Below are 230,686 nucleotides of genomic sequence, written 5' to 3'. Positions count from 1 at the left end.
GTACATTATGGCGAGTGGGAACAGCCAAGTCATCTTGTGCGAGCGAGGGATTCGGACGTATGAGCGTGCGACACGCAATACGTTAGACATCACGGCAGTGCCGATTTTGAAACAAGAGACGCATTTACCGGTTATGGTAGACGTCACCCATTCGACAGGTCGTCGTGACTTGTTGTTACCGGCTGCAAAAGCAGCGCTTGCCATCGGGGCAGACGGTGTCATGGTCGAAGTACACCCGAATCCTGCCATTGCATTATCGGATGCGCAACAACAATTGGATTTCGATCAATTCGATCAATTTGTGGAAGGACTGACGGTCCAGTTTCCCCAACTTGATTTGGTGAAAAAGTAAGCTTTCCAAATGGAAACGTTTTATATCGCATGAAGACAGGGTAAATGGATGACAGATACCTGTCTTCCTTTTTTAAGACGTTTTATGAAAACTTTTTGAAAATCAGGACTTGTAGGAGGAGTAGTTTATGAATAGTAACAACGTAACGATTTACGATGTCGCACGAGAAGCCGGGGTGTCCATGGCAACCGTCTCTCGTGTCGTCAACGGAAACCCGAACGTCAAACCGACAACACGCAAGAAAGTACAAGATGCGATTGACCGTCTCGGTTATCGTCCGAACGCCGTCGCGCGTGGGCTAGCAAGTAAGAAAACGACGACGGTCGGTGTCATCGTACCGGACATCTCAAATATTTTCTTCGCCGATTTGGCACGAGGCATTGAAGATGTGGCGACGATGTACAAATACAACATCATCCTTGGAAACTCGGATTCAAGTCGTGACAAGGAAGTCCATTTACTAAACACACTTTTAGGGAAACAAGTGGATGGCATCATCTTCATGGGTGGACGTTTGCATGAAGATCTCGTCGAAGAGTTCAAAAAATCACCGGTTCCAATCGTTCTCGCAGCGACATTGAACCAAGGATATGACCTCCCGGCCGTCAACATCGATTATGAGCAAGCGGCATATGACGCGACTCAGATGTTGATCAACCACGGACATGACCGTGTTGGATTCATCACTGGTCCACTCGAGCAACAGATCAATGGCGAGAAGAAATTCGCAGGATACCGCCGCGCGCTTGAAGATGCAGGTCTTCCATTCCATGATAACGATATGATTCTTGGGAATTACACATACGCATCAGGCCTTGAAGCCATGCAAAAAATGTTGCAACGAGATGATTGCCCGAAAGCAATCTTTGCGGGGACGGATGAGATGGCACTCGGTGTCATCCACGCGATCCAAGATGCAGGTTACTCGGTTCCAAACGACTTTGAAGTCGTCGGTCACGATAACACGCGTCTCGCGACGATGATTCGTCCGAAGTTGACGACGGTCGTTCAACCGATGTACGATATCGGAGCCGTCGCGATGCGACTCTTGACAAAAATCTTGAACGCAGAAGAAATCGAAGAGAAAAACGTCGTGCTTCCTCACCGAATCGAGCGTCGTGATTCGCTTCGCCAAGACTAAGCAAAAGCCTCCACATTCATCAAATCATTTGATGGATGCGGAGGCTTCTTTTTATAGATAAATCGATTTTCGGTCATTTGAGATGAATGGCCAAAACGCTCGTTTGGTGACTTCCCAATTCTTTTCATCAATTTGTTGCCGTCTCGGGATGTGGTCGAACGTATAAAGGGAATCGTCCCACCGTGTGGGTAACGGTTGACCAGCGATACCGGACCATTGTTCAATCCACTCGATTGGGATCTCTCCTGTATACGGTTCCTCACGCGTCAATCCGGCCCACACTTGAGCCCAAGCGCGTGGCACGGCACGATACCAGTCATACCCGCCACCACCAAGGGCGACGAGACGGCCGTCTGTATATTCATCGGCCAGGCGTGAGGCAATCTGCGGGATTTGTTCGAACGTCCGTATCGTTGATGCCAAATGGGTAAGTGGATCAAACACATGGGCATCCGCACCGTTCTGAGTCAAAATGATATCGGGTTTGAACCATTCGCATGCCTCACGTAAGACGGTCTCGTAGCACGTCAAGAATGAATCGTCTTGAGTGAACGCATCGACCGGGACGTTCCAACTATAACCGTATCCTTTCCCATTGCCACGCTCCGTCACTGTTCCGGTACCAGGAAAGAGATAACGACCGGTCTCGTGAATGGATAATGTCATGACGTCATCATCGTCATAGAAGAGCCACTGAACGCCGTCCCCATGGTGTGCATCCGTATCCACATAGAGGACACGCGACCCATATTGCTTTCTCACATGAGCGATCGCAACAGCGGCATCATTATATACACAAAATCCTGATGCTTTACGCCGCATGCCGTGGTGTAACCCTCCTCCGACATGAAAGGCGCGCTCCGCTTTCCCGCTTGCCACGAGATCGAGTGCATGAATCGTCCCTCCAACGAGACGTGCCGCTCCTTCATGAATCGTCGGAAAGATGGGTGTGTCTTCCGTACCGAGACCAAATTTATTGGCTTTTAATGTAGATAGCTCACCTGCCGCCGCCGCTTGGACGGCTTCGATGTAATCGAGATCGTGAACGAGCGCTAACTCCTCAACCGAGGCGAGTGGAGGAGATACACATTCCGATTTGGAAAGTTTTCCGGCTGCGATCAATAGAGATGTCGTCAATTCAAGTCGCAATGGATTGAAGGGATGGTCCTCGTGAAAACGATAGGACGTCTCATCTTCACCAAATATGTAGACTGGTCTCATTGTGACATCTCCGGTCCGAGTACCTCATATCCTTCTCGCTTGAGTCGTTCGATAATCCGTAATGGATTCATCGTCTGGACGCGGAAGGAGATAATCCGTTTGTAGGGGTCACTCGTCGGATGAACGAAGACGTTAATGATGTTGATATTGGTTTTGGCGAGGAGCCGAGTCACTTTTTCGAGTGTCCCCGTCGTATTCTCAACTAAGATCTCGATTTGTGAGCTCGGCTCGAGTGCACCCGTCAATTGGACAAAGTATCGCAATAAATCCGTTTCGGTCAACACGCCAACGAGCTTGCCTTGTTCGACGATCGGGAGACAGGTCAGTCGGTTTTCATAAAATAATGCTGCCGCGTCCTCGAAGAAATCAAAAGGGTGTGCCGTCGGAACTTCGGGACGCATAATACTCGATATAGGGTTTTGGAAATCGGCATTTTCACTCTCGGGATGAAAGACACTCGTTGCACCGCTCATCTCAAATTGCCCGACAATCCCAACGACTTGTCGAGCGGGGTTTGTCACGATTAAATGTCTGACACGATGTTCTCGCATGAGTTTAGCTGCGTGAGCGATTGTATTGGTCGGTTGAATCGTCACGACATGTCGATTCATCATCTGTTCGATTAACATATCATTTCCTCCTCAATCGTACATGAATCGTCGGCGGAGCCGAAGCGAGTCAAAATGATCAACTGTTTCTTGGCGCACGTTTTTGCCGATGCGAGCCATCAAACAGTTGGCAGGGTGAGAGGCGATTTCTGGATCGTCTGTCGGGAAGAAGACAAGTCCACCATGATTCATCATCTTCTCCATGACTTTGCGATAATCCCAAATCGAGAGTCCACTGCCCTTCAAATCCCAGTGCCAATAATATTCGGTCGTTAAAATCAAAAAGTCATCCATATGTGGGTCCATCATCGACACTTCAAGCAATTGTTTCCCGATGCGTTGCCCTCGGAAGCGGGGACTTACCTCGATTGCCCCAAGTTCAAGGATGTATGGGTCGTTTCCTTCACTCCAACGCTCATATGGGTCAGGATAGAGGAAGGTCACGTAACCGATCACGAGATCATCCTGTCTGGCGACGATGATTCTTCCTTCTTTCAACCCAGCAATATCGACGAGTGCCTCGTGCTGATCTTCCGGTTCACGAAATGCGGTCAATCCTTCATCAAGACGATACGTCTGCAAGACGTCAGGCGCAATCGGACCGTCAATCGTGACGTCACCTTGTGAGGTCTGCCACACTTTTAAATGATATTGTTTTTCCATAGGGTCACCACCTTTTCCAACTCTTATTATAGCGCTTTCATTGGATTAGTTTCATGTGCTTTTGATGAAACTGGAAATTCATTGATTTGTCATAATTTTAACACTATACTGAAAGTGGTTATACCAATCTTTACAGGGGAGGCGAATCTTTAACGATGGAAAAATTGAAAGCGTTAACAGGGGAGCATCAATTAGCGTCGTATGAAGAGGCTTGTCAGTCGTTTGAATGGACACAAGCAGAAGCTTTATTTTCTTGGAACTTGACGGGGAAGGTCAATTTGGCATACGAAGCAATCGATCGTCATGCAGAAAGTGAATTGGCGACGAAAGTGGCATTGCTTTATTTCGATGGGGATCGGGAAGAGCGATACACGTATGCGGATATGAAGAAAGAGAGTAATCGTTCTGGTAATGTTCTGAAGTCGATTGGTGTAGAGAAAGGCGACCGTGTCTTTATCTTTATGCCACGTCAACCAGAACTTTATTTTATTTTACTCGGAGCGATCAAGCTAGGTGCCATCGTCGGTCCACTTTTTGAAGCCTTCATGGAACAAGCCGTACATGATCGACTCCTTGATTCTGAGGCGAAAGTGATTGTGACGACGAGAGAATTATTGCCACGAGTCCCGGTCGATCAATTGCCACACCTCGAAACCATCTTACTCGTTGGCGATGATATCGAGGAATCCGGCAAAGTGATCGATTACCGGAAGTTGGCAAGTGAAGCGACGACAGATCTCGAATTGACTTGGGTCGACCGTGAAGACGGTCTAATCTTACACTATACATCGGGTTCAACAGGAAAACCAAAAGGGGTTCTCCATGTCCATAATGCGATGATTCAACATATGATGACCGGCAAGTGGGTACTCGATTTGCAACCGAATGATATTTATTGGTGTACGGCCGACCCGGGATGGGTGACGGGAACGAGCTATGGTATTTTTGCACCGTTCTTAAACGGCGCGACAAACGTCATCGTCGGGGGACGATTTAATCCGGAATTTTGGTACTCGGTCATCGAACGATTTGGCGTAACAGTCTGGTATAGTGCGCCGACGGCATTCCGCATGCTCATGGGTGCAGGCGACGAAGCGTTTGAAAAATATAATTTGTCCTCCTTACGCCATATTCTATCTGTCGGGGAGCCGTTGAACCCTGAAGTCATCCGCTGGGGACATGAGGCGTTCAACCTCCGGATTCACGATACGTGGTGGATGACAGAAACAGGGGCCATGATGATTTGTAACTATCCGACGATGGATATTAAACCTGGGTCGATGGGGAAACCGATTCCTGGTTGTGAGGCAGCCATCTTGGATGATCAAGGTCGACCACTTCCCCCGCACCGGATGGGGAACTTGGCACTGAAGACACCATGGCCATCGATGATGCGTAAGATTTGGAAGAACGATACGAAGTATGAGAGTTACTTCTGGGGAGATTGGTACGTGTCAGGAGACTCTGCTTATATGGACGAAGACGGTTACTTCTGGTTCCAAGGACGTGTCGACGATGTCATCATGACAGCAGGCGAACGCGTCGGGCCATTTGAAGTCGAAAGTCGACTCGTCGAGCATCCTGCTGTTGCCGAGGCTGGCGTCATCGGAAAACCGGATCCGGTCCGAGGTGAAATCATTAAAGCATTCATTGCTCTTCGTAAAGGCTACGAACCGTCTGATGAGTTAAAACAAGAAATTCAACAGTTCGTCAAAGAAGGATTGGCAGCTCACGCGGCACCTCGAGAAATCGAGTTCAAGGACAAGCTTCCGAAGACGAGAAGTGGGAAAATTATGCGTCGCGTCTTGAAAGCTTGGGAGTTAAATCTTGAGACGGGCGATTTATCAACAATGGAAGACTGAGCAAAAAAGGTCGACACACGAGGTGTCGACCTTTTGCTTATTCATTATTGGAATCGGTAGAGTCGGCATTCGCCTCTTCGTCAGCCTTTTTCTTTGCCTCTTCGTCAGCTTTCTTCTTCGCTTCTTCCTCGGCTTTTTTCTTCGCTTCGGCTTCAGCTTTTTGTTTCGCTTCGGCTTCAGCTTTTTGTTTCGCTTCGGCTTCGGCTTTTTTCTTAGCGGCAGCATCGTCAGCAGCTTCTTGTTTTTTCGCTTCAGCGTCTTTCTTTGCTTCCTCGGCCTCTTTCTTCGCCTCTTCCTCTTTCTTCTTCTTCGCTTCCTCTTCTTTTTCTTTCTCTTCTACTTTCTTCTTCTCAGAGAATGTACCAGAGTCTTTGAAGTCTTTGGCAGAGACACTTGAAGGTTGAGCGAAGCGGGCGTTTACGCCTAAGGCTTCAGGATTATCCGCGTAAACGCGGTTCATCGTCTGTGACCAGATGCGTTGTGTTCGCTGGTAGTACCGACCGTATTCCCAACCGTCAAGCATCGAGACGAGTTGCGAATCATAACCGGACCAGACGGCGAGTGTGACGTTCGGGTTGGAACCGACCAAATACGAATCACGTTGATTGTTCGTTGTACCGGTTTTACCCATCCAGTCTCCAGGAACGTTGAGTAGTGATTTAGCATATGTCGCTGTACCTGACGTATAAACATCACGAAGCATATCAACGACAAGATAAGATGTTCGATCCGTATAAATACGTGTTTTCTTCGGTTTTGCTTCGTAAATCACTTCACCTTGATACTCGATTTGTTGAATAAAGTAAGGAGCGACATGTTCTCCGTAGTTGGCTAACATCGCATATGCTGCAGCTAAATCGATCGGTTTAACTTCTCCCGTACCGAGAGCCATCGCAGATGCATAACGGTTTCCTTCGGATACCGGAATCCCCATATCAACCAATTTCTGCGTATCAGCAGGTTTTTGGTTACGTTCTTCATAAATTTTAACGGCTGGAACGTTCAATGAAAGTTTGAGTGCATCACGGACCGTGACGGCTCCGCGATATGTCTTGCCTTCGTTTTGAACTTGTTTTTTCGGTTGTCCCGGACCCGTAAATTTATAATAGTATTCTTCGTCGATAATTTTAGTGGCAGGAGTAATCATACCGGCTTCAATCGCATTTGAATACACGAGAATCGGTTTTGCAGTCGAACCGATTTGACGTTCTGCCCAGAATGCACGGTTCAAATCATCGGTCTTGCCGTTAATGTAGCGACCACCGACGAATCCTAGCACTTTACCAGTCTTGTTTTCAATCATGACAGAAGAAGTCTGTTCAGGCAGGGTCCGATCCTCTTCTTCAACGTATTGATTCGGTCCGAAGTTCCCAGCATTTTTTGCAGGTTGTTGCATCGCTTCATGGATTTCTTTATCAAGCGTTAGTCGGATATTGAATCCACCTTGGCGTAACATGTTATGCGCTCGTTTTGCATACGTCGATCTGACGGTATCTTTTTCTTCAGAACTTAGATTGTTGTATTCAATCCCGTCCTGTTTCATCAGATAGTCAGTCACGATTTGACGAGCCTGTAGCTCTGCCTCATCGACAACGTACGGGTATTTATCACGAGGTTTTGTCTGTGTCTGCATGAAGTCTTGTGTGATGTCATAGTTATAGGCCGCATCATATTCTTCTTTTGTGATTTTTCCGGCAACATACATTCGGTTCAATACCGTCTTCATACGGTTGACAGCACCCGATACGTCCTCTTTAACGACCCCACCTTGATAATACGGTGTGTAGAAGAACGGGTTTTTCGGAATTCCTGCTAAGAATGCCGCTTGTGGCAACGTCAACTTTTCAGCTGAAGTATTGAATACGCCTCGTGCAGCAGCCTCGATCCCTGAAATGTTACGTCCCATCGAGTTACGACCGAACGATACGACATTCAAGTAAGCATTTAAAATTTCGTCTTTATTCATCGCTTTTTCAAGTCGAAGAGCTAGTAAAATTTCTTTTGCTTTCCGCTCGAACGACACTTCATTCGTTAGCATTTGGTTCTTGATCAATTGTTGCGTCAGGGTAGAACCACCAGTACGGTCTTCTGAACCGGTCGCTTCTTGTAAAATGGCACGTAATGTCGCTTTTGGAACGACTCCATCGTGTTCATAAAACTCGACGTCCTCTGTCGCAAGTAGCGCATCGACGACATATGGAGATACTTTTTCTACCGGTATTGGAATTCGCACTTCATCGGTCGTGTAGTTCCCGATTCGCTCTCCGCTCCCAAAGTAAATATTTGATGTCGATGTATACGTGTTGATTTGTGCAGTCATTGTATTATAGGCCGGGGTTGGCATATCTTTGACGAGGGATGCGAAATATCCGAAGCCGATTCCAGCACCTAAAAATCCAATGAGTACAACAGAAATGATAGTGAGGAGTAAAACGTTCCACGACACATCATATACAACGTTGGCATAGCGACGAACTTTCAATGACGTCGGATTGTTCCAAAAGTCTCGAATCTTCTGCAGCATGACAGCCTCCTTAAATATGGTGTAAAACTATTTTAGACAGTAATATATTCGATTATAGCACAATTCAACCTTCACCTTACCTTGAAACCGATGTCTTACGCAAGTTTCATTGTGGGAGTTGACAAGTGGAAAACGATGCTTATAAAATGAATAGCATAGTCAACGATATAATGACGCAATGAAGAAAGCGAAGTAGTCGGTGGGCCCCTTGTCCAGAAAGCTAGTGGTTGATGTGAACTAGCCAACGCCAAACGATGAATTACACTTTTAGAGCGTGCCTTTTGGCCGGTTCGAGACCGTTATCTCTCGCTCAAGCGGTCGCAAATTGCGACAAGTAGGGTGGTACCGCGGAATCTCCGTCCCTTCTCATATGAGAAGGGACGTTTTTTTATGTCAATTGAAGGAGTGGAACAGATGGAACTATTAAACGATTTAGAGTTTCGAGGGCTTGTCAACCAAATGACAGATGAAGAAGGACTAAAGGAACAACTGAAGCAACCGACGACGTTGTACACGGGATTTGACCCGACAGCAGACTCACTTCATATCGGGCACTTGCTCCCGATTTTAACGCTAAAACGTTTCCAACAGGCGGGCCATCAGGTCATCGCGCTTGTCGGTGGGGCGACAGGGATGATTGGAGACCCGTCTGGTCGTTCGGATGAACGTTCATTGAACACATTGGATACGGTCAAGCTCTTCTCCGATCGAATCAAAGATCAGTTGAGCCGATTCCTTCCACTTGAAGGGGAAAACCCGATCACGATTCGCAACAACTACGAATGGACAGAAGAGATGTCGATCATCGATTTCCTTCGCGACATCGGGAAGCACTTCCCAATCAGCTACATGCTTGCGAAAGATTCTGTCGATTCACGCATGGAGAATGGGATCTCGTACACAGAATTCTCATACATGTTGCTTCAATCTTACGACTTCTTGAAACTATACGAGACAGAGAAATGTCGTCTTCAAGTCGGTGGAAGTGACCAATGGGGGAACATCACGGCAGGTCTTGAATTGATTCGTCGCTTCGGTCATTCAGAAAAAGCGTTCGGACTCACGGTTCCGCTCGTCACAAAGTCTGACGGACAGAAGTTTGGGAAGACAGCGGGTGGTGCGGTTTGGTTAGATGCTGACAAGACGTCGCCATACGAGTTCTACCAGTTCTGGATCAACGTCGACGATGCGGATGTCATCAAGTTCATCAAATACTTCACGTTCATGACGCATGAAGAGATTGAAGCCCTTGCAGCAGAAGTGACGGAAGCACCTGAGAAGCGTGTGGCACAGCGCCGTCTCGCAGAAGAGATGACGAAGCTCGTTCATGGTGAAGCAGGACTTGAACAAGCAGAACGGATCACGAAAGCCTTCTTTAGTGGGGATTTAAAGTCACTTCAACCAGAAGACATGGAAGATGCGTTTAAAGGGATGCCGCAATTCGAACTTGACGGAGAGCGTAATCTTGTCGACCTCCTTGTCGAGGCTAAAATTTCACCATCGAAACGTCAGGCACGTGAAGACGTAACGAACGGTGCGATTTACTTGAACGGGGAACGTGAACAAGCGCTCGATAAAATGATTTCCCGCGAAGATACCCTCGGTGAATTCACGATCATTCGTCGTGGTAAGAAAAAATATTTCGTGATTCGTCACGTCTAATCATCACGTCTGTTCCTCATTTGTTGAGGAATGGACGTTTTTTTGTACATGACGTGCCACTTGGATTTGATAGAATGATGAGATAGGAGGGATGACGATGGAAATTGAAGAGTTTTTCGGCGACCAGTTCCATCAATGGCGCGAACACTTTCGATATTATGAAATGGCGATCACGGAACTCGAGAGTGACCTCGGGATTATCGATTTAGATTGGCAGACGAGACTTGGATATTCACCGATTGAACATGTGAAGACAAGAATGAAGACGTTACCTTCAATCGTACGTAAGATGAAACGGAAAGACTTACCATTAGAAGTTTCTGCACTTTGGGAACACGTACATGATGTGGCAGGAATTAGAATTGTCACGAGCTTCCGAGACGATATTTATGCCATATTACATCACTTAGAGACACGTGACGATTTAGATATCATTGAAATCAAAGACTATATCGAGCACCCGAAGCCGAGTGGATATCGTAGTTTACATCTTATTGTAAAAACGAAAGTCTATTTGGCCGAACGGATCATCTGGGTACCGGCTGAAATTCAAATCCGGACGCTTGCCATGGATTTTTGGGCGGCGACAGAGCATAAACTTCAATATAAATATCAGCATGATGTACCTGAGCCATCTAAGAAAGAGTTAATAGAGGCGGCACTTATGGCGGATGCCCTCGATACGCAAATGGGGCGTATCCGACAAGAGATTCTGAAGAAATAAAAAAATCCCCTTCGCGAAGAAGGGGATAAAAAGCATTAACGTGAGTAGTACTCGACGATGAGTTGCTCTTTGATTTGGTCGTTGAGTTCAGCGCGTTCTGGGAGACGTACGAATGTACCTTCGAGTTTCTCAGCGTCAAACGATACGAAGTCTTTTGTAGCTGGTGCTACTTCAAGAGCTTCAGCGATTGCTTTCACGTTTTTCGATTTTTCGCGAACTGCGATAACTTGACCTGGTTTTACGCGGTAAGACGCGATGTCTACGCGTGATCCGTCAACTGTGATGTGACCGTGGTTGACGAGTTGGCGTGCTCCACGACGTGTGCGAGCGAGGCCGAAACGGTAAACGAGGTTGTCAAGGCGTGATTCGAGCAAGAACATGAAGTTCTCACCGTGGATGCCAGGCATTTTACCAGCATCGTTGAAGATGCGGCGGAATTGCTTCTCGTTCACTCCGTACATGTGACGAAGTGCTTGCTTCGCTTGAAGCTGAAGACCGTATTCTGAGATTTTCTTACGACCATTTCCGTGTTGACCTGGTGCGTAAGGACGTTTTGCTAATTCTTTACCCGTTTCGCTAAGTGAAATTCCTAAGCGACGCGAGAGTTTCCAAGCTGGACCTGTGTAACGAGCCATGATTGGACTCCTCCTTGTTGTTCATGTATTTTGCACAAAAGAACAACGGTGTCAAAGACGAGTAACGCCCCTTTCAAGGTACAAGCACCTTCACTTGATAGCGAAGCTACGAGATGCCCCTCCGACTAAGTCGAGGCCCGAAAGGTGGATACGTTTGTCTATGACTGCTATCGTCATTTCATGCACAAAGATGAGTATACGATGAATCGAATTGCTTGTCAATCAAATATAGCGAAGTAATGTCTCGCAGAAACGCTCAAGACCTTGACGGTCGATTTCTGAGAATCGATCAAATTCAGGGCTGTCGATATCGAGCACACCGATCGTTTTCCCATCACGCACGAGAGGGATGACGATTTCAGAATTTGAAGCGGCATCACAAGCGATATGTCCTGGGAATTGATGTACATCAGCAACGAGCTGTGTTTCTTGTGTAGCCGCAGCGGTTCCACATACCCCTTTACCAAATGAGATATGAACACAAGCCGGTAGTCCTTGGAATGGTCCTAAAATCAGACTGTCTTCTGAATCAGACACGTAGAATCCGACCCAATTGATCCGGTCTAAAAATTGGTTGAGTAATGCGCTGGCGTTGGCAAGGTTCGCCACTGTATTTGTTTCGCCTTCTAGTAAAGCGGCAAGTTGCTTATTTAATAGTTCGTAACCGGCAGTCAAATCACCTGAGTACGATGTCGTTTGGAACATATGAATTTCCCTCCATCTTTCATGTTTTTAGAATTTAGCATTATGGTACACGCAAAATTCGGATTTGTCTTGCAAGAAAGTTCTGAAAAAATGAACAATCTCCACTGAAACCATTGGAAAACCTATGCAAATCGTTGGTTCTATAATATGATTAGGTATATCTATTCTTATAAAATACTTCTTTTTTTATATAAAGGTACATAAGTCCACGAAAGCGGCTTGGAGGTTGTGACAAAGATGGATTACGGAATTTATGGATTAATCATTGGAATCATCGTCGTCGTATTAGGCGGGATGTTGGGAAGTATGCTCATCCGAAGGAATTTTTACCAGAAAATAGACGACTTGGACATGAGGAAACAAAGTGTGCTTAGCGCAAGTATCCCCGTCGAGCTCCAGAAATTCAAACAGTGGCCGATGGAAGGGGAAACGAAAGAGAAGTTTGATCGATGGCATCAATCTTGGGATGAGTTGGTCAGCGTGCACGCGGGTCAAATTGATGAAGCGTTATACCGGGCTGAAGAAGACTTGGATAAATACCGTTTCATGAAAGTGAAAGCAGACCTGAATGCGACTGAGCAACTTATTGAAGAACTCGAGACGATGGTACACGCCATGCTCGATGAGATGGATGAGTTTACGACACATCACACGTCTCTCTTAGATATTGTGAAGCAAGATGAAAAAGAACTATATCAGTTCCGTAAAACGTTGAATTCACAAAATCATGCGTTCGGACCGACCTATGCACTAGTGGAACAAGAAATTGCTGCCGCCGAGGCGAAACGTAGCGAGATGATCAACTTAAAGCAAATCGGTCAAGTCTCCGAAGCATTTGAAACGGGGCAATCTCTATCGGCCCAAGTCGGTCATATCCGTGAACTGATTCGAATCATTCCGCAATTCGTACGTACCGTTCAAGTCGAGTTGAAACAACAACTTCAACAGTTACGGGCCGGACATAAAGAAATGCAAATGGACGGATATGCCCTTGAACCGCTTGGATTGATGGAAGAAATTGATCAAGCAGAAGACCGTCGCGAAGAATTGATGACTCGAATCGAACGATTGGAATTCGATCATTTTGAAGAGGATATGCAGCAATTGAGCTCCGACATCGATCAATTGTTCGAAGCGTTCCGTACTGAGGTCGATGCCCGCCAATACGTGAAAAAAGAATTTGCGACGATTCAAGAGCGTGAATTGCAGTCCACTGAAATCATGAACAACCTGCAAACCGAAATGTCCAAACTCGTCAGTAATTATGAAATTAATGCCCGTGTCGGTGAGGAGTTCGAACAATTAGAGCGTGAACGGACAACCCTTACGGCAAACGTTCTCGATATCGAACAGGCACTGGTTGCACAAATGTTACCGTACAGTATGATCAAATCCAAAGTGCAGGAAGCGAAGCGGTCGCTCGACCAATTCAATGCCATGCATGAACGATTCATTGAAGATACGAATTCGTTACGGAAAGAAGAACTTGAAGTTCGTCATAAATTAGAAACGTGGAAGAAAGAATTGTCCGCACATCGTCGCTTGTTAGCGAAGAGTGCGATGCCGATCATCCCAAATGATTTATCCAATGATTTGCGTCAGTTTCAAAAGGGTGTGCAATCCTTAGATGAACAGTTTGATAAGGCACCATTCAATATGACGTATATCGTCGGACTGAGCCATGACGTCGAAGAGATGATGGACAACTTCCGTGACCGTGTCCATGCACTGATCCGTCAAGTGACGTATGCGGAACAGTTATTGCAATACGCAAACCGCTTCCGTCGCCGCGATAATGAGATTCATATCGCCTTGACACTTGCGGAAAATAAGTTCCTGCACGGTGAATATGGTACTGCCGTCGAAATCGGAGAGCGTGTGCTCGGTCGTTTTGACGAAAATGGAGCACATGAGATTCGTCAACGGGTAGACAAAGGATTGGAGCAACAAGAGTTGCTAAAAAAATAAACAACGCATGAAGATTGACGGAAACGGGAAAAACGTAGACGTCAATCTTTTTTCAATCGAGGAGGAATCGTTAGATGGGTACATTATGGGTTAACGGGAATATCTATACATTGAATAAGCCGGGTGAAATGATGCGCTCTATGTTTGTAGAACACGGTCGTGTTTTGAAGATGGGAGAGGAGGGGCATCTTCGCCGTACATATGCCGGTCGTATCGAGAAGATTGTGAATTTAGAAGGAAAGAGTGTATATCCTGCTTTCACCGATTCACATATCCATCTCGTCGGTTACGGGGAGGCGCTCGACCGTGTCGATGCGAGTGAAGCGACAAACATTCGAGAGTTGCTTGAGACGATGAAACAACAGGGTTCGGACGACGATTGGATTGTGGCAGAAGGATTTGACGATCGTCTGCTCGGTGACATGCCGACACGAGAGATGATTGATGAAGTGATTAGCGACCGTCCCGTCGTGTTGAAACGTGTTTGTCGTCATGTGGCCGTCGTGAACTCGAAAGGACTCGAGCGACTCGGACTGATCCATCATACGGTAATCGAAGGTGGGAAACTTGGTCGAGATGAAGAGGGAAAATTGAACGGTGTTTTATATGATGCTGCGTTAGACCTCTTATATAAAGAATTGAGTGGGAACCGTAAGAAAAATGCCGCTTCCCTTCGTCGGGCAATCGATTCATTATTCGCAAATGGAATCGTTGGCGCCCATACGGAGGACTTGTTTTATCATGGAGATCCGCTCGAGACGATTCAAGCGTATGAAGATGTACTGAGCGAAATTCCATTCCAGGCACACCTACTTGTTCATGAACAAGTAGTGGATCGCGTCATCCAACAAGATGCGATGACAAAACGGAAACGTTTTGATTTTGGGGCGATGAAAGTGTTTGTCGATGGTTCATTTGGGGGGCGTACCGCACTCTTGTCATCGCCGTACGCAGATGATCGAGGACAACGGGGGATTGAAGTACATCGACCAGATCATCTTGAAGCCTTGGTGAAAAAGGCACGTACTTACGGGATGAATGTGGCTGCCCATGTGATCGGTGATGCCGCGGTCGAACAGTTTGTCAGTTTACTTGAGAAGTATCCTGCTAAGAAAGGGACGCGTGATCGAATCATTCACGCATCCTTGTTAAATGACTCACTCATCAAACGGATCAAATCGCTCCCCGTATTGATTGATGCGCAACCTGTATTTCTCTCAGACGATTTAGACATGTTGTTTGAGCGGTTAGGAAACGAACGGGTACAAGACGTATATCGTTTCAAGTCGCTCCTTAATACCGGGGCGCTCGTATTAGGGGGAAGTGATGCCCCGATTTCATCAGTCGACGTACGGAAAGGGCTATTTGGAGCGGTCACAAGACAGTCCTTCAACGGGTCGAGTACATTAAATCCGAGCGAACGCCTCTCGATGTATGAGGCGCTCCGAAGCTTCACGTATTCACCGCACGTGGCGACGGGGACACACGGAAGAAACGGACTATTGATTCAAAGTTACAACGCGAACTTTACAGTATGGGACCAAGATTTCTTTGACTTAAAAGGGGAAGACATTTTGCAAAATCGTCTCGTCATGACAGTCGTTGAAGGAACGCCTGTCTATGAGTCAGAAGCGGTCACATCATAAAATGAAAGAGAGGAGCCATTCATCCAATCGGGATGCGTGACTCCTCTTTCATATTTAGAAGAATGAACGTTGCACTTTATGCCAGAACGAGTTATTCCGAAGTTTGACAGTCTTAATGACTTTGTCCGAGAGTTCAATGTCGATCCGGTCCGTATATTTCAAGCTGAGGGCTTCATTGTCCATCCCGATAATCGGATAATCGTTTCCGTCCTCGACAATACGAAGTGATAACTTACGCGAATCATGTACGATGAATGATGAACCGAGTGTGCGGTAACGGTTGTTGTTGACCGAGGCGATTTCACTCACTTGCATACATGGGATGAGCGGATCGACGACCGCTCCGCTGAGCGATTTGTTGTAGGCGGTCGATCCAGTCGGTGTCGACACGACCATTCCGTCCCCACGGAATGTCTCGAAATGTAAATCGTCGATGTATACCTCAATTGCGAGTGATTTGATGATACTCGATTTAATTGAAGCTTCATTTAAACAAAGAAGTGGTGTCGATTCGTTAATCGATGCCGAGAGAAGTGGATACTTCCGAACTTCAAGACCTTCTTCGATTCGCATCGAGTTGTCTGAGAAGAGGCGATCAATTTCATCGAGTTTATGTATGTCGAAATCACAATAAAACTCGTTCAATCCACGACCAAATCCTACATAAATCGCATCCTGACGAAAACCTGTGTAGCGAACAGCCTGCAAGAAGGCCCCGTCTCCACCGACCGCAGCGATGATGTTCGCATCTTCCGGCTGATTGACGATGTTGAACCCGTGTTTTTCCCCGATTTCTTTTAATTTCTTCACTTCTTTAGTGAATTCGTTGACGTTACGATGGTACAAATAGACGTTATTTCTCATCTGAGTCATCCCCTTTGTCAATGGTGTCTTCTACATTATAACGTGTTTCCCCTGACCGATATAGGGAAAACTGAAACAGGGCCAAAAGCAGGAAGTTTGTCAAAGGCTCAATTTCATCGATATGATGAACAGGTAACTAATATAAAGGGGATGAGTTCATGCCAACATTTAAAGGGAACAACGTGACACTACAAGGGAATCCGGTGAAAGTGGGAGACCAAGCGCCTGACTTCCGCGTCTTGACGACGGCTCTAGAAGAAGTGACATTAGCGAGTTATCCGGGGAAAAAACTAATCAGTGTCATTCCTTCCATTGATACAGGCGTATGTGATACACAAACGCGTGAATTCAATGAGAAGGCTTCTTCACTTGGTGGAACAGTCTTGACCGTATCGAACGACCTCCCATTCGCACAACGTCGTTGGTGCTCAGCTTCGGGTCTAGACAACGTGGTCACACTCTCTGACCATCGTGATCTCTCATTTGCGAAAGCATACGGTGTATTAATTGAGGAAATGCGACTTCTCGCGCGCTCGGTGTTTGTCGTCGATTCAAATGGAGTCGTACAGTACGTAGAGTACATGGATGAAATGACAAATGAGGTCGATTTCGAAGCGGCGCTTCAAGCGTTCGAACAAGTGAATTGATTCGTTTGGCGAAATTGATTAAAATAGCTTACACTAGAACGTGAACCGACCGGTCCTCTTATGGGGGCCGGTTTTGTATGGAAAGGATGAACGAAATGGAACGTTTTGAACAACTGTATCGCGATTGGAAACAAGAAGCGAAGAAACTCGTCAAAGACTTAGATGTATTACCGATTGAAGCGCTCGTTCAAGTGTTTGATCATGTCGACATCGAAAACGAGAAAATGGATGATGTCCGAAAAGTGGTCAGTCTACTCGTACTTGAAGAAACGACACAACTGCCACCGAACAATCAACCGACGCCGGATGCGGTCAGTTTATTCATGGGATACTTGGCAACGAAACTGCTCAAAGATGGCGCGACAGTGCTTGACCTTGGAAGTGGGACGGGTACCTTGTCACACGCAATCCTCTCTCAGTTGAAAGAAGCGACAGCTCAGGCGGTCGAAGTGGATGAGTTATTACTTCGCCTATCTTATTCAATCAGTAACTTATTAAAAGAGCCGGTTTCTTATTTCCATCAAGACGCCCTAGCTCCTTTATTTGTCGAGCCGAGTGATTTATCCGTAGCTGATTTACCAGTCGGATACTATCCGAACGATGATGTCGCAGCCGAGTATGACATGAAGCGAGAGGAAGGCCATTCCTATTCACATTTCCTAATGATGGAACAGGCAATCCGACATACAAAACCGGGTGGGCACGGACTATTCGTCATTCCGAACAATTTGTTTGAACAGGATGATGAAGGGAAATTAAAACAATGGATGGACCGCGAGGCCGTCGTCAAAGGGGTCATTCAGCTTCCGACGACGATGTTCAAGGACGAACGTTATGCGAAAAGCTTATTGCTCCTCCAAAAAGTAGGCGAAGGCGTCACACGTCCGAAACAAGCTCTATTCGTGGAACTTCCGTCATTCACTGATGTCAGAGCAGTTGCCAATGTGGTGAAACAGATTGACGATTGGTTCAAAACAACTCAAAAATAATGGACAAAATACTTGAAAAAGGTATGCAAAATCAAGTATCTTCATTATGATACAGTTATCAGTTTTAAATTGAACAGATAAAGATATGCGTTTAAAACGAAAGGTAAGAGGTGTATGACATGACGAAAATTATGGCAGTCAATGCTGGTAGTTCATCGCTCAAGTTCCAGTTACTCGAGATGCCAACGGAAGAGTTGCTCGCAGTCGGACTTGTAGAGCGTGTAGGGAAAGAAGATGCGATTTTTACAATTAAGTACGGTGAAGGACAGAAGTTCAACGTGGTTACACCACTTCACACGCACAAAGAAGCGGTTGAATTGACGTTGGAGAAATTGATCGAATTGGATATCATCCAATCGTTCGATGAGATTTCTGGCGTAGGTCACCGTGTGTTACACGGGAAAGAGTTGTATGCGGATTCGGTCGTCATCGACGACGAAGTCATGAAGAACATCGAGTCGTTCACAGAGCTCGGACCCCTTCATATCCCACCAAACTTGACAGGTATTCGTGCATTCCAGGCCATTTTGCCGAATGTCCCACAAGTAGCGGTATTCGATACAGCGTTCCATCAATCAATGCCTGAAGAGAACTTCTTGTACAGTCTTCCTTATGAATACTATACGGAACATGGCGTACGTAAGTATGGTTTCCACGGAACGAGCCACAAGTATGTCACACAGCGTGCGGCAGAACTTCTTGGTCGTCCGCTTGAAGACTTACGTTTGATTTCTTGTCACCTCGGTAGCGGTGCGTCAATCGCGGCAGTTGCAGGTGGACGTTCAATCGATACAACGATGGGCTTCACACCTCTTGAAGGAATCACGATGGGAACACGTTCAGGTTCATTGGACCCGGCCCTCATTCCGTTCTTGATGCAAAAAACAGGAAAATCTGCTGAAGACGTATTGAACGTCATGAACAAAGAGTCTGGCGTATACGGTCTCTCTGGTATCTCAAGTGACTTGCGTGACATCGAGCAAGCGGCTGCAGAAGGTAACCACCGTGCAGAAGTCTCGTTGAAAATCTTCTCAAACCGTATTCACGGTTACATCGGTCAATATGCGGCTGAAATGAATGGTGTCGACGCCATCATCTTCACAGCAGGTGTCGGTGAGAACTCAGACGTCATCCGTGAACGTATCCTTCGTGGTCTCGAATTCATGGGCGTCTACTGGGATCCATCCCTTAACAACGGAGCTCGCGGCAAAGAGTTGTTCATCAACTACCCGCATTCACCGGTTAAGGTCATCATCATCCCAACAAACGAAGAATTGGTCATCGCTCGTGACACGGTTCGCATCGCAAACCTTGTCGAAGCACACGCATAAGTTGAAACAAACCCCACGTTACATTGTGTGACGTGGGGTTTTTCTGAGTCTTTTTACCTAATCCAGGATCATTCAAATAGGACAATGGTTTTCTCTGTTGTAATATTAGGCGCCTTATTTACATCGTTTTGTAATACTTGCGTCATGAATAAACCATTTATTGGATGTAAATTCATATAAATATCTCTACTTCGTTTCAAATCACTCTTATCGTGTGATAAACCGTCCGTTTTGACATCAATTTGTAATGTTTGTGTCACTCAAATGAACAGGAAGTGTAACGGCACTGACGGATATTTCAGCATATAGTTATCTGGACGAAATATTCATTGAAAAGCTATGAATCACCTGTTACATATGGGTCGATCTCAAAGGATAAACAAATTGACGAAGAGAGGACGAAAAACGTATGTTGAAAAAAATCATGACGCTCTTACTTCTCGCAATCGCCGTATTTGCATTTTCTTTACCATCTTCACAAGTAGAGGCAGCAACTAAGAAAGTATATGTTGCGACAAAGTCGGGTTCGAAGATGATTTATGCTGAAGGGAAATCAAATGCACGAGTGATTGGAAAGATGACAGCGAGTGATCGTCTTCAACGGACGGGTTCTCGAGGCGCTTGGATTCGTGTGAACTATAAAGGGAAAGCTGGATGGATTCCTACAAAGAACTTACGTTCAGTGAGTGCGCCTAAACCAATCAAACCAGCAAGCGTGAAAACATATACGATGAAAGCATCTGCTTATACACCGTATTGCAAAGGTTGTTCTGGAAAAACGGCACTCGGATGGAACGTTCGTACTCAAAAACGCAACGTCATCGCGGTTGACCCACGCGTCATCCCGCTCGGAACAAAAGTTCAAGTTTACGTGGGGAGTAAGTTACTCGGCACGTATACAGCGGCCGATACGGGTGGGGCGATTAAAGGAAACAAAATCGATATCTTAATGTATTCACATAGTGCGGCGATTCAATTCGGTCGCAAAACGGTCACGGTCAAAGTGTTGTGATCAATAGTAAAAGGGTCTTGCATCGGCAAGACCCTTTTTTGTGCATGAATGATTATTGGCGGACAATGAGAACGTCGCATTTTGCATATCGGACGATACTTTCAGATACACTTCCGATAAAGAAACGTTCGACGGCGTTAAGACCAGTCGCGCCACAAATAATAAGATCAATATCATGGTTAGGCGCAATCTTTTTCGCGATTGTCACTTTAGGAGAACCGTATTCAATTACGGTCTCAACTTCTTTTACGCCACGCTCTTTCGCGCGCTTCACATAGTCTTCAAGTAATTCTTTCGCATATGTCTCAGCGCGTTCGGTGATTGTTCGGTCATAAGCTTCAACAGTCGCAAACGTACGCGTATCAATCACATGACCAACGTACAATTTTCCTTCGTTACGAATCGCGACATCGATCGCTGTTTCAAATGCACGTTCTGCCTCTTTCGATCCATCAACGGCAGATAAAATGTGTTTGTATACAATTGCCATGTAAATCCCAACCTTTCGCTCGAAATATACGTTCGGCTTACATATATAGTATACCACTTCTTTCAGTTTTCACGCTGTTTCGCCATGAAAAGGAGTGAATTTTTTCATGACTTTGTTCACGACATGTCCAAGTTTGGAATTCATGTGAAAGAACAGGTAAAATAAAGCGAAGGAGGTAGGGCGATGAAACATGTGATGATTACATCTGGGGCAAAAGGGATCGGTCGTGTCGTGACAGAACGGCTTTTGCACGAGGGTTGGCACGTCAGCATCCTGCAGCGTAACCCCATTGATTGGGAACATGAACGAATACATATGATTGAGGCGGGGTTGACCGACCGTAATCAACTGCTCTTGGCTTATGAAGAGGCAGTCGAGCGATTTGGTGAACCGAGTGCCTTGATTTTAAACGCGGGACCATACATTTTCGAAAGAAAACCGCTCGTCGAATTGTCGGATGAAGAATGGGACGAAGTATTGATCGGCAATCTATCCGCCTCGTTTTGGCTGATGCGTCGTGTGATTCCTTCGATGCGATCGAATCGCTTCGGACGCATCATCTCATACGGTTTTCCGGAAAGTGGGACGGCACCTGGCTGGATTCATCGTTCTGCATTTGCCGCTGCAAAGACAGGACTCGTCAGTTTGACGAAATCGGTCGCATTAGAAGAGGCACCGTTCGGAATTACGGTGAACATGGTCAACCCGGGAAATATCGTCGGATCTCAAAAAGAGATGCGAATTAAAGAAGCAGAAGTGGATGAAGGGACTCCGGTTGGTCGACACGGTACCGGAGAAGATATTGCGCGTTTAATTTCTTTCTTATTACAAGAAGATTCGGATATGATCACGGGAGCCGTCATTGATGTGACGGGTGGGGTCAACGTCGTCCATCAGTATCGGAAGTGAGGGGGAAGCGATGAAGATTGGAGTAATCACAGACGTTCACGGGAATCTCGAAGCGTTACAAGCCGTTCTTCAAGTTATGGATAGGGAACGGGTCGACGTCATCTTGTCACTCGGTGACATGATTGCGATGGGACCGGACTCGAATGCGGTCATGGAGCGGTTACTCGATCGAGGAGCGTACATGATTTCTGGAAATCATGATGAAGCGGTCCTCTCGCTATTGGCTGGGCAGGGGCATCCGGAAAGTTATGCCCATACACGTCTTCACCATGAGTGGGTCGCACGACATTTGGAAACTAAATATGCGGATGTCCTTGACTCTCTTCCTCGAACGATGTCTTACGGGATGGCTGGCGAAACGGTGTTCGGCATTCATTATCACATCCCAAAAGAAAAGCGGGAAGCGACAATTATCGAAGAACCGTTTCATGAAATCCTTGAACCGACACTGGAAAATATGCAACGTCTGTACGGTGAAAACGCAGGAGATATCGTCTTATTTGGACATCACCATCCTGTTCATTTGTTTGAAGATGACAGCAAACGTTACGTCAATCCGGGTGCACTCGGGGTGGCGAAAGATGATCTTGCTCGCTTTGCCATATTGTCAGAGGGAGAAACGGGACTTGATCTTGAACTTCAGGCGGTACCGTACGACAAGCGTGCCTTTTTGGAGAAGATGGAACGCTGTGAGGTACCTCAACGAGAAGTCATGATGCGATTATTCTATTAAGTTATGTAAAAAGTGCGATCCTTGAACGGATCGCACTTTTTGTCATTCAATCTCTTGAAGCGTTTTTGGATAACTCGTCAACGTGATAGGACCACTTTCTGTCATGACGAGATCGTCTTCAATCCGAACACCACCGACACCTGGTAAATAGATACCCGGTTCGACTGTGAACGTCATACCGACTTGAGCAGTCATGTCGTTGTTTGCTGCCATCGATGGATGTTCGTGTACTTCGATGCCAATTCCATGACCGATTCGGTGAGTGAAGTATTCACCGTATCCGGCAGAGGTGATAACTTGGCGTGCCGCGATGTCGATGGCACCGAGTGTTGTTCCGACGTTTGCCATCTCGATTGCTGCTTCTTCAGCTTGTAGAACCGTTTCATAAAGTTCGCGTTGTTTCTTACTTGCTTCACCAAAGACGACTGTACGTGTGATATCTGAACAATATCCTTGCCAGACGACACCGAGGTCGAATAAGGCGAAGTCACCTTTTTTCAAGCGATTGTTACCTGGTACACCGTGAGGGTCGGCGCTATTTTCACCGAACAAGACGAGTGTATCAAATGACATCTCACGTACGCCTTGTTGCTTCATAGCGTATTCGATATCGGCGATGACCTCAAGCTCGGTCACACCTTCGCGGAGTGAACGGATTCCGGCTTCAATTGCCATATCAGCCAGTTCAGCGGCACGTTTCATCACACGGACTTCATCCGGTGACTTGATCATGCGTAACGTTTGGAGTTCGTCGGTCAAGTCGATAATCGAAAGACCTGCAAAACCGGCGCGAAGTTGCTCAACACGATTAAAGGTTAAATGCTCACCTTCGATTCCGATTCGTTCAGGAACGATTTGGTTATCGAGGAACAGTTTGACGATTCTGTCCCATGGGTTTTCATGGTCCATGTACGTCACGATCTCACCTGACCATTCACTAGCTTCGACAATCCCTTTTTCGAGAGCCGGACAAATGATGGCGGTTGTACCGTTTTTGAGGACCAAGATGGCAATGAGACGCTCGTGAGCTTCCGCATAGACTCCCGAAAAGTAAAACACGGATGCCTTCGATGTGATGAACGCCGCATCTAATCCTTTTGTCGCTAAAGATTGTGCAATTTGATTGGTACGTTGATTCAAAATGAATCCCTTCCCTTCTACCTCTTACGTTGACTACGTGTCTATTATAGCGGTTTCGAAAACAGAAAGGAAATGTTGCAATTTGATTGGTACAGTTTGAACAACTTTGACTGATACAGTATACTGGAATGAGTAGAAAATGTATTGAGAGAAGGGACTCCGAGTATGACCACAAAACATGAACAGATCATAGCACATATCGAGTCACTCGATGTTGGGTCAAAAATTTCGGTCCGTCAAATCGCTAAAGAGTTAGCGGTTTCAGAAGGTACGGCCTACCGAGCCATCAAGGAAGCTGAGAACCTCGGCTTCGTGTCCACCATTGAACGAGTGGGGACGATCCGGATTAAACGAAAACATAAAGAAAATATTGAAAAACTCACATTCGCTGAAGTCGTCAATATCGTCGATGGACAAGTATTGGGCGGTCGGAACGGCTTACACAAGACGTTATCAAAATTTGTAATCGGTGCCATGAAGCTTGAAGCGATGATGCGGTATATCGATGTCGACTCGCTCGTCATTATCGGGAACCGTGAAAAAGCGCATGAACTTGTCCTGCAATCAGGTGGGGCCGTCTTGATCACAGGGGGATTTGATACGACGGATGAAGTGAAACGAATGGCGGACAAATATGATATGCCAGTCATCTCCACATCTTATGACAGTTTTACCGTTGCGACAATGATTAACCGCGCAATTTATGACCGATTGATCAAAAAAGAAATTTTACTCGTCTCAGATATCGTCATTCCGCTTCACGACACATTCTACCTGAAGTCCGATGACACGGTGAAACGTTGGCACGAATTGAACGAGCGAACGAAACATAACCGTTATCCCGTCATCGATGAACAGATGAAGGTGGTCGGTGTGATTACAGCGAAGGACGTCATCGACAAACCTCATGACCATGATATCGAAAAGGTCATGACGAAAAGTCCGATTACAGTAGGCGTCCAAACGAGCGTAACCAATGCGGCCCATCAGATGGTATGGGAAGGGATTGAAATGCTTCCTGTCGTCGACAACTATGGACGATTGCTCGGAATCATTAGCCGTCAAGACGTGCTGAAGGCACTTCAACTTGCAAATCGTCAACCGCAAGTCGGTGAAACGTTTGATAATATGATCACGAACCAATTGAAAGAAGATCCTACATCGAACGGGACGGCCTTCACGGTCGAAGTCGCACCTCAGATGACGAGTCATATGGGGACTGCCTCATCTGGCGTGCTGACGACCTTATTGGTTGAAGGGGCGACGCGTAGTCTGCGCCACATGAAAAAAGGGGATTTGGTGGTTGAGAACATCACGGTCTATTTCATGAAACCAATTCAAATTGAAAGTCAGATCCGGGTGTCGGCCAACGTCTTCGATCTCGGACGGAAGTTCGGGAAAGTGGATGTGGAAATGACGCAAGGGACTCAACTTGTTGCCAAAGCGCTCGTCACGGCACAACTTATCGATCGGTAAAGAAAAGAGCACCTGCTACATCGAGTAGCAGGTGCTCTTGTTCATGATGGCGTATTCGTCGGTTCTTCTGCGGCGAGTGGATAGATCTTCCGATAACGGATGAATCCGACAATCGCGTTACCAAGACCGACAATGAGCATGACGATACTGACAATCCAACCGACAGTCGAATTGAGTCCGAAGCCACCGACCATTTGGTTTGCGGCGAACAGTGCGAGGAATAAACTTAACCAAATCAAGGCCTGAGTATTGAACAAGGCTTTTCGGTTCGGTGTCTTTGTCAAAAAGGCACGGCGCTTGAAGACTAAGTAAGCTCCGAGCGCGAACAAAATGAGTCCAATCATGACAAGTTGCAAGTGAAGGAACCCCTTTCTATCTCGTAATCTGTTATCATCATACCATAAGAGTGTGGAGGAAAGTGAGGAATCATCATGACGCAATGGCAGGAAGCAGAAACAATCAAATCGGAAATCGAAGCGGCAAGCACCATTTTCATTCATCGCCACGTCCGACCAGACCCTGATGCACTAGGGAGTCAATTAGGGTTACAACATATTTTGAAATCGGTCCATCCAGATAAACAAATTTATGTGGTCGGTGGCATGGTACCCGACCTCGAGTTTTTGGGCAAGATGGAACACGTTGAGGAAGAGATGTACCGGGATGCTCTCGTGTTGATTCTCGACACAGCCAATCATGAACGAATCGATGGACCATTCGCGTTGAAAGGAAAGACAATCATCAAAATCGATCATCACCCTGATGAAGACCCGTATGCGATGACCCAGATTGTAGACACGACGGTCAGCTCGACGTCTGAGATGATTGCGGAACTCGCGGACCGTTGGGGATATCCAATCGACCAAGAAGCGGCATTCTTGCTCTATGCAGGCATCGTAGGCGATACAGGGCGATTCCAATTCCGAAACGCCACGGCACGGACGTTTGAAATCGCCTCAACTTTAATTGCGAAAGACATCGATACGAATAAACTCTATCGACATATGTATAAAACGAATTTGGCGACCCTGCAACTTCAAGGATACGTGCTTCAACATGTCAACGTGACGGATGAAGGGGTCGGATATGTGAAGATTGACAAAGATGTACTTCGTACGTTCCATGCCTCTCCGGAAGCGGCGTCCCAACTCGTCAATAGTTTTTCCGGTTTAGAAGGCTTGAAATGTTGGGTCATGTTCGTGGAAAACAAAGAGGAGATTCGTGTCCGGATTCGGTCGAAAGGTCCGGTCATCAATGAAGTTGCCAAACGATATCGTGGGGGCGGTCATCCGATGGCGGCGGGTGCCACGATCGACACTTGGGATGAGATGGATGACGTCATTTCGGCATTGAATGAAGTGGCGAAGGGATTCACGTTTGAAGAAAATAAAGAGAGCTGACCGAGGTCAGCTCTCTTTATTTGTCTCCATCTTCTTGTGGGATGAACCAAGTGCCACGCTCCGTCACATCCTCGACGACATCGAGTTGATACTCGGTGATGTATTTTCGAAGCCGCTCAATGATTTCTGGACTGTCCGCAAATACGGTCTGACCGTTCTGTAATTTTTCTAACTTATCACGTGCGATTTGTCCCCGATTGATAATCATACGCTTTTACCCCCTTTTATCATGAATATTGTCTATAATTATTGTATCAGAGAAGGGATGAATTGAGTTTGACAATTCGTTTAAATAGAGAGGAGGACATCGATGATTCATCTAAATGTTAGAACTGCTTATAGCTTACTACAAAGTACGCTTCGATTAGAACAATATGTCATGCAGATGACTGAACGGGGAAGTCGCGCCGTCGCAATCGCAGATGATGCCTTTTATGGTGTCCCGACATTTCTATCTTTATGCAAGCGATATGAGGTGAAACCACTCATCGGATTGAGGACGGTCCTTCGCTTAGATGGATTAGACATATCGGTTCTTGTCTACGCTTCGAATAAAGCCGAGATTCAGGAACAATATCGATTCATCCAAGCGGGAGGGATTGATGGTCGAACATCGATGCCGCTTATTGTTCTGCCTGAAAATTGGAAAGCGAGCGACCCGGTTCACCGACGTCGCCTTTATCATCAACTCTTGTCGTTCGTGGATGAAGAGAAGCTGTGGCTTGGACTCCCTGCACCTCAAACGACAGAACAAGTGCAAGTATTGAAACAACTTCGCCTCATGCGTGAAGAGTTAGCGGTTCAGTTGATTCCGGCCCCTGAAACGAGATATATGAAACCGGAAGACGTGGAAGGTTTCCGGGCGATCTCTGCCATCCGTGAGGGAGAAGTGTTGTCGAATGAAGATGTGAGACAAAAAGGACTACACGTTCGATTGCCAAGTGAGATGAATGACTGGTTCACGATGGAAGAGTTAGCACAATTGGATCGATTCGAGAAAAGCATTCAGCTCGAACAGCTTCCAACCGCGGAAGTAGCCATCCCGGAGATACCGGATGCAGATCAAACGTTAAAACGTCTTGTCGCTGAACGATTAAAGGCGTTGGAGCTTTTAAAGGAACCTTATATTGAACGAGCGAAGTTCGAACTAGAAGTGATTGCAAAGACCGGATTTTCTTCTTACTTCTTGATTGTTGAGGACATCATCCGATTTGCCCGAGAGTCAGGGATTGAAGTCGGTCCAGGTCGGGGGTCTGCTGCCGGTTCTCTCGTCAGTTTTGCCCTTCACATTACAGAAATCGACCCGGTTCGATATGGTTTACTCTTTGAACGATTTTTAAATCCGGAACGGGTGTCGATGCCGGACATCGACCTCGACTTTGAGGACGAGCGTCGAGAAGAAGTGGTCTCTTATGTACTGTCGAAATATGGTCAAGATCATGCGGCTCAAATCGGAACGCTTGCCACATTTGGGGCGAAGGCGGCAATTCGTGACGTTGCGAGAGCGCTCGGCATGACGCTCGAGGAAGGTCAGGCGGCGAGTAAACAAGTGAAGACGGGTGGACTAGACGAGTTGATGTCGAACTCGAAACAGATGAAATGGTTCGCAGGTAGCCAAAAGCGTCAACAACTGTTGCGGATTGCGAAACAGTTAGAAGGATTACCACGTCAATCTTCCGTTCACGCAGCCGGAATCGTCCTCAGTCGTCAACCGATTGAAGAAGTGACCCCGCTCCAGCCTGAACTAGATGAACGTGTGACCCAATATAATATGAAGGATTTGGAAAAAATCGGGCTCTTGAAAATTGATTTGCTCGGATTACGTAATTTGACGCGTTTACGACAAATGGAAGAGTTGATTCGTGAGAATGATGCCTTATTCTCCTTAAAAACAATCCCATTGAACGATGCAAAAACATATCGCCTGCTTGCTAGAGGGGAAACGGATGGCATCTTCCAATTTGAATCGACAGGGATGAAGCAAGCACTTCGGCAAGTGAAGCCAACTGAATTTGAGGATATCGTTGTCACAATGTCCCTCTATCGGCCGGGGCCGATGCAGTTCATCGAAACGTATGCGAAACGAAAACATGGGATGCCTTATCAACCTGTCCATCCAGACGTAGAGGAGATTATGAAACCGACATACGGAGTACTCGTCTATCAGGAGCAAGTGATGAAACTGCTTCGTAAATTAGGGGGGTACTCCTACGCGGAAGCGGATTTAGTCAGACGTGCCATCGCTAAAAAAGAGGTCGGTATGATTGAGCGGGAGCGGGAACGATTTTTAAATCAGGCAAAAGCAGGAGACAAAGATGTTCTGACGCAAATCTTTTCGTGGATTGAAAAGTTCGCAGGATACGGATTTAACCGTTCTCATGCGGTCGCCTACAGTATGATCAGCTATCGATTGGCTTATGTAAAGGCTCATTATCCTCGTGTCTTCCATGTCGTGACATCGGAAAAAACGAGTGAACTTGTCAAATTGCTTAGAAAAGAACAGATCCCAGTGTATCCACCAGACGTCTTACATGGTCATGCTGACGCGACGCTTGAAGGGCCAGGTGTCCGTCTTGGATTAAAAGCGATTCAAGGTCTGACCAAACGTGAGGTCGAGCGACTGATTGAGTTGAACGGACAAGTGAAAGATGTCAGAGCGCTTCAAGAAATGATGGATTGGAGACAGAAAGACCAGCTCAAATTGCGTCGTTTGCTCGGGGCAGGTGCCCTTGACAGAATGTACCATGGAAATCGAACGAGTGCCTTTGAAGCAGTGGAGCGTTTGCGAGAAGAAGCAGGTACACACTTTTTGCCGGATGAATTATCTTCACTCGGACTCAAACAAAAGAAAGTGAACGAACCGAATTGGTCTGAAGAAGAAAGGGAGGCGCTCGGGACGTGGGTCGTGCATTCTCCACTAACCTCGATTCCAAACGTCGGCGTTAAACTCTCGACGATTGAAGAGATCATGAACGCATCGAATGGTTATTTAGTCGTATATGTAGATGACGTACGTACATTTATGACGAAAAAACAAGAACGGATGGGTGTCATGATGGTGGACGATGGGATGTCTCAGGAAGAAGTTGTCGTTTTCCCACGAACGTTCGCTCAGTTTGGTCGATCGCTCTACATCGGAAATATATTACTACTTGAAGTGCACACGAACGAACGTGATGGACGTAAACAATTGATTGTCGAGCGAGTTCGCCCATTACATGGACATGCGTTATTCGTTCGGCTCACCGTTGACCGATTCTCAGAACTAGAAGACTGGATTCAGCGTTCACTAGGCGATGTTCCGGTCATCTGCCAATTTACGGATACGCGAGAAGTAAAGCAACTGGCTTCGGCTTTTTCCATCAATTCTAACGAGGAATATATAGCAGAGGCAAAGAGGCGGTTCGGGGAAGAAAATGTTGTCTTGAAGCGTATCGATACAAAAATGGTTGGTCCAGAAACTAGTACCAAGTCCTAAAAAGTGATATAATCGCACTAATTGGTCTGACCACTTATATATGTTACGTGATTCAAAAAAGGGAGTTGAACGGTCAGATGCATGAAAAACACGCATCCACATTTCACGAGAATATTTCTAAAATACGAAAATTAATCGTCCAATCGTCATTAGTTCCAGGAGATCGGCTACCGTCCGAACGAGAACTTGCCGAGACACTGTCGATCAGCCGTGCCTCAGTTCGCGAAGCGTTACGAGCACTCAGCTTTTTAGGCATTGTGGAGACAAGGCGTGGAGGTGGGACGTTCTTATGTGAACAAGACAGACACAAGTATATTGAAATCTTATCGGAATTCATCGTGACCAAACAGACGAAAGCGACCGATATCGTTGAGATGCTCCGACTATTGGAGCGCATGGCGTTCACAGAAGTGAAACCGACGAGTGAACGACTTACTGATTTAGAGAGAGTGATTGCTGACGATCGCCTGTTTCGTCAGCAACTCATCTTTCAGTTGGAGAATGAGTTGTTCATTCGAATTTGGAACGAAGTCAATCGATTTTTTGACGGATTAGACGTTGGGGATTTATACACGCTCGAGGAACGAAAGTTGTTAATCGAGACGTGGCGTGGAATGGGGATGCCGGAATGAACGAGGGGGAAGCGATGACTGCTTTTTTCAAGAAACCGAAACGATATATGCCATTGCGTCAACGAGGACCAAAAATTGACGCACCACAGGGTTTGATGACGAAATGCCCATCTTGTAAATATATGCATTATACAAAACAGCTTAACGAAAATCATAAAGTGTGTGATTGCGGCTACCATTTCCCGCTCCAGGCACAGGAACGGATTGATATGCTAGTCGATGAGGGATCGTTTGAACGCTTTGAAGGACCATCTGTCAAATCGAACCCACTCAACTTCCCTGACTATGAGGAGAAGCTGACAAAAGATCGAGAACGCACAGGGATTGAAGAAGCCGTCGTTTGCGGAAAAGCGACGATCGATGGACTCCCACTCGTCGTGTGTGTGATGGACTCGAGATTCCGTATGGGATCGATGGGTGCATACGTTGGAGAAGCGATTGCGTCAGCCGTTCGTACCGCCACATCGCTCGAACTTCCAGTCGTGTTATTCACTGCTTCAGGCGGAGCGCGAATGCAAGAAGGAATGGTCAGCTTGATGCAAATGGCGAATACGTCAATCGCATTGAAAGAGCATGACGAGGCAGGACTTTTGTATATTGCATATCTGACACACCCGACGACAGGTGGGGTGTCAGCGAGCTTTGCGATGTTAGGTGACTTAAATGTTGCGGAACCTGGAGCACTGATTGGTTTTGCCGGACGCCGGATCATCGAACAGACGATTCGTGAAAAACTGCCGGAGAACTTTCAGACGGCCGAGTTTTTACTCGAGTCTGGACAACTAGACGCTGTCATTCATCGAGAGCAGATGCGTTCGTTTTTGAAGAAGATGATTGGATTACACGATGGGGGTGTTCGTCATGTTTGACCCAATCAAAGAAGTGACCGAGCAGTTGAATAAATTGCGGGAGACAGCTGAAACCAAAGGCATCGATTTATCACGTGAAATCCGTCATCTCGAGTTAAAGCTCGACCGATTAGAAAAAGATATTTATGGGAATATGAAACCGTGGGACCGCGTGCAATTAGCGCGAAACCCAAAACGTCCGACAACACTCGATTACATCCATCATTTATTCCCGGACTTTATGGAACTCCATGGAGACCGACATGGATATGATGATGCGGCAATCGTCTCTGGACTTGCGACGTTTGAAGGTGTTCCGGTAACGATCATTGGTCATCAACGCGGTCGGAACACGAAAGAAAATATGAAACGAAACTTTGGGATGCCCCATCCAGAGGGTTACCGAAAAGCGCTGCGTTTCATGAAACAAGCCGAAAAATTCAACCGTCCTATTTTGACGTTCATTGACACGAAAGGAGCTTATCCTGGGAAAGCTGCTGAAGAACGAGGGCAAAGTGAAGCGATCGCTCGCAACTTATTTGAGATGGCGACGTTGAAAGTACCAATCGTCTCCGTTGTCATTGGGGAAGGTGGTTCAGGCGGTGCGCTTGGAATTGGTGTGTGTGACCGTCTATTGATGCTTGAGAACAGTACGTATTCGGTGATCTCGCCAGAAGGTGCAGCGGCACTGTTGTGGAAAGACGCGAAACAAGCGGAACGTGCGGCAGAAACGATGAAGATTACAGCACAAGATTTATACAATCTAGGGATTGTAGATGAAGTGGTCGGAGAAGTGTATGGGGGGGCACACGTTGATGTGTCACTACAGTCGTCACTCTTGAAACCTGTCTTATTACAGCACATGAATGAGTTGCTCGCGAAAGCAACTCCCGAGCTGATTCAAGGACGTGCGAACAAATATCATCAAATTGGCACAATTAATGAGTGAAAACGGTAACAATGGCTTTGAATAAAGCTTCATTCATTCATCAAGTGACTGCTTTGTGAGATACCCTATGCATTTTTTTCACATACTTGTGTTGTAAAACAAAGGTCAGACATGGTATTTTATTTTCAGATTTCGTTAAAACACATAAGAGGTGAGTGACGTGAATTTAAAACGTATTGCGGTATTAACAAGCGGAGGAGACGCTCCTGGAATGAACGCTGCTGTCCGTGCCGTGACCCGAAAAGCGATTTTCGAAGGTCTTGAAGTGTACGGCGTGTATAACGGCTACCAAGGATTAATCGAAGGCGATTTAGTCGAATTAAATCTCGGATCAGTCGGCGATATCATTCAACGTGGAGGTACGTTCCTTCGTTCTGCGCGTTGCCCTGAATTCAGAACAGAAGAAGGTCGCGCAAAAGCAGTAGAACAGTTGAAGAAATTCAATATCGATGCCCTCGTCGTCATCGGTGGAGATGGCTCTTATCGCGGAGCTCAAAAATTGACTGAACTCGGATTCCCGACAATCGGGCTTCCAGGTACAATCGATAACGATATCCCAGGAACGGATGCGACAATCGGTTTTGACACAGCGCTCAACACAGCGCTTGACGCGATTGATAAAATTCGTGACACGGCTTCATCACATGAACGTACGTATGTAATTGAAGTGATGGGTCGCGACGCCGGTGATATCGCGCTTTATTCTGGTCTTGCTGGCGGTGCGGAGTCGATTCTCGTCCCAGAACGTCCAGAAGATTTGAATGCCATCGTGGAACGAATCAATCACGGGATTGCACGCGGTAAGAAGCACTCGATTGTTATCGTTGCTGAAGGTGCGGGAAGTGCGGAAGAAATCGGCAAATTGATTGCTGAGAAAACGAACTCAGAAACACGTGTTACGATTCTCGGTCACATTCAACGTGGTGGTTCCCCGACTGCTGCGGACCGTGTCCTTGCAAGTCGTATGGGTGCATACGCTGTAGAGATCTTGCTTGAAGGAAAAGCGGGCCGCGTTGTCGGAATCCGCAACAATCAGATGATGGATCTCGATATCGATGAGGCGCTCGATAATAACAAGCACACGATTGATATGCAATTGATTGACCTCGTCAACCAATTGTCGATTTAAGTGGTTCAGTATGTTGCAGAGACGGGATAAGGTCTATGGCCACCCGTTTTCTGTTTGTAAGTTGCACTATATCCCCTAGGAGGTTTTTATATTATGCGTAGAACGAAAATTGTATGTACCATTGGACCGGCTTCTGAGAAGCGTCTTCCTGAAATGATTGAAGCTGGGATGAACGTTGCCCGTCTTAACTTCTCACACGGTGACTATGAAGAGCACGGTGCTCGTATCCGTGACATCCGTGAAGCGGCGAAAGCAGCAGGTAAAGTCGTCACTGTACTTCTTGACACAAAAGGTCCTGAAATCCGTACGCATACATTCGAAGATGGCAAGGCACTTCTTGAAAAAGGAAAAGAAGTGACAATCGTCTCTACAGAAGAAATCGTCGGAACAAAAGATCGTTTCTCTGTGACGTATGAAGGTCTTTACGATGATGTAGAAGTCGGTTCACACATCATGCTCGACGACGGTCTCATTGGACTTCGTGTCGTTGAAAAGCTTGATAACCGTGATCTCCGTTGTGTCATCGAAAACGAAGGAATCATCAAGACGAAGAAAGGTGTTAACTTGCCAAACGTCAAGGTAAACCTTCCTGCCCTCACGGACAAAGATATCGCGGACATCGAATTCGGGATCTCACAAGACATTGACGTGATCGCGGCATCATTTGTACGTCGTGCGTCTGACGTGGTTGAAATTCGTCAACTTCTTGAAAAACACAATGCGTCACACATCAAGATCTACCCGAAAATTGAGAACCAAGAAGGTGTTGATAACATCGAAGAAATCTTGGCAATCTCTGACGGCTTGATGGTTGCTCGTGGTGACCTCGGTATCGAAATCCCAACAGAAGAAGTAACACCAGTTCAAAAAGAACTCATCAAGAAGTGTAACGATCTCGGGAAGCCGGTTATCACTGCAACGCAAATGCTCGACTCGATGCAACGTAACCCACGTCCGACACGTGCGGAAGCATCTGACGTAGCAAACGCGATCTTGGATGGAACAGACGCAGTCATGCTTTCTGGTGAAACAGCTGCAGGGGACTATCCAATCGAGTCAGTTCAAATGCAGGCTGCCATCGCAGAACGCACTGAGCGCATGCTCGACTACAAAAACTTGTTGAAAGATCGTCAGAAGCGCAGTGAGCATACGGTAACGGATGCGATCTCACAAGCGGTTGCTCACACAGCAATCAACTTGAACGCGAAAGCAATCTTGACACCGACACAATCAGGATACACGGCTGCTCGTACAGCGAAGTACCGTCCTGAGGCGAACATCATCGCAGTCACAGAGTCAGAGCGCGTTGCACGTCAATTGAACCTCGTATGGGGCGTATATCCAATCGTTGCTGAAACAATGCCGAACAACACGGATGAAATGTTGGTTCAAGCATCAGAAGCGGCACGTCACGCTGGATTCGTCACTGACGGTGACCTCGTTGTCATCTCAGCTGGTATCCCTGCAGCGACTGCTGGTACGACGAACATGATGAAAGTTCACATCGTAGGTCACGCTCTTGCAGACGGACGTGGAATCGGTGAGCGCGGAGTTGTCGGTGAAGTTGTGGTCGCAAAAAACGCAGATGAAGCTAATGCGAAAGCAAAAGATGGCATGATTCTCGTCGCGCCATTCACGGATAAAGAAATGATGCCTGCCATCGAAAAAGCGGCTGGAATCATCACGGAAGACGGCGGATTGACGAGCCACGCTGGAATCGTTGGTCCATCACTTCGCAAGCCAGTCATCGTAGGCGTTGATGCAGCGACATCGTCGTTACGTGACGGTCAGATGATTTCAATCGACCCACTTACAGGTAAAATCTACAACGCATAATTGAACGACAATCGAACCGGCCTTCTTCAAAGGTCGGTTCTTTTTCCGTTCATAGAAAGGAATACGTATGAGTGCATATCTGTTTTTAGTTTTATTGGTATTGATTGGTGTCATCGCTCAAAACCAATCGATTATTATTGCGAGTAGTGCCCTTTTAGTGATTAAAGCTCTAGGGTTCGGTGACCAATTGTTTCCGACACTTGCATCGAAAGGAATCAACTGGGGCGTGACGATTATTACGATTGCAGTCCTCGTACCGATTGCGACCGGCGATATCGGATTTAAAGAATTGTGGAATAGTATTAAAGGGCCTGTCGGGATTGTCGCATTCGGTTCAGGAATCTTTGTCGCTTTAGCAGCTGCTCAAGGAGTTCAACTGATGCGCGTCGACCCGGTCGTCACGACAGCACTCCTCGCAGGTACGATTTTAGCGGTCGGATTCATGAAAGGCGTTCCTGTTGGACCATTAATTGGTGCTGGAATCGCGGCATTGATTTTGGGAGGATATCACGTCATTGAAAAATGGTTCTGATATTTTCTGACAACTGAAGCCGCTTACATTTCTTTTTTGCAATAAATTGTTTATACTATATAAAGGACAGGGTAAACGGAGACTGGGTGAATGCAGGGGAGAAACCCATCCCGTATCCTTATTCCCTATAAACAGACTGTTTTTACGGTCGATTATTTTAAACAAGACTGAGGGGGAGTTATGAATGTCAACGACAAAAGGGTTAGAAGGTATTGTGGCAGCAGCCTCAAAAGTCAGCTCAATTATTGACGGACAATTGACTTACGGAGGATACACCATTGATGATTTAGCGGACAACGCCACATTTGAAGAAGTTGTCTTCTTATTGTGGAACGACCGCTTACCAAATGCAGAGGAATTGACAGCGCTATCAGAAGCGCTTGTAAAAGAAGCGACGTTGCCTGAAGACGTGATCGACACGTTAAAGCGTGCACCGAAATCAGCCAATGCGATGGCGACGATTCGTACGGCGCTCTCGCAACTCGCTTTATATGATGAGGAATCTGAAGACATGAGTGATGAAGCGAACATGCGTAAAGCGATTCGCTTACAAGCGCAAGTCGCTTCAATCGTGACAGCATTCGCTCGCCTTCGTAAAGGAGAGCAACCTGTCGCTCCAAAAGAAGGTCTTTCTTACGCGGCGAACTTCCTTTACATGTTGAACGGCGAAGAACCAAGTGATGTCGCAGAAAAAACGATTGATAAGGCACTCATCTTACACGCTGACCACGAGTTGAACGCCTCGACGTTCACAGCGCGTGTGTGTGTGGCAACGCTCTCGGATATGTATTCAGGTGTTACGGCGGCAATGGGAGCACTTAAAGGGCCACTTCACGGTGGTGCGAACGAGGCAGTTATGAAGATGCTCCATGAAATCGATTCGGTTGACCGCGTCGAAGAATACGTTCGTGGTAAATTCGAACGTAAAGAAAAAATCATGGGCTTCGGTCACCGCGTTTATAAGGACGGCGACCCACGCGCGAAGCATTTGAAAGAAATGAGCCGTCAATTGACAGCTCAAATCGGAGAACCGAAATGGTATGAGATGTCTGAAAAAATTGATCATCTCGTTGAAACAGAAAAAGGATTGAAGCCGAATGTCGATTTCTATTCAGCTTCAACGTATTATGCGCTCGGTCTTGAAGAAGATCTCTTCACACCAATCTTCGCCGTATCTCGTATGTCGGGTTGGATTGCCCACATCCTCGAGCAATATGCGGACAACCGTTTGATTCGTCCGCGCGCGGAATATGTCGGTGAGACGAGCCGTAAATATGTTCCTGTGAACGAACGTTAATTCAGGACACATTTCAGACAAAAGTTTGGTAAACTAACAAGTGACGTAGGTCGGCGTACGCGTCGACCTACAGTAATGTACTTAGGGGGATTCATTATGTTGACACAAGGACAAAAGATTACAGTTGAAAACGGTGTATTGAACGTACCAAACGTTCCGACGGTACCATTCATTATTGGTGATGGAACAGGACCTGACATTTGGAATGCGGCTGTTCGCGTATTTGATGCTGCGGTTGAAAAAGCATACGGCGGCGACAAGAAAATCGAATGGATGGAAGTATACGCTGGGGAAAAAGCATATAACGAAAAAGGTGAGTGGCTCCCAACAGAAACACTCGATCAAATTCGCGAGTACTTGATTGCGATCAAAGGTCCACTCACGACACCAGTCGGTGGAGGAATTCGTTCATTGAACGTCGCTCTTCGTCAAGAGCTCGACTTATACACATGCCTTCGTCCAGTTCGTTACTTCACGGGTGTTCCATCACCAGTAAAACGTCCTGAAGACACGGACATGGTTATCTTCCGTGAGAACACTGAAGATATCTATGCTGGCATCGAGTACGCTTCAGGAAGCGATGAAGTCAAAAAACTCATCAAGTTCTTGCAAGAGGAGATGAACGTCAACAAGATCCGTTTCCCAGAAACATCAGGAATCGGGATCAAGCCGGTTTCTTCTGAAGGTACGGAGCGCTTAGTTCGTGCTGCGATCGAGTATGCGATTGCGAACGACCGTAAATCTGTGACGCTTGTACACAAAGGAAACATCATGAAGTTCACAGAAGGCGCATTCAAAAACTGGGGCTATGCACTCGCTGAAGCGGAATACGGCGACAAAGTGTTCACATGGGCACAATATGACCGTATCAAAGAAGAGTCTGGCGAAGCAGCTGCTAACGAAGCTCAGTCGAAAGCAGAAGCTGAAGGGAAAATCATCGTCAAAGATTCGATCGCAGATATCTTCCTCCAGCAAATTTTGACACGTCCACGTGAGTTCGACGTCGTTGCGACAATGAACTTGAACGGCGACTACATCTCGGATGCCCTTGCTGCTCAAGTAGGTGGAATCGGGATCGCACCTGGTGCGAACATCAACTACATCACAGGACATGCAATCTTCGAAGCGACTCATGGTACAGCTCCGAAATACGCAGGTCTCGATAAAGTAAACCCATCTTCAGTCATCCTTTCAGGGGAGATGATGCTCCGCCACATGAACTGGAACGAAGCGGCTGACCTCATCATCAACTCAATGGAGAAAACAATCGCTTCGAAAGTTGTCACGTACGACTTCGCACGTCTCATGGACGGCGCAACAGAAGTGAAATGCTCTGAATTCGCGGATGAATTGATCAAAAATATGTAATTCAAACGAATAAGTCGTCAATTGAGGAGGAGAGCTCATGATTCGTCGTAACAAAATTTCTGTAATTGGAAGTGGCTTCACTGGTGCAACCACTGCACTGTATCTGGCTCAACGTGAGCTAGGGGATGTCGTCCTACTCGATATGGAAGAAAAAGTTGGACCGACGAAAGGGAAAGCGCTCGATATGCAAGAAACGGCTCCAATCCAAGGGTTTGACGCCTGGGTCACAGGAACGTCAGATTATGCCGATACGGCTGATTCAGACATCGTTGTCATCACGGCGGGAATCGCGCGCAAGCCGGGGATGAGTCGGGACGACCTCGTTGCAACGAACGCAAACGTCATGCGTTCTGTCGTCAAAGAGATTGCCCGCTATTCTCCAGAAGCGATTTTAATCGTCTTGACGAACCCGGTGGATGCGATGACGTATGCAGCGTTCAAAGAATCGGGTTTTCCGAAAGAACGCGTCATCGGACAATCTGGCGTACTGGATACGGCTCGTTTCCGGACGTTTGTCGCACAAGAACTGAATGTGTCCGTCAAAGACGTATCCGGATTTGTTCTTGGAGGTCATGGCGACGATATGGTTCCTCTCGTACGCTATTCGTACGCCGGAGGCATCCCGCTCGAGAAACTCATCCCACATGAGCGAATCGAGCAAATCGTCGAGCGAACACGTAAAGGTGGCGGTGAGATTGTCCAACTGTTAGGTGACGGCTCTGCATATTATGCGCCTGCTGCCGCAATCGCAGAGATGGTTGAGGCGATTATCAAAGACCAGCGTCGAATCTTACCTGCCATTGCTTATTTAGAAGGTGAGTATGGATTTAACGATTTGTATCTAGGTGTCCCGACCATTCTTGGTAAGCATGGGATTGAGCAAGTACTTGAGCTCAAATTAACGGATGATGAGAAAGCAGCGCTTTCTAAATCTGCCGACTCCGTCCGCTCCGTATTAGACGTCTTATAAGTAAAAGTGCTTCCTGCAAATTTGTGGGAAGCACTTTTTTTGCGGTTTCCATCTTGTAGGACATGCTACACTAAAAGTGGATTTGTTTTGTTTTTGTAAAGATTTGCTTTGAGGTTGGTCGTTTCAAGCTTTGGTTTGTAAAATAGAGAGTGACATTTGATGGATTAAGAGGAGGAAGTAGTGTGGCTGATAAAGTAATTGTTGTCGATGATGAAGTATCGATTGCGACATTATTAAAATTTAATTTAGAGCAAGCCGGGTTTGAAGTGGAGACGGCGCATGATGGGAAAACAGGCTTAGAATTGGCTGAGAAAAAAGATGCCGTTCTCATTGTGCTCGATTTGATGCTACCGGAGATGGATGGCCTTGAAGTGTGCAAGCGACTTCGTCAACAAAAAGTCAATACGCCCATTCTGATGTTGACGGCGAAGGATGATGAGTTCGATAAAGTGCTCGGACTCGAGCTCGGTGCGGATGACTATTTGACAAAGCCGTTTAGTCCGCGTGAAGTGGTCGCACGTGTCAAAGCGATTCTTAGACGATCTGCCCCGCAAGAATCGGCGGTTGAAGAAGACGTCATTCAAATCGGTGATGTCAAAATCGTCGCTTCAAACTATGAAGTATTCAAACAGGGCGAGCGACTCGAATTGACTCCAAAAGAGTTTGAACTGTTAGCTTATTTGGCGAAAAATAAAGGACGCGTGTTGACGCGTGATCAATTGTTATCGGCCATTTGGAATTATGATTTTGTGGGTGACACACGAATCGTTGATGTTCATATCAGTCACCTTCGTGAAAAAATTGAACCGGTGACTAAGAAGCCGACATATATAAAAACGATTCGCGGTCTTGGCTATAAGATGGAGGAGCCAACTTCGGAATGAAGACTTATCGCTCTAGGTTTATGACGACGCTCATTTTTCTCGTCACCGGTGTCCTGCTTACGCTCGGGATTGTGCTCGGACAGCTGTTCAAAGATTTCTATTTGGATTCTGAACGAGACCGTCTAAAAGAAGATGCTCAACTGGCAGCCCTTTATCTTGAAGGGGGCGAGTTGGACGAGATTCGGGAATATGTCGGTCAAATCGATGACGGGAGTAGTTTTGACATTCTCCTGCTCAATAGCCGGATGGAGGTCATCGCGGGAACACCGTTTCGTGTCGGGGCCATCGATTATCAAATCGACCCTAACCTCGTGCCTGATGACGGAACATTCGGTGAGGCTGACAATGAAGATTTGATTCAATTTACAAAACCGATCGAGATGGCAACAGGTGGGACTGTCTATTTGACATTTATTCGATATGTCTCAGACTTAGAAGGAGTTTATAATCGAATTTGGTTGACGATTGCTTTAGCACTCTTCTTCTCTTTCTTTGTCATCTTGTTCGTGCTCCAACATCTGACGAACCAATTTATTCGACCGATCGATGAAGCGACGATCGTCTTACGTGAGCTGGCAGATGGGAATTATCGGGCTCGCGTGTATGAATTACGGAACGATGAAGAAACGGGTAGTCTTGCTGGATCGATTAACGTACTCGCTCGAAATTTAGAGTCCATCTCACTCGGTGAGTCCGTTCAACGAGCCAGACTCGAATCGCTCATCGAATATATGGGAGCCGGACTCCTTCTTGTTGATGAGCGAGGGATCGTCACATTGGTCAACCGCTCGTATCGTGAGATGTTCCAATATGACGATTTATCCATCGGACAATTCTATCATGGGATTTTACCAAGTCCTGATGTCGAATCGCTCATTGAAGATGTCTATTTAACGGAAGAAGTGCACCGTCGTCAATTATCCATCCGAACTGGATTCAATCAAAAAACATATATGGTATCCGCGGCACCGATTTTCAGTGATACGGGAATGCTTCGTGGGACGACGTTACTCTTCAACGACATTACAGAATTGAAGCGACTCGAGAAGATGCGCAAAGACTTTGTGGCGAACGTCAGTCATGAACTCAAAACGCCACTGACGTCCATCCGTGGATTTAGTGAGACACTCCTAGATGGAGCGAAAGAAGTGCCTGAACTTCGTGACCAGTTCTTAGACATTATCCAAAAGGAAGCGACACGGATGCAGATGCTCGTCGAAGATCTCCTCGAATTGTCAAGACTCGAGCGAGACGATTTCAAGATGGAACTGGTGTCCGTTGATTTAAATCAACTTGTCGACGAGGTATGTCTACTTCTAAGTCAAAAAGCGAACAAGAAATCGATACACCTAGAGGCGCAACATCATGGAGAAGTCATCCTTCAAGCAGACTTGAACCGGATGAAACAAGTCATCATGAACTTGGTCGCTAATGCCATCAACTATTCTCCGGAAGGCAGCCGCGTGGAAATTTTCGTTGAGGCGAAGCAAGATTCTTACGAACTTCGCGTCAAGGACAATGGAATTGGGATAGCTGAAAAAGAAGTGAGCCGGATCTTTGAACGCTTCTATCGTGTCGATAAGGCAAGAAGTCGGAACTCGGGTGGAACTGGCCTCGGGCTCGCAATCGTCAAACATATCATTGATTTGCATCATGCAACGATTGACGTCGATAGCGAAGAAGGCAAAGGAACGACGTTTACCATCAGATTTCCACGGGTTTAACAATCCCTTTATCGTTCATTCATATTTACTTTACAAAACCTTGTTATTCTATCAATGAGACCTCTTCATCATCTCGTGATCCGATCGGTGCTCATCTCCACACGATCGGGAATTTGGCCCTTTTCTATTCGTAGAAAAGGGTCTTTTTTTTCGAACGCATGTACCCGTATGGTATGATGAGTGAAGAGAAGAATGGAGGTCGATTGAATGAATAAATTACTAGTCCTGGATGGGAATTCCTTAACATATCGTGCGTTTTTTGCACTGCCTCCGATGTCGGATGCATCGGGCAGAAATACGAATGCGGTGTATGGATTTACGATGATGTTATTGAAATTGATGGAAGATGAACAACCGACTCATTTCGCCGTGGCTTTCGATGCATCGAAGAAAACGTTTCGGCACGATACGTTCGCAGAATATAAAGGTGGGCGTCAAAAGACACCTGGAGAATTACGAGAGCAGTTCCCGCTCGTGCGTGACGTTTGTCGGGCGTTCGGCATCTCAGTCTTAGAGCTCGACCGATATGAGGCGGATGATATCATCGGAACCCTTTCAAAGGACACGACCTTTGATGATGTGACCATCGTGACGGGAGATAAAGATTTACTTCAACTCATCAACGAACGCGTGACAGTGTATTTGACAAAACGAGGGATCACAGACGTCGAGAAAATGAACGAGACTGCGTTCAAGGAACGCTACGAAGGACTTCAACCGATTCAGATGATTGACTTAAAAGGGTTGATGGGTGATAAATCGGATAACATCCCGGGGATTCCAGGTGTGGGAGAAAAGACGGCGCTGAAGTTGATTACCACGTATGGGACTGTCGAAGGACTCTACGAACATACGGATGAACTAAAAGGGAAGCAGAAGGAAAAGGTTGAAGCAAACGAACGTGAAGCGAAAATGTCGAAACAGTTGGCGACCATTTATACGGACGTGCCACTCGATGTATCCGCTGACGATCTCGTCTTCAAACCATATGATGCCTCTCTCGTAAAACCGCTCTTTATGGAGCTTCAATTCAAGTCGCTGATTGGGAAATTACAAGATACTTCATCAGAAGAACCAGTCGAAAAGGAAGAACGGCCGACCATCGATGTGGCGGATCAAGACCTGTCACAAGCTGTTCTCTTACTTGAACAGTTGAAAGACGATTATTTTGAAGATGATATCATCGGGGTTGCGATTGCATCGGACCGTGGCGTGACCATTGGTGACGTGTCACTGTTACAAGATGAACGGGTCAAACAATGGATTGAGGATGAATCTCAGACGACCATCTGTCTAGATGCGAAACAGACGATCATTCAATTGAAGCGACACCAATTGACACTTCGGGGATATGAAGATCTGCTCGTCGCAGGATACTTATTAAATCTTTCTGGCGGAACGTCGCTCAGCTCGATCGCCTCTCACTTCGCATATCATCTTGAGGAAGACGAAGCGGTTTACGGAAAAGGGGCGAAAATCAAAATCCCTGAAGAGGATGTGTTCCATGCACACCTCACGGAGAAAGCACACTCAATTTTGACGTTGTTTGAGCGTGTCGCAAAAGAATTAAAAGACAATGAACAGACAGAACTATATGAGGCACTCGAAAAGCCGCTCGTATCCGTGTTAGCTGAAATGGAGTGGGCAGGTATTCATGTGAACGTCGAAACCCTTCAACATATGGAAACGGATCTTCGAGAACGACTCTCCGCGCTTGAAGTGACGATTCATGAGTTGGCTGGCGAACCATTTAACATCAATTCGCCAAAACAGCTAGGGGTCGTCTTGTTTGAAAAATTAGCACTCCCTCCTGTGAAAAAGACGAAGACAGGTTACTCGACTGCAGCGGATGTTCTTGAAAAATTGGCGCCACTTCATCCAATCATCGAAAAAATTATGCATTATCGTGAACTCGGTAAACTGCAATCAACTTATGTTGAAGGCTTGCAGAAAGTTGTAAAAGACGACGGCAAGATTCACACTCGATACACGCAGACGTTGACACAAACAGGGAGACTCTCGTCGGTCAATCCGAACTTACAGAACATCCCGATTCGATTAGAGGAAGGTCGTCGTATCCGCAAGGCGTTCACCGCAAGCGAACCAGGTTGGGTGCTTTATGCGGTCGACTACTCTCAGATCGAACTACGTATCATGGCGCATATGTCACAAGATGCGAAAATGATGGATGCTTTCCTGCACGATGAGGATATCCACACATCAACGGCAGCGAACGTATTTAAAGTATCGAATGAAGAAGTCACGTCGCTCATGCGTCGTCAAGCGAAAGCGGTCAATTTTGGGATCATCTATGGCATCAGTGACTATGGACTTTCGCAAAACCTAGGAATTACTCGAAAGGAAGCACAAACCTTTATCGATACGTATTTTGAGCAGTTTCCGGGAGTGAAGACATTCATGGATGCTGCTATTGAACGTGCGCGAGAACATGGTTTCGTGGAGACGATGTTAAAACGACGTCGAAATATTCCGGATATCCATTCAAGCAACTTTAACTTACGTGGATTTGCTGAACGTACCGCAATCAATACACCGATTCAAGGGACGGCGGCTGATATCATCAAAAAAGCGATGATTGATGTTGACAATGCGTTAAAGTCGTCAGGGCTTCAATCAAAACTCTTGTTACAAGTACACGATGAGTTAATTTTTGAAGGACCTTCCGATGAAATGGAAGCGTTAGAGAAACTCGTGACCAATGCAATGGAGCATACGGTCACACTCGATGTCCCGTTACGTGCAGACGGTGCCGTCGGGATTACTTGGTTTGACACGAAATAAACGAATAGAAAGGAAATCAGTATGCCAGAATTACCAGAAGTCGAAACGGTCTGTCGTAAGTTGCGACCATTCGTTTCAGGAAAAACGATTCAGTCCGTCGATGTACTCGACCCTAAAATTATTCGAGGACATGATGCTGAAGAATGGGTTCACCATTTAGTAGGAGAAACAATCGTAGATGTGGAACGTCGTGGAAAGTTCATTTTATTCAAACTAACGAACGGTTACCTCGTCTCGCATTTACGTATGGAAGGGAAGTTTTTCCCACATGAAACAATCACAGAACCTGTTAAACATACACATGTCGTGATAACATTTACCGATCAATCAACACTTCATTATAACGATGTGCGCAAATTTGGTACGATGGAGTTGCGGACGAATGAAACGATTCATACGACGCCACCGCTTTCCTTGCTCGCATATGAACCGTTTGATGAGCGCGTGACCGGAGAGGCGTTGCATCGACGTTTAGAACGGATGAAGACGCGAGCAATCAAGACAGCTCTCTTTGACCAGTCCATTTTCGTTGGGTTAGGTAATATTTATGTGGATGAGACACTATTTCGAGCCGGTATTCATCCGACTCGACCGGCAGCTAGCTTATCGAAGGAAGAAGTCGAAAACGTCCGAGTCGAAGCGGTTGACGTTCTGACGGAAGCAATCGAGCGCGGTGGAAGTACGATTCGAAGTTATACGAATCCAGATGGGGCAATGGGAACATTCCAAGAAAGATTGTTTGTTTATGGACAGGCGGGGGAGCCGTGTCAGCGATGCGGCCAAGAGATTGAAAAGATGAAGCTCGGCGGACGCGGCACGCATTATTGCCCAAACTGCCAACAACGCTAAGGGGTGGGCGAATATGTTGAAAATTGGGTTGACGGGTGGGATCGCAACCGGAAAGTCTACGGTGTCTCGATTGTTTCGAGAAAGAGGAATTCCGATTATCGATGCCGATTTGATTGCGCGAACGGTCGTTGAACCGGGAGGAAAGGCGATTGAAGGTGTAAAAACCGCTTTTCCGAAATGTTTTGATGGTGATGTATTGAACCGTCCTGCACTAGGAAGGGAAATCTTCCATGATAAAACGAAGCGTCAGCAATTGAATCAATTGATGCATCCGGCAATTCGTGAAGAGATGAAGGAACAGATGCGTGCTTATGAAGCATCCGGGGAATCTGTTGTCATTTTTGATATTCCTCTCTTATTTGAGGGCACAATGCTCGATCTCGTCGATTATTCTGTCGTCGTCTATTGTCGCGAAGAGATACAGTTGATGCGTCTTATGGAACGTAACGGATTGACGAAAGAAGAGGCGCTTGCCCGTATTCGCTCACAGATTCCAATCGAAGATAAAAAACACCAGGCGGATTTCCTTGTTAATAACAATGGGGCATTAGGCGATTTGCCACAACAAATTGATCGTTTGGTCGAACAATTTAAGACAATACAAAAAGAAGGCGACTAATCGCCTTCTTTTTAGTTTAACGGATCGGAGTCAGGTGAGCCTTTCTTCCATGTATCGTAGATTGCACGACCATCACTTGGATGACCGTTTGAGTAGTAAATCGGATAAAGTGAAAAGAAGATGTAGTAGAACGAGAAGTAGGCGAACTGATACGAATAGAGTGTTGGTTCGATATCTCGTCGAAGGATGAATGCGTTGACGATCAAAATACTCGCTAAATTAAAAATGGCTCCACCGCCATAGACTAGTGTACGAGTGACTTTGTTGCTCCATCTTAAATCCGTGAACTGGCACCACGCGTCGTAAAAATAGACGCGGTTTACTTGTAAACGACCTACTTTAAATAACTTCTTTCCAGTACCGATTTGCATATCGAGCGAGCCACCAAACAATTTTGCGAAGAAGAAGTGACCGAACTCGTGAATTAACGTCACAATCGGTAAAATAATGAAGAATGAGATGAAGAATTTATCGATATCTCCCCAATCAAACATCGTGACGCCTCCTTTCTCTTTGTGCATTACGCCAAAGAATTCCCCTGATTTTCAAAAAATAAACAAAGAAAAACGAAAGAAATGTGACATTACATAGTGAAAACGCTTACAGCTATCCGTTATAATGAAACCGTAATGTAGAAAAAGGGGGATGCAGCATGGGGACAAAAGTTGCAATAAACGGATTCGGTCGAATCGGGAGAATGGTATTTCGAAAGTTGATGCTTGAGGGACGTCACGAAGTAGTGGCAATCAATGCGAGCTATCCAGCAGAAACGCTCGCTCATCTGATCAAACATGATTCCATTCATGGACCATTTGAACTAACGGTTCGGGCGCAAGGGGATGCGCTCGAGGTTGATGGGAAACGAATCGAACTCATTTCAGAACGTGATCCATCACGTTTGCCTTGGGCGGACCTTGCAATCGACATCGTCGTCGAAGCAACAGGAAAATTTAATTCAGATAGCGGAGCAAAACTCCATCTTGATGCAGGTGCGAAAAAGGTCATTTTAACTGCGCCAGGTAAAGGCGATTTACGAACAATCGTCATGGGGGTCAATGATCGCGACTATCGACCGGAAGAAGACCACATCATTTCAAACGCTTCGTGTACGACGAACTGCCTAGGTCCCGTCGTAAAGGTGTTGCATTCGACGTTTGGCATTGAAACAGGGCTCATCACGACGGTGCATGCCTATACGAACGATCAAAATAACATCGATAATCCGCACAAAGATTTACGCCGGGCACGTGCTTGTGGTAGCTCAATCATTCCAACTTCAACTGGAGCTGCAAAAGCAATCGGACTCGTCATGCCAGAACTTCAAGGCAAGCTGAACGGGATGGCACTTCGCGTCCCGACACCGAACGTGTCGCTCGTTGACTTGGTCGTCGAACTACATCGTGACGTAACGGTCGATGAAGTCAATGAAGCATTTGAACGGGCGGCATTTGGTGAGATGACGGGGATTTTAGGTGTTTCTCACGAACCGCTTGTCTCCATCGACTTTAATGGGGACGACCGTTCGTCGATTATCGATATGGATTCAACGATGGTGCTTGGAGGAAACCATGTCAAAGTACTCGCATGGTACGACAACGAATGGGGCTATTCGTGCCGCGTCGTCGACTTGTTAGACATGGTTGCGAGTTACCTTCAAATCGGTCAACAAGAAACCCACGCCTAAAAAATATTACGCTCTAAAAAATATTTTCATTTTTTTTAAACAAATGTCTTGTAACGACGTCCTAAACACGTTACACTCAGTTTCGTGAACTTCAATTGGTCTGACAAACGCAACTTAAAGGGTTAGGACCTCTTAGGACTAACTTGCCCCCGTGGTTGTGGGCGATTCAGGCACAAAGTGAGTGATCATCAACTACTTTGAGACCATTGATGTAAAGGGGGATCCACTAATATGGATACTATGGGACGTCACATTATTACAGAACTTTGGGAGTGCAATCCCGACAAATTAAATGATATCGACTACATCGAGCGTTTGTTCGTCGATGCTGCTCTTCGTTCGGGCGCTGAAGTCCGCGAAGTTGCATTCCACAAATTTGCGCCACACGGTGTGAGTGGGGTCGTCATCATTTCAGAATCACACTTAACGATTCACAGTTTCCCAGAACATGGCTATGCGTCTGTTGACGTGTTCACATGTGGAGATCGAATCGATCCAGCTACGGCATCGCAATATATCGCCGAAGGATTGGATGCAAAAGTACGTGAAGATGTGAAACTTGAGCGTGGAATGGGACCGATTCGTGTTCCTGAAGCACAGGTCGCACTAACTAAATAATTCTGAAGAATCTTTTGAGGCTGGCCGTTTGACGGTCAGCCCTTTTAATTGTTTTGTTGTCGCCGTAATTTTGATATGCTTAACGTATATAACTCAGGCGTTGAGGTGGATTATGGGACTGTTAGATAAGTTACAAACACATATTGAAACGAAAGATACACATAAACATGAATCACTGCAAACTCGTTACTATGCAGCATCTCCGATTTCTATCTTACAATGGCTAGAAGGTCAGATTCAGTCAAATGGTCAGACGGTGCGTCGTATCGACTCGAATCGGGGAGAACTTTCATTCATTGGAGAAGGATGGGATGGACTCATTACAATTGTACAAGTGGATGGTGGTCGGACCGCGGTCGACTTCACATTGAATCGTGAACAGCGATTTGGGGCAGACTTGGCCCAAATTGTATCGAACTATTATGAAGCCCTTACAAAACAATTCCCGCTCCGTGCTATTGGAAATAAATCAGTCGAACGATAAGGAGGTTTGAGCATGCGTTGTCCGAAATGTGATCATAATGGAACGAGAGTGCTCGATTCCCGACCGGTGCAAGACCATTATTCGATTCGACGTCGTCGTGAATGTGAGAAGTGTGGGTATCGGTTTACAACGTTTGAGACGGTCGAACAGACACCGCTCATCATTGTAAAAAAAGATGGAAATCGTGAAGAGTTTAGTCGTGAAAAAGTGCTTCGCGGTATTATCCGTGCATGCGAAAAACGACCGGTCACGCTCGAACAGCTTGAAGGAGTTGTGACAAAAGTTGAGCAACAACTGCGCGCTCTTGCCCAGTCGGAAATTCCGAGTGAGCAAGTTGGTGAGTTGGTGATGAATGAACTTGCGCGGGTGGATGAAGTGGCATACGTTCGCTTCGCATCCGTCTATCGCCAGTTCAAAGACATCACGGTGTTCTTTAAAGAACTTGAAGATTTAATGAAGCAAGAAAATTCGACCAACTAAAGGGCGGCCCGCTGGTCGCCCTTTTTCAAGGGAGAGAGCTATGGAGAAAGAACGTACAATCTTTGGGACAGATGAATTACTTATCATGAGTACGGGTCTCGTCGACCGTGAATCGTACCAGTCCCTTTACCACCTATATCAACCTGTTATCGGAGTGAAGGCGCTCGCACTGTACCAAACGTTATGGAGCGAACTGAAACCAGGGAAAATGAAATCAAATTATATGTCACACAGTGCCTTGTGTGAGATGTTGGAGTATTCCATCAATGAGTTGATGGATAGTCTATTCCGTCTTGAGGCAATCGGATTGGTGCGAACGTATAAAACGAAGGATGCCCGCTCTACACAATACGTATATCAATTACGAGTTCCACTCGCCCCTCATACGTTTTTAAATGACGGATTGTTATCGAGCTTTCTCTTCTATAAAGTCGGGGAAGTACGATTTAAACAATTACAGGGACGTTTTACGATTGATCCGTTGCCAGCAGGCATTGTTGAAGTCACAAAAGACTTTAATGAAGTGTTTGACGTCAAAGGGGTGAACCATCGCGCGTTCACACAAAAAAATTATGAAAAGCCGGACCGGGCAAAGATTGAGATCAACTATTCGTTTGATATGGAGATTGTGAAAAAACTGACGAATTTTCCAGTCGGATTTTTCACAAAAAAATTAGACGAAACGATCACAAAACTGGCCTACGTGTCGCAGCTCGATGAAGAAACGATGGCAGAGATGCTGAAAGAATACTTTGTCCACGAAGCCTATCTCCCACTCAGCGAGCAAGAAAAGCGGGACGGGTGTCGTCAAATGGTCTTGCAGTTGAAGAAGAAACAGACCCGCCACCGGAAAGAGAAAACGGTCGAACTTGAACAGACGAAGCTTGGAGACCTCCATGACCCTGATGTGATGGAGTCCGCACACCCACATCAATATGTATCGACTCTTCGAAAGACTCCACAACTGTCAAAGAGCGACGAACAGTTGGTCATCGAGCTCGTCGATACACTTGGTCTTGCTCCAGGGGTCATCAACGCACTCTTCTATTATTGTATCGAAGTGAAGAAGCAGACACGTCTTAGTGAGAACTATGTCCTTCGTATCGCCACGAGTTGGAAGACAGCGGGCTATACGAATGCAAAAGAAGCGTTGGAGCAAGAAGCGTCACAAGATGCGCTTATCGAGAAGAAACAGCAAAAACGCGAGAGCGTGCAACGTACCACGGTCGGATCACGACGGAAACCTCAACAAGGGGATATGCCGAAATGGCTCGAAGATGAGGCTAAACAACAACGCTCGTATGACCAGGCAAGAAAAAAAGAGCTCGAGTCGTCCGTTCCAGATGATGCGGAACTTGTGAAACTATTAAATGAGTTGAAAGAGAAGGGGTGAGGGAATGGAACGAATCAATCAGTCTTTATCTCAATTGATGAATCGGAAAGAAGTCCGCGAGGCGTATGAGTCGATTCGTAAACGAACGCTCAATCATCCAGGGGTCATCGCTTTTTTGAATGCTCATCCTGAATTAGAAGAGAAGGCGATTGAGATCGGGTTTACCAAACTGAGTGAGTATGCCGAACAGATGGATGGGAAGACGTTCATCGAAGAGCAGGCCGTCATCCCCGGTCATCAACCGGTGCTATACGTCGATTTAGGACAGATTGCGATCCGTTATGAAGAGACAGTCGCACATCGTCAGGCGAGACGACAAAAAGAGATGGACCGTAAATTCAAAAGTCTATTTTTACCGGAAGAAGTCCGTGAGGCGAGTTTCGAATCCTTCGATTGGGCGGACGATGCACGTAAGATTGCATTGCGTGAAGCGATGCGTTTCGTGACGGGGATGAAGTCGGGACAAAAAGTCAATGGACTTTATCTACATGGTAGTTTTGGCGTCGGGAAGACGTACTTACTCGCCGCCATCGCCAATGAGTTGAAAGTGGCGGATATTGAAACGATTTTAGTTCACGCCCCGGGCTTTGTGTCGGAAGCGAAACGTAAAATTCGAACCGAGTCGTTCGATTCATTTTTAACGTCATTCCAACACGTGCCCGTCCTATTGATTGACGATATCGGTGCTGAAGCCATCAGCCCGTGGGTGCGTGATGAATTGTTCGGAATCATTCTTCAATATCGGATGATGCACCGTTTGCCGACGCTCTACAGTTCAAACTTTAGCGGGGAAGAGCTCGAGACTCATTTTTCAATTGACGGCTCGCCACAAAACAAAATGAAAGCACAGCGTCTCATGCAACGCATTTCCACGACGACGACCCAAATTGAATTAAAGGGTGAAAATCGCCGTCGGTAAAGGATTGTTTTTCTCGGTTGAGTTGACTATACTAAGAAGCATATAAAGGATGCACAGAAGAGGATATGGGTCATCGAGACGAGTTTTAGCGAGGGAAGGGCGGTGGAAGCTTCCTAACGACGACGATGCATTTACTCCCTCGGAGCACCGTACGGGTCAATCGTGCGGCGATTCACACTCGTTATCGTGTGTTCGAGCCAAGCATGTTGCTTGGGAACGAGGGTGGTACCACGAGAATCAAAGCTCGTCCCTTTTTGAGGGATGGGCTTTTTTTATATTCATTTTTTTGAGAGGGGACAGATGTACATGATTCAATTAACATTTCCAGATGGCGCGGTAAAAGAATTTGATGCCGGCGTCACAGCAGAAGACGTCGCAGGCTCGATCAGCCCGGGACTTCGTAAAAAAGCAATCGCAGCAAAATTAGATGGAGAACTCATCGACTACCGTCGTCCAATCGAGCATGATGGTAAAATCGAACTCGTGATGCCGGACTCGGAAGACGGTCTTGATTTGATGCGCCACTCGTCGGCTCACTTGATGGCTCAGGCAATCAAACGTCTATACGGAGAAGAGAATAACATCTATCTCGGAATCGGACCGACGATTGAGAACGGGTTCTATTACGATATCGAGATGGACCGTCGTATCAATGAGGAAGACCTTCCTGAAATTGAAAAGATGATGAAACGTATCGTCGATGAGAACTTGGAAATTACGCGTGAAGTCGTTTCTCGTGATGAGGCGCTCGCTCGTTATAAAGAGTTGGGAGACCCGCTCAAGATTGAGTTGATTGAAGACATTCCAGCCGATCAGACACTGACAATCTATCACCAAGGTGAATTCTTCGACCTTTGCCGCGGACCACATGTCCCGTCAACTTCGAAGCTGAAAATCTTTAAATTGATGAGTGTGGCTGGTGCCTATTGGCGCGGAGACTCGGACAATAAAATGTTACAACGTATTTACGGGACAGCATGGGCAACGAAAGAACAACTCGCCGAGCACTTGCGTCTTCTTGAAGAAGCGAAAGAGCGCGACCATCGTAAACTCGGGAAAGAACTCGATCTCTTCTTCGTTTCACAAGAAGTCGGACAAGGGCTTCCGATGTGGCTACCGAAAGGGGCGTCAATTCGTCGCACGGTCGAGCGCTACATCGTTGATAAAGAGCTCGAACTCGGCTATCAACACGTCTATACACCGGTTCTCGGTTCGGTCGACTTGTATAAGACATCTGGACACTGGGATCACTATCAAGATGACATGTTCCCGAAAATGGAGATGGACAACGAAGAACTCGTCCTTCGCCCGATGAACTGTCCGCACCATATGACAATCTACAAACATGAGCCGCGTTCGTACCGTGAACTTCCACTTCGAATCGCTGAGCTTGGCGGCATGCACCGCTACGAGATGTCAGGCGCGCTCACCGGTTTACAACGTGTCCGCTATATGGTCTTGAATGATGGACATACGTTCGTCACACCAGAACAGATGAAGCAAGAATTCAAAGACATCGTTCACTTGATCCAAGAAGTATACGCGGACTTCGGCATCAAAGATTATCGTTTCCGTCTCTCGTATCGCGATCCTGCCGATAAAGAGAAGTACTTCGATAACGATGCGATTTGGGAGATGGCACAGAGTCAGTTGAAAGAAACAATGGATGAGCTCGAGCTTCCATACTTCGAGGCGGAAGGGGAAGCGGCATTCTACGGTCCAAAACTCGACGTACAAGTACGGACGGCGCTCGGGAAAGAAGAGACACTCTCAACTGTTCAACTTGATTTCTTGCTTCCGGAACGTTTCGATTTGACATACACAGGACCAGACGGAAAAGATCATCGTCCAATCGTCTTGCACCGTGGTGTCGTCTCGACGATGGAACGGTTTGTCGCTTACTTGATTGAAGAGTATAAAGGCGCATTCCCGACATGGCTCGCACCGGTTCAGGTCAAGTTAATCCCGGTCTCGCATGTTCACGATGAATACGTCGCGGAAGTGAAAGCGGAACTCGTTAAGCGCGGTGTCCGCGTCGAAACAGACCTTCGTGACGAGAAACTCGGCTATAAGATTCGTGAAGCGCAGATGAAGAAGATTCCAATGACGCTCGTACTTGGAGATAAAGAACGTGATGAGCGTGCGGTCAACATTCGCCGTTACGGTCAACAAGAACAAATTTCTGCGTCACTTGATGAATTCATCGCATCGCTCACAGAAGAGATTGCGAACCGTTCACGTTAAGTGAGGGACCACCTTTCCAACCAGAAAGGTGGTTTTTTTCGGTCTATAGACGGATGTGTATTTGGTCATCTACACGTATCGTAAACATAAGGAGTGATACTTAATGAATTATATGAAGCCAGTATTGGCACTTACTATTGGGGCGGTTGCGTTCACAGGAGCGATTCCAAAAGTCGGAGCGGAGGCAATCGTCAATGACACGATTGTGACACTTGGCGAGTCGTTATCAGCAGAACAAGAAAAATGGGTACTCGAACGAATGGACGCCCCGGAAGGCATCGAACCGATTATTGCGACGGCAGCGGACGAAGAAAAATATTTAGGTGATTCTGTTCCGCAGGCACAACGTGGGGGTGGCATGTACTCATCTGCCCGAATCAAATTGACGAACGGGACTGGTCTCGATATTCAAACGGAGAACGTGACATGGGTCACGAAAGATATGTATGCGAACGCCCTCGTCACGGCCGGTGTGACGGATGCGGACATCTATATCACGTCACCGATTAACGTGACGGGTACCTCGGCTTTGACGGGGATTATGAAGGCGTACGATCAGACGGCAGCCGAAACAGGCATCGAATTGTCGGATGAACGAAAAGAATTGGCACAAGAAGAATTGGCCGTCACGTCTGAAATTGGAAAGACGGTCGGACAAGAAGATGTAGCAGGTCTCATGAACGAGATTAAAGCGGAAATTGCGAATCAAATGCCTGAAACGAATATTGAGATTCGCGATATCGTCATCCAAGTATTGAATCAAAACAACGTTCAACTATCCGAGGGACAGCTCGATCAATTGACGACCTTGTTTGAGAATATGCAACAAGCGAATCTAGATTGGTCATCGATCAGTAACGGATTAAAAGACGCTGGGCAAGATGTTCAAGCATTCTTAGAACAAGAAGAAGTGAAGGGGTTCTTTGCTCGATTGTTTGAGGCAATCGGCAATTTCTTCAAATCCCTCACAAACTAATTGTGTGGCATTGTGGAAAATTGGAGAATGCGGTAGGAATTGAATCGATTCGGGTAAATACTTTCCATTAACAAATCAATTTGAGGAGGAATCGTCATGATTGGTGGGGTCCCGCTACACCCATTGCTCGTTCATGCTCCAATTGGGTTACTGCTTTTTGGAACGCTCCTAATTTTAATCAGTTTTAAATGGACAAGTTTTCGACTGTTCGCGCTCATCACATTAGTTGCCGGATTACTATCAGGTGCGGTAGCTTTCTTGTCGGGGGATAGTGCGGAAGAATATGCGGAAGCGAATCTGCCATCAGTAACAGAGGCGATGATTGAAAACCATGAGCATTTTGCTTTATATAGCTTGATTGCTTTTGGGGTCACAATCATCTTACTCGGCATTGGATATCGTGCGAAAGGAAAGTTGTGGATCACCCTCAGTTTCGTTGTAGCTCTTATCGGTGCCGGATTGCTAGCTTATGCGGGACACCTTGGCGGCCAAATGGTATACGCACAATAATCAAAAAGACCGTCTCCCTCCATTTGAGGCAGGCGGTCTTCCTTATTAGGAATCGTTTTAACAAGCAATGGGTTTTCCATTAATACCAACGCTTATGGATATAATTTTGAGCCGACTCGTGGTCGTCGACAATTTTTAAGGTGATGCGATTCATCTCTTCTAATAAGTCTGTTAAAACCGCCTGTAATGTTTCATCTTCTAGCCCATGTGCTTGCATCGTCTTACTGACAATCTGCTGGACTTGATCATGATAGTCATGTTCTCGCGATACATCTTTTCGCCAGTTCATGTCGATCCCTCCTTTGATATTTCATTATTCCCTTTGAAAAGGTATTGCGAAACGAGAGAATGACTGGTATCATCATAAAAGTGTGAGCTACCAATTATTCATGCGCGATATCTTGACATCTTTTCCTGCTAGTGCTAAGATGACATAGTGATTAAAAACAACAAAGCAGAAGCACCCGCTTTTCACCTCGTCTGAGAGTCATCAGGCAGGTCCATCAAGTTCTTGGTTCATTCGGCATCATCTGCCGTTTTATGACCTCAACTGATGTGTGGGTGGGAAACTGCCGACGCTTTTTTTATTGCCATGTTGTCTTGTCAATCTAAATCTCGTGCAATCGCACGATGGAGGTGCTAACCATTAGCAAAGAGCTCTTTATCAACGAAAACATTCGTGCCCGTGAAGTACGTCTCATTGGCGCAGACGGTGCACAACTCGGTGTGACATCACGTAACGATGCGTTACGTTTAGCTGAAGAAGCGGAACTAGACCTCGTCTTAGTCGCGGATAAAGCAAATCCACCGGTCGCTAAAATTATGGACTATGGGAAGTACCGTTTCGAACTCCAGAAGAAGGAGAAAGAAGCGCGTAAAAACCAAAAAGTCATCCAAATGAAAGAAGTACGTCTCAGTCCAACAATCGAGGACAACGATTTCCAAACAAAATTGCGTAACGCACGCAAGTTCCTTGAAAAAGGAAACAAAGTGAAGGCTTCGATTCGTTTCCGCGGACGTGCCATCACACACTCGGAAATCGGGAAACGTGTTTTGGACAAAATGGCAGCGGAATGTGCCGATTTGGCAACAGTTGAACAAAAGCCGAAGATGGAAGGACGCAGCATGTTCTTAGTGCTGGCTCCGAACAAAGAAGATTAATTATCGATTCTCAGTGGGGAGGAAATACTCATGCCGAAAATGAAATCGCACCGCGGTGCTTCAAAACGTTTCAAACGTACAGCATCAGGTAAACTCAAGCGTTCACACGCTTACACAAGTCACTTGTTCGCAAACAAATCGACTAAAGCAAAACGTAAGCTCCGTAAAGGCGCTATCGTATCAGCTGGAGACTTCAAACGCATTCGCAACATGATCGCGAAGTAATACAGAAACAATTTAGGAGGGAATCCATATGCCACGCGTAAAAGGCGGTTATACGACTCGTCAACGTCGTAAAAAGCAAATTAAACTTGCCAAAGGATACTTTGGTTCGAAACACATTCTATTTAAAGTAGCAAAACAACAGGTCATGAAGTCACTCATGTACGCTTACCGTGACCGTCGTCAGAAGAAACGTGATTTCCGTCGTCTTTGGATCACACGTATCAATGCGGCAGCACGCACAAACGGTCTCTCATACAGCCGTATGATGCACGGCCTCAAGCTTGCAGGAATCGACATCAACCGTAAGATGCTTGCTGAGCTTGCTGTGACAGATGCACAGGCATTCGCGTCACTCGCTGAAACAGCTAAATCAAAATTGAACGCGTAATCGTTCAATCGACAGCGCCGAGACACTCTCTCGGCGCTTTCTTTTTTCTGTAGAATTTCTTAGAATAAAGAGAAGGAGGAAAGCGCATGAATCAATCGGTTGTCGCGATCGTCGCCTTAGCCCTTATTGTGTTGAATGTCTATACTTATATTCGAGCAAAACAGTACACACATGGGAAAGGCGATTTTAACGTCCTATATGCCTATGCGGGAGGAGCCATCGGTGCCTTGTTCGGTCTTCATTTGACACGAAAGAAGACGGTTCATGCCCCAAAACTGCTTCAATTACAAGTATTGATTTTAGCAGTGGGCTGGTCTTTAATGATTTTAGTATTGCTATAAGTGGAGATAGAGGAGGAACATCCGGTGAACTGGACAACATTGTTTGATCGGCAGCGCGAATTAGACGAGCGGATCAAAGTACAACATGGATTATCCGGCAATCAATTCGATGAACGGTTACTGGCGCTGCTTGTCGAGCTCGGTGAACTGGCTAACGAAACACGTAGCTTTAAATTTTGGTCGAAGAAAGGACCGTCGCCTCAAGATGTGATCTTAGAAGAATATGTGGACGGCATTCATTTCTTACTGTCACTTGGTCTTGCGCTCGGGTATGAACGAGATGCGTTTCCTGCGGGAAGCTCATATCTTGATGCGACTGATGCTTTTTTAGATATTTATCGAAAAGTGACGAACTTTGGTCTTTCAAAAACGGAAGCCATGTACGAGACGCTGATGGCAGCTTATCTCGAACTTGGTTATACGCTCGGTTTTAATGAGCAACTCATTTTACTGGCATACATGAATAAAAATGAAGTGAACCATGAGCGACAAAATCAAGGATATTAATGAAAAGGAGCGGATTGGTATGAATGAATCGTTACATATGTTAAAACGTTTGACAGACGCGACAGGAGTTCCGGGAAATGAGGGAGAAGTCCGTCAATTGATGCGTGAATATCTCGAACCGCACGTCGAATCGTTTGAACAGGATGGGCTCGGAAGCTTATTTGGCCAAGTGACAGGAGATGCTGAAGGGCCACGTGTCATGATTGCGGGTCACATGGATGAAGTCGGGTTTATGGTGACACGTGTGGAAGAGAGTGGATTCCTTCGTTTCCAAGCGCTCGGTGGCTGGTGGAACCAGGTGCTATTGGCACAACGCATGGATGTGGTCACACGGTCTGGTGAAAAGATTCCAGGCGTCATTGGTGCGAAACCACCTCATGTTCTACCACTTGAGGCACGGAAAAAGCCCGTCGAAATCAAAGATATGTTCTTAGACATCGGTGCAACGTCGAAGGACGAAGTGGCTGAATGGGGAATTCGTCCAGGCGATACGGTCGTGCCGCATTGTGAATTCACCGTCATGAAAAATGAGAACTTCTTAATGGCGAAGGCTTGGGATAACCGCATCGGATGTGCAATTGCTATCGAAGCGGCGAAACGTTTGAAGGAAGAATCGTTCCCAGGTGTCGTTTACACAGGAGCGACGGTACAGGAAGAGGTTGGCTTACGTGGAGCAGTGACCGCTGCCAACTTGATTCGTCCGGACGTGGCGATTGCTGTCGATACAGGCATTCCGAGTGATACGCCAGGGATGACCCAAGCAGAAGGGTTATCAAAACTCGGAGACGGGGTTCAGGTCATCTTCTTTGATGCGACTACCGTCACGAACCCACGCCTTGTCGATCTGATCGTTGACGTGGCCAAAGAGCAAGAAATCAAGTATCAATTGGACTTAACACCAGGCGGTGGTACCGATGCAGGGCGGTTCCATCTATCTGGAATTGGGATGCCGGCCATCGCGTTGACGGTGCCGGTCCGCTATTTACACACGAACGTGTCCATCATCCATAAAGATGATTACGAGGCAGCGGTACAACTCGTTGTCGCATTGACGAAACGTTTAGACCACGAAACGGTCCAATGGTTGAAAGAGGGATAATATGACGAAGATTACGTCTACGAAGAGCGAGACGATTAAACGATTAAAACGATTGATGACGAAAAAAGGTCGTCAAGAAACGGGTCAATTTCTAGTAGAAGGAGAGCATTTGGTGGACGAGGCCATTCGTGCCGGCCGACTCGTCCAACTCATCGTGGCTGAGTCGTATTCACCAAAAGGAACATGGCGACTCGAAGAGATGCCGGTTCTCGAGTTATCCGATCACGTCGCAGATCTTCTTTCCGAAACGGAAAAGACTCAAGGTGTATTTGCTGTTGTGAAGATGACACCGGTAGAACGAAAAATGAAGAAAGTACTCGTACTAGATCGAGTACAAGACCCGGGTAATCTCGGGACGATGATTCGGACAGCGGATGCTGCCGGATTCGATACGGTGCTACTTGGGAAAGGGACGGTCGATCCGTTCAACGCCAAAGTCGTACGTGCCACACAAGGGTCGCTGTTTCACGTGAACGTGACCTCGGTCGACTTGCTTGAAAAGTTACCTGAGCTAAAAGAGGACGGATTCCACGTCTACGGCACAGCTCTCTCAAAGGCGACATCGTATGAGCAAGTTGCATTCGAAGACAAAGTGGCCCTCGTCATCGGGAATGAGGCGCAAGGGGTTCATGCTGATGTACTAGCACTCTGTGATACGCGTGTGCATATTCCGGTGCTCGGCGACGCGGAATCGCTCAATGCGGCGGTCGCTGCAGGTATTTTAATGTATCGCATCGCTTTACAATAATCTTGTCAGCACGTGAAAAACGTGATAGGTTAAACACATCGATGAATAAGATATGACGTTGAAAGAACATAGTAAGCGAATGACCGATTCCGTTCAGGGAGCAAGGGCCGTGACTGAGAGCCTTTGCCGGATTCGTCGCTGAATTCACTCTGGAGTCGTGTTGGAGACAACACCGGTTTGGCATCACGATACTGATGCTCTCAAGTGGGCCATGTAGTGGCCAAGTAGGGTGGTACCGCGATGATTCGTCCCTTCAGTCAACGACTGAAGGGACTTTTTTATGTAGAGGAGGAAGCAAACACATGAAAGAACAATTAGAACAGTTACAGGTGGAAGCGTTAGAAGAAATCAAACAGGCGTCCACACAAAAATCATTGAATGACGTCCGCATCAAATATTTAGGGAAAAAAGGACCGATGACCGAGGTCCTTCGTGGCATGGGTAAATTGTCTGCCGAGGAACGTCCGGTCATTGGTGAACTGGCCAATACCGTACGTACCGCGATTCAAAGCACGCTCGATGCTCGAATCGAAGAAGTGAAGGCGATTGAGTTAGAAGAAAAGTTGAAAGCGGAAACGCTCGATGTGACGCTCCCGGGACGCACATCGACTCCTGGACACAGTCACCTCTTACAACAGATCATCGACGAGATGGAAGACTTGTTCGTTGGCCTCGGATATACGATTGCTGAAGGTCCTGAAGTCGAAACCGATCTCTACAACTTCGAAATGCTCAACTTGCCGAAAGACCACCCGGCACGAGACATGCAAGACTCGTTCTATATCACGGAAGAGACGTTACTTCGTACTCATACGTCTCCTGTACAGGCTCGCACGATGTTGGAGGCGAACGGAAAACCGATTCGCATCATCTGCCCAGGAAAAGTATATCGTCGTGATGAAGACGATGCGACGCACTCGCATCAATTCATGCAAATCGAAGGGTTGGTTGTCGACGAATCTATTTCGATGGCTGACTTGAAAGGAACACTCGAAGTGTTCGTGAAGCAGTTGTTCGGAGAAACGCGCGAAATTCGTCTCCGTCCAAGCTTCTTCCCGTTCACTGAACCATCGGTCGAAGTGGACATCTCTTGCTTCAAGTGTGGTGGGAAAGGATGTAACGTCTGTAAAGGAACCGGTTGGATTGAGATTCTCGGAGGCGGAATGGTCCATCCGCATGTATTGGAGATGGCTGGCTATGACTCATCAAAAGTGTCAGGGTTCGCATTCGGAATCGGAGTGGAGCGTATGGCGATGCTCAAACACGGCGTCGACGACATCCGCCATTTCTACACAAATGACTTACGTTTCATCGAGCAATTCTAAGGAGGAAGACAGATGTTACTTTCAAAAAAATGGTTGAATCAATATATTGATGTATCCGATTTAAGCGGAGAAGCGCTCGGCGACTTGATCACGAAAAACGGAATCGAAGTCGAAAGTGTGACAAATCGTGGGGAAGGACTTTCGGGGATCGTCGTCGGTCGTGTCCTTTCGTGTGAGAAACATCCAGAAGCAGATAAATTAAATGTGACGAAAGTGGACATCGGAGAATGTGATCCTGTTCAAATCGTCTGCGGTGCACCGAACGTAAGCGAAGGGCAACATGTGATCGTGGCCAAAGTTGGCGCGCGCTTACCAGGGCTTAAGATTAAAAAAGCAAAACTTCGCGGTGTCGAATCACAAGGGATGATTTGTTCGCTCGAAGAGCTTGGATTTGAGAAGAAACAAATTCGGGAAGACGAGCAAGATGGGATCCACACATTCCGTGAATCCGTACAAGTCGGAGCGGACGTGCTCGATTTACTCGACTTGAACGATGAGGTCATCGAACTCGGCTTGACTCCGAACCGTTCAGATTGCTTGAGCCTCTATGGAATCATTCATGAAGTGGCGGCAATTCTAGAACGTCCATACACGTTGCCGACGGCAGATGTCACGTCATCATCACCATCGGAGGTATCTATCGAACTTGCGACACCGAACTGTTCATATTACGCAGCTCGTGAAGTCAAAGGGGTAACGATTGCAGAATCTCCACAATGGCTTAAAAACATCTTGATCGCAGAGGGCGTTCGCCCAATCAATAACATTGTCGACGTGACGAACTACGTGATGCTTGAAATCGGACAGCCACTTCATGCATTCGATGCGAAGAAACTCGGGAACTCGATTGTGGTTCGTCAAGCTGAAAATGGAGAAGAAATGGTCACACTCGATGACGTGACGCGCACGCTTGATTCATCGATGATGGTGATTACGGACGGGCAAGCTCCAGTCGCCATCGCAGGCGTCATGGGTGGTGCCAATACAGAAGTGGATGCGACGACTACAGATATCGTCTTGGAGTCGGCTTATTTTGACCCTGCATCTGTTCGTAAGACGAGCCGTACGCTCGGTCTACGTTCAGATTCAAGCGCTCGTTTCGAAAAAGGCGTTGATCCAGAACGTGTCATGCTCGCGCTCGATCGCGCTGCGCAACTGATTGTCGAACTCGGTGGAGGAGCCATTCATGATGCGGTGCGTTCAGGTGAAGCCGAATCACGTGCCCGAGAAATCCAAGTGTCGATTGACTATATCAACAAGCGCTTAGGAATGATGCTCGATCGTCAGACGATCGTTCACATCCTTGAGCGTCTCGGTCTCGCGACAGAAGGAGATGACGTGTTGACAGTCCACATTCCATCGCGTCGTCCGGATTTAGAACTTCCGGCTGACATCACAGAAGAAGTGGCACGTCTATACGGATATGATAGTCTCCCATCGACGTTACCTGCCTCTCAATCGAAAGGCTATTTGCCAGCAATCAACGTATTGCGCAGACAGACACGTCGCTTGTTACAAGGAGTCGGCTTATCACAAGCCATTACGTACTCGTTAACGAGTGAGGCACATGCGACTCGCTTCGGTGGAAAAGTCGATCAGCTCGTCCGTTTAGCGATGCCGATGAGTGAAGAACGTTCAGTCCTTCGTACGTCGCTCGTTCCTGGGTTGTTAGAGGCGGCACGTTATAATACGGCCCGTCAACAATCGAACGTCGCACTTTACGAAACAGGACGTGTCTACACGGAGCAAGGGGATACTTTACCGCGTGAGAAAGAACGAGTAGCTGGCGTCGTCACAGGTCTTTGGATGGACCATCGTTCGCAAGGAACACGGATTCCGGGTGACTATTTCGTCGCAAAAGGGATTGTCGATACGTTGGTCCAAACGCTTCGCCTTGATGTCACGTATGAAGCCGTATCGATGCCTGATATGCACCCGGGCCGCACGGCGAACATCTTGATGGACGGAGAGGTCATCGGATACGTCGGACAAGTGCATCCGGGAACATCGAAAGACGTCTACGGTATGAAGGAAGTATATGTGTTCGAACTCGACCTTTTGGCCCTTCGTGGAGACGAGACACTTCTTTATCAAGACGTCCCACGTTACCCATCGATTTCACGAGATTTGGCACTTGTCTTATCACGTGAGATTCCAGCAGGTACTGTGGAACAAACGATCCGCCAAGCGGCTGGTCCACTCTTGATTGACCTCGTCTTGTTTGACGTGTATACAGGGGAGAACGTTGGGGCGAATGAGAAGTCGATTGCCTTCTCACTCAAGTTCCAAGACCCATCACGAACGTTACAGGATGAAGAAGTAACGACAGCATATGAAACAATCGTCGAGGCGGTCCGTACGACACACGGCGCTGAACTACGAGCGTAAAAATAGGGAGCGTTGTCCACTGTGACAACGCTCCTTTTATTATTGAATCTCGAGTGCGAGATCGCCGAACTTCGTCCATCCGACAAGACTCGTGACACGATAAAGTGCCCATGTAATGAGTGCAGGAAGAACAACCCCGGTCACCGTAAAGATAAGGAATGCATCCAACCCTTGGACTGCTAAAATCTGAAGCGGGGCGATGAGGGAGTTCAGACCGAGACCCGCGATCTCGTACGGGACTTGGAGTGAGAACATCAAAGTGGCAATCGGTGCGGAAATCATCGCGGCGATGAACGGTGGGACGACGATTCGCGGATTTTTGATGATATTTGGAAACTGCACTTTCGGTGTGACAAAGAAAGAGGCGACCAATCCACCTGGGTCGGTTTGGCGGTATGCCATTAATGTGAAGCCAACAAATTGAGCAGAGCAACCGATCAAGGCAGCGGCGCTGGCGACAGGATCCAGTTGAAGGGCGATGGCGAGTGCGGCAGATGATGCAGGTGACATGAGCATGACACTGAAGACAAGCGCGATGACAAGAGATGTGGCAATCGGTGACGTTTCAACGGATGCGGTGATTCCTTGGCTGATCGAGTTGATGAGAGGAGTCGTGACCGCTGCCGCAGCAACGCCGACAATCCCACCTCCGAGAACGGCCGTGACCGGAACGACCATCATATCAAACTTTGTTTTTCCGAGGACCCGTTTTCCAAGCCAGACAGCAGCCGCCGCTGCAATCAATGCGCTAATCGGTTGACCTGGAACGAGGACGAGTCCGCTTTCTGTCGCTTTTAAAGCTGCACCGCCAATGGTTGCGGCAATCATCGCGCTAAACAAGATGAGCGTGTTGCTCCCAAGTTGAAACGCGACGCCGGCACCTAATGCGGGTGCCAACAGTGATTTGGCAACTTGTCCAATTTGAACGAGCATCGCGATTCCGGTCAAATTACCAATCGTCTCGATCAATAGACCGACACCGAGTGTGACGAGGACGGCGTTTGCCATACCTGCTGAAATTTTTACCATTCGATCCATCATATACTGCTTCACTTCCATCATCTCCTCTATGTCTATATGCCAATAAAAAAACCTATCCATCAAGGATAGGCGCGGTTTCAATCTGCAGGCGCCTGTCCGATTACCACGGGAACAAGGGCCTGAAAAGTCGTTTTTGAAAACAAAACGATTTCAGTCCCTCAGTCGAATAATAATCAGCAGGCTGTTCATATGTACAGGATTGGACATCTTGAGCATCTCCTCTTCGTTGGATTTGCTAAAGAATACCATCTATTTTTGTAATAATCAATATTTTCTGAAAATAAAAAGAAAAAAATCAGGAAGCCTAGTGGCCTCCTGATTTAGCTCATTTGTAATGAACGTGCTTGAATCTGATGATCGATAAAGTTCATCGACAACGAATTAAATCGATCAGGTTGGTCTACGTTGACGACATGTCCTGAGTCCGTGACGATTTCCACGATTGCCGTAGGTTGATGTTTCGCTGTTCGTTCGACAGCTTCGAGGAACATATAATCCTCATCACCCATAATATATAGGATTGGGACGTTCGTCTGAATCGACGTGAACTGGTTCAATAACGGGTTAATATTTTCCGTCATCTTGAACCAGCGGATAAATTCACGTTGACATAAGTTCGCTGCATCCCGGACGAACATCATTCTAGATTTTTTATGACGTTTTTTCGGGAGCAAAATCCAAGCGAACAACTTATACAGCCACATATAGGGGACGAAGTTTCGGACGAGGCTACCTAGCCGGATCAGCATGGTAGAGCGGACATTGAATTTGACGATGGCCCCGCCGAGAACGACCGAAGCGATACGATTCGGATAATGCTCGAACATGGCTTGAATGACAATCGTTCCTAACGAGAGTCCAACCATATGACCTTTTTCAATCCCTAGGTGGTCCATGACTTCAATCACATCTTTTGCGACCGCCTCGAACGTATAGGCATTCAGCGGTTGTTTAAGTGACTGTTCGGCGTCGTACGAACCGCCATGACCTCGTAAATCAACGAGTAACACATTATATTTTTTGCGAAATGGTCGAAGTTGACGATACCAATGAGACAGACTTCCGCCCGCTCCGTGTATAAAGATGACCCAAGGGTGGTCATCACTAATCGTATAGGTTTTATAATGCAGCATGAACGCTATCCTCCAAAAATTTTAAGTTCATTTAACCATAAAAAGAGTATACCATAATCGATGACGAAGCTCTACAAACGACGTTTGTTCAAGTTGATCGCTTTCTTCGTGTTCGCAAAATGTACTTTGGCAATTGATTGTAAAACCGCTTCTCCATGACGTCGTATGATTTGAGCGGCCACTTGGTCGACTTTTGCGCCTGCACCTTTTGGGAGGGTGACCCCGACTTGCTGACTGAGTTTATCCATTTCTTTTAAGAAAAAAGCACGAGCTAAAATGGATGCGGCTGCAACGGCGACGTGTAGCCCTTCGGCTTTCGTTGAAAAGTAGACGTCATCACGGACGACATCATTTTCGGCTCGGAGATGTTGGTAGTAGATGGATTTTTCCGCAAACTGATCGATTAAAACGGCAGCGGGCTTCACGTCGATTTTTTCAAGTAGCGCTCGGAGCGCAGCATTATGCGCGATGGCGGTCATCTTTCCTTGTGTCATCGTTCGTTGCATCTTGTTATAGACTGGATTATGCAATGTCGCCTTTTGATAAGGAATGGTTGCATGTAAATCCTTCGCGATCCGGATGATTTCAGGATCGGATAGCAGTTTGGAGTCCTTCACACCGAGTTCTTTGACGAGTGCAATTTTGTCATGTGACACGAATGCTGCGACGACGACGAGTGGTCCGAAATAGTCCCCTTTCCCGACCTCATCGCTTCCGACGACAGACCAATTTGAGAATCCTTCAGGTAAGATGGTGTTCGGTGCAGATGCTTGTTTCTTCTCGGCTGGTGTTCCCCATTTCACTGCCTCGGTCTCGGCATCTTTTCCTTGGAACATCACTTTCCCAGATTGATAGATGGTGACGACAAATCCTGGTGTCTTGGCACTGAATGTCGCATATGGTGGTGGTGAAACTGCATATTGTTGATACATCTTTTTTAATTTTTCTTGTGATGCACTTGATAGTTTGATGACTTGGTTGCCCAACATGAGCACTTCCTTTCTGGCTGGCAAATTCATTTTACATTTTTTTATGATTTTTTGAAACCAGAGATGAGCATTTGACGTATATGGAAGAGAGTAGAGAAAAGTGAGGTGAGATGGACGTGTGGTGGCGCGATGACACGCATCAAGATGAGATAGAAGAATTATATAAGCACATTCTCGAACTCGAAGAGAGGATTGCTAAATTAGTGGCTCATCAAGTGAGAGTGCGTCGGCTGCTGATGCAAGATTCTTCTGAGGACGTGACGAATCAAATCGTACAAGTTCAAAAAGAAGTGGAGTATTTTTTAAAGACGATGCGACTCGAACGGCAAGAACTTGTCGACATATATAATCGTCGACGTATTGAACGTTCGATTGGTCGAACTCGGGAAGCGAACGACTTATCCACATCATCACTGTCGGAATGGGATGCGGTTGAACATCAACTCGCATTAGAAGTCGAACAACTTCGAGCTGTTTTGATGATGGAACAAAGACGTCGACAGGAGGGCTGGTAATGGAGGCAATCGATCAACTGTATTGGTGGGTGTTGATCATCGCTGGTTTCGGAACGTTTGTTTATATGATGTTCTCTGATGCGTTCGATCTGTTCGAAGGATGGTTTAACCCTGCAGTCATTTTATCGTTCTTAGCACTTGGGGCAGGAATCGGACTTATTTTAAACGCATTGGCTCATGTCTCCCCGATGATTGGACTCGCTGTTGCACTCGTTGGGTCTCTCGCCCTGACAACGCTTCTTTATTTGTTTGTGCTTTTACCACTTTCAAATGCGGAAGAGTCCATTGGTTTGACGGATGAAGCATTAGTCGGTCGAGTCGGTCGGTTAACAGTTCCCATCCCTGAAGGAGGCTATGGGGAGGTCATGATTGAGACGGTCACGGGGTCCCTCTTAAAAACTGCACAAAGTATGGACGGAACAGCCATTTCGACTGAGTATCGGGTAGTCATCATTGAAGTAAAAGGAAATATCGCACTCGTCATGACATATGACGAACCAACGATTCGAGAGGAGAAATAACACATGAATACGGCTATTTTAGTGAGTATCATCGTCGGGGTCATCATCCTCGCACTCGTATTTGTATTCGTATTAAAATATCGCACAGTCGGACCGGATGAGGCGTTGATTGTGACAGGTAGTTATCTAGGTAAGAAAAATGTACATAGTGATGCATCTGGGAACCGTGTGAAAATCATTCGTGGTGGCGGTACGTTCGTCCTCCCTGTATTCCAGCAAGCGGAACCCCTCAGCTTGCTCTCAAGCAAATTAGAGGTAACGACGCCTGAGGTATATACGGAACAAGGTGTACCCGTCATGGCAGACGGAACGGCCATCATTAAAATCGGCGGATCGATCAGTGAAATCGCGACAGCGGCTGAACAATTTCTCGGAAAACCTAAAATTGAACGTGAGAATGAAGCACGCGAAGTACTTGAAGGGCATCTACGTTCCATTCTTGGATCGATGACAGTCGAAGAAATTTATAAAAATCGAGACAAGTTTTCTCAAGAAGTGCAACGTGTCGCTTCACAAGACTTGGCGAAGATGGGTTTGATTATCGTCTCGTTCACGATTAAAGACGTGCGGGATAAGAACGGCTACTTGGAATCACTCGGGAAGCCACGGATTGCGCAAGTGAAGCGTGATGCTGACATCGCGACAGCGGAAGCGGACAAAGAGACGCGCATCAAACAGGCGGAAGCCATGAAAGATGCGAAGAAGGCCGAACTTGAGCGTGCGTCTGAAATCGCGGAAGCTGAGAAAGAGAACCAACTCCGGATTGCGGCATATCGCCGTGAACAAGACGTTGCCAAAGCCCGGGCCGACCAAGCGTATGAGCTTGAGGAAGCGCGTGCGAAACAAGAAGTCACCGAACAACAGATGCAAGTTCAAATCATCGAGCGTCAAAAACAAATCGAGCTCGAAGAGAAAGAAATCATGCGTCGTGAGAAACAATATGATTCAGAAGTGAAGAAAAAAGCCGATGCGGATCGATACTCGATCGAACAGTCTGCCGCTGCGGACAAAGCACGTCAAATCGCAATCGCGGATGCTGAGAAGTATCGGATTGAAGCACAGGCAAAAGCCGATGCGGAACGCGTACGTTTGGCAGGTCTTGCAGAAGCGGATTCGGAACGTGCGAAAGGTGAGGCGGAAGCGGAAATCATCCGTTTGACTGGTCTTGCAGAAGCCGAAGCGAAAGAGAAGATCGCCGAAGCCTTCGCGCAATACGGACAAGCAGCGATTCTCGATATGGTCGTCAAGATGCTTCCTGATTATGCGAAAGAAATTGCATCGCCACTTGGTAACATCGATCAGATTACGGTCGTTGACACGGGGAGCGGTCAAAACGGTGGAGCCGGTAAAGTAACAGGTTACGCAACCGACCTCATGGCCTCACTTCAACAAACGTTAAAAGCTTCATCGGGCATCGATATGAAAGACTTGCTCGAGAACTTTGCTGGAAAAGGGAACGTTGCGAAAACGCCAACACCGGAGCGAGAATTAGCCGATACGACGGTTGCTGCTTCTAAAGAATAAGTGTACAAAGCCATGGACAATGTCTATGGCTTTTTTTATTCCCACAACTTTTAAAAAAAATCATGGAGAACAGTGCCTTCTCGGTCGATATAAGGGTTGTCAGACCATTAGAGAGAGGGAGTATTGAATACATGAAGAAAAGCATAATGCTCAGTACAATCACAGCCTGCACCCTTTGGTTGTCCGGTTGTCAGTCGGTAATCGACAACCCGAATACCACGGTAGAAGAACGACAGACGATGGGGGTCGTCCTATCTGACGTTGGTCTCGGGGACCAATCGTTCAGTGACGCAGCCATGCGTGGAATGGGTGAGCTACGTGAAACGGGCGATTGGTTCGTTGATTATCGTGAATTAGCAGAAACAGAGACGTATAAGGTTGGTTTTGAAGAATTGGTAGAAGAGGGACATGATGTGATCGTCGGTCTTGGTTTTGCGTGTCAAGAAGACTTAGAGGCTGTAGCGGCAGAACACCCAGATCAGCAATTTGCCCTCATTGATGGCGTGTCTGAACTTCCAAACGTCTTGAACATCACGTTCGAAGAGGGAGAAGGTAGTACGCTTGCTGGTGCGGTGGCCGGTCTTGAAACGGAATCCGATACGATCGGATTCATCGGTGGGATGGACATTGAACTCATTCAAAAATTTGAAGCAGGGTTTGAGCGTGGCGCGAAGGCAGTGAACGAGGATGTGGAGATGCTCGTCGATTTCTCAAATGACTTTGCTTCACCGGAACTCGGTCGTGAACTCGCTGAGAAGCAAATTAAAGAAGGGGCAGACGTTCTTTATGCAGCAGCGGGACTTACAGGGGTCGGTGTACTCGAAACGGCTGAAAAATACGGCATCAAAGCAATCGGAGTCGATAGTGACCAATCGATGATCGCACCGGATGCGGTCGTGACATCGATGTTGAAACAAGTCGATTTGGCGATTGTGGAAATTGCGGGTCGTGTCACGGAAAAGCCATTTAATGATCATGTCATTCTAGGTATTGAAGAAGGTGGCGTTGGGTTAGCCCCACTTCGTCGTATTCAATGGGATGAAAAAGAGACAACGGAGTATGAATCAGTAGAACGTCAATTGAAGGAGGGGACACTCGAATGAGCTTACGTAAACGTTTTATCTTCTCGACCGTGTTCACCGTCGTCTTGATTGTTCTGATGATGAGCTATGTGTTGTCGACCTTGAATCGCTTACAAACGTATAATGAGCAGTACGGCAGTCAAATGATTGAATTGTCTCAACTTGAAACGTCACTTTTACAAGAGCAATCCCTCTGGACGTCACTTGGCGAACAGTCCAATCAATCGACGTTGACACAACTCGAACGGATTCGCGTGACGAACGAAGAAACATTTAGTGATTTGAAACAGTCTTATTTGATTCCGGCATTTTCAAATCATTTGGAACGGGCCACGATGAAATATGAGCAAGTGAATGAAGACGTCGAGTCGGCACTTGAAGGTGGGATCGGTGCTCGAATCCAGGCAGCGAAATTGGAAGGATTACTAAACGACATCAATACATTGATTGCGAAAAATGGATCATTTTATGAGGCACTTCAAGTAGAAGCGGCGGATGAGACGGAGCGTCTATTATGGATTTCGATTCTCTTGACGATTCTCGTGATTTTAGCCCTTGGTGTCTATAACTTCTTCTTTGCCCGTTCAATCACACGACCGCTCGAACGAAACGTAGAAGTAGCTGAAGCGATTGCGGCGGGACGTCTCGTCACGTTACCGGAATCGACGCGAAAAGATGAGATTGGTCGATTAGAACGTGCCATGCGAGATATGACGGCATCTCTTCAAACCGTGATTGGCTCAATTCGTGTCACGTCGATGAAAGTGAACGGCATGACCGAAACGGCAGCGGCTGAGAATGAGGCAGTCGTGAGTACAACGTCTAACATTACAAATGCTGTTGATGAAATGGCGCATGGTGCGCAATCGATCGCAAATGAATTGCAGGAGACACTCAGCTCGGTTCATACGATGGCGACTTCCTTTGAGACAAGCTTGAATCAGACGAAGCAGACGACGGAAGAAACGTCTGAGATGACACGTGAAGTAGCGGCTGGAATTGAGACGTTAACCGATCAAGAGCATATTCTCGACCGCTCAAGCGAACGGAATGAAGTGCTCGTCACACGAATGGACCACTTTGCGAGACAGACGGCAGAGATCGAATCGATGGCGAAACTCGTCGAAGATGTTGCGGCACAGACGAACTTACTCGCTTTGAACGCAGCGATTGAAGCGGCACGTGCTGGTGAAGCAGGACGTGGCTTCGCGGTCGTTGCGAGTGAAGTGAAGAAGTTGGCAGAAGAAAGCAATAAAGCAACCCGTTCCATTTTCCACGTCGTCGAAACGATTCAACAAGAAGTCGTACGTTTGACGGAAACGGTGAACGAATCAAAACGTGAGCAAGAAGCGCAACTAGAAGCGTTCGGATTGACGAAAGAAGCGTTCAACCGAATCCATGAACGAACAGACCATGTCGCTTCGTTCGTACGTACGATTGAGCAAGAGATGCGTACATCGAGTAACGAGGTAAACAACGTCTTGCGTCGAGTCGAGGAAGTATCTGGTGTGACAGAAGAATTGGCGGCTGGAAATGAAGAAGTGGCAGCCTCTATGAAAGAACAGCAAGCGAGCTTCGATCAAATCTTTACATTGATGCAAGAATTAGAAGGACAGGCGGCGGCACTTGCTGGTCAGGTCCAACATTTCGAAGAAGAATAATCTAGCGTGAACAGTATAAACGGAGGCCACGAGTTGGCCTTCGTTTTTTGTCATGGAATTGAGTGATTGAAGAGCGTTTCACGTATGAGTGCAGTCTGTAATACCCACGTAAAACAATCCCTAAGGGCACGACTGAAGAGAAGAAGGTACCATGTCTCAAGAGATGTGATTCGGCATACTAGATGCAACAGTTAAATCAGGTGGTGAATCGGATGGATAGATGGAAACAGCTCGTAATCGGTCTCGTCGTCGTTTTATTCCTAGGTGTCGGGTATTTGTTTTATAAGAAAGAACCGGAGCAACGCGTTGTCGATGATTTTGTGATGGAAACGGAAGAAATTGCGCATCCAGTGACACCAGAGCGTTTAGAGCTCGTTGTCTATGTTACGGGGGCGGTCGAGTCTCCGGACGTATATACCGTGCCTGAAGGTGCGAGAGTCGGTGATGTCCTGTCTTTGGCTGTTTTAACAAATGAAGCCGACCCGGAACAGTTAAACTTGGCTCAATTGTTGGTCGATGGGGTTAAAATCATCGTTCCTAAAAAAGGTGACCCGCCGATTGCACAAGCGACACCAAGTTCGGAAGTAGAATCGAACGGTATTCACGTCAATAGTGCGACGAAAGAAGAACTGATGTCAGTTCCGGGAATCGGACCGGCCAAGGCTGAGGCGATTTTAAATCATCTGAAAGAACATGGTCCGTTTAAAACGTATGAAGGGTTAGGAGATGTGAAAGGCTTCGGGGAAAAGACGCTAGAAAGTATGAAGCCATACTTATTGGTGCCATAGAATGCCGCTGTTTCCATTGTTTGCGGTGCTTATTGTAACCGGCTTGACAGAAGGATTCTATTTGGTTTCTGTGGTCGCTAGTGTCCTTTATCTGGTCACACGACGTGGGCAAGGCTTGTATGCGAAAGCCGGAGTGATTGGACTCATCTGTATCGCATCGTTCCATACGACCCCTACAGAATCGTTACCGTCAGACACGATCACCTTCTCAATCGAAAGTCGAAAAGAGAATGGGAAATCGGTAAGACTTTATGGGAACGTAGACGGTCTTCAAGGTGTTTTGAGAGGGCGCGAACTAGCTGGCGGAAAACCTGGAGAGACCTGTCTCGTTAAAATGAAACAGGAAGAATTTCAACCACTTCGAAATACTGGTGGTTTTGATGAACGAGCTTGGGCGGAGAGTGCGAACATATCGTTTAAAGGAAAGGTGGTTCGAATCGGTGCGTGCCATCCAACTTCCGGGTTGCATAGCCGTATGTTGAGATGGAAAGAACGACAACTTCAACAGATCGAAAAGCGTTATCGGGCAGACGTTTCATTATATATTGAGGCGTTATTGTTTGGAGAGAGCCGTATGCTGGATGAAGAGACCTCATTTTCCTATCGCGTGACGGGACTCCTCCACCTTCTCGTCATTTCGGGATCTCATATTGCCATGTTAATCATCATTTTCCGGACAATGTTACACCGAATCCCATTTCGACGTGAAACGAAGACAGTATGTATCCTCTTAACGATTACCGCATTTGGATGGGTAACGGGTTTCTCGCCACCGGTCGCCCGCGCGGTCGTAGTGGCGGATATAATCCTGCTCCTCTCACTATTTGGTGTGACAGTTCGGGACCCGATTCGACTTCTCAGTTGGTGTGCAGCTGGCATGTTGTCCGTTCAGCCGTTCCTAGTGATGAATCTTGGTTTTCAATTGACGGTTGGCATGACTTTTTTCTTACTGGTCACGAGACGAATCTGGACCGGATTGTTCGAACTGTCACTCTTTGCGCAGTTGTTTGGATTATTGGTTCTTTGGCAGGTTCAACCGGTTTTGTCTCTTTTGGCACCGATTTTGAATATAGTGATGGCGATTTGCATATCATGGGTGATTATGCCGCTTGTTTTTGCCACTTGGCTCATTCCACAAGTCGCTCCATTGTTGATGGTCGTGCTGGATGCTGTGAGCGGTGTTTTTTCGATTCATGATCAGAATCGACCGTGGATACCATTACACGAACTCGCAGTCCCTTCTCAAATCGTCTTGGCAATCGGGATATGGGGAAGTTTGCTCCTTATGGAAAAAAGGCGATGGCTCGGATGGGGCATTGTCCTGTTAACGTGTGGGGCCGTTGTGGGTTGGTCTGAATGGTCAGAGAGCTCTAGGGTGACATTTTTAGACGTTGGTCAGGGTGATGCGATTGTCGTAGAATCAGGGAGAATCATGGGGGTTATCGATGTCGGGGGTGTTTTTCAAGATCCGAATGAGCAAAAAAAATCAGTCTATGACCCAGGGGCTGATGTCGTGGCGCCTTATATTTGGAAACGTGGTGAGCGCTCGCTTGATTTCGTCATGCTCACACATGCAGACCACGATCATACAGGAGGGTTAGAAGGCTTGTTGAAGCACGTGACCGTCAATGAAATATGGTTATCAAAAGAAGTGGCAGATAAAGAAAAACGAGAAGAGCTTGTTCAACTCGCGACAACATACGGGACGAGAATTCGTTACGTCGAGGCGGGAGATCGTCCGTTCCCTTGGATGTGGATTGTGGCACCAAGCCAACCACATGAAGACGAAAATGAACATTCTATCAGTCTCTACATGAACGTGGGTGGTATGCGATACTTGTTGACAGGAGATTTGCCGATTGAGGAAGAAGACAACTTACCGACACTTGACGTCGATGTCTTTAAGCTGGGGCATCACGGTTCAAATACATCCTCCGGTGAAGCGTTACTTCGACGAATTGACCCAGAATGGGTCATCGCGAGTGTCGGTGCGAACAACCGCTATGGGCATCCTCACGAGGAGACGCTCCAGCGAATTGCGGGGCGTCACTTATTACGTACCGATGTCGATGGCATGATTGTCTGCGAAAAAAGAATGTGTCGGGGGATCATTGAGTAGCGTATGAATAAATGTGATACACTAAAAAACGATTGCTCCCCCGGGGCAATCGTTTGAAAACTTATAGGCTCAAGAATTTGATGATGACACCGATGAAGAAAATCGTAAAGAAAAAGCCAAATGGGACGATGAAGCCGATCGCAGAGTCGATGGCGTCATTACGTTTGCATTGAACGTCATTTTCAAACGGGTTTTCACTCGGTGGGCGTACTGAGTTGATTTGCATATTAGGTCCCTCCTTATCATACTTCCTTTATAAGTATAGCGAATCATGCGAAGATAATCTATGTTTAGATGAGAATAAATTGTGAAAGTGGTGTGTGTTTTGAATGAACCGTGGTTACATAATGGTAAACTAGCGAGCGTCTATGTTCTCTATGGCACCGAAAAGTATTTACTTGAAACGTGGGAACGTGGGATTGTGAAGTCGGCGAATCCGTCCGGTGATCAATTTGACGTCATGCAACTCGATCTTCAAGAAACGTCATTAGATACTGCCCTCGATGAAGCGGAAACCGTTCCGTTCTTTAGTGAATATCGGACGGTGATCGTCAAGAATGCCCAATTTTTGACGGGAGCGAAAGAAAAGCAAAAGCATAACGTCGACCGTCTTGCCGAATATGTTGTTCAACCGGCAACTTACTCCGTTCTCGTCTTCATCGTCGAGTCAGAAAAACTCGATGAACGAAAGAAAATCGTGAAACGTCTGAAAGAACGGGCCATCGTACTTGAAGCAAAAAAACCGAGTCAGGCAGAATTGATGCGGTATGTGAATGATACGCTCAGTCAAGAACAACAGAAAATGGAGCGAGCGACCATAGAGCGACTGCTGTTCCTCTGTCAAGATGACTGGGGAAAATTAGTCCGAGAATTAGAAAAGCTTCAGTTATATGCCGGAACAGGTGCTATGATCCCGATTGACATCGTAAATGATTTAGTGCCGCGCACGCTAGAGGATAACGTCTTTCAGCTGTCTGAGCTTCTCGTCAAACGCCGTGCGGACGCAGCACTTCGATTGGTCCGAGACTTAGAGAAACAAGGACAAGAACTAATCGGTCTTCTCAGTTTGTTGGCGAGGCAATACCGAAACATGTACTTATCAAAACAGTTGACTGAAGCAGGGTATGGAGAGAAGCAAATTGCCTCTAAGATTGGAGCGCACCCTTATACCGTAAAACTGGCGACGCAAGCGAGTCGTAACTTTTCAGAAGCGCAGCTCGCTCAAGCGCTGACGTTGATTGCAGATGCGGATGAGGCAATGAAAACAGGTCGCGGCGACAAGCAAATCGTATTCGATACGCTCGTTTGCCAACTAGCCCTATTGTGAGGTGGGAAAATGGGATTTAAACAAGTCACACTCGAAGATGTCATCCCACTTCGACATATCGTACTCAGACCAGGTAAGGGCGTGGAGACGTGTTATTTTGATGGGGATGATGCGTCGACGACCCGTCATTTCGCCTGGGTTGAAGGCGATCAAGTGCAGTCGATCGCTACAGTCATGCAGTCTTCGAAGCGAATCGATGGGGTGAAGATTCCGCTTCAATTGCGAGGGATGGCGACAAACCCGGAGCAAGCTGGACAAGGGATCGGCTCTCGGTTTTTACAGGCACTGCATGAAGAACTTGATCATTCATGGTGGTGTAATGCAAGAGAGGTGGCCGTTCGTTTCTATGAACGGAATGGTCTTACACGAATCGGTGAACCGTTCGATATTCCGGGCATCGGCCCTCATTACGTCATGGTATACAAAAAAACAGCCGGCTCCAAATAGGAGGCGGCTGTTTCGTTTGGTCTCTAATTAGAGAGCAGCGATACGAGCTGCGAGGCGTGATTTATCACGACCTGCTTTGTTTTTGTGGATAAGGCCTTTTGATGCAGCCTTGTCGAGCTTCTTCGTAGCGAGGACGAAAGCTTCTTGAGCAGCTTCTTTGTTTCCTTCAAGTACGAGAGCATCAACACGTTTTACTGCTGTACGCATTGCCGCTTTCTCTTGTGAGTTCGCAACACGACGCTTTTCAGAAGTTTTTGCACGTTTGATTGCTGATTTGATGTTTGCCATTGTTTGTCACCTCCTGAAACAAGAAAGTGTATGTTCTTATTACTTCAAGTAATCATTCAACAGAACAAGCACAATTGTAGCAAACGGTTATATGAAAAGCAACCACTTGATGATTATTCTGAAAACTATATGTGGTATTGTTGTAGTAGGTCGTACACATTACTTTAGGATTTTGATATAATGACACGGTATGCATGAGAAGGATAGGTGAACCCATATATGAACAAACAAGAATTAGAGAATCGTCAGAAGAAGATTCGTAACTTTTCCATCATCGCCCATATCGATCATGGAAAGTCGACGCTCGCTGACCGGATTCTTGAGAAAACAGGTGCACTCACGGCTCGTGAGATGAAAGAGCAAACGCTTGACGCGATGGATCTTGAGCGTGAACGTGGTATTACGATTAAATTAAACGCTGTTAAATTAAACTATACGGCAAAAGACGGAGAAGAGTATATTCTTCACTTGATTGACACGCCAGGACACGTCGACTTCACGTATGAAGTGTCGCGTTCACTTGCAGCATGTGAGGGTGCGATTCTCGTCGTCGATGCGGCTCAAGGGATTGAAGCGCAAACGCTCGCAAACGTTTATTTAGCACTCGATAACGACCTCGAAATCATTCCGGTCATCAATAAAATCGACTTGCCGTCAGCGGACGTCGAGCGTGTGCGTCAAGAAATTGAAGATGTCATCGGACTCGACGCGAGTGATGCAGTCCCGACTTCTGCGAAGGCAGGGATTGGAATCGAGGAAATCCTCGAGCAAATCGTCGAACTCGTGCCACCTCCAACAGGTGACCCGTCAGAGCCGTTACAAGCCCTCATTTTTGACTCGTACTACGATGCCTATCGTGGTGTCGTCGCATCGATTCGAATCGTCAATGGTTCGGTCAAAGTGGGAGATAAAGTTCAAATGATGGCGACAGGCAAAACGTTCGAAGTGACAGACCTCGGGGTATCAACACCGAAACCTGTCTCCGTCAAAGAATTGAATGTCGGGGATGTAGGTACGCTTTCAGCGTCAATTAAAACAGTTGGAGATGTTCGTGTCGGGGACACGATCACGCTTGCGAAAAACCCGGCAACAGAACAACTTCCTGGTTACCGTAAAATGAATCCGATGGTGTATTGTGGATTGTATCCGATTGATGCAGCCAACTACAACGACCTCCGTGAGGCACTTGAAAAGCTTCAACTTTCTGATGCCGCGCTCGAGTTTGAACCAGAAACGTCACAAGCGCTCGGATTCGGTTTCCGTTGTGGGTTCCTCGGAATGCTTCACATGGAAATCATTCAAGAACGGATTGAACGTGAGTTTAACATCGACTTGATCACAACGGCACCATCGGTAATTTACCATGTGACGACAACTTCAGGAGAGGTCGTCCACGTCGATAACCCATCGAAAATGCCGGAACAACAAAAAGTGGAATCGATTGAAGAACCATACGTCAAGGCGGCTGTCATGACACCAAACGATTACGTAGGTGCCATCATGGAACTTTGCCAGAAGAAACGTGGAACGTTCATCGATATGCAATATATCGATACAACACGTGTCAAAATCACGTATGAGATCCCACTTAGTGAGATCGTTTACGATTTCTTCGATCAGTTGAAATCGAGTACGAAAGGATATGCGTCTCTCGACTATGAGTTGATCGGCTATCGTCAATCACGTCTCGTGAAGATGGATATCTTGCTCAACAACGAAGTGGTCGATGCGCTTAGCTTCATCGTTCACCGTGACTTCGCATATGAGCGCGGAAAAGTCATCGTTGAGAAATTGAAGGCACTCATCCCACGGATGCAGTTCGAAGTCCCGGTACAAGCGGCCGTCGGAACAAAAATTGTTGCTCGTTCGACAATCAAAGCCCTTCGTAAAAACGTTTTGGCTAAATGTTATGGGGGAGACATCTCACGTAAGCGTAAACTCCTCGAGAAACAAAAAGAAGGTAAGAAACGCATGAAGATGGTCGGGTCTGTCGAAGTCCCGCAAGAAGCGTTCATGTCTGTACTATCGATGGACGAAGAATAATTGGATTGAATCACCCTGATTTTCGAATCGGGGTGATTTTTTTGTTTAGGCAGGAAATGGCACTTCGTTTAAGGAAGAGTACACCCTTAGACAGATCAAAGAGGAGGAAACACCGTGTCGACGTATACATATTCTGCGGGTCCCGGCATGCTACCAAAAGAAGTGATGCAAGAGATTCAACAACATCTCCTGTCATTTGAACATGAAGGGGTCTCCATTATCGAAACGAGTCATCGCTCGGAGTCGTTCCAACATGTAGTCGACGCTCTTGAAGCGAGATTGAGGAGACTTATGTATATTCCTGAGAGTTATGCCCTTCTCTGGCTTCAAGGTGGGGCGACGCTGCAATTTTCCATGCTCCCGATGAATTTACGGAATCGAAATCGATTCGCCTATATCGATACAGGGATTTGGTCTAAAAAAGCGCTAGAAGATGCCAGGCACTTTGGAGAGGTCAACGTCATTCACCCAATCATTGATGAGACGGGGGGGATGTCATTTGAACCGAGCCTTGCTCAAGATGTCGACTACCTTCACGTCACACTGAATAATACGATTGAAGGAACCCGGTTTACAAACATACCTGACGTGGACGTCCCGGTCATCGCGGATGCCTCTTCGAATATCCTTGCCGAACGGATTGACGTCGAGCGTTTCGGGATGATTTATGCGGGTGCCCAGAAAAATATTGGACCAGCAGGACTGACGGTCGTCATCATCCGTCGCGACTTGATTCAGTCGATGGAGTTGCCGAGTTACCTTCATTACGCGTCTCATGTCGATACGTTATTTAACACACCATCGACGTTCAGTATGTATGTGGCCGAACGTGTTCTCAAATGGGTCGAAGATCAAGGTGGTGTCGAGGCAATGGAGCGACTAAACCGTGAAAAAAGCGAGAGGGTCTATTCGTTTCTTGAACAATCGCACGTATTTACTCCTCTCGTGTCGGGAGAACGCCGTTCCTTGACGAACATCCCGTTCACGACGGGTGACCGTGATCGAGACAGGAACTTTCAACAGTTTGCCCGAGAACATGGATTACTCGAGCTCGGCGGACATCGTTCTGTCGGTGGATTACGTGCGAGTCTATACAACGCGATGCCGCTAGAAGGAGCAGAACGACTTGTTGACGTCATGAGAGCATTTGAGGAGGAAACGAATGTATCACATCAAAACATTTAACCAAATCGCTTCTGCCGGCCTGAAACGATTTGAACCGAACGAGTATATGATCAATGCGTCAGATCAAGCCGATGCCTGGGTACTTCGAAGTCATAACGTGCACGATGAAGAGATTCCGTCACATTTACTTGCCATTGCTAGAGCCGGAGCCGGCGTCAACAATCTCCCGCTTGATCAGCTCGCTAAACAAGGGATCGTGGCGTTTCATACTCCTGGTGCGAATGCGAATGCGGTAAAAGAACTCGTCCTTGCGAGTATGATTCTCTCGGTCAGACCGATCGTGAACGGCTTTAACTGGGTGAACGAACAGACGGTCGCGTCACAAGCTCTGTTAGAAGAAGCGATGGAACAAGAGAAGCGACAATTTCTCGGGTCCGAATTACGCGGTAAAAAAGTGGGCATCATCGGTCTTGGTGCGATCGGAGCTTCACTCGCTAACGATCTACTCCAACTCGGGGTCGATGTCATCGGATATGACCCACATCTATCAGTCGATGCCGCTTGGAATATTTCGAAACACGTCACGCGTGCCAAACACTTAAGCGAGGTTCTAGGGGTTGTTGACATCTTGTCGATTCATATGCCGCTAACGAAAGAGACCCGCTTCAGCATTGACCGGAGCTGGTTCGAGCGGATGAAGCCAAGTATGACCGTATTGAATTTCGCACGCGGAGAGCTCATAAATGATGACGATCTAGTAGAGGCGTTCCATCATCATGTCGGGTTATATATCACGGATTTCCCTCGGCACTCGCTCATCGGACACCCTCAAGTGATGGCATTGCCTCATCTCGGTGCATCGACGAAGGAATCGGAAGTCAACTGTGCCGTCCAAGCCGTCGAAACACTCAAATTATATTTAGAGACCGGCAATATTCGATCGTCTGCCAATTTCCCGAATGTAGAACTTCCGTATACAGGAAAACGTAGACTCGGAATTTTACATCAGAACGTACCGAACATGGTCGGACAAATCACAGGGGAGCTCGCCTCTCACGGATTAAACATTGACAACATGGTCAATCGTAGTCGTGGTGAAATGGCCTATACGTTAATAGATTTAGACAACTTTGAGCATGAACCATTGTCCATTCATGCGCTTTACGAAATCAAGGGCGTGATTCGCGTCCGAGAATTTTAAGGAGGATATGATGGTCGTATTTAAACCGTTTAGCCCATATATGCCAATACACCCTGAAGATGTTGCTGCAGACCCGTACGATATCGTTTCGGTAGAAGAAGCAAGGGCAATCATCGCTAGGCAACCGAACTCATTTTTAAAAGTAGATAAACCAGAAGCACTTCAAGAAAACCTTTCACTTGAAGATTGGGGACAGCTTGCCCGTCAGGAGCTAGAACGTCTTTATGAAAAGGAATTGACGGAACGTCCGAACGGATTTTACGTCTATCGACTGACACGGAAAGGGCGTCAGCAAACCGGTCTAGTCGCCACATTTTCAGTCGCGGACTATGAAGCCGGTCGAATCAAGATTCATGAACACACTAGGGAAGTGAAAGAACGGGAACGCGTTGAACATGTCCGAGCGACACGAGCGCACACCGGTCCCATTTTACTCAGTCATCCACCGCATGAAAGTCTCAAACAAATTTTAAGCAATGCAACGGAAGAAGAACCATTATTCTCATTTACCGATGATCGTGGAGTGGTGCACGAAGGGTTCATGATTCCGAGCCGAGACCTTGCCCGTGTCATGATGATTGGTGCGACAATCCCGTCAATCTATATCGCAGATGGTCATCATCGCGCGAAAGCGGCGGCTGTCGTTTCCGGAATGGGGGGAGACCCCTCTCAAAAGAACGAACGCACACATTTTTTGGGTGTCCTTTTCCCGAGTGATGAGTTGACGATTTTGCCGTATCATCGAGTGATGACAGCGATTGCTCCAGAAGAAGTAGAAAATATGTTAGAAGGACTCTCTTTCTCGTATGTAATCGATGAGGAGAATGGTCTTGTCCTGCCGAAAGAACATGGGGTCTTCGGAGTCGCCTATCGAGGGAAGTATTATAAGTTGACAAAGCGGCAAGAGGACCCTAGTCTAGACGTTGCTATCCTACAAAGGGATATTCTGACGCCATATTTTAATGTTGAGGATGTTCGGACAGATGCGAGAATCGATTTTGTCGGTGGAAACAAGACGATCGTGGAATTAGAGAAGCTGACTCTAGAGCCGGATCGATTGCTGTTCACGTGTCATGAGACGCTGATGACTCAGCTGATGCACGTGGCGGATGAGGGTGGACAGATGCCTCCGAAATCGACCTGGTTCGAACCGAAATTAAAGAGTGGTCTCTTCATTCATCGGTTCGACTGATGGCGCAGGCTGGAAAGAACGGACGAAAAGCGTTATAAATGGAAAGAGAAGAAAGGGGTGGCCGAAATTGGCTAAAGCCGTATATCTTCACATTCCATTTTGTGAACATATTTGTTATTACTGTGATTTCAACAAGGTGTTTCTAAAAAATCAACCTGTTGATGAATATTTAGATGCATTAGAACGAGAGATGGAGTTGACGCTCGAGGCGTTTCCGACTGATCGGATTGATACCATCTTTATCGGTGGCGGGACACCGACCGCGCTCAATGAGGAACAGATGGCGCGCCTGATGGAGATGGTCCGTCAACACCTTCTGCCACTAGCCTCAGACGACTTGGAGTATTCTGTCGAAGCGAACCCGAACTTTGTGAGTGCCGAAAAACTCGACACGATGAAAGCGGGTGGCGTCAACCGACTTAGTTTCGGTGTCCAGACGTTTGATGATGGTGGACTCGAGCGCATCGGACGAACGCATCGAGCGGATGATGTGTTCGAGACGGTGAACGAAGCGGCAAAACGCTTCGATAACATCTCGATTGACCTTATGTTCGGTCTTCCGGAACAAACGCTTGAACAAATTGATCGTGATTTAGAGTTGGCACTTCAATTACCGATTCAACATGTTTCCTCTTATTCGTTGATCCTCGAGCCGCATACCGTCTTTGCGATTCAAGATCGAAAAGGGAAGCTCCGTTTACCGGGGGAAGATGTCGAAGTCGAAATGTACTTGAAAGTGATGGAAACGCTTGAACGTCATGGTCTCAAACAATATGAAATCTCCAACTATGGCTTGCCTGGAAGAGAGAGCCGTCACAATCAAGTGTACTGGCGCAATGAAGAGTACTATGGATTTGGAGCCGGTGCGCACAGTTATTTGAACGGGACACGTCGTGCCAATATCGCTCCGATTCCTCACTATATTAAAGCAGAAGGCATCCCTGTGAAACGGGTGACGGAGCTTGAAGAAGTGGAAAAAATGGAAGAAGAGTTGTTCCTCGGACTACGTATGCGTGCCGGGGTCTCACTTCAAACATTTGAACAGAAATATGGGGCATCGCTCGATGAGGTGTTCGGTCACGTCATCGAAGAGTTGGTGAAAAAATCGTTGATTGAACGGACGGACACACATATCCGTTTAACGGCGTCCGGTTTGCCACTCGCCAATGAGGCCTTTGCCGCCTTTATCGGAGAAGCAAAACTCCAACATACCGAGTCATAAAAAATGGACAAATCCTTCACGAGGGATTTGTCCATTTTGTATGTTACAAAACGAGGTCGCGATAGAGCGGTGTGAGTCGACCAAATGTATCTTCTACTAATGCAAGAAATGCATCTTCGTTTTGAAGAATCGATGCATCGGCGGGAAGTTGTCGGCCAATCAAGAAATCAGCCTTTTTAACAGTACCGAATCGCTCAAGTAGCGATTGAATGTCTTCATTTGACGTATCTTCGACTAGGAACGCCTCTTTTTTCATATGGTCACCCGCGATATGGAAATCGGGGAATGTCGATTTCAAATCGATTTGTTGTAAATGTTTCGCGATGGCGTCCTTGTTTGGCATCTCATAAATGAACGCAAGCCAAATGAAGACACGATCGTCAAACAGCCCAACTTGTAAGTGTGGATGTTTTTTGTACCCTCGTTTGTCGTGGCAAATCGCCATCCATGTATCTTTCGGTGGATTCACCGTACGTCGTGCGTGTTTCGCGACGTGAAGGTAAAGGGGAATTCCGACATCGGCCTCGAGCTCTGGCCCGACCTCGTCATATATCCGGTGGAAGAGCGGTTGAATATCTGAGCGGATGCCAGACATCCGTTCGTCGAGTCCGTCCTGCTTAAATACGTCAAATTGTTTTGTTGTAAACATTTCATCACCTCACGTTCTATCATAACGAAACGATTCTTCTTTTTCAGGTTTGCCGTTCGTAAAAAAGGTGAAAAAATCCGAGTGTATGAATTGACATATTGTGAGAACATGATAATATTTGAAGTGTGATTAGCACTCGTTAAATATGAGTGCTAATAAAGTGGGGTAATTTTTTCAGAGAGGAGTGATGTTGTGCTGACCGATCGACAATTGCTCATTCTTCGAGCCATTATTGACGATTACATTCAGACTGCCCAACCGGTCGGTTCACGTACGTTGTCAAAGCGAGATGACTTAACGTTTAGCTCGGCGACGATTCGGAACGATATGGCCGATTTAGAAGACATGGGGTTGATTGAGAAACCGCATACTTCCGCTGGTCGAATCCCATCCGAAATCGGATATCGATATTATGTGGACCATCTCGTCGAGAAACAGATCATTGACGAGCGGGAAACAGGTCGTCTAGAAGAGCGTTTAAAACAATCTTCTAAAGAGTCTGAAATCCTGATTCGCCAAGCAGCTGATCTCCTTTCTGATTTGACCAATTATACAACGGTCGCCCTCGGTCCAAACAGTCAAATGGAAACATTGGCACGTGTGGACTTTATGCCATTAGATGAGCGACGGGGTGTCGTTCTCATTGTCACAGATCAAGGTCATGTCGAACATCGAACCGTCATGTTTGAATCACGTGTCGCTCCTGACGTCATCGAGGAAACGATTCGATTGTTAAACGATCGACTTGTCGGAACATCGATTGGACAGCTAAAAGTTCGAATCGGAGAAGAAGTTGCTAAATTGCAGCTCGCGCAGCGGCAGCAGTACGAGAACATGATGCAACTGATTCAATCGACGGTTGGGATTCAAACGCCATCCTCGCTTTATCTAGGAGGCAAGAAGAAGATCTTCAACCAACCCGAATTTCAGACGCTCGACACGCTACGTCCATTTCTAGAATGGATTGACGAACAGGAACGATTGACACATTGGCTCGAATCGTTGCCAAATCGCGAGATTTATGTGAGCATTGGGAGCGAGAACGGAATTGTCGCCCTTCAAAATTGTAGTGTCATCACTTCGGATTATACACTAGATGGAAAAACATTCGGAACGATTGCCATGATTGGTCCGACCCGGATGGATTACCGTCATGGTGTCCAAATGATGGGACAAATTATCGAAGCGTTGCGACGCACGAAATTAGATAAATGACGGAAAGGAGTTTTACTATGACAGCAGATCATCAAAATGGGCATGAGCAAGAAGAAGTGCTTGAAGAAAAATCTGTAGATTCGGCACAGACAGAAGAGAACGAGTCAACTGAATCAAATGAAGATGAGGTTTTAAATGCTGAGATTGTGGAAGAAAGTTCTGAGGGGACGGACTTACAAAAAGAAATCGAAGCGTTGAAAGCGAGCGAGCTCCGCATTCGTGCCGACTTTGACAACTTCCGTCGTCGGACGAACGAAGAGAATGCAAAACGTGTCAAGTTTGCTTCACAGTCTGTCATTGAAAAATTGATTCCGCTCATTGATAACTTTGAGCGTGCACTTCAAGTAAATGCAACTTCAGAAGATGCGAAGCAGATTCAATCGGGAGTGGACATGATTCATCGTCAACTGCTAGACGTATTAAATGCTGAGCAAGTCGAAGCGATTGAAGCAGTTGGACAACCGTTCGACCCGAACTTCCATCAAGCAGTCATGCAAGAACCGAGCGACGAGTTCGAGTCAGGCATTGTGACGATGGAGCTTCAAAAAGGTTACACGATGCATGGTCGAGTCATTCGCCCAAGCATGGTAAAAGTTGCAGAATAACACTACTTAACGAGACGGAGGAATAAACGATGGGTAAAATTATCGGTATTGACTTAGGGACTACAAACTCATGTGTGGCAGTAATGGAAGGTGGCGAAGCAGTCGTCATCTCAAACGCAGAAGGTAACCGTACGACTCCTTCGGTTGTCGCATTCAAAGGAGAAGAGCGTCAAGTCGGTGAGGTCGCGAAACGTCAGGCCATCACGAACCCGAACACAATCCAATCAATCAAACGTCACATGGGAACAGCGCATACGGTTGATGTAGACGGCAAGAAATTCACACCACAAGAAATCTCGGCAATCATTTTGCAGAAGTTGAAAAAGGATGCGGAAGACTACCTCGGTGAAACAGTCACGGAAGCGGTCATCACAGTTCCTGCATACTTCAACGATGCGGAGCGTCAAGCGACAAAAGATGCTGGTAAGATTGCTGGACTTGATGTTAAACGAATCATCAACGAGCCGACAGCTGCTGCACTCGCTTACGGATTAGATAAAGGTGAAGACCACACGATCTTAATCTATGACCTCGGTGGCGGTACGTTCGACGTATCAATTCTTGAACTTGGTGATGGTGTATTCGAAGTTGTCGCTACAGCTGGTGACAACCGTCTCGGTGGAGATGACTTCGACCAAAAAGTGATCGACTATCTCGTTGCAGAATTCAAAAAAGAGAACGGCATCGACCTCGGAAAAGACAAGATGGCACTTCAACGTTTGAAAGATGCTGCTGAAAAAGCGAAGAAAGACCTTTCAGGCGTTACAAGCGCACACATCAGCCTTCCGTTCATCACAGCAGGTGAAGCAGGTCCACTCCACTTGGAGATGACACTCACACGTGCGAAGTTTGAAGAATTGACGGCTGACCTTGTCGAGCGCACAATGGAACCGACGCGTCGTGCTTTGAAAGATGCAGGACTCACGCCGTCTGACCTCGATAAGATCATTCTCGTCGGTGGTTCGACTCGTATCCCTGCCGTTCAAAAAGCAATCCACGACTTCACGAAGAAAGAGCCATTCAAAGGGGTAAACCCGGATGAAGTTGTTGCACTTGGTGCAGCCATTCAAGGTGGAGTTCTTGCTGGAGACGTGAAAGATGTCGTTCTTCTCGACGTGACTCCGCTCTCACTCGGTATCGAGACAATGGGTGGCGTGATGACGAAACTCATCGATCGCAACACGACAATCCCAACATCGAAATCACAAGTGTTCTCGACTGCAGCCGATAACCAGCCTGCTGTTGACATCCACGTCCTTCAAGGGGAACGTCCGATGGCACCAGACAACAAGACACTTGGTCGCTTCCAATTGACGGACATTCCACCAGCACCACGTGGTGTGCCACAAATCGAAGTTAAATTCGATATCGATGCAAACGGAATCGTTCACGTATCGGCGAAAGACCTCGGTACGAACAAAGAACAATCGATCACAATCCAATCTTCTTCAGGTATCGATGAGGCGGAAATCGAGCGTATGGTGAAAGAAGCCGAAGCGAACGCAGAAGCAGATAACCAACGTAAAGAAGAAGCGGAACTTCGCAACGAAACAGACCAACTCGTCTTCGCGACAGACAAGGCCATCAAGGACCTTGGTGAGCAAGTGGAAGAAGCGGACAAAGAAAAAGCAGAAGCTGCGAAAGAAAAAGCAAAAACTGCTCTCGAAGGTTCAGACCTTGAGGCGATCCGTACAGCCAAAGACGAATTGTCAGCTGTCGTTCAAGAGTTGACGCAAAAAGTATATGCTAAAATGGCTGAACAGCAAGGTGCTGAAGGCGCAGAACCACAAGCAGATGCGAAACAGGACGATGATGTCGTGGACGCAGAGTTTGAGGATCTTGACGACCGTAAATAAACAGCTGTTGTAAAGGAGAGCGCCAAAGCAGGTTTCTGCTTTGGCTCTTTCCATGTTAAGGTAGAATCGGTAAAATCGATACGAAGATCGAGAAGATAGGAGCGAGAATAGTGGCGAAACGAGATTATTATGAAGTGCTCGGGCTCGATAAGTCGGCCTCGGCACAAGACATCAAGCGGGCATACCGGAAATTGGCCCGTCAATATCACCCGGACATCAACCAAGAGGCAGATGCAGCGGATAAGTTCAAAGAGATCGGTGAAGCGTACGAAGTGCTTTCAGACGAACAGAAACGGGCACAATATGACCGATTCGGTTTTGAAGGAGCGAACCAATTCGGAGGAGGAGGCGACTTCCAAGGCGGATTTGGTGATATCTTTGACATGTTCTTTGGAGGCGGTGGACGCCGTCAGGACCCGAACGCCCCGCGTCGCGGGGAAGATTATCAATATGTCGTCGACCTCGACTTCATGGAGAGTGTGACTGGAAAGACAGAGACCATCGAACTCGAAATCGAAGTCGAATGTGACACATGTATGGGTAGTGGTGCGAAACCTGGAACGAAGCCAGAAACGTGTAACCAATGTGGCGGCAGCGGTGTCGAGACGGTCGAACAGAACACGATTCTCGGTCGTATGGTCAACCAACGTCCATGTAGCAAGTGTCACGGAAGTGGTAAGACGATTAAAGAAAAATGCCCGACTTGCCATGGCTCAGGTCACGTGAAGAAGAAACAAACGGTCGAGGTCAAAATCCCAGCCGGTATCGATAACGGTCAACAGATTCGTCTCTCTGGCAAGGGTGGTCCAGGCGTGAACGGTGGACCAGCAGGGGACTTGTACGTCGTCGTTCGCGTCAGAGCACATGAGATCTTTGAACGTGTCGACCAACATATCGCAATGGATATGCCGATCACATTCGCCCAGGCTGCTCTCGGTGCGGAAATCGAAGTACCGACAGTTCACGGAAATGTGAGCTTGAAAGTGCCTGCGGGTACACAAACCGGTTCAAAATTCCGTTTACGCGGAAAAGGGATGCCGAGTGTGCGCGGAGGTGCAAATGGCGACCAGTATGTCAGTGTCATCGTGATGACGCCGAAGAACATGACTGACCGTCAAAAAGAATTGCTTCGTGAATTTGAAGAGATTAGCGGAGAGTCAGGTGTCGAAGAGGAGCATGGTATGTTCCAAAAAATGAAAAAGTTCTTTAGTCACTAAAAGGAGTGTGTACGAGCGATGAAATGGTCTGAAATTTGTGTCCACACGACACAACTTGCGGTAGAAGCCGTATCGAATTTATTACATGAAGTGGGGGCACAAGGTGTCGTCATCGAGGACGTCGAAGATTTCGACCGAATGATGGCAGAAGACCATTTCGGAGAGATTTGGGACGTTTCAGATCGCGAAACGTATCCAACCTCTGGAGTGCACGTCAAAGCCTATATCCCGGCTTCTGCAGATTTCCAGGATGTGCTGTCGAATCTGAAAAAAGAAATTGAGCGACTTCGCCAGATGCTTGATATCGGTTCAGGGGAAGTCGAGGTCGTGGAAATTGATGAAGAGGACTGGGCACATTCTTGGAAGCAGTATTACAAGCCGGTCAAAATCTCACAACAGCTGACCATCGTTCCGCTATGGGAAGAGTACACTCCACAACCGGAGGAGAACGTGATTTTGCTTGACCCAGGCATGGCGTTCGGTACGGGAACTCACCCGACGACGATGCTTTGCATTCAAGCGATTGAGAACTATATCCAGGCGGGTGATCACGTCATTGACGTCGGAACAGGATCTGGGGTCTTGTCGATTGCGGCAGCAAAACTTGGCGCGACAAGCGTGAAGGCGCTAGATTTGGATTCGGTCGCCGTTGAAGCAGCTCGTCAAAACGTGGAAACGAACGGAGTAGGCGAACTCGTTCAAGTCGACACGGGCGATCTTCTGAAAGGTGTCGAAGGAGAATATGAGTTGGTCGTGGCGAACATTCTCGCTGATGTCATTCTCCTCTTCATCGAAGACGCCTATGCTCGCACGAAATCAGGTGGACGCTTCATTACTTCCGGTATTATCGGAGAGAAGCGGGCTGAAGTGACGGATGCATTGGTCGCAGCTGGTTTCGAGATTGAAGAGACGCGTGTGATGGAAGACTGGGTTGCGATTATCGCGAAGAAGGGATAAGCCATGCAACGATACTTCCTGACACCAGAAGCGTTCAAAGGAGACACGGTTACACTTCCCTCTGATGTAGTCCATCACATCGGGACAGTCTTACGACAAGGTCCCGGGTATGAAATGGTCTTATTGGACGGTACAGGTATTGAATATGCCTGTGAAGTGACATCGCTTGAGAAAAAAAGTGGGGAAGCAAAAGTCATGTCATCGCGTCAGTCGACGACGGAATTGCCAATCGAGGTCACCTTGGCGTACGCACTCCCGAAAGGGGACAAAGTCGAGCTCGTCGCCCAAAAAGCAACGGAGCTTGGCGTCCACCATCTGTTATTGTTCGAATCGACCCGCTCGATTGCCAAGTGGGACGGAAAAAAAGCTCCGAAAAAAGTGGAGCGGATTCAAAAGATTATGCAAGAAGCGGCTGAACAATCCTATCGTGCCGTGGTACCGACTTGCTCGTATATCTCTCCGAAAGAGCTCCATCAGAAAATGGATGACTATGATGCCGTCATTATCGCGTATGAAGAGTCGGCAAAAGATGGCGAGCAGTCTGCATTCGCGCAATTGTTGAGTCAATTGAAGTCGAAACAGCGTCTTCTCGTCATCACGGGCCCAGAAGGCGGCTTCGATTCAACAGAAATCAGTCAATGGACTCAGGCGGGAGCGGTCGCTTGCGCGTTCGGACCACGTATCCTTCGATCTGAAACGGCTCCACTCTATGCATTGTCTGCGATCTCGTTCGCACTTGAACTGAATGAACGACACGAAAACGGATGACCTCAATGAGGTCATCCGTTGTTTTGTGTCGTTTATTTTTTGTTGATTGTAATCACTTTCTTTGTCACGTTTCCAGCGAGGTCAGTCACTTCAAATGTGAATGTGTTTTTCCCTTTCGCTGTAACAGGAAGTGTGATGGTTCCTGTGCGTGAGAAAGCACGCATCGCATACGGTTCCTTCAACGTATGACTCCATTTCAAGTCCCCGTTCACACGAAGCTTGATCTCATCAAAGTTATCCGTCACCTTAACTTTCACGTTGACTGACTTCTGTTTAGACGATACGTTTTTCGGTACGTTCGTAACCGATAACGTGGCTTTCGTGGAGTCGACGAAAATCGGACGGACGAAGTTCGTCACGTTTCCAGCCGTGTCTTCTGCCATAAAACGAACTTTATGGAAGCCGTCTTTATATTTCCGTGTCGTATTAAACGTGTATTGGTCAGCGGTCGAGTCATATTTAAGTGGTACCTCGACTCCATCAACCATGAATGACGCAATCTCAGACGAATCTTTAATTTGTCCGATGATCGGCACGAGGGATGAACCGTATGGAGACAATGCTAAAGGTGCATCGACAAAAATCCCTGGTTTCGTCGCATCGTTTTCAGTAGAGACGTTTCGAGTGATCACGTTCCCGGCATTATCGGATACGCGAACTGAGAGCTGGTCCGTTGGTTCGAGCTGTGTATCGAGTGTGTAGTTCGCTGTATCGGATGCTTCTTTCTTCACAACTTCGCCGTTGATGAGGAATTCGATGCCGTTGATTCCAGCAAAGTCATCCGATGCTTTAACGCTTGCTACGTTATCATTCCAACGAAGCGTAAAGCGTGGGTCCGTATAATCTACTTTGACAGGGATGCGTAGCGATTGAGCTTGTTTCTTCATGTAATCGATGCTTGCTTCGATTTCGTAGTAGTACGTCCCCTTAGGTGCGTTCACCCCGTTCAGCTTCCCATCCCAAGCATTATCCGCTGCGTAATAGTAATAATCGCCACTTCCACCATCGAAGTAATTCTTTCTCAGTTCGTCTTCCATTTTGAGGGTGCGAAGGACGTTTCCTTTCGAGTCGACAATCCGATATTTGATGTCTTTTGCATTACGTAATAGCGAGAAGACCGGAGTCGCCGTGTCTTTTGACCCGTCTCCATCTGGTGAGATGGCAACCGCCTCACGAGCTACAGACTCATCTAGCTTTTCACCTAAGTAGTTACCCTCTGCATCGACCAATCCAGACACGCCGTAGAATGCACCTTCTCCATAAATGGTTTCGTCAAAGATCGGTGCCTTGCCCCAGTCTCCTTCGAATCCGACGAATGGAACGACGAGAGATGGGTGACCGTCTGTGCCGTTCGGGTCAGTCAAACGAAGGAACCCGTCGACGAAATAGCCGTTCTCAAAGACCGATTTGGCAGATACTGTGCCTTCTAACGTCTCTGGATTCAAGACTTTTGCTTTCGAAACATCGATTGAGACAGTGATTTCTTTTTTCTGTTTGGCTTTCAATGTGACTTTACTTGAATTCGATCCGTTGATTTTTACGATGGCTTGCTCGAGCGCTTGAGCTTCCATCGCGTTTTGAACGATTCCATCTTTGTTTTTGACAGCGAGGTCCGTTTGCAACGATGCGGCCACATCATAAGTCAACGATTCATTCGAGAGGTTCTCGACGACGACTGTGAACGATGCCTTACTCTTCGTCAATTCTTTTAACGCAACTTTTGCTTCTTTCGTTTTCTTCTCATATGCCACTGCCGGTGAAGTCACGGCTGCATGCAGTTGCATGAGTCCAGCTCCGGCACGACGTGGTGAGTAAGGGAGTGACTGTTGTAACTCTTGGTTATACGGTCCGATATCCGTGACAGGCTTCGATGTGTTGAGCATCAAGTTCTTCGCCATCGTAACGCGTGCCTTTCCACTTAATTTGAAGTCACGATCCACACGTTCTAAGACAAGGGCCGCCCCTCCGGCAACGTGTGGTGCTGCCATTGACGTTCCGCTCATCAACCCGTATTGGTTATCGTTAAACGTTGAGAAAATTTGTCCGCCTGGTGCCGAAAGCTCCGGTTTGAAATCAAGGTTCGGTGTGACACCCCATGATGTGAAATCAGACATCGCCCCGGCAGACCGGTTGTTGACGCTGATTCGGTCACCGGCAAACGTCAATTGAAGAGGACCTTCAGCTAATTTGTCTTTCAGTTCATTTCCATCCTGAATGCTGAGTGAAGCCATCGGGATTTGAGGTTGATCGAGAGCCATCGAGACATAATCACCGTGTCCGACCGCACCACGTACGATGACACCTGCTGCACCTTGTGCTTCAGCTGTTTTTTGAATCTTCGAGTAGAAATATCCGCCGTCGCGAACAGCGAGGACGAGTTTTCCTTTCACGTCTTTTCCTTCATAATTCTCCGGTTGCCCGTCTCCGACATACACGAGGTCATACGTTCCTTCCTTGAAGGCAGGACCGTCTTGTTTCTTCCATCCAATCTTTTCATCCCCGACACGGAATGCGTCCAATTGAATTTGATCATTCTCTAGGGACGCGACCGATGTCGATGCTTGGCTGACACTCGGTGCCCCGACGACACCTGTATCTGGGTTTGAAGCAGTCGGTAAGTCGAATCCGTGACCAAAGTATGCGGAGTTCCCGGCAGAAATCGACATAAAGATTCCATTGTCGACGGCACGTTGAACAGCTTGTTGTTCTGGCGAATCGGCATCGACGAACCCGGCTGTTGAGCCGAGACTCATGTTGATGACGTCGGCACCGAGTTTGATGGCATCATCGATTGCTTTGATGTAGATATCTCCATATGTAGAGGCATAGTTCGGATCGTTACTGAATACTTTTAATCCTAAAATTTGTGCTTCCGGTGCGACCCCTTTGATTCCACCGTTTTCCAAGTCACCGTTGGCGGCAACCGTTCCAGAAACGTGTTGTCCATGCATTGAAGCGCCAGGTGAATCGTCTTTGATGTCATCGTTCTCATCGTAGTAGTTATATGCGTATGGAACTTTTTCGTTCACATATTCACCCGGGAGACCGAATGCTGTAATGGCCTGGTTGACTTCTGATTTTGTCAATTCTGCTGTTTTTGCATCTGTAATACGGTAATCACGGTGGTTGGCATCAATCCCTGAATCGATGACGGCGACGACAGTACCTTCTCCAGCGAACCCGTAATCTCCCCACGTTTGTTCGGCTTGAACCATGCCATTACTCGTGATCATGTCCGGTTTGACTTCAGGGCGCTCGTACTCGTTGACGATGTGAACAGTCGCCACTTCAGGAAGTGCTTCGACCTTCGCGATTTCACTCGTTGATAAGAAAGTTGAGAAACCGTTAAAGACGGTCGTGAATTCTTCAATCGGTGTAGCGGTCACGCCTTGTTTCTTTAAGGCTGATTTAGCACGTTTTTGCTCTGATTGAACAGATTGTTGTGCCTTATTTTGTTCCGATTTTGTCAATTCGTTAAATTTCTTTCCTTTTTGAGCGGCTTCAGCAATGGCAGGATCACCGACGAGCTCGACAACAACGCGAACTTTTTTCTGTTTCTTCTCTAGAACCAGTTTCGGTTTAACAGAAGCTTCTGCTGAAACAGACGTTGTTCCAGCTTGAATCAGTGCAGGCGACAAGGCGATACATGTGGCGAGTGAAGCGTTTAAATAGAATTTTTTTCGTGACAACGTATAGACCCCCTAAAATTTGTTATTAACTGTAAAAATTACAGCATAAACTCACATTGAGAACTATCATATCGCTAATCAGATGAAAAAGAGTGGGTTTATTTGTAAATTAGGTAAGTGTTTTTGAACAAATTTTAATGTTCTGACAATTACTAAAGACCTAACACATAAGACCTATATCCAACTAGATGTGATGCGAGAATCTAGCGAATGACTTGAAATGAATAAAAAAACCTGTTAATGTAACGTTAAAGTTAAATACCAATAAAACATATCAAATTAGTAAGAATTAAGATTGGGGTAGCGATATGAACTTACCATTCATGGATATCTTTAAGGATTGGGCAAAGGATTATGATACGACGGTCGAGGGGCATGATGAGCAATATCACGAAGTGTTCATCGGATATGAGCAAATGCTCGATGAGGTTGCCCTACATGTCGAAGGGACGGTACTTGAGTTTGGTGTCGGAACAGGAAACTTGAGTAGTCGAATTATAAAGGGGCATCCATTGATTGCGATTGAACCGTCGCCGGAAATGCGACAGATTGCTGTTGAAAAATTGGGGATTGATGTGCTCGAAGGCGATTTCCTCCGTTATCCGGATTTATCAAATGTGGATACGATCGTATCGTCATATGCGTTTCACCACTTGACAGATTCTGAAAAGGCCACAGCGATCGGTCAATATGTCGAAGACTGGGAACATCCGAAGTTCGTGTTGCTTGATACGATGTTTGAGTCACCAGCAGCTCGTCAGGACATCATTGATTGGGCGACGACGAAGGGGTACTCGGACCTCGTCGAAGACTTAAATCGTGAATACTATCCATATACGTCAACGATTCGTTCCATGTTAGAAGCGAACGGATACAACGTGACGATGACGCAGAAAAACAAGTTTGTCTGGCTCGTAATAGCCACTAAATAACGAGGAGGAATTACTCATGAAAACATATAATGTTGAAAGCTTTAACTTGGATCATACGAAAGTACAGGCGCCATTTGTTCGTCTCGCTGGTGTGAAAGAAGGGACGGCTGACACGATTTATAAATACGATATTCGTTTCATTCAACCGAACGAAGGACTTATGCCGATGCGCGCGGTTCATTCACTTGAACATTTGATTGCCGAGAACAGTCGTAATCATTCTGAAGACATCGTCGACATCTCGCCGATGGGCTGCCAGACAGGCTTCTATTGGACGATGCTCAATGATGGGAACTACGAACGAATGCTTGACCTCGTGGAAGCGACGCTGCGTGATGCGATGAACGCTGAAGAACTACCGGCGCAAAACCCTGTTCAATGTGGGAATGCGAACCATCATGATTTTGAAGGAGCTAAGAAATTAGCTGCTGACATGCTCGCAAAACGTGACGAGTGGCATATCGTCTTCAAGGACGAAGCGTAAGATGATTGTCCGTGACGTCTATGAACTCATCGGGGACACACCGCTCATTGAACTTCGATCGCTTCCTGTACCAGCGAATGTCAAAGTGTACGGGAAGCTCGAGATGATGAATCCGGGTGGAAGTGTTAAAGATCGACTCGGGATGAATTTGATTGAACGGGCAATCGAGCGTGGCGATATCGCTTCAGGTGGTACGGTCATTGAGCCGACAGCTGGGAACACAGGAATTGGGCTTGCACTCGCTTGTCAGCGATATGATATCCGTCTCATCACTGTGACCCCGGAAAAGTTCAGTCAAGAGAAGCAGGCGTTGATGCGACTGCTTGGAGCGACCGTCGTCAACACGCCGACCGAACTCGGCATGAAGGGTGCGATTGCACATGCCATTGAGTTGGCTAAAGAACATGACGCCTATGTCCCAGAACAGTTCTCGAATCCCGACAACCCGGATGCTTACGTCGACATTCTTTCCCATGAGTTATTGAAAGATGTGCCACAAATTGACGTATTTGTAGCGGGAGCGGGGTCAGGTGGAACATTCACCGGTGTCGCCAAATCATTAAAGCCACTTGGAACGAAAACTGTCGTCGTGGAGCCGGTCGGTTCCATTTTGAATGGCGGTGAACCAGGACCACATAAAACAGAAGGAATCGGCGTTGAAAAATGGCCACCCTTTTTGGAGAGGGCTTACGTCGATGCGATTCATACCATTACAGATGAGGAAGCCTTCTACTACGTGGCACATTTAGCGAAACAGGAAGGTTTGCTCATCGGTAGTTCTTCAGGCGCTGCCATTGCAGCATGTGTAAAAGAAGCGAATCAATTGACGGAAGGCACGATTGTCACCATCTTGCCTGATAGTGCAGAACGATATTTAAGTCAAGGAATTGTCAAGGAGGCAGAACATGCGTACAAAGACAGCACTCATTCACGGCGGTAAAACGACGGACCCGTTGACAGGGGCCGTCACGCCACCGATTTATCAAACGAGCACGTATAAGCAAGACGGGATTGGCAACTTGCGCGAAGGATATGAATATTCACGCTCGGCAAACCCGACACGAACGGCTTTGGAAACATTGATTGCCGATATCGAAGGCGGCGTACAAGGTTTTGCATTCGGATCTGGGATGGCAGCCATCTCGACGGTGCTTATGTTATTGAAATCTGGAGACCACGTCATCGTCGGGTCTGATGTATATGGAGGAACATACCGTGTATTCAATCGAGTATTTCAGTCACGAGGCTTGGAAGCAACTTTTGTCGATACATCCGATGAAGCAGCGGTTCGGGATGCGCTTCAAGCGAACACGAAGATGATTTATGTCGAGACCCCGACAAATCCTCTCTTGAACGTGACGGACATTCGGGCGATGCGTCAGATTGCCGATGAAGCAGATGTGTTACTCGTCGTGGACAATACGTTTATGACGCCTTACTTCCAAAATCCGATTGATCTTGGTGCAGACTACGTCCTTCACAGTGCCACGAAGTACTTAGGTGGACATAGTGACGTCGTAGCGGGACTTGTTGTCGCACGTACGGAAGAGCAGGGCGAGGCGTTGGCGTTCCTTCAAAACTCTGTTGGCGCAGTCCTTGGACCACAAGATAGCTTCCTCGTTGTACGGGGAATCAAGACGTTGGCTGTTCGGATGGAAGAGATTGAATCGAATGCACGAGCATTGGTTGAATTCCTTCAGTCGAACGAGTCTGTATCACGCGTGCTCCATCCAAGTGTATCCAGTGTGGAAGCGAAGCGGATTCATTTATCGCAGGCACGTGGATTCGGTGGGATGATCGCATTCGATGTCGGTTCAGCGGAAGCGGCAGAAATGATGGTCGCGAAGACGAAATACTTCACGCTCGCAGAAAGTTTGGGTGCGGTCGAGAGTTTGATCAGTGTCCCGGCACGCATGACACACGCATCGATTCCGGCTGAACGCAGAGCAGAACTTGGCATCACCGATGGGCTCGTCCGTATTTCTGTCGGACTTGAGGACATTGATGACTTGATCGAAGACTTGGCACAAGCATTAACAGCAATTGAACAAGTGAAACAATAAACGGTCAGGGCGCGATTTCGCGCCCTTTTTTCATGAGACAAAAGTCTTGTATCGGGAGTCTTTCATCGACTAAACTGTCTTTAACTTGTAAGAGAGCGGGTGAACGTGTGAATAAGGGAGTATGGACGACAATCGGGGCGTACGTCATGTGGGGCGTCCTTCCGATTTATTGGAAATTTTTACAAGAGGTGCCGAGTGGTCAAATCTTGGCGCATCGAATCGTTTGGTCCTTTTTATTTATTTTGCTCGTCCTAAGATGGACAAATCAGTGGAAAGAATTCGGTTACGCCATTCGACACCGTGCTACGAGAAACGCGTTCATGTTAAACGGGTTCATTGTCAGTACAAACTGGTTTGTCTACATATGGGCTGTTAATCACGGCTATATTATTGAGGCGTCTCTCGGGTACTACATCAATCCCCTTGTCAGTATGGTGTTAGGGGTGCTTGTCTTTCGGGAATCATTAAACCGAGTCCAATGGATGGCAGTTGGAATTGCATCAGTAGGCGTCCTCGTCTTGACGTTAGGGTATGGTACGTTCCCATGGATTTCATTCGTCTTGGCGAGTACCTTTGGATTTTATGGCATGGTGAAGAAGCGCCGTCCTCTTGCTTCGACGGTCAGTCTTGGAATTGAGACATTAGCGGTCGTACCCGTTGCACTGATCTTCCTCGGGAATCAAATTGTCACAGACAAAATTGCCTTGGACCTCTCGCCGGTGATTTGGGTGGCGCTTCTGGGAACAGGCGTGGTGACGGCACTTCCACTATTGTTGTTTGGTTACGGAGCTCAGCACATCCCGTTTACGCTTGTCGGGTTTCTTCAATTCATTGCACCGACACTTAGCTTGATCATCGGGGTCGTCATGTACCATGAACCGTTCACGTCATATCATGTCTTTGCCTTCACCTGCATTTGGCTCGCTATTTTCTTCTTTAGTTGGAACAGTTGGGTCGTCGCCCGTAAACGTCGACAGTTGATTTGAATTTGAAAGCTGTTACATCTCGAAAAAACATGGTAATATGTTAGATGTCAGACTTATTTGTCAGAGGAGGAAATGAATAATGGAATTAGCCCGTTATATCGACCACACAGCTTTAAAAGCTGAAACAACAAAAGATCAAGTTACAACACTTTGTGCAGAAGCGCTCGAATATAAATTCGCAAGCGTTTGTGTCAACCCGACATGGGTCAAGTATGCTGCAGAACAACTCAAGTCAGATGATGATGTCAAAGTATGTACAGTCATCGGTTTCCCACTTGGAGCTAACACGCCTGAAGTAAAAGCATTCGAAACAAAAGATGCGATTGCTAATGGTGCAGATGAAGTAGACATGGTCATCAACATCGCAGCACTCAAAGATGGCGACTACGACCTCGTAGAGCGTGACATCCGTGCGGTTGTCGAAGCGGCAAACGGTACACTCGTCAAAGTCATTTTTGAAACATGCATGCTCACAAAAGAAGAAATCAAAAAAGCTGCCGAACTTTCAGTGAAAGCTGGAGCAGACTTCGTCAAAACATCGACTGGTTTCTCAACAGGTGGCGCAACAGTCGAAGACATTCGTCTCATGCGCGAGACGGTCGGACCTGACATCGGCGTAAAAGCTTCAGGTGGTGTCCGTGACTTCGAAGGTGCGAAAGCGATGATCGATGCTGGTGCGACACGTATCGGGGCATCAGCTGGTATCGCAATCGTCACTGGCGGTCGTTCAGACAGCGACTATTAATAAGTGGTTGACCACACGACTTAATTTCACTATAATATGATATGACGTGTGAAACACGTTTCCTTAGTCGTGTAATTCGGAGGGAGGGAAAACTAGTGGAAACTCGTGTCCGTAAAAACGAATCGCTTGAAGACGCTCTTCGTCGTTTCAAACGCGGTGTTTCGAAAGATGGCACACTTGCCGAAGTTCGTAAACGTCGTCACTACGAAAAGCCAAGCGTAAAACGTAAATTGAAATCAGAAGCTGCGCGTAAGCGTAAGAAATTCTGATTCCAGTTTCATTTGTAGAGAGGGTGTTGGCTCATGAGTCTTCAAGAACGCTTGACGGACGACATGAAGCAAGCCATGCGCGCGAAACAAAAAGATCGTCTCACGACGATCCGAATGGTCAAAGCGTCGCTCCAAAATGAGGCTATCAAACTAGGTCGTCAAGATCTTACCGAGGAAGAGGAACTCACGGTGCTCAACCGAGAGATGAAACAGCGCAGAGACTCCCTCCGAGAATTCGAAAGCGCTGGTCGTGAAGACCTTTCTTCCAAAGTGGCAGAAGAAATTGTCGTCCTAGAAGCCTATATGCCTGAACAACTTTCAGAAGATGAAGTGACTGCCATCGTCCAAGCGGCTATTGCCCAGACGAACGCAGCTGCTCCGTCAGATATGGGTAAGGTAATGGGCGTCGTCATGCCGCAAGTTAAAGGCAAGGCAGACGGTGGTCTTGTGAACCGAATCGTCAAACAACAATTGACGAATTGATGAGAAAGTAGAAACTTTTCGGGAGACCGAAAGTTTCTACTTTTTTTTGCGTATTCTGAAACCACATTCATTCTCGTTTCGTATACACTAGAGATAGGAGATAGCTTTGAATTTGGAAGGGGGTAGCAAGGCGATGACATTTGGTCTCGGAGTGATTCTGACAGTCTTTTTTGTCGGAGTCGTCCTTCTTGGAATTGAAGTGTTCGTAGCAGGGTTTGGATTGTTCGGTTTGCTCGGGATTGGTGCAGTCGTTGCCAGTTTGATTATGGCAGGTGCGACAATCGGGCAGTTATGGCTCTCGCTTGGTTTGGCGGCTGCCGTACTCACGGGTCTCGGATTTTGGGCGTATCGCCGTTTGAGTACGAATCGACCGCTCATTTATAAAGGGCTGATTTTGACGGACTCGACATCGACTGAAAAAGGTTACTTGTCCCACGAGGATCGAAAACAGCTTCTTGGGAAGATAGGTGTCACCTTGACACCACTTCGCCCGGCCGGAACTGCCGAAATCGATGGTGAACGACTCGACGTCGTGACAGAAGGTGGCTATCTCGATCAGCATACAAAAATTCAGGTATATAAAGTGGATTCAGGACGGATTGTCGTTCGAACCTTTATAGAACCGAAGGAGGATGTAACAGAATGACACCAGAAATATTGACAACGTTACTCATTACAGGTGGAGGATTAATTGCCCTTGCTGTGTTCTTCACGTTTGTACCGGTCGGACTATGGATCAGTTCGTTTGCAGCAGGAGTCCATGTATCCATCTTCACATTAATCGGGATGCGCCTTCGTCGCGTCATTCCTTCAAAAATTGTGAACCCGTTGATCAAAGCGGTCAAAGCAGGAATTGAGTTAAATACGAACCAACTAGAAAGTCACTTCTTGGCGGGTGGTAACGTAGACCGCGTCGTGAATGCATTGATTGCGGCTCACCGTGCGAATATTGAGTTGTCGTTCGAACGTGCCGCTGCCATCGACTTGGCTGGTCGTAACGTACTCGAGGCCGTACAGATGTCTGTTAACCCGAAAGTCATTGAGACACCATTCATCGCAGGTGTGGCAATGGACGGGATTGAAGTGAAAGCGAAAGCTCGGATCACGGTTCGTGCAAACATTGATCGCCTCGTCGGTGGTGCGGGGGAAGAAACGATTATCGCCCGTGTCGGGGAAGGGGTCGTTTCAACGATTGGTTCACAAAACAATCATAAGCACGTGTTAGAAAATCCTGATATGATTTCACGTACTGTCCTTACAAAAGGGTTAGATTCAGGAACAGCATTTGAGATTCTTTCGATCGATATTGCCGACATCGATATCGGTAAGAACATCGGTGCGGTCCTTCAAACAGACCAAGCAGAAGCGGATAAGAAAATCGCCCAAGCGAAGGCGGAAGAGCGCCGTGCGATGGCGATTGCCCGCGAACAAGAAATGAAATCTTCTGTAGAAGAAATGCGTGCAAAAGTAGTCGGAGCCGAAGCCGAAGTTCCGCTCGCGATGGCAGAAGCGTTGCGAAACGGAAAACTTGGTGTCATGGACTACGTGAATTATTTGAACGTACAAGCAGATACCGAGATGAGAAAAGCAATCGGGGCACCTGTTGATTCTGATTCAGATAGTGAGTGATTGATATGGATGGACTTTGGGTACTCTTGTTAGCCGCCTTCGGAATCGCCTCGGCGGTGATGAAGCGGCTTGAAAAGTCATCTTCCTCTGGTGAGCGTCCTCAAAGTAGTGAATTGAAACGCTATTTAGATTCAGTAGGGGACGTCATGAAAGAGATTGAAACGGCATTCGATGACCCGGACGAAAAACCCGCCCCACAAAAGGTGAGGCGTCGAGTTGCTCGAACGGTAGAAGAGCGACCGGTTTCCCGTGAACGACAAGTCGACATGCCGAAAGTGAGTGCGCAATTTGAACAAGCGGTTAAAATTCCACCGATTCAACAGGAAAAGAAACCGAAACAACTGAACGTTTCGAAGAAGCGAATGCGAGAAGCTGTCATTTGGAGTGAGGTATTACAACCTCCAATCTCGAAACGAAAGAAGTGAACGGAGGGCAGTAACGCCATGTTACTGCCTTTTGCTTATGGAAATTGCACGGTCTTTCTTTCACGATAGGCGTGATAGTGCTAAAGTAAAAGAGGAATAACCGATTTTGATGAGGGGGCAATGCATCCATTGATTATGACTGATAAAATACCATTCGTCATGGAACACGCGAACGAAGCGCAAGCTTTACTCGGACCGAAAGATGAAGTGTTCCAAGCGATTGAAACAGAATTGAAAGTGGCACTCATCCCAAGGGGTGAGGAGTTGATTATCCAAGCCGATACGGCTGAGACTCTTGAATTGACGAAACAAGTGATCATCACCTTGCAGACCTTAGTGAAGAAAGGTGCCCGGCTAAACGAAAGTGATGCCATCAGTGTCATCCAACATATCCAAGTCGGAAAAGGAGATGAGTTGCTCGAACACTACGAGCGCGTCGTCTTTACAACGAACAAGGGGAAACCGATTCGGGCCAAAACGGTTGGACAGAGCCGGTATGTTCGTGCGATTGAGCGACGGGACCTCGTTTTTGGAATTGGACCGGCCGGAACCGGGAAAACCTATTTGGCTGTCGTCCTTGCGGCGCGTGCTTTAAAGGAAGGTCAGGTCAAACGGATCATTTTAACGCGACCTGCAGTGGAAGCGGGAGAGAACCTTGGATTTTTACCGGGAGATTTGAAAGAAAAAGTAGATCCATATCTCCGCCCATTGTATGATGCACTATTCGATGTGTATGGGGTAGAGCAGACGAACCGTTTGTTGGAGCGGGGTACGATTGAAGTGGCTCCTCTCGCATATATGCGTGGACGCACGTTAGAAGATGCCTTCGTCATTTTGGATGAGGCACAGAATACAACAAAAGAACAAATGAAGATGTTTTTGACGCGGCTTGGTTTTGGATCGAAAATGGTGGTCACGGGGGATTTGACCCAAGTCGATTTACCGAAAGGCAAAGCATCGGGATTACAGGAGGCGTTACGCCTGTTAGAGGGCGTGGACGGCATTCATTTTGAACACTTTAGCGCCTCTGACGTCGTTCGTCATCCGCTCGTCAAAAAAATCATCAACGCCTATAGTACGGACCTGACTTAAGGTTACAGGAGAAGTCATCCTATCGTGAAAGGGGGGGCACGAATGCAACAAGCTAAAAACTGGACAGTCGCGATGATTTCGCTGATTTTCTTTCTCTTATTAGGGGCAATCCTTTACTTTACCGTGCGCCCGTCTATCATCAGTGTGGAACCGTTAGGAATTGCCGAGCAGGACATTCGTTCTCCGATTACGGTCGAAGATCGGGACGCGACCGAACGGTTGAAACAGGAAGTGACGAATGGAGTCGGCAGTCAATTTTCTCTCAGAAAAGAGTTTGCCGATCAACAAATTGCGAAAGTGGAGCAATTGTTTGCAGCGTTCGACAAGACAGATGACGACACGGAACTAGCGGACATTAAAAACCGTCTAAATTCCACAGAGGCGAACGGGGTACTCGCTGACGAGGAATTGAACTCGCTTCTTGAAGCGAGTGAAGATACGCGTCAAACGGTCGAGGACGTGACTGTGACCGCATTACAGCAAGTGATGGATAATCGGATTGAAACGAGCAATGAGGCCGTCGCGGCAGCGCGAGACCGTGCCGCTGCCATTATCGACCAATCACCTCTCTCGTTCGAATTTCGAGCGATCTCAAAGACGTTGAGTGATGAGCTCATCGTTCCGAACTACGTGTTCGACTCTGAAGCAACACGTCAAAAAGAGCAGGAAGCCGTGGATGCCGTTGACCCGGTAATCATTCAGGAGGGGCAGCTCCTCGTCAGTCAGGGAGAGGTTGTCACGCGGGAAACGTACCGGAAGCTTGAATTATCAGGCGCCATTGACCCGAACCGCTCTCTCGCTCCATTATTTGGATCGTTTTTACTAAGTGCCTTATTAACAGGCGGTTTTTTATTCATGCTGATTCGCTCGAAGATTAAAGATTTGTTGCTAAGTCCAAAAATCTTAGTGACGGTGTATGGGTTATTGCTGTTACAACTTGGCATCTTCTTTGGGGTCGGGTACATCGGCGTCGACTATACGACATATGCCTATATCTTGGCGCCAACCGCGTTTGTCGTCTTACTCTTACGCATTTTGATTGATGAGCGAGTCGCTCTCGCTTCAGCTTTCATCACAATGATTGCCGGGAGTATCGTCGTCACATTCGGGCAAAGCACAAATTTCATGACGTTGGTATACGTTGCGACAGGTAGTTTTTTAGCCGTCTTTTTGGTTGAACCGAAAATTCAGCGAAAGCGTTTATTCTTGTCGGGCGTGTTTCTCGGTCTCGTCAACATCATCATGGTGATTGCCTTACTCTTACTACGGAACGTGCAAGTTTCTTGGGAAATGGCGATGTATCTTTCAGGATTTGCCGTCATCAGCGCCCTATTGTCGATTGTTTTGACATTTGGTTTCTTACCCTTCCTCGAACCATGGTTCGGCGTCCTATCATCTGGTCGACTTGTTGAATTGATGAGCCCGACCCATCCATTGTTACGTAAGCTTTTGATGGAGGCACCCGGTACGTATCACCATAGTATGATGGTGGCGAACTTGGCAGAGTCCGCATGTGAGGCGATTGGCGCAGATGGTCTCCTCGCGCGTGTCGCGAGCTATTATCATGATCTCGGAAAGACGGAGCGTCCGCTTCATTTCATCGAAAATCAGCAAGGTGGAGGGAATCCTCATGATCGCCTGACACCTGAAGAATCGGCGGATATCATTATGGCCCATCCTTATGATGGAGCCGATTTGTTGCGACGGTATAAATTGCCAAAAGAAATCATTGATATCGCCGAGCAACATCACGGGACGTCTCTATTAAAATATTTCTTCGTGAAAGCGAAAGAAGATCACGAAAAAGATGTAGTCGAGTCTCGCTTCCGTTATCCTGGACCGAAGCCACAAACTCGTGAAGCAGCGGTCGTCATGATTGTCGACTCGATTGAAGCGGCCGTCCGTTCACAGAAACAACCGACACCAGAGAAGATTCGAATGCTCGTTCGCGCCATCATTCGAGATAAGTTGGCGGATGGTCAGTTTGAAGACTGTGAATTGACGACACGAGAAATTTGGCGCGTCGGTGAAAGTGCCTGTGAGACGTTGACCGGATTATTCCATGAACGAATCGAATACCCAGAATTAAAGAAAGAGGGAGAACTACATGCAAATCATCTCGAACGATGAACATGAATTGTTAACAACATCTCAAATCGAACTCGTCGAGTCGATTCTACAACATGCCGCACAGTTAGAAGAGGTGGAAGAACCAAGTGAACTGTCGGTCACGTATTTAACAAATGCGGAAATCCATGAGGTAAACCGGGAGTGGCGAGGGAAAGACGCACCGACAGATGTCATCAGCTTTGCATTTGATGAGATGGGGGATGACGAGATGGATTTCGTGCTCGACGAAGATGAACCACATCTTCTCGGTGATTTAGTCATCTCAGTCGAACGTTGTCGGGAGCAGGCAGCAGACTATGGTCATTCGTTTGAGCGGGAGCTTGGCTTTTTAGCAATCCACGGATTCCTTCATCTTCTTGGGTATGATCATATGACACCTGAGGAAGAGGCGGAAATGACCGCGAGACAAGAGGAAGTGCTCACTCACTTCGAATTGAAGAGAGGCAACGTGTGAAACCGTTCCGTGTAGCATGTGTCGGCTTGTTCCATGCCATTCGAACAGAACGAAATATGCGACTACATCTCATATCAGCGTTACTCGTTTTCGTCTTTGCAATATGGCTACAAACGACTCGAATCGAGAATGTCATCTTACTGATATGGGTCGTTGCCATCATCAGTTTAGAGATGATGAACACTGCGATTGAACGAACGGTCGATCTCGTGACAAAGGACGTCCATCCCCTTGCGAAGCAAGCGAAAGATGTAGCCGCGGGGTCCGTATTGGTCGCCTCCGCCGGTGCTGCCGTAACGGCACTCATAATATTCGGTCCTCGGCTATGGAACATGCTATACTAATAGTTCTGAAATGGAGAAAGCAGGTGCACTATGTATCAAGAAGATTTTAAATCTGGATTCGTGTCGATCATCGGTCGACCGAACGTCGGAAAGTCGACATTCCTAAACCGTGTGATCGGGCAAAAGATTGCCATCATGTCGGATAAACCTCAAACGACTCGAAATAAAGTACAAGGTGTGTACACGACGGATGATTCTCAAATCATCTTCATCGATACACCAGGGATTCATAAGCCGAAGCATCGTCTCGGCGATTTCATGATGAAAGTGGCAACGAACGCTCTTCGCGAGGTCGATGCCATTCTATTCATGGTGAACGTGACAGAGCCACGTGGTGCCGGTGATGACTTTATCATCGAGAAATTGAAAGGCCTTGATACACCGATCATCCTCGTCATGAATAAAATCGATTTGATTCATCCGGATGAACTTCCAAAGGTGATTGAACAATATACGAATGAACTGGATTTTGCGGCATATGTCCCGATTTCTGCGTTACAAGGGAATAATGTCGATCCACTATTAGGTGAAATCAAGAAATTGTTGCCTGAGGGACCGATGTATTACCCAGCTGATCAAGTGACGGACCACCCGGAACGATTCATCATCTCGGAGATGATTCGTGAGAAGGTACTGCATAAGACACGCGATGAAGTGCCGCACTCGATTGCTGTAGCCATTGAATCGATCAAGAAACGTGAGAACTCTGAGATGATTGATGTCGAAGCCGTCATCATGGTGGAACGTGATTCGCAAAAAGGAATCATCATCGGGAAGAAAGGTGCCATGCTTCGTGAAATCGGAACGGATGCGCGACAAGATATCGAGGCCCTTCTCGGTACGAAAGTCTATTTAAATCTGTGGGTGAAAGTACAGAAAGACTGGCGTAACAAAATGGGTCAGCTCCGTGACCTTGGTTTCCGCGACGACGAGTATTAAGCCATGTTACAAAAAGTCACGGGAATTGTCATTCGCACCGTTAATTATGGGGAATCGAATAAAGTCGTGACACTGTTTACAGAGGAACTTGGTAAAGTCGCGATGATGGCGCGAGGCGCAAAGAAACCAGGCAGTCGGTTTCATGCCTCGAGTCAGCCGTTCGTGGAAGGCGTCTACATCTTTCCATTCAGCCGTGGGCTTGCGCAATTGAAGTCATCCGATGTCGTCACGTCATTCCCGGAAATCCGGAAAGATGTGGAACGGATGGCGTATGCGATGTATTGGTTGGAACTCGTTGACCGTTCTGTCGAGGATCGTGTCCAAAACCGTCCACTGTTCCGGATTTTACAGGATGCACTCCAAGCATTAAATGCAGGAATGGATGCCGATGTAATCACCCATCATTTTGAATTAAGGATGTTACATCTGTTAGGGGTGTCTCCTGTATTGACTGGATGTGTCCGATGTGGCGATGTGACAGATCCTATGTACTTCTCTGTCACATCAGGTGGTTTTTTATGTGCGAAACATCAAGAAGAAGGTGCCGTTCGATTGTCAGAGCGCCTTGCGAAATTGCTCTATCTGATGAGTAAACACGAATTATCAGAGTTTCGGAATGTACCATTGTCTGATGAGTCCAGAATTCTCTTACGACAGCTCTTTGATGCGTATATGGAATCATACAGTGGACTGCGATTAAAGACGAAGCGAGTACTCGACCAAATGATTCGACTTCATCTGAATGAGGATTGACTTTTTAAGGTGAATCCGATACGATGAGTTACGATTAGACAAATGAAATAGCGTGCGCGATGAAGGAAAAAAGTAACTCTTCCTGTCATGAATGAAGCGAGTCCGGGTTGGTGTGAGCCGGGCGTCATGAGAAGAGCGAATGGCGATTCCAGAGCGCCCACATCTTTTAAGAGTGGCCCCATTATTGGGGCAAGTAGGGTGGAACCGCGGGAATCAATCCCGTCCCTATGTGCTGGGCACATAGGGGCGTTTTTTGTCGTTTCAATACTATTGGAGGTGTCATTAATGAAGCACATGACAGTGCAAGAAATCATTCTCACGCTACAAAACTTTTGGGCGTCAAAAGGTTGTTTGACGATGCAGGCGTACGATGTAGAAAAAGGAGCCGGGACGATGAACCCGATGACGTTCCTTAGAAGCTTAGGTCCAGAACCATGGAATGTTTGTTATACAGAGCCATCACGCCGACCGGCTGACGGTCGTTACGGGGAAAACCCGAACCGTCTATATCAACACCATCAGTTCCAGGTGATCATGAAGCCGTCACCGAGTAACATCCAGGAGTTGTACTTAGAGAGTCTTGAATTGATTGGCATCAATCCGCTCGAGCATGACATCCGTTTCGTCGAAGACAACTGGGAAAACCCGACGTTCGGAGCAGCGGGTCTCGGTTGGGAAGTTTGGTTGAATGGAATGGAGATCACACAGTTCACGTACTTCCAACAAGTCGGTGGAATTGAGTGTGACCCGATTGCCGTGGAAATCACATACGGACTTGAACGTCTCGCTTCCTATATTCAGGAAGTAGAAAGTGTATTCGACCTTGTTTGGACAGATGGATTCAAATACGGCGACATCTTCTATCAACCTGAATTTGAACATTCGAAATATACGTTCGAACTGTCTGATGTTGATATGTTGTTCACGTTATTTGATACGTATGAGAAAGAAGCGAAGCGTGCGCTTGAAGAAAACCTTGTCTTCCCTGCATACGACTACATTTTAAAATGTTCGCATACGTTCAACTTGTTGGACGCGAAAGGCGCTATTTCTGTGACAGAACGTACAGGGTTTATCCAACGTGTCCGAAATATGTCACGTGCGTGTGCCGCTAAATTTATTGAAGAACGGGAACGCCTTGGTTTCCCACTTTTGAAACAAGAGAAAGCAGGTGACTTGAATGCGTGACCTTTTGTTAGAGATTGGATTAGAGGAGCTACCGGCTCAATATGTCTTACGTTCAGAGAAACAGCTGGCGGAACGTGTTGATGCGTTTTTAAAAGAGGCGCGTGTTGATTTTGGCTCGATCGAAGTGTACTCGACACCACGCCGGTTGGCTGTCATCGTTCGTGATGTAGCCGAAACACAACAAGACTTGACAGAAACCCTTCGTGGACCGGCCAAGAAGATTGCGCAAGATGCGGACGGCAACTGGTCAAAGGCGGCGCAAGGTTTTGCTCGCGGTCGTGGACTCACGGTAGAGGACCTTTATTTCGCAGAAGAAAAGGGAGTCGAGTACGTCTTTGCAGAGCGTCATGAAAAAGGACAAGAAACAGTTTCGTTATTAAACGGACTTGAAGACGTAGTCCGTAGCATGACGTTCCCGAAAAATATGAAGTGGGGAACGAGCAGCCTACGGTATATGCGCCCGATTCGTTGGTTGATCGCACTCTTTGGTCAAGACATCATCGACTTCACAATCGAAGGCGTGAAAACGAATAACGTGACACGAGGTCATCGCTTCCTCAGTAAAGGAGACGTTGTCGTCAACTCATCTGGTGAATACGTAGAAGCACTAGAAGCTGCCTTCGTCATGGCAAACTACGAGACGCGAAAAGCCGAAATCGAACGTCAAATTCAAGAGCTTGCCGCGAAACAAGGATGGACAATTCCACTTGATGCCGACTTGTTGGAAGAAGTAACAAACTTAGTCGAGTGGCCGACTGCACTCTTTGGTGAGTTTGATGAGACATATCTTGATTTACCGGAAGAGGTACTCATCACGACGATGAAAGAGCACCAACGCTATTTCCCGGTCTATATCGATGGTACGTTAAAAAATTATTTCGTTACCGTTCGAAACGGGAATGCCGACCATCTTGAGAATGTCGCACGCGGGAACGAAAAAGTCATTCGTGCGCGTCTTGCGGATGCCGTGTTCTTCTATGAAGAGGACAAAAAGACGAAGATTGATGATCAGCTCGGTCGTCTTGACCGCATCGTCTTCCATGAAAAATTGGGAACGACTGGAGCAAAAACGCGTCGTGTAACAGAAATCGCGAAGTCGCTTGCGCCGTTATTTAAAGCTGACCTCGAAAAAGTAAATCGTGCTGGTGCGATTCATAAGTTCGACCTCGTCAGTCAAATGGTATATGAGTTTACAGAACTTCAAGGCATCATGGGTGAAAAGTATGCGCTTCAGCAAGGTGAGGACAAGGAAGTCGCGGCTGCAATCCGTGAACACTATATGCCACGCTTCGCAGGAGATGCCTCTCCCGAAACGGCAACAGGTGCTGTGCTCGCCCTTTCTGACAAACTGGACTCGATTGCCGCATTCTTTGGTATCGGTATGATTCCGAGTGGTTCACAAGACCCGTTCGCGCTTCGTCGCCAGGCCCAAGGTGTTGTCCAAATTCTTGGGGATTGGAAGATTGACCTATCAATCGACAAACTTCTTTCAAAAGTTGTCGAATTGCAACTAGAAGCAGGACTCTATGAAGCCGATAAAGAACAAGTTAAAGCACAACTTGATGAATTCTTCAAACTACGCTTGAAATATCGCCTACAAGAGCAACAGGTTCGTTATGATGTGATTGATGCTGTATTGACAACAACGCTTACGGTCGATCGTTTGGATGCTCGTGCCCACGCGATTCAAGACTTTGTATCGAACGATGCGAAAGCGTTGATTGAACAGTTATCACGTGTCGTCAACATCTCGAAAAAAGGTGAATCGGGTGACGTCGACCCTGCCTTGTTTGAGAATGATCAAGAAGTTGCGTTACACGAAGCAATCGAACAGACAGCTTCTGAAACGATGAAGGCCGTTCAAACGGGTGATTACAACAAAGCGTTACAACTTCTTCAAACGCTCGAAACACCGATTATGATGTATTTCGAACATACAATGGTCATGAGTGAGGACGAGGCCATTCGCCAAAATCGTCTCCATGAAATGAACCGACTTGCAACGACGATTAAGAGTGTCGCAGACTTCAACGCGCTCGTACTCTAAACAAACTAGAGGGGGTTGGCTATGCAACTGAATGAACGCCAACAAAAAATCGTTGAAATTGTGAAGGAAAATGGTCCGATTACAGGGGAGCACATCGCTCAAGAGTTGTCGTTGACGCGTGCGACCCTACGGCCAGACCTTGCCATTTTGACGATGACAGGAATACTTGAAGCTAGACCTCGTGTCGGCTACACGTTCGTTGGCAAACGAAATTCGTCGATGCTCCGTGAAAAACTTGATTCGCTTACCGTAGGAGATTTTATGTCTTCTGCGAAAGTCGTCCGAGATGAGATGACGGTATATGATGCGATTGTCACGTTATTCTTAGAAGATGTGGGATCTTTATTCGTTGTCGGGCGTGACCGAGAGTTGGTCGGGGTACTTTCTCGGAAAGATCTCCTTCGTGCGGCAATTGGGAATCAAGACTTAGATCAATTACCAGTTAACGTCATCATGACCCGTATGCCAAACATTACGGTATGTGAGAAATCTGAAACGTTGATTCGTGCTGGTATGAAATTGATTGAGAAACAAATCGATGCCATGCCCGTCGTGGAAGAAAAAGATGGGAAACTGATTGTGCTCGGACGAATGACGAAGACTAATATGACGAAGGTGCTCATTGCGTTAGCGAACGATGAGTCGATCTGAGGAGGAAACTGAATTGACTACGAAACAACTCGTGTTCGTTGTGAGTGACTCGGTCGGGGAAACATGTGAACTCGTCGTCCGTGCAGCGAGTATCCAATTCCATGAGAATGCGATTGAAACCCTTCGCATCCCGTTCGTCGAAGATGAGCAGACGATTATCGATGTCGTCACGCAAGCGAAGGCGCAGCAGGCGATTATTGCATTCACACTCGTCAATGAAGAGCATCGCGCCCTTCTGATGCGACTCGGTGAAGAGCATCACGTCAAGACAGTTGATCTGCTCGGCGATTTACTCGACGTATTATCCGGACAGCTGAAAGAAGCACCTCGTGAAAAGCCGGGTCTCATCTATCGATTGGATGACGATTATTTCCGGAAAATCGAGGCGATGGAATTTGCCGTTAAATACGATGATGGTCGAGACCCACGAGGGTTGAAGAAAGCCGACATCGTACTCGTCGGTGTGTCACGAACATCAAAGACGCCGCTATCACAATATTTGGCACTAAAACGATATAAGGTCGCGAACGTGCCACTTGTCCCGGAATCACGACCTCCTGAGGAATTATTTGATTTACCGGCAGAACGGTGTGTCGGACTAATCATCTCTCCAGAAAAATTGATTTCGATTCGAATGGAGCGCCTCAAGTCACTTGGGTTAAAACCGGAAGCCGATTATGCACAGCTCGAGCGAATCAATCGCGAACTCGAGTATGCACGTGGGATTTATGAACGAATCGGTTGTGATGTGATTGATGTGACGAATAAAGCCGTCGAAGAGACAGCGGGTATTATTTTACGACATCTTGAGCAATCGAGAGACGACTGAATCGTGTAAGTGTTTCAAATAGTAATCATTGCCTCAAGAGGGTATAATAGAGTATTGACAGTACAGTGAAACGGAACGTGATCAGCGTTCCGTTTCGTTGCGAGATTGGAAACAGGGAGTGGTCAAGATGCCACGTATACCAGATGAAGTCATCGCAGAAGTGAAACAAGCGACTGATATCGTTGAACTGATTGGTGAACGAGTCGAACTGAAGAAACAGGGACATCGTCTCGTTGGATTGTGTCCGTTTCATTCTGAAAACTCACCGTCTTTCTCCGTTTCACCCGAAAAGGGGATGTATCACTGTTTCGGTTGCGGTGCCGGAGGGAATGTGTTTACATTCGTGATGGAAACCGAGGGCTTGTCCTTTCCTGAGACAGTCGAGCGCCTCGCCACACGTGCGAATATTTCAGTAGATGGTATTCAAGGCGACGAGGAATTGACGCGTGAACAAGTTTGGCGTAAACAGATGCGGGATGCGCATCGGCTTGTCGCTGACCTGTATCACGAAGTGTTGATGAAAACGGAGGCTGGCGAAGTAGGCTTATCGTACTTGCGAAATCGGGATCTGTCTGAAGATACGATGGCGCAATACAAAATTGGGTTTGCCCCAGACCAACGACGCTTTACTGTCGAGTTGTTGGAGCGGCGCGGGTTTGATTTAGAAGTGATGGTTGAAGCGGGTTTGATTTCAAAGTCGAAGTCCGGTGAATATTTTGACCGATTTGAAGGACGGGTCGTCTTTCCGATTGCGGATCGAGACGGCACCATCGTTGGCTTCAGTGGACGCGCGATTGATGACAGACAACCTAAATACGTGAATACGGCTGAAACGCCATTATTCAATAAGAGTGAATTATTATTTGGATTCTCTCAAGCCCGGGCGACGATGCGTAAGAAAAAACGTGTCTTCCTCGTGGAAGGGAACGTGGACGTGTTACAAGTTGCTCAAGCCGGGACTCAAGAGGTCGTGGCCTCACTTGGTACTGCGTTCTCCCCACAACACGCAAGGGCCTTATCCCGAATCGTAGAAGAGGTAATCATCTGCTATGACGGGGACCATGCGGGACAAGAGGCGACACAAAAAGTCATTCGTTTATTAGAGACATCCCCACTAGATGTTCAAGTTTTACCATTACCCGAAAAGACGGACCCGGATGATTATATTCGGCAACACGGGGCTACTCATTGGCAACAATTTGTCGAGACGGAGCAGTTGAGCATCCTTGATTTTATGAACCGGATGCATCGGCGAGGAAAAAACTTGAACCGAGAAGGAGAACGCATTCGCTTTATTGAATCTATGCTTGAAGAGATCGGCAAGACAAATGATTCGATTCGAAGAGATTTATACGTGAAAAAATTGTCGGATGAGTTTGATATTCCACTAGAGACGCTTCGTTCGAGAATTCCTCGTCCGACGTCAAGCGAATCAACTCCCGCCCGTGCGATGGAACCTGTGGAACCGATACGAAAACGTTCCAGTAAAACAGGTGAGCCTCGTTGGATGAAAGCAGAGAAGTACTTGTTACGTGCGATGTTGACGGGGCCGGAACAAGTTCGTTTTGTACGTGACCGTTTGGGTCTTGGTTATCAGGATGAAACTCATCGTATGTTGAGCTCGGCATTATATGAAATCGTGTCCGACACGATGACGCAAGATGAATTTGATCAAGTTACGCTACCGTTTATGGAGCGTTATTGCGATCAACGCCCCGACTATGCGATGCGCTTTGCGGAGATTCGACTGATGGCTGGACCGGATGAACTGTCTGAAGAGGTTTTAGACGAATACATTCGGGTCATAAACAGTTATGAGGAGCAACGTCAAATTGAGCGTGCAAAAAGGGAAATCGCTCAAGACGCCGAAAGTATTGTAGACCAGGCGTCCAAGCTACAAGAATTGATTGCCCGTAGTCGTCGTCTTCGAGAACGATGATCGTGGATGAAGTTTGGAAGGAGTTGAACTGCTAAATGGCAGAGAAGAAGAAAGAGGATTTATTTAACGCCATAGAAGAGCTTGAGAAATTAGGTAAGAAAAAAGGCGTCGTCTCAATGCAAGCAATCCAAGATCGCCTCAGTCACTTTGAGGTGGATTCGGATTTCATCGATAACTTCATCGAAGATTTAGAAGCGAAAGATATCCGCGTCACAGAGGATGCGGCGGACGCAGAAGAAACACCTGCGAAAAAAGAAGATGAAGAAGTCGATTTAAATGATTTATCGGTACCCCCAGGTATTAAAATCAACGACCCGGTTCGCATGTATTTGAAAGAAATCGGACGCGTCGATCTTCTCAGTGCAAAAGACGAGACAGAGCTCGCTAAACGAATCGAACAAGGGGATGAAGAAGCGAAGAAACGTCTCGCAGAAGCGAACCTACGTCTTGTCGTTTCGATTGCGAAACGTTATGTCGGACGTGGAATGCTTTTCCTTGATTTGATTCAAGAAGGGAACATGGGACTCATCAAAGCGGTCGAAAAATTCGACTACATGAAAGGGTTCAAATTCTCGACATACGCCACATGGTGGATCCGTCAGGCTATTACACGTGCCATTGCCGACCAAGCTCGTACAATTCGGATTCCGGTGCACATGGTCGAAACGATTAACAAGCTCATTCGTGTGCAGCGCCAATTGCTTCAAGATCTCGGCCGTGAACCATCTCCTGAAGAGATTGCCAAAGAGATGGAACTCACACCTGAAAAAGTGCGTGAGATTTTGAAGATTGCCCAAGAACCTGTATCTCTTGAAACACCAATTGGAGAAGAGGACGATTCACATCTCGGTGATTTCATTGAAGACCAAGATGCGATGGCACCACAAGATGCGGCAGCTTACGAATTGTTGAAAGAACAATTAGAAGACGTATTGGACACGTTGACGGACCGCGAGGAAAATGTCCTTCGTCTCCGTTTCGGCTTAGACGATGGTCGTACACGCACACTAGAAGAAGTAGGAAAAGTATTCGGGGTCACCCGTGAACGGATTCGTCAAATCGAGGCGAAAGCACTCCGGAAATTACGTCATCCAAGTCGTTCGAAACGCTTGAAAGACTTCCTCGATTAAGTTCATATTTGAATAAAGTGTGAAGTTTTAGAAGAAAGGGAGGAAAATGAGTGATTTTCCTTCCTTCTTTATTATTTTTTGAGTAAAATAGTGTTGGATAGAAATTTGGAATGAACATGAGGGGGAACTACAATGCGTAATCCATTGTTACCGTTTGCGGCAATCGCAATCGTCGCAATTATTGCCATGGTATCATTATCGTATTTTGGGGTGAATCAGGCGCAACAAGCGGCTGAAGGTCCATCAGTCACTGAAATGAACCCAGAAGAATTGTATGCAGCGAAAGGTTGCACAGGTTGCCACGGCGGAAACCTTGAGGGTGGCGTCGGTCCTGCACTTACTGGTGTCGGTGAACGCCTTTCAGCTGAAGAAATCGCAAACATCGCTGTAAATGGTAAAGGTGCAATGCCAGCAGGTCTTGCAACGGCTGAAGAAGCAGAAGTACTTGCGAACTGGTTGATTGAACAATAAGCTGTGACGCACTCCATGACGGGGTGCGTTTTTTGTTGTCGAAGTGTGGAGAATTCGATACGCTAAGGAAGAAGTAGAACAAAGGAGTTGTCTTGTATGCAAGAACGTGTCATGTTAGACCGCCGATTAAAGCAGGTCGTTGATTATATCCCTAAAGGAAGCGTGCTCGCTGATATCGGATCAGACCATGCGTATGTCCCATGCTATGCCTATCAACATGGAATCATTGAGAAGGGGATTGCAGGTGAAGTAAATGTCGGACCGATGGAGGCCGCAAAAGCTCAAGTTGACTTGATTGGGGCACGTGATGTCATCGACGTGCGTCTTGGCGACGGACTAGCCGTACTAGGCGAAGATGAAGCGACATGTATCTCGATTTGTGGGATGGGAGGCAGCTTGATTCGGTCCATTCTCGAAGCAGGAAAAGAAAAGCTTGGTGCAGTGGAGCGACTCATTCTTCAACCGAATGTCGATGGACAACATGTGCGAAGCTGGTTATTAGCGAACGGCTATGTCCTTGTCGAAGAATCAATCGTCGAAGAAAATGATAAGGTTTATGAGATTCTCGTTGGTGAAAAAGGGTCGGAAACCATCTATAGTGAAGAACCAACCGAACAATCGTGGCAACTCTTATTCGGTCCGTATTTGGTGCAGGAGCGGTCCGATGCGTTCAAGCTAAAATGGAGCAGAGAAGCCGATAAGTTGGATTACGTACTTGGTCAAATGGCGGAAGGGAATCAGTCAGATGCCTTAATTCAAAAACAAGATGAGTTCAAACGGATGCGTGACAAGATGAGAGAGGTGAGTCAATAATGGCGAACGGAAATCATGTGATCCAGTTGTTTGAAGAATTTGCACCGAAACATTTAGCAGTCGAAGGAGATAAGATCGGGTTGCAAATTGGGTCGCTGAATAAAGACGTCAAACGAATCATGGTGACGCTCGATGTGCTTGAATCGGTCGTGGATGAAGCGATTGAGAAAAAGGTGGATTTGATTATCGCCCATCATCCGCCTATCTTTAGTCCGTTATCTCAGGTGAATGACCGCTCGACGGCAGGGAAAATCACGATGAAATGTATTCAGCATGATATCGCGGTCTACGTGGCGCATACGAACCTAGATGTCTGTGAGGGTGGCGTGAATGATTGGATGAGTGAAGCAATCGGATTACACGACATAAACGTACTCGTTCCGACGTATGAAGAACCGGTTTATAAATTATCCGTATTTGTTCCGGAGTCACATGCAGAAGACGTGTCACGTGCATTAGGTAAAGCTGGCGCCGGACATATCGGAGACTATGCGGATTGTCAGTTCCGTGTTGCTGGCACTGGACAGTTCACTCCGCTCGAGGGAACGACACCGTTCATTGGAAGACCGCATGAAACAGAACAAGTGAGCGAAGTGAGAATCGAAACGGTCGTTCGAGAGAGTCAGAAGAAGCGAGTTTTACGAGCGATGCAAGATGCTCATCCGTATGAAGAAGTAGCATACGACTTGATTCGAGATGAGATAGAAGGGCACGTATTTGGGTTAGGGCGAATCGGACGTCTAGAACAACCTATGACGCTTGAACAGTTTGCTGCGCTTGTGAAGGCATCTTTCAATGTCGAGGGCGTACGCGTCGTTGGAAATCCGGAACGGTTGATTGAGAAAGTGGCGGTCCTTGGCGGAGACGGGAATAAGTATGTATCGACTGCTCACTTTAAAGGAGCAGATGCCTACGTAACAGGGGACCTATACTTCCACGTGGCGCATGATGCGATGGCGTTAGGACTTGCCGTTGTCGATCCGGGTCATCATGTCGAAAGTGTGATGAAGCAAGGGGTCATCGATGTGCTCTCAAGAAAGTTTGAACAAGCGAAAATCGATGTCGACTTGCTCATTTCAGAGGCGAATACGAACCCGTTCCAGTTCAGATGACACGTAAAAATCCCCCATCCTCTAAGAGAATGGGGGATTGCTTCACTTACGCAATGCTTTTACTTTCGGCAAGATGCTCCGAAGTTCAAGGAACGGTGTTTTATCGTGAGTACTCAAATCATTCGGGTCATACTGTGACAAGAAGTCGATGACTTTTTTCGTGATCGGAGTTGGTGTGGATGCACCGGATGTCACGGCAACAGTCTCTACACCTTCGAGCCAGTTCAAGTCGAGCTCGCTCAAGTCACCGATGCGATATGCATTCGTTCCGGCAATCTCTTTTGAGACTTGTGCCAGGCGATTCGAGTTGTTTGATTTAGGGTCGCCGACGACGATCAACAATTCGCAGTCGCCTGCTTGTTCAGCGACAGCTTCTTGTCGGACCTGTGTCGCATTACAGATTTCATTATGCACTTCCACGTGTGGGTAACGAGCCTGAATCGTTTCAATCAATGCGGAGACGTCCCATTGACTCATCGTCGTCTGGTTCGTCACGAGAATTTTCCGGTCAAACAACCGGCTCGGCAATTGGTCGATTTCGTGTTCGTATTGAATTAAATGGACGTGGTCCGGTGCAACCCCGATCGCCCCTTCAGGCTCAGGATGCCCATGTTTTCCGATATAGATGACATCATATCCTTCTGCCGTTTTTTCACGAATTAAATCGTGAGTCACAAGTACATCTGGACAAGACGCATCGACAATCGTTAATCCTTTTTCAATCGCCCGTTTCCGAACGAGTGGTGAGATTCCGTGTGCCGTGAAGACGACCGTTCCACGGTCGATCGTTTCGAGCGCTTGCATGCGATCTTCTCCATCCACAGTTTTGACACCAAGATCCTCAAACGCCTGCGTAACGTGACGGTTGTGGACAATCATTCCAAGTATATGAATCGGGCGTGGCAAATCTGGATTTGCGACTGCCTCATTTGCAAGTTTCATGGCATCGACGACACCATAACAATATCCGCGAGGACTAATTTTTTTAACTTTCATATGAAGACGAAGGCTCCTTTCGAAGTGCTTTCATACATATTAGTCTAACATTGTTTCGAAAATACGAAAAGATTTGCGTGTATTCATGCTATAATTTTTAGGTTAGAGAGGAGGGACGCCGTGAGTCACATGAAATCAATACGTGAACTGAAAAAATCATACTTTTTCCAAATCACATTTATTATCATCATCATTTTAGCACTCGTCATTTCGTCGCTTGCCTTTTCTGCTGACCGCGTCACGGTGTCTCGAGCAGAAGAGTTGGCAAAAGAGCAATTTGATTACGCAATCGACGACAGTATTGAAAATGTCGAATCTCGACTTGGAAAACTGTATGAAGATTTGGTTTATCTGGGTGCTTACGTCGGAAATGAGTCATTGATTGAAGAACGCATCAAAACAGGATATTTGAATCAGCGGACAAGCTTCACATCCATTTTCTATTATGATTTGAAACAAGATTCGTTCAAATGGTATTCGGAACGACAGGTTCCTTCCTATGCGATCAAGCGGGATTCAAAGTTTAAAGAAGTGTTAACCGCCAGTGGAAAAGAGTTATATATGAGTGATCCCGTGATGATCAGTGGAGATATGGGGACCTTTTTATACGTTCCCGTCATTGAAAACAATCAACCAATCGGGATATTCGGTGGGAGTGTCAGCGTCTTAAACTCCGACTTGTATCGCAGATCATTAGAGTCAGCGAATGATGATATGATTCTTTACTTATTAGACGAACAAGGTGAAGTGTTGACGACTTCCTTTAACTTGGTCACGGATGCAGAACGCCGTGTGTCACGAGAAGTCATTGATAACGTGTTAGGTAGAAGTTCACGAACGATTTTGAGTACGGATGAAGACACGTTAATGTATGAACCCGATGCTCGAGTGAGCGGATGGAGCATGCTCGCTAAGCATCAGAACGACTCGGTGTATGAGACGGTATATGATACACGTTGGCAGTACCTGATGATTGCCCTCGTTACGTTTTTTTTAAGTATCCTAGTAGGACTGTTGTTGTCTCGTACGTTGACGAGTCCGCTTGTCGAGTTGGTCAACCAAATCAAAAAGCAACAGTCACTCGGCACCATTTCGTTAGAACGAACGGGTTCAAAAGAAGTGGAAACGTTACTCGACACGTATAATGATTATGCCCAGCGAATGGAGACGTCACGACGTGAACAACTAAGTCAACAACAGCTGATTTTGCACCAAGAAAAGTTAGCCTCTCTCGGACAGTTGGCCGCGGGGATCGCTCATGAAATTCGTAACCCGCTTACACCCGTACACATCACGTTACAAATGGTACGAGCAGGGCAGAGTGATGAAGAGATGGTGAAGGTTGCCATCAAAGAGTTGGAGCGGGCAAACGATTTGATTACGACCATGTTGACGCTCGCTAAACCCGATCAGGCCGGAAAATATGAAACATGGATTGACATGATAGAGTTCACGAAGCGACTTGAATTTTTAATGGATGCGGAATGTTATAAACGTCCGACGAAATGGGAATTACTTGTACCGAACGACATGCCAGCATTTTATGCATCGTTTGATATGCTCGTTCAAATTATCTACAATCTGTTTAAAAATGCGGTCGATGCGGTCGAATCAAAAGGTGCAGAGGGAAGTGTAGTCGTCACCGTCCTCTTTACCGAACAGGAATATCGTTTCCTAATAGAAGACAATGGAATCGGGATGAGTGAGAATCAACTTGAAACAATCGGTTCTGCATTTAAAACGACAAAAGAGAAAGGCAATGGTCTTGGTATTTACATGATCCAAGAGTATTTGAAGAGTGTGAACGGTGCGATGGAAATTGATAGTGTGTTAGGTAAAGGTACCGCCATCTTAATCAAGATTCCAAGGAGACACCCGTCATGAAAGGACTCAAACATTATTGGCTCTGGTTGCCGATCGTTTGGGCGATGACGATTCTTCTCATCACATCGATTCAACTCCCTGAGCAAAAAGCTACCGAAAAAGAAGTGGGCTTTGTGTTCGTTAGTGATAAACACGAACATGCCAACAAACTATTAGATTCGTTCGTGCACACTGCCAACCAAAAGGGATTTATCCCGATTCCGACAACGAGTGAAGATTCTCGCGTCTTAGAGAAGGAGAAACTAGATTCATTGATTGACCGTGGGGTCGAGGCAATTTTTTTAACGACACTCGATGATACGTTCATCCAACCATCATTGGAACGTGCGAAAAGTAAAAACATTCCAATCATTGCGATTGATCGCATGATTGATCATCCGAGTGTCCTGACATCGGTCGTATCGGACAATGTGGATATCGGACGGATGGCAGCCGAACAGATTGCCGCAAAATATAAAAACCTAGATCGACCAATTCGTGTAGTAGAAGTGAGTGGGACCCCAAAAGTTCGTTCCACTATGGACCGTAGTTTAGGGATCCGAGAGTATGAGAAAGAACATGCAGAGGACTTTCAAATTATCGCGTCGATTACCGGGAATTATGATACGTTTCAAGCAGAGATTGAAATGTCACGTTGGTTAGAAGAGAAGATTCCATTTGATGCGGTGTTTTCGCATAATGATGATAATACGTTCGGCGTCGTTCGCGCTTTAGAAAGCCATGGTCTAACAGATAAAACGATTGTGTCGGTTGATGGGGTTTCAGACATTTATCCGCTCATTCAAAACGGGAAAGTGAATGCGACCGTCGTTCAGTCACCGAACGAGATGATGGAAGTCGGCTTCAAGGCGCTCGAACAGCATTTAAATGGAAAGAAAATTGCCAAACACTACTATTCATCGAGTTATTTATATGAAGGTGTGGCAAAAGATTGATTGACAAATGATTTGATTCCGCTATGCTAGGAAAAGTGGAAAGAAACAGGAGGTGTATCGATTGAACAGCTTCCAACAGTTCAAATTGCTACCGTTTATGATTGATGCGTTAACAGAAAAACGCATCACGAAACCGACCGATATACAAGCACGGATCATTCCGGCTGCTTTAAATGGTCGAGATATTATTGGAAAATCACAAACAGGAACGGGTAAAACACTCGCATTCTTGTTGCCGATCGTTGAAGCGATCAACCCAGAAGAAGAATCCGTTCAGGCAATCGTTGTCGCACCGACACGCGAACTTGCTTGGCAAATTCACGAAGAATTGAAATCAATTTTGATTAAGAACCCGGAGTATATTAAATCAAGTTTAATTGTCGGGGGAACAGACCGTGAACGTCAAATTGATAAGATGAAAAATCCGCCACAAATCATCATTGGGACGCCAGGACGAATTCTTGACTTGATGAAGGCACAAGCATTATTCCCTCATAAAGTGAGTCATTTCGTCGTCGATGAAGCCGACCAAATGCTCGATATGGGATTCCTGCCTGAAGTGGATCGCATCGCGCAAGCACTTCCGGAAAAACTGCAAACAATGGTCTTCTCAGCAACAATCCCTGAGAAGCTCGAACCATTCTTGAAGAAATATCTTCATGATCCACGTTTTGCAGAAGCAAGCCCGGAGCATCGTGTCGCACCAAAAATCAAGCACCACGTCATCCCGGTACGTCACCGTGATCGCAAGGAATTGACTGTCGAAATAGCGAAAGCAATCAATCCGTTCGTTTGTCTCGTCTTCACAAACACGAAGCAAGAAGCGGATGAGTTAGAGGCATCGTTCCGTGAGGCCGGACTTAACGTCGGTACATTGCACGGAGATATGCAGGCACGTCGCCGCAAACAAGCGATTAAAGATATTAACGATGCGAAATACCAATACGTGATTGCCACTGACTTGGCGGCACGCGGAATTGATATCTCTGGTGTGTCTCATGTCATCAACCACGGAATCCCGAAAGACCTTGATTTCTATACGCATCGTGTCGGTCGTACGGGCCGTGCAGGTGCGTCAGGTGAAGCGTATACGTTATACGAGGACCATGAAAATGGACCGATTAACCGTCTCGAAGAACGTGGGTTTGAATTTACACACGTCGATTTGCGTAACGGTTCGATTCAACCGATTAAAACACGTCGTCGTCGTCAAACAGACCGGAAGATGAAAGTCTCGCATACGGCACACAGTCGCATGGCCGGTGAAATCAAGAAGGCGAAGAAAAAAGTGAAGCCTGGCTATAAAAAGAAATTTAAGTACAAGTTAAAAGAAACGGCTTCACGTGAGCATATGCAACAACAACGTTCCGATCGTCGAGCTGCACGTAAGAAAAACAAACGTTAATTTTTTGAGAGAATCGACTTCTTGGAGTCGGTTCTTCTTTTTGTGTAAACTAAAGAGAGAAGAAAATGAAGGGAAGATGATGATGTTAAAAATAGGTTCACACGTTTCGGTATCCGGAAAAAAGATGTTACTTGCAGGTAGTGAAGAGGCTGTTTCTTATGGTGCAAACACGATGATGGTATATACAGGAGCTCCTCAAAATACAAGACGTAAACCAATCGAAGACTTAAATATCGAGGCAGCACTCAAACATATGGCGGCACATGACATCGAAGAGATTGTCGTCCATGCTCCATATATTATTAACCTTGGTAATACGACAAAACCCGAGACATTCGAATTGGCTGTGTCCTTTTTAACACAGGAATTAAAACGGGCTGAAGCACTTCAAGTCGCACGACACGTTGTCCTTCACCCAGGTGCCCATGTCGGTGCCGGGGAAGAAGTCGGTCTCGCTCGAATCATCGAAGGCCTCAATGAAGTGTTAACGGGAGACGAACAAGTGAAGATCGCACTCGAAACGATGGCTGGGAAAGGCAGTGAACTTGGGAAGACGTTTGAGGAACTGGCGACTATTATTGAAGGTGTGACGCACAACGATCGCTTGTCTGTTTGCTTTGATACGTGCCACGTCCATGATGCGGGATATGATTTGGTCGGTAATTTAGACGGCGTCATCGAAGAATTCGATCGCATCGTCGGGCTCGATCGTCTCGGTGTCATTCATGTGAACGATTCGAAGAACGTGCGCGGTGCTAAAAAAGACCGTCATGAAAACATCGGGTACGGAGAGATTGGATTTGATACGCTAAATCGTATTATTCATCATGAAGCATTCGCGCATCTGCCGAAAATTTTAGAGACGCCTTATATCCCGATTAGTGAAAAAACAAAAGTCGCCCCATACAAACAAGAGATCGAAATGTTCCGTGCGAATCAATTTGATCCTGAATGGCGTGAACGCTTCACGCTTGCCCATCAATAAGCGATGACGATTCTACAGGTCGATCCAAATCGATATGATGTATGGAACGCCTTTCCGAAATATTTTCTTGAACAGAGTCCCGTTTATGTGAAAGGTTCGGTGACGACACCGACAGCATTCATCGAAGTGTTAGGGCATGGTATTGTGGCGGAGGCTGAAGTACTGCTAGAGGAAAGGATTGAACGACCCGACGATCCGTATTGGATCGGTCTGGAGAAAGAAGAGGTCGCGATGTATAGCCTCGTAGACTTAATTCAACTTCATTTTCATCATCCCCTATTACAGGTGGGGATGTATGGGGCAGATGAATCCTACGAGTCGATTCGGAAGAAATGGATGGATGGTTATCATGTACCGTCATCTAAATGGACGAAAGAGACATATGAGGCGCATTTGTTTCGTGAAAGGCTTATTGCGCCGAATGCGACATCAACAACGTGCACGGTATGCGGTATCGATTTATTTGAACGATATGGAAACGATGCATACAAACTGATGGAATATCACATAGAAGACGATTATGAAATTTTGGTATGTCCAACCTGTCATAAAGCCATTCATACGTTAGACTAAAAAAACGATGCCCGAGGCATCGTTTTTTTAGAATGGCCAGTTCGCCACCACGAATTGATAAACTTTCATCCCGAGGAAAACCCCGAAGATTCCGACGACACCTGGTAACACCGGTGGGGCCGGTAATGGTAATTTGAGTGCAGTGAAGATGGCACCGCAAATCAGACCTGCGAGTAATGATAATAGAATCTCTTGCATATAAAATTCCTCCGTCTCTATAAATGAAAGCGCTTTATCATGATATAACCGAATTTATTATACAATGACTACCTTCATTTGAGAAGTCTAACATCAGTCATCTGTCATTTTCTCGTTTTCTGCTCGCAATCGTAAAACTTCACGTTCTGCCCAATTCGAAGGTTCTCGTTCGAACACGCTCGGAATGTTATTCCAGCGACCACCTGTATATTGATGGATGACAATTTGAGACTGGATTTCTTCCGCGTTGTTCTCTCGCTTCACATAGACATAGTAACCGTCAGACCGTTGCTTTCTCGCTTTGACATTATCGACAAGCTGAAGTGCCAGCATGTCTTTGATGTACGATTTGTGTGACGTGTTGAGGATGGGGAATAGAATTTCAATTCGTTTTTTCATGTTTCGAGTCATCCAGTCCGCCGAGGAGCAGTATAAGTCTTCTTTTCCATTTTGATAGAAGTAGAAGATTCGGGAGTGTTCGAGATATCGGTCGATAATCGAGATCACTTGAATGTTTTCAGAGACTCCTTTAATTCCAGGTCGGAGGCAACAGATACCACGTATGATCAAATCAATCTTCACGCCTGCGGATGAGGCATCGTACAATTTTGTGATGATGGAACGATCCGTAATTGAATTCATTTTTGCAACAATCCGACCATTCCCGTATTTTTCGTGTAACTTGATCTCTTCTTCAATTTTATTAAGAAAAAAGTCTTTCATATCGTCAGGAGAAGTTTCGAACTGATGCCAAGATGGTCTTTCTCCGTACCCGGACAACCAGTTGAAAAAATTCGTAGCATCTTCCGCTAGTTCCTCATTGGTCGTAAGAAGCCCGATATCCGTGTACAGTTTTGCCGTAGAGTCGTTATAGTTGCCCGTCCCTAGGTGGACAAAACGCTGCAGTACCCCGCCTTCTAATATACGGACGACGAGTGTGATTTTAGAATGTGTTTTCAATTCTTTATAACCGTAAATCACGTGGGCTCCGGCTTTTTCAAGTTGTTTTGCCCATTGAATGTTTTTCTCTTCATCAAACCGTGCTTTCAGTTCGACGAGCACGGTCACTTGCTTCCCACTCTCGGCTGCATCGGTCAACGCTTTGATGATGGGAGAGTCTCCAGACACACGATAGAGTGTCTGTTTAATCGCTAATACGTTCGGATCTTTCGCCGCTTGAGCGATGAATCGGACAATTGGATCAAACGAGTGATACGGATGATGAAGAAGGTAGTCCTGTTTCGCGACACTTTGGAATAAATCTTTTCCTGACTCGAGACCTTCTGGGATGAATGGAATGAGCGTTTCATTGATCATTTCATCATATTCCATCCCGATTTGACTATAAACACCAAACAGGAATGTCAAATCGATTGGGCCATCGACGATGAAGATATCTCGGTCATGCAAATCAAGCACGTCTTGAAGCATAAACAACAGTTCTTTCCGTAACGAACGTTGCTGAACTTCAAGTCGGATCGCAACACCATAGCGGCGTTTTTTTAACTCTTTTTCAATTTGCTTCAATACGTCACGACTGCCTTCCTCATGAAACGGCATGTCAGCATTGCGCGTGATTCGAAACGGCATTGTCGATTCAACCACGAATCCTTTGAATAGGGAGTCGATAAATTGAATAATCAAATCTTCAAGCAAAATTAAATCCGTATGCTCTTCTTCGTCCGTCGGAAGTTCTAAATAACGAGGAAGTACGGATGGTACTTGAACGAGGGCAAGTCGCTTTTTCCCTTCACCGTTTGAAGCAATTTCAACGGCGATATTTAATGATTTAGATAAGAGCATCGGAAATGGGCGATAGGCATCGACCGCAATGGGAGTTAAGACAGGAAAAACATGCGTCCGAAAATATTCTTTCACGAATTCCATTTGTTGCTTGTTCAAATGCTTTGTCCGCAAAAAGCGGACATTTTGGTTTGAAAGGTGCTTCGTGATTTTTTTGTAAGTCGCGTATTGTGTCTCGACGAGTTCTTGGGCGCGCATCGTAATGGCTTTGATTTGTTGTTTTGGCGTCAATCCCGTTTTGTCCTCTGGTCGGTTGAATCCGGCGAGCACCTCGTCCTTTAATCCACCGACACGTACCATATAAAACTCATCGAGGTTCGAACTAAAGATAGCTAGAAATTTTAAGCGTTCCATGAGTGGGTTTCGCTCGTCCATCGCTTCTTCAAGAACGCGTGAATTGAAGTCGAGCCAGCTAAGTTCACGATTGTTGAAATGATCATACGTATAATCGGACATGTTTATTCCTCCTCGCTCAAGACAATCTCAATCGATTGATCAATCGCGCGCTCTAAATGTTTTTTATGTCGGGTACTTCGTTGCAACTCGAAGCGGGCAGACCCGTTCGTATCAAGTGTGATTGTGATCCCATCCTTTGAACTTGATACGTGGAGATCGGTTATGATTTGTCGTTCTGTCAAATCGAGGGCATCGACGAGCTTGACGATTGAACCGAGTAATTCGAGACTCTTTAACAGCTTTTGATCAAACCACTTTGGAAAGGCCTCGATGTGTTGTTCTAATACTCGTTTCGATTTAAAGGATGTGACAAGGGCCAGTGCGAGCCGATCTTCATTGTTCAACCCTTTAAAATCATTCGTGGTGATCAGGTGAAACGTATGATCACTCTTATTGTTATGGTCGATATATTCCCCGACGTATGCAAGACGACAGGCACCTTCAAGGAGACCTGGTTCAAACGGTTTTGGTTTAATCGCTTTTTCTTCAATCAATCCTGTGTACAGTTGACGTGCCAAATGAATCAAATGTTGATGACGCGTAGGGTTCACATCATATTGTTTTTCAAAGTGACGAAAACTCTCCTCTTTCACATCGGCAAAACGGACCTTGTCGTGCTCCTCTAAATAATTCTCATAAAAGAGACCCTCCCGCAGTCCGTTATTGCTCATCGTGAACTCGGGTACTTTTAAATAGTTTGCGAGCTCGCCGATTGCTGTGACGGCAGGGGCGATGATATCGATGCGGTCTTTTGAGAGACCATCCAACCGTCCCAGTTGTTTACTCGACATGCCGACGAGTTCGTCTACGACTTCTTCGAGTTGATCAGCAGAAATCGTGTATTGATGAATTCCTTCAAGTGGGAAGTTTGATAGGGTCTGCTCGACACGCACCAAGTTACGAGCCGTTCCACCGACACCGACGAGAGGGACACCATGTGGTTCTAGCCATTCAATTTCTTTAAATGCTTTCTTTAAGTAGGAAGTGAGCGCCTTTCGTTCATCTTTCGTCATTGTCTCATCTTTCATAAATTCCTTCGTCAACGTCACGGCACCAAATGGAAAGCTGTGATAAAAGACGAGTTCTCGGTTTTGGAAATAGGTGACCTCCATCGACCCCCCGCCAATATCAACGGAGTAGCCGTCCTCCACGTAGGTAGAGTTGACGATGGCGGAGTAGCCATAAAAGGCTTCTTCATAATCACTCAGTAAGCGAATCGTCATTCCAGTTGCTTGTTTCACGCTTTGAAGAATGTCGTCCGAGTTATTCGCGTTTCGAATGGCAGCCGTCGCAACCGGGATGACCTCGGTTACCACATGATATTCGTTCAGTTCTTTAAAATGACGTAGTGTATGGATCAGTGAGTCGATCCCCTCGTCTGTCATTTCATTCGAATCATCAATATGACTCGATAACCGGGCAACCTCCTTCACGTTCAAGCGCTCAAAGTATTGTCCTTCATCATTCACTTCAAAAATGACATTTCGAATTGAGTTGGAGCCAATATCAATGACTGCAAGCTTCTTTTCCATAAAACCATCCCCTTCATAGTTCTAGTTTAATCGACTAGGTTTTGAACGAACATACGATTTACGTGAATTTTAACAAAAGTAGGCGAAAATTCTCCCTTCTCTAAGCGTCTCGGGGCGAAGCCCGGCGTAGGTGGGAGATGAATCGCCCGGTCCGAAAGTCTTATCTCCCTATGACAGATGTGACGAACAAAAGTTCGTGATTCCGTCAGATTCTCCCTCCCCCTCCGCGGGTATCGGATGAGGAAGACACATCACAATCTGCTGAGGGGAGGAGGGACAGACATGCTGAAAGGCTACAAATATAGGCTTCACCCGACGCCTGCACAGGCCGAGTTCCTCATCAAGACGATCGGCTGCGCCCGGTTCATCTACAACAAGCTGCTCGAGGACCGCATCGCCATCCGCGAGGAGGCGAAAGCGGGGACCGGATTGAGACGGAAACCGGCGACACCCGCCTCCTACAAGCCCTTGTTCCCGTTCCTCGCCGAGGCGGACAGCCTCGCGCTCGCGAACGCGAAGCTGAACCTCGACACCGCGTTCGCGAAGTTCTTCGCCGGGACGGACGGCTTCCCGGTCTTCAAGTCGAGACGACGGTCGCGCGCCTCCTACACGACGAACAACCAGCATGGCACGATCCGCATCGAGGCGGGCAAGGTCCGGCTGCCGAAGGTCGGGTTCGTGCGGTTCACCCAACATCGCCCGTTCGAGGGAATCATTAAGTCGGCGACGGTCTCGATGACGAGGACGGGCAAGTTCTTCATCTCCATCCTCGTCAAACAGGAGGATGAACCATGGATCCCAGCCGAGAACAAGGTCGGGATCGATCTCGGTCTGGAACATTTCGCCGTCATGACGAACGACACGATGGTCTCGGAGAAAATCGAAAACCCACGTTTCCTTCGACAATCCGAAGCGAAGGTCAAGAAGGCGCAACGCGCGCTGTCACGCAAGAAGATCGGGAGTAAAAATCGTGAAAAAGCCAAGTTACTTTTGGCTAAGAAACACGAAAAGATTGCGAATCAACGCAAGGACTTCCTTCACAAGCTGTCGAGACGAATCGTTGACGAGAACCAAGTCATCGTCGTGGAGACATTGACATCGAAGGACATGATGAAGGATCACAAGGTGGCGAAGTCCATCGGAGATGTCAGTTGGTACGAGTTCGTCCGGCAACTCGAGTACAAATCAAACTTCTACGGACGGACGCTCATCAAGGCGGATCAATGGTTCGCATCTACTCAAATCTGTTCCACTTGCGGCGTAAAAGGCGAGAGGAAGGCGATGGATGTCCGTGAATGGACGTGTGCCTGTGGCGCGCATCATGACCGTGACATCAACGCGAGCATCAACCTGTTGAGGTTGGCCGACTGACAACCATTCAGGGCAGGGACTGCCCGACGAGCTTGGTCCATAACCGTGGCTGGTGAGAGCACGGTCTTCCCAAGAAGCTACCACTTCAATTTGCGAAGCAAATAAGTGGTGAGTAGTTCACACGATTGAATGATCTAAATCAGTCTTGCTTGAAGGTGTGTCTAATATTCTGTATAATACAAACGCCTAGGAAGTAGAAATGATTACGATTTAACAAATGAGAGAAGGGATTAGATGACTACATCCGTCGTCAAATTAAGTGACGTGTCTTATTTCTATGACGGGACACCCGCATTACAACATGTATCCATCGATATTCGACAAGGGGACTTTGTCGCGATCGTGGGGGAAAATGGGTCTGGGAAATCGACGTTGATTCGAACCATCCTCGGTTTACTCAATCCTCAGCAAGGATCAGTCGAATTGTTCGGCAAACCCATTTCGCAATTTAAAGATAAGTCTCGTATCAGTTACGTTTCCCAAAAAGCGGCTTCATTTAACTCGGGATTCCCTGTCACCGTTGAAGAAGTGGTGGCCATGGGGCGTTACGGACGCCTCGGTTTGTTCAAGCGTCTGAAAGTAGAAGATCAAGCTGCGATTCAAAATGCACTTGAAACCGTAAATATGTGGCAATTTCGACATCGGAAAATTGGAGACCTATCAGGGGGACAGCAACAGCGCGTCTTTATTGCACGAGCGATGGTCAACCAACCTGATTTGTTGATTCTCGATGAGCCGACAGTCGGTGTCGATCAAAAGCATTTACAAGATTTTTATGAAGTGTTGCATATGTTGAGAGAGCATACGACATGTACATTTGTCCTCGTCACGCACGATTTAAACGTAGTGACCGACCTTGTCACAAAAGTCATTCATCTCGACCGTGGACGCTTGGCCTGTAATTGTGGACTAAGAGAATACAGTGAACTTGGAGAGCTCGCATCGTCCATCAAACCTTATCCGGTCAAAGTGCTCGTTCATGAGGGTACGATATGATTAGCGATCTCTGGACATACAGCTTTTTACGTTATGCGTTCATCGCAGCACTTGTCATCGGGTTCACAGCCCCGTTAATCGGTTCATTCATCGTGGTGAGACGAATGAGCTTGATCGCCGATGCACTGTCACATATGACGCTTGCCGGAATTTCGTTCAGCTTATTTCTCGGACAATATATTGCTCTCTTCGCTGATCTCAACCCTCTTTATATGGGAACGCTCATCTCCGTATTGGCGGCACTCGGACTCAATTGGTTACGTGGTAAATATGTACACTTTCAAGAGTTATCGATTCCAATTATGATGTCTGCGGGTATGGGACTTAGTGCCATTTTCATCTCGCTTTCTAGAGGGTTTTCCGTCGACTTGTCGACACTCCTGTTCGGATCGATTTCTGCCGTGAGTCAATCAGATATCACACTGATCGTGAGTGTGGCGATTTTGACAGTCCTCATTATTTTTATTTTTTATAAGCAGTTACTATTTTTATCGTTTGATGAAGAACAGGCAAAAGTATCAGGGCTACCTAGTACGATCCTTCATTTGATGTTCATGTTTGTTGTCGCACTTGTCATCGCGGTCAGTATGCGCATTGTCGGGACACTCCTCGTGTCTAGCTTAATTACGCTACCGGTCGCGGCAGCGTTACGTTTCACTTCGAGCTTTAAACAAACCATTCTCTGGTCCATCATCTTTGGTGAAGTGGCGACCATCGGAGGACTCGTTCTCGCCTATGACCTTGATGTTGCGCCAGGTGGGGTGATTGTATTGATTGCAGTCGGTATTCTTGCCGCGGTTATGGCTCTTGAGAAAGTGATGAGTCTGAAGAAAAAGGAGGTACAACATGAATGAAGCCGAACAATTAAACCGTCTTCGTGCGTCTTCCTTAAAAGTAACTCCGAAACGGATTGAAATGTATGCTTATCTCTCGGAAGAAGATCGCTACATTAGTGCGAAAGAAGTATTAGAATATATGCGAGATAAGCATCCGACAATGAGTTTTGATACGGTATATCGAAACTTAAAATCATTTGCCGAAGAGGGGCTTTTAGAAGCGACAGAACTCGATGGTGAAAAGTCGTTCCGAGTTACATGTAGCGCAACACATCATCATCACCATTTGATTTGTCGTAGTTGTGGGAAGACGAAACTACTCGATCTATGTCCGATGCGCTTCGTTGAGGCGTTAGATCCGGATTTCGAAGTGGTTGATCATAAATTCGAGATATATGGGTATTGTAAACAATGTAAGCAAAAGGGATTGAATTGATTCAATCCCTTTTTTGTATCGAAAGGGGAGGTCAGATGATTTATACTGCTGCTGAAATCAAACAAATCGATGAACAAGTGATTCAACAAGGAATGCCTGAGGCGGTGTTGATGGAACGAGCGGCATCGGCAATTGTTCCTAAACTGCACATTCGAGAGAACGCAAAGATTTTAGTCATTTGTGGGAAGGGGAACAATGGGGGAGACGGTTGGGTCGTGGCAAGAGAACTCGCCATAAAAGGTCATACGGTGAGCGTTTGGTCTCCTCTAGGTGAATTGAAAACGGATGCGGCTCAGACGCATGCGACCTATGCTTCACAATTCGTTCAAATCGTTGAACAACCGATTCAATCTGACTTCATTATCGATGCCTTGTTTGGGGTTGGATTGAGCGTTCCTGTGACGGGGCAGGCGCGAGAGGTCATTGAGTGGGTCAATCAACAAGCAGTCCCTGTATTATCGATTGATGTCCCTTCAGGTATACCGAGTGATCATGCTCGAGGTTTTGACGGTATGGCCATCCGTGCGACACATACATATTGTTTGCACGGCTTCAAACGTTCTGCCTTTTTAAATCGAACAGCCCCATATTATGGTGAAGTGGAACGAATCGATATCGGGATTCCGCATACATCCGATTGGAACGTCTTATCCGAATCGGATTTTGATCGATCTCTTCTTGAGCGAGACCGATACAGCCATAAGACAGATTATGGGCACGGTTTACTCATCGGAGGGAGTCGACATTTGCTTGGTGCCCCATTTTTAGGGGGGCGAGCGGCGATCCGTTCCGGCATCGGTTTATTGAATTTATCCATCCCAAGAGAAGCGAATCCTCTTATATCGACATTACCCGAAGCGATGTACAATCAACACACTGACGCTTTAGACCGTTCATATGATGCGATTGCTATCGGTCCAGGCATGGTAGAAGGGGAAGGAATCGACCACGTGTGGCAACAAGTGAGCCGTCAGAAGTGTCCGATCATTGTAGATGCTGGTGCCCTTGCGGCGAAACGGTTGGAGTCCCATGGCCCACTCATTCTCACTCCTCATCCAGGCGAATTTTCCAGACTGACTGGTCAATCGGTCGAGGATATCGAAGCGGATCGATTCTCCATCGCTAGTGAGTTCGCGAAACAGCATCGAGTCCATTTGATTTTAAAGGGCACCTATACGCTGATCGTTTCACCAAACGGGACGGGTGCCGTTAATACTGTCGAAGCGTCCGCGTTAGCAAAAGGTGGGAGTGGGGACGTATTGACAGGAATCTTACTTGCGTTATGGGCTAGAAAAGAAAAGTCTTCGTCACCGAGTGAACAGGCGGTGCTATGGCATGCGCTCGCTGCCAAATCGATTAGCCGGACGATACACCCTGCAAGTGTACTTGCAAGCGATGTGATCGAAGAACTCGGACGAATGTAAATAGGCAATCCCGATTCAAATCGGGATTGCCTATTAGCGTTGTTGTAGAATGATTTGTTTTTCCATTTGTGCGACGTGATGATGTGCTTCGCTCCATGTCGATATGCGAGTTACGCCCTTTGGTAACGTCTTGCGATTATAGGGGGCATCAAATAAGAGTACCGGGATTGATGTTTCTTCATGGATTGAAATCGCATTCTCATATCGGTCTTCCATAAACAGTTCGAGTGACAAGTCCTTGACGACATTGATTTTATCGTGAGAACCCGTCATAACCAACGAGTCGAGCGGTAGTCGATAGGTCATGATCCATTCCTCTGTGACGGGACGAACGGCCTCACTGCGGGCAGTAACGTAATGTAGATGATGTTGTTGTTTTAATTCCCACAACACATCCTGTACGTCGGAATGGGGCAGGGAGCGGCGGTATATAGCCTCTTCATGTCCTTCCTCAATCATAAACTTCCAAAAATCATGTTGGTTCATCGTCGTGTACGTATGCAACTCGTACTCAGTCGCACGAGGGTAATCAATTGAATAACCGAGTGATTCATTCATATATAGAAAACAACTTTTGGGGTCTGTAACGGTTCCGTCCAAATCAATGCCGATTCGCATCTCATCACTCCTCCTCACATGCCCTCTATTCTATCAAAAACCCGTACGGTTGCAACCGTACGGGAATGAGGATCATTAATTTGATTGATTCGCGAGTTCTTGTTCTTCGCGTTCACGTTCAGCCATTTTTTCAGCAGCGATGGCGTCGATTTCTTTTTTCAATTCTTCGACCATCGTTGCTTCAGGTACTTTACGGATGATTTTCCCGTGACGGAAGAGAAGCCCTTCATTACGTGCTCCGGCGATTCCGATATCGGCTTCACGAGCCTCACCCGGACCGTTTACCGCGCATCCGAGAACGGCGACTTTAATGTTGACGTTGATGTTTTGAATGTAGTCTTCTACTTCTTTTGCAATCGAAATCAAATCGATTTCAATTCGTCCACATGTCGGACAAGAGATCAAAGTCGCGGCATTTGCTGCAAGTCCGAATGACTTGAGCACTTCTTTCGCAACCTTTACTTCTTCAACCGGGTCATCTGAAAGTGAAACTCGAACCGTCGATCCGATTCCAAGAGAGAGAATCGCACCGAGTCCGGCAGCCGATTTAAGTGAACCAGAGAAGAGCGGACCTGATTCTGTGATACCCACATGAAGTGGATAGTCGAACGTCTTCGCTGCGAGTGTATATGCTTCAAGAGCAAGGTTTACGTCTGAAGCTTTGAGCGAGATGATCGTGTTGTAGAAGCCGAGGTCCTCGAGAATCTTCACGTGGTGCATCGCACTCTCGACCATACCTTGAGCGGTTGGATATCCATACTTTTCAAGGAATTGTTTTTCTAATGAACCGGCGTTGACACCGATGCGAATTGGAATCCCTTTTGCCTTTGCCGCGTTTACGACGGCCTCTACTTTTTCACGGCGACCGATGTTACCCGGGTTAATCCGGATTTTATCGACGCCACTTTCGATAGCTTTTAAAGCAAGCTTGTAGTCGAAGTGAATGTCGACGACGAGCGGGATATTAATGCGGCTCTTGATTTCTGCAAGTGCGTCAGCAGCACGTTCGTCTGGACAAGCGACACGAACGATTTGACAACCCGCTTCTTCAAGGCGTTTGATTTCAGCGACCGTCGCTTCGACGTCGTGCGTTTTTGTTGTTGTCATTGACTGAATAATGACTTCATTCGATCCTCCGATAATCAAGTTACCGACACGAATCGGACGGGTTAATGAACGATGCAAAATTTCTGACATATACGTAATCTCCTTCTTTTGGACAAAATCCAATCGATTTAAGATGATAAGGTTTCTTCATTATCATAACGAAAAGAATGTGAAAAAGCATCTAGGATGCGTGACGGATGTGTGCTCTTTACAAACTCTAACGCTATCTTAACATCTACTTCATAATTTTCCACCGTCTGAAGACCGATATATAGACGAGAATAGAAAAAGAGGTGGCGTGTCGTGAAGTGGAATGTCAAACGAAATTTGTTTCAAGTATTTTATAGAAAAGAAAAAACAAACAAAAAAATGAAAATGGCGCATCGTTTGCAGTGGACATTGATGCCGATTGTTCTTCTTGTATTTGTGATTACGTTTGGCTGGTTCGCAATCAAGTCTGAACAATTGTTGACTTCAGAAATTGAGCAACGCCTCATTCGTGAAGTCACGGTCATGAGAGAATCAATCAAGACCTCGTATAGTGCGTATGTGGCGAGCGAAAAACAGCTAAACCGGTCTTTAAAGTCAACATATATGCAACAAGCTTCAATTTTATCGGGGGATGACATTGAAGCAGCACAATTTTTGGTGAACGGTGAATCCATTGATCAACTCTCCGGTAAACAAGGAATGAAATCTGACGAATTGTTAAATGGGATAACTGAACCTTCGAGACCGGAAGTTCAGGATTCAGACCGCTTTTTCATTGCATCGGTTCCTATTCCTGAATTGAAGGCAGATTATGTACTCGTCGTCACTAAGGAGTCTGTACTGGGTCCGATGAATGAATTGAGAAAGTATATTTTTTATATCGTGTTAATTGCAATGCTCGGAATGACCATCCTGTTTACACGGTTGATTCACAACGAAGTAAAACCGTTAAGTCGATTGGCCAATTCGTTGCGTCATGCCGTTGAATCACGTCGATTTGATGAAGTGACGCTCGGAGCGAAATCTGACGAAATGCACATGTTAGAAACCGAGTTCAATACCTTTATTGATTTATGGAATCAATCGATGGAGATGATGGGAAAAACCGCGAGTGCCTTTCATATGAGTCTTCCCGTCTTTAAACAGGAGCTTTTGAACAGTCATAACCAAGTTGAGCAGTTTCGAGAAGTCGCCGCCACGGTAGAGCATACAAGTCATTCTTATCAAACCGTAACGAGCGGTTCGACGTTGAAAATGAAAGAAGTCACGCGACAAATCGAAATGCTAGAACGGCAAATGACGAGTGTAGATGCACGTGGAAATCAATTGAAAACCATTTTACAAGATGAACTCGAAACATTCTCGTCTGTCAAAGAGGTAAGTGATTATGTCGAACGTCAAGTCGCGTCGATTCAACATAAATTGATGGATAGTGAAAAAAATTCATCCAAAGCAGACGAGGCACTGCGAAGTATTCTATCGGTCTCTGGCGCAACAAAGATGCTATCATTGAATGCATCGATAGAGGCAGCACGAGCAGGTGAGCATGGGAAAGGATTTGCGGTCGTTGCCAGTGAGGTCGGGAATTTGGCGAAGATGACAAACGAAGCCACCTTACTAGCAGTCAACGCGATTGAAACGCTAAACGCAGAACGGACAGATTTACTTTCAGAAGTCAATGATTTTATTGAAGAAGTGCATCTGTTAAAAGATACTGTAAGTCGTGTCGAGTTAGGGATCGAAACAATCGATCGTGAGATAAAAGTTCAGCTAGATGAATTTCAGGCGATTTCGGTCCATACGACAAGTACTGGGCAACAACTTTTTCATTTAATGGAATCGAATGAGCAACTACGAGAGATTAGTTCGTTGCTTGAACGGAAATTGATGGAATTGAACGAAGGTGTCGATCGTTGGTCAGATGTTCAGCATGCCCTTCAAGAAGCGGGCACGAATCTAGGAGACCAAAGTGAGGCATTGAACCATACGCTAAAAGAATTGTCACCAACATAAACAAAACGTCGGGCTCAAGAGGCCCGACGTTCAGACTGTAGACAAAGTATAGGTCTTATGCCCAATCCGGACATGGCTCGCTTTCCTAGGGGCAAGCAGGGAGCCGCATCGCGACTGCGTCACTGCTGGGTCTCCCTTTGCTTGCTATTCCCTCAGGAGTCTCGCCTGCCCGTTCTTGGTCACCTTTTGTCCTCCGTCCCATATAATGGTGTGAGAAGAACACACAGGGGCGGATCTGATGATCAACAAGTCGACACCATCCATCCTTCACGGTCTGACGAACGGAACGGATGTTGAACAGTGGCCCGAGGAGGATGATCTCGGCGTTTACCTTCCCTTTCCCCTAAAACATCGATTCAAAGTAAATACCGAGCTTTTTCTTCGGCCGTCGTGGCCTTAGAAAAAGACAAACGGCCGCCAGGTGACGACCGTTTGCGTTGCTCGCCCGACGGCGCCCCGACTCCTACAGGAAAGCAATCCGACGGAGACCCAGCAGCGACCTGGGTCGCGATGCGGCTCCGGGATTGCCTGAGGAAAGCGTGGGCGCCGGAAGGACGAGTTCGAGCATGTTATTTGTCAACAAGCTGAACGTCGGGCTCAAGAGGCCCGACGTTGTTTTGGTTGTGGCACTTTTGTAAGGGGATAGCTAATGTAGGCGAGACCAATCATCAAGCCGAGAGCTAAAAAATCAGGGTTCACATGATTGAGAATGACCAATATCAATGTCGGAACGAGGGTCATCGACACGGCATATGGCCAAGCTTGACGATACGCCCACTTACTTTTCGAATAGATTTTTGTAAACAGTTGTACATAGAGTGCCATGATTGCGACCCATATCAAATAAAAAAAGAAGACGGCGAAGCCGTGTAGGAATAGCCACATGGGAATAAAGAAATCCGGTCGAATTACAAGAAAGTCTAGCATTGTAATGAGGAGCGTTAAGATAAATGTGGCTCCCATATATGCATGGAGCGGGGCTAGACGAAGACGCAATACGCGCTTAGATGGGATTAGACTAGTTCGAAGAAACGTCAAAATAGTGGACAACATACTGAAAACTCCAATCTGTTATATTACAGAAACTGATAAAAACCTCAAAATGGTACAGTGTATTAATAAAACTTTTACATAAAACGTGTTTACATGAAGATACCGATGAAGGCATAATGAGTAGGGCATTAAAAACCAAGCAAATCCAACCAATTCTTAATTAAAAGGAGTACAAAAATCGTGGAATACAATTTGCAAGAAATGTTATTCATGTTTTTTGGAGGTCTAGGGATCTTCCTCTTCGGGATCAAATCGATGGGAGACGGACTCCAAAAGTCTGCAGGGAATCGCCTGCGAGACATCCTAGATAAGTATACAACGAATCCATTCCTTGGTGTACTCGCCGGGATTATCGTTACTGTATTGATTCAATCATCTTCAGGTACAACCGTCATTACGGTAGGTCTTGTTAGCGCCGGCTTCATGACACTTCGTCAAGCAATCGGGGTTATTATGGGGGCTAACATTGGTACGACGGTCACAGCATTCATCATCGGATTTGATGTCGGTGAATATTCACTTCCAATGATTGCAATCGGTGCAGTTCTTCTCTTCTTCTTTAAGAAAGAACGTTACCAGCACCTCGGACAAATCATCTTCGGACTTGGGGCATTGTTCTATGGTCTTGAATTGATGGGAGACGGGATGCGCCCACTTCGCTCAAGTGAGTATTTCATCGACTTGACGCAATCAATGAGTGACAACCCATTCCTCGGTGTCATCGTCGGTACTGTCTTTACAGTAATCGTTCAGTCATCTTCTGCTACAATCGGGATTTTGCAAGAACTTTATGCAGGTGGCTCAATCGATTTGAGTGCCGCACTTCCTGTATTGTTTGGTGATAACATCGGGACAACGATTACCGCGATCTTGGCATCAATTGGTGCATCAGTTGCCGCACGCCGTGCCGCAGCAGCACACGTAATCTTTAACTTAATCGGGACAACAATCTTCATGATCCTGTTGATTCCATTCACGAACTATATTTACTGGATTACAGATTTCTTAGCAATTGAAGATAAAATGCAAATCGCATTCGCTCACGGAACGTTCAACGTCGTCAACACATTGATTCAATTCTGGTTCATCGGATCAATTGCATGGCTCGTGACGAAATTGGTTCCAGGTGAAGACTCAATCGTCGACACGAAAGCACAACACTTAGATCCAATCTTCATTCAACAATCACCATCTATCGCTGTAGAACAAGCGAAATACGAAGTGATCCGCATGGGAGACTTCGCAAAACTTGGTCTTGATGAAGCACGTAACTATTTGACGTCTGGCGACAAGAAACATGCTGAAAAATCAGCACACATCGAAGAAGCCTTAAATTCGTTAAATGCGAAGATTACAGACTATCTCGTAAAATTGGCTGCAGTTGATTTGACAGAACAAGAGTCGCAAGAGCATAAGACACTCATGCATGCAATCAACGACATCGAACGAATCGGTGACCACGTAGAAAACATCATCGAGTTGATCGATTATAAGACAGCTACAAAAGTAACACTTTCTTCAGAAGCACAAAAAGAATTGACTGAAATGTACGACCTTACACGTGCGACGTTAGAGAAGTCACTTCAAACGTTAGCAAGCGGCGATATGGTCGAAGCACGTAAAGTCATTGAAATGGAAGCGAAACTCGACATGCTCGAGCGTCAATTCCGTAAAAACCACGTCGTTCGTTTGAACACGGGTGCATGTGATGGACAAGCAGGTATGTTCTTCGTTGATATGCTCTCGAACTTGGAGCGAATCGGTGACCATGCGATGAACATCACAGAAATCACGCTTGAAGATGCAAACGAAGTAACCGTATAACATGTAAGCACTCCAATTAAAATTGGGGTGCTTTTTCTTATTTGGCAAGGAATACTCCTTGACACTCTACATCATATTCAGTATATTATTACTGTATAACAACATGGCGGTGTAGCTCAGCTGGCTAGAGCGTACGGTTCATACCCGTGAGGTCGTGGGTTCGACTCCCTCCGCCGCTATTTATAAGGACCCTTAGCTCAGCTGGTTAGAGCAGACGGCTCATAACCGTCCGGTCGTAGGTTCAAGTCCTACAGGGTCCATTCGTCGGCGACATCACTTTGTGACTGTCGCTTTTTTGTTTTCAAACTAAAATTGCTGGGTAAATAGTCGTTAGCATTTTGTTTTTTGAAAAATATGAAATGAGGCGAACAAAATGGAACGAAATCACACCATGATGCAGTTTTTTGAGTGGCACGTCGAAGCAGACCAAAAACACTGGAAGCGACTAAAAGAGAGAGCTAAAGATTTAAATAAAGCTGGAATCACGGCGCTATGGCTACCACCTGTTACAAAAGGACAAAGTAGTGAGGATACGGGATACGGCATTTATGACTTATATGACTTAGGTGAGTTCGATCAAAAAGGGACAGTTGCCACGAAATATGGGACGAAGAAAGAACTTCTTGAAGCAACATCGTATTGTCAGCAAGAACTCGGGATGCAGATTTATATGGATGTCGTCATGAATCATAAAGCGGGTGCAGACGCGACCGAGAAGTTTAATGTATTAGAAGTCGATCCGAATGACCGCACAAAAGTATTGTCAGATGAGGAGTTTGAAATCGAAGGTTGGACGAAGTTTGACTATGAAGCGCGTGATGGGAAGTATTCATCGTTCAAATGGAATTTTAACCACTTCAATGGTACGGATTATGATGCCGCGACCGATCGTTCTGGTATCTTCTTCATCGTTGGAGAGAATAAACGATGGAATGATAATGTCGATGATGAGTTCGGTGTCTATGATTATCTCATGTTTGCGAATATCGATTATCATCATCCTGAAGTTCGGGAAGAAGTATTAAACTGGGGAAAATGGTTCATCGAAGAGACGAAGTGTGATGGTTTTCGTCTTGACGCCATCAAACATATCAACTATGACTTTGTAAAAGAGTTTAGTCAGACGATGCGCGATGAAAAAGGTGATGACTTCTATTTCGTCGGAGAGTTTTGGAAATCAGACCTCGATGCCTGTCGTGAGTTTCTTGATAACATCGATTATAACGTCGATTTGTTCGATGTTCCGCTTCATTATAAATTGCATCAAGCCTCGGAAGAAGGGGCAGCGTTTGATATGCGCACCATTTTTGATGATACGCTCGTTCAGTCACACCCACTTCACTCGGTGACGTTTGTGGACAATCACGATTCACAGCCTGAAGAGGCGCTTGAGTCATGGGTGAAAGATTGGTTCAAGCAAATCGCTTACGGTCTCGTCCTACTTCGTAAAGATGGATACCCTTGTGTATTTTACGGAGATTATTATGGAATCGACGGTCCTCATCCAACCGACGGAATGAGACTTGCAATCAATACGTTGCTCTACGCCCGTCGTGAAAAAGCATATGGGAAACAAGAAGATTATTTTGATGACCCGAATGTGATTGGATGGGTTCGTCATGGTGTAGAAGAAATCGATCGTTCCGGATGTGCCGTTCTCATTTCAACTTCAGACGAAGCTGAAAAAAGAATGTTCGTCGGAGAAGCGCGCGCGGGAGAGACGTGGGTCGATTTGACGAATACACGTGAAGATAAAATTGAGATTGATGATGAAGGATTTGGGGTATTTAAAGTGGCGGCGGGATCTATTTCGGTCTGGGCATTACCAGAAGAAGATGTAGAATGAAGCATTACAATTGAGTCGACCGTCACAAATCTGTTACATTTAAGACGAACGTTGTTCAAAACACATTTAAGGGGGATTTTAGTAATGGCTAAATTTGAATTACCACAACTTGATTACGCATATGATGCACTCGAACCACACATTGACGCACGCACGATGGAAATCCACCACACAAAACACCACAACACTTACGTTACAAACGTAAACAATGCACTCGAAGGGAAAGATGTGGAGTACTCTTCACTCGAAGACTTGCTTCAAAAAATCGATTCGCTTCCTGCTGACATTCAAACTGCTGTCCGTAACAATGGTGGCGGCCACTGGAACCACTCATTCTTCTGGAAACTCTTGAAGAAGAACGAAAATGGTACACCATCTGGTGAACTCGCTGCTGCGATTGATGAATCGTTCGGTAGTTTCGAAGCATTCAAGGATGAGTTCACGAAAGCTGCAACAACTCGTTTCGGTTCAGGATGGGCATGGCTCGCCGTGAAAAATGGAAAACTCGAAGTAACGTCTACACCAAACCAAGACTCACCGATCATGGAAGGCGTTACGCCGATCCTCGGACTCGATGTTTGGGAACACGCTTACTACTTGAACTACCAAAACCGTCGTCCTGACTACATCAACGCATTCTTCCACGTCATCGACTGGGATTATGTCGGAACGTTGTACGCAGACGCAAAATAAGTTGACATCACCCGAGATTCTCATGAGAGTCTCGGGTTTTTTTATGCTTTTCATTATTTTGTAAACAAATTATGATATAGTGAAAAACGGACAAAATGACAGGAATCTCTGTCTTCTTTCATATAGAAGGAATTGATTGCGGAAGGAGTTAACGGACTTGGCTAAAAATCGTGTGAAAGTGCCGAAGAAACGGCGAAACCACTTACCGTTACGCTTGAATTTACTATTTTTCATCGTCTTTATTCTCTTTGCGACCCTTATATTCCGATTAGGTGTCGTTCAAATCGTGAACGGAGAATTAATCGCGCGGGAAGTACAGAAAACAGAGTCGAGTAAAATCAAATATGAGGTACCGCGTGGGAAAATTTATGATCGGAACGGTCAAGTGCTAGCGGACACCATTTCGAACTATTCGGTCATGTATCGTCGTTCGCAAGTGACGAAAACAGATGAACGATTGGACGTTGCGAAAAAATTGGCGGAAATCGTGGATATTCCAAAAGATGACCGCAAGATGACGGAACGTGACCGGAAAGACTATTGGATCGCAACAAATCCAGAGTTGGCGCAAGAGCGTACGCAAGCGTTATTAGAAGAGTTGTCAGAAGAGGAGCGGGCCGCGCTATCCAACCAGGAAGTGGACCGACTCTTACTCGACTCCATCACAGAAGAGGAAATTACGTTTGATGATGCGACAGAAGAAATCATCGCCATCAAACACAATATGGAGAGCGGATATGCGCTCGACCCACAAGTCATTAAAATCGGAGCGAGTCCGAAAGAGATGGCAGTCATTGAAGAAAACTTAGAACTGTTGCCTGGTGTCAGTGTCGAGCCTTATTATCAACGGGATTACCCGTTCGGCGATACGTTTAAGAGCTTCTTAGGAAGCTATCGCCAAATCCCGGCAGAACAACGAGCATCTTATCAGGCGAAAGGTTATGGGTTGAATGACCGTGTCGGGACTTCTTATTTGGAACAACAATATGAAGATGTCCTTCGTGGAACGCCTGCATACGATGTCTTTACTACCTTCAAAGGGGAGCCGGTCGGGGAGCCGACGCGAGTGAGCGGGAATCCAGGAAAAGATATCGTCTTGTCGACAGACATTGAATTCCAAAAAGAAGTCGATGAAATTTTGAAAAAGGCAATTCGCGCTGGACGGTCTGGCAGTCCACATTTCGATCGGGCGTTCGCAGTCGTCATGAACCCTCAGACGGGCGAACTGTTGGCACTTTCTGGACAAGAACTTGATTTAGAAACGAATGAGTTTAAAGACGTTTCAACAGGTACTGTCCTTCGGGCGAGCCAAATCGGATCTACCATTAAAGGCGCCACGGTCGCCTATGGATTTGAAGAAGGAGTCGTCAAACCGGGAGAATATATTTACGATGCTCCGATTCGAATCGGTTCGTCTGTGAAAGCTTCATATCGAAATATGGGCAACATCAACGACTTAGATGCTCTTGCGATGTCTTCGAACATCTACATGTTCCAAATCGCGTTGCGCTTGGCTGACTACTATTCGACAGGTCAAATCGTCGGAGAAAATGTCACACAAGCATTTGAAACGATGGAACACTACTATAAACAATTCGGACTCGGAATCGAAACGGGAATCGACTTGCCATTTGAGTCAACCGGTTTCCGCAGTGTACCGGACCGTGTCACGCTCCTCATGGATATGGCCATCGGACAATATATTTCTTATACGCCGATTCAATTGGCCCAATATACATCTGCCTTAGCAAATGGGGGATATCGTGTGCAACCGCACTTGTTAAAAGAAATCATTGAACCAGGTTCGCTTGATGAAAACAATAAACAAGTCGTTAGCACGTTCCAGCCGAATGCATTAAACAAAGTCAATATTCAAGACGAATACATTCAGCGCGTTCGTGAAGGGTATCGTCAAGGGGTAGAATCATCATCCGGATCATCTCGTATTTTGCAACTGACTGGTATGACTGCTGCCGGTAAAACGGGAACAGCGCAAGCGATCGCTGAAGGCGAAGACGGTCAGGCAAAACGAAATGCGAACGGAGAACCAATCAAGACGTTGAACTCAAACCATGTCGGTTGGGCGCCTTATGATAACCCTGAAATTGCATGGGCAATCATTATGCCAGGTCTTGAGGCAGAGGGGATTAACACTCGTGTCGCACATGACATCATGAAAGCTTACTTCAATCTAGAAGATGTGAATGCAATGCTTCAATAAAAGGAGTCACTTTGGTGACTTCTTTTTTTGTCTTTACAATTCTTTTACGTTCCGTTTATTTCTCGTTAATAGAAGTTCATTAGGATATTAATTGTAGGACAGAACAACAGATCCACAACAAAAATCAAAGCAAACTCAAGGAGGACGTCACAAATGTCTTGGATGAAAAAATCAGCTTTACTCGCTTCAATCACTTCAGTCGCACTCGTAGGTGCTGCTTGTGGGAATAACGAAGAAGGCGGCGCTGCTGAAGGCGATGCGCTATCAGGAAAAGTCGTCATGGACGGATCATCAACTGTATTCCCAATCATGGAAGCAGTCGCAGAAGAATATTCAGCTGAACAACCAGAAGTTGAAGTGACAGTCGGTGTCTCTGGAACGGGTGGTGGATTCAAGCGCTTCGTGACGGGAGAAACTGATTTCTCAAACGCGTCACGTGAAATTAAAGAAGAAGAAGCTGCTGAAGCTGAGAAAAATGGTGTGGAATTCACACAACTTGCAGTTGCACTTGACGGTCTTTCACTTGTTGTGAACCCGGCAAACGATTGGGCACAAGATATTACAATTGAAGAATTGAAAAAAATGTGGACAGATACAAGCGTGAAAACATGGAAAGACGTTCGCTCTGACTGGCCAGATGAAGAAATTTCATTCTTCGCACCAGGTAAAGATTCAGGTACGTACGATTTCTTCGACGAGAAAGTTCTTGATGAAGTCGATATTCGTCAAGACGCACAATTGTCTGAAGATGACAACGTACTCGTAACAGGTGTAGCTGGAACAGAGGGTGCAATCGGATTCTTCGGATTCGCTTACTACCTTGAGAACCAAGATACACTCCGTGCATTGAAAGTTGAAGGCATTGAACCAACACATGAAACAATCAACGATTTGTCTTACCCGCTCTCGCGTGAGATTTACACGTACGTCAACAACGCTTCGTTGAAAGACAAAGAGCAAGTTGCGGACTTCGCACGTTTCATGAACGAAAATGCAGCTGATCTTTCTGAAGAAGTCGGTTACGTGAAAATGGAACAAGACCGTTACGATGAAAACATGAAGATGATTGATGAGATCGCTGGAGAATAAGATGATGGGTGGCAGAAGGTGAGACACGGTCTCGCCTTCTCGCCATGCTTTCTAGTATGAAGAGGTAGGGAGCGATACACGAGATGAACCAACCAAAAAAAGAGCTCTCGATTCGAGAGATGATTCAACAAAATAAGCAAAAAAAATATAGTACGACGAACGTGTTTGATAAAATCATGCCGTTCTTATTATTCTTGAGCGCATTCGTATCAGTCGTTACGACGATCGGTATTGCGTTCACACTAGGATTTGAGCTATTCAAATTCTTCGAACGAGTCCCTGTCGCTGAATTTTTAGGTTCGACAGAATGGTATCCACTAAGTGCAGATCAGCGCTTCGGGGTATGGGCTCTCGTCATGGGAACACTCCAAATTACTGTAATTGCGATGATTGTCGCCGTTCCACTTGGTTTGGCATCAGCCATCTATTTAAGTGAATATGCTTCTGAACGGGCTCGCCGAGTGTTGAAGCCGATTTTAGAAGTGTTAGCCGGTGTGCCGACCATCGTATTCGGTTTCTTCGCTTTGTCGTTCATCACACCAGTATTACAGGCACTCATTCCAGGACTTCAAATTTATAATGCACTCAGTCCAGGGATTGTTGTCGGAATCATGATTATTCCGATGATTGCATCGATTTCTGAAGATGCGATGAGTGCAGTGCCTAAAAAAATCCGTGATGGTGCGCTTGGTCTTGGTGCAACGCGCCTTGAAGTAGCGACGAAAGTGGTTATGCCTGCAGCAACGTCGGGAATCATTGCCTCAATCGTTCTTGGGATGAGTCGTGCGATTGGTGAGACGATGATTGTGACGATCGCCGGTGGTTCACAACCGAACTTTGAGTTCAACCCACTGAATGCGATTCAAACGATGACTGCTTATATCGTTCAAATCGCGAAAGGTGATGCAGGTTACGGCACAATCGAATATTACAGTATCTATGCGGTCGGTGCGTTATTGTTCGTCTTTACTCTTGTGATGAACTTATTCGCAAACTGGGTGACGCGCCGCTTCAGAGAGGAGTACTAATATGGCTTTACCGAACAGTGAGTTCAAGAATACAAAGAACCTGATGAATCGCGAGACGGTGTCTGCGCGCATCAAACGTCGTTTACAAATGAATGAGATTTTCAAATATATCTTTTTGGCAGGTCTTGTCTTTGCGTTGGTCGTCTTATCGACGTTGATTTATGACATCCTCTCAAAAGGGGCGGGGTGGGTTGACCTCGATTTCTTGCGTAACTTCCCGTCAAGACGTCCAGAACAGGCTGGATTGTATCCCGCATTAATCGGATCGATCTGGCTCATGTTCCTTATCGTACCGATGGTGTTTGTCATCGGTGTCGGTGCCGCCATCTATCTAGAAGAATATGCACCGAAAAATCGAATGACTTCATTTATCGAAGTGAACATTTCGAACTTGGCTGGTGTCCCTTCAATCGTATTCGGATTGCTCGGTTTGACGATTTTTGTTCGCGTCATGGAGTTAGGGAACTCGATTATGGCTGGGGCATTGACACTTGGACTTATGAGTCTACCAATTGTCATCGTCGCTTCACAAGAAGCGCTACGAGCTGTCAAGATGGAATTGCGCCATGCCTCGTTGGCTTTAGGTGCCTCAAAGTGGCAAACAACATTCAACGTCGTCTTACCATCAGCAATCCCTGGGATCATTACGGGGATTATCCTTGCCGTTTCTCGTGCAATTGGAGAAACAGCGCCTTTGATTATGGTCGGAGCTGCGACGTTTATTTCAACGACACCAAGCAGTGTGTTCTCTGACTTCACGGCACTACCGATTCAGATTTACAACTGGACGAGCCGACCACAAGCAGAGTTCCAAAACTTAGCTGCAGCGGGAATCATCGTACTCATGACGATGCTCATCGCGATGAACTCGGTTGCAATTTATATTCGAAACAAATATACAAATCGACATTAAGGTTTTTTGCAGATGAATGGGGAGGAACCTCGAGATGATGAAACAACAAGAGCTCAATAAAGGAGATCAAAACGTGAACACAACTACGACAGAACCGAAAACGACTGAGATGAAAAAAGATAGTGCCTATGTCGTCAACAATTTGAACTTGTGGTACGGAGAAGACCAGGCTTTGATTGACGTCAACCTCGATATTAAAAAGAATGAAGTGACGGCGATCATCGGACCATCTGGTTGTGGGAAATCGACATTCATTAAAACATTGAACCGCATGGTCGAACTCGTCCCATCGGTTCGTACAAATGGTGAAATCTTATATCATGGTCGTAACATCTTCGATCGTGGATACAAGGTAGAAGATTTGCGTACGTCGGTCGGGATGGTATTCCAACAACCAAACCCGTTCCCGAAATCGGTTTATGACAATGTGGCATATGGGCCGCGGACGCATGGCATCAAAAATAAGAAGGTACTCGATGAGATTGTCGAGCGTTCATTACGTGGGGCTGCAATTTGGGATGAAGTAAAAGACCGTTTAAATGAGAACGCCTATGGTCTCTCAGGTGGACAACAACAACGCCTCTGTATCGCACGCACATTGGCAATCGAACCTGATGTCATCTTGATGGATGAACCGACGTCTGCCCTTGACCCGATCTCTACTTTAAAAGTAGAAGAGTTGGTTCAAGAGTTGAAAGAACAGTACTCAATCATTATCGTGACGCATAACATGCAACAAGCTGCCCGTGTTTCGGATAAAACGGCATTCTTCTTAAACGGAGAGGTTGTCGAGTTCGATGTAACAGATAAGATTTTCTCGAATCCATCTGATAAACGGACGGAAGACTATATTTCTGGCCGTTTCGGTTAAGGAGGAGACTAGATTGATGGCACAAAATCGCACATTTTTTGATACGAAATTGATTGAATTAGAAGATAAGGTGGTCCGTTTGGCAAATTTGACAATGCGTCAAACAGCAACCGCCATCGAAGTGTTAGAAAAACATGACCTCGAATTAGCTAAGACTGTCATTGAGAACGACAATGAACTCGACGACTTAGAATTGACGATCAACGATGAAGCAATTCTATTGATTGCCAAACAACAACCGGTCGCAACTGACTTGCGTCGTTTGATCGTGACGATGAAGTCAGCCACAGATCTCGAGCGGATTGCAGATTATGCGACGAATATTGCTAAAGCGGTCACTCGAATCGAACATGTTCCTTATTTACACGACATTCAACCGCTCAAACAGATGGCTGAACAATTGATTGATATGCTCGAACTTGCGACGCGCGCTTATCGTAAAGGCGAGGTAAGTCGTGTTCGTGAACTCAACGAGATGGACAGAGTCATTGACGACATCAATTTAACGGTAATCAAACAATATATCGGTTCACTTCCTGCGATGACAGTTGGAACGAACGATGTATACGAATTCTCGAACATCGCTCGATACCTCGAACGGATGGGTGACCATGTGACGAACTTCGGTGAACATTTAATTTTCCTTGAAAAAGGGAAACATTATGATTTGAACCAATAAGATTAGTGGTAAAGAACAACAGTGCTGTTGTTCTTTATTTTTTTTGGGCAGGAAATCAAACTCAAGGAGCGAATAATAGTCTACATGGATTTTTACATGAAGGGAGCCATATAGAGATGGAAGAGAAAATCGTATCCTTGAAACAACAAGGACTTACGCTAAAACAGATTGCGGCAGAACTAGACGTCCCGATTGGCAAAGTCCAATACGCATGGCGGAAATGGAGAAATCAGCAACAAGAATCGGAGGCGGTTGCCCCTGTGAAACCAAAGGGTGGAAACAAGAAATCAAAGGCGACAGTTGAAACGTCTAAAAAACAAGTCGCATCGACAAAGGAAACGCTTGATGGAGCGACTTCTCCACTTCTTGATCAGGGTCCAGAGGGTTTTTGGCAGCTTCCAGACCGATACAATGTCGATTTTTTACACGCGGTCGTTCAGTCCCCGAACTCAGTGTACGTTTGTTGGGAAGTGTCTGATCTTGTCAAAGAGACGTTAGAACTCCAATTCATGAGAAGATGGGAAGACTTGCCGAAAGCGTTTCGAATTCTAGACGTGACATTACTGGACTACAGTAGCGGTCAGGCAAACCGATCCTACACGTTCGACCTTCCAGAAATGACGAATAGCTGGTTCGTTCGTCCACTAGACCCGAATACGACATATGTGTTTGAATTTGGGATTCGCACAATGGAAGGGGAATTTTTGCCGATTGTAGCGTCTAAACCGCTGGATACGCCTCGTGCGGAGCCGAGCGGCACTGGTCGATTCGCGGAACCGGTACGCCGTTGGCAATACGGAGAAGTCGACTCTCCTGAAGTACTCGATACATTACCAAAATATGCGGCATACCGTTACGTACGATAAGGAGGACTCTATACATGAAACCTGGATACTTTTCACTCGTCCTTCATGCTCATTTACCGTACGTCCGGCATGAAGAAAAACATCGTTTAGAAGAAAGATGGGTCTATGAAGCCATCTCTGAAACATATCTGCCGATTTTATGGCAAGTAGACCGCTTGAAACGACCTTTGCATTGGACGGTCAGCATTTCACCACCGGTTGTCGAGATGCTTGCCGACCCACTCATTCAAGACCGTTATGTGGACCATTTGGATGAGATGCTCGAATTGATTGAACTAGAACTATCTGAAGACAGAACCGATGCAGAAAAAGCAACGTTACATTTTTATCGTCAGCGGTATAACGATTTGAAAAATACGTTTTTACATTGGGATAAAAACTTGAACGAGGCGTTCCGTACATATCGTGAAGCGGGATATATCGACATGGTCACTTGTACGGCAACCCATGGATTTAACCCGCACCTATTTACAGAGCAAGCTGCACGCGCGGAGATCCGTACGGGCCTAAATTGTTTTGAACGTCATTATGGATTCCGACCGACCGGCATTTGGTTACCAGAGTGTGCCTATACACCGGGTGTCGACCGAATTTTATTTGAAGAGGGTATACGTTATACCTTTGTCGACGAACATGCTCTTCTCGACGCAGATCCAACACCTGAGAAAGGGATCGGAGCGCCTGTATATTCACCACATGGTGTTGCGCTATTCCCTCGGGACCAAATCATTTCGGGTAAAATTTGGAGTTCAATGATTGGGTATCCGGGTCACCCGGACTATCGTGAATTTTATCGTGATTTGGCATATGATCGGGATTGGGACTACATTCAATCCTTTATGCATCCAGAAGGGATCCGTTTCGATACGGGACTAAAAATGCACCGGATCACGGGCGATACAGATCAAAAAGATTTCTATGTACGGGAATGGGCGGAGCATCAAATCGGAAATCATGCGATGGACTTTGCCAAAACCTTAGAATCGCATCTCGAGGCACACAGTGCTCAAACGTTCCCACCTTTCCTCGTCACGGCACCGTTTGATGCGGAACTGTTCGGTCATTGGTGGTTTGAAGGACCAGAATTCCTTGGCCAAGTCGCGGAACGACTTGATGAGTTTGGGATCGAGACGATCACGCCGGCCATCTTCCTAGAACGTCATTTTAAAGATTTACAGACCGTTCACGTCTCGATGAACACATGGGGACGTAAAGGATATGGCGAGGTTTGGATCAATGAACGGAACGAATGGATGCTTCGACACCTTCATATGATGGAGATGCAATTGGTTAAGGATGTGGCAGACTATCGCGAGCAGTCTGAGTTAACCGATCGTGCGTTGAAGCAATTGATCCGTCATTATGTGTTGGCCGTATCGAGCGACTGGGCGTTCATTTTAGATGGACAAACGACTGCGCAATATGCAGCTGAACGCTTCCGTGAGCATACGCGTCTGTTCGCAGAACTAGAGACGGCGCTCTATCAGGATTCGCTTACACCTCAATTACTAGACGAACATTATAAAGCGTATCCGTTTCTTCAAGACGTAGATATCGAAATCGATTCATTCCTAGCGCCTCATGATTATTATGTGACAAAGGAACGCGTTCAAGAGGACCCGGCCATTTTGGTGCTGACTCCTGAATATCACGGTCATCTCGTCGGTGGACTCGGGAAACGAGTCATTGATGAAGTGGAAGCTAGAGCGAATGAAGGAGAAGTAGTTTACGTACTGACACCATATCACGAAGGATTGCCGGAGTATGAACGACATGGGAATATTCATGTCTATCGTGTTCGACCGACGAGTCCATTTTTAGAACATGTCATGAATCAAGTGGCCACACAAAATATTGCCTATGTGAAGCTTGTACATGAGCTGGCGAAACGAGTTCCGTTCAAAGTGGTTCACCATTTTGATTGGATGACGATTCCTGCTGCGAGAGAACTTGCGCATTCCCTTGAGCTTCCGTTATACTCAACTATGTTGTCCTTTGAAACGACACGCAATCCGCATGGTCACGGTGGTTTGTTCGATGCGATCCATCGAATTGAAAACAGCGTGTTCCCTGTCGCGAAGGTTGTCTATGTCGGTGAAGAGATCTCCATTCCTGAGCTGAAACAACGGTATCAGTTGAGTGAGAATGTCAACACATGCCTGCCTCTTGAAACTTCTCCGTATGGACAGGATTCAATGAAAAAGAACGTGAAATAACCTTGCTTTTTCACAGGAAACTTGGTAGGATAATTGAGTATGCTTAGACTGTAAAGCAAAAGCACTTGATACAACATCATTAAGATGGGAGTGAAAGAAATGCGCGTTAAAATTACATTAGCTTGCACAGAAACAGGCGATCGCACGTACATCACGAAGAAAAACAAACGTAACAACCCTGAGCGCCTCGAGTTGCGCAAATACAACCCACGTCTCCGTCGTCACACGCTTTACCGCGAAGTGAAGTAATAAGGGACCGGCCGTCACATATGTGGCGGCTTTTTTTGTAAGGAGGAATACGTTGTGGATGAAAAAGCTGCGCTTAGACGTACCGTACATCAGTACATTAGACAAATGGAAAATCGGCAAGAAGTGGATGAGTTGATTCATCAAAGACTGTTCGCGACGTCTTTGTGGAAAAACAGTCAAACGATTGCTGTGACATTGTCACTCCCACTTGAAATCGAAACATCACCGATTATTCATGAAGCATTTAAAGAAGGAAAAACGGTGTGTGTCCCGAAAGTAATGGAGCAGGGGCTTACATTTCATGTCATCAACTCATTCGATGACCTTGAGGTCGGTGTCATGAATATATTAGAACCGACGACTTCTCCAACGACGCAGACGATTGATTTATGTCTCGTTCCAGGACGAGTGTTTGATCGTTCTGGCTTTCGTGTCGGATGGGGCGGGGGATACTATGACCGATTTCTAGAGACATACGAAGGTGTGACCCTTTCACTAGCTTATTCTGCCCAACTAGTAACACACGTACCGACAGAACCGCACGATCTCCCAGTACAGTGGATTGTGACGGAAAAGGAGAGTATTCAATGTTTGCCATTTTTATCGTGACGTGCGTTGTCGCCTATCTCGGGTATCGATTACACTCCTTGACGCTCTCTGGAGCTCTATTGACAGTTGTGACGGGTACGGTAATTGGATTATCGTTTGGATGGTTTGGACTTTACTTACTCGGTGTATTTTTCTCGACATCCTCACTCGCCTCAAAATATCGCTCTAGGGATAAGCAAGGGGTCGACGATATCGTCGAAAAGACCGGTGCCCGTGATGCCATACAAGTATTGGCGAACGGTGGGGTAGGTATCCTTTGTGCACTCGGATTTTTATATACGAAAGATTACGTCTTTCTCTATATGTACATCGTTTCCATTGCAGCCGCGACGAGTGATACGTGGGGATCGGAATTCGGTGTATTATCGTCTCATCAACCACGATTCATGTTCACGTTTAAACGAGTTGAACCGGGCACAAGCGGAGCAGTGTCAACGCTTGGGACGATGATGTCGATCGTAGGAGCGTTCGTGATCGTGTTGTCTTCAGTATTGTTTATCGAAGTGGACCTACCGCTCTTTCTAATGCTTTGGGCAATCGGTCTGAGTGGAAGCATCATCGATACGTTACTTGGCGCGACTGTGCAGCGGAAGTTTCGCTGTGACGTCTGTGGCAAACTGACGGAGAAAAAAATTCATCATCAAGTCCCGACGATTTATGTGTCAGGGTCCCGTCTACTTGGGAATGATGCGGTTAATTTTTTATCTGTGTTTGGGGCAACGGTGATTTGTTTTTTCGTATTCAGATGAGGGTAGTACAGAAAATGAAGATGTTTCATCCGAATGTGAATGTTGTCACAATATCGCCAAAGTGAAAACGGTTTCCACTGTAGTTAGGGTTTGTGAATGATGTTACAATCTTTATGTAACAGAGATAACAAATACATGAAACAGATTGTTCGAAGGGTGGAGAATCAATATGGAAACATTAAATCATGCTAAAGTAACACGTGTCGCACTTGTAGGGGCTGGGGCAGTAGGTGCGAGTTTCGCATACCAATTAACGACAGCTAGTCTTTGTGAGGAGCTTGTCATCATCGATATTAATAAAGCAAAAGCCGAAGGCGAAGCGATGGACTTGAATCATGGTGTTTCCTTCGCTTCATCTCCGATGCGCGTTTGGGCAGGGGATTATGCGGACTGTGGGGTTGCTGATATCGTTGTGATTACGGCAGGTGCTCCGCAACGTCCAGGGGAGACACGCCTTGACCTCGTTGAAAAGAATGCGAAAATCATGAAGTCCATGATTTCAGAGATTATGGAGTCTGGATTCGATGGAATCATCATCATTGCCTCAAACCCGGTCGACATCATGACACATCTCGCTTGGAAATATTCAGGTCTTCCGAAACATCGCGTCTTCGGTTCAGGTACCGTGTTGGATACATCCCGTTTACGCTATATGTTAGGGGATTACTTCAATGTCGACCCGCGCAACTGCCATGCCTACATTATGGGTGAGCATGGGGATACGGAGTTCGCTGCATGGAGTAATGCGCGCATTTATGGAAAATCAGTCGAGCAGTTGCTTGAAGAACATGACGAATACAACTGGGAAGACCTTGAAGACATCTACGTAAATGTTCGTGATGCCGCTTATCATATTATCGAGCGCAAAGGTGCGACGTACTATGCGATTGGACTCGGCCTCCTTCGGTTGGTGAAAGCTGTCCTTCGTAACGAGAATACGTTGTTGACAGTCGGTGCACACCTTGATGGAGAGTATGGATTGCACGATATTCATATCGGTGTGCCAGCAATCATCAACCGTCAAGGCGTTCGTGAAGTCGTTGAGATTGAGTTGTCACAAGAAGAGCATGAGAAAATGCAACATTCTGCGAACGTACTCATGAAAACAATGGAGCCTGTCTTGTAATCTTCACCCTTCGAAAACCCGTAGCCATATGGTTACGGGTTTTTATACATATAGAACGAATCATCGTTTGGTCGTGCGTCGTTTCGTGATTTACAATAGAATTGAGAGAGGAGGGGGTTTAGTTGGCAACGAGTTGTTTTTGGGAAGATATTTATCATGCGGTTGAGAGCGGTGGACGAATCGAAGGAGTTTTAGAGCCTTCCCGTGCGGTCATCTTGCTCGATACGAAAGCGGGCGATCGCTATGATTTATACATCCAAACTGAAAAGGCATGGGCGAATCATGTCGCAATGGATATCCACGCCATCTTAAACGCCTTTCGTCTTGCCCGAATCGGTCGGAAGCGGTTGACGATTCATCTGTACGGGGAGAGGTTAGTTGATGAAGAAAGAATTAGCTCGTTATCCTTTTCGATTCCTGCGAAAGTGACGTTGGCTCGATCGATTTGTACTCCTACGATGGAAGAAGATCGGTTTCGTCTTCTTGCGGTCTCGCTCGATCGGCAGAAGAAGGCGGAGCTTAAGAAGCGATTTTCGTTTGGAAAACCGAAAGTAGTGTACGGACTCCTACTCCTTACATTTTTAGTGATGTGGGTAGCGGAGTCGGTCGGCTCGACATTTGACCCGAATACGTTGGTCACATTCGGCGCAAAAGTGAATCCGCTCATCGAACAAGGAGAATGGTGGCGATTGATCACCCCGATGTTTCTACACATCGGTTGGTTTCATTTTGCGATCAATATGTTTGCACTTTGGTCACTCGGCCCACTTGTTGAACGAATGTATGGGTCAATCAGATTCTTGATCATTTATATCATCAGTGGGGTATTGGCGACGACGGCATCGTTCGCCTTCAGTGAATCCATATCGGCGGGGGCCTCTGGTGCACTCTTTGGATTGGTGGGCTCGCTACTTTACTTTGGATTACGAGATCGTTCACTTTTTATGAAGACGCTCGGACCTCCATTGTTTATTATGTTAGGATTAAATGTGGGCCTGGCATTTGTTTTAGGTGCAAGTTTAGACCATTTCGCACATGCAGGTGGACTAATGGGTGGATTCTTCGTCTCCGGAGTCGTCGGATTGCCTGATGAGAAAAATCGAACACAACGAATCTTATTTTCTGTGCTCACAATCCTATTATTTGGATTCTTGTATGGGTACGGATTTTGGTAAGGGGAGAGCAAAATGAACAAGATGATGGATACATTAAAGACATTGGTGAATATTCCGAGTCCGTCTGGTATGACGGAAGAAGCTATTTCATATACGGAGAGCGAGCTACGCGCTCTCGGAGTTACTACGTCTCGGCTACATAAAGGAGCATTGCTAGCGACATTCCCTGGCCGGTCAACAAAAGCGCGTCTGTTAACAGCGCACGTCGATACGTTAGGGGCGATGGTGAAAGAAATCTTGCCGAGTGGGCGTTTGCGTTTGACCCAAGTCGGTGGATACGCCTGGACGGCAATCGAGGGGGAGAACTGTCTTATTCATCGTGAAGAAGGAGAAGCCATTGAAGGTACGATTCTCATTCATCAGTCGAGTGTGCACGTTTATAAGGATGCCAACTCTGCGGAGCGTTCAGCATCGAACATAGAAGTTCGACTCGACGAAAAGGTTCACTCGCGTGAAGAAGTGAACGCACTAGGGATTGAAGTTGGTGATTTCGTCTCATTTGACCCGCGTTTTAAAGTGACGTCTTCAGGTTATGTGAAATCACGCCATTTGGATGATAAGGCATCCGTCGCTATTTTATTAGACCTCGCAAAAGACTTGGTCGATCAAGACTTACCACATACAGTTCATTACTTGATCTCAAACTATGAGGAAGTCGGCTTCGGAGGGAATGCAGGTATTCCAGAAGCGGTTGTGGAGTATGTCGCTGTCGATATGGGGGCACTAGGGGATGGTCAACATTCAGATGAATATACCGTCTCAATCTGTGCCAAAGACTCTTCTGGACCATATGACATCGGATTGCGTCGGAAATTTACGTCACTTTGTAAGTCTTACGAGATCGACTATAAGGTAGATATATATCCATACTATGGTTCAGATGCATCAGCCGCCATTCGTGCCGGTTATGATGTACGACACGCATTGGTTGGACCTGGAATCGAATCCAGTCATAGCTATGAGCGGACTCATACGTCATCTATGGAAGCCACGAGAGAACTGCTATACCGTTATGTGCAATCAACGATGGAGGAAAAAGCATGAAAAACTTTTATGATGTCCAGCAGTTTTTAAAATCATTCGGAACCATTATTTACATCGGAGAACGGGATGCTGAAATCTCACTCATGATGATGGAGCTTGATGAAATGTATGAGGGGGGCATCATCGAACAACGTGTTTATGATACGGCTAAAATCATTTTGACCCATGAATTGAAAAATTCAACGGATTGACAGAAACCCCTTAGTGCAAAGGGTTGCACTAAGGGGATAATAGTGTACACTAATCAATGAAAGCGATTTAGTTGAGATGAGGAGTGAACGATATGAAATGGTTACTAGGGATCGACATCGGAGGTACAACGGTGAAGATGGCTGTTTTAGACATGAACGGCATCATTTCTGATAAGTGGGAAGTCAAAACGGATATTCGAGAAAACGGTGTACATATCCCGAAGGACATTGCAGCTTCTTTTGAAACATATTTAGAGACATCAGGTAAAAAGAAAGAAGATTTTGCGGGCGCTGGAATCGGCGCGCCAGGGTTCATCAACTTCTCAGAAGGGGTTGTTGAATATTCTCCAAATATCGGGTGGAAAGACTTCGCACTTGTGAGCGAATTCGAACAGGCGGTCGGTCTTCCGGCTGTACTTGAAAACGATGCGAATGCTGCAGCGCTCGGTGAAATGTGGAAAGGCGCTGGAGAAGGGGCATCTGAATTGTTGGCGATTACGCTTGGAACGGGCGTCGGTGGTGGTGTGATCACAAATGGAAATATCGTCCACGGAACAGCAGGTATGGCTGGAGAGATTGGTCATATTACGGTAGAGCGTGATGATACGAAAGCTGTGAAGTGTGGTTGTGGTCGTTTAGGATGTATCGAAACCATTGCATCCGCTACGGGCATCTCACGATTGGCTCTGCAGAAACGGAAAAATCAAGACACATCCTTGAACGACCTAAAGGAAGTGACGGCACGTGACGTCTTTGAAGCATATAAGGCGGGCGATTCGATCGCAACATCAGTCATTGACGAAATGACGGAATATCTTGGTTTGACGATTTCGAACATCGCGAACACGCTCAATCCAAAAATGATTGTCATCGGGGGTGGCGTCTCTAAAGCTGGTGATGCATTACTCGAACCGTTAGACGCTCAATTTAAACGGTTTGCGCTCGAACGCGTCTACGAGTCAACGACTTTCAAAATCGCAGAACTTGAAAACGATGCCGGAGTAATCGGGTGTGCGTGGTTAGCACGTAAACACTTCCTTCCGACACGCGTATAATGACGACACGTCTGCTTGATGCAGGCGTGTTTTCTTATGGGAAAGGGTATGGGATATTGTAAAATTTGTAACGTCATAGTTGATTTTTTATTAAAAAAGGAGTAAGATTTGGTCTTGATACTGGACGTGTACTATTCATTTTGAATTGTACAATGTATGAACAAATATAAAAATGGCTATGAAAACTTGCCTAAAAACTGAAAAGAGGAGGAGACCGTCTGATGAATTCATCTCAACGCTTCTCGAAGCTATCGACGAGACTGAACGACACGGTCCGTACTTCGTTTCAAGAATATCGTTTATTTTGGATTTTTACGTTATTGCTTTGGACGAAGACGTACATCGTCTATCAATTTTTCTTTAACATTCCGATTGAAAACACTGCGCAGGCATTTATCTTACTGATTAGCCCAATCAGTTCGACCTTATTCCTGTTCGCCTTCCACTTCTTCTTTAAAGGAAACAAACAAAAATGGGTGCTCTTCACCCTTTATGCGGTTGCTTCATTCGTTCTGTTTGCGGATGCCGTGTATTTTCGGGAATTCACGGACTATTTGACAGTTCCTGTCATCATGCAACCGTCGAACATGGAGACGATCTCTTCATCGTTCACTTCATTATTAGAGTGGAAAGACTTGATTATTCTTGGTGATGTGTTCGTTCTTCCATTTATTCTATGGCGGATGAACTTGAAAGAGAATGCGGCATCACATCGTCGTGCTCTCATCACATTTGTGGCAGCCGTATCTGTATTCTTATTCAACCTTTCTTTGGCTGAGACGGAGCGCCCTGAATTGTTAACTCGCTCATTTGACCGTGAGCTTTTAGTGAAAAACATCGGAACATTTAATTTCCATGTATATGATGCGATGCTTCAAACAAAAACATCTGCTCAAAAGGCAATGGCGGACGAATCAGAACTCGCAACAATCGAACAGTTCACTCGTCAAAACTATGCTGCACCGAATCCAGATTTGTTCGGGAAGTATAAAGGGAAGAACGTCATCGTCGTTTCGTTTGAATCGACTCAGAACTTCACGCACAATATGAAAGCACCGAATGGAGAGTACATTACGCCGAACTTGAACAAGTTGATCGATGAATCTCATTATTGGCCAAACTATTACCATACTGTTGGTCAAGGGAAAACATCGGATGCAGAGTTTGCGCTAGATAACTCTTTATATGGCTTACCGCGTGGTGCCGTATACTTTACGAACGCAGATAATGAATATCAGGCACTTCCTGAGTTAATTAAAGAAGACAACTATTACTCAGCAGTGTTCCATGCGAACAACAAATCGTTCTGGAACCGTGATCAAATGTATAAAAATGTAGGGGTCGACAAGTTCTTTGATGAGAAGAGCTATGACCTCGGTAATCCTGAAAATATGACAGAGTGGGGTCTTCTAGACGATAGCTTCTTCGAGCAATCGATTCCAATGCTTAAAGAATTACCGGAACCGTATTATGCGAAGTTCATTACGTTGACGAACCACTTCCCATATACGATGCCGAGTGAGGACTATGAGCTCGTACCGAAGTTCGAGACAAGCTCGACCACGTTGAACAATTTCCCTCAGGCACTCGCCTATCAAGATTACGCACTCGGCCTCTTCATCGATCAATTGAAAGAGAACGGGATGTGGGATGATACCATCTTTGTCGTCTATGGTGACCACTATGGAATTTCGACAAACCACAACGATGCGATGGCTGAGTTGCTCGGAAAAGACGAATTGACGCCTTTCGATGTAGCGAAGTTACAACAAGTACCATTCGCAATCCATTTACCGGATCAGAAGAAAGGTGAAGTGCATGAGACGATCGGGAGTCATGTTGACATGAAACCGACAATCTTACACCTTCTTGGAATTGATACGTCGGATACGATTGGATTCGGGAACGACTTGTTCTCAGAAAATCGTAACAGTCGTGCTATTTTCCGTGACGGTACGGTCGTGACGGATGAGTATGTATGGACACAATCGACATGTTACAATGCGACTTCTGGTGAAGTTGTGGAAGACACGTCGCTATGTGGTCCGATGACAGAAGAAGCGGAAAAGATTTTGCAAATGAACGACGACTTAATTTATTCCGATCTTCTTCGTTTCAAAGAACAGACAAAAGAATAAGCAGTTTACGGACCGATCCATTTAGTGGAACGGTCCGTTTTTTATTTGAATTCATTTTCATGGACAGAGGTTCAACTAAAAAAATGAAACAAAAAAGCGACCGAAGTCGCTTAATGATTGCGTGATGCCAATTAACCTGGAATTCCACCGTAGATTAAGGTAGCGATTCCAAAGAATCCGAATACGAGTACAGTTAAACCTGCAAATACGAGCGGAAAGAATTGGCGTTTTTGGAATGAACGAAGCATTCCCCAGATAGCCACAATCGCAATGATGACGGACATCCATCCGAACGGTTCATACAAATGCATGACGAGTTCCCCCTTTAATTATACGTCATGAAATTCATAAAAATTTCACTGAAATATCATTATTATTTTATCCGATTATTAGGGCGCTGTCGAGTAAAGGTTGACATCGATACAATTTTGCCACAATATTGTTTTGAACAAGAAGGGGATGAACGATATGCAAATCAAAAAGATTACATCTGGTTTAGCGCAAGAGAATGGATACGTCTTAGAAAAGGATGGCACGGTGGTCGTCATTGACCCAGGAACCGATGATCCACGCTTCTTTGAAGTGATCGATCGATTCGGGACACCCTCGGCGATATTGTTGACGCATGCGCATTTTGATCATATCGGTGGCATCGATGCACTTCGCGAACGCTATCAAATACCTGTGTATATACATCGTCTTGAAACCGATTGGTTAACGAATGGAGAAAAGAATGGGGCCTCTGCGTTTAATTTACCGATGCCTTCGATGAAACCCGCAGAGAAAACATATGAAGGTGATGTTTTAAGAATCGGGAATCTCACATTTCAAATCTATCATACACCGGGTCATTCCCCAGGAAGTGTCGTATTGTATATGGCTGATGAAAAGACTGCCTTTTGTGGTGACTTGATTTTTAAACAATCCGTCGGACGGACGGATCTGTTTGGTGGTGACCAGTCAACATTAATGGGGTCTATCGATCGGATGAAGCAACTCCTTCCTGATGAGACGATCCTTTACTCGGGACACGGTCCGCAGACGACGCTCGAAGAAGAAAAACGTACAAATCCGTTTTTCACATAATAAAAAAGATTGTCTCCGGTGAGACAATCTTTTTTACATTTGGAAGTTGCTCCAATACGTAAAGACAACGAAGAAAATTGTCAAATACGCACCGAACACATATACATACGTTTTTTCAGTTAACTTTAAGTAACCAAGAGCGACGAAGAAAATCGTTTGTGCTAAGAAGACAAGTCCCATCACGATAAAGTCGCCGGTATGTTCACTACTGCTTTGGTCGCCGCCTAGTGCGCCTACGAAAGCAAGTGCCGCTACTAACCCAGTCCAAAAGCCTAGGACACGAAACATTCTTGCCATGTTAATCCCCCCATACGTGCATTATTCCATTCTCATTCACTATTTTACCAACACATTCGAAAAAATGCTATGGAAACGTGAGAATTGAGCAAAATAATCGTGAAAAATATGTGAAGTGAATACGGAAAATAAAGTTGTACAAAAAAATTAAAAAAGTTGTACAAAAAGTGTACAAAATGGGTATAGAGATGTATAATCAACTTATACAAACTGAGCGAAGTGAGAAGTTGAATGAGGGAGGAACATATAATGGCATCAGAACTAATGTTTTACACGTATCCAAGTTGTACATCATGTAGAAAGACGAAAGCGTTTTTACAAGAACAGGAACTGCAAGTGAGTGAACGTCATATTTTCAGAGATGCACCGACTGTCGATGAACTATTACAGTTACTTGCGATTAGTGAGGAAGGCGTTGACTCCCTCCTTGCGACGAGAAGCCAGGCCTTTAAACAACTTGATGTTGATGTGGAGGATTTGAAATTAAGTGAATTACTCAAATTGATGAGTGAAAATCCAAAACTACTAAAACGTCCGATCCTGACTGATGGAAAAGAAGTGATTGTCGGCTATGACAAGGTTTCAATCGAAACATATGCGCGTCGTCATAATGTCGTTTCAGTCCAAGTTTCATAAAACAAGTCCACTTTTAACTTAGTGGGCTTTTTTTTATGCTTGTAGCGAGGTGATCGAGATGAAGGAGCTCATTGAAGAACTAGTGATTTCGGCCCGTCGAGTCGGCGCGAGCGATCTTCACTTTATACCGGATTTCGATAAGGTGAAAATTCAAATCAGATCTGCGATGAGATTAGTCGAGTTTCGATCAATCGATGTTGATCTGTATGATCGACTGACGTTTCATATGCGCTATTGGTGTTCATTATCTGAAACGAATCAACGGATTCCGCAGTCTGGTGTCTACGAACTGAATCAAGATGTGATTCGAGTGACATTTTTGCCTTCATTTACTCAGACGATGATGTCTTGGAGGATTCCGCACCATGTGTTCGAACTTGATGAACTGCTACATGTACATGATGTAGAACGTTTTAACAAAATGGTAGCGGCTCGTCGTGGACTATTCTTCATAGGTGGGTCTACTGGAGCTGGGAAGACCACGGTATTATATGCATTATTAAATCAATTGAAGCATGAACGAATTGTAACGATTGAGAACCCACCGGAGCAGGTCGTTGAAGGGGTTATTCAATTAGAGGTGAACGCGAAAGCAGGACTAGGGCATCAGCAGTTGTTAAAAGAAACGCTTCGTGCAGATCCGGATATCATTGTCATCGGGGAAGTTCGGACTGAAGAAGAGCTACTTGTCGCATATGATGCCGCGCTCAGTGGACATATGACTATTACCACGTTCCATACAGCATCCATAGAAGACGGAGAGAGACGATTGGAGCAGCTTCTTGGGAAGTCGTCTGTTGAAAGACATTGGTGTGTATTGACCCGGAATCAGGAGGTGACTTGTGAATGGTCCGCACTGACTTCAACTCATCCGCTCGATTGATTCAACGATTCCTACGTCTTCAGTCCCGAGGTGTCTCGCTTAAAACGACGATGGAAACATTGGAGTTTCATGAGAGAGGGAACATGAAAGAAAAGGTTCATCACATGAGGATGCTATTAGAGTCGGGCACAGAGTTGTCTCAAGTGTTCTCGGTGATTGTCACGAATAAACAGATGCAAGAGATGTTACATACAGCGGATCAGAGCGGTCGATTCATCGATGGATTGTCTCAAGTTGTTCAAGTGTTAGAAATGAGGCAGCGCGGTAAAAATGAATTGAAACGACTCATCCGCTATCCGTTGCTCATTTTTTTCATCCTACTTCTGTTAGGCATGATTTATGCGTTATACATATTTCCGAAGTTGATGGGAATGGTAGATCTTTCATCGCATAGTGGAGTGGCTACGGTTCTATTATCCCGTTGGTTCTTTCCGATCCTATTCTGTACGTTCTTCACGGTAGGCGTAATCTTATACGGTTTACATCGGAGAGGAACCGAACTTCCATTCTACATATGGAAACGAGGAAAAACATTATATATGACGTATCTATTCGTCAGTGAACTGTCATTGCTTCAGAAGACCGAGACGAATATCCGTCAAATCATTTCGCGACTTTCCGATGAGGAAGGGGAGATGGCTGAACTGGCAAAACGAATTCATCAGCGAATGTCTGACGGGAAGAGTATTGAGGACGCAACGAAAAGTGAGCCGTTTATTGATTATGAGGTCGTGAGTTTATTGGGTGTAGGGGCGATGAGTGGTGAGCTCGGCGAATTGATGTCCCTTCATCGAGAGCTCGTTTTCGAAGAAATGGAGCAGTATATTCGAAGTCTAATTGAAAAAGTAGAACCAGCTTTATATGGTGTGTTGAGCATGATGATTGCAGTCTTATTTTATACCTTGTATTTGCCGGTCAAACTCATTATGGCCCAATTATGAAGGGGGAACTTACACATGAAGGAAGAGGAAGGGTTCACACTGATTGAAATGGCGGCAGTTCTGTTGATTATTTCTGTACTTCTCTTATTGCTTGTCCCATCTCTAACGGAAGGGAAGTCGCGGGCGGATCAAGTGAGTTGTGAAGGGAGCGTGCGAATTGTCGAGTCCGAAATTAATTTGCACTACGCAGAGCATAAAGGATATCCGGTGACGTTAGAGGAAATCAATCGAGCCTCTGCTAAAGACCCACTCGTTTATAGTTGTCAATCGGTCGACTATACGTATTCGCCTCTCGACGGAACATTGACTAAACAATGAGGGGCTATACGTTAGTGGAAGTGACCTGGGTGTTAGTGGTCTTATCTTTTCTACTACTCATCAGCACCCCGGTTGTGAAGCCATTCGAACGAATTGAACTTTTCGACTTTACTGACTCATTAGTTGCCGACATTCAAGAAGCGGGACAGTATCCGTATATTTCTGAGGATGGGAGTTGCGTGCCAAAATTGCTTTGGGTTTCGAAACAAAAAACATACCTTATTGTATGTGGGAGAAGTGTGGTTCGAGAAGTAGATGTGCCAAGTGGCGTAAAAGTGTACTTGCCGTCATATCATACAATCACCTTTTCACAAGCGACGGCGGCTTATGCAGGACAATGGAAATTTGTCAGTGGAAAAACGTCTGTGACGCTTAAGTTTCGAATCGGTACATACGAACCGGAGGTGGTTGTTCGTGAAGATGGATGAGATGGGCTATTCACTGTGGGAATTGAGTGTCAGCATTGCGGTTGTGATGGGGTGGATCTTCATATTGACATCATTCGTAATGCAAGGGAATGAACGAGTCGATCGACTGAGTGAAACGTTGTTTATTTTTGAGCGATTACAAGGGGAGGTGCTACTTGAGGCTGCTGAACCGTCAGGACGTGAACAAGTTTGTGAGAAAGAGTTTTGTTTACCGACATTATGAAAATGGGTTTACGATGATTGAAATGACGTTCGTTTTGCTGATTCTACCCATGTTTCTTTTGCTTTTAGTTGAACTGCTTACTCTAGGTCAATATCTTTATGAACAGCCTAAATGGAACCATCATACGACACCGCAGTTGATTGTACGTCGTTTGATGGGGAGTGAAAATTGCCGTGTCGATGCCGGGCGGTTGCGAGGTGATTTCGTCAAATCGGATGAGGAGCGGTGGCCATGGACAATCAAACAGGTAAACGGCAATTTGGTGATGGTGGGAGACGGAGGAGGGAACTTACTCTTTTTAAGAGGAATCGATCAGTATCATGTCGAATCGGTCGGGGTAGGATTTCAAATTTCATGGATCGATTCATCGTACAAAAGAGAGCGGTTCGTCATGTGTATGAACGCGGATTCTTCCTCATCGTCACCCTGACCTTGATTGTATGGTTACTAGGAGCTGCATTATTTTGGTATACTGATGTAGAGAGAACGACAAGGCAAATCTCCGATGAAATATTGTCTATTCGTTTCGAATCACATTTGTTATTGGCAAAAGGACGATGCAAAGAGCACCCTTTGACGATTCATAAACCGACGGGTACTGTGACATGTCGGCCGATTGCACCAAATCGAACTGAAGTGGACATGGTATTATCATCCGGTGAACGCCATAAAGAGGTGATGACGTATGAATGACAAACCGTTTTACATTGTGGGATTTATGGGTACAGGTAAATCTACCTTATTCCCACTATTGAGAGAAGCGGGTGAAACGGTTGATTTGGATCAGTGTATTGAAGCCCAGATAGGGATGGATATTGCTACATATTTTAAACAGTTCGGTGAGTCAGCGTTTCGGGAAGTAGAAACAGAAGTTCTACGACAAGTCGACGCGGACTTTGTACTGACAGGAGGCGGGATTATTGAGCGACCTGAAAATATGCGATGGATGCGTGATCATGGGACTGTGCTTCATTTAGACCTGCCGTTTGAAATATGTTGGGAACGGATCAAGGCATCTGATCGCCCGCTAGTTCAAAAAGGACGAACGAAAGTGAAGGAGTTATATGAGCGACGTGATGCCTCCTACCGGGAAGCGGACGAGTCTATTGATGCAACGCAAACGCCAGAAGACATTGCAGAATACATTATTCGTTTGAAGGAGAGGAACGTATGATTTGGATAAATCTCGTAATCATTGGACTAGCAATAGTTGGACTTGGGGTATATGGTTACCTCTTATTTAAAAATAAAATGAAGCCTGAATTCGGCCGCTTGAATCGCCTAACGGAACGGTTTAAACTTCGGGCAGACGTGATTGGTCAACAGGTCAATGAGATCAAAGGACACGTGGATGCGGTCAACCGATCTGTTACCCAAATAAAAGAGTTTGGGGTCAATGCGAAGAGTGAATCGATTGAATTGAAGCAAGCCGCCGTTGAGCTAACTCATGAAATCAAACGGACAGCTGGAATTGAACGTTCTGACGTTTCCACCGAGTCGAAAATATGAAATAATGAGGATGAAAACGTTTTCGTTTTCCATCCTTTTTCTTTTTCTCTTTTTTACCTATGCAGAAGGTTTAAAAATTGTTAAAGTGAAATGGAAAACGAAAGATTTCAAAAACAAAAGCATTTTATGTTCGGGATTGGGGGATATTATGGAAAAGGTTACTTTGAAACGTACGCCTTTGTTCGATTTAATCGAACCGAAGGCGAAGATGGTTGATTTTGCGGGATTTGAAATGCCGATTATGTTCTCTTCGATTAAAGAAGAGCATTTGGCTGTACGTCAAAACGTGGGGATGTTTGATGTATCTCACATGGGAGAAATTCGAATCGAAGGGCCGGACGCACTTGAGCAAGTTCAAAACTTGGTGACGAATGATATCTCGAAGATAAAAGTCGGTCAAGCCCAGTATAACCTTCTCTGCCTAGAAGACGGCGGCGTTGTAGATGATTTACTTGTCTACCGTTTAGATGTGGATGCTTATTGGCTCGTTGTCAATGCTTCAAATATTGAAAAGGATGAAGCGCACATTCGTCGATACGTGAACGGTGATGTTGTCGTGACGAATGAATCGGATGAATACGGTCAAATTGCGATTCAAGGGCCACATGCACAATCTGTGCTTCAAACCATCACAAATGTGGCGCTCGATGAGATCGGGTTCTTCAAATTCATGAATGGGGACGTGGCGGGTGTGCCGTCGATCATCTCTAGAAGTGGGTATACAGGTGAGGATGGATTCGAGATATATGCTCGATCAGTAGCGATTTCTGCTATTTGGGAAGCACTTGAAGCCGAGGGTGTTACCCCGTGCGGACTGGGCGCACGCGATACATTACGTTTCGAAGCGTGTTTGCCGCTTTACGGTCATGAGTTGGATGAGTCGGTCACGCCATTCGAAGCGAATCTCAATTTTGCCGTTAAGCTAGATACTGATTTTGTTGGTAAGGAAGCACTCGTCACTCAAAAAGAGAATATTCCGAATCGATTGATCGGATTGAAATTGCTCGGTCGTGGGATTGCCCGCCAAGGGGCGCAAGTTGAATTGAATGGTAATGTAATCGGCGTTGTCACGACCGGTACGATGCCTCCGACTGTAAATGAATCAATCGCATGGGCACGAGTCGATGCACGTTACAAAGATGAAGATCGTTTTGTCATCGACATCCGTGGCAAAAAGATTGAAGCCGAACGCGTACCGACACCTTTCTATAAACGAACGAAATGAAACAGGGGGATTCAGAATGAACAGAATGGAATTTCGTTATTTACCGATGACCGAACAAGATGAACGAGACATGTTAGAGACAATCGGCGTCGATTCAATCGAAGCGCTTCTTTCGGATATTCCAGAAACACTTCGCGAACAAGCATCATTGGCGGCGATCGGGGCTCCGCTTCCGGAAGTCGATCTCGTTCGTCATATGACGAAATTGGCCGATAAGAACAAACATACGAAATCGTACCCGAGCTTCCTTGGGGCAGGGATGTATGATCATCTTTCACCGAGTGTGATGAACCATATGCTTTTGCGTTCTGAATTCTATACGGCGTATACGCCATATCAACCTGAGATTTCACAAGGTGAACTTCAGGCGATGTTTGAATTTCAAACAATGATTTGTGAATTGACAGGGATGGACGTCGCGAACTCTTCGATGTACGACGGGATTACAGCTCTTGCTGAGGCGACATACTTAGCGAGTGCACAGACGAAGAAGAAACGTGTCGTCGTCTCCGGTGCGGTGCATCCTGAAGCGAAGGACGTAATCCGTACGTATGCTGACGGACCGGGGCTATCCGTTGACTACACAGATGTGGTGAACGGGGTAACGGACGTGTCCGACCTTGATTTGACGGATGCGTCGTGTCTTGTCGTACAATATCCGAACTTCTACGGTCGCATTGAAGACTTAGAAAAAATGGCGGAGCTGGCTCACGAAGCCGGTGCGCTCTTCATCGTGTCGAGCAACCCGCTCGCCCTCGGGATTTTGGAGTCGCCAGGGGCACTCGGTGCGGACATCACGGTCGGGGATGCACAGCCATTTGGTATTCCGCAAAGTTTTGGTGGACCGTCATGTGGATACTTCGCGGTCAAAAAAACTTTGATGCGTAAACTACCGGGGCGACTTGTCGGTCAAACAGTCGACGAGGACGGCAAACGCGGATTCGTGTTGACACTTCAAGCACGGGAACAGCATATCCGTCGTGATAAAGCGACATCTAATATCTGTTCGAACCAAGCGCTCAACGCGTTGGCTGCTTCGATCACGATGTCTGCTTTAGGAAAATACGGTATTCGTGATATGGCCGTTCGAAACATTCAAACTGCTCATTATATGAAAGAAACGTTAAAAGCTGCAGGATTCAACATCATTGATGAAGGACCGATGTTCAATGAGTTTGTCGTTGACTTTGGGCGTGACGCAGAAGACGTGTCGCGTCATCTACTTGAGCATGGGATGATTGGTGGTCTCCCGCTCGGTACGTATGAAGAGGAACGTCAGACACAGATGTTGGTTTGCGCGACGGAGTTGCGTACGAAAGAAGAGATTGACCAGTTTGTCGAAGTGGTTGGGGGGATGAAATAATGCAACACGAGCAAACGCTAATTTTTGAAGTATCACGTGAAGGACGGACTGGATATAATTTGCCGACACCGACTGTCCCAGAGGTGGACCTTGAGACGTTGTTACCGGCTACGATGATTCGAAAAGAGGCGGCGGAACTTCCGGAAGTATCTGAACTCGATGTCGTTCGCCATTACACGTCTCTATCTACCCGAAACCATGGGGTCGATTCAGGCTTCTATCCGCTCGGTTCGTGTACGATGAAATATAATCCGAAAGTGAACGAAGATATGGCTCGTCTTCCTGGCTTTGCACATATTCACCCGTTGCAACCGGTTGAAACGATTCAAGGTGCGCTCGAACTCATGGTGGACTTACAGGAGCAACTCGCTGAAATCACAGGTATGGACGAAGTCACATTGCAACCTGCGGCAGGGGCGCACGGTGAATGGACAGGTCTCATGTTGATCAAAGCGTTCCATGAGCGTAATGGGGATACGGCTCGTACGAAAGTACTCGTCCCAGACTCGGCGCACGGAACAAACCCAGCGTCTGCAGTCGTTGCTGGATTTGAGACGGTAACCGTCAAGTCGGATGAGCGCGGACTTGTCGATTTGGATGATTTGAAGTCAAAAGTTGGAGCGGATACAGCTGCGCTCATGCTGACAAACCCGAATACGCTTGGACTATTTGAGGCAGATATCCTTGAAATCTCAAAAGTCGTTCATGGAGCTGGCGGGAAGCTGTATTATGATGGTGCGAACTCAAACGCGATTCTCGGGATCGCTCGTCCAGGGGACATGGGCTTTGACGTCGTCCACTTGAATCTTCATAAAACGTTCACTGGCCCACACGGCGGTGGAGGTCCAGGCTCAGGTCCAGTCGGGGTGAAACGCGATTTGATTCCATTCCTTCCTACTCCAATTGTGACGAAGACAGAAGATGGATACGGTCTCGATTACGACCGTCCACATTCAATCGGTCGAATCAAACCATTCTATGGAAACTTCGGGATCAACGTTCGTGCGTATAGCTACATTAAGACGATGGGCGCTGAAGGGTTGACACGAGTATCACGTGAAGCGGTCCTCAACGCCAACTATATGTTCGCGCGACTAAAAGATGCGTTTGACGTGCCATATGATACGTATTGCAAACACGAGTTCGTCTTGTCAGGGAAACGTCAAAAAGCCCTCGGGGTACGTACACTCGATATCGCGAAACGTCTTCTTGACTTCGGTTACCATCCACCGACGATTTATTTCCCATTAAATGTCGAGGAATGCATCATGGTGGAACCGACAGAGACGGAATCAAAAGAAACACTCGATGCGTTCTGTGATGCGATGCTCCAGATTGCCAAAGAGGCAGAAGAGAATCCGGAAATCGTTCAGACGGCTCCGCATACGACGGTCGTCAAACGGATGGACGAGACACTCGCTGCCCGTAAGCCGATTTTGAAATATGAGCGTCGTGAGACGTCATCTGTAAAATAAAAAATGGGCGAGTCGATGATCAAATCGACCGCCCATTCTTTATGCTTTTTTAATCTTGCCCTTCCAGTTCTTGAAGCCACCTTCAAGCATGTAAATATTGTTATAGCCGTTCTTCATGAGAAGTTTAGCCGCCTGGTTTGAACGTGAACTACCTTGGCAGTATATCAAGATGGGTTGGTCTTTACGCAATTCTTTCATGCGCATTTTCAACTGACCGACCGGGATATTCCGAGCGCCGACGATATGTCCACCTTTATATTCGTTCGGTTCACGCACATCGATCAACTGACCTTTTCGAAGTGAAGCGCGGAATTCTTCTTGTTTCATTTTTTTCAACCCGCGAGCTGGCATGAAACGCCATACGATATAGGCGATCAAGGCAACCCATAGGAGGATGACGAGGATTGTTTCGATTCCCATAGATGTTCTTCCTTTCTCTTTCAAAGTTACCATATCTCATTATAATGAATTTAAGGTCATGAGACAATGATTGACTCAATCAATCCGGGCTTTCCCTTTCGATTTCATGCCAGTTAGGATAAAATAAAAGTGGAAACCGGAACATTAGGGGAGGTCGTGCCCATGCCGACACCGAGTATGGAAGATTATTTAGAACGCATTTACTTATTGATGTCAGAGAAAGGATATGCACGAGTATCTGACATTGCCGAACATTTAGGGGTACATCCTTCCTCTGTCACCAAGATGGTCCAAAAGTTGGATCGTGAAGAATATTTGGTCTACGAAAAATATCGTGGGCTCATGCTGACAAAAAAAGGTCAAAAGATAGGAAAACGATTGGTCGAGCGACATGCGATGCTCGAGTCTTTTTTACGTCTGATCGGTGTAGATGAAGCAGATGTATACGAGGATGTCGAAGGAATCGAGCATCATCTGAGCTCAAATACACTTGACTGTATGACGCAGTTCGTAGAATTTTTTGAGGATAAACCGGAACTCATGGACCAATTTAAAGAATTCCGCGAACAAGAACGAATTACCGAAGAATAAGGTTTGGAAAAACGTCAATCTGAAACGGTTGGCGTTTTATATTTAGTAAATATCCACTTAAAACCGAACATAAAGTTTATTTTATTCTTATAATGTTTATTTTTAGGGTTCGTATATGCTAATATTAATCGTGGATTGAATAATTAGGGGGTGACGGCGAACATTCGCCTAAGTCATGGAGATTCAAATTAAAGGGAAACTATTTGATGAACAACAGATTCAAACGCGTGTGAAAGAATTGGCAGAGGAAATTGAGCACGATGCAATGGGAACACCGATTGTCATCGTCGCTGTATTGAAAGGGTCAATGGTCTTTGCGGCAGATTTGATGCGTTATATGAAAGGTAGCGTCCAATTGGACACTGTAGCGACGTCTTCATACGGGAAAAAGACGGTCTCTAGCGGTAGTGTCCAACTTCGTAAAGACTTAGATCTCGACGTCGAAGGAAAATATGTGGTCATTATCGAGGACATCATCGACACGGGGCAGACATTGAAATTCTTGTGCAAACATATGGAGCTCCATCAACCGAAACAATTGAAAATCTGCACGTTGCTTGATAAACCGGCACGACGTCTTGTTCAGTTGGACGCAGACTATGTCGGATTTGAAATCCCAGATGAGTTTGTCATCGGGTATGGCATTGATTATGCGGAGCAATATCGAAATCTTCCTTACATCGGATATGTAGAGACGAATTAAAAGGAGCGCCGCGGCGCTCCTTTTACATATTCGCTTTCTTTTTCTTCTTGCCTTTTTTCCCCTCGATTACCGTTAAGTGAGGAGGGTTGCTCCGGTGTGTGCTCGAACGTTTAGACAACTTCGTAACGTTTGATCCCGGTTTTTTGTTCTTCTTATTCTTCATGGACGCGGAAGGTCTGACTTGAGGTCCACGGGTACCTTGCATCCGTTTTTTAGAGGCTTGTGCTGTTTTACGATAACGCATATCTTCTGGGGACATACGTCGTCCGATAAAAAAGCGATAGATCACATAAAAGACTAACCCGAATATCCCGATGAACAACAATTGCCGAAACAGGCGACCGGGGTCGGTGGCGAGCATATGTCCTACCCCGATGAAACCAAGGATGAACACGATTGTTGCAGCGGTCGAACCAATTCTTTGTCTGATCATGGTGCTTCCTCCTCTTATCCCTCTCTATGAACGACCGATTCTCCTAACTCTTTCCGCTCCCAAGCTTCAAATGCTTCGATGGCGACTTGAATCTGGTCATCGTTTGGTTCCCGGGTCGTTAATAACTGCAACGACAGTCCAGGTTTCCCGAGAAATGACAGATAGCGATGATCGCGGAAACGGTTAGTAAATTGAAGGACTTCAAATGAGATTCCGATGACAACCGGCAAAAGCGCGATTCGGCTGACGAGTCGCAACCAAAGCGGATCGATTGGCACGATCATATAGACGCCAATTCCAACGAAAACGGTAAATAAGATAAAGCTTGAGCCACAACGATAATGGAGACGTGAGCTCTGGCGAACATGTTCAACCGTAATCGGCAGTCCGGACTCATAACAGTTGATGACCTTGTGCTCAGCACCGTGATATTGAAAGACGCGTTTGATGAGTGGCGTCAAAGAAATAATATAGAGGTAACTGAGTAGCAATACTAATTTTATTCCCCCTTCAAGGAGGTTTTGAATCACATGTCCGGAAAATAGCGGTACGTCTTGGAACATGGCCGCAAGTAATGCTGGCGTCACGTTGAAGATTAATTTTCCGAAGATGTACGAGACGACACCGACGATTGCGATGAAGGCGATCATCCAAATGCTTTGTTTTTGATCATCGTCTGACTGTACATCGTCACTCGGGTCGACATCGTAGCGGTCACTCGCAAAGTTCATGTGAGCGGACCCATTTTTAAGTGATTCATAGAGTGCGACGATTCCTCTAAGGAACGGTACTTTTTTTAAGGATTGGACCCAAGGAACGAGGATTCGTGCTTGCTCAAACGTTTCAATGGTGCCGTCCTTTCGTCGGATGGCAGAGGCGCTTTCGGAACGGCCCTGAAACATGACGCCTTCCACGAGCGCCTGTCCTCCGACGGGGATGGTTGGTTTAGAATTCATTCACTTTCCTCGATTCTTACAGTATTGTACTTGAATTATACCGTGATTCATAAAAAAAACGAAAGGGTAGAAGGCACAATTCACGTTCTTTCGATAAATTTGTTACAATAGATAAGACTTGACGAACGAGGGGGAAGAAGATTGCGGATCTTAGTATTAAATGGGCCGAATTTAAATTTACTTGGCCGTCGTGAGCCTGACGTGTATGGGGACGTTTCATTAAAAGGGTTAGCGGCCGAATTGTTGCTCGTCGCTCCCGAGAATGTTGAACTCATCTTTAAACAGTCAAATCATGAGGGTGAGTTGATTGATGCCCTCCACGATGCGTTTGATTACGAAGGTGTTATCTTGAACGCTGGAGCGTATACGCATACGTCGATTGCGATTCGAGATGCTATATCCGCGATTGCTGCCCCGGTCGTTGAAGTACATATCTCGAATGTGCATGCTCGTGAGACCTTTCGGCACGAATCGAAAATCGCTGGTGTTTGCATCGGTGTGATTGCAGGATTCGGTCTCACCAGCTATACGTTAGCTTTGCATGCACTACTCGAACATTGGAGGAATCGACATGATTGAACGCGTAAACAAACTGCAAGCACAGTTAGAGGCAAACGAGATTGACGCATTGCTCGTCACGAAGCGTGAGAATATCCGTTACTTATCAGGATTTACTGGATCAAGCGGTGTCATCGTCATCACGACAAAATCAGCAAGTTTCATTACGGATTTCCGCTATACGGAACAAGCGAATGATCAAGTGAAAGGATATGACATCATTCAACTCGATACTTCGCTTATTCAATCGGTTGCTGACGTCGTATCACGCGAGTCGGTCGCTCGTCTCGGAATTGAGCAAGACGCGATGACAGTCGGTCAGTTCCGCACCTACGAAAAAGAAGTGGATGCTAAACTCATCGAGACATCAGGAATCGTAGAAAAACTGCGCTTGATTAAGGATGAATCAGAGATTAAGATTATGAAGGAAGCTGCGGCAATCGCTGATGAGGCGTATACCCACATCCAGACGTTTATCCGCCCTGGTCGCACGGAGAGAGAAGTTGCAAATGAACTTGAGATGTTCATGCGCTCAAAAGGTGCAGACTCATCATCATTTGATATGATCGTTGCATCTGGTCTACGATCGGCACTTCCCCACGGTGTGGCGAGCGATAAAGTCATCGAATCAGGTGAACTGGTCACGCTTGATTTTGGAGCGTATTATAAAGGGTACTGCTCTGATATCACGCGTACGCTTGCCGTTGGTCCAATCTCGGATGAATTACGTCGAATCTATGACACGGTACTCCGCGCTCAGCTCGCTGGTGTCGAAGGCACGCGTGCCGGCATAACAGGTATTGAAGCGGATGCGTTGACACGAGACATCATTAAAGATGCTGGGTATGGCGAGTACTTCGGTCATTCAACTGGTCATGGTCTCGGTATGGAAGTGCACGAGGCGCCAGGATTATCATTCCGTTCAGAGACAGTTCTCGAGCCAGGTATGGTCGTGACAATCGAACCGGGAATTTACATCAATGGCGTCGGTGGTTGCCGAATTGAAGACGATGTCGTCATCACAGAAGACGGATGTTACCGTCTGACGCAGTCACCAAAAGAGTTAATCACGATCGAGGCGTAAGTCTCGTCTGAATTTAGGAGGAAATGAATATGGTATCAGTTAACGATTTAAAAACAGGATTGACGGTTAAAACGTCTGACGGTTCGATTTGGCAAGTCATCGAATTCCAACACGTGAAACCAGGTAAAGGCGCGGCCTTCGTCCGTACAAAAATGCGTAACTTGCGTAACGGAGCCATTCAAGAAACGACGTTCCGCGGTGGAGAAAAAATCGAACGCGCTCACATCGAGCGTAAACGTATGCAGTACCTCTACCCAATGGGTGACACGTATGTCTTCATGGACAATGAATCATACGAGCAACTTGAATTGACAAGCGAACAAGTTAAATCAGCGCTTCCATACTTGCTTGAAAACATGGAAGTTAGCATCGCTGACTATAACGGCGAGATTCTCGGAATCGAACTTCCAACAAGCGTTGTCTTGACAATCGTTGAGGCAGATCCTGGCGTCAAAGGCGACACGGCATCAAACGTTAAGAAAAACGCGACAGTAGAAACGGGACATATCATCCAAGTACCACTTTTCATCGAACCAGGTGAAAAAGTAACGGTTGATACACGTACTGGAGAATTCATGGGTCGTTACAACGGTTAATCTTTCAGAGTGTTCATTCGAATGAATGAGCACTCTTTTTTTCTCGTTGCATTCATTGGTCTGACCAGTTATAGTGAAGTAGAGATTAGTACCAGGTATAAACAGGGGGTAAGAAAGATGCAAATCGATCAAATCAAAGAGCTCATTCAACTATTGGACCAGTCTTCTGTCCATGAGATGGAGCTTGAAACATCTGATTTCAAACTGTCACTGAAGAAAGAAACACAATCTGTCATGAGCGCACCGGTCATGCAGGCACAAGCGGTCACACCATCTGCACCTGCTCCTCAGGTTGAAGAGAAAATAGAAGAAGCGACGCAAGAAAAGGCGTCTTATCGTACAATCACATCACCGATGGTCGGGACATTTTATTCGCGTCCTGCTCCGGATAAAGAAGCGTTCGTGAATGTCGGCGACCGTGTGGAGACGGGGCAAATCGTATGTATCTTAGAGGCGATGAAACTGTTTAACGATGTCGAAGCGGAAATTAGTGGCGAAATCGTAGAAATTCTCGTTGCTGACGGCGATCTTGTCGAATTCGGTCAACCGCTATTCAGCGTGAAGTGAGGTCGTTATGAAATTATTAATTGCTAACCGCGGAGAAATCGCGGTTCGAATCATACGTGCAGCAAAGGAACTGAATATCCCGACGGTCGCTGTCTTTTCGGAAGCGGACCGCGAGGCACTTCACGTGCATTTGGCCGATGAAGCGTACTGTATTGGACCGAATCCGTCGAAAGATTCCTATTTGAATATCCCGAATATTTTATCGGTGGCATGTGCAGTAGATGCGACGATGGTGCACCCGGGATACGGCTTTTTAGCTGAAAATGCGGAGTTCGCAGAGATGTGTGAAGCATGTGGGATCCAATTCGTTGGACCTAGTAGTTACGCGATTCGCAAGATGGGAATCAAGGATGAGGCGAAACGAACGATGATTGAGTCCGGCGTTCCAGTCGTTCCAGGTTCGACTGGTGTTGTTACGGATGAAGAAGCCATCGAACTTGCCCGTGAAATGGGTTATCCTGTCATCATCAAAGCGACAGCTGGTGGTGGAGGACGTGGCATCCGTGTCGCTCGAGACGAGAACGAACTCGTTCAAGGGTTGGTCGCGACACGTAAAGAAGCGAAGCAGGCGTTCGGGAATGGTGACGTGTATCTCGAGAAGTTTATCGAGTCGTTCCGTCACGTCGAAGTGCAGGTCCTCGCTGACCAATTCGGCAATGTCATTCACTTAGGTGAACGTGACTGTACGATTCAGCGACGTATGCAAAAACTCGTTGAAGAAGCACCGTCACCTGCGATTGATGAAACAACCCGTAAACTAATGGGCGATGCGGCCGTCAAGGCGGCAAAAGCCATTCAGTACTCGGGAGCGGGGACAATCGAGTTCATTTACGTTCCAGAATCAAACGAGTTCTACTTCATGGAGATGAACACACGGATTCAGGTCGAGCATCCCGTCACTGAAATGATCACGGGATTCGACCTCGTTCAAGCACAACTTGAAGTGGCACTCGGACATCCACTCGCTATTTCACAAGAAGACATTACGTTCTCGGGACATTCGATCGAGTGTCGAATCAACGCGGAGGATCCGTTCATGGACTTCCGTCCGATGGCTGGGAAAATCGATCAATATATCGTTCCGGGCGGCATGGGCGTTCGTGTCGATAGCGGTCTATACGCTGGAGCGATGATCCCACCTTTCTATGACTCGATGGTAGCAAAATTGATTGTTCATGCACCGACTCGTGATGAGGCTATTTTGAAGATGTTACGTGCATTGGATGAGTTTACGGTTTCTGGTATTAAAACGACGATTCCGTTCCATCAACAAGTCATGGCACATGAGCAGTTCCGCATCGGGACGTTCGATACGAAATTCGTTGAAAAAGAAATGTCATTGGCAAAATAACTCGAACCAGGAAGCCCGAACATTATTTCGGTTTCCTGGTTTTTTGTACTGAATTTATGAGTGCTTTATGCTAAACTATCACAATGAAAGCATGTAAAAGGAGAGTAACTGAATGAAACGTCATGAAGCACGAGAGAAAGCGATTCAAACGCTTTTTCAAATCGAAGTATCAAAACTAGAGGTAGACGAAGCAATCGAGTTCGCATTGGACGGTGAAGAGTCTGATCCGTTTTACGAACAGCTCGTCACAGGAACGCTAGAGCATATCGAGGATATCGATGCGTTGCTCGTCGAGAACTTGAAAAACTGGCGCTTGGATCGCCTCGGAAACGTTGAACGTACGATTCTTCGAATGGCAACGTTCGAATTATTATATGTGGAAACAATTCCAGAGAACGTCACGATTAATGAGGCGGTCGAACTCGCGAAATCGTTCGGAGACGAAGAGGCCGGTAAACTTGTCAATGGCGTACTCGGAAATATCATTAAAGAAGACTAAAAAAATAGAGATAAGACACCAGACCAACTACAGAAAAACCTAAAGACAACGGGGGATGAGAGAGATGGCAGTAGTGATCGACGGGAAACAAGTGGCAGCATCGTATCGAGAAACGTTAAAAGAGCGTGTGGCGGATCTTCGCGCACATGGCATCGTACCGAAATTAAAAGTAGTGTTGATTGGGGATGACCCAGCGAGTCATAGCTATGTACGAGGGAAGGAACGGGCGGCAGAAGAAATCGGAATCGATTCACAAGTCCTCCGTTTTGATGAAACGATTAGCGAGAAGGAATTGCTCGACTTGATTGACATGATGAATGCGGATGAGGAAGTTCACGGGATTCTCGTGCAACTCCCGTTACCGAAACACATCGACGAATCACGAGTCATCATGCGCATCTCTCCTGAAAAGGACGTAGATGGATTCCATCCCGAGAACGTCGGAAAGATGATGCTCGGTTTAGATACCTTACTTCCATGCACGCCTCACGGCATCTTGCACCTTGCAAAAACACAAACTGAGATTGCCGGAAAGCACGTTGTCGTCGTCGGTCGCAGTCAAATTGTTGGAAAACCGGTAGGCATGTTGTTTTTGAATGAATCAGCAACGGTCACATATTGCCACTCGAAAACGAGTGACCTTGGAGAAATGACACGACAAGCTGACATCTTAATTGTCGCAGTTGGGCGTGCACGTCTCGTCACGGCGGATATGGTTAAACCCGGTGCGCTCGTCATCGATGTCGGCGTCAACCGAGTCGAAGGTCGCCTTGTGGGTGACGTAGATTATGAAGCCGTTAAAGAGAAGGCGAGTGCCATCACGCCTGTGCCGGGTGGGGTCGGCCCGATGACCATCACGATGCTCATGCATAATACAGTCGAGGTGGCATCACGTGGCTAACCCACTTCCGGTATCTGAAGTTGTCCGATATGTGAAGCGACAACTCGATGATGATATATTGCTTCGGCAAGTCGCAGTCATCGGTGAAATCTCAAACTTCAAACGCTATTCATCTGGACATTGTTATTTCACGTTGAAAGATGACGCCTCTCGCATGAAAGCCGTCATGTTTTCTCGCGATGCCAAGCAGCTTCAGTTCGAACCGAAAGATGGGATGAAGGTCATCGCCGTCTCGAAGGTGACGATGTATGAGGCGACAGGTGATGTGCAACTATACGTCGAATTGATGCGCCAAGACGGCATCGGTCTGCTGTTTGAACGATATGAGGCGAGAAAACGAGAACTCGAGGAGATGGGTTGGTTCGACGAGAATCGAAAACATCCGCTTCCTAAGTTTCCAGAACGAATCGGGATCGTGACGTCTCCTAAGGGTGCTGCACTGCACGATATCGCGACCACACTTCGTCGTCGTGCTCCGCATGTTGCCATTACGTTCGCCCCTGTTGCTGTACAAGGCGAGATGGCGGCCCCACAAGTCGCGTCTGCCATTCGCTGGATGAACGAACGCACCGATTGTGACGTACTCATTGTCGGTCGTGGGGGAGGTTCTATTGAAGAACTGTGGGCATTTAATGAAGATGTCGTGGTGGAAGCAATCTATGCTTCCACCATTCCTATCATTTCAGCTGTCGGTCACGAAACGGATTTTACGCTGTCCGACTTTGTCGCTGATGTTCGGGCAGCGACTCCGACAGCTGCGGCGGAACTTGCCACAGCGATGATCGAGGCGCAACGAAAAGATATTGAGCGTTTGGACATCCATCTGCACAAAACCATCAAAAACCAACTGGAAGATTCTCGCACCCGTGTCGAACGGATGATCAATAGTTACGGATTGAAATCGCCACGGTATACAATTTCTCAGAAACGGGAACGATTTGCCCAATCGGAAGTCCGCCTTGAGCAAGGGATGAAGCGTCATCTGAACGAAGCGACGCATCAGCTTCGTCAGTTGTCGCAACAGCTCGATGTAAAACGATTCTTAAAGACGTTGTCGCAGCATGGGGAGAAGATTGATCAAACAGTCGATCGACTTCATCGAACAAAGCCATTGGAGCATTCAAAACAACAGTTCGCCCACCAAGTAGGGCGATTGCACGCGGTTAGTCCACTAGCTGTATTATCACGTGGCTATACATTCATTGAACAAGATGGTGTCTATGTACAAAATGTGAAACAATTACGCGACGGTGACATTTCAATCCGTTTTCGAGATGGTCATGCGGTCGCCGAGGTGAAGGAGAGGATTGTCGGTGACGGAAAAAGAACAGACATTTGAAGCGGCGCTTGAGCGCCTCGAACAAATCGTTGCGCAGCTTGAGAGCGGTGATGTTCCATTAGAGGAAGCGATGACTCTTTATGAGGAAGGTGTCCGTTTGTCTGCAATGTGCCAGACAAAACTCTCTGCCGCAGAAAAGAAAATGGATGAAATTTTAGAACTTGACGGTACCCTTCGTGAAAAAGGAGGGTCCGCATGAACCGTACCGATGACTTGAACAAATGGAAGCGAACTGTCGAAGTGACGATGCAGGAACTCATCGAATCAAGTGAGATGCCGAAACGTCTTCGAGATGCAATGTCGTACTCGCTAGAGGCTGGCGGGAAACGCATTCGTCCGGCCCTCGTTTATGCCGTTCTTGAAACGTACGGCGTTCCGGTCGTGCGCGGGCGGGAAGTCGCATCCGCACTCGAGATGGTTCATACATACTCGCTCATACATGATGACTTGCCTGCGATGGATGATGACGATCTTCGTCGTGGTCGTCCGACGAACCATCGGCAGTTCGATGAAGCGACCGCAATCTTGGCAGGGGATGCCCTATTGACAGATGCGTTTCGTATTCTTACTGAAATGCCGATCCCAGCAATTGACATCGTCGAAATCATTCGCATTTTCGGTTTGGCGGCAGGCAGTTCAGGAATGGTCGGTGGTCAGTTAGACGATATGTTGGCTGAAAAACGGTCTGACGTCACGCTCCAAGAGCTCCAATCGATCCATGAGCGTAAGACGGGTGCGCTACTTGTCTATGCACTTGAAGCCGGTGCGATTTTGGCCGGTGCCTCTCGAGAAGATCGGGCGCGCCTCAAACAGTTCGGACGTCATCTTGGAATCGCTTTTCAGATTCAAGACGATATTCTAGACATCATCGGAGATGAGCAAGCCATTGGAAAGCGCGTCGGCTCGGACGAACAGAATGACAAGACAACATATCCGAAACTACTCGGCTTGGATGGAGCGAAGCGCGCTCTGAACGAAGAAGTGGGAGCGGCACAAGATGCCATTGAATCGCTTTCCGTTCCAGCGCCGTTACTTCTTGAGATGTTGTCATTTGTAGTGAAGCGAAATCATTGAACCCCGGTGACACGATGAGCACATCGTGTCACCTTTGTTTTAGGGGAATGTGTGGCATCTGCCGTCACATTCTTGTAAAATGAAAGGTACGAATCAGTAAAATGTGAGGAGAAAGGATGGTCATTATGGACTTGACATCCATTCAAGACCCGTCGTTCCTGAAACGGATGTCTGTATCGGAACTCGAAGCACTCGGTTCAGACATTAGACGATTCTTGATTGAAAAATTGGCAGTAACGGGAGGGCACTTGGCGCCAAACTTAGGAGTAGTGGAGTTGACGCTTGCCTTACACCGTGTATTTGACAGTCCGAAAGACCAACTCGTATGGGACGTCGGTCATCAGGCATACGTTCATAAAATTTTAACAGGACGTACGAGCCAGTTTGATACTCTCCGACAATACAATGGGTTATGTGGTTTCCCAAAACGTTGCGAAAGTGAGCATGACGTGTGGGAAACAGGTCATAGTTCGACATCACTCTCTGCCGCGATGGGGATTGCAATCGCGAATGAGTTGAAAGGTCGTTCGAACGATCGAGCCATTGCCATCATCGGAGATGGTGCGTTGACTGGGGGAATGGCACTCGAAGCATTAAATCACATCGGTGCTGAAAAGCAGAACGTCATCGTCATTCTAAATGACAATGAGATGTCGATTGCACCGAACGTTGGAGCCATGCACAACATGCTCGGCCGTATTCGTGCATCACGTAAGCTGAAACATGCGCGTGAAGAAATGGAATCGCTCATCAAACATATCCCACTCGTTGGGAGCTCGCTTGAACGTAGCGGGGAACGAGTGAAAGATCTGTTGAAGTCTGCCCTCATTCCAGGAACGTTCTTTGAGGAGCTTGGCTTCACTTACTTTGGACCGACAGACGGACACGATTTGAAAGACTTGCTCGAAACGCTTGAGTACGCGAAAAAAATCGACGGTCCGGTTCTCGTTCATGTCATCACGAAAAAAGGGAAAGGTTATCGTCCGGCAGAATTGGACGGTGTCGGAACATGGCACGGCCTTGGACCTTATAAGATTGAATCTGGTGAAGTCATCAAAGGGAAGCCGAAAGGACCAAGCTATTCGAAAGTTGTCGCGGAGACGATCACGAAAGTGGCCGAGTCGGACGAACGGGTGACTCTCATCACACCGGCGATGAGTGTCGGTTCGAAGCTCGATTGCTTTACGAAGAAATTCCCGGAACGTATGTTTGATGTCGGTATCGCTGAACAACATGCGGTCACGCTCGCCGGAGGACAGGCAACACAAGGGTTGAAACCGGTCGTCTCAATCTATTCAACGTTCTTCCAACGGGCATACGATCAACTTGTCCATGACATTTGTCGTCAAAACCTGAACGTCGTGTTCACGATTGACCGCTCTGGTCTTGTTGGAGCAGATGGAGAAACGCATCAAGGGGTGTTCGATATCGCCTTCATGCGTCACGTACCAAACATTCGAATCCTGATGGCGAAAGATGAAGAAGAGTTGCAACAACTCGTTTATTCTGCGCTTCGTTATGATGATGGACCGATTGCGATTCGCTTCCCGCGCGGTGAAGGGATCGGTGTACCGATGAGTGAGACACTTCAAGAAATTTCACTCGATGATTGGGAAGTCGAAGCAGAAGGGACAGATGTTGCCATCTTGACGTTCGGTCCTCAAGTGCAAGACGCTCTCGAAGTCCGTGCACTATTAGAAGGAAAGCTCAGTGTGCGCGTGATCAACTGTCGTACAATCAAACCGCTCGACGATACGATGCTGGCGTCACTGTATGCAGAGGGAATCCCGCTCGTTACATTAGAAGAGGCCGCTCTCGCTGGTGGCTTTGGTAGTAGCGTGCTCGAACATGCGAACGAAACTGGTGCGTACCCGCGTGTTCAACGTCTCGGTATTCCGGATCGATATATCGAGCATGGCGGTGTCAACCAGCTCTTAGAAGAGATTGGACTTCGACCAGCCCAAATGGCGGAATCGATTGAACGGTTCGTCATGGAGACAAATCGACAGAATGTGTGAGGGATTATGGAAAAAAGAACGAAAACTAGATTAGATGTATTGCTCGTCGAACGCGGACTTGCTGAAACGCGAGAAAAGGCGAAGCGGTCTGTCATGGCCGGTCTCGTCTACAGTGGGACAGAACGCTTGGACAAAGCGGGCGATAAAGTATTTGATGATATCCCGCTAGAAGTCAAGGGACAAGTTCTTCCTTATGTTGGACGCGGTGGCTTGAAACTCGAGAAAGCGCTCGACGTGTTCCCGCTCGACGTCAACGGTCGTGTCGGAATCGATATCGGTTCATCGACAGGTGGGTTCACGGATTGTGCGCTTCAAAACGGTGCGACTCAAATGTATGCGGTCGATGTCGGATACAATCAACTCGCCTGGAAACTACGGAGCGATGATCGTGTCGTCGTCATGGAACGGATGAATTTCCGCCATGCGACGGCCGATCAGTTCCCGATCAAACCAGATTTCGCGACGATTGATGTCTCGTTTATCTCGCTTCGGCTGATGGTGCCACCACTGAAACAAATCTTGAAGCAAGACGGTGTCGTCATGGCACTTGTCAAGCCTCAATTTGAGGCAGGTAAAGCCGATGTTGGGAAGAAGGGCATTGTCCGGGACCGTAACGTCCATGAACGAGTGGCGAGCGATATGGTCCGTTACTTCGCATCGGAAGGCTTCTTCGTCGAAGGATTAGACTACTCACCAATCACTGGCGGAGACGGGAACATCGAGTTTCTTCTCTTCGCTCGATATACGGGAGTAGGTGGCGTTGCGCCATCACTGCAAGTCGAAGAGGTCGTAAATGCGGCCCATGCCAAACTGAAGGGATAAGATGTTGCTACAGACCTCGTCGTCTGTAGCTTTTTTTACTTTTCTCTGAGATGGGGAATGGTGGAAATACCACCTGGAATGCTAGACCTTTTTTCGACAATACTTTAGAATGATAATGTGTATGTGAAACGAAAAATGAGGTGTCAGCGCTTATGAACAAAGGACAGCGATTGATTAAAATTCGAGACATCGTGACGAATCGAGAAATCGAGACACAAGATGAGTTGGTGGATGAGCTTCGTCGCTCAGGATATCCAGTCACACAGGCAACCGTGTCTCGGGATATTAAAGAGTTACATCTGGTCAAAGTACCATTGAACGATGGACGGTATAAATATAGCTTGCCTGCGGACCAGCGCTTTAATCCATATGGGAAAATGAAGCGAATCCTTAGTGACAGCTTCGTCTCGGTCGATTCTGCTCAAAATTTGGTCGTCATGAAAGTGCTCCCGGGAAATGCTGATGCAATTGGCGTTTTGATCGATCATTTATCATGGGATGAGTTGATCGGAACGGTTTGTGGAGACGATACGATTTTAATGATTGCACGCGATGAAGAGAAAGCGAAGCAAATCATCGATCGACTACTCGGAATGTTATGAGGTGAACGTACGTATGTTAGCAGAACTATCAATCAAACAGTTTGCGATTATCGACGAATTGAACATTCCGTTTAATCGGGGTATGACAGTTCTCACAGGTGAGACAGGTGCCGGTAAATCGATTTTGTTGGATGCGATTGGGTTGCTTGTTGGAGGGCGTGGCTCAAGTGAATTCGTGCGATATGGTCAAGACAAGGCTGAAATCGAAGGGTTGTTCATGATTGATCCCGATCATCCTGTCATCGAAGCTGCCGAGCAATACGGTATTGATGTCGAGGATGGGACCGTCATCTTACGCCGCGACCTACATAGTAGCGGAAAAAGTGTCTGCCGAGTGAACGGGAAGATGATGCCGCTGTCGACGTTGCGTGAGTTCGGACGACTACTCGTCGATATTCATGGTCAACATGAACATCAACATTTAATGGATCCCGAATTTCACTTAGGAATACTGGATCATTTCGCTGAGAAAGAGGTCGGTCCATTAGTAGAAGAATACCGCACGGCATATACGGCCTGGAAACAAGTCGCCGATGAATTGAAGCGGCTCAGTCAGAGTGAGCAAGAGCTCGCACAGCGAATGGATCTCTTGTCGTTTCAAACGAAAGAAATCGAAGCCGCTGAACTAAAGGCTGGTGAAGAACAGGCATTGACGGAAGAGCGTGATGAATTGGCCAACTTCGAGCGCATTCACCAGCATATCCGTCTCTCGTATGAAGCGGTTGCCGAAGAATCAAACGGACTCGATAAAATCGGGATGGCCATGCGTGAGATGGAAGAGGCATCACAGCTCTCTTCGTCATTGAATGCCGTATCGGAGACGATCTCCAACGCATATTATTTGTTGGAGGACGCAAAGTTTCAACTTCGTGACCAGTTGGATTCTCTCGAATTCGATCCGATTCGATTGGACGAGATCGAGTCACGATTGGCTTTGTTCCAGCAGTTGAAACGGAAGTATGGAACGACCATCGAGGAGGTCATCGCATACGGGGAACAAGTGTCCAATGAACTGAAATCGATGACGAATCGTGAAGAACATTTACAGACGCTCTCTGATGACCTCGTGCGTTTAGAACAAGTCGCGAAAGAGGCTGGAGGGAGATTGTCTGCAGCACGAAAGTCGGCAGCGGAATCTCTACAGCAAGCGATTCATCGAGAGTTGAAAGAGTTATACATGGAGAAGACGGCGTTCGAGGTCCGTTTCAATCCAACCTCTCTCAAACAAGACGGAATGGATGACGTAGAGTTTTATATGATGACGAACGTTGGAGAACCGTTCAAACCGCTGGCGAAAGTGGCTTCGGGCGGTGAACTTTCTCGTGTCATGCTTGCGCTCAAGTCTATTTTCTCAAGAACGGTCGGCGTGGCCTCGATTATTTTTGATGAGGTCGATACAGGTGTCTCTGGACGTGTCGCACAAGCGATGGGAGAAAAGATATTTCGACTATCTGTCGGCTCTCAAGTGCTTTGTATCACGCACTTGGCACAAGTCGCGGCGATGGCAGATCAACATCTTTATATAACAAAAACTGAAACGAATGAGCGAACCAAAACAAATGTCACGTCTCTCGACCACGAGAGTCGGATTGACGAACTAGGTCGCATGATTGCTGGTGCACAAATGACAGATTTGACGAAGCAACACGTGGAAGAGTTACTCGAGATGTCACAGCAAGTAAAACAGAAGTTCATCAAAGGAGTGTCATAAGTGATTACATTATGTATTGCGGACGACAATCGAGAAATCGTCGATTTGTTGAGCCGACAACTAGAATCTGAGCCTGATCTTCGTGTCGTGGGTACCGCGCACGATGGGGAAGCGTGCTTGGATGTCGTCAAGACACACCAACCGGATGTACTCTTACTCGATATAATCATGCCGCATTTGGATGGGATCGGAGTATTACAACGCCTGAATGAAGAATTAGGCGATGAGAAACCGGAAGTGATCATGTTGAGTGCGTTCGGAAAAGATGAAGTGACAAAACAGGCCGTACAACTTGGTGCCTCTTACTTCCTCGTCAAACCGTTCAACATCCAACAGCTATTAACAAAAATCCGTGAGTTGTCAGAAGGAACAAATCGAGAATTCGATGGGATGACACCTGAAGAAATTGAAATCTCACTGCTGCTTCAACAACTTGGAATCTCTCCGCGAATTAAAGGGTTCAAGTATATTCGTCAAGCGGTCATTTACGTGCGAGAGCGCCAAGACTTGCTCGGTTTGATCACGAAAGAATTGTATCCGATGGTGGCGAAGGAGCATGAGACGACCTCGTCACGTGTGGAACGTGCGATGCGTCATGCAATCAAGACGGCGTGGGATAACGGTATGCGCGATCATGAGATGTTTGAGGGGCGACCGGAACGGGAGCGGAGTCCGAAAAACTCGGAATTCATCTCATACTTTGTTACCTATCTTTCATTTAAAAGTAGTTAAATCATTTCCTGAGGACTGAGTCAAAAACGACTTAGTCCTTTTTGTGAATCAATCAGTAAAAGATTTATTCACTTTAAGAAAGAAAGCGCTTGCAAAAAGGCTGGCTTTTGTTATAATAAAGGTGTACCAAGTTACTTGGACAAGCGTCAGATGAACGCTTTTCAAACGTGTTCCGGAGCAGTGTTTGAAGAATAAAATCATCTCGGTTCGCTATCCGATCATAGCTCAGAGGTGGGAACGACACCTCAAGTCGTTTATGTCCCGACGTGAGGTCGCGACAGTCGCTCATTCGCGAGACGATTCTATCATCAGCTCGAAGCTAGGGGTTGATATAGTAAAAACAAATCGTTCAGTTAACCAAAAGGAGTGTTGTCAACCGTTGAACAGTTTATGGCAAGCGTTCGACTTCACGATGGATGGTTGGACATGATCCGATAATTAAACAGTTAGTAACTCGGATGGATTTGTTCCGTTCACGCAAGACGGCAGTTACTAAAGTTCTTTCATACTTCTTCATTAAGAAGACATTGGATATCATGTCAAAGTAAGTGATGTAGTTGGAAAGGAGATCATCCGTAGTGATCACAATTCAATACGAATAAAAGGTTCCGCACTTGAAATGAAGTCAAGTTAGGGAACCTTTTTTTGTGTGCTTATGAGTCGAATCGTTGAACTTTTCCTGTTTTTTTGTCGCGGTTGAAAATATAACCGGCTACAAATCCGATCCCGCCCATGGCGAGCAGAAGTCCAAACGTCCCCTGCAACATGGAGGCGGCAGCGAGTGAATCAATCCATGTAAACGGTGCGCTCGTCTTCAAAAAGAAGCTGTCGCGTAGCAATTTGATTCCGTATACACCTAATAATCCAGGGACGATTAAGATTAGAAGCGCAATGAAACGCATGCAATCTCCTCCTTTACCATACATTATTTTAACAGAAATCACTCCGTTCCACACGGTCTATTTTTGGGCGGCTTGCGCATCAGGTTAGGATTCAGTAGCATGAAATAGAGAAGAAAGATGATGGGGGAATACGTATGAATAAACGATTGATGATTGTGGGGGCAGGAAAAGGGGGAACCGAGGTCCTTCATATGCTGATGGATTCACCGCTCGCGACGATTGTTGCGGTCGTAGATTCTGACGCATCTGCCGAAGGAATCGCCCTTGCTAAAAGTTATGGCATATCTGTGACGGACGATTGGAATCAGTATGCTGATGCAACATTAGATTTTGTCATCGAAACGACCGGGCAGCATCAGACGTTCGAACAGTTAAAAGATCATTTCAAGGATGCGGTCGTCTTACCAGGGGAATTCATCCGTATTGTCGTCGAGCGATTGAAACAGAACCAACAGATGCTTGAAGCGATTATCGAATGCACGAGCGAAGCGATTTCAGTGGCGGACCATCATGGTAACACCATTTTGATCAATCCATCCTATACACGATTGACAGGGTTCAAAAAAGAGGACGTCGTCGACAAACCGGCAACAGCAGATATTGGGATGCAGGAGAGTGTCCATTTGAAAGTATTATCTACTGGTCAGGGGGTTCGGGATATCCGGATGCAAATCGGGGCGACACGACGGGATATTCTTGTGAACGCGGAACCAATCATCGTGGAAGGAAAGTTACGAGGTTCGGTTGGTGTCATCCGTGACGTGTCACAGATTCGTGCCCTTCGCGATGAACTACAAGAGGCGCGAACGCGCATTCGAAATTTAGAAGCCAAATACCAGTTTGCCGATATCATTGCGACGAGTGATGCGATGCGATTTGTCATCGAGCAAGCAAAACTTGCCGCTGTGACCCCGGTGACGGTATTGATTCGTGGAGAATCGGGAACAGGAAAAGAACTGTTCGCACACGCCATACACGGGGAGTCTCCTCGTAAATTTAAAAAATTCATTCGCGTGAACTGTGCGGCCATCTCACCGACCCTTCTTGAAAGTGAACTGTTCGGATATGAAGACGGTGCCTTTAGTGGAGCCAAGCGTGGTGGAAAGACCGGTTATTTCGAAGAGGCGGACGGTGGTTCACTCTTTCTTGACGAGATTGGGGAGTTACCTCTAGATGTCCAAGTAAAGCTGTTGCGTGTCTTGCAAGAAAATGAAATCGTTCGCGTCGGTGGTACGACGGCAATCCCAATCGATGTCCGCATCATTGCCGCGACAAATGCTGACCTTGAACAAAAAGTGGCAGACGGTACGTTCCGAGAAGATTTATATTACCGCATTAATCGCATGCCGATTCATATTCCGCCTCTTCGAGAGCGATTAAACGAACTTGAAGCATTATGTGAACGCATCATCCGTAAACTGAATCAAGAATATGGGCGCAGTGTGCGCGGTGTTGATGAAGATGCCTTGTCTTTACTGAAGAGCCAACATTGGAAAGGGAACGTACGAGAACTTGAGAATGTGATTGGACGGGCGATGATCTATATGGCGAGTTCTGAACAGTGGATCGCACCTCACCACTTACAGTTATCGAATCGTTCGACGAGCCAAAAAGTTGTCGAGTCCGGTACATTTCATGAGGCGGTTGCGAAGTACGAACGTGATTTAATCGAACGAACGATTGAAGAAGCGGATGGGAACAAGTCTGAAGCAGCCCGACGCTTAAAGATTTCGATTCGAACACTGTACAATAAAATAGGGACCACGCAATAATGTGCATGAAATTTTATGCATACAAAGAAAATAATTGCATGGTTATTAACGTTATAAAGCGCTTACAATTTAGGAAAGAAACTTGCTTATGTTATAGTGTAGAGTGCAAGGGGGGGACAATGATGAATTTTGAACGGATGCTGACGAATGCGAAACAGCTAGAAGGCTGTACCGTATCGATCGCGGGGGCAGCGGACGAAGAAGTCATTCGCGCCGTTAAACTCGCTACGGATCATGGATTATCACGCTTTATTTTATTTGGTGAATCCCGAGAAATCCGAAGATTGTGTGAACAGCATGGAATCGATGAGTCAGCCATTGATATTTTACATGCAAAAGGTGACGCTGAGATTGCCCGACGTGCCGCACTAGCTGTAAAAAACAAAGAGGCGGACGTGCTCATGAAGGGGATGGTGTCGACTTCGACATTTATGAAGGCCGTCCTCAACCGAGAAGCTGGACTTCGTACGAAACGAACGCTCAGCCATATCGCGTTATTCCAAATCCCGAATCGAGAAAAATTGATTGGGGTGACGGATGCGGCGATCCATATCGCGCCAACGTTAGAAGAGAAAGTCGAAATCATTCACAACGCAGTGGAAGCGATGCATGACATTGGTTACGCATCACCGAAAGTAGCCGCCATCGGAGCGGTGGAAGTCGTCAATCCGCAAATGAACGCGACACTCGATGCCGCGTTACTCAGTCAGATGAACCGGCGAGGACAAATCAAAGGTTGTGTCGTGGACGGACCGCTCGCGCTTGATAATGCAGTCGACATGGTCGCTGCAAAACAAAAGGGCATCAACAGCGAAGTTGCCGGTCAAGCCGATTTATTAGTCGTACCTTACATAGAGGTCGGCAACGTCCTTTATAAATCAATCATGTATTTCGCAGAGGCGAGCGTAGCGGCGATTGTCGTCGGCGCATCTGCCCCTGTTGTATTGACAAGTCGTGCCGATACTGCCGAGGCGAAGCTGTATTCTCTAGCGTTCGCTTTGTTGCATGCCAAAAACTAATCTTACTTAACAGGAGGAATTAATCATGATGGAAACAAACACAGAGCCACGCTTCCGTATTTTTGATGTCTTACAATCTGAGGACTACGAACAAATCGTATTTTGCCAAGATCAAGCGTCTGGCTTAAAAGCGATTATTGCGATTCATGATACAACACTCGGACCAGCTCTCGGCGGTCTCCGTATGTGGAACTATGAATCTGAAGAAGAGGCACTCACGGATGTATTGCGTCTCGCAAAAGGGATGACATATAAAAACGCGGCAGCGGGTCTCAATCTTGGAGGCGGAAAAGCTGTCATCATCGGAAACGCGAAAACGGATAAGTCAGAGGCACTCTTCCGTGCGTTCGGACGATACGTTCAATCGCTCAGTGGTCGTTACATCACGGCTGAAGATGTGAATACAACAGTTGCCGACATGGACTTCATCCACATGGAAACGGATTACGTCACGGGCGTAAGTCCTGCATTCGGTTCAAGTGGTAACCCATCACCAGTAACAGCATATGGCGTCTACCGCGGGATGAAAGCCGCTGCAAAATGGAAATTTGGAACAGATTCACTCGCAGGGAAGACGGTTGCCGTACAGGGTGTCGGAAACGTAGCCTATAACTTATGCCGCCACCTCCACGAAGAAGGGGCACATTTGATTGTGACAGATATTAACGAAGAAGCGCTCAAACGTGCAGAAGCAGACTTTGGGGCGACGGTCGTCAAGCCAGATGAGATTTACGCGGTCGAATGTGACATTTTCGCGCCATGTGCTCTTGGTGCCGTCATCAATGACAAAACGATCCCACAATTGAAAGCACAAATCGTTGCGGGTGCTGCGAATAACCAATTGGCAGAAGACCGTCACGGAGACGTGCTCGACGAAAATGGAATCCTATACGCACCAGACTTCGTCATCAATGCCGGTGGAGTCATCAACGTCGCAGACGAACTTGAAGGCTACAACCGTGAGCGGGCAATGAAGAAAGTCGAACTCATCTACGACAACATGATGCGCGTCTTTGAAATCGCAGAACGCGATGGTGTACCGACACACGTTGCTGCCGATAAGATGGCGGAAGAGCGGATTCACATGATGTCGCGTTCACGCAGTCAGTTCCTTAAAGTTGAAAAAAGCATTCTAGGGAGACGCTAAGATGACAAAACGGCTAATTCTTGCAATCAACCCAGGGTCGACCTCGACGAAAGTTGGATTGTTTGATGGGAAGGAAGAAGTGATGACACGTACGGTCCGACATGCGATCGACGTGACAGGTCTCACACTTCCAGAGCAGTTGCCTCATCGTGAGCAAGAAGTACGCGCCTTGTTAGAAGAGACGGACATCGCGGTCAATGATTTGACCGCGATCGTCGGTCGTGGTGGCTTGCTTGCACCGATGACATCAGGAACGTATACCGTCAACGATCTCATGCGAGAGGACTTGACGAGCGGAAGATTCGGTATGCATGCGTCTAACCTTGGTGGATTAATCGCATCCAAAATAGGCGAGCAAGAGGGGATCCCGAGTTTCATTGTCGACCCGGTCGTGGTCGATGAGATGGACGAGTTGGCTCGAAAAACCGGCATTCCTGAAATCAATCGTCGCAGTATTTTCCATGCCCTCAACCAAAAGGCCGTCGCCAAACGTTTCGCAACCGAAAATGGAAGCGATTACAATGAGCTGAATTTGATTGTTGCTCATTTAGGTGGTGGAATTACGGTCGGTGCTCATCGGTATGGACGCGTCATCGATGTGAACAACGGACTTGACGGTGATGGACCGCTTGCGCCAGAACGAGCAGGTTCAATTCCTGTTGGACAGGTAGTAGAACTATGTTATAGTACCAGGTATAAAGAATCGGAAATGAAAAAGAAAATTGTCGGTCAAGGTGGATTGTTCGCACACCTCGGTACATTCGATGCCATTGAGATTGAGCAACGGATGGAGTCGGGAGACGAAGAGTCGAGACTCCTTTATGAGACGATGGCTTACCGTGTCGCTCAAGAGATTTCAAAACACGGTGCGACGCTCTTTGGTCGAGTGGATGCCATCTTGCTAACGGGCGGGATCGCCTATTCTGACTGGCTGACTAAAAAAATTAAAGAGCGTGTCTCATTCCTTGCGCCGGTCTATGTTTATCCGGGTGAAGATGAATTGAAAGCCTTGGCAGAAGGTGCGCTTCGGGTCATCGAGAAGGAAGAGACCGCACGAGTTTATGAGGGGGATACACATGGCACGAGAATTTGATGTTGTCGTCATCGGTGGAGGACCAGGAGGATACGTGGCTGCAATCAAGGCGGCACAGGCTGGTAAATCTGTCGCAATCGTCGAGTCGAGAAAATTAGGCGGCACCTGCTTACATAGAGGATGCATCCCTACGAAAGCTCTTTTAAAGGCTGCCCATGTCTATCAAACTGCGAAACAGGGAGCCACGTATGGTGTAGAAACAGGAGATGTGACGTTCAATATGGAACGGGCTCAGACGTATAAACGTGATCTTGTGGCTGGTCTTGAAAAAGGAATTGAACACTTGATGAAACAAGGAAAGATTGAAGTGTTTCGTGGAAAAGCCTCAATCCTTGGACCAAGTATCTTTTCACCACAACCAGGGACCGTATCCGTTGAAGATGAAAGCGGTGAGTCAGAACTGATTTTGCCGAATCAATTGATTATCGCCACGGGTTCGATTCCACGTGAACTTCCTGGATTGCCGTTTGATCACGAACGAATCTTGAACTCAGACGACCTTCTCAATTTTGAAACACTTCCTGAATCGATTGCGATTGTGGGTGGCGGTGTCATCGGAGTGGAATGGGCATCGATGCTCGTCGATTTAGATGTGAACGTGACGTTGATCGAAGTAGGAGATCGATTGCTTCCACTTGAGGACAAGGCTGTCTCCCGTGAAGTAGAGCGTTTATTGAAAAAGCGTGGTGTGCGTGTGAAGAAGAGCGTGACGGTCGACGCTGAACGAACATTGATTCACGAAAATGCAGTGGAGCTTGCTGTCGGGGAAGAAATGTTACAAGTTGACTGTGTCCTCGTTTCGGTTGGCCGAGTTGCCAATACGGAAGACTTAGGACTTCAAAACACGTCAATCGTCGTAGAGAAAGGGATCATTCAAGTCGATAGTCAGTATCGCACGAAAGAACGTCATATCTTCGCAATCGGTGACTGCATCGGGAAGTTACAACTTGCTCACGTTGCATCTGCAGAAGGTGTGAAAGCGGTCGAAACGATTCTTGGACTTGAACCAACACCACTTGATTACGCGCTCATCCCGCGTTGTGTATACAGCGTCCCTGAAGTCGCTTCGGTCGGCTTGACGGAAGAAGCGGCAAAAGATGCCGGACATGATGTGAAGACGGGAACGTATCGATTTAACGGACTCGGGAAAGCGCGAATCGAAGGACAAGCCGACGGATTCGTGAAACTCGTTTCGGACAAAGAAACAGATGACCTTCTCGGTGTTCATATCGTCGGACCGAAAGCGACTGAACTCATCACAGAAGGTGGACTTGCGCTCGTCTTGAACGCGACGGCTTGGGAAATGGGACAACTCGTGCACCCACACCCTGCGTTAAGCGAAGCCTTCCAAGAAGCGGCACTGGCCGTTGATGGATTACCGATTCACGCCTAAGGAGGAACAAGGATGGAACAGATGACTGTAAACTCATATGAAGAGCTTGGTTTAACGAAACAAGATTTAGTAGCGATGTACGAAACGATGATTCGTGCCCGTAAAATCGATGAACGAATGTGGAAGTTGAACCGCGCCGGGAAAATCCCGTTCGTCGTCTCATGTCAAGGACAAGAAGCTGCACAGGTCGGTGCGGCGTTCGCACTCGAGAAAGGGATCGATTATGTCCTCCCTTACTATCGTGACGTGGCGGTTGTCCTTCACTTTGGTCAAACATCAAGAGACTTGATGTTGTCTGCATTCGCGAAAGCGGAAGATCCAAACTCTGGCGGTCGTCAGATGCCTGGTCATTTCGGCTCGAAAGAACATCGCATCGTGACAGGTTCATCTCCGGTTACGACACAAGTCCCTCATGCGGTCGGGATCGCACTTGCGGCGAAGATGAAGAAAGAAGAACTCGTCACGTTCGTCTCGTTCGGAGAAGGCTCTTCGAACCAAGGTGACTTCCACGAAGGGGCAAACTTTGCAGGTGTCCATAAGTTACCGGTCATCTTGTTCTGTGAGAACAACAAGTATGCGATTTCGGTACCACTTACAAAACAGTTGGCATGCGAGCGCGTGTCAGACCGTGCGAAAGGCTACGGTATGCCAGGTGTGACAGTTGACGGGACAGACCCGATCGCAGTCTATGCAGCTGTGAAAGAAGCGCGTGAACGTGCACTTCGTGGAGAAGGACCGACGCTCATCGAAGCAGAAGTTGAACGTCTCGTGCCACACTCATCAGATGATGATGACAAAGCATACCGTTCAGCTGAAGAATTGGCAGGATTAAAAGAGCGGGATGGCATTCAATTGTTCCGTCAACGACTTGTGAACGATGGAATCGCAACGGCGGATACACTTGCCGAAATCGATGCTCAAATCGATGCTGAAGTGAATGAAGCGACGACATATGCGGATAAAGCACCGTACGCATCACCTGAATCTGCACTGGATTACGTCTATGAGGAGGAAAAATGATGAAAACGTTTATCGAAGCGATCAATGAAGCGATTCATGAGGAAATGGAGCGCGACGAAAACGTCTTCGTCGTCGGGGAAGACGTCGGCGTACGTGGTGGTGTATTCCGTGCCACACAAGGCTTGATTGAAAAGTATGGTGAAGACCGTGTCATCGACGCACCGCTCGCTGAGAGTGCGATTGCTGGTGTCGGCGTCGGTGCTGCCATGTACGGCATGCGACCGATCGCAGAAATGCAATTCGCAGACTTTATCATGCCAGCAGTGAACCAAATCGTATCGGAAGCGGCTAAAATTCGATACCGTTCAAACAATGATTGGACGTGTCCGATGGTCATTCGGGCGCCTTTCGGTGGTGGCATTCACGGGGCACTCTATCACTCGCAATCGGTCGAGGCGATGTTCAGTTCGACGCCAGGTCTTAAAGTCGTCATCCCATCAGACCCAGTCGATGCGAAAGGATTGTTGAAAGCAGCGATCCGTTCGAACGACCCTGTCCTCTTCTTCGAACATAAGCGTGCCTATCGTCTTTTGAAGGCGGACTTGCCGACGGACGAATATACGGTTGAAATCGGTAAGGCTGCGGTTAAACGGGAAGGTGAAGATATCACGATCATCACGTACGGTCTTTGCGTGCATATGGCACAAGAAGCAGCAAAAACGCTCGAAGAAGAAGGGATCAGCACTCACATCCTCGATCTTCGTACCGTGTACCCGCTCGACCAAGAAGCAATCATCGAGTCAGTCAAGAAGACGGGTAAAGTGTTACTCGTGACGGAGGACAACAAAGAAGGAAGCATCATCGGAGAAGTGGCGGCGATTATCGCAGAGAAGGCGCTCTTCGAACTCGATGCGCCGATTGAACGCTTAGCGGGTCCTGATGTGCCGGCTATGCCGTATGCGCCACCGATGGAAAAATTCTTTATCGTATCCCCAGAAAAAATTGCCGAGCGGGCGCGTCAGCTCGCGGCGTTTTAAGGAGGCATCTCCATGGAACAAACGATTACTATGCCCCAACTTGGGGAGAGTGTGACAGAAGGAACAATCACGACCTATCTCGTCAAACCGGGCGACCGTGTAGAAGAGTATGAACCACTCGCGGAAGTCATGACGGATAAAGTGACGGCCGAGATTCCGGCGACTAGTGCAGGAATCGTGAAAGAATTCCTCATTCCAGAAGGGGAGACGGTCAGCGTCGGGACACCGGTATTGACGATGGAAGTTGAAAGTGCGGAGGAAGTTGCAGTTGAGACGAAGACCGAACCGATTGCAGAAACGACACCTGCAGAACCCGTCTCTAAGCAAGCGGTCGCCACTACTCCGAAAAAACAGAGTGGAAACGGTCGATACTCACCTGCTGTCATCCGACTCGCCAACGAGAATGATATCGATTTGAATGAACTGAGCGGAAGCGGTCTAGGCGGTCGGATCACGCGGAAAGATATTCTTCGTTACTTATCAGAAGGACGTCCGGCATCGACTCCTGAGAAAGCGACACAAGCACCTGTCCAAGAGACGATGGTACAAACAAAGATGGACGTTCCGACTGAAGCGCCACGTCCTGTCGTTGAACCGTCACAACCGGTCGCATCATCATCGACGTCTTCTGGACGTTATGAATCGATTCCGACAGCCGGGGTACGTCAAGCGATTGCGAACAATATGGTCCGCTCGAAGCATGAGGCGCCACACGCATGGCTCATGATTGAAGTCGATGTGACGAACCTCGTCGAGGCACGTGCGAAGTTAAAAGATGAGTTCATGAAGCGAGAAGGCGTCAAATTGACGTTCATGCCATTCTTTATGAAAGCGACCATCGAGGCATTGAAGAAGTATCCGATGATGAACTCGGAGTGGGCAGGAGATCACATCAAAGTTCACCAAGACATCCATCTCTCGGTAGCCGTCGCGGCAAACGACGCCCTTTACGTACCGGTCATTCGCCAAGCGGATGAGAAGAACATTAAAGGCCTCGCCGTGGCCCTTCAAGACGTGGCGTCACGTGCGCGTGAGAACCGTTTGAAGGCAGAAGAAATGCGTGGTGGGACGTTCACCATCAACAACACAGGTGCATTTGGTTCGATCCAATCGGCACCGATTTTGAACTACCCACAAGCGGCAATCCTATCAGTCGAGTCGATCGTGAAGCGTCCGGTATGGATGAATGGAATGTTTGCGGCACGCGATATGGTCAACCTTTGTATGTCGGTCGACCACCGTGTCCTCGACGGTCTCGTCGCAGGTCAGTTCTTGCAAGCAATCAAACAATCGCTCGAGTCGATTGACCCGAACACATATACCGTATATTGAAAAAATGGAGGCGCTCTCGATCGAGTGCCTCCATTTTTTATGAGTTATAGCCAATGAATAGCGTGAAAAAGAAACTGACGGCTGAGATCAATAGGAGAAGAAACGACAAGGACATGCCCATTGTGACGAGTCCTTTGGAGAGTCGTGGTTTGGATTTGTACAGTGCGAACGAAAACATGAGACTGAATAGGCCGAGTGTCGCGAATAGTGTAAGCGGGATTTCTCGGTCTTGGAGTAACTGAAGTAAATGCAACGTTGAATCATCCTTTCTAATCAAGCGCCTTCTGAAATCGTCGTTGATGGATACGGTACGTCAATCTGCTGATCACGACGAACAGGAGCATGAACAACCAGTATATGAAGATATAGTTTAATGAAAATGCAGAGACCCCATCATGTCTGACCGAAGAAATCCAAAGCAAAAGGAGTGAGGCAGGGAAATGAATCAATAGTACGAGATAGGGCATGAACTTCATGAAGGATAAGGCGTTTGTCGACGGATTGCGCATGAGACACATGGCAATCAAACCAATCAGCACTTCGAGCCCACCAAGCGTGAAGAAAGCGAGTGAATTAGAAAGACTAGTCTCTAGAATGGGTGAGGCAAGCGTTGCAAGACCGAAACTCCCGATCATGATTAAAGCAAGCAAGATGTAGTCACCTCCAGAGAAGAGTTGATTCCATATGTTTATTGTAAAATAATGGATATTGAAATTCAATACCTCAGAAAAACACGCCATTCATAAAAATGACGTGTCAGCCAATTTTTTAGATTGATTGTTCAATCATCCCTTCGATGTCGCGACGGACTTCAGCAACTGATAAACGTGCGACGTCATATCGCACACGATGCGTCGATTCGTCAGAGCCCGTCAAGTCTGCGAAAAGGCTACCGAGGTCGTGGACACTGCGGTCGACTTGAATGAGAAGTTCAATCGAACCCTCTTCTTGTAAGATGACGACTTCTACCTCGTCCAATTGGCGACCGAATCGTGAACCGTTCGCTGAATATTCAAGTTCTTGTGCAATCGGGAGACGTCCTGAACGATGTCGTGCCGGGAGCATCTCCGTGTCGGCTTTCTTCAAACGGAAGCCGAGCTCGTCCATCGCATCTAATATGACTTGTTGGGCTACGTTCGGTTGCACGGTGATCGCATCCTCATCTTTCGGGTCGACGGCTTGGGCGATATCAAGGCCCGTTTCAATCCATGATTTCGATTGACTCACAGAGAGTGGTGTATTAAATGGAACGTTGACTGTGAACGGGATCTCTTTCACTTCTCCGGGACCGATCATAAACGGTGCCTCATTCAATAAAATTTTTTCGATCGTGAACGTCGAGTATGTCGATTTATCGTTCACCTCATGTTTATACAACGTGTTGAAGAAAAGGTAGATGCTGTCGACGGACTGTTCGACCGAACCTCCCTCCACATGAACGACCCCATGTAGTTCACCGCCGGGCGTGCAGTGACTTTCATTTAAGCGTGTGTCGACTTTTGCGGCACCGATTCCGATTGATGATAAAATCTTTTTAAACATATGTGTATCCTCCTTTGACGTAACGTCGTCTTCGTGTAATAGTATGTACGGACAGGTGAAACGATATGTTTCAAAATTTATAAAAAAGGATTGAATCCATTGGAATATAAAGCGTTACAAGAACGTCTCGAAGACGTCATCCAATCAAATCATCTCGTGTCGGCGACCATCAGTCAACCCCGCCAAAAATCTAGCGATCTCCGACGGGTCAAATTGAAACCGGTTATGTTACGAAATGCGTATCATATCCAGTTCGAGTATCAATACGAACGAGTGATGAGCCATAAAAACCTGACACCAGACGAGGCAGTCGCGGAATTGAATGAGCTTCTCGAAACGTTCCGTCAAGGACAGTTTCAATTAAAAGAATCCGACCTTCAGTTCCAATTATCGAAAAAATTCAAAGTGACATTGAAAGAAAAGCAGACGGCTCAAAAAGAAGTCCAACTGAGTCATAATCGGGAAAAACAATACGTGCTCCCGCTCGACGAACCAGTTCCATTTCTAATCCGGCTCGGCATTCAGTCAGCGGACGGGAAAGTGAAGCGTCAAAAGTATGACAAGTTCAAACAAATTAACCGCTTCCTTGAATTCATTGAAGATTCACTTAAACATTTACCGACGGACCGCACTGTACGCATTCTCGATTTCGGTTCAGGTAAATCGTATTTGACGTTCGCGCTCTATCATTTCCTTCATGAGATGAAAGGGTATGACGTCCATATCACAGGGCTCGATTTGAAAAAAGAAGTCATCGAAGAGTGTGCATCGATCGCAAAAGATCTTGGATATGAGCGACTCGAGTTTTTAGTCGGGGACATCAATGAGTATGAAGGAGAAACGGCTGTTGACATGGTCGTGACCCTTCATGCATGTGACGTGGCGACCGATATGGCATTGGCCCGTGCCGTTCGCTGGGGAGCGAAAGTCATCTTGAGTGTACCGTGCTGTCAAAAGGAATTGAATCGTCAAATTCACGCGCCTAATTTGGATGTGATGCTCCAACATGGATTGATCAAAGAGCGTTTCGCTTCCCTGGCGACAGATTCGATTCGGGCTGAACTACTCGGTCTCGTCGGGTATGATGCCCAATTACTTGAATTTATCGATCTCGAGCATACGCCGAAGAACATCATGATTCGTGCCTATTTGACGAACCGTGTGGCGACTGCAGTGACAAAGGCGCGTTACCTCGCCTTCAAACAGATGTTAGGGGCAGACCCGTTCTTAGAACGCGAATTGAGCGATAGACTTGTCCTCGAGGTAGAACAAGACGTAAAATAAGAGAGTACAGACGAAATGTCGAAAGGGGAAACAACATGGATTTTCAATTATATTTTCAAGATGTAGTCGAACAAGCGCGTAACGAAGTCCGCGCTGCAGGATACACAGAGCTCACGACACCAGAAGAGGTGGACAGTGCGCTTAAAAAAGAAGGGAAGACACTCGTTCTCGTCAATTCGGTATGTGGGTGCGCAGGCGGGATTGCACGTCCAGCTGCTGCATACGTAAATAAGATGGAAGGCGTCAAGCCTGACCAATTCGTAACGGTATTTGCCGGTCAAGACCGTGAAGCGACAGACCGCGCACGTGAATATTTTGAAGGATATGCACCGTCTTCACCGTCGATTGCCCTCCTCGAGGATGGTAACATCGTGACGATGGTAGAACGTAGTGAAATCGAGTCGTCAACTGCGGAAGAACTTGTCGACCAGTTAAAAACACTGTTCGACATCTACTTCGCATAATTACGGATCAGCGCAAAGGCATTGCCTTTGCGCTTTTGTGAAAAGGGGCAGAGTATATGGAACCAGTCATCAAAATCATGACGGAGGCAGAATATATGATTGCCCTGTCACGCGGTGAAATCAATGAACCGTCGCTTCAATCGGAAGGGACGATTAAATGTTGTACACCGCAACAGATTGGAAAAGTCGTTAAAGAATCGTATCCAGGGAAGTCGGTTGTCCTTGTCTCGCTGCACGTCAACCGCCTTGGACAACTGTTACATTATGAGTTAGATGAGGACGGAGAACGCTATCCTCACGTGTATAGTGCCATCCCGATGTCTTCCGTCAAACAGGTTCAACCGTATGGATCTCGCGACAATGGAACGGTCACATATTTCGCCTTCGAGCGAATGTGACCTTCTTTTTTTGTATAATTTGCATGAATATACTTTACAAGTAATAATTATGTGTATATAGTGGTTGAAGACACAAGTCGGACAACTGATGTGTCATAGAACAGTTGAGCTACGTTCACACATATGTCATAATTTTGTTAAAGTTCTGATAATTATCATTCAACTACGAAAGGGAGATGAAGATGAAAAAAGGTTTTCTAGCATTATGTTTAGCAGGACTAGCCGCGTTCTCAGTCGCATGTGGGGCAGACGTGAACGAAGGAGGATCGACATCGACCGATGGTGAGGATGACAAAGTCATCGTCATGGGGACGAGTGCCGATTACTTCCCGTATGAATTCGTCGATACAGCGAATGGGGACGAAATCGTCGGATTCGATATCGACATCGCCAAAAAAGTGGCAGAGAACATGGGATATGAATTGAAAATTGAAGACATGGACTTCGGTAGCTTGCTTGGAGCTCTCAATGCAGGTCGTGTCGACTTCGTTATGGCGGGGATGACACCGACAGAAGAGCGAAAAGAGAATGCTGATTTCTCGGATATCTATTTCACAGCGGTAAACTTGATTTTATCGAAAGATGATTCGCTTCAATCACTTGATGATTTGAAAGGCAAAAAGATTGGCGTCCAGCTCGGTTCGATTCAAGAAGGAATCGCACAGGACCAAATCACAGATGCTGAAATCGTTTCGTTGAACAAGATTCCTGAGATCATTCAAGAAATCAAGACAGGACGTATCGATGCGATGGTCATCGAAGATACGGTCGCGAAGAAATATCTTGAGCAAGACAGTGAATTGACAACATTCGAAATCGTAGACGAAGAAGAAGCAGGTTCTGCTGCTGCCTTCCGTAAAGACGATGAACTACGCGATCAATTCAACGAAGAGTTGAAGAAGATGATCGACAGTGGAGAAATCGAAGAGTTAGCACAAAAATGGTTTGAAGAAGAGGCTGAACCAGCCGAATAATGAATCGTACGAGGCTGACTGAAGATGAATCGGTCAGCCTTTTTTTAGGAGGAACTTACTATGGACTTTAGCCGGATTTATGATTCAATCCCTTACATACTCGAGGGGATTCCAGTCATGTTCCAAGTGGTGATCGTCTCGGCATTGATCGGGATCTCACTTGGGATTGTTGTCGCTACATTGAAAATCGTCCCGAATCGTCTGATTAACTTCATCGGACATGCTTATACGGCCGTGTTCCGTGGGACGCCGCTCATCTTGCAACTCGCCATCATCCACTTCGGATTGCCGCAACTGACTGGATACATCACGACACCATACCAGTCAGCCGTCATTGCCTTCTCTCTTAACTCGGGGGCGTATATTTCGGAAATTATTCGCGCAGGTATTCAAGCGGTTGATAAAGGACAGTGGGAGGCCTCTGATGCTCTCGGTGTCCCATACGTCAAACAATTACGTTCCATCATCTTGCCACAGGCGTTCAAGAACATCTTACCTGCTCTTGTGAACGAGATGATCACGTTGACGAAAGAGTCTGCCCTCGTCTCGACGGTCGGGGTGCTCGATATCATGCGTCGCGCGCAAATCGTCGGTGGGCAGAAGGCGATCTACTTCGAACCGCTTCTCTTCGCCGGTGTGATATACTTTACGATAGTGATGATCTTGACGTATCTTGGACAACGTCTAGAAAAACGGTTAAGAAAGAGTGATGGAAGATGATCGAAGTAAAAGACCTACACAAACAATTTGGTGACTTAGAAGTATTGAAGGGAATCACGACGACAATCGAACGTGGTGAAGTGGTAGCTGTCATCGGACCGTCTGGATCTGGTAAATCGACATTCCTACGCTGTTTAAATATGCTTGAAATCCCGACAAGTGGAACGGTCAGTGTCGACGGGTTCGAACTCACGAAAAAAGGGGCGAACGTCGCAAAAGCACGTCAAAATATCGGAATGGTGTTCCAACAGTTCAATTTGTTCCCGCACATGAGTGTATTGGACAATTTGACGTACGCACCAATCAACGTGTTGAAAGTTAGTAAAACGGAAGCACTTGAGCGTGCAAAAAAATTACTCGAACGTGTCGGTCTTTCTGAAAAAATCGATGCCTATCCGAGCCAACTCTCTGGTGGACAAAAACAACGTGTCGCGATCGCGCGTGCCTTGGCGATGGAGCCGAACGTCATGTTATTTGATGAACCGACGTCAGCACTTGACCCGGAGATGGTCAATGAAGTACTTGACGTCATGAAAGGGTTAGCAGAGACAGGAATGACGATGGTCGTCGTCACACACGAAATGGGCTTTGCCCGTGAAGTGGCTGACCGTGTCCTCTTCCTCGATGAAGGAATCCTGATGGAAGAAGGCAAACCGGCTGACCTATTGTTAAATCCACAAACAGACCGGGCGAAACGTTTCTTAGAGAAAGTGTTGTAATCTGATTTCATAGAGGAAGGATGAATGCACATGAAGATCACGTATTACGGACATGCGACAGTTGGACTAGAGATTGATGGGGTACACGTCTTGATCGACCCGTTTTTAACGAGTAATCCCCATACAGACGTAGATCCGTCTACACTACGTCCGGACTATTTGTTACTCACACATGCTCATTTCGATCATATTGAAGATGTCGAATTGATCGCGAAGGCATCTGGCGCAACCATCGTGGCGACACATGAGCTCGCGACGTATTACGAGAAAAAAGGCTACTCTGTCCATGGGATGAATATCGGGGGAGGCCATGCCTTTCCATTCGGGCGTGTCACGATGACGCAAGCATTTCACAGTTCAAGCTTTGACATGGGAGACACTCCTGTCTACATGGGCATGCCGGCTGGATTCATGATCGAGACGAATGCGTTGACACTCTATCACGCGGGAGACACGAGTCTCTTCTCCGATATGAAAATGTATGGAGAACGTTTTGAAATCGATGTCGCCTTCCTTCCAATCGGAGATAACTTCACGATGGGACCGACAGATGCATTGGATGCGGCGCAGTGGCTACAAGCGAAACGTGTCGTCCCGATTCACTTTGATACGTTCCCGCCGATTAAACAAGATGCTCAGGCATTTTGTGACCAATTGCACCGTCGTGGCCTATTGATTGAACCGAATACGACAATCGAGATTTAAGTGTGGACGTGATACAAGCGACGAGAAAGTTCGTCGAAACGGTTCATGCAAATGATGAGACAGGTCACGATTTTGCGCATATCGAGCGAGTCGTTCGACTCGTGGAGCGCTTGATGGAACATGAACCAGTCAATCGTTCGGGACTTCTATTAGCCGCTTATTTACATGACGTGGAAGACCATAAGCTCGGCCGACAAAAAGGGCTCGTCAAACAACATTTGGCTACTCTCGATATCACAGAAGCGCAAATACATTTCGTGGAAGCATTGATTGATGAGGTTTCTTTTTCAAAAGGAATGACGCCGACGACCCGGGAAAGTGAAATCTTGCAAGATGCCGACCGTCTTGATGCGATCGGGGCGATCGGCATTGCGCGAACGTTCCAGTTTGCGGGTTCTCGCGGTACACCGCTCGATTTGTCAGCGGAAAGTGCGATTCAACATTTTCATGATAAATTGTTGAAGCTGTCGTCTAGTATGCATACCGCTAAAGCACAACAATTGGCGATGTCCCGTCATGCGTTCATGGAGCGGTTTTTAGAACAGTTTCACGAAGAGTGGGATGGAATCGATCAATAAAAGGACGACCGAGATAAATGTCTCGGTCGTCCTTTTGATTAGAATGGATGTTTGTTGAGCCAATGTCCACCGTCTAATGAGATGCAATCCCCGTTCAAATAACGCATCTCGTCGGATGCCATCCAGTATGCCAAGTCCGCGATTTCTTCAGGTGTCCCAAAACGTCCAAGTGGTACGTTACGGCGAATGCGCTCCACTTCCTTCACGTGGGATACGAGCTTTTCAGCACCTCCAGTCCGCTCAATCGGTCCAGGACTGATTGCATTGACGCGAGCTCCGAACTGATAGCCCCATTCAACGGCAAGTGTTCGTGTCAAATTCAGGACGCCAGCTTTCGCTGCTGCACTCGGCGCGACCCCTGGACCGGCTTGCCATGCGTATGATGCCACCATATTGATGATGGAGCCTCCGCGAATCTCGTCTGCTTCCCAATGTTTTCCGAGCACATGGGTACAGTTGAATGTTCCGTTCAAGACGATGTCGATGACGCTAGCCCATCCGTTCGGAGACAACTCGAGTGTCGGACAGACGAAATTACCGGCGGCGTTATTGACGAGTGCGTGGACCGGCCCATATGCGGATACGATGTCTGCGAGTGCTTGAGCGCATCCTTCATAATCACGAACGTCATGTTGAACGCTCATTGCCTGACCTGAGCTGATCGCATTCAATTCGTTCATCGCTTCTTGCAGCCGTTCCTCGTTTCGACCGCTAATGGCGACGTTCCATCCTTCCTGTTTAAATTTTAACGCCATCGCTTTCCCCATACCGGACGATCCCCCGGTAATCCAAATCGTTTTCATCCTAATTCCCCCTCAAAAATGAATGGTCGTTCATTTATAGTATTCGTCTTGTGATGTGAAAATCCTTCAATAAGATAGTGATTCATATTGAATCATTCCCTTGACTTGAAACGTATACATATGATGTAACAATTGATACTTAGAACCATGCCGTGAATCTAGAAAGGGAGACGATGTAAGATGAAGCGCATTGCTAGATGGACCGTATTCGTTATCGTCATTGTCGGAATACTTGCACTCATCAATCGGTCTGATTCATTAAAAGTGACTGAACCGGTCGAAAATACGATGTTCGTCCAAACAGAAACAAAAAATAACTCGGAATTAACAGTGGAAGACTTGAGAGAAATCCTCTTGAGATTTAAACAGGAGGTAGCTCCAAACATACAAGGTGAATTAGAACAAACATTGGCGGAGCGGATGTATGTAGCGTCGATTCAATTTGACAAATCTATCGATGTAGATCAACTCATATCGCGTGCAATCAATCAGGCTAAATTTGAACGGGCTTGGGTATCCTATGCAAAAGATACGTATGGCGTTGTCGTGACCGATGAAGAAGTGGATGAATGGATTGAAAAGGGACCAGATGCGACTGTGTTGCCGTCACAAAAACGCCTTGCAGAGGCGAAAGAAATCAGTGTGTACGAGCTCAATCATAACCTGTATCGTGATCAATATATCAAATGGGTCCTATGGGAAGAGTTGATTCCACTCATCACGGAACGATATGAAGAGACGACTGATCAGGTGCTCGACAACAATCGTCTCATTGAACTGTACGAGGGTGAAGTGAGGAGCACTCTATGAACTCCGGACATCAAATAGCCCGCCTCATATGAGCCGGGCTACTAGTTATTGGATGGTATTCAAGTACTTCAAACCGAGTTCTCGGTCGATCGTGTACATCGTACCGGCGACCTTCTCGCCCCAATACGGGTCTGACGCATAAAAGATGTTAATTCCTTTTTGTTTGTTACCAGGGTAATCTCCGCGTGCGTATGGACCTTTTACATATTTGGTCGCAAACAGCTCTGCAGCCGCCTTGACGCTCGCTTCGACGGTATCAAACGATGTGGCATTTCCGCTTGGATCGTCGTCTGTTGCATGGAAGCCGAATAGGTTCCGTTTTTCCCGAGCGATGTCGGACGTTCCAAATTGAGACTCATGACCGGCCACCGCGAGTAAGAACAATGCATTGATTCCGTAAGTCTCTTCTGCACGTTTGAAGGCAGCTCCCTCTCCAGAGAGAGGGGAGTCGATGCTCTTTAAATATTGATCAAACGCTTTGGCGGAATACGGAGATGTAGACCGTATGGAAGCGAACTGATACGGAGAATCGAATACGTCTTCGACACGTTCCGTATAATAACGGTCTTTGGAACGCTTCTCTGTCGGTCCGACGAGAAACGTGCCAGCGAGATTCGCGTTCGCCTCGACCGAGTGATAGACATCCCCATCTCGAATTTCATAATAGCCACGTCTTTTTACGACAGCTTCTGGGAACAATGCCATCTGATCGGGTTTGACATAGACGTCCGCTCCTGAAATACGTACTTTTAAATGGTTTTCACCTCGTTCGAGTAACTGGAGTCGAGTCCCACCGGCAACATATGATTGACGTTTTTGGAATGATGCATCTTTATATAAGTGAGTGATGGCATCACTTGGAGTGACGACGACTCCCGTACCGGTAAAGTCGAGGACCTCTCCGGATGGGGAAAAGAGCGTTCGGTTGTTTCCCGCTGCCATGTATCGTTTTGCCTCAGCTAGGCTTTCAAACGAACGGGTGACACGGTCACCGTTTGTCACCGTTTCGACGGTATAAGTATCTTCACGGGAAGATTGAATCCATAAAAAGGCTGCGATGGCGAGACTGAGTGTCGCAATCATCGACCAACCCTTAAGTCTTTTCTTTCGTTTCAATCGAATCACTTCCAAACTTTTGAATTGCCAAACGAGTTGATTTAGTCAACAATTTGATGGAGAAGGGGGAAATCCATATGAAAATTGGAACGCGGACGTTAAAGACCGCGGTCGCAGCAGGTATCGCGATGCTCATTTCCGAGACGATTCATCTTGATTATTTTGTATTCGCAGCCATCATTGCCATTTTGAGCATTCAAGAGACCCGAAAGAAATCGATTCGGGCATCATATGAGCGGGTCATAGCGAGTCTTCTCGCCATCGGGATGGGCGCGGCGATGTTCACATTACTTGGCTATTCGCCAGTGACGCTCACACTCTATTTTGTCATCTTCATTCCGCTCGTACAACAATTGAAACTGCAAGATGGGCTCATCACAAGTGTCGTCATCTTGACTCACCTTTATACGGAGGGACAATTTTCGCTTGAACTATTCGTCAATGAGCTGTTATTGATCGCGATAGGTGTAGGAGTCGGACTTGTCGTCAACATGTATATGCCGACGCTTGATCGTGAGATTGATCGGATCAAGGATAGCATTGACCGTTCGCTCGCTGTGCTCTTCTACGATGTGGCAGCATGTGTCGAGACCGGTGTCTATAACAACCATTCGATGATGCTCATCAAGACGCGAGACTATTTGAAAGAAGGCAAAGATTTAGCCCTTCGTCGTATGGGCAACTCAATCGGGAAGCGTAACGAAGATATGGACTATTTATACTTCAGGATGCGCGAGCGTCAATACGATATTCTCAAACGGGTTGCTGACAATGCTAGAGAGATCACAATGGTTGTGAATGAGGCGAAACCGGTCGCGACATTCTTACGACGTGTTGGGGACCATGTGAACGAACAAGCGGATGCCTCTGTTTTTTTGCAGGAGCTTGAAGAGATGATTGAACATTATCGAAAAAACGTACCTCTCCCCACGACACGTGAGGAATTTGAGGTACGCTCATCCTTGTTGAATATTCTGTCAGATGTAAAAAGTTACTTGATCTTAAAAGAGCGATACATTTTGCTCTTAAAAGAACATGGTCATACTCGAGAGAAACGTGCTGATCAAAAAGATTGAGACGATGACGACGACGCCGATTTGAATGATGCGTTGTCGTCTTTTCTGTTTTTTCTTCATGGTTTGCCTCCATATACGTGTTTGCCATCATTGTACAGAATGGAAAAGATTCGTGCAATCCAGGGGAGTTTGTTATAATAGTCGAGAAATGTTTGGATGGAGGGATGTTGTTTATGGTAAACGAGACACGCGTGCTCGACACATTTTTAGGATTGGTCGGCATTGATTCAGAAACGAAGGAAGAAGCGGTCATCTGTGAACACTTGAAAGGGGTATTCACTGAGCTTGGTTGCGACGTCTACGAGGACGATGCATCTACGAAGACGGCACACTCTGGTAACAACTTAATCATCACGTTGCCTGCAACAAAAGAAAATGTCGATCCGATTTACTTTACTTCACACATGGATACGGTAACCCCAGGTAAAGGAATCAAGACGAGTATCAAGGACGGATACGTTGTTACAGACGGAACGACGATTCTCGGAGCGGATGATAAGACAGGACTCACGGCGATGATCGAACTCGTGCGTGTGTTGAAAGAAAAACAAATTCCACACGGTCAAATCCAGTTCGTCATCACGGTCGGGGAAGAATCGGGTCTCGTCGGTGCGAAGGTATTGGACTTATCGAAAATCGATGCGAAGTTCGGTTTTGCCCTTGATTCGGATGGGCCGGTTGGAGACATCATCGTCGCAGCACCGACTCAAGCGAAAGTAAACGCCAAAATTTACGGGAAGACGGCCCATGCGGGTGTCGCACCGGAAAAAGGAATCTCGGCGATTCAAATCGCAGCGAAAGCGATCGCGAAGATGCCACTCGGTCGTATCGATGAAGAAACGACTGCGAACATCGGACGCTTCGAAGGGGGCCGCGCGACAAACATCGTGTGTGACTATGTCGAAGTTCTTGCTGAGGCCCGCTCGCTCATCCATGAGAAGATGGAGAAGCAGGCGGAAACGATGAAACAAGCATATATCGAAGTGGCGGAGTCATTTGGTGGTCGTGCCGAAGTCGAGATCGACATCATGTATCCTGGATTCAAGTTTGAAGAAGGGGATGAAGTTGTTGAAGTGGCGAAACGCGCAGCTCAGACAATCGGACGCCCAACTCGAATTCTTCATTCTGGAGGCGGATCAGACGCCAACGTCATCGCCGGCGGTGGAATCCCGACCGTCAACTTGGCAGTCGGTTATGAAGAGATTCATACGACGAACGAACGGATGCCACTTGAAGAGTTGTATAAACTTGTCGAGTATGTCGTCACAATCGTCGAAGAAGTCGCATCCACAGAGAAATAAAAAAGAGCCGACCATTCGTCGGCTCTTCGTATGTGTTCGTACTCGTTATGCTGCGAACTCCAGTGACTCTAAAATCAATTCGTCTGTACAATGAAGTTCCATCGCTATGTCTTGAATTCGGATAGAGGTGCCCTGTTCCTGTTGGTGCAAGCGATTCATCAAAGCTGCGCGTTCTCGAATCGTCTCATAGATTGATTCGGGTTGTTCCGCTTTGGTCATCACAAATCACATCCTTTTCAGCGATTACGTCAAGTATAGCATGAAACGACTTGAAGAAAGGACTAAAATATTTATGAAGTTACAGTTTTTAGGAACCGGGTCGGGAATGCCTTCGAAACAGCGAAATGTCTCAGGACTCGCTCTTGAGCTTCCGAAGGTTACTTGGTTGATCGACTGTGGTGAAGGCACACAACATCAAATGCTTTATACAAAGCTCAAGCCGAGAAAAGTGTCGGCGGTATGGGTGACACACCTTCACGGTGACCACGTGTTTGGCCTTCCTGGATTCTTATCGACCCGCTCTGCCCTAGATGGGACTGCCCCATTGACCGTGTACGGACCGAAAGGATTGAAGAAATGGTTAGAGTCCACATTACGTGTCACAGGATCGCATCTTGGATATGAATTGACCGTCATCGAGTACTCGGATGGCGACACATTTGAACAAGACGACCATCTCGTTACTGTGCGAAAATTAGAGCACCGGTTCCCGTCATATGGATTTCGAATCAAGGGTCCAGAAAAAGCGGGGATGCTACGTGTCGATAAAGTAAAAGAACTTGGCATTCCGAGTGGACCGATTTATAAAACAATAAAAGAAGAAGAACAATTTGAATATGAAGGAAAATGGTACAGCTCTAAAGAATACGTCACTGAACCGACTCCGGGCAAAGTAGTTGCGATCCTTGGAGATACGACCCCATGTGAGAATGCGCGCTATTTAGCAGAAAATGCGGATCTTCTCGTTCATGAGGCGACATTCATGGAAAGTGAACAACCGCTCGCTCGAAAATATGGTCACTCGACGACACGTGAAGCGACTACGCTAGCGAAGACATCTGCAGTCGGTCAATTGATTGTCACGCATATTTCTGCTCGTTATGTCGGACGAGAGGAAGAATTTGAACAAGAGGTCGTTTCGGATTTTCCATCGAGTCTTGTGGCGAACGACTTTCTAGAATATACAGTGGGGGATTGATGTGACCATTCAACTCTATGTATGGGCCGCGTTTTTAGCAATCAGCGTTCTGTTAGGGATTCGATTGAATCAATTAAAAGAGCCGGAAGCCAACTTCTTTCCAAAGTTCTTATTCTATTCGTTACTCGGAATTGTGTCATTTCCCATTGGCGGGTTCCACATTCCGATTGGCTTTCTGTTGTCTTTTTTATTCTTTCCGAAACAGAATAGTCGGTATAAATGGTATGGGGCGCTGTTAGGATTCTTTTTCTTTCTCGTCTTACTTTTCGTCCCATTGTTTGACCAGTCGGGATTCCGGGCTGAATCCCAGCAGATCGGTGCAGTTTCCGTCACAGACGAATCGTTTGATGACATGACAGAAAAACTGTTACAACGCATCAATAGCGATTCAATCAAACTAGATCGAGGAAAACTGCAAATTGATCGGGATGGAAACGTTCAAACCATCGAATATTTACTCATGGTTGAGCGAGCCGAATCGTTTCAACAGATTCGCGTGACGTATGCGGATGGACAATTATCCTACGAACAGGTCGATGAACTTCGAAAGGAGTCCGGTCGTGCATTCTTTGAAAAACTAGTAGAGTTTGACCATATGCTCTCTACTTTACAAGATTCCTCATGGGAAGAATACACGGACGTCGTGTCTGCACCCATCTTACAACTTTCGTACGATGGGTTGTATGATATGTACACGTTTGAGAATGAATCGATGCTTATGATCAACCGAGATCACGAGCTCGTCAAGTTTTGGCTACAGCGTGAACCGGTTCTCGCCAACAGTATCCAACTCGTCGGTCTGACACAAGAAGGACGAAGTTCGGGGGAACGGTTTGCGATCCTATATAACTATTCGATACATCAACGAGAGGATTTGACAGAATGATCAAACCGTATTTGAGTATTTCTCTACTAGCAACCGGCCTCCTTGTCGGATGTGGCGGAGAAAAAGCACAACAAGAGGCATGCGATGTTAGCCCGACCATTTCTGTATACAATGCCGCGACGGAGGAAACCCTCTATCAAGAAAAGAGTGTCTGTCTTGAAGAGGACGCGACCGTGCTCGATGCATTGAAAGCGACGGGGCTAGACCTCGAAGTGACAGGAAACGGTGACATGTCTTACGTGACGGCCATCGAAGGCATCGAAGAAAAATCAGAAGGACAATCGTCAGGATGGGTATTTGCTTTTAACGGCGCACCGGGAGATGAAGGTGCCGGTGCCAAAGAAGTAGAATCGACGGATGTCATTCAATGGCGGTTCGAAGAAGATGCAGTGGCTTTCTTCGAATGAGGCAGATTGGGAGCGTAGACATCCTGTCACGCTCCTTTTCTATCTCCTCAGTCATCTGTACGTATTGATGAATGTCGGCAATGTTACCTTTTTTGTGATTGGAATCCTGATCCTACTTATTGTTGAACGCCGTTTCCCTTGGCCGATGCTCTCTATACTCATTGCGTTTGGTCTGATTTCAATCATGCCCATCCTGATTGGTTGGGAAATTTCTTATGCATACATATGGCGTCAGCTATTGAAATTGGCCGCCTTTTTACTCGGAATGTTATGGATCGCGCGCATCGTTCGTCTCGAACGGTTGCTCCCGCTCGTATCGAACTTTCCACGATCGTCTTCACTCTTATACGGTGCATGGGCACTCATCCCGTCAATGGAGCAGGCGGTACGCCAAGCGGTCAGGAGTCATCCAAAAGCATCTTGGCAAGAGGGTGTACAAATCGGGATTGAAAGCCAGCAAACTGAGCCGAAGTTTGCCGTAGAACCGATACGGCGCTTTCGCCTGGAAGATTTGTGGCAAATCGTCCTCATTGGAGTCATGGGTTGGGCCACACTCCATCTGTTCGTTGGCTTTTGGCTGATCTATCCATATCTCACGAAAGGAGGGATGCGTGATGCAATGGTTATCTACCGTTGACGGCTCGTTTGAGCTGTATGTCAAACGTCACAGTCCACTTGTAATCGAGATGACACAATCGTTCTCTGGGAAAGTCGGACACTTACTTTCGAGCGTCGATCCTTTTCGAGGCGCGGAACTCGCCACCCTTTTACAAATCGATGCGCTTTATCCGAAGCGGTTCGATGCCTGTTCGAGCGGCGAACAACAGATTGTTCGAGTCGCCTATGCGCTGTTAAATCGACCAGACTCCATCGTCCTGATTGAACCGTTTCGCCATCTTGATCAATTTCGAAGAGAGCACTTGGAGATGTTGCTCCGTCGAATAGCTGGAATCGGGGTGCGAATCGGTTATACCGAGCGAGCGAAAGAACCTTCGGGCGAAGTGACATTCACATTCATCGAATCAAAGACGACTCCTTCCATCGATGCAACCGACGTATCCTATCGACATCCTCTGCAAGCGACGTATGCGATTGACCACGTGACGGTTCAGATGAAAGAACCCGGCCTCACGGTTTGCGTTGGGACGAACGGGAGTGGAAAGTCAACCTTACTCGAACTATTCGCCAAAAGTAGGCGTCCGCTTCAGGGGCGAGTGAAGAGAGGGGAGCGGGCAGTCTATCTTCCGGCTAACCCTGATGTTGGCCCGTTCCCACAAGAAGAGAAGCGACGGGTCGCCCAACTTCAATCCGTCCTCCACAATCCGTCAAGTGTCCTTCTACTCGACGAACCGACTGTAGATTTGACGAGAGGTGAGCGGGATGCATTCCTTGAAGCGCTTCAACAAAAGGCAAAGTCGGCCCGTGTCGTCTGTGCTACACATGACATGGAACTCATACAGGTTGCGACGGATGTGATTTATCTAGCGAGCGGTCAAGTCGTCTTTCACGGAGAACGTTCACTCTTTCAAGAACGGAGTACGCTATGGTCACATACGTCTTAGCTTTCTCGACTGCCATGTTCGTCTTGTACCGGTTTGAAAAATCGACTGCACCCATCCAACCGTTCGTTCAATTGTTAGCACTTGCCGTCATGGGGCGGTGGCTCTTCATGACGATTCCGAATGTTCAACCGACGACGGCCATCTTAATGTTGACGGCTTTACTAGTCAGCTTGAACGGGGCAGCCGTTCTCGCCCTCTTTGTGCCGATTTTATCAGGACTGTTGCTCGGAATAGGTCCTTTCGTTTTCTATCAGTTTTTAGGGTGGCTACTCGTCGTAGTACTCGTACGTCTTTTTCGGCCGATTTTATTAAAATCGACGGTCCTCTTGTCACTTTTCGGACTGATATCGGGCTTTTTATATGGATGGATGACAAACTTGGCGTTCATTGAGGTGATTGGTACGGATGTCGTGAAGTTATTTTTACTCAGCTTCCCATTTGACCTTGCCCACGGTATCTCAAATGTCTTCTTTTTAATCATGATTCGTCCCTTGTTCGAGCGCATATTCCTTCGTCAACTCGGGTAAATATACAATAGTCAAATCATATTGAGTGAGGTGAACGACGGATGGGTGCATATATCAATCTCACAGAAGTCGGTATGTTTCTACTCGTAGGATTATTGTTTATCGTGCTAAACCTGATTCTATTGGCAAAACGTTACACGAGAGCCCGTTTCGCGATGCTGAGCATCCTCGCGGCGAGCGTATGGCCAGCACTCATGATCGTTCTTTCAGTAGAACAACTGAGTATCATGGACCAACTCACGTCGGGAGGGTTGACGCTCGGTGCCGTGATCGCGTGGGGAGCCGTAATCGCTACAGCACTCATGACGATGATTCCGGCAGGTGTATTTTTATATCGGCTTGTGAACGTATCTCGCTTACATTCTGAACCATAAAAGGAGCGACCCTGAGGGCGCTCCTTTTTCATGTGGTTGATTCAGCACTCGTACCGTCTGAGGGTTTTTGAACGCGCCGAAGCACTTCAAGACTGAGCGCTCGAGGCATCAATTTGGCGACCCCTACCATCAATTGATTGGAAAGACCAGGGATAATCACGCGTTTATTGTTCATGACCCCTTTATAACCGAAGAAGGCGACAAGATGAGATGGCATTTTTGAGAAAGATAATTCGCTACCCGCACGGTTGAAGAAGTTCGTATCGGTCGGTCCTGGGCACAATACGCTAACATGTACACCACTCCCTTTCACTTCGGCATGCAACGCCTCCGTAAGAGACAGTACATACGCCTTTGTCGCATAATAGACGGCCATAAATGGACCGGGTTGGAATGCGGCGACGGAGGCGACGTTTAAGACATAACCATGGTCACGCTCAAGCATGTCAGGCAAATAGGCCTTCGTCAGCTCGGTCAACGTATTGACGTTCAATCGCACTTCGTCCGCCTCCGTCTCGGCGTCGAGGTCGGCAAACGCGCCGGACGTACCGAATCCGGCATTATTGATTAAAAAGTCAACCGTCAGTCCTGCTTCAGCAATCAACTTCGTCAATCGGGTTGCGGCATCGTGTTTGGCTAAATCGATAGCGAAGACATGGACGTTGATGCGGTATCTGGTCTCGAGCACTTTTTTCAGCTCGTAAAGTCGCGGTTCGTTCCGAGATACTAAAATACAGTCATACCCATCACGAGCAGCGAGTACCGCTAAGTCTAAACCGATTCCCATCGAGGCACCGGTGATTAAAGCTGTCTTTGACAACATGATCCACTCCTTTAATGAAAAGTCATACATTGTTACTGAATTCTTCACGAGTTGTTAAAATCCTGCTCCGTTCGCACATTGAATCCTATGCTAAAGTATAGCAAGAAAATGTGATTAGACTCACAAAGTAGGGAGAAGAACAGACATGATGATTCAGCTCGTCACTACGGCGCAAAGCGTCGATCAGGCAGAAGCGTTAATCAAAGCCGGTGCAGACCGCCTGTATATCGGGAATTCTAGGTTCGGTTTGCGACAAAAAGGAGATTGGACGATTGATGCTGTGAGGGAAGTCACACAACTTGCCCATCGACATGGAAAAGATGTGACTGTGGCCGTCAACAACCTGATGCACAATGACCACATCGAAGAATTATCCGGATATGTACAGACATTAAAAGCGATTGGCGTCGACGACGTGACCGCCGGGGATCCAGGTGCCATTCGTTTGATCCGGCAAGCGAAGATTCCGTATTGGTATGATGCCCAGACACTTGTCACGTCTGCTAAACAGATTCAGTTTTGGGGGAAGCGGGAAGCAATCGGGGCAGTTGTCGCACGTGAAGTGACGCTCGAGGAACTTGCTCTCATCCAACAACAAATAGGGCTGCCTGTCGAAGTACAAGTGTACGGACCGACATGTATCCATCATTCGAAACGACCACTCGTAACGAACTACTTCAATGAACTCGGTCGTCCTTCTGAAGAGGCGAAACAGCGAGAGTTTTATATGAGTGAACCGGCTGATGCATCGAGCCGGTACCCGATTTATGAAGACGAGAACGGGACGCATATTTTCTCTGAAGATTTGACGCTCATGGGCCAGCTGCCGACGTTAGTCAAACACGGACTTCATACGTGGAAACTCGATGGATGGCATGCCGGCGACCAGTTTGTCGAAATCGTTAAATTGTTTACGTTCGCCCGTGCGAACCTATTGAACGGTCGATTTGACCGTGTTGAGATGGAAGCCCGTCTCAACGACCTGCAACCAGAAGGATTCCGTCTCGGAACGGGACTATTGTTACGCAAGCCAGAAGAGATTAAGTGAGGGATCAAGATGAAACGACGTCCAGAATTATTAGCGCCAGCAGGGAATTTAGAAAAATTGAAGATGGCGATTCATTACGGGGCCGATGCGGTCTATATCGGTGGTCAGCAGTTTGGTTTGCGTTCACGTGCCGGTAACTTTAGCTTTGACGAAATGCGAGAAGGTGTGGCGTTCGCCCATGGTCGCGGTGCGAAAGTATATGTCGCTGCCAACATGGTGACGCATGAAGGAGATATCGAAGGAGCGGGTGACTTTTTCCGAACGCTTCGAGACATCGGGATTGATGCGGTCATCGTCTCGGATCCAGCGATGATTGAGACATGTCTATCTGAAGCGGAAGGATTGCCGGTCCACCTATCGACGCAGGCTTCTGCCACGAATTATGAGACGCTTCGTTTTTGGAAAGAAGAGGGACTCGAACGAGTTGTGTTGGCTCGGGAAGTTTCGATGGATGAAATCGTCAAAATGAAACAGGAAGTCGACGTCGAGATTGAGACGTTCGTCCATGGGGCGATGTGTATCTCCTATTCAGGAAGATGTACGCTCTCGAACCATATGACATTGCGGGATGCCAACCGTGGAGGATGTGCCCAGTCATGCCGTTGGAAATATGGATTTTTTGAAGAAGGTGAATTGTTGACGAAAGACATGGAGGCACGAGATGAAGAGCCGTTCTCGATGAGTTCCGTTGATTTGTCGATGGTCCGTCATATTCCTGACTTTGTGGAGGCTGGAGTCGACAGTTTGAAAGTTGAAGGGAGAATGAAATCGATTCATTACGTCGCGACGGTATGTAACGTCTATCGTCAAGTGATTGACGCATACTGTGAAGATCCTGAGAACTTTGTGTTCGATCCGGCTTGGGAAGAAGAGATTTGGAAGGCGGCCCAACGTGAACTCGCAAGTGGATTCTATTATGGAATTCCGACCGAAAAAGAGCAATTGTTCGGGAAACCGCGTTCGATTCCGCAATTTGCGTTTGCCGCTCGTGTCATCGCATACGACCCTGTGACGGGTATGGCAACGCTCGAGCAACGTAATCACTTCTCAATCGGGGAAGAAGTAGAATTTTTCGGACCCGGATTTGTTCGTTTTTCACAAGTCATCGAGACAATTGAGGATGTCGACGGTCAGCCGATTGAATCCGCCAACCAAGCGATGATGACGATTCGAGTAAAAGTAGATCAACCGGTCGCAACTGATTACATTATGCGCAAGCGAAAAGGTGTTCCGGCACGTACTCTCATTTGACACATCGACCGAGCCAACATAGTCGCCCGATCCGTTCAATCCTGCTACCCTAAGAGATAGAGACGGAGGGATGGAAGAATGAACCAAAATACGGAGCAATTGCGGACTGAGCCCATCGGCAGACTCCTCTTCAAGTTATCGCTACCCGCGATGATTGGGATGCTCGTGACGGCGCTCTACAATATTATTGATACGATTTTTGTCGCCCGTGGTATTGGTGCGTCAGCTGTCGCTGCCATCGGGATCGCGTTCCCGATTCAAATGATATTAATGGCTGTGTCTAGCGCAGTCGGACTAGGCGGGGCGTCGATCAGCTCGAGAAAGCTCGGACGAGGAGATGATGCCGGCGCGGCTGTTACGTTTTTAAATGTACTCGTACTCGTCGGTCTGTTTGCAGCTCTTGCAGTCAGTTCTGCCTTCTTTATGCTAGATGAGATTTTGAAGGTTTTTGGTGCCACGTCGGAGATTATGGAGCTCAGTCGACAATACTTATCGGTTGTGTTGATCAGTTCACCATTCTTCATGTTCACGCTTGCTTCGAGCGCGATGGTTCGTGCTGAAGGTCAGGCACCCTATCAAATGAAGGTCATGCTGACGACCGTCCTCGTCAATCTCGTGACAACCCCACTCTTCATTTTCACATTTGATTGGGGGATGTACGGGGCTGCTACGTCGACGGCACTTGCCCAAGTCATCGGTTCGATATTGATGCTTCGTTTCTTCTTCGCCCGAAAACCAAAAACGGAACTGCGCTTCAAATGGCGACAGTTCCGGATTCGATTTGATGAAATCAAAGAGATTATGGCAATCGGTTCATCATCGTTCATCATGATGGTGTCTCAATCGATTTTATTCGTCGGCGTCAACGTGATGCTTGGGACATACGGAGGAACGGAAGAGTTAGCCATTTTCGCTATTATCAATAAGTTCATGGCGCTCGTCGGCATGCCAATCATGGGCATCGTCCAAGGGATGCAACCGATTGTCGGATATAACTATGGGGCAGAACGGTTCGACCGTATGCGTGAGACTATCTGGACAGCGATGCGTGCCGGAATCGCGATTGCTGTGGTCATCTGGCTCGTGTTGCAACTATTCCCGCACACGCTTATGGGATGGTTCTCGACGGATGAGGCACTTATTGCCGGGGGAGTGACGGCGATTCACATCCTGTTCGCGGTCTCCTTCTTACCGAGCGTGCAGATGCTCGTCAACGGAATCTATCAGTCGCTCGGAAAGGCGCGAGTCGCCATGTTCCTATCGCTTTCCCGTCAGACGCTCTATACGATTCCGCTCGTCTTTATCCTACCATCGTTTCTTGGGGTGTTCGGCGTCTGGCTCGCATTCCCGATTGCGGATGCGATGACGTTTTTGACGGCGATCGCTTTGGCGTTTTGGGACCGTAAGCTGTTGTTCCGTCCCTCAGAGGAGGACACGGAAGAACATCAGGTTGATCCGAAAGCGACAAACTTATAATCAAACGTCCGCTCGTGTCGAGCGGGCGTCTTCTTTTAGGAACAAGTAAATCCCGCCGAGAAGGACAATGGCCCCGACCCATTGGAACGGTCCAAGTCGCTCTCCGAAAAAGGCGTAACCGAATAGCATTCCCCACAGCGCTTCACCGAGAATCGTGATGCTGACGACGGTCGCACTGACCCGAGCGAGCGCAAAATTGAACAGATTGTGCCCGAGAATCGTCGGGAAGAAGGCGAGGGCGAGGAAATACCACCAGTTGATTGATTCGAAAGCAGTGAATGTAGTGCCGCGGACGAGTAACATGAAACAGAGAACGATTGTCGCGACAAAATAGACACTAAACGAATAGGTGTTTGTATTCATCGATGTTCGAACGTGTTGTCCGACGAGCCAATACCCGGCGATGAGGAGAGCGGCGACCAAGGCGAGTACATCACCGAATAACGCTTCTCGTCCAAGCTGAATATCTCCGGCTGCGACAAGCATCCCACCGATGACGGCGATGAGCGCGAAGGCTAATCCTTTACGGGTAGGACTCTTCTTAAAGATCACTGCATTCCCAATCAACACAAAAATCGGACTGGATGTGACAAAAAGTGTGGAACTAGCGACCGTTGTATAATCGAGTGATAAAAACCAAAGCCAAAAGTGAAACGCGAGAAGCGTCCCGCTAAGGAGTAAGGCATAGCGCGTCATGAGACGCGTTGTGATGAGTGCTTTGAAGTCGACGAACGGCAACAACATCAGACACGTGAATAGCATGCGGTAAAATGCGGCCGTCTCGGCAGGTGCCGACGTCCATTTGACGAATAGGACGCTCGTTGATAAGAAAAAAACAGCAGCGAACAAGATGAGATAAGACATAGCGACACTCCTTCACAGTTGTACTTCTCTGTTAATCATATCGGAAAACAGTCACGAGGCAAGACAAGATTCAGAAATAGCAAACAAATGCTCCCCTCTCGATGTGTCCATCTTCGACTTGATATAGTAAAATACATAGTAGAAGCTAGCTAATCATGTACGTCTTGCCATTATGTAGGAGGCAAAGTAAGGAGTTTTTATGAGACTAATCATTGCGGAAAAGCCATCACAAGCTCAAAAACTGGCTGCTCCCTATCCATCTAAAAAGCGAAAAGACGAGATTGAAATCTCACCATGTTCCCGTTTTCCTGAAGGGGCGATTGTCGTTTGGGCGGTCGGTCACCTTTGTGAACTTCAAGAACCGTCGCACTATCGTCCGGAATGGAAGTCATGGAAGTACGAGGCACTTCCAATCGTCCCGGAGCGATTTGATTATCGTATTTCAAAAGGGAAATCGAAACCGTTCTATGCCATTAAAAAATGGCTCCATGACCGCTCGATTACCGATGTCATCATTGCTTCAGATGCCGAGCGGGAAGGGGAGGCGATTGTTCGCCTGATTCTAAGACTAGCCGGAAATAAAAAACCGTTAGCGCGATTATGGATTTCGAGTTTGACGGAACAAGCGGTCGACCGTGGGTTCTCGCAACTGTTACCGGGTGAGCAAACGGTCCCATATTATCATGAGGCGATGAGTCGCGCCTGTGCCGACTGGCTCGTCGGAATGAACGCTTCTCGCGCATACACGACCTTGTTGAAGACGATTGGAATTGAGGATGTGTTCTCTCTTGGTCGTGTGCAAACTCCGACACTTGCCTTGATTGTCAATCGCGAACGAGAAATCAAACAGTTCGTACCAGAACCGTACTTTGAAGTCGAGGCGACACTTGCAAAAGGCCGAGGCACATTTAAAGCGAAGTATACATTTGGAAAGACGACAAAGCTCAAAACTCGGGAGGAAGCAGACGCGATTGTGAAACGAGCTTCCGGTACCGTCACGGTCAAGATGATTGACAAAGAAGAAAAAATTGAGCAACCTCCATTTTGGTTCAGTTTGTCTGGGCTTCAGGCAGAAGCGGGGAAGCGATTCGGTTTCGGGGCGAAAAAAACACTCGATATCGCGCAAAAGCTATATACGAAAGGGTGGATCAGCTACCCGCGGACGGATTCTGGCTTTGTCACTCCAGATGAGGCGACGCTGTTTCCTCAAACGAAGGCGAGATTACTAAAGTCATCCGCATATGCGGGTCTACGCGACGTTCTAACCGAGGACCCGTCGAAAAATCGACGCTATGTCAATGCCAAGAAAGTCAGTGACCACTATGCGATCATTCCGACGGAGGCGTGTGGTGACGTCACTCGACTCGGCGGAGATGAGGCAAAGCTGTACGATTTGATCAACCGACGTTTTCTCGCGGCATTTGCACCTGCAGCGAAGCTCGAGAAGACGACAGTTGACTTGATTGACGGAAAAGACCTGTATCGGGCAAAAGGAACCGTCGTTGTGAGTCCCGGTTATCGAGAAGTCGTTGAGATGAAATCAAAAGACGTCGAACTTCCTGCCTTGACGGTCGGTGAAGAATTAAAAGAGAAGAAAGTCGAAGTGTTATCTAAACAGACGGAACCGCCGAAACGGTACACGGAAGGGTCGCTCATTATGGCGATGAAAGTCGCCGGGAAACAGCTCGACGACGAAGAATTGATTCACATCATGAAAGAGGTGGAGGGCCTCGGAACCGAGGCGACTCGTGCCAACATCATTGATGGATTGAAAAAGCGCGGATACGTACAGCTGCAGAAAAAGGAACTCGTTCCGACCGATAAAGGTCGTCTCTTAATCGATGTGCTCGGAGACAGCATTTTAGCTTCGCCCGTCATGACGGCGAAATGGGAGAAGCGACTCCATGAAATCGGACAAGCATCTGCTTCTGCCGCTGAATTTATTGAACAGGCGAAAAAAATGTCGATTCATCTAGTCGAGGAAGCAAAATCGCGGGTCGAGGCAGCGAATCCAGAAGGCTACACGATTGAGGCGAAGCGTTATGGAAAGAAAGGAACCGCTCGACCGAAGGCATCATTTGGTGTCTGTCCGAATTGTGGAAAGGGTCTCGTCGAACATCCGAAGTTTATCGGCTGTAGCGGCTATCGTGAAGGATGTCGCTTCACCGTCTCCAAGCAGGTGCTCGGTGTCGGACTCGTCAAAGACGAACTCAAGCAAATGATCAATGGAGGACAATCAAACGTTCATACATTCAAAAAAGGTGAGAAGACGTTCAATGCTTCTTTATATCTTGAAAAAGGTACACTCCGATTTGAATTCAAATAAAAAAGGGTCGCGCATTAGAGCGGCCCTTCTGTCTTGTCAGTCTTTTCCTGTTTTTGATCGTTTTCGATGCGACGATTGATTTCGTCATAATCGAGGACGATGTCGTCTTTATTATCTTTATAAGCGTACCCTTTTTGGATGACGACGATGGACGCAATCAGGACGAGTAAAATAATTAAGCCGCAGAAGGCAAATATCCAGGCCATAGAAATCCCTCACTTTCTCTCTTCAGTATGCCAAATAGTGAGTCGCCTCTTCAACTGGAATGAACAGACGGTTATTCATAGTGCCACTGAAAAGATATGGTACAATACATTATAGAACATTATGCAGAGAAGGAAGGGATAGTCATGGCGATTTTAATTGTGGACGATGAACCGGTCAATACGCTTGTACTTGAGCAACTGCTTCATAAGCACGACTATAAGACGATATCGGTCTCGAGCGGGGAAGAAGCGCTCGACTTATTGATGGCACCACAAGCCGCATCGCTTTATGATCTCGTCCTACTGGATGTCGAGATGCCTGGGATTTCCGGGATCGAGACATGCAATCGAATTCGTCAGATGGCAGATTACGAAGAGATGCCAATCATCATGGTTTCGGGTCGTACAGATGAAAAGCAGATTGCGGAAGGACTCGATGCAGGGGCGTCAGACTATACGACAAAACCGATTAAAGTGACGGAACTCTTGGCGCGAATTCGATCTGCACTACGCTATAAGGCTGCAGTCGACGAACGAAAAATTTATGAGGCTCGTCTTCAATATGATTTGGATCTTGCTCAAAAGATTCAACAGAGCGCGCTCACGCCACCGATCAGTAATGAGGAAATTGATGTACGCGCTTTATACTTACCATCCAAAAAATTAGCAGGAGACATGTATGCGTGGTTCCAAGTCGCACCAGACCGATACGGGGTCATTATCTTTGACGTCATGGGACATGGGGTCTCATCGGCGCTCATCACGATGGGAATTCGTTCAATTCTTCCGGGTCTTGTCGGTAACGTACAATATCCCGTCGATGTGATGACAGAATTGAACCGTCAAATGACGTTCTTGTTTTCGGGTGATGATATGCATAGCTACTTTACAGCAGTCTACTGTTACATCGATACGACGAAACGTCGAATCGAGTATGTGAATGCGGGTCATCCGCCTGTCATTGTGACGTCAGAAGAAGGCAATTGCCGACTCGAGACGACTGGGGTACCGGTCGGCATGTTCGAGGAACCGAACTATGAGTCAAAAGAGATTGATATCACGCCTAATATGACGCTTCATATGTATACGGATGGACTCATGGAATGCTATAGCAAAGATATCGATGACGGCATCCGATGGCTTGAGAAAGACGTTGCCACACATGGTCTCGACTTTAGTCGACACATTGCAGAACAACTCGTGCCGAAGATTGAGATCGAAGACGACCTATGTCTCGTCACGGTTAAAATTACATGAAGAGAGCCTGGCGCATATAGCGTCAGGCTCTTGCTCGTTAGAAATATCGTTTTCGCCACAGAATATAAAAAGCGAGACCGGAAAATCCAATCATCATCGCAATCGCCATAATGAATCCGAACGATTGCCCTTCCCAAGGGACTTGGACGTTCATTCCGAATATCCCGGATATCATCGTTGGAATACTAAGGACGATGGTAATCGACGCCAAAAATTTCATGACGAAGTTGACGTTGTTCGAGATGATCGATCCAAACGCTTCCATCTTGATGCTGATGATGTCGTTGTAAATCGATGCCATTTCCATCGCTTGACGGTGTTCGACAAAAACGTCCTCTAGCAGTTCCTCGTCCTCTTCGTGTTTCTCCAAACTTGGTGTCTTAACGATTCGGTCTAAAACACTATCGTTCGCTTTTAACGAGGTCATGAAGTAGACAAGCGATTTTTGAAGATTCATCAATTGGAAAATTTCTTGGTTTCGCATCGAGCGTTGCAACTCTTGCTCAAGTTCGTCCATTCTGCGGTCGATTTGACGCAAGAAGCGCAAATACGTCATACTCACCCGATGTAAAATCTGAAAGACGAAACGGCTTCTGTAGTTCGTCCGGAACAGTCTTGCCTTTCCATTTGCGAACAAATTCAACACGTCGAGTTCTCGCGAGCAGACGGTGATGAAATGTCGTCCGGTCACGATGATACCGAGTGGGATGGTATTATAGGCGCGACCGGTATCGTCTTCTTCCACATAAGGGACGTCGATGATCATGAGTAGCCCTTCATCATCTTTTTCAAAACGTGGTTTTTCTTCAATATCAAGTGGATCGTATACAAAGTCTTCTGGAATGCCGGACGCCTCGATGACTTGATCGGCCTCATCTTTTGTCGGATTCACGAGTTGAATCCAGCTTCCTTTATCAAAGTCTTCGATTTCATCCACATGGCCTGATGCGTCAGTACGGTAAATCGTCAGCATGCATCTTCCTCCTACCTTAACTCAATCTTATTATAGGTAGCCAAAATGAAGAGTGCAATCCAAAGCAGGAGTTTTTTTGTTTTCTCTCGAAAACGTGTTACAGTGTAGGGGAACGATTCGATGATCGTTTATAGAGGAGGGGTTACATTGACAAGAATGCCCGAAGACGCTCTGTTCAGTGAAGAAAAGTTAGCGGAGCTCCACCAAATCGCAAATGGAAATATGGATTTTTTAAATAAAATTGCAACCACATACATTCAACAATTTGAGGCGAAATACCCTGAGCTAGAGGCTGCAGTCGAGTTGAACGATTATGCTAAAGTCGAGCAGATTGGCCATTTATTGAAAGGGGCATCTTATTCAGTTGGACTCAATCAGACAGCCCTTCTTTTCCATGACCTTGAAGTGGCGGGAGAAAATGCACATTTAGATGGTGCGTACGAAATATTGGCATTGATCGAGTCTCATAGTAAGCGCTTTTTAACCGAATGGAACACTCATTTCGAACAGTTCACATAAAAAAGTTTGCGACGGAAAAGTCGCAAACTTTTTTTAACCTACAAATTCATCGAGTGTCGCGATGAGGATCCCGATTTCAGGTTTCGTGATTTGGGCGTTCGCACCGACGGCCTCTCCTTTATGTTTCAAATCGTCTGAGATTAGAGACGAGAAGATGATAATTGGAAGGTTGGCATAACGATCCATTTCACGTAGACGTTTCGTCAAGTGAAGTCCATCCATCTGTGGCATCTCAATATCGGTGATGAGTAAATCACATTCGGCACCGTCTTTCTCAAACGCATCGAGTGCCTCCTTCCCATTGTTGAAGACAGTCGTGTTGAAGTAGCCAGCGTCATCTAATGTGTCAAGAATCAGTGTGCGTAGCATCTCTGAATCTTCGGCGAGCCAAATATTTTTGTTCGAACGTTCGCGAGCACCGAGGCGCTTCACGGATTCACGTGCCATGATATCCTTACGTGACAACTCGAGCGCGATTCGCTCGTAGTCGAGCAAAATGATCATCTGATCACCTGTCTTGACGACACCGTTCGTGATACCTTGTACGCCACGTGCGAGATCAGAAGGTGTGTCGATTTGTTCCCACGAGATACGTTTAATTTCGGTCACCTGGTCGACACGAAGAACCGATTTCTCACCGTTAAACTCACAGACAATCAAGCGGTCGTCACTACCGACTTCACGTGGGTGACTGATGACCATCGGTAGATCGATGACGGTCATGACCTCACCACGCAACTCAATTAGCCCCATAATGGCTTCTGGTGTACCCGGAAGTGGTGTCAATGGAAGCATCGTGATAATTTCGCGTACTTTCATGACGTTGATACCAAATAGAAACGGTCCGGCTTGGAAAATCACGATTTCAAGCTCGTTTGTTCCTGCTTCAAGTAAAATATTATGATCAGTGCTCAATGGAAGTCCCTCCTGTTTCACATACTCTCTTCTTTACTATCGGTTTCAATCGACAAATCTACAGTAAAAAAACCTGTATGTCTGATGAGAATTCACAAAAAGTTTCATAGTAACCGTTTACATCTCATAAACCGAATCGTTATAGTTGTCCAATGCAAAAAAATCTGCATACAATGGGGTTGGCAACGAGATATTACAGCTTACTCAGGAGGCAGATAGAGATGATGAGTATGAACACATATCCATATTTATTGAATGGTCAATGGCAGGAATCTTCAAGTAACGAAACGATTGAACTCGTTTCACCATATAAAGACGAAGTCGTAGGTCGCGTTCAAGCAATGTCACGTGACGAAGTCGATGAAGCGATTCATGGCGCAAAACGTGCACAACAAGAATGGGCGGCGCTTCCGGTCAACAAGCGCGCTGAACTGTTGTATGCATGGGCAGAAAAACTCGAAGAACGTGTAGATGAGATTGGTCAAATCATCATGCAGGAAGTCGGGAAAAACTTGAACGACGCGAAGAAAGAAGTCGTCCGTACGGCAGAAATCATTCGTTACACGGCAGAAGAAGGCATTCGTTTCAATGGTGGATTCATGCAAGGTGATTCGTTCCCTGGTGGTTCGAAAAACAAGATGGCCATCATCAAAAAAGAAGCGCTCGGTGTCGTCCTCGCGATTTCACCGTTCAATTATCCGGTCAACTTGGCAGCGGCGAAAATTGCGCCAGCTCTCGTCACCGGGAATGCGGTCGTCTTCAAACCGGCGACACAAGGTGCAATTAGTGGCATCAAGATGGTCGAAGCCCTTCATGATGCAGGTCTTCCGAAAGGTCTGTTGAACCTTGTGACAGGTCGCGGTTCGGTCATCGGTGACTATTTGACATCACACCCAGGAATCGACATGATCACGTTCACAGGTGGAACGGGTACGGGTCAACACTTGTCACAACAAGCGTCGATGGTACCGGTCGTGCTCGAACTCGGTGGGAAAGACCCTGCCCTCGTATTAGAGGATGCAGACATGACGTTAGCTGCTGATCAAATCATCAGTGGGGCATACTCCTATTCAGGTCAACGCTGTACGGCAATCAAACGCGTCTTCGTCCTTGAAGATCAAGCGGATGAACTCGTCGGTATGTTAAAAGAACGTGTTGAAAAACTTTCAGTCGGTTCACCTGAAGAGAACAGCTTCATCGTGC

General features: G+C 46.7%; 233 protein-coding genes, 2 tRNA genes and 1 other annotated feature (2 of these 236 cut by a window edge). Of the genes, 191 read left to right on the top strand and 44 right to left on the bottom strand.

The features are described from left to right. A protein-coding gene (locus tag KNO66_RS06205) for a bifunctional 3-deoxy-7-phosphoheptulonate synthase/chorismate mutase (RefSeq protein WP_214741397.1) crosses the window boundary here: on the top strand, window positions 1-352 show its final stretch. The gene continues 740 nt to the left of window position 1, outside the view; the window shows 352 of its 1,092 coding nt (coding positions 741-1,092); its start codon lies beyond the left edge, outside the window; it ends in the stop codon at window positions 350-352. Window positions 353-479: 127 nt separating this feature from the next. After that, complete coding sequence (gene ccpA, locus KNO66_RS06200) at window positions 480-1,493, top strand: catabolite control protein A (RefSeq protein ID WP_074033452.1); 1,014 nt, start codon at window positions 480-482, stop codon at window positions 1,491-1,493. A gap of 51 nt (window positions 1,494-1,544) precedes the next feature. On the opposite strand, the gene KNO66_RS06195 is transcribed toward ccpA, so the two are convergent. The 3 genes from KNO66_RS06195 to KNO66_RS06185 are packed head-to-tail and all read right to left on the bottom strand — an operon-like array spanning window position 1,545 to window position 3,985. Next, a complete protein-coding gene (locus tag KNO66_RS06195; RefSeq protein ID WP_214741395.1) occupies window positions 1,545-2,714 on the bottom strand; it encodes an acetoin utilization protein AcuC in 1,170 nt (389 codons plus the stop codon). Further along, on the bottom strand, window positions 2,711-3,343 hold the full coding sequence (locus KNO66_RS06190; protein ID WP_214741393.1) for an acetoin utilization AcuB family protein: 633 nt from the start codon (window positions 3,341-3,343) through the stop codon (window positions 2,711-2,713). The genes KNO66_RS06195 and KNO66_RS06190 overlap by 4 nt, the downstream gene beginning before the upstream one ends. Before the next feature lie 12 nt (window positions 3,344-3,355). Then, window positions 3,356-3,985 carry a GNAT family N-acetyltransferase gene (locus tag KNO66_RS06185; protein WP_214741391.1) on the bottom strand — a complete coding sequence of 210 codons (630 nt, stop codon included), beginning with the start codon at window positions 3,983-3,985 and terminating at the stop codon, window positions 3,356-3,358. 155 nt (window positions 3,986-4,140) lie between these two features. On the opposite strand from KNO66_RS06185, the gene acsA reads away from it, so the two are divergent. Continuing rightward, window positions 4,141-5,847, top strand: a complete 1,707-nt coding sequence (gene acsA, locus KNO66_RS06180; protein ID WP_214741389.1) for an acetate--CoA ligase — start codon at window positions 4,141-4,143, stop codon at window positions 5,845-5,847. Between the two features lie 37 nt (window positions 5,848-5,884). On the opposite strand, the gene KNO66_RS06175 is transcribed toward acsA, so the two are convergent. Then, a complete protein-coding gene (locus KNO66_RS06175; protein WP_214741387.1) occupies window positions 5,885-8,371 on the bottom strand; it encodes a transglycosylase domain-containing protein in 2,487 nt (828 codons plus the stop codon). Between the two features lie 169 nt (window positions 8,372-8,540). Further along, window positions 8,541-8,738, top strand: a binding site (T-box leader). A 47-nt stretch (window positions 8,739-8,785) separates the two neighbouring features. Between KNO66_RS06175 and tyrS the strand changes: the two genes are divergently transcribed. Both tyrS and KNO66_RS06165 read left to right on the top strand, forming a co-directional pair. Next, window positions 8,786-10,033, top strand: coding sequence for a tyrosine--tRNA ligase (tyrS, locus tag KNO66_RS06170; RefSeq protein WP_214742396.1), 1,248 nt, complete (start codon window positions 8,786-8,788; stop codon window positions 10,031-10,033). Between the two features lie 97 nt (window positions 10,034-10,130). After that, window positions 10,131-10,757, top strand: a complete 627-nt coding sequence (locus KNO66_RS06165; RefSeq protein WP_214741385.1) for a GTP pyrophosphokinase — start codon at window positions 10,131-10,133, stop codon at window positions 10,755-10,757. A 35-nt stretch (window positions 10,758-10,792) separates the two neighbouring features. On the opposite strand, the gene rpsD is transcribed toward KNO66_RS06165, so the two are convergent. Further along, window positions 10,793-11,392: a 30S ribosomal protein S4 gene (rpsD, locus tag KNO66_RS06160; protein ID WP_031423120.1), complete on the bottom strand. Its 600-nt coding sequence runs from the start codon at window positions 11,390-11,392 to the stop codon at window positions 10,793-10,795. 222 nt (window positions 11,393-11,614) lie between these two features. Further along, window positions 11,615-12,097, bottom strand: a complete 483-nt coding sequence (locus KNO66_RS06155) for a GAF domain-containing protein (protein WP_214741383.1) — start codon at window positions 12,095-12,097, stop codon at window positions 11,615-11,617. Window positions 12,098-12,334: 237 nt separating this feature from the next. Between KNO66_RS06155 and ezrA the strand changes: the two genes are divergently transcribed. Both ezrA and KNO66_RS06145 read left to right on the top strand, forming a co-directional pair. Beyond that, on the top strand, window positions 12,335-14,065 hold the full coding sequence (gene ezrA, locus KNO66_RS06150) for a septation ring formation regulator EzrA (RefSeq protein ID WP_214741381.1): 1,731 nt from the start codon (window positions 12,335-12,337) through the stop codon (window positions 14,063-14,065). Between the two features lie 74 nt (window positions 14,066-14,139). After that, window positions 14,140-15,711, top strand: coding sequence for an amidohydrolase (locus KNO66_RS06145; protein ID WP_214741379.1), 1,572 nt, complete (start codon window positions 14,140-14,142; stop codon window positions 15,709-15,711). A 54-nt stretch (window positions 15,712-15,765) separates the two neighbouring features. Here KNO66_RS06145 and KNO66_RS06140 read toward each other — a convergent pair whose 3' ends face one another. After that, window positions 15,766-16,584 carry an NAD kinase gene (locus tag KNO66_RS06140; RefSeq protein ID WP_214741377.1) on the bottom strand — a complete coding sequence of 273 codons (819 nt, stop codon included), beginning with the start codon at window positions 16,582-16,584 and terminating at the stop codon, window positions 15,766-15,768. Window positions 16,585-16,733: 149 nt separating this feature from the next. On the opposite strand from KNO66_RS06140, the gene tpx reads away from it, so the two are divergent. From tpx to KNO66_RS14935, 4 genes are all read left to right on the top strand, one after another. Further along, complete coding sequence (gene tpx, locus KNO66_RS06135) at window positions 16,734-17,222, top strand: thiol peroxidase (RefSeq protein ID WP_214741374.1); 489 nt, start codon at window positions 16,734-16,736, stop codon at window positions 17,220-17,222. 95 nt (window positions 17,223-17,317) lie between these two features. After that, window positions 17,318-18,211 (top strand): class I SAM-dependent methyltransferase, encoded by an 894-nt coding sequence (locus KNO66_RS06130; RefSeq protein WP_214741372.1) that lies wholly within the window; start codon window positions 17,318-17,320, stop codon window positions 18,209-18,211. Window positions 18,212-18,330: 119 nt separating this feature from the next. Next, window positions 18,331-19,542: an acetate kinase gene (locus KNO66_RS06125; RefSeq protein ID WP_012726734.1), complete on the top strand. Its 1,212-nt coding sequence runs from the start codon at window positions 18,331-18,333 to the stop codon at window positions 19,540-19,542. Window positions 19,543-19,951: 409 nt separating this feature from the next. Then, window positions 19,952-20,554 (top strand): 3D domain-containing protein, encoded by a 603-nt coding sequence (locus tag KNO66_RS14935; RefSeq protein ID WP_214741370.1) that lies wholly within the window; start codon window positions 19,952-19,954, stop codon window positions 20,552-20,554. A 52-nt stretch (window positions 20,555-20,606) separates the two neighbouring features. On the opposite strand, the gene KNO66_RS06115 is transcribed toward KNO66_RS14935, so the two are convergent. Beyond that, the gene (locus KNO66_RS06115; protein ID WP_214741368.1) at window positions 20,607-21,044 is read right to left on the bottom strand and encodes a universal stress protein; all 438 of its coding nucleotides are present in this window, start codon (window positions 21,042-21,044) and stop codon (window positions 20,607-20,609) included. A 183-nt stretch (window positions 21,045-21,227) separates the two neighbouring features. Here KNO66_RS06115 and KNO66_RS06110 point away from each other — a divergent pair, with 183 nt between their 5' ends. Both KNO66_RS06110 and KNO66_RS06105 read left to right on the top strand, forming a co-directional pair. Continuing rightward, a complete protein-coding gene (locus KNO66_RS06110) occupies window positions 21,228-21,953 on the top strand; it encodes an SDR family oxidoreductase (RefSeq protein WP_214741366.1) in 726 nt (241 codons plus the stop codon). A gap of 10 nt (window positions 21,954-21,963) precedes the next feature. Beyond that, window positions 21,964-22,686: a metallophosphoesterase family protein gene (locus KNO66_RS06105; RefSeq protein ID WP_214741364.1), complete on the top strand. Its 723-nt coding sequence runs from the start codon at window positions 21,964-21,966 to the stop codon at window positions 22,684-22,686. Window positions 22,687-22,728: 42 nt separating this feature from the next. Here KNO66_RS06105 and KNO66_RS06100 read toward each other — a convergent pair whose 3' ends face one another. Next, entirely contained in the window at window positions 22,729-23,826 is a 1,098-nt protein-coding gene (locus KNO66_RS06100; RefSeq protein WP_214741362.1) for a M24 family metallopeptidase, read from the bottom strand. A 165-nt stretch (window positions 23,827-23,991) separates the two neighbouring features. Between KNO66_RS06100 and KNO66_RS06095 the strand changes: the two genes are divergently transcribed. After that, window positions 23,992-25,302, top strand: coding sequence for a DRTGG domain-containing protein (locus tag KNO66_RS06095; protein ID WP_214741360.1), 1,311 nt, complete (start codon window positions 23,992-23,994; stop codon window positions 25,300-25,302). Window positions 25,303-25,343: 41 nt separating this feature from the next. Here the strand turns inward: KNO66_RS06095 and KNO66_RS06090 are convergent, their stop codons facing one another. Next, complete coding sequence (locus KNO66_RS06090; RefSeq protein WP_214741353.1) at window positions 25,344-25,646, bottom strand: YtpI family protein; 303 nt, start codon at window positions 25,644-25,646, stop codon at window positions 25,344-25,346. A gap of 87 nt (window positions 25,647-25,733) precedes the next feature. On the opposite strand from KNO66_RS06090, the gene KNO66_RS06085 reads away from it, so the two are divergent. Beyond that, on the top strand, window positions 25,734-26,702 hold the full coding sequence (locus tag KNO66_RS06085; RefSeq protein ID WP_214741351.1) for a DHH family phosphoesterase: 969 nt from the start codon (window positions 25,734-25,736) through the stop codon (window positions 26,700-26,702). 16 nt (window positions 26,703-26,718) lie between these two features. Here the strand turns inward: KNO66_RS06085 and KNO66_RS06080 are convergent, their stop codons facing one another. Then, window positions 26,719-26,910: a YtzJ family protein gene (locus KNO66_RS06080; RefSeq protein ID WP_214741349.1), complete on the bottom strand. Its 192-nt coding sequence runs from the start codon at window positions 26,908-26,910 to the stop codon at window positions 26,719-26,721. 102 nt (window positions 26,911-27,012) lie between these two features. Here KNO66_RS06080 and dnaE point away from each other — a divergent pair, with 102 nt between their 5' ends. From dnaE to coaE, 15 genes are all read left to right on the top strand, one after another. Beyond that, window positions 27,013-30,180, top strand: a complete 3,168-nt coding sequence (dnaE, locus tag KNO66_RS06075; protein ID WP_214741347.1) for a DNA polymerase III subunit alpha — start codon at window positions 27,013-27,015, stop codon at window positions 30,178-30,180. Between the two features lie 77 nt (window positions 30,181-30,257). Further along, window positions 30,258-30,812 (top strand): FadR/GntR family transcriptional regulator, encoded by a 555-nt coding sequence (locus tag KNO66_RS06070; protein ID WP_214741345.1) that lies wholly within the window; start codon window positions 30,258-30,260, stop codon window positions 30,810-30,812. 14 nt (window positions 30,813-30,826) lie between these two features. Beyond that, the gene (accD, locus tag KNO66_RS06065) at window positions 30,827-31,681 is read left to right on the top strand and encodes an acetyl-CoA carboxylase, carboxyltransferase subunit beta (protein ID WP_214742395.1); all 855 of its coding nucleotides are present in this window, start codon (window positions 30,827-30,829) and stop codon (window positions 31,679-31,681) included. Further along, a complete protein-coding gene (locus KNO66_RS06060) occupies window positions 31,674-32,609 on the top strand; it encodes an acetyl-CoA carboxylase carboxyl transferase subunit alpha (protein ID WP_214741343.1) in 936 nt (311 codons plus the stop codon). The genes accD and KNO66_RS06060 overlap by 8 nt, the downstream gene beginning before the upstream one ends. Before the next feature lie 160 nt (window positions 32,610-32,769). Then, entirely contained in the window at window positions 32,770-33,738 is a 969-nt protein-coding gene (gene pfkA / locus KNO66_RS06055) for a 6-phosphofructokinase (protein WP_012726720.1), read from the top strand. A 93-nt stretch (window positions 33,739-33,831) separates the two neighbouring features. Beyond that, window positions 33,832-35,574, top strand: coding sequence for a pyruvate kinase (gene pyk, locus KNO66_RS06050; RefSeq protein ID WP_214741341.1), 1,743 nt, complete (start codon window positions 33,832-33,834; stop codon window positions 35,572-35,574). A gap of 61 nt (window positions 35,575-35,635) precedes the next feature. Further along, window positions 35,636-36,106: a DUF441 domain-containing protein gene (locus tag KNO66_RS06045; RefSeq protein WP_214742394.1), complete on the top strand. Its 471-nt coding sequence runs from the start codon at window positions 35,636-35,638 to the stop codon at window positions 36,104-36,106. A 184-nt stretch (window positions 36,107-36,290) separates the two neighbouring features. Next, a complete protein-coding gene (gene citZ / locus KNO66_RS06040; protein WP_214741338.1) occupies window positions 36,291-37,403 on the top strand; it encodes a citrate synthase in 1,113 nt (370 codons plus the stop codon). A 99-nt stretch (window positions 37,404-37,502) separates the two neighbouring features. After that, entirely contained in the window at window positions 37,503-38,771 is a 1,269-nt protein-coding gene (icd, locus tag KNO66_RS06035; RefSeq protein ID WP_214742393.1) for an NADP-dependent isocitrate dehydrogenase, read from the top strand. 37 nt (window positions 38,772-38,808) lie between these two features. Next, on the top strand, window positions 38,809-39,741 hold the full coding sequence (gene mdh, locus KNO66_RS06030) for a malate dehydrogenase (RefSeq protein WP_214741336.1): 933 nt from the start codon (window positions 38,809-38,811) through the stop codon (window positions 39,739-39,741). A 182-nt stretch (window positions 39,742-39,923) separates the two neighbouring features. Continuing rightward, entirely contained in the window at window positions 39,924-40,625 is a 702-nt protein-coding gene (locus KNO66_RS06025) for a response regulator transcription factor (RefSeq protein WP_031423155.1), read from the top strand. Further along, a complete protein-coding gene (pnpS, locus tag KNO66_RS06020) occupies window positions 40,622-42,349 on the top strand; it encodes a two-component system histidine kinase PnpS (protein WP_214741334.1) in 1,728 nt (575 codons plus the stop codon). Before KNO66_RS06025 ends, pnpS begins: the two co-directional genes overlap by 4 nt. Window positions 42,350-42,556: 207 nt before the next feature. Continuing rightward, the gene (polA, locus tag KNO66_RS06015; RefSeq protein WP_214741332.1) at window positions 42,557-45,151 is read left to right on the top strand and encodes a DNA polymerase I; all 2,595 of its coding nucleotides are present in this window, start codon (window positions 42,557-42,559) and stop codon (window positions 45,149-45,151) included. A 21-nt stretch (window positions 45,152-45,172) separates the two neighbouring features. Continuing rightward, complete coding sequence (mutM, locus tag KNO66_RS06010; protein ID WP_214741330.1) at window positions 45,173-46,000, top strand: DNA-formamidopyrimidine glycosylase; 828 nt, start codon at window positions 45,173-45,175, stop codon at window positions 45,998-46,000. Window positions 46,001-46,013: 13 nt separating this feature from the next. Continuing rightward, entirely contained in the window at window positions 46,014-46,619 is a 606-nt protein-coding gene (gene coaE / locus KNO66_RS06005; protein ID WP_214741328.1) for a dephospho-CoA kinase, read from the top strand. 11 nt (window positions 46,620-46,630) lie between these two features. On the opposite strand, the gene KNO66_RS06000 is transcribed toward coaE, so the two are convergent. Continuing rightward, window positions 46,631-47,113, bottom strand: a complete 483-nt coding sequence (locus KNO66_RS06000; protein WP_214741326.1) for a site-2 protease family protein — start codon at window positions 47,111-47,113, stop codon at window positions 46,631-46,633. A gap of 158 nt (window positions 47,114-47,271) precedes the next feature. Here KNO66_RS06000 and KNO66_RS05995 point away from each other — a divergent pair, with 158 nt between their 5' ends. The 9 genes from KNO66_RS05995 (at window position 47,272) to KNO66_RS05955 (ending at window position 55,927) form a co-directional block, all read left to right on the top strand. Next, the gene (locus KNO66_RS05995) at window positions 47,272-48,303 is read left to right on the top strand and encodes a glyceraldehyde-3-phosphate dehydrogenase (protein WP_214741324.1); all 1,032 of its coding nucleotides are present in this window, start codon (window positions 47,272-47,274) and stop codon (window positions 48,301-48,303) included. A gap of 231 nt (window positions 48,304-48,534) precedes the next feature. Beyond that, window positions 48,535-48,921, top strand: coding sequence for an adenosylmethionine decarboxylase (gene speD, locus KNO66_RS05990; RefSeq protein ID WP_026825618.1), 387 nt, complete (start codon window positions 48,535-48,537; stop codon window positions 48,919-48,921). Window positions 48,922-49,033: 112 nt separating this feature from the next. Next, window positions 49,034-49,405, top strand: coding sequence for a hypothetical protein (locus KNO66_RS05985; RefSeq protein WP_214741322.1), 372 nt, complete (start codon window positions 49,034-49,036; stop codon window positions 49,403-49,405). 12 nt (window positions 49,406-49,417) lie between these two features. Beyond that, window positions 49,418-49,885, top strand: coding sequence for a transcriptional regulator NrdR (gene nrdR, locus KNO66_RS05980; RefSeq protein ID WP_012726705.1), 468 nt, complete (start codon window positions 49,418-49,420; stop codon window positions 49,883-49,885). A 40-nt stretch (window positions 49,886-49,925) separates the two neighbouring features. Beyond that, entirely contained in the window at window positions 49,926-51,278 is a 1,353-nt protein-coding gene (locus KNO66_RS05975) for a DnaD domain protein (protein WP_214741320.1), read from the top strand. 4 nt (window positions 51,279-51,282) lie between these two features. Then, complete coding sequence (gene dnaI / locus KNO66_RS05970) at window positions 51,283-52,197, top strand: primosomal protein DnaI (protein ID WP_214741318.1); 915 nt, start codon at window positions 51,283-51,285, stop codon at window positions 52,195-52,197. A gap of 300 nt (window positions 52,198-52,497) precedes the next feature. Further along, on the top strand, window positions 52,498-54,441 hold the full coding sequence (thrS, locus tag KNO66_RS05965; RefSeq protein WP_214741316.1) for a threonine--tRNA ligase: 1,944 nt from the start codon (window positions 52,498-52,500) through the stop codon (window positions 54,439-54,441). A 103-nt stretch (window positions 54,442-54,544) separates the two neighbouring features. Further along, window positions 54,545-55,417: a DUF1002 domain-containing protein gene (locus KNO66_RS05960; RefSeq protein ID WP_214741314.1), complete on the top strand. Its 873-nt coding sequence runs from the start codon at window positions 54,545-54,547 to the stop codon at window positions 55,415-55,417. A gap of 96 nt (window positions 55,418-55,513) precedes the next feature. Next, a complete protein-coding gene (locus tag KNO66_RS05955) occupies window positions 55,514-55,927 on the top strand; it encodes a DUF2231 domain-containing protein (protein ID WP_214741312.1) in 414 nt (137 codons plus the stop codon). 79 nt (window positions 55,928-56,006) lie between these two features. Here the strand turns inward: KNO66_RS05955 and KNO66_RS05950 are convergent, their stop codons facing one another. Next, a complete protein-coding gene (locus KNO66_RS05950; RefSeq protein WP_214741310.1) occupies window positions 56,007-56,216 on the bottom strand; it encodes a hypothetical protein in 210 nt (69 codons plus the stop codon). 341 nt (window positions 56,217-56,557) lie between these two features. Between KNO66_RS05950 and infC the strand changes: the two genes are divergently transcribed. From infC to pheT, 9 genes are all read left to right on the top strand, one after another. Continuing rightward, window positions 56,558-57,088, top strand: coding sequence for a translation initiation factor IF-3 (infC, locus tag KNO66_RS05945; protein WP_012726698.1), 531 nt, complete (start codon window positions 56,558-56,560; stop codon window positions 57,086-57,088). A 30-nt stretch (window positions 57,089-57,118) separates the two neighbouring features. Next, window positions 57,119-57,313, top strand: a complete 195-nt coding sequence (rpmI, locus tag KNO66_RS05940) for a 50S ribosomal protein L35 (protein WP_012726697.1) — start codon at window positions 57,119-57,121, stop codon at window positions 57,311-57,313. Between the two features lie 28 nt (window positions 57,314-57,341). Continuing rightward, window positions 57,342-57,701, top strand: a complete 360-nt coding sequence (gene rplT / locus KNO66_RS05935) for a 50S ribosomal protein L20 (protein WP_012726696.1) — start codon at window positions 57,342-57,344, stop codon at window positions 57,699-57,701. Window positions 57,702-57,787: 86 nt separating this feature from the next. Further along, the gene (locus KNO66_RS05930; RefSeq protein ID WP_214741308.1) at window positions 57,788-58,042 is read left to right on the top strand and encodes a hypothetical protein; all 255 of its coding nucleotides are present in this window, start codon (window positions 57,788-57,790) and stop codon (window positions 58,040-58,042) included. A 24-nt stretch (window positions 58,043-58,066) separates the two neighbouring features. Next, a complete protein-coding gene (locus tag KNO66_RS05925) occupies window positions 58,067-58,549 on the top strand; it encodes a dUTP diphosphatase (RefSeq protein ID WP_159562524.1) in 483 nt (160 codons plus the stop codon). 19 nt (window positions 58,550-58,568) lie between these two features. Beyond that, complete coding sequence (locus tag KNO66_RS05920; RefSeq protein ID WP_214741306.1) at window positions 58,569-59,648, top strand: M42 family metallopeptidase; 1,080 nt, start codon at window positions 58,569-58,571, stop codon at window positions 59,646-59,648. Between the two features lies 1 nt (window position 59,649). Next, on the top strand, window positions 59,650-60,396 hold the full coding sequence (locus KNO66_RS05915; protein ID WP_214741304.1) for a TrmH family RNA methyltransferase: 747 nt from the start codon (window positions 59,650-59,652) through the stop codon (window positions 60,394-60,396). A gap of 302 nt (window positions 60,397-60,698) precedes the next feature. Next, on the top strand, window positions 60,699-61,721 hold the full coding sequence (gene pheS / locus KNO66_RS05910; RefSeq protein ID WP_159562521.1) for a phenylalanine--tRNA ligase subunit alpha: 1,023 nt from the start codon (window positions 60,699-60,701) through the stop codon (window positions 61,719-61,721). A 12-nt stretch (window positions 61,722-61,733) separates the two neighbouring features. Next, window positions 61,734-64,109, top strand: a complete 2,376-nt coding sequence (pheT, locus tag KNO66_RS05905; RefSeq protein WP_214741302.1) for a phenylalanine--tRNA ligase subunit beta — start codon at window positions 61,734-61,736, stop codon at window positions 64,107-64,109. 39 nt (window positions 64,110-64,148) lie between these two features. Here the strand turns inward: pheT and KNO66_RS05900 are convergent, their stop codons facing one another. From KNO66_RS05900 to rnhC, 3 genes are all read right to left on the bottom strand, one after another. After that, window positions 64,149-65,171 carry a PTS sugar transporter subunit IIC gene (locus KNO66_RS05900; RefSeq protein WP_214741300.1) on the bottom strand — a complete coding sequence of 341 codons (1,023 nt, stop codon included), beginning with the start codon at window positions 65,169-65,171 and terminating at the stop codon, window positions 64,149-64,151. A 299-nt stretch (window positions 65,172-65,470) separates the two neighbouring features. Beyond that, complete coding sequence (locus KNO66_RS05895; RefSeq protein ID WP_214741298.1) at window positions 65,471-66,283, bottom strand: alpha/beta fold hydrolase; 813 nt, start codon at window positions 66,281-66,283, stop codon at window positions 65,471-65,473. A 71-nt stretch (window positions 66,284-66,354) separates the two neighbouring features. Then, complete coding sequence (rnhC, locus tag KNO66_RS05890) at window positions 66,355-67,269, bottom strand: ribonuclease HIII (RefSeq protein WP_214742391.1); 915 nt, start codon at window positions 67,267-67,269, stop codon at window positions 66,355-66,357. A 113-nt stretch (window positions 67,270-67,382) separates the two neighbouring features. Between rnhC and KNO66_RS05885 the strand changes: the two genes are divergently transcribed. The 7 genes from KNO66_RS05885 (at window position 67,383) to KNO66_RS05855 (ending at window position 75,482) form a co-directional block, all read left to right on the top strand. Next, on the top strand, window positions 67,383-67,787 hold the full coding sequence (locus tag KNO66_RS05885; RefSeq protein ID WP_251125838.1) for a hypothetical protein: 405 nt from the start codon (window positions 67,383-67,385) through the stop codon (window positions 67,785-67,787). After that, complete coding sequence (locus KNO66_RS05880; protein ID WP_214741296.1) at window positions 67,787-68,308, top strand: NfeD family protein; 522 nt, start codon at window positions 67,787-67,789, stop codon at window positions 68,306-68,308. The genes KNO66_RS05885 and KNO66_RS05880 overlap by 1 nt, the downstream gene beginning before the upstream one ends. Window positions 68,309-68,311: 3 nt before the next feature. After that, window positions 68,312-69,832, top strand: coding sequence for a flotillin lipid rafts scaffold protein FloT (locus KNO66_RS05875; RefSeq protein WP_214741295.1), 1,521 nt, complete (start codon window positions 68,312-68,314; stop codon window positions 69,830-69,832). 131 nt (window positions 69,833-69,963) lie between these two features. Next, window positions 69,964-70,935, top strand: coding sequence for a BMP family lipoprotein (locus tag KNO66_RS05870; RefSeq protein WP_214741293.1), 972 nt, complete (start codon window positions 69,964-69,966; stop codon window positions 70,933-70,935). Continuing rightward, window positions 70,932-72,575 carry a methyl-accepting chemotaxis protein gene (locus tag KNO66_RS05865; RefSeq protein ID WP_214741291.1) on the top strand — a complete coding sequence of 548 codons (1,644 nt, stop codon included), beginning with the start codon at window positions 70,932-70,934 and terminating at the stop codon, window positions 72,573-72,575. Before KNO66_RS05870 ends, KNO66_RS05865 begins: the two co-directional genes overlap by 4 nt. Window positions 72,576-72,787: 212 nt before the next feature. Then, the gene (locus tag KNO66_RS05860) at window positions 72,788-73,363 is read left to right on the top strand and encodes a helix-hairpin-helix domain-containing protein (RefSeq protein ID WP_214741289.1); all 576 of its coding nucleotides are present in this window, start codon (window positions 72,788-72,790) and stop codon (window positions 73,361-73,363) included. 1 nt (window position 73,364) lies between these two features. Further along, on the top strand, window positions 73,365-75,482 hold the full coding sequence (locus KNO66_RS05855) for a DNA internalization-related competence protein ComEC/Rec2 (RefSeq protein ID WP_214741288.1): 2,118 nt from the start codon (window positions 73,365-73,367) through the stop codon (window positions 75,480-75,482). Between the two features lie 61 nt (window positions 75,483-75,543). On the opposite strand, the gene KNO66_RS05850 is transcribed toward KNO66_RS05855, so the two are convergent. Next, complete coding sequence (locus KNO66_RS05850) at window positions 75,544-75,708, bottom strand: YqzM family protein (protein WP_012726678.1); 165 nt, start codon at window positions 75,706-75,708, stop codon at window positions 75,544-75,546. Between the two features lie 90 nt (window positions 75,709-75,798). Here KNO66_RS05850 and holA point away from each other — a divergent pair, with 90 nt between their 5' ends. Together holA and KNO66_RS05840 are read left to right on the top strand one after the other, a co-directional pair. Further along, window positions 75,799-76,809 carry a DNA polymerase III subunit delta gene (gene holA / locus KNO66_RS05845; RefSeq protein WP_353048564.1) on the top strand — a complete coding sequence of 337 codons (1,011 nt, stop codon included), beginning with the start codon at window positions 75,799-75,801 and terminating at the stop codon, window positions 76,807-76,809. A gap of 9 nt (window positions 76,810-76,818) precedes the next feature. Next, window positions 76,819-77,256, top strand: coding sequence for a GNAT family N-acetyltransferase (locus tag KNO66_RS05840; RefSeq protein WP_214741284.1), 438 nt, complete (start codon window positions 76,819-76,821; stop codon window positions 77,254-77,256). A 27-nt stretch (window positions 77,257-77,283) separates the two neighbouring features. Here the strand turns inward: KNO66_RS05840 and rpsT are convergent, their stop codons facing one another. Then, complete coding sequence (rpsT, locus tag KNO66_RS05835; RefSeq protein ID WP_012726675.1) at window positions 77,284-77,544, bottom strand: 30S ribosomal protein S20; 261 nt, start codon at window positions 77,542-77,544, stop codon at window positions 77,284-77,286. Between the two features lie 219 nt (window positions 77,545-77,763). On the opposite strand from rpsT, the gene lepA reads away from it, so the two are divergent. From lepA to hemW, 5 genes are all read left to right on the top strand, one after another. Next, complete coding sequence (gene lepA / locus KNO66_RS05830) at window positions 77,764-79,587, top strand: translation elongation factor 4 (protein WP_214741282.1); 1,824 nt, start codon at window positions 77,764-77,766, stop codon at window positions 79,585-79,587. Between the two features lie 114 nt (window positions 79,588-79,701). After that, window positions 79,702-80,772 carry a 3-phosphoserine/phosphohydroxythreonine transaminase gene (serC, locus tag KNO66_RS05825; protein ID WP_214741274.1) on the top strand — a complete coding sequence of 357 codons (1,071 nt, stop codon included), beginning with the start codon at window positions 79,702-79,704 and terminating at the stop codon, window positions 80,770-80,772. Further along, a complete protein-coding gene (locus tag KNO66_RS05820; protein WP_214741272.1) occupies window positions 80,750-81,913 on the top strand; it encodes a phosphoglycerate dehydrogenase in 1,164 nt (387 codons plus the stop codon). Before serC ends, KNO66_RS05820 begins: the two co-directional genes overlap by 23 nt. 10 nt (window positions 81,914-81,923) lie before the next feature. Beyond that, window positions 81,924-83,105 (top strand): DUF1015 domain-containing protein, encoded by a 1,182-nt coding sequence (locus tag KNO66_RS05815; protein WP_214741270.1) that lies wholly within the window; start codon window positions 81,924-81,926, stop codon window positions 83,103-83,105. Window positions 83,106-83,172: 67 nt separating this feature from the next. Beyond that, on the top strand, window positions 83,173-84,327 hold the full coding sequence (gene hemW, locus KNO66_RS05810; RefSeq protein WP_214741268.1) for a radical SAM family heme chaperone HemW: 1,155 nt from the start codon (window positions 83,173-83,175) through the stop codon (window positions 84,325-84,327). A gap of 43 nt (window positions 84,328-84,370) precedes the next feature. Here the strand turns inward: hemW and KNO66_RS05805 are convergent, their stop codons facing one another. Further along, window positions 84,371-84,976: a DUF1054 domain-containing protein gene (locus KNO66_RS05805; protein WP_214741266.1), complete on the bottom strand. Its 606-nt coding sequence runs from the start codon at window positions 84,974-84,976 to the stop codon at window positions 84,371-84,373. Window positions 84,977-85,168: 192 nt separating this feature from the next. Here KNO66_RS05805 and hrcA point away from each other — a divergent pair, with 192 nt between their 5' ends. From hrcA to KNO66_RS05775, 6 genes are all read left to right on the top strand, one after another. Further along, the gene (hrcA, locus tag KNO66_RS05800) at window positions 85,169-86,191 is read left to right on the top strand and encodes a heat-inducible transcriptional repressor HrcA (RefSeq protein ID WP_214741264.1); all 1,023 of its coding nucleotides are present in this window, start codon (window positions 85,169-85,171) and stop codon (window positions 86,189-86,191) included. Window positions 86,192-86,208: 17 nt separating this feature from the next. Beyond that, window positions 86,209-86,796, top strand: a complete 588-nt coding sequence (gene grpE, locus KNO66_RS05795) for a nucleotide exchange factor GrpE (RefSeq protein ID WP_214741262.1) — start codon at window positions 86,209-86,211, stop codon at window positions 86,794-86,796. Between the two features lie 29 nt (window positions 86,797-86,825). Next, on the top strand, window positions 86,826-88,652 hold the full coding sequence (gene dnaK / locus KNO66_RS05790; RefSeq protein ID WP_214741260.1) for a molecular chaperone DnaK: 1,827 nt from the start codon (window positions 86,826-86,828) through the stop codon (window positions 88,650-88,652). A gap of 110 nt (window positions 88,653-88,762) precedes the next feature. Continuing rightward, a complete protein-coding gene (dnaJ, locus tag KNO66_RS05785) occupies window positions 88,763-89,869 on the top strand; it encodes a molecular chaperone DnaJ (RefSeq protein ID WP_214741258.1) in 1,107 nt (368 codons plus the stop codon). A gap of 18 nt (window positions 89,870-89,887) precedes the next feature. Beyond that, a complete protein-coding gene (gene prmA / locus KNO66_RS05780) occupies window positions 89,888-90,826 on the top strand; it encodes a 50S ribosomal protein L11 methyltransferase (RefSeq protein ID WP_214741256.1) in 939 nt (312 codons plus the stop codon). Between the two features lie 3 nt (window positions 90,827-90,829). Beyond that, a complete protein-coding gene (locus KNO66_RS05775) occupies window positions 90,830-91,594 on the top strand; it encodes a 16S rRNA (uracil(1498)-N(3))-methyltransferase (RefSeq protein WP_214741254.1) in 765 nt (254 codons plus the stop codon). Between the two features lie 32 nt (window positions 91,595-91,626). Here KNO66_RS05775 and KNO66_RS05770 read toward each other — a convergent pair whose 3' ends face one another. Then, window positions 91,627-95,283: a S8 family serine peptidase gene (locus KNO66_RS05770; protein ID WP_214741253.1), complete on the bottom strand. Its 3,657-nt coding sequence runs from the start codon at window positions 95,281-95,283 to the stop codon at window positions 91,627-91,629. 308 nt (window positions 95,284-95,591) lie between these two features. Between KNO66_RS05770 and KNO66_RS05765 the strand changes: the two genes are divergently transcribed. From KNO66_RS05765 to KNO66_RS05640, 26 genes are all read left to right on the top strand, one after another. Next, the gene (locus KNO66_RS05765) at window positions 95,592-96,215 is read left to right on the top strand and encodes a class I SAM-dependent methyltransferase (RefSeq protein ID WP_214741251.1); all 624 of its coding nucleotides are present in this window, start codon (window positions 95,592-95,594) and stop codon (window positions 96,213-96,215) included. A 16-nt stretch (window positions 96,216-96,231) separates the two neighbouring features. Next, a complete protein-coding gene (locus KNO66_RS05760) occupies window positions 96,232-96,699 on the top strand; it encodes an S-ribosylhomocysteine lyase (RefSeq protein ID WP_012726660.1) in 468 nt (155 codons plus the stop codon). A 1-nt stretch (window position 96,700) separates the two neighbouring features. Then, window positions 96,701-97,639: a PLP-dependent cysteine synthase family protein gene (locus KNO66_RS05755; RefSeq protein WP_214741249.1), complete on the top strand. Its 939-nt coding sequence runs from the start codon at window positions 96,701-96,703 to the stop codon at window positions 97,637-97,639. Beyond that, window positions 97,605-98,762 carry a bifunctional cystathionine gamma-lyase/homocysteine desulfhydrase gene (locus KNO66_RS05750; protein ID WP_214741247.1) on the top strand — a complete coding sequence of 386 codons (1,158 nt, stop codon included), beginning with the start codon at window positions 97,605-97,607 and terminating at the stop codon, window positions 98,760-98,762. Before KNO66_RS05755 ends, KNO66_RS05750 begins: the two co-directional genes overlap by 35 nt. A gap of 107 nt (window positions 98,763-98,869) precedes the next feature. Beyond that, complete coding sequence (rarD, locus tag KNO66_RS05745) at window positions 98,870-99,748, top strand: EamA family transporter RarD (protein ID WP_214741245.1); 879 nt, start codon at window positions 98,870-98,872, stop codon at window positions 99,746-99,748. Between the two features lie 79 nt (window positions 99,749-99,827). Beyond that, the gene (gene deoC / locus KNO66_RS05740) at window positions 99,828-100,493 is read left to right on the top strand and encodes a deoxyribose-phosphate aldolase (protein WP_214741243.1); all 666 of its coding nucleotides are present in this window, start codon (window positions 99,828-99,830) and stop codon (window positions 100,491-100,493) included. Between the two features lie 74 nt (window positions 100,494-100,567). Beyond that, the gene (gene rpsU, locus KNO66_RS05735; protein ID WP_029334745.1) at window positions 100,568-100,762 is read left to right on the top strand and encodes a 30S ribosomal protein S21; all 195 of its coding nucleotides are present in this window, start codon (window positions 100,568-100,570) and stop codon (window positions 100,760-100,762) included. Between the two features lie 33 nt (window positions 100,763-100,795). Further along, entirely contained in the window at window positions 100,796-101,245 is a 450-nt protein-coding gene (locus KNO66_RS05730; RefSeq protein ID WP_214741241.1) for a GatB/YqeY domain-containing protein, read from the top strand. Between the two features lie 133 nt (window positions 101,246-101,378). Beyond that, complete coding sequence (locus KNO66_RS05725; protein WP_214741239.1) at window positions 101,379-101,891, top strand: NfeD family protein; 513 nt, start codon at window positions 101,379-101,381, stop codon at window positions 101,889-101,891. After that, window positions 101,888-102,874 (top strand): flotillin-like protein FloA, encoded by a 987-nt coding sequence (gene floA / locus KNO66_RS05720; protein WP_214741237.1) that lies wholly within the window; start codon window positions 101,888-101,890, stop codon window positions 102,872-102,874. The genes KNO66_RS05725 and floA overlap by 4 nt, the downstream gene beginning before the upstream one ends. 5 nt (window positions 102,875-102,879) lie before the next feature. Continuing rightward, the gene (locus KNO66_RS05715; protein ID WP_214741235.1) at window positions 102,880-103,299 is read left to right on the top strand and encodes a hypothetical protein; all 420 of its coding nucleotides are present in this window, start codon (window positions 102,880-102,882) and stop codon (window positions 103,297-103,299) included. A gap of 120 nt (window positions 103,300-103,419) precedes the next feature. Then, complete coding sequence (locus KNO66_RS05710; RefSeq protein ID WP_251125841.1) at window positions 103,420-104,391, top strand: PhoH family protein; 972 nt, start codon at window positions 103,420-103,422, stop codon at window positions 104,389-104,391. Between the two features lie 42 nt (window positions 104,392-104,433). Beyond that, complete coding sequence (locus KNO66_RS05705) at window positions 104,434-106,521, top strand: HD family phosphohydrolase (protein WP_214741233.1); 2,088 nt, start codon at window positions 104,434-104,436, stop codon at window positions 106,519-106,521. Next, window positions 106,499-106,975, top strand: a complete 477-nt coding sequence (ybeY, locus tag KNO66_RS05700) for an rRNA maturation RNase YbeY (protein ID WP_214741231.1) — start codon at window positions 106,499-106,501, stop codon at window positions 106,973-106,975. The genes KNO66_RS05705 and ybeY overlap by 23 nt, the downstream gene beginning before the upstream one ends. After that, a complete protein-coding gene (locus KNO66_RS05695) occupies window positions 106,972-107,319 on the top strand; it encodes a diacylglycerol kinase family protein (protein ID WP_214741229.1) in 348 nt (115 codons plus the stop codon). Before ybeY ends, KNO66_RS05695 begins: the two co-directional genes overlap by 4 nt. A gap of 30 nt (window positions 107,320-107,349) precedes the next feature. Next, window positions 107,350-108,258 (top strand): GTPase Era, encoded by a 909-nt coding sequence (gene era / locus KNO66_RS05690; protein WP_214741228.1) that lies wholly within the window; start codon window positions 107,350-107,352, stop codon window positions 108,256-108,258. A gap of 3 nt (window positions 108,259-108,261) precedes the next feature. Next, on the top strand, window positions 108,262-109,011 hold the full coding sequence (gene recO / locus KNO66_RS05685; RefSeq protein ID WP_214741226.1) for a DNA repair protein RecO: 750 nt from the start codon (window positions 108,262-108,264) through the stop codon (window positions 109,009-109,011). Window positions 109,012-109,305: 294 nt separating this feature from the next. Continuing rightward, on the top strand, window positions 109,306-110,199 hold the full coding sequence (glyQ, locus tag KNO66_RS05680; RefSeq protein WP_193343263.1) for a glycine--tRNA ligase subunit alpha: 894 nt from the start codon (window positions 109,306-109,308) through the stop codon (window positions 110,197-110,199). Then, window positions 110,192-112,246 (top strand): glycine--tRNA ligase subunit beta, encoded by a 2,055-nt coding sequence (glyS, locus tag KNO66_RS05675; protein WP_214741224.1) that lies wholly within the window; start codon window positions 110,192-110,194, stop codon window positions 112,244-112,246. Before glyQ ends, glyS begins: the two co-directional genes overlap by 8 nt. A gap of 21 nt (window positions 112,247-112,267) precedes the next feature. Next, on the top strand, window positions 112,268-112,897 hold the full coding sequence (ccpN, locus tag KNO66_RS05670; RefSeq protein WP_214741222.1) for a transcriptional regulator CcpN: 630 nt from the start codon (window positions 112,268-112,270) through the stop codon (window positions 112,895-112,897). Next, window positions 112,884-113,726, top strand: coding sequence for a pyruvate, water dikinase regulatory protein (locus tag KNO66_RS05665; RefSeq protein ID WP_214741220.1), 843 nt, complete (start codon window positions 112,884-112,886; stop codon window positions 113,724-113,726). Before ccpN ends, KNO66_RS05665 begins: the two co-directional genes overlap by 14 nt. A 127-nt stretch (window positions 113,727-113,853) precedes the next feature. Next, window positions 113,854-115,665 carry a DNA primase gene (gene dnaG / locus KNO66_RS05660; RefSeq protein WP_214741218.1) on the top strand — a complete coding sequence of 604 codons (1,812 nt, stop codon included), beginning with the start codon at window positions 113,854-113,856 and terminating at the stop codon, window positions 115,663-115,665. Window positions 115,666-115,700: 35 nt separating this feature from the next. Next, on the top strand, window positions 115,701-116,795 hold the full coding sequence (gene rpoD / locus KNO66_RS05655; RefSeq protein WP_012726640.1) for an RNA polymerase sigma factor RpoD: 1,095 nt from the start codon (window positions 115,701-115,703) through the stop codon (window positions 116,793-116,795). 132 nt (window positions 116,796-116,927) lie between these two features. Next, window positions 116,928-117,266, top strand: a complete 339-nt coding sequence (cccA, locus tag KNO66_RS05650; RefSeq protein ID WP_214741216.1) for a cytochrome c550 — start codon at window positions 116,928-116,930, stop codon at window positions 117,264-117,266. A 96-nt stretch (window positions 117,267-117,362) separates the two neighbouring features. Then, window positions 117,363-118,079, top strand: coding sequence for a tRNA (adenine(22)-N(1))-methyltransferase (locus KNO66_RS05645; protein WP_214741214.1), 717 nt, complete (start codon window positions 117,363-117,365; stop codon window positions 118,077-118,079). After that, window positions 118,079-119,191, top strand: coding sequence for a Nif3-like dinuclear metal center hexameric protein (locus tag KNO66_RS05640; protein WP_214741212.1), 1,113 nt, complete (start codon window positions 118,079-118,081; stop codon window positions 119,189-119,191). The genes KNO66_RS05645 and KNO66_RS05640 overlap by 1 nt, the downstream gene beginning before the upstream one ends. A 42-nt stretch (window positions 119,192-119,233) precedes the next feature. On the opposite strand, the gene KNO66_RS05635 is transcribed toward KNO66_RS05640, so the two are convergent. Further along, a complete protein-coding gene (locus tag KNO66_RS05635) occupies window positions 119,234-120,187 on the bottom strand; it encodes a 4-hydroxy-3-methylbut-2-enyl diphosphate reductase (RefSeq protein WP_214741205.1) in 954 nt (317 codons plus the stop codon). A gap of 129 nt (window positions 120,188-120,316) precedes the next feature. Here KNO66_RS05635 and KNO66_RS05630 point away from each other — a divergent pair, with 129 nt between their 5' ends. The 5 genes from KNO66_RS05630 (at window position 120,317) to KNO66_RS05610 (ending at window position 125,969) form a co-directional block, all read left to right on the top strand. Further along, entirely contained in the window at window positions 120,317-122,071 is a 1,755-nt protein-coding gene (locus KNO66_RS05630; protein WP_251127354.1) for a sensor histidine kinase, read from the top strand. Further along, a complete protein-coding gene (locus tag KNO66_RS05625) occupies window positions 122,068-123,006 on the top strand; it encodes a sugar ABC transporter substrate-binding protein (RefSeq protein WP_214741200.1) in 939 nt (312 codons plus the stop codon). Before KNO66_RS05630 ends, KNO66_RS05625 begins: the two co-directional genes overlap by 4 nt. Before the next feature lie 61 nt (window positions 123,007-123,067). After that, a complete protein-coding gene (locus tag KNO66_RS05620; RefSeq protein WP_214741198.1) occupies window positions 123,068-124,411 on the top strand; it encodes a DEAD/DEAH box helicase in 1,344 nt (447 codons plus the stop codon). Between the two features lie 82 nt (window positions 124,412-124,493). Next, the gene (locus tag KNO66_RS05615; RefSeq protein ID WP_214742389.1) at window positions 124,494-125,396 is read left to right on the top strand and encodes a deoxyribonuclease IV; all 903 of its coding nucleotides are present in this window, start codon (window positions 124,494-124,496) and stop codon (window positions 125,394-125,396) included. A gap of 3 nt (window positions 125,397-125,399) precedes the next feature. After that, on the top strand, window positions 125,400-125,969 hold the full coding sequence (locus KNO66_RS05610; RefSeq protein ID WP_214741196.1) for a hypothetical protein: 570 nt from the start codon (window positions 125,400-125,402) through the stop codon (window positions 125,967-125,969). A 27-nt stretch (window positions 125,970-125,996) separates the two neighbouring features. On the opposite strand, the gene KNO66_RS05605 is transcribed toward KNO66_RS05610, so the two are convergent. From KNO66_RS05605 to KNO66_RS05595, 3 genes are all read right to left on the bottom strand, one after another. After that, a complete protein-coding gene (locus KNO66_RS05605) occupies window positions 125,997-126,167 on the bottom strand; it encodes a DUF1427 family protein (RefSeq protein WP_074033351.1) in 171 nt (56 codons plus the stop codon). 93 nt (window positions 126,168-126,260) lie between these two features. Then, a complete protein-coding gene (locus tag KNO66_RS05600) occupies window positions 126,261-128,426 on the bottom strand; it encodes an RNA degradosome polyphosphate kinase (RefSeq protein WP_214741194.1) in 2,166 nt (721 codons plus the stop codon). 2 nt (window positions 128,427-128,428) lie between these two features. After that, window positions 128,429-129,958, bottom strand: a complete 1,530-nt coding sequence (locus KNO66_RS05595) for a Ppx/GppA family phosphatase (protein ID WP_214741192.1) — start codon at window positions 129,956-129,958, stop codon at window positions 128,429-128,431. Between the two features lie 282 nt (window positions 129,959-130,240). Here KNO66_RS05595 and tnpB point away from each other — a divergent pair, with 282 nt between their 5' ends. From tnpB to KNO66_RS05570, 5 genes are all read left to right on the top strand, one after another. After that, complete coding sequence (tnpB, locus tag KNO66_RS05590; protein WP_214741190.1) at window positions 130,241-131,329, top strand: IS200/IS605 family element RNA-guided endonuclease TnpB; 1,089 nt, start codon at window positions 130,241-130,243, stop codon at window positions 131,327-131,329. Between the two features lie 234 nt (window positions 131,330-131,563). Then, complete coding sequence (locus KNO66_RS05585) at window positions 131,564-132,325, top strand: metal ABC transporter ATP-binding protein (protein WP_214741188.1); 762 nt, start codon at window positions 131,564-131,566, stop codon at window positions 132,323-132,325. Beyond that, entirely contained in the window at window positions 132,322-133,179 is an 858-nt protein-coding gene (locus tag KNO66_RS05580; RefSeq protein WP_214741186.1) for a metal ABC transporter permease, read from the top strand. The genes KNO66_RS05585 and KNO66_RS05580 overlap by 4 nt, the downstream gene beginning before the upstream one ends. Further along, the gene (locus KNO66_RS05575; RefSeq protein WP_214741184.1) at window positions 133,172-133,597 is read left to right on the top strand and encodes a Fur family transcriptional regulator; all 426 of its coding nucleotides are present in this window, start codon (window positions 133,172-133,174) and stop codon (window positions 133,595-133,597) included. The genes KNO66_RS05580 and KNO66_RS05575 overlap by 8 nt, the downstream gene beginning before the upstream one ends. A gap of 35 nt (window positions 133,598-133,632) precedes the next feature. Continuing rightward, on the top strand, window positions 133,633-135,021 hold the full coding sequence (locus KNO66_RS05570; protein ID WP_214741182.1) for an NAD(P)H-hydrate dehydratase: 1,389 nt from the start codon (window positions 133,633-133,635) through the stop codon (window positions 135,019-135,021). Between the two features lie 33 nt (window positions 135,022-135,054). On the opposite strand, the gene KNO66_RS05565 is transcribed toward KNO66_RS05570, so the two are convergent. Both KNO66_RS05565 and ispG read right to left on the bottom strand, forming a co-directional pair. Next, window positions 135,055-135,639, bottom strand: coding sequence for a hypothetical protein (locus KNO66_RS05565; protein WP_214741180.1), 585 nt, complete (start codon window positions 135,637-135,639; stop codon window positions 135,055-135,057). Window positions 135,640-135,714: 75 nt separating this feature from the next. After that, complete coding sequence (gene ispG / locus KNO66_RS05560) at window positions 135,715-136,836, bottom strand: flavodoxin-dependent (E)-4-hydroxy-3-methylbut-2-enyl-diphosphate synthase (protein ID WP_214741178.1); 1,122 nt, start codon at window positions 136,834-136,836, stop codon at window positions 135,715-135,717. 285 nt (window positions 136,837-137,121) lie between these two features. On the opposite strand from ispG, the gene KNO66_RS05555 reads away from it, so the two are divergent. After that, window positions 137,122-138,750 carry a methyl-accepting chemotaxis protein gene (locus tag KNO66_RS05555; RefSeq protein ID WP_251128060.1) on the top strand — a complete coding sequence of 543 codons (1,629 nt, stop codon included), beginning with the start codon at window positions 137,122-137,124 and terminating at the stop codon, window positions 138,748-138,750. A gap of 597 nt (window positions 138,751-139,347) precedes the next feature. Here KNO66_RS05555 and KNO66_RS05550 read toward each other — a convergent pair. Then, window positions 139,348-139,803: a hypothetical protein gene (locus KNO66_RS05550; protein ID WP_214741176.1), complete on the bottom strand. Its 456-nt coding sequence runs from the start codon at window positions 139,801-139,803 to the stop codon at window positions 139,348-139,350. A 180-nt stretch (window positions 139,804-139,983) separates the two neighbouring features. Between KNO66_RS05550 and KNO66_RS05545 the strand changes: the two genes are divergently transcribed. The 22 genes from KNO66_RS05545 (at window position 139,984) to KNO66_RS05440 (ending at window position 162,385) form a co-directional block, all read left to right on the top strand. Then, window positions 139,984-141,627, top strand: a complete 1,644-nt coding sequence (locus KNO66_RS05545) for a Na/Pi cotransporter family protein (protein WP_214741174.1) — start codon at window positions 139,984-139,986, stop codon at window positions 141,625-141,627. Window positions 141,628-141,732: 105 nt separating this feature from the next. Further along, window positions 141,733-141,806: transfer RNA gene (locus tag KNO66_RS05540), tRNA-Met, on the top strand. 7 nt (window positions 141,807-141,813) lie between these two features. Then, window positions 141,814-141,887, top strand: a tRNA-Ile gene (locus tag KNO66_RS05535). Window positions 141,888-142,000: 113 nt separating this feature from the next. Further along, window positions 142,001-143,473, top strand: coding sequence for an alpha-amylase (locus tag KNO66_RS05530; RefSeq protein ID WP_214741172.1), 1,473 nt, complete (start codon window positions 142,001-142,003; stop codon window positions 143,471-143,473). A gap of 84 nt (window positions 143,474-143,557) precedes the next feature. After that, on the top strand, window positions 143,558-144,166 hold the full coding sequence (locus KNO66_RS05525) for a superoxide dismutase (RefSeq protein WP_214741170.1): 609 nt from the start codon (window positions 143,558-143,560) through the stop codon (window positions 144,164-144,166). Window positions 144,167-144,323: 157 nt separating this feature from the next. Further along, window positions 144,324-146,387 carry a peptidoglycan D,D-transpeptidase FtsI family protein gene (locus KNO66_RS05520; RefSeq protein ID WP_214741168.1) on the top strand — a complete coding sequence of 688 codons (2,064 nt, stop codon included), beginning with the start codon at window positions 144,324-144,326 and terminating at the stop codon, window positions 146,385-146,387. Between the two features lie 153 nt (window positions 146,388-146,540). Next, window positions 146,541-147,476, top strand: coding sequence for a PstS family phosphate ABC transporter substrate-binding protein (locus tag KNO66_RS05515; RefSeq protein ID WP_214741166.1), 936 nt, complete (start codon window positions 146,541-146,543; stop codon window positions 147,474-147,476). 83 nt (window positions 147,477-147,559) lie between these two features. Further along, window positions 147,560-148,504 (top strand): phosphate ABC transporter permease subunit PstC, encoded by a 945-nt coding sequence (gene pstC / locus KNO66_RS05510; RefSeq protein WP_214741164.1) that lies wholly within the window; start codon window positions 147,560-147,562, stop codon window positions 148,502-148,504. Between the two features lies 1 nt (window position 148,505). After that, complete coding sequence (gene pstA, locus KNO66_RS05505) at window positions 148,506-149,417, top strand: phosphate ABC transporter permease PstA (RefSeq protein ID WP_214741162.1); 912 nt, start codon at window positions 148,506-148,508, stop codon at window positions 149,415-149,417. A gap of 109 nt (window positions 149,418-149,526) precedes the next feature. Next, the gene (pstB, locus tag KNO66_RS05500; protein WP_224862754.1) at window positions 149,527-150,288 is read left to right on the top strand and encodes a phosphate ABC transporter ATP-binding protein PstB; all 762 of its coding nucleotides are present in this window, start codon (window positions 149,527-149,529) and stop codon (window positions 150,286-150,288) included. Window positions 150,289-150,304: 16 nt separating this feature from the next. Next, a complete protein-coding gene (phoU, locus tag KNO66_RS05495; RefSeq protein WP_214741158.1) occupies window positions 150,305-150,967 on the top strand; it encodes a phosphate signaling complex protein PhoU in 663 nt (220 codons plus the stop codon). 116 nt (window positions 150,968-151,083) lie between these two features. After that, complete coding sequence (locus KNO66_RS05490) at window positions 151,084-151,833, top strand: DUF4912 domain-containing protein (RefSeq protein ID WP_214741156.1); 750 nt, start codon at window positions 151,084-151,086, stop codon at window positions 151,831-151,833. A gap of 14 nt (window positions 151,834-151,847) precedes the next feature. Continuing rightward, a complete protein-coding gene (locus tag KNO66_RS05485) occupies window positions 151,848-154,049 on the top strand; it encodes a 1,4-alpha-glucan branching protein domain-containing protein (protein WP_214741154.1) in 2,202 nt (733 codons plus the stop codon). Between the two features lie 84 nt (window positions 154,050-154,133). Then, window positions 154,134-154,298, top strand: coding sequence for a 50S ribosomal protein L33 (gene rpmG, locus KNO66_RS05480; RefSeq protein WP_255313299.1), 165 nt, complete (start codon window positions 154,134-154,136; stop codon window positions 154,296-154,298). Between the two features lie 54 nt (window positions 154,299-154,352). Continuing rightward, on the top strand, window positions 154,353-154,907 hold the full coding sequence (locus KNO66_RS05475; protein WP_214741152.1) for a 5-formyltetrahydrofolate cyclo-ligase: 555 nt from the start codon (window positions 154,353-154,355) through the stop codon (window positions 154,905-154,907). Continuing rightward, window positions 154,886-155,656: a DUF92 domain-containing protein gene (locus KNO66_RS05470; protein WP_214741150.1), complete on the top strand. Its 771-nt coding sequence runs from the start codon at window positions 154,886-154,888 to the stop codon at window positions 155,654-155,656. The genes KNO66_RS05475 and KNO66_RS05470 overlap by 22 nt, the downstream gene beginning before the upstream one ends. Before the next feature lie 169 nt (window positions 155,657-155,825). After that, window positions 155,826-156,782 (top strand): L-lactate dehydrogenase, encoded by a 957-nt coding sequence (locus KNO66_RS05465; RefSeq protein WP_214741148.1) that lies wholly within the window; start codon window positions 155,826-155,828, stop codon window positions 156,780-156,782. A gap of 122 nt (window positions 156,783-156,904) precedes the next feature. Continuing rightward, on the top strand, window positions 156,905-157,957 hold the full coding sequence (locus KNO66_RS05460) for a rhomboid family intramembrane serine protease (protein ID WP_214741146.1): 1,053 nt from the start codon (window positions 156,905-156,907) through the stop codon (window positions 157,955-157,957). 12 nt (window positions 157,958-157,969) lie between these two features. Then, entirely contained in the window at window positions 157,970-159,001 is a 1,032-nt protein-coding gene (locus tag KNO66_RS05455) for a M42 family metallopeptidase (protein ID WP_214741144.1), read from the top strand. After that, complete coding sequence (locus KNO66_RS05450) at window positions 158,998-159,192, top strand: YqgQ family protein (protein WP_214741141.1); 195 nt, start codon at window positions 158,998-159,000, stop codon at window positions 159,190-159,192. The genes KNO66_RS05455 and KNO66_RS05450 overlap by 4 nt, the downstream gene beginning before the upstream one ends. Before the next feature lie 92 nt (window positions 159,193-159,284). Beyond that, window positions 159,285-160,247: an ROK family glucokinase gene (locus KNO66_RS05445; RefSeq protein WP_214741139.1), complete on the top strand. Its 963-nt coding sequence runs from the start codon at window positions 159,285-159,287 to the stop codon at window positions 160,245-160,247. A gap of 221 nt (window positions 160,248-160,468) precedes the next feature. Further along, window positions 160,469-162,385 carry an LTA synthase family protein gene (locus KNO66_RS05440; protein WP_214741137.1) on the top strand — a complete coding sequence of 639 codons (1,917 nt, stop codon included), beginning with the start codon at window positions 160,469-160,471 and terminating at the stop codon, window positions 162,383-162,385. Window positions 162,386-162,516: 131 nt separating this feature from the next. Here KNO66_RS05440 and KNO66_RS05435 read toward each other — a convergent pair whose 3' ends face one another. Next, window positions 162,517-162,696, bottom strand: coding sequence for a DUF2759 domain-containing protein (locus KNO66_RS05435; protein ID WP_214741135.1), 180 nt, complete (start codon window positions 162,694-162,696; stop codon window positions 162,517-162,519). 157 nt (window positions 162,697-162,853) lie between these two features. Between KNO66_RS05435 and KNO66_RS05430 the strand changes: the two genes are divergently transcribed. Continuing rightward, window positions 162,854-163,471, top strand: coding sequence for an MBL fold metallo-hydrolase (locus KNO66_RS05430; protein WP_214741133.1), 618 nt, complete (start codon window positions 162,854-162,856; stop codon window positions 163,469-163,471). 33 nt (window positions 163,472-163,504) lie between these two features. On the opposite strand, the gene KNO66_RS05425 is transcribed toward KNO66_RS05430, so the two are convergent. Next, window positions 163,505-163,768: a DUF2626 domain-containing protein gene (locus tag KNO66_RS05425; RefSeq protein ID WP_012726597.1), complete on the bottom strand. Its 264-nt coding sequence runs from the start codon at window positions 163,766-163,768 to the stop codon at window positions 163,505-163,507. 249 nt (window positions 163,769-164,017) lie between these two features. Here KNO66_RS05425 and KNO66_RS05420 point away from each other — a divergent pair, with 249 nt between their 5' ends. The 13 genes from KNO66_RS05420 to gcvPB all read left to right on the top strand — a co-directional run bounded on the left by KNO66_RS05420 (window position 164,018) and on the right by gcvPB (window position 172,769). Then, on the top strand, window positions 164,018-164,404 hold the full coding sequence (locus KNO66_RS05420; RefSeq protein WP_214741131.1) for a Spx/MgsR family RNA polymerase-binding regulatory protein: 387 nt from the start codon (window positions 164,018-164,020) through the stop codon (window positions 164,402-164,404). 58 nt (window positions 164,405-164,462) lie between these two features. Then, the gene (locus KNO66_RS05415; protein ID WP_214741129.1) at window positions 164,463-165,287 is read left to right on the top strand and encodes an ATPase, T2SS/T4P/T4SS family; all 825 of its coding nucleotides are present in this window, start codon (window positions 164,463-164,465) and stop codon (window positions 165,285-165,287) included. Then, entirely contained in the window at window positions 165,251-166,228 is a 978-nt protein-coding gene (locus KNO66_RS05410) for a type II secretion system F family protein (protein WP_214741127.1), read from the top strand. The genes KNO66_RS05415 and KNO66_RS05410 overlap by 37 nt, the downstream gene beginning before the upstream one ends. Before the next feature lie 15 nt (window positions 166,229-166,243). Further along, on the top strand, window positions 166,244-166,546 hold the full coding sequence (locus KNO66_RS05405; protein WP_214741125.1) for a prepilin-type N-terminal cleavage/methylation domain-containing protein: 303 nt from the start codon (window positions 166,244-166,246) through the stop codon (window positions 166,544-166,546). A 29-nt stretch (window positions 166,547-166,575) separates the two neighbouring features. Then, window positions 166,576-166,974 (top strand): prepilin-type cleavage/methylation domain-containing protein, encoded by a 399-nt coding sequence (locus tag KNO66_RS05400; RefSeq protein WP_353048540.1) that lies wholly within the window; start codon window positions 166,576-166,578, stop codon window positions 166,972-166,974. Further along, the gene (locus tag KNO66_RS05395; RefSeq protein WP_251128104.1) at window positions 166,967-167,197 is read left to right on the top strand and encodes a hypothetical protein; all 231 of its coding nucleotides are present in this window, start codon (window positions 166,967-166,969) and stop codon (window positions 167,195-167,197) included. The genes KNO66_RS05400 and KNO66_RS05395 overlap by 8 nt, the downstream gene beginning before the upstream one ends. A 49-nt stretch (window positions 167,198-167,246) precedes the next feature. Then, a complete protein-coding gene (locus tag KNO66_RS05390; protein ID WP_214741120.1) occupies window positions 167,247-167,627 on the top strand; it encodes a hypothetical protein in 381 nt (126 codons plus the stop codon). A gap of 83 nt (window positions 167,628-167,710) precedes the next feature. Further along, window positions 167,711-167,890 carry a hypothetical protein gene (locus KNO66_RS05385; protein WP_214741118.1) on the top strand — a complete coding sequence of 60 codons (180 nt, stop codon included), beginning with the start codon at window positions 167,711-167,713 and terminating at the stop codon, window positions 167,888-167,890. Continuing rightward, the gene (locus KNO66_RS05380) at window positions 167,883-168,371 is read left to right on the top strand and encodes a shikimate kinase (RefSeq protein ID WP_214741116.1); all 489 of its coding nucleotides are present in this window, start codon (window positions 167,883-167,885) and stop codon (window positions 168,369-168,371) included. Before KNO66_RS05385 ends, KNO66_RS05380 begins: the two co-directional genes overlap by 8 nt. Next, window positions 168,368-168,706, top strand: coding sequence for a hypothetical protein (locus KNO66_RS05375; RefSeq protein ID WP_214741114.1), 339 nt, complete (start codon window positions 168,368-168,370; stop codon window positions 168,704-168,706). Before KNO66_RS05380 ends, KNO66_RS05375 begins: the two co-directional genes overlap by 4 nt. 148 nt (window positions 168,707-168,854) lie before the next feature. Beyond that, the gene (gcvT, locus tag KNO66_RS05370) at window positions 168,855-169,931 is read left to right on the top strand and encodes a glycine cleavage system aminomethyltransferase GcvT (protein WP_214741112.1); all 1,077 of its coding nucleotides are present in this window, start codon (window positions 168,855-168,857) and stop codon (window positions 169,929-169,931) included. Between the two features lie 25 nt (window positions 169,932-169,956). After that, window positions 169,957-171,294 carry an aminomethyl-transferring glycine dehydrogenase subunit GcvPA gene (gene gcvPA / locus KNO66_RS05365; RefSeq protein ID WP_214742387.1) on the top strand — a complete coding sequence of 446 codons (1,338 nt, stop codon included), beginning with the start codon at window positions 169,957-169,959 and terminating at the stop codon, window positions 171,292-171,294. Continuing rightward, window positions 171,294-172,769, top strand: a complete 1,476-nt coding sequence (gcvPB, locus tag KNO66_RS05360) for an aminomethyl-transferring glycine dehydrogenase subunit GcvPB (RefSeq protein ID WP_214741110.1) — start codon at window positions 171,294-171,296, stop codon at window positions 172,767-172,769. Before gcvPA ends, gcvPB begins: the two co-directional genes overlap by 1 nt. 39 nt (window positions 172,770-172,808) lie before the next feature. Here the strand turns inward: gcvPB and KNO66_RS05355 are convergent, their stop codons facing one another. Continuing rightward, the gene (locus KNO66_RS05355; protein ID WP_083600098.1) at window positions 172,809-173,189 is read right to left on the bottom strand and encodes a rhodanese-like domain-containing protein; all 381 of its coding nucleotides are present in this window, start codon (window positions 173,187-173,189) and stop codon (window positions 172,809-172,811) included. 162 nt (window positions 173,190-173,351) lie between these two features. Here KNO66_RS05355 and mntR point away from each other — a divergent pair, with 162 nt between their 5' ends. Together mntR and hpt are read left to right on the top strand one after the other, a co-directional pair. After that, the gene (mntR, locus tag KNO66_RS05350; RefSeq protein ID WP_214741108.1) at window positions 173,352-173,780 is read left to right on the top strand and encodes a transcriptional regulator MntR; all 429 of its coding nucleotides are present in this window, start codon (window positions 173,352-173,354) and stop codon (window positions 173,778-173,780) included. Window positions 173,781-173,955: 175 nt separating this feature from the next. Continuing rightward, window positions 173,956-174,483 carry a hypoxanthine phosphoribosyltransferase gene (gene hpt, locus KNO66_RS05345; RefSeq protein WP_214741106.1) on the top strand — a complete coding sequence of 176 codons (528 nt, stop codon included), beginning with the start codon at window positions 173,956-173,958 and terminating at the stop codon, window positions 174,481-174,483. Window positions 174,484-174,505: 22 nt separating this feature from the next. Here the strand turns inward: hpt and KNO66_RS05340 are convergent, their stop codons facing one another. Then, window positions 174,506-174,916 carry an SA1362 family protein gene (locus KNO66_RS05340; RefSeq protein WP_214741104.1) on the bottom strand — a complete coding sequence of 137 codons (411 nt, stop codon included), beginning with the start codon at window positions 174,914-174,916 and terminating at the stop codon, window positions 174,506-174,508. A gap of 14 nt (window positions 174,917-174,930) precedes the next feature. Continuing rightward, the gene (locus KNO66_RS05335; protein WP_214741101.1) at window positions 174,931-175,872 is read right to left on the bottom strand and encodes a DUF1385 domain-containing protein; all 942 of its coding nucleotides are present in this window, start codon (window positions 175,870-175,872) and stop codon (window positions 174,931-174,933) included. Between the two features lie 141 nt (window positions 175,873-176,013). On the opposite strand from KNO66_RS05335, the gene aroQ reads away from it, so the two are divergent. The 15 genes from aroQ to spo0A all read left to right on the top strand — a co-directional run bounded on the left by aroQ (window position 176,014) and on the right by spo0A (window position 189,726). Next, a complete protein-coding gene (gene aroQ, locus KNO66_RS05330; protein ID WP_214741099.1) occupies window positions 176,014-176,451 on the top strand; it encodes a type II 3-dehydroquinate dehydratase in 438 nt (145 codons plus the stop codon). Then, window positions 176,447-177,514, top strand: a complete 1,068-nt coding sequence (locus KNO66_RS05325) for a M24 family metallopeptidase (RefSeq protein WP_353048563.1) — start codon at window positions 176,447-176,449, stop codon at window positions 177,512-177,514. Before aroQ ends, KNO66_RS05325 begins: the two co-directional genes overlap by 5 nt. 29 nt (window positions 177,515-177,543) lie before the next feature. Continuing rightward, a complete protein-coding gene (gene efp / locus KNO66_RS05320; protein WP_214741095.1) occupies window positions 177,544-178,110 on the top strand; it encodes an elongation factor P in 567 nt (188 codons plus the stop codon). Between the two features lie 117 nt (window positions 178,111-178,227). Continuing rightward, window positions 178,228-178,677, top strand: coding sequence for an acetyl-CoA carboxylase biotin carboxyl carrier protein (accB, locus tag KNO66_RS05315; RefSeq protein WP_214741094.1), 450 nt, complete (start codon window positions 178,228-178,230; stop codon window positions 178,675-178,677). A gap of 7 nt (window positions 178,678-178,684) precedes the next feature. Continuing rightward, the gene (accC, locus tag KNO66_RS05310; protein WP_214741093.1) at window positions 178,685-180,028 is read left to right on the top strand and encodes an acetyl-CoA carboxylase biotin carboxylase subunit; all 1,344 of its coding nucleotides are present in this window, start codon (window positions 178,685-178,687) and stop codon (window positions 180,026-180,028) included. A gap of 112 nt (window positions 180,029-180,140) precedes the next feature. After that, on the top strand, window positions 180,141-180,527 hold the full coding sequence (nusB, locus tag KNO66_RS05305) for a transcription antitermination factor NusB (RefSeq protein WP_012726574.1): 387 nt from the start codon (window positions 180,141-180,143) through the stop codon (window positions 180,525-180,527). A 64-nt stretch (window positions 180,528-180,591) separates the two neighbouring features. Next, window positions 180,592-181,428, top strand: coding sequence for a bifunctional methylenetetrahydrofolate dehydrogenase/methenyltetrahydrofolate cyclohydrolase FolD (gene folD / locus KNO66_RS05300; protein ID WP_214741092.1), 837 nt, complete (start codon window positions 180,592-180,594; stop codon window positions 181,426-181,428). Continuing rightward, window positions 181,421-182,767 carry an exodeoxyribonuclease VII large subunit gene (xseA, locus tag KNO66_RS05295; protein ID WP_214741091.1) on the top strand — a complete coding sequence of 449 codons (1,347 nt, stop codon included), beginning with the start codon at window positions 181,421-181,423 and terminating at the stop codon, window positions 182,765-182,767. Before folD ends, xseA begins: the two co-directional genes overlap by 8 nt. Next, entirely contained in the window at window positions 182,742-182,966 is a 225-nt protein-coding gene (gene xseB, locus KNO66_RS05290; RefSeq protein ID WP_214741090.1) for an exodeoxyribonuclease VII small subunit, read from the top strand. The genes xseA and xseB overlap by 26 nt, the downstream gene beginning before the upstream one ends. Beyond that, window positions 182,963-183,841 (top strand): polyprenyl synthetase family protein, encoded by an 879-nt coding sequence (locus tag KNO66_RS05285; protein WP_214741089.1) that lies wholly within the window; start codon window positions 182,963-182,965, stop codon window positions 183,839-183,841. Before xseB ends, KNO66_RS05285 begins: the two co-directional genes overlap by 4 nt. Before the next feature lie 125 nt (window positions 183,842-183,966). Next, window positions 183,967-185,859 carry a 1-deoxy-D-xylulose-5-phosphate synthase gene (gene dxs, locus KNO66_RS05280; RefSeq protein WP_214741088.1) on the top strand — a complete coding sequence of 631 codons (1,893 nt, stop codon included), beginning with the start codon at window positions 183,967-183,969 and terminating at the stop codon, window positions 185,857-185,859. A 6-nt stretch (window positions 185,860-185,865) separates the two neighbouring features. Beyond that, window positions 185,866-186,681 carry a TlyA family RNA methyltransferase gene (locus tag KNO66_RS05275; RefSeq protein WP_214741087.1) on the top strand — a complete coding sequence of 272 codons (816 nt, stop codon included), beginning with the start codon at window positions 185,866-185,868 and terminating at the stop codon, window positions 186,679-186,681. A gap of 152 nt (window positions 186,682-186,833) precedes the next feature. After that, window positions 186,834-187,283 (top strand): transcriptional regulator AhrC/ArgR, encoded by a 450-nt coding sequence (gene ahrC, locus KNO66_RS05270; RefSeq protein WP_012726567.1) that lies wholly within the window; start codon window positions 186,834-186,836, stop codon window positions 187,281-187,283. A gap of 13 nt (window positions 187,284-187,296) precedes the next feature. Beyond that, on the top strand, window positions 187,297-188,994 hold the full coding sequence (recN, locus tag KNO66_RS05265) for a DNA repair protein RecN (RefSeq protein WP_214741085.1): 1,698 nt from the start codon (window positions 187,297-187,299) through the stop codon (window positions 188,992-188,994). After that, entirely contained in the window at window positions 188,995-189,726 is a 732-nt protein-coding gene (gene spo0A / locus KNO66_RS05260) for a sporulation transcription factor Spo0A (protein WP_214741083.1), read from the top strand. It abuts the gene before it with no gap. 653 nt (window positions 189,727-190,379) lie between these two features. Here spo0A and KNO66_RS05255 read toward each other — a convergent pair. Then, the gene (locus KNO66_RS05255) at window positions 190,380-190,628 is read right to left on the bottom strand and encodes a DUF2627 domain-containing protein (RefSeq protein WP_214741081.1); all 249 of its coding nucleotides are present in this window, start codon (window positions 190,626-190,628) and stop codon (window positions 190,380-190,382) included. A 134-nt stretch (window positions 190,629-190,762) separates the two neighbouring features. Between KNO66_RS05255 and KNO66_RS05250 the strand changes: the two genes are divergently transcribed. The 8 genes from KNO66_RS05250 to KNO66_RS05215 all read left to right on the top strand — a co-directional run bounded on the left by KNO66_RS05250 (window position 190,763) and on the right by KNO66_RS05215 (window position 200,381). After that, a complete protein-coding gene (locus KNO66_RS05250; protein ID WP_214741079.1) occupies window positions 190,763-192,400 on the top strand; it encodes a sigma 54-interacting transcriptional regulator in 1,638 nt (545 codons plus the stop codon). Between the two features lie 122 nt (window positions 192,401-192,522). Beyond that, window positions 192,523-193,419, top strand: coding sequence for a phosphate butyryltransferase (gene yqiS / locus KNO66_RS05245; RefSeq protein ID WP_214741077.1), 897 nt, complete (start codon window positions 192,523-192,525; stop codon window positions 193,417-193,419). A 25-nt stretch (window positions 193,420-193,444) separates the two neighbouring features. Next, complete coding sequence (locus KNO66_RS05240; protein ID WP_214741075.1) at window positions 193,445-194,566, top strand: Glu/Leu/Phe/Val family dehydrogenase; 1,122 nt, start codon at window positions 193,445-193,447, stop codon at window positions 194,564-194,566. Between the two features lies 1 nt (window position 194,567). Continuing rightward, window positions 194,568-195,659 carry a butyrate kinase gene (gene buk, locus KNO66_RS05235; protein WP_214741073.1) on the top strand — a complete coding sequence of 364 codons (1,092 nt, stop codon included), beginning with the start codon at window positions 194,568-194,570 and terminating at the stop codon, window positions 195,657-195,659. Continuing rightward, window positions 195,643-197,052, top strand: a complete 1,410-nt coding sequence (gene lpdA, locus KNO66_RS05230; protein WP_214741071.1) for a dihydrolipoyl dehydrogenase — start codon at window positions 195,643-195,645, stop codon at window positions 197,050-197,052. The genes buk and lpdA overlap by 17 nt, the downstream gene beginning before the upstream one ends. Before the next feature lie 12 nt (window positions 197,053-197,064). Then, a complete protein-coding gene (locus KNO66_RS05225) occupies window positions 197,065-198,072 on the top strand; it encodes a thiamine pyrophosphate-dependent dehydrogenase E1 component subunit alpha (protein WP_483299183.1) in 1,008 nt (335 codons plus the stop codon). Beyond that, entirely contained in the window at window positions 198,072-199,049 is a 978-nt protein-coding gene (locus KNO66_RS05220) for an alpha-ketoacid dehydrogenase subunit beta (RefSeq protein WP_214741069.1), read from the top strand. The genes KNO66_RS05225 and KNO66_RS05220 overlap by 1 nt, the downstream gene beginning before the upstream one ends. Before the next feature lie 12 nt (window positions 199,050-199,061). After that, complete coding sequence (locus tag KNO66_RS05215; protein WP_214741067.1) at window positions 199,062-200,381, top strand: dihydrolipoamide acetyltransferase family protein; 1,320 nt, start codon at window positions 199,062-199,064, stop codon at window positions 200,379-200,381. Window positions 200,382-200,418: 37 nt separating this feature from the next. Here KNO66_RS05215 and KNO66_RS05210 read toward each other — a convergent pair whose 3' ends face one another. From KNO66_RS05210 to KNO66_RS05200, 3 genes are all read right to left on the bottom strand, one after another. Continuing rightward, complete coding sequence (locus tag KNO66_RS05210) at window positions 200,419-200,634, bottom strand: hypothetical protein (protein WP_214741065.1); 216 nt, start codon at window positions 200,632-200,634, stop codon at window positions 200,419-200,421. A gap of 16 nt (window positions 200,635-200,650) precedes the next feature. After that, window positions 200,651-201,031 carry a hypothetical protein gene (locus KNO66_RS05205; protein ID WP_214741063.1) on the bottom strand — a complete coding sequence of 127 codons (381 nt, stop codon included), beginning with the start codon at window positions 201,029-201,031 and terminating at the stop codon, window positions 200,651-200,653. 118 nt (window positions 201,032-201,149) lie between these two features. Further along, entirely contained in the window at window positions 201,150-201,923 is a 774-nt protein-coding gene (locus KNO66_RS05200) for a sporulation protein (RefSeq protein WP_214741061.1), read from the bottom strand. A gap of 99 nt (window positions 201,924-202,022) precedes the next feature. Between KNO66_RS05200 and KNO66_RS05195 the strand changes: the two genes are divergently transcribed. From KNO66_RS05195 to KNO66_RS05160, 8 genes are all read left to right on the top strand, one after another. Beyond that, window positions 202,023-203,207 carry a class I SAM-dependent methyltransferase gene (locus KNO66_RS05195; protein WP_214742385.1) on the top strand — a complete coding sequence of 395 codons (1,185 nt, stop codon included), beginning with the start codon at window positions 202,023-202,025 and terminating at the stop codon, window positions 203,205-203,207. Between the two features lie 35 nt (window positions 203,208-203,242). After that, the gene (locus KNO66_RS05190; RefSeq protein WP_214741059.1) at window positions 203,243-203,671 is read left to right on the top strand and encodes a BrxA/BrxB family bacilliredoxin; all 429 of its coding nucleotides are present in this window, start codon (window positions 203,243-203,245) and stop codon (window positions 203,669-203,671) included. A 56-nt stretch (window positions 203,672-203,727) separates the two neighbouring features. Next, window positions 203,728-204,069, top strand: coding sequence for a DUF952 domain-containing protein (locus KNO66_RS05185; RefSeq protein ID WP_214741057.1), 342 nt, complete (start codon window positions 203,728-203,730; stop codon window positions 204,067-204,069). A 182-nt stretch (window positions 204,070-204,251) separates the two neighbouring features. Continuing rightward, entirely contained in the window at window positions 204,252-205,043 is a 792-nt protein-coding gene (locus KNO66_RS05180) for a transporter substrate-binding domain-containing protein (protein ID WP_214741055.1), read from the top strand. A gap of 60 nt (window positions 205,044-205,103) precedes the next feature. Beyond that, window positions 205,104-205,763: an amino acid ABC transporter permease gene (locus KNO66_RS05175; RefSeq protein WP_012726548.1), complete on the top strand. Its 660-nt coding sequence runs from the start codon at window positions 205,104-205,106 to the stop codon at window positions 205,761-205,763. After that, window positions 205,760-206,482, top strand: coding sequence for an amino acid ABC transporter ATP-binding protein (locus tag KNO66_RS05170; protein ID WP_012726547.1), 723 nt, complete (start codon window positions 205,760-205,762; stop codon window positions 206,480-206,482). Before KNO66_RS05175 ends, KNO66_RS05170 begins: the two co-directional genes overlap by 4 nt. A gap of 30 nt (window positions 206,483-206,512) precedes the next feature. After that, a complete protein-coding gene (locus tag KNO66_RS05165) occupies window positions 206,513-207,187 on the top strand; it encodes a metal-dependent hydrolase (RefSeq protein WP_214741053.1) in 675 nt (224 codons plus the stop codon). A 2-nt stretch (window positions 207,188-207,189) separates the two neighbouring features. After that, on the top strand, window positions 207,190-207,765 hold the full coding sequence (locus KNO66_RS05160) for an HD domain-containing protein (protein WP_214741051.1): 576 nt from the start codon (window positions 207,190-207,192) through the stop codon (window positions 207,763-207,765). A 38-nt stretch (window positions 207,766-207,803) separates the two neighbouring features. Here KNO66_RS05160 and fadH read toward each other — a convergent pair whose 3' ends face one another. Next, complete coding sequence (gene fadH, locus KNO66_RS05155) at window positions 207,804-208,568, bottom strand: 2,4-dienoyl-CoA reductase (protein WP_214741049.1); 765 nt, start codon at window positions 208,566-208,568, stop codon at window positions 207,804-207,806. Window positions 208,569-208,748: 180 nt separating this feature from the next. Here fadH and KNO66_RS05150 point away from each other — a divergent pair, with 180 nt between their 5' ends. Next, window positions 208,749-209,378 (top strand): hypothetical protein, encoded by a 630-nt coding sequence (locus tag KNO66_RS05150; protein ID WP_214741047.1) that lies wholly within the window; start codon window positions 208,749-208,751, stop codon window positions 209,376-209,378. Window positions 209,379-209,423: 45 nt separating this feature from the next. Here the strand turns inward: KNO66_RS05150 and KNO66_RS05145 are convergent, their stop codons facing one another. After that, window positions 209,424-210,503 carry an N-acetylglucosaminidase gene (locus KNO66_RS05145; RefSeq protein ID WP_353048562.1) on the bottom strand — a complete coding sequence of 360 codons (1,080 nt, stop codon included), beginning with the start codon at window positions 210,501-210,503 and terminating at the stop codon, window positions 209,424-209,426. A gap of 68 nt (window positions 210,504-210,571) precedes the next feature. On the opposite strand from KNO66_RS05145, the gene KNO66_RS05140 reads away from it, so the two are divergent. Both KNO66_RS05140 and KNO66_RS05135 read left to right on the top strand, forming a co-directional pair. Further along, the gene (locus KNO66_RS05140; RefSeq protein ID WP_214741045.1) at window positions 210,572-211,570 is read left to right on the top strand and encodes an aromatic acid exporter family protein; all 999 of its coding nucleotides are present in this window, start codon (window positions 210,572-210,574) and stop codon (window positions 211,568-211,570) included. A 173-nt stretch (window positions 211,571-211,743) separates the two neighbouring features. Then, window positions 211,744-212,871: a M20/M25/M40 family metallo-hydrolase gene (locus tag KNO66_RS05135; RefSeq protein ID WP_214741043.1), complete on the top strand. Its 1,128-nt coding sequence runs from the start codon at window positions 211,744-211,746 to the stop codon at window positions 212,869-212,871. A gap of 45 nt (window positions 212,872-212,916) precedes the next feature. Here the strand turns inward: KNO66_RS05135 and KNO66_RS05130 are convergent, their stop codons facing one another. Further along, entirely contained in the window at window positions 212,917-213,090 is a 174-nt protein-coding gene (locus KNO66_RS05130; RefSeq protein WP_214741040.1) for a hypothetical protein, read from the bottom strand. A gap of 73 nt (window positions 213,091-213,163) precedes the next feature. Here KNO66_RS05130 and rnz point away from each other — a divergent pair, with 73 nt between their 5' ends. The 7 genes from rnz to KNO66_RS05095 are packed head-to-tail and all read left to right on the top strand — an operon-like array spanning window position 213,164 to window position 217,825. Beyond that, window positions 213,164-214,069: a ribonuclease Z gene (gene rnz / locus KNO66_RS05125; protein WP_214741038.1), complete on the top strand. Its 906-nt coding sequence runs from the start codon at window positions 213,164-213,166 to the stop codon at window positions 214,067-214,069. A gap of 1 nt (window position 214,070) precedes the next feature. Continuing rightward, window positions 214,071-214,955, top strand: a complete 885-nt coding sequence (locus KNO66_RS05120; protein ID WP_214741036.1) for a hypothetical protein — start codon at window positions 214,071-214,073, stop codon at window positions 214,953-214,955. Next, complete coding sequence (locus tag KNO66_RS05115) at window positions 214,952-215,362, top strand: DUF4430 domain-containing protein (RefSeq protein WP_214741034.1); 411 nt, start codon at window positions 214,952-214,954, stop codon at window positions 215,360-215,362. Before KNO66_RS05120 ends, KNO66_RS05115 begins: the two co-directional genes overlap by 4 nt. Continuing rightward, entirely contained in the window at window positions 215,313-215,999 is a 687-nt protein-coding gene (locus KNO66_RS05110; RefSeq protein WP_251128058.1) for a hypothetical protein, read from the top strand. Before KNO66_RS05115 ends, KNO66_RS05110 begins: the two co-directional genes overlap by 50 nt. Beyond that, the gene (locus KNO66_RS05105) at window positions 215,977-216,924 is read left to right on the top strand and encodes an ATP-binding cassette domain-containing protein (RefSeq protein WP_214741032.1); all 948 of its coding nucleotides are present in this window, start codon (window positions 215,977-215,979) and stop codon (window positions 216,922-216,924) included. Before KNO66_RS05110 ends, KNO66_RS05105 begins: the two co-directional genes overlap by 23 nt. Further along, window positions 216,906-217,451 carry a hypothetical protein gene (locus KNO66_RS05100; RefSeq protein ID WP_214741030.1) on the top strand — a complete coding sequence of 182 codons (546 nt, stop codon included), beginning with the start codon at window positions 216,906-216,908 and terminating at the stop codon, window positions 217,449-217,451. The genes KNO66_RS05105 and KNO66_RS05100 overlap by 19 nt, the downstream gene beginning before the upstream one ends. Window positions 217,452-217,492: 41 nt before the next feature. After that, entirely contained in the window at window positions 217,493-217,825 is a 333-nt protein-coding gene (locus KNO66_RS05095; protein WP_214741028.1) for a hypothetical protein, read from the top strand. 28 nt (window positions 217,826-217,853) lie between these two features. On the opposite strand, the gene KNO66_RS05090 is transcribed toward KNO66_RS05095, so the two are convergent. Then, window positions 217,854-218,648, bottom strand: a complete 795-nt coding sequence (locus KNO66_RS05090) for an SDR family NAD(P)-dependent oxidoreductase (RefSeq protein ID WP_214741026.1) — start codon at window positions 218,646-218,648, stop codon at window positions 217,854-217,856. 145 nt (window positions 218,649-218,793) lie between these two features. Here KNO66_RS05090 and KNO66_RS05085 point away from each other — a divergent pair, with 145 nt between their 5' ends. The 3 genes from KNO66_RS05085 to KNO66_RS05075 all read left to right on the top strand — a co-directional run bounded on the left by KNO66_RS05085 (window position 218,794) and on the right by KNO66_RS05075 (window position 222,423). Continuing rightward, entirely contained in the window at window positions 218,794-219,696 is a 903-nt protein-coding gene (locus tag KNO66_RS05085) for a peptidase U32 family protein (RefSeq protein ID WP_214741024.1), read from the top strand. A gap of 9 nt (window positions 219,697-219,705) precedes the next feature. Further along, the gene (locus KNO66_RS05080) at window positions 219,706-220,947 is read left to right on the top strand and encodes a peptidase U32 family protein (RefSeq protein WP_214741022.1); all 1,242 of its coding nucleotides are present in this window, start codon (window positions 219,706-219,708) and stop codon (window positions 220,945-220,947) included. A gap of 78 nt (window positions 220,948-221,025) precedes the next feature. After that, window positions 221,026-222,423 (top strand): MATE family efflux transporter, encoded by a 1,398-nt coding sequence (locus KNO66_RS05075; protein WP_214741020.1) that lies wholly within the window; start codon window positions 221,026-221,028, stop codon window positions 222,421-222,423. On the opposite strand, the gene KNO66_RS05070 is transcribed toward KNO66_RS05075, so the two are convergent. Next, a complete protein-coding gene (locus KNO66_RS05070) occupies window positions 222,424-223,287 on the bottom strand; it encodes a DMT family transporter (RefSeq protein ID WP_214741018.1) in 864 nt (287 codons plus the stop codon). 199 nt (window positions 223,288-223,486) lie between these two features. Here KNO66_RS05070 and KNO66_RS05065 point away from each other — a divergent pair, with 199 nt between their 5' ends. Beyond that, window positions 223,487-225,613 (top strand): DNA topoisomerase III, encoded by a 2,127-nt coding sequence (locus tag KNO66_RS05065; RefSeq protein ID WP_214741016.1) that lies wholly within the window; start codon window positions 223,487-223,489, stop codon window positions 225,611-225,613. A 14-nt stretch (window positions 225,614-225,627) separates the two neighbouring features. Here the strand turns inward: KNO66_RS05065 and ytzI are convergent, their stop codons facing one another. Beyond that, window positions 225,628-225,819 (bottom strand): YtzI protein, encoded by a 192-nt coding sequence (gene ytzI, locus KNO66_RS05060; protein WP_214741014.1) that lies wholly within the window; start codon window positions 225,817-225,819, stop codon window positions 225,628-225,630. Window positions 225,820-225,963: 144 nt separating this feature from the next. Between ytzI and KNO66_RS05055 the strand changes: the two genes are divergently transcribed. Then, window positions 225,964-227,076 carry a PP2C family protein-serine/threonine phosphatase gene (locus KNO66_RS05055; protein ID WP_214741012.1) on the top strand — a complete coding sequence of 371 codons (1,113 nt, stop codon included), beginning with the start codon at window positions 225,964-225,966 and terminating at the stop codon, window positions 227,074-227,076. Window positions 227,077-227,113: 37 nt separating this feature from the next. Here KNO66_RS05055 and KNO66_RS05050 read toward each other — a convergent pair whose 3' ends face one another. Further along, on the bottom strand, window positions 227,114-228,049 hold the full coding sequence (locus KNO66_RS05050) for a magnesium transporter CorA family protein (protein WP_214741010.1): 936 nt from the start codon (window positions 228,047-228,049) through the stop codon (window positions 227,114-227,116). A 156-nt stretch (window positions 228,050-228,205) separates the two neighbouring features. On the opposite strand from KNO66_RS05050, the gene KNO66_RS05045 reads away from it, so the two are divergent. After that, window positions 228,206-228,568 (top strand): Hpt domain-containing protein, encoded by a 363-nt coding sequence (locus KNO66_RS05045; RefSeq protein WP_251128102.1) that lies wholly within the window; start codon window positions 228,206-228,208, stop codon window positions 228,566-228,568. A gap of 33 nt (window positions 228,569-228,601) precedes the next feature. Here KNO66_RS05045 and KNO66_RS05040 read toward each other — a convergent pair whose 3' ends face one another. Further along, window positions 228,602-229,483, bottom strand: coding sequence for a chemotaxis protein CheV (locus tag KNO66_RS05040; RefSeq protein WP_214741006.1), 882 nt, complete (start codon window positions 229,481-229,483; stop codon window positions 228,602-228,604). 221 nt (window positions 229,484-229,704) lie between these two features. Between KNO66_RS05040 and KNO66_RS05035 the strand changes: the two genes are divergently transcribed. Then, window positions 229,705-230,686, top strand: the 5' portion of a protein-coding gene (locus tag KNO66_RS05035; protein ID WP_214741004.1) for an NADP-dependent glyceraldehyde-3-phosphate dehydrogenase. It continues 455 nt past the right edge of the window; the window shows 982 of its 1,437 coding nt (coding positions 1-982); it begins with the start codon at window positions 229,705-229,707; the stop codon falls past the right edge of the window.

The organism is Exiguobacterium sp. s48, assembly GCF_018617395.1.
Lineage (GTDB): Bacteria > Bacillota > Bacilli > Exiguobacteriales > Exiguobacteriaceae > Exiguobacterium.
The sequence above is the reverse complement of the archived record's forward strand: the minus strand, read 5'-3'. Positions and strand labels throughout refer to the sequence as shown.

Excerpts from the sequence above, each read along its gene's own strand:
- rpmG (WP_255313299.1), top strand. The coding sequence starts at position 154,134 with ATGGGAGTGAAAGAAATGCGCGTTAAAATTACATTAGCTTGCACAGAA.
- KNO66_RS05955 (WP_214741312.1), top strand. The coding sequence starts at position 55,514 with ATGATTGGTGGGGTCCCGCTACACCCATTGCTCGTTCATGCTCCAATT.
- KNO66_RS06085 (WP_214741351.1), top strand. The coding sequence starts at position 25,734 with ATGACGCAATGGCAGGAAGCAGAAACAATCAAATCGGAAATCGAAGCG.
- pyk (WP_214741341.1), top strand. The coding sequence starts at position 33,832 with ATGCGTAGAACGAAAATTGTATGTACCATTGGACCGGCTTCTGAGAAG.
- pheS (WP_159562521.1), top strand. The coding sequence starts at position 60,699 with ATGAAAGAACAATTAGAACAGTTACAGGTGGAAGCGTTAGAAGAAATC.
- KNO66_RS05750 (WP_214741247.1), top strand. The coding sequence starts at position 97,605 with ATGCGTACAAAGACAGCACTCATTCACGGCGGTAAAACGACGGACCCG.
- KNO66_RS05860 (WP_214741289.1), top strand. The coding sequence starts at position 72,788 with ATGGATAGATGGAAACAGCTCGTAATCGGTCTCGTCGTCGTTTTATTC.
- phoU (WP_214741158.1), top strand. The coding sequence starts at position 150,305 with ATGGCACAAAATCGCACATTTTTTGATACGAAATTGATTGAATTAGAA.
- KNO66_RS05340 (WP_214741104.1), bottom strand. The coding sequence starts at position 174,916 with ATGATCAGACAAAGAATTGGTTCGACCGCTGCAACAATCGTGTTCATC.
- speD (WP_026825618.1), top strand. The coding sequence starts at position 48,535 with ATGGATACTATGGGACGTCACATTATTACAGAACTTTGGGAGTGCAAT.
- pstC (WP_214741164.1), top strand. The coding sequence starts at position 147,560 with ATGAACCAACCAAAAAAAGAGCTCTCGATTCGAGAGATGATTCAACAA.
- KNO66_RS05335 (WP_214741101.1), bottom strand. The coding sequence starts at position 175,872 with ATGAATTCTAAACCAACCATCCCCGTCGGAGGACAGGCGCTCGTGGAA.
- citZ (WP_214741338.1), top strand. The coding sequence starts at position 36,291 with ATGTCAACGACAAAAGGGTTAGAAGGTATTGTGGCAGCAGCCTCAAAA.
- KNO66_RS05215 (WP_214741067.1), top strand. The coding sequence starts at position 199,062 with ATGGAACAAACGATTACTATGCCCCAACTTGGGGAGAGTGTGACAGAA.
- KNO66_RS05225 (WP_483299183.1), top strand. The coding sequence starts at position 197,065 with ATGGAACAGATGACTGTAAACTCATATGAAGAGCTTGGTTTAACGAAA.
- acsA (WP_214741389.1), top strand. The coding sequence starts at position 4,141 with ATGGAAAAATTGAAAGCGTTAACAGGGGAGCATCAATTAGCGTCGTAT.
- rpsD (WP_031423120.1), bottom strand. The coding sequence starts at position 11,392 with ATGGCTCGTTACACAGGTCCAGCTTGGAAACTCTCGCGTCGCTTAGGA.
- KNO66_RS05435 (WP_214741135.1), bottom strand. The coding sequence starts at position 162,696 with ATGCATTTGTATGAACCGTTCGGATGGATGTCCGTCATCATTGCGATT.
- KNO66_RS05115 (WP_214741034.1), top strand. The coding sequence starts at position 214,952 with ATGATCAAACCGTATTTGAGTATTTCTCTACTAGCAACCGGCCTCCTT.
- nrdR (WP_012726705.1), top strand. The coding sequence starts at position 49,418 with ATGCGTTGTCCGAAATGTGATCATAATGGAACGAGAGTGCTCGATTCC.
- nusB (WP_012726574.1), top strand. The coding sequence starts at position 180,141 with ATGAAACGTCATGAAGCACGAGAGAAAGCGATTCAAACGCTTTTTCAA.
- rpsT (WP_012726675.1), bottom strand. The coding sequence starts at position 77,544 with ATGGCAAACATCAAATCAGCAATCAAACGTGCAAAAACTTCTGAAAAG.
- folD (WP_214741092.1), top strand. The coding sequence starts at position 180,592 with ATGGCAGTAGTGATCGACGGGAAACAAGTGGCAGCATCGTATCGAGAA.
- KNO66_RS05950 (WP_214741310.1), bottom strand. The coding sequence starts at position 56,216 with ATGAACTGGCGAAAAGATGTATCGCGAGAACATGACTATCATGATCAA.
- KNO66_RS06115 (WP_214741368.1), bottom strand. The coding sequence starts at position 21,044 with ATGGCAATTGTATACAAACACATTTTATCTGCCGTTGATGGATCGAAA.
- KNO66_RS05440 (WP_214741137.1), top strand. The coding sequence starts at position 160,469 with ATGAATTCATCTCAACGCTTCTCGAAGCTATCGACGAGACTGAACGAC.
- KNO66_RS05135 (WP_214741043.1), top strand. The coding sequence starts at position 211,744 with ATGGTAAACGAGACACGCGTGCTCGACACATTTTTAGGATTGGTCGGC.
- dnaG (WP_214741218.1), top strand. The coding sequence starts at position 113,854 with ATGCCACGTATACCAGATGAAGTCATCGCAGAAGTGAAACAAGCGACT.
- KNO66_RS05470 (WP_214741150.1), top strand. The coding sequence starts at position 154,886 with ATGTTTGCCATTTTTATCGTGACGTGCGTTGTCGCCTATCTCGGGTAT.
- KNO66_RS05865 (WP_214741291.1), top strand. The coding sequence starts at position 70,932 with ATGAGCTTACGTAAACGTTTTATCTTCTCGACCGTGTTCACCGTCGTC.
- KNO66_RS05090 (WP_214741026.1), bottom strand. The coding sequence starts at position 218,648 with ATGTTGTCAAAGACAGCTTTAATCACCGGTGCCTCGATGGGAATCGGT.
- KNO66_RS05140 (WP_214741045.1), top strand. The coding sequence starts at position 210,572 with ATGAAAATTGGAACGCGGACGTTAAAGACCGCGGTCGCAGCAGGTATC.
- rnz (WP_214741038.1), top strand. The coding sequence starts at position 213,164 with ATGAAGTTACAGTTTTTAGGAACCGGGTCGGGAATGCCTTCGAAACAG.
- KNO66_RS06090 (WP_214741353.1), bottom strand. The coding sequence starts at position 25,646 with ATGATTGGACTCATTTTGTTCGCGCTCGGAGCTTACTTAGTCTTCAAG.
- KNO66_RS05985 (WP_214741322.1), top strand. The coding sequence starts at position 49,034 with ATGGGACTGTTAGATAAGTTACAAACACATATTGAAACGAAAGATACA.
- mntR (WP_214741108.1), top strand. The coding sequence starts at position 173,352 with ATGCCGACACCGAGTATGGAAGATTATTTAGAACGCATTTACTTATTG.
- thrS (WP_214741316.1), top strand. The coding sequence starts at position 52,498 with ATGTACATGATTCAATTAACATTTCCAGATGGCGCGGTAAAAGAATTT.
- pheT (WP_214741302.1), top strand. The coding sequence starts at position 61,734 with ATGTTACTTTCAAAAAAATGGTTGAATCAATATATTGATGTATCCGAT.
- buk (WP_214741073.1), top strand. The coding sequence starts at position 194,568 with ATGACAAAACGGCTAATTCTTGCAATCAACCCAGGGTCGACCTCGACG.
- KNO66_RS05065 (WP_214741016.1), top strand. The coding sequence starts at position 223,487 with ATGAGACTAATCATTGCGGAAAAGCCATCACAAGCTCAAAAACTGGCT.
- KNO66_RS05645 (WP_214741214.1), top strand. The coding sequence starts at position 117,363 with ATGCAAGAACGTGTCATGTTAGACCGCCGATTAAAGCAGGTCGTTGAT.
- KNO66_RS05705 (WP_214741233.1), top strand. The coding sequence starts at position 104,434 with ATGCAACAAGCTAAAAACTGGACAGTCGCGATGATTTCGCTGATTTTC.
- KNO66_RS05775 (WP_214741254.1), top strand. The coding sequence starts at position 90,830 with ATGCAACGATACTTCCTGACACCAGAAGCGTTCAAAGGAGACACGGTT.
- KNO66_RS05730 (WP_214741241.1), top strand. The coding sequence starts at position 100,796 with ATGAGTCTTCAAGAACGCTTGACGGACGACATGAAGCAAGCCATGCGC.
- KNO66_RS05095 (WP_214741028.1), top strand. The coding sequence starts at position 217,493 with ATGGGTGCATATATCAATCTCACAGAAGTCGGTATGTTTCTACTCGTA.
- mutM (WP_214741330.1), top strand. The coding sequence starts at position 45,173 with ATGCCAGAATTACCAGAAGTCGAAACGGTCTGTCGTAAGTTGCGACCA.
- KNO66_RS05895 (WP_214741298.1), bottom strand. The coding sequence starts at position 66,283 with ATGCTGCATTATAAAACCTATACGATTAGTGATGACCACCCTTGGGTC.
- ispG (WP_214741178.1), bottom strand. The coding sequence starts at position 136,836 with ATGTCAGAAATTTTGCATCGTTCATTAACCCGTCCGATTCGTGTCGGT.
- KNO66_RS05850 (WP_012726678.1), bottom strand. The coding sequence starts at position 75,708 with ATGCAAATCAACTCAGTACGCCCACCGAGTGAAAACCCGTTTGAAAAT.
- KNO66_RS05570 (WP_214741182.1), top strand. The coding sequence starts at position 133,633 with ATGATTTATACTGCTGCTGAAATCAAACAAATCGATGAACAAGTGATT.
- KNO66_RS05725 (WP_214741239.1), top strand. The coding sequence starts at position 101,379 with ATGACATTTGGTCTCGGAGTGATTCTGACAGTCTTTTTTGTCGGAGTC.
- KNO66_RS05805 (WP_214741266.1), bottom strand. The coding sequence starts at position 84,976 with ATGTTTACAACAAAACAATTTGACGTATTTAAGCAGGACGGACTCGAC.
- KNO66_RS05420 (WP_214741131.1), top strand. The coding sequence starts at position 164,018 with ATGGCATCAGAACTAATGTTTTACACGTATCCAAGTTGTACATCATGT.
- KNO66_RS05250 (WP_214741079.1), top strand. The coding sequence starts at position 190,763 with ATGAATAAACGATTGATGATTGTGGGGGCAGGAAAAGGGGGAACCGAG.
- KNO66_RS05525 (WP_214741170.1), top strand. The coding sequence starts at position 143,558 with ATGGCTAAATTTGAATTACCACAACTTGATTACGCATATGATGCACTC.
- accD (WP_214742395.1), top strand. The coding sequence starts at position 30,827 with ATGACTGCTTTTTTCAAGAAACCGAAACGATATATGCCATTGCGTCAA.
- KNO66_RS05080 (WP_214741022.1), top strand. The coding sequence starts at position 219,706 with ATGAAACGACGTCCAGAATTATTAGCGCCAGCAGGGAATTTAGAAAAA.
- recN (WP_214741085.1), top strand. The coding sequence starts at position 187,297 with ATGTTAGCAGAACTATCAATCAAACAGTTTGCGATTATCGACGAATTG.
- KNO66_RS05900 (WP_214741300.1), bottom strand. The coding sequence starts at position 65,171 with ATGATGGAAGTGAAGCAGTATATGATGGATCGAATGGTAAAAATTTCA.
- KNO66_RS06080 (WP_214741349.1), bottom strand. The coding sequence starts at position 26,910 with ATGATTATCAATCGGGGACAAATCGCACGTGATAAGTTAGAAAAATTA.
- KNO66_RS05485 (WP_214741154.1), top strand. The coding sequence starts at position 151,848 with ATGAAACCTGGATACTTTTCACTCGTCCTTCATGCTCATTTACCGTAC.
- KNO66_RS05635 (WP_214741205.1), bottom strand. The coding sequence starts at position 120,187 with ATGAAAGTTAAAAAAATTAGTCCTCGCGGATATTGTTATGGTGTCGTC.
- glyS (WP_214741224.1), top strand. The coding sequence starts at position 110,192 with ATGCGTGACCTTTTGTTAGAGATTGGATTAGAGGAGCTACCGGCTCAA.
- ytzI (WP_214741014.1), bottom strand. The coding sequence starts at position 225,819 with ATGGCCTGGATATTTGCCTTCTGCGGCTTAATTATTTTACTCGTCCTG.
- KNO66_RS06145 (WP_214741379.1), top strand. The coding sequence starts at position 14,140 with ATGGGTACATTATGGGTTAACGGGAATATCTATACATTGAATAAGCCG.
- KNO66_RS05105 (WP_214741032.1), top strand. The coding sequence starts at position 215,977 with ATGCAATGGTTATCTACCGTTGACGGCTCGTTTGAGCTGTATGTCAAA.
- KNO66_RS05875 (WP_214741295.1), top strand. The coding sequence starts at position 68,312 with ATGAATACGGCTATTTTAGTGAGTATCATCGTCGGGGTCATCATCCTC.
- KNO66_RS06095 (WP_214741360.1), top strand. The coding sequence starts at position 23,992 with ATGACCACAAAACATGAACAGATCATAGCACATATCGAGTCACTCGAT.
- KNO66_RS05240 (WP_214741075.1), top strand. The coding sequence starts at position 193,445 with ATGATGGAAACAAACACAGAGCCACGCTTCCGTATTTTTGATGTCTTA.
- gcvPA (WP_214742387.1), top strand. The coding sequence starts at position 169,957 with ATGGAATTTCGTTATTTACCGATGACCGAACAAGATGAACGAGACATG.
- KNO66_RS05285 (WP_214741089.1), top strand. The coding sequence starts at position 182,963 with ATGAACCGTACCGATGACTTGAACAAATGGAAGCGAACTGTCGAAGTG.
- KNO66_RS05170 (WP_012726547.1), top strand. The coding sequence starts at position 205,760 with ATGATCGAAGTAAAAGACCTACACAAACAATTTGGTGACTTAGAAGTA.
- KNO66_RS06110 (WP_214741366.1), top strand. The coding sequence starts at position 21,228 with ATGAAACATGTGATGATTACATCTGGGGCAAAAGGGATCGGTCGTGTC.
- KNO66_RS06140 (WP_214741377.1), bottom strand. The coding sequence starts at position 16,584 with ATGACTCAGATGAGAAATAACGTCTATTTGTACCATCGTAACGTCAAC.
- pstB (WP_224862754.1), top strand. The coding sequence starts at position 149,527 with ATGAAAAAAGATAGTGCCTATGTCGTCAACAATTTGAACTTGTGGTAC.
- KNO66_RS05255 (WP_214741081.1), bottom strand. The coding sequence starts at position 190,628 with ATGCGTTTCATTGCGCTTCTAATCTTAATCGTCCCTGGATTATTAGGT.
- KNO66_RS05870 (WP_214741293.1), top strand. The coding sequence starts at position 69,964 with ATGAAGAAAAGCATAATGCTCAGTACAATCACAGCCTGCACCCTTTGG.
- KNO66_RS05430 (WP_214741133.1), top strand. The coding sequence starts at position 162,854 with ATGCAAATCAAAAAGATTACATCTGGTTTAGCGCAAGAGAATGGATAC.
- KNO66_RS05100 (WP_214741030.1), top strand. The coding sequence starts at position 216,906 with ATGGTCACATACGTCTTAGCTTTCTCGACTGCCATGTTCGTCTTGTAC.
- KNO66_RS05630 (WP_251127354.1), top strand. The coding sequence starts at position 120,317 with ATGAAATCAATACGTGAACTGAAAAAATCATACTTTTTCCAAATCACA.
- KNO66_RS05585 (WP_214741188.1), top strand. The coding sequence starts at position 131,564 with ATGACTACATCCGTCGTCAAATTAAGTGACGTGTCTTATTTCTATGAC.
- glyQ (WP_193343263.1), top strand. The coding sequence starts at position 109,306 with ATGACAGTGCAAGAAATCATTCTCACGCTACAAAACTTTTGGGCGTCA.
- KNO66_RS05220 (WP_214741069.1), top strand. The coding sequence starts at position 198,072 with ATGAAAACGTTTATCGAAGCGATCAATGAAGCGATTCATGAGGAAATG.
- KNO66_RS06105 (WP_214741364.1), top strand. The coding sequence starts at position 21,964 with ATGAAGATTGGAGTAATCACAGACGTTCACGGGAATCTCGAAGCGTTA.
- era (WP_214741228.1), top strand. The coding sequence starts at position 107,350 with ATGTATCAAGAAGATTTTAAATCTGGATTCGTGTCGATCATCGGTCGA.
- KNO66_RS05880 (WP_214741296.1), top strand. The coding sequence starts at position 67,787 with ATGGAGGCAATCGATCAACTGTATTGGTGGGTGTTGATCATCGCTGGT.
- KNO66_RS05640 (WP_214741212.1), top strand. The coding sequence starts at position 118,079 with ATGGCGAACGGAAATCATGTGATCCAGTTGTTTGAAGAATTTGCACCG.
- KNO66_RS06175 (WP_214741387.1), bottom strand. The coding sequence starts at position 8,371 with ATGCTGCAGAAGATTCGAGACTTTTGGAACAATCCGACGTCATTGAAA.
- KNO66_RS06185 (WP_214741391.1), bottom strand. The coding sequence starts at position 3,985 with ATGGAAAAACAATATCATTTAAAAGTGTGGCAGACCTCACAAGGTGAC.
- infC (WP_012726698.1), top strand. The coding sequence starts at position 56,558 with ATGGAGGTGCTAACCATTAGCAAAGAGCTCTTTATCAACGAAAACATT.
- deoC (WP_214741243.1), top strand. The coding sequence starts at position 99,828 with ATGGAATTAGCCCGTTATATCGACCACACAGCTTTAAAAGCTGAAACA.
- floA (WP_214741237.1), top strand. The coding sequence starts at position 101,888 with ATGACACCAGAAATATTGACAACGTTACTCATTACAGGTGGAGGATTA.
- KNO66_RS05960 (WP_214741314.1), top strand. The coding sequence starts at position 54,545 with ATGAATTATATGAAGCCAGTATTGGCACTTACTATTGGGGCGGTTGCG.
- KNO66_RS05995 (WP_214741324.1), top strand. The coding sequence starts at position 47,272 with ATGGGGACAAAAGTTGCAATAAACGGATTCGGTCGAATCGGGAGAATG.
- ccpN (WP_214741222.1), top strand. The coding sequence starts at position 112,268 with ATGCAACTGAATGAACGCCAACAAAAAATCGTTGAAATTGTGAAGGAA.
- pstA (WP_214741162.1), top strand. The coding sequence starts at position 148,506 with ATGGCTTTACCGAACAGTGAGTTCAAGAATACAAAGAACCTGATGAAT.
- accB (WP_214741094.1), top strand. The coding sequence starts at position 178,228 with ATGCAAATCGATCAAATCAAAGAGCTCATTCAACTATTGGACCAGTCT.
- KNO66_RS05085 (WP_214741024.1), top strand. The coding sequence starts at position 218,794 with ATGATGATTCAGCTCGTCACTACGGCGCAAAGCGTCGATCAGGCAGAA.
- rplT (WP_012726696.1), top strand. The coding sequence starts at position 57,342 with ATGCCACGCGTAAAAGGCGGTTATACGACTCGTCAACGTCGTAAAAAG.
- KNO66_RS06130 (WP_214741372.1), top strand. The coding sequence starts at position 17,318 with ATGGAACGTTTTGAACAACTGTATCGCGATTGGAAACAAGAAGCGAAG.
- accC (WP_214741093.1), top strand. The coding sequence starts at position 178,685 with ATGAAATTATTAATTGCTAACCGCGGAGAAATCGCGGTTCGAATCATA.
- KNO66_RS05715 (WP_214741235.1), top strand. The coding sequence starts at position 102,880 with ATGGATGGACTTTGGGTACTCTTGTTAGCCGCCTTCGGAATCGCCTCG.
- KNO66_RS05855 (WP_214741288.1), top strand. The coding sequence starts at position 73,365 with ATGCCGCTGTTTCCATTGTTTGCGGTGCTTATTGTAACCGGCTTGACA.
- KNO66_RS05380 (WP_214741116.1), top strand. The coding sequence starts at position 167,883 with ATGAATGACAAACCGTTTTACATTGTGGGATTTATGGGTACAGGTAAA.
- KNO66_RS05515 (WP_214741166.1), top strand. The coding sequence starts at position 146,541 with ATGTCTTGGATGAAAAAATCAGCTTTACTCGCTTCAATCACTTCAGTC.
- KNO66_RS05415 (WP_214741129.1), top strand. The coding sequence starts at position 164,463 with ATGAAGGAGCTCATTGAAGAACTAGTGATTTCGGCCCGTCGAGTCGGC.
- KNO66_RS05885 (WP_251125838.1), top strand. The coding sequence starts at position 67,383 with ATGGACGTGTGGTGGCGCGATGACACGCATCAAGATGAGATAGAAGAA.
- rpmI (WP_012726697.1), top strand. The coding sequence starts at position 57,119 with ATGCCGAAAATGAAATCGCACCGCGGTGCTTCAAAACGTTTCAAACGT.
- KNO66_RS05610 (WP_214741196.1), top strand. The coding sequence starts at position 125,400 with ATGACGATTCTACAGGTCGATCCAAATCGATATGATGTATGGAACGCC.
- KNO66_RS06165 (WP_214741385.1), top strand. The coding sequence starts at position 10,131 with ATGGAAATTGAAGAGTTTTTCGGCGACCAGTTCCATCAATGGCGCGAA.
- pnpS (WP_214741334.1), top strand. The coding sequence starts at position 40,622 with ATGAAGACTTATCGCTCTAGGTTTATGACGACGCTCATTTTTCTCGTC.
- dnaK (WP_214741260.1), top strand. The coding sequence starts at position 86,826 with ATGGGTAAAATTATCGGTATTGACTTAGGGACTACAAACTCATGTGTG.
- KNO66_RS05920 (WP_214741306.1), top strand. The coding sequence starts at position 58,569 with ATGAATGAATCGTTACATATGTTAAAACGTTTGACAGACGCGACAGGA.
- KNO66_RS06195 (WP_214741395.1), bottom strand. The coding sequence starts at position 2,714 with ATGAGACCAGTCTACATATTTGGTGAAGATGAGACGTCCTATCGTTTT.
- KNO66_RS06060 (WP_214741343.1), top strand. The coding sequence starts at position 31,674 with ATGTTTGACCCAATCAAAGAAGTGACCGAGCAGTTGAATAAATTGCGG.
- KNO66_RS05530 (WP_214741172.1), top strand. The coding sequence starts at position 142,001 with ATGGAACGAAATCACACCATGATGCAGTTTTTTGAGTGGCACGTCGAA.
- KNO66_RS05355 (WP_083600098.1), bottom strand. The coding sequence starts at position 173,189 with ATGGGAATCGAAACAATCCTCGTCATCCTCCTATGGGTTGCCTTGATC.
- gcvT (WP_214741112.1), top strand. The coding sequence starts at position 168,855 with ATGGAAAAGGTTACTTTGAAACGTACGCCTTTGTTCGATTTAATCGAA.
- KNO66_RS05600 (WP_214741194.1), bottom strand. The coding sequence starts at position 128,426 with ATGTCCGATTATACGTATGATCATTTCAACAATCGTGAACTTAGCTGG.
- KNO66_RS06155 (WP_214741383.1), bottom strand. The coding sequence starts at position 12,097 with ATGTTCCAAACGACATCGTACTCAGGTGATTTGACTGCCGGTTACGAA.
- KNO66_RS05275 (WP_214741087.1), top strand. The coding sequence starts at position 185,866 with ATGGAAAAAAGAACGAAAACTAGATTAGATGTATTGCTCGTCGAACGC.
- KNO66_RS05605 (WP_074033351.1), bottom strand. The coding sequence starts at position 126,167 with ATGCAAGAGATTCTATTATCATTACTCGCAGGTCTGATTTGCGGTGCC.
- KNO66_RS05575 (WP_214741184.1), top strand. The coding sequence starts at position 133,172 with ATGAATGAAGCCGAACAATTAAACCGTCTTCGTGCGTCTTCCTTAAAA.
- polA (WP_214741332.1), top strand. The coding sequence starts at position 42,557 with ATGAATAAATTACTAGTCCTGGATGGGAATTCCTTAACATATCGTGCG.
- KNO66_RS05165 (WP_214741053.1), top strand. The coding sequence starts at position 206,513 with ATGAAGATCACGTATTACGGACATGCGACAGTTGGACTAGAGATTGAT.
- KNO66_RS05455 (WP_214741144.1), top strand. The coding sequence starts at position 157,970 with ATGAACAAGATGATGGATACATTAAAGACATTGGTGAATATTCCGAGT.
- lpdA (WP_214741071.1), top strand. The coding sequence starts at position 195,643 with ATGGCACGAGAATTTGATGTTGTCGTCATCGGTGGAGGACCAGGAGGA.
- KNO66_RS05565 (WP_214741180.1), bottom strand. The coding sequence starts at position 135,639 with ATGCGAATCGGCATTGATTTGGACGGAACCGTTACAGACCCCAAAAGT.
- KNO66_RS06070 (WP_214741345.1), top strand. The coding sequence starts at position 30,258 with ATGCATGAAAAACACGCATCCACATTTCACGAGAATATTTCTAAAATA.
- KNO66_RS05665 (WP_214741220.1), top strand. The coding sequence starts at position 112,884 with ATGAGTCGATCTGAGGAGGAAACTGAATTGACTACGAAACAACTCGTG.
- KNO66_RS06190 (WP_214741393.1), bottom strand. The coding sequence starts at position 3,343 with ATGTTAATCGAACAGATGATGAATCGACATGTCGTGACGATTCAACCG.
- ezrA (WP_214741381.1), top strand. The coding sequence starts at position 12,335 with ATGGATTACGGAATTTATGGATTAATCATTGGAATCATCGTCGTCGTA.
- KNO66_RS05190 (WP_214741059.1), top strand. The coding sequence starts at position 203,243 with ATGGATTTTCAATTATATTTTCAAGATGTAGTCGAACAAGCGCGTAAC.
- KNO66_RS05390 (WP_214741120.1), top strand. The coding sequence starts at position 167,247 with ATGTTTCTTTTGCTTTTAGTTGAACTGCTTACTCTAGGTCAATATCTT.
- KNO66_RS05760 (WP_012726660.1), top strand. The coding sequence starts at position 96,232 with ATGAAAACATATAATGTTGAAAGCTTTAACTTGGATCATACGAAAGTA.
- fadH (WP_214741049.1), bottom strand. The coding sequence starts at position 208,568 with ATGAAAACGATTTGGATTACCGGGGGATCGTCCGGTATGGGGAAAGCG.
- dnaE (WP_214741347.1), top strand. The coding sequence starts at position 27,013 with ATGATTCATCTAAATGTTAGAACTGCTTATAGCTTACTACAAAGTACG.
- ahrC (WP_012726567.1), top strand. The coding sequence starts at position 186,834 with ATGAACAAAGGACAGCGATTGATTAAAATTCGAGACATCGTGACGAAT.
- dnaI (WP_214741318.1), top strand. The coding sequence starts at position 51,283 with ATGGAACGAATCAATCAGTCTTTATCTCAATTGATGAATCGGAAAGAA.
- KNO66_RS05070 (WP_214741018.1), bottom strand. The coding sequence starts at position 223,287 with ATGTCTTATCTCATCTTGTTCGCTGCTGTTTTTTTCTTATCAACGAGC.
- mdh (WP_214741336.1), top strand. The coding sequence starts at position 38,809 with ATGATTCGTCGTAACAAAATTTCTGTAATTGGAAGTGGCTTCACTGGT.
- KNO66_RS05840 (WP_214741284.1), top strand. The coding sequence starts at position 76,819 with ATGGGATTTAAACAAGTCACACTCGAAGATGTCATCCCACTTCGACAT.
- KNO66_RS05075 (WP_214741020.1), top strand. The coding sequence starts at position 221,026 with ATGAACCAAAATACGGAGCAATTGCGGACTGAGCCCATCGGCAGACTC.
- KNO66_RS05465 (WP_214741148.1), top strand. The coding sequence starts at position 155,826 with ATGGAAACATTAAATCATGCTAAAGTAACACGTGTCGCACTTGTAGGG.
- KNO66_RS06000 (WP_214741326.1), bottom strand. The coding sequence starts at position 47,113 with ATGTTTGATTGGGGAGATATCGATAAATTCTTCATCTCATTCTTCATT.
- KNO66_RS05375 (WP_214741114.1), top strand. The coding sequence starts at position 168,368 with ATGATTTGGATAAATCTCGTAATCATTGGACTAGCAATAGTTGGACTT.
- KNO66_RS05625 (WP_214741200.1), top strand. The coding sequence starts at position 122,068 with ATGAAAGGACTCAAACATTATTGGCTCTGGTTGCCGATCGTTTGGGCG.
- KNO66_RS05755 (WP_214741249.1), top strand. The coding sequence starts at position 96,701 with ATGATTGTCCGTGACGTCTATGAACTCATCGGGGACACACCGCTCATT.
- KNO66_RS05110 (WP_251128058.1), top strand. The coding sequence starts at position 215,313 with ATGTCATTCAATGGCGGTTCGAAGAAGATGCAGTGGCTTTCTTCGAAT.
- KNO66_RS05580 (WP_214741186.1), top strand. The coding sequence starts at position 132,322 with ATGATTAGCGATCTCTGGACATACAGCTTTTTACGTTATGCGTTCATC.
- dxs (WP_214741088.1), top strand. The coding sequence starts at position 183,967 with ATGGACTTGACATCCATTCAAGACCCGTCGTTCCTGAAACGGATGTCT.
- KNO66_RS05765 (WP_214741251.1), top strand. The coding sequence starts at position 95,592 with ATGAACTTACCATTCATGGATATCTTTAAGGATTGGGCAAAGGATTAT.
- KNO66_RS05595 (WP_214741192.1), bottom strand. The coding sequence starts at position 129,958 with ATGGAAAAGAAGCTTGCAGTCATTGATATTGGCTCCAACTCAATTCGA.
- KNO66_RS05180 (WP_214741055.1), top strand. The coding sequence starts at position 204,252 with ATGAAAAAAGGTTTTCTAGCATTATGTTTAGCAGGACTAGCCGCGTTC.
- rpoD (WP_012726640.1), top strand. The coding sequence starts at position 115,701 with ATGGCAGAGAAGAAGAAAGAGGATTTATTTAACGCCATAGAAGAGCTT.
- ybeY (WP_214741231.1), top strand. The coding sequence starts at position 106,499 with ATGCAAATCATCTCGAACGATGAACATGAATTGTTAACAACATCTCAA.
- KNO66_RS05490 (WP_214741156.1), top strand. The coding sequence starts at position 151,084 with ATGGAAGAGAAAATCGTATCCTTGAAACAACAAGGACTTACGCTAAAA.
- KNO66_RS05930 (WP_214741308.1), top strand. The coding sequence starts at position 57,788 with ATGAATCAATCGGTTGTCGCGATCGTCGCCTTAGCCCTTATTGTGTTG.
- tyrS (WP_214742396.1), top strand. The coding sequence starts at position 8,786 with ATGGAACTATTAAACGATTTAGAGTTTCGAGGGCTTGTCAACCAAATG.
- KNO66_RS05815 (WP_214741270.1), top strand. The coding sequence starts at position 81,924 with ATGGTCGTATTTAAACCGTTTAGCCCATATATGCCAATACACCCTGAA.
- KNO66_RS05425 (WP_012726597.1), bottom strand. The coding sequence starts at position 163,768 with ATGGCAAGAATGTTTCGTGTCCTAGGCTTTTGGACTGGGTTAGTAGCG.
- KNO66_RS05045 (WP_251128102.1), top strand. The coding sequence starts at position 228,206 with ATGCCCGAAGACGCTCTGTTCAGTGAAGAAAAGTTAGCGGAGCTCCAC.
- KNO66_RS05820 (WP_214741272.1), top strand. The coding sequence starts at position 80,750 with ATGTATCACATCAAAACATTTAACCAAATCGCTTCTGCCGGCCTGAAA.
- recO (WP_214741226.1), top strand. The coding sequence starts at position 108,262 with ATGTTACAAAAAGTCACGGGAATTGTCATTCGCACCGTTAATTATGGG.
- KNO66_RS05410 (WP_214741127.1), top strand. The coding sequence starts at position 165,251 with ATGGTCCGCACTGACTTCAACTCATCCGCTCGATTGATTCAACGATTC.
- coaE (WP_214741328.1), top strand. The coding sequence starts at position 46,014 with ATGTTGAAAATTGGGTTGACGGGTGGGATCGCAACCGGAAAGTCTACG.
- KNO66_RS05055 (WP_214741012.1), top strand. The coding sequence starts at position 225,964 with ATGGCGATTTTAATTGTGGACGATGAACCGGTCAATACGCTTGTACTT.
- KNO66_RS05200 (WP_214741061.1), bottom strand. The coding sequence starts at position 201,923 with ATGTTTAAAAAGATTTTATCATCAATCGGAATCGGTGCCGCAAAAGTC.
- lepA (WP_214741282.1), top strand. The coding sequence starts at position 77,764 with ATGAACAAACAAGAATTAGAGAATCGTCAGAAGAAGATTCGTAACTTT.
- yqiS (WP_214741077.1), top strand. The coding sequence starts at position 192,523 with ATGAATTTTGAACGGATGCTGACGAATGCGAAACAGCTAGAAGGCTGT.
- cccA (WP_214741216.1), top strand. The coding sequence starts at position 116,928 with ATGCGTAATCCATTGTTACCGTTTGCGGCAATCGCAATCGTCGCAATT.
- KNO66_RS05445 (WP_214741139.1), top strand. The coding sequence starts at position 159,285 with ATGAAATGGTTACTAGGGATCGACATCGGAGGTACAACGGTGAAGATG.
- prmA (WP_214741256.1), top strand. The coding sequence starts at position 89,888 with ATGAAATGGTCTGAAATTTGTGTCCACACGACACAACTTGCGGTAGAA.
- gcvPB (WP_214741110.1), top strand. The coding sequence starts at position 171,294 with ATGCAACACGAGCAAACGCTAATTTTTGAAGTATCACGTGAAGGACGG.
- KNO66_RS05130 (WP_214741040.1), bottom strand. The coding sequence starts at position 213,090 with ATGACCAAAGCGGAACAACCCGAATCAATCTATGAGACGATTCGAGAA.
- efp (WP_214741095.1), top strand. The coding sequence starts at position 177,544 with ATGGTATCAGTTAACGATTTAAAAACAGGATTGACGGTTAAAACGTCT.
- KNO66_RS05555 (WP_251128060.1), top strand. The coding sequence starts at position 137,122 with ATGGCGCATCGTTTGCAGTGGACATTGATGCCGATTGTTCTTCTTGTA.
- KNO66_RS05450 (WP_214741141.1), top strand. The coding sequence starts at position 158,998 with ATGAAAAACTTTTATGATGTCCAGCAGTTTTTAAAATCATTCGGAACC.
- KNO66_RS05050 (WP_214741010.1), bottom strand. The coding sequence starts at position 228,049 with ATGCTGACGATTTACCGTACTGACGCATCAGGCCATGTGGATGAAATC.
- KNO66_RS05185 (WP_214741057.1), top strand. The coding sequence starts at position 203,728 with ATGGAACCAGTCATCAAAATCATGACGGAGGCAGAATATATGATTGCC.
- KNO66_RS06125 (WP_012726734.1), top strand. The coding sequence starts at position 18,331 with ATGACGAAAATTATGGCAGTCAATGCTGGTAGTTCATCGCTCAAGTTC.
- hpt (WP_214741106.1), top strand. The coding sequence starts at position 173,956 with ATGGAGATTCAAATTAAAGGGAAACTATTTGATGAACAACAGATTCAA.
- KNO66_RS05975 (WP_214741320.1), top strand. The coding sequence starts at position 49,926 with ATGGAGAAAGAACGTACAATCTTTGGGACAGATGAATTACTTATCATG.
- ccpA (WP_074033452.1), top strand. The coding sequence starts at position 480 with ATGAATAGTAACAACGTAACGATTTACGATGTCGCACGAGAAGCCGGG.
- KNO66_RS14935 (WP_214741370.1), top strand. The coding sequence starts at position 19,952 with ATGTTGAAAAAAATCATGACGCTCTTACTTCTCGCAATCGCCGTATTT.
- KNO66_RS05175 (WP_012726548.1), top strand. The coding sequence starts at position 205,104 with ATGGACTTTAGCCGGATTTATGATTCAATCCCTTACATACTCGAGGGG.
- KNO66_RS05710 (WP_251125841.1), top strand. The coding sequence starts at position 103,420 with ATGCATCCATTGATTATGACTGATAAAATACCATTCGTCATGGAACAC.
- KNO66_RS05395 (WP_251128104.1), top strand. The coding sequence starts at position 166,967 with ATGGATGAGATGGGCTATTCACTGTGGGAATTGAGTGTCAGCATTGCG.
- KNO66_RS05550 (WP_214741176.1), bottom strand. The coding sequence starts at position 139,803 with ATGTTGTCCACTATTTTGACGTTTCTTCGAACTAGTCTAATCCCATCT.
- KNO66_RS05405 (WP_214741125.1), top strand. The coding sequence starts at position 166,244 with ATGAAGGAAGAGGAAGGGTTCACACTGATTGAAATGGCGGCAGTTCTG.
- KNO66_RS05150 (WP_214741047.1), top strand. The coding sequence starts at position 208,749 with ATGAAGCGCATTGCTAGATGGACCGTATTCGTTATCGTCATTGTCGGA.
- tpx (WP_214741374.1), top strand. The coding sequence starts at position 16,734 with ATGCCAACATTTAAAGGGAACAACGTGACACTACAAGGGAATCCGGTG.
- grpE (WP_214741262.1), top strand. The coding sequence starts at position 86,209 with ATGACAGCAGATCATCAAAATGGGCATGAGCAAGAAGAAGTGCTTGAA.
- KNO66_RS05615 (WP_214742389.1), top strand. The coding sequence starts at position 124,494 with ATGTTAAAAATAGGTTCACACGTTTCGGTATCCGGAAAAAAGATGTTA.
- KNO66_RS05915 (WP_214741304.1), top strand. The coding sequence starts at position 59,650 with ATGACGAAGATTACGTCTACGAAGAGCGAGACGATTAAACGATTAAAA.
- tnpB (WP_214741190.1), top strand. The coding sequence starts at position 130,241 with ATGCTGAAAGGCTACAAATATAGGCTTCACCCGACGCCTGCACAGGCC.